Origin of the sequence: Pseudarthrobacter sulfonivorans, from assembly GCF_014712225.1 — a bacterium.
Classification (GTDB): Bacteria; Actinomycetota; Actinomycetes; order Actinomycetales; family Micrococcaceae; genus Arthrobacter; species Arthrobacter sulfonivorans.
Genome location: NZ_JACXBW010000012.1, coordinates 1 through 164,206, shown reverse-complemented (window position 1 = coordinate 164,206; position 164,206 = coordinate 1). Strand labels below are relative to the sequence as shown.

The 164,206-nt window shown below is 66.5% G+C and carries 140 protein-coding genes, 5 tRNA genes, 1 pseudogene and 1 riboswitch; of the genes and pseudogenes, 62 read left to right on the top strand and 84 right to left on the bottom strand.

Annotated features, from left to right (window positions below; all coding sequences use genetic code 11):
• Positions 1-189: 189 nt before the first annotated feature.
• Both aceB and aceA read right to left on the bottom strand, forming a co-directional pair.
• Entirely contained in the window at positions 190-1,842 is a 1,653-nt protein-coding gene (gene aceB / locus IAQ70_RS16145) for a malate synthase A (protein WP_190990332.1), read from the bottom strand.
• Between the two features lie 95 nt (positions 1,843-1,937).
• A complete protein-coding gene (gene aceA, locus IAQ70_RS16140) occupies positions 1,938-3,254 on the bottom strand; it encodes an isocitrate lyase (protein ID WP_190990331.1) in 1,317 nt (438 codons plus the stop codon).
• A gap of 152 nt (positions 3,255-3,406) precedes the next feature.
• On the opposite strand from aceA, the gene IAQ70_RS16135 reads away from it, so the two are divergent.
• A complete protein-coding gene (locus IAQ70_RS16135; RefSeq protein WP_190990330.1) occupies positions 3,407-4,921 on the top strand; it encodes an XRE family transcriptional regulator in 1,515 nt (504 codons plus the stop codon).
• Between the two features lie 210 nt (positions 4,922-5,131).
• Here IAQ70_RS16135 and IAQ70_RS16130 read toward each other — a convergent pair whose 3' ends face one another.
• The 7 genes from IAQ70_RS16130 to IAQ70_RS16100 form a co-directional block, all read right to left on the bottom strand.
• Positions 5,132-6,511: an LLM class flavin-dependent oxidoreductase gene (locus IAQ70_RS16130; RefSeq protein WP_190990329.1), complete on the bottom strand. Its 1,380-nt coding sequence runs from the start codon at positions 6,509-6,511 to the stop codon at positions 5,132-5,134.
• A 26-nt stretch (positions 6,512-6,537) separates the two neighbouring features.
• Positions 6,538-7,332, bottom strand: coding sequence for an ABC transporter ATP-binding protein (locus tag IAQ70_RS16125; protein WP_190990328.1), 795 nt, complete (start codon positions 7,330-7,332; stop codon positions 6,538-6,540).
• Entirely contained in the window at positions 7,308-8,171 is an 864-nt protein-coding gene (locus IAQ70_RS16120) for an ABC transporter permease (protein ID WP_190990327.1), read from the bottom strand. Before IAQ70_RS16120 ends, IAQ70_RS16125 begins: the two co-directional genes overlap by 25 nt.
• Positions 8,168-9,286, bottom strand: a complete 1,119-nt coding sequence (locus tag IAQ70_RS16115; protein WP_190990326.1) for an ABC transporter substrate-binding protein — start codon at positions 9,284-9,286, stop codon at positions 8,168-8,170. Before IAQ70_RS16115 ends, IAQ70_RS16120 begins: the two co-directional genes overlap by 4 nt.
• Positions 9,287-9,953: 667 nt before the next feature.
• Complete coding sequence (locus IAQ70_RS16110) at positions 9,954-10,970, bottom strand: TAXI family TRAP transporter solute-binding subunit (protein ID WP_190990325.1); 1,017 nt, start codon at positions 10,968-10,970, stop codon at positions 9,954-9,956.
• Complete coding sequence (locus IAQ70_RS16105; RefSeq protein WP_190990324.1) at positions 10,963-12,459, bottom strand: sensor histidine kinase; 1,497 nt, start codon at positions 12,457-12,459, stop codon at positions 10,963-10,965. The genes IAQ70_RS16110 and IAQ70_RS16105 overlap by 8 nt, the downstream gene beginning before the upstream one ends.
• A complete protein-coding gene (locus tag IAQ70_RS16100; protein ID WP_190990323.1) occupies positions 12,456-13,124 on the bottom strand; it encodes a response regulator transcription factor in 669 nt (222 codons plus the stop codon). Before IAQ70_RS16100 ends, IAQ70_RS16105 begins: the two co-directional genes overlap by 4 nt.
• Before the next feature lie 258 nt (positions 13,125-13,382).
• Between IAQ70_RS16100 and IAQ70_RS16095 the strand changes: the two genes are divergently transcribed.
• A complete protein-coding gene (locus IAQ70_RS16095) occupies positions 13,383-14,768 on the top strand; it encodes an MFS transporter (protein WP_190990322.1) in 1,386 nt (461 codons plus the stop codon).
• A gap of 314 nt (positions 14,769-15,082) precedes the next feature.
• Positions 15,083-16,831: a pyruvate dehydrogenase gene (locus IAQ70_RS16090; protein WP_190990321.1), complete on the top strand. Its 1,749-nt coding sequence runs from the start codon at positions 15,083-15,085 to the stop codon at positions 16,829-16,831.
• A gap of 222 nt (positions 16,832-17,053) precedes the next feature.
• On the opposite strand, the gene IAQ70_RS16085 is transcribed toward IAQ70_RS16090, so the two are convergent.
• The 8 genes from IAQ70_RS16085 to IAQ70_RS16050 form a co-directional block, all read right to left on the bottom strand.
• A complete protein-coding gene (locus IAQ70_RS16085) occupies positions 17,054-17,926 on the bottom strand; it encodes a hydroxymethylpyrimidine/phosphomethylpyrimidine kinase (RefSeq protein WP_190990320.1) in 873 nt (290 codons plus the stop codon).
• A gap of 31 nt (positions 17,927-17,957) precedes the next feature.
• Positions 17,958-19,118, bottom strand: a complete 1,161-nt coding sequence (rsgA, locus tag IAQ70_RS16080) for a ribosome small subunit-dependent GTPase A (protein ID WP_317983682.1) — start codon at positions 19,116-19,118, stop codon at positions 17,958-17,960.
• A 286-nt stretch (positions 19,119-19,404) separates the two neighbouring features.
• A complete protein-coding gene (gene eda / locus IAQ70_RS16075) occupies positions 19,405-20,034 on the bottom strand; it encodes a bifunctional 4-hydroxy-2-oxoglutarate aldolase/2-dehydro-3-deoxy-phosphogluconate aldolase (protein WP_190990319.1) in 630 nt (209 codons plus the stop codon).
• Entirely contained in the window at positions 20,027-21,412 is a 1,386-nt protein-coding gene (locus IAQ70_RS16070) for a mannitol dehydrogenase family protein (RefSeq protein ID WP_190990318.1), read from the bottom strand. Before IAQ70_RS16070 ends, eda begins: the two co-directional genes overlap by 8 nt.
• 71 nt (positions 21,413-21,483) lie before the next feature.
• Positions 21,484-22,431 (bottom strand): PfkB family carbohydrate kinase, encoded by a 948-nt coding sequence (locus tag IAQ70_RS16065; protein WP_190990343.1) that lies wholly within the window; start codon positions 22,429-22,431, stop codon positions 21,484-21,486.
• A gap of 44 nt (positions 22,432-22,475) precedes the next feature.
• Complete coding sequence (gene manD, locus IAQ70_RS16060) at positions 22,476-23,687, bottom strand: D-mannonate dehydratase ManD (RefSeq protein WP_190990317.1); 1,212 nt, start codon at positions 23,685-23,687, stop codon at positions 22,476-22,478.
• Between the two features lie 106 nt (positions 23,688-23,793).
• Entirely contained in the window at positions 23,794-24,819 is a 1,026-nt protein-coding gene (locus IAQ70_RS16055) for an L-idonate 5-dehydrogenase (protein WP_190990316.1), read from the bottom strand.
• Entirely contained in the window at positions 24,816-26,198 is a 1,383-nt protein-coding gene (locus tag IAQ70_RS16050; protein ID WP_190990315.1) for an MFS transporter, read from the bottom strand. The genes IAQ70_RS16055 and IAQ70_RS16050 overlap by 4 nt, the downstream gene beginning before the upstream one ends.
• 150 nt (positions 26,199-26,348) lie before the next feature.
• Here IAQ70_RS16050 and IAQ70_RS16045 point away from each other — a divergent pair, with 150 nt between their 5' ends.
• Entirely contained in the window at positions 26,349-27,080 is a 732-nt protein-coding gene (locus IAQ70_RS16045) for a GntR family transcriptional regulator (RefSeq protein WP_190990314.1), read from the top strand.
• On the opposite strand, the gene IAQ70_RS16040 is transcribed toward IAQ70_RS16045, so the two are convergent.
• The 3 genes from IAQ70_RS16040 to IAQ70_RS16030 are packed head-to-tail and all read right to left on the bottom strand — an operon-like array spanning position 27,049 to position 29,035.
• The gene (locus IAQ70_RS16040) at positions 27,049-27,447 is read right to left on the bottom strand and encodes a hypothetical protein (protein WP_190990313.1); all 399 of its coding nucleotides are present in this window, start codon (positions 27,445-27,447) and stop codon (positions 27,049-27,051) included. The genes IAQ70_RS16045 and IAQ70_RS16040 overlap by 32 nt on opposite strands.
• Positions 27,444-28,361, bottom strand: a complete 918-nt coding sequence (locus tag IAQ70_RS16035) for a TIGR01777 family oxidoreductase (RefSeq protein WP_190990312.1) — start codon at positions 28,359-28,361, stop codon at positions 27,444-27,446. Before IAQ70_RS16035 ends, IAQ70_RS16040 begins: the two co-directional genes overlap by 4 nt.
• Positions 28,362-28,378: 17 nt before the next feature.
• Positions 28,379-29,035: a TetR/AcrR family transcriptional regulator gene (locus tag IAQ70_RS16030; protein WP_190990311.1), complete on the bottom strand. Its 657-nt coding sequence runs from the start codon at positions 29,033-29,035 to the stop codon at positions 28,379-28,381.
• 174 nt (positions 29,036-29,209) lie between these two features.
• Between IAQ70_RS16030 and IAQ70_RS16025 the strand changes: the two genes are divergently transcribed.
• Complete coding sequence (locus tag IAQ70_RS16025; protein ID WP_190990310.1) at positions 29,210-29,953, top strand: queuosine precursor transporter; 744 nt, start codon at positions 29,210-29,212, stop codon at positions 29,951-29,953.
• A 168-nt stretch (positions 29,954-30,121) separates the two neighbouring features.
• On the opposite strand, the gene IAQ70_RS16020 is transcribed toward IAQ70_RS16025, so the two are convergent.
• The 6 genes from IAQ70_RS16020 to IAQ70_RS15995 all read right to left on the bottom strand — a co-directional run bounded on the left by IAQ70_RS16020 (position 30,122) and on the right by IAQ70_RS15995 (position 35,695).
• Positions 30,122-30,871 (bottom strand): dienelactone hydrolase family protein, encoded by a 750-nt coding sequence (locus IAQ70_RS16020; RefSeq protein ID WP_190990309.1) that lies wholly within the window; start codon positions 30,869-30,871, stop codon positions 30,122-30,124.
• An 84-nt stretch (positions 30,872-30,955) separates the two neighbouring features.
• Positions 30,956-32,305: a tRNA guanosine(34) transglycosylase Tgt gene (gene tgt, locus IAQ70_RS16015; protein ID WP_407682599.1), complete on the bottom strand. Its 1,350-nt coding sequence runs from the start codon at positions 32,303-32,305 to the stop codon at positions 30,956-30,958.
• Positions 32,306-32,338: 33 nt separating this feature from the next.
• Positions 32,339-33,064, bottom strand: coding sequence for an SRPBCC family protein (locus IAQ70_RS16010; protein ID WP_190990308.1), 726 nt, complete (start codon positions 33,062-33,064; stop codon positions 32,339-32,341).
• A 48-nt stretch (positions 33,065-33,112) separates the two neighbouring features.
• The gene (locus tag IAQ70_RS16005; protein WP_190990307.1) at positions 33,113-34,216 is read right to left on the bottom strand and encodes a DUF6707 family protein; all 1,104 of its coding nucleotides are present in this window, start codon (positions 34,214-34,216) and stop codon (positions 33,113-33,115) included.
• 86 nt (positions 34,217-34,302) lie between these two features.
• Positions 34,303-34,842: an NUDIX hydrolase family protein gene (locus IAQ70_RS16000; RefSeq protein ID WP_164202427.1), complete on the bottom strand. Its 540-nt coding sequence runs from the start codon at positions 34,840-34,842 to the stop codon at positions 34,303-34,305.
• An 82-nt stretch (positions 34,843-34,924) separates the two neighbouring features.
• On the bottom strand, positions 34,925-35,695 hold the full coding sequence (locus IAQ70_RS15995) for a VOC family protein (RefSeq protein ID WP_190990306.1): 771 nt from the start codon (positions 35,693-35,695) through the stop codon (positions 34,925-34,927).
• A gap of 83 nt (positions 35,696-35,778) precedes the next feature.
• Between IAQ70_RS15995 and IAQ70_RS15990 the strand changes: the two genes are divergently transcribed.
• Positions 35,779-36,390, top strand: coding sequence for a YdeI/OmpD-associated family protein (locus IAQ70_RS15990; protein WP_190990305.1), 612 nt, complete (start codon positions 35,779-35,781; stop codon positions 36,388-36,390).
• 57 nt (positions 36,391-36,447) lie between these two features.
• On the opposite strand, the gene IAQ70_RS15985 is transcribed toward IAQ70_RS15990, so the two are convergent.
• From IAQ70_RS15985 to efeU, 7 genes are all read right to left on the bottom strand, one after another.
• Positions 36,448-37,605 carry an ABC transporter ATP-binding protein gene (locus IAQ70_RS15985; RefSeq protein ID WP_190990304.1) on the bottom strand — a complete coding sequence of 386 codons (1,158 nt, stop codon included), beginning with the start codon at positions 37,603-37,605 and terminating at the stop codon, positions 36,448-36,450.
• Positions 37,602-39,194: an ABC transporter permease gene (locus IAQ70_RS15980; protein ID WP_190990303.1), complete on the bottom strand. Its 1,593-nt coding sequence runs from the start codon at positions 39,192-39,194 to the stop codon at positions 37,602-37,604. Before IAQ70_RS15980 ends, IAQ70_RS15985 begins: the two co-directional genes overlap by 4 nt.
• 4 nt (positions 39,195-39,198) lie before the next feature.
• A complete protein-coding gene (locus tag IAQ70_RS15975; RefSeq protein WP_190990302.1) occupies positions 39,199-40,257 on the bottom strand; it encodes an iron ABC transporter substrate-binding protein in 1,059 nt (352 codons plus the stop codon).
• Positions 40,258-40,439: 182 nt separating this feature from the next.
• Positions 40,440-41,003, bottom strand: coding sequence for a hypothetical protein (locus tag IAQ70_RS15970; RefSeq protein ID WP_190990301.1), 564 nt, complete (start codon positions 41,001-41,003; stop codon positions 40,440-40,442).
• 13 nt (positions 41,004-41,016) lie between these two features.
• A complete protein-coding gene (gene efeB / locus IAQ70_RS15965; protein WP_190990300.1) occupies positions 41,017-42,417 on the bottom strand; it encodes an iron uptake transporter deferrochelatase/peroxidase subunit in 1,401 nt (466 codons plus the stop codon).
• A complete protein-coding gene (gene efeO, locus IAQ70_RS15960; protein ID WP_317983681.1) occupies positions 42,414-43,595 on the bottom strand; it encodes an iron uptake system protein EfeO in 1,182 nt (393 codons plus the stop codon). Before efeO ends, efeB begins: the two co-directional genes overlap by 4 nt.
• A 39-nt stretch (positions 43,596-43,634) precedes the next feature.
• A complete protein-coding gene (gene efeU / locus IAQ70_RS15955; RefSeq protein ID WP_190990299.1) occupies positions 43,635-44,483 on the bottom strand; it encodes an iron uptake transporter permease EfeU in 849 nt (282 codons plus the stop codon).
• Positions 44,484-44,625: 142 nt separating this feature from the next.
• Between efeU and IAQ70_RS15950 the strand changes: the two genes are divergently transcribed.
• Positions 44,626-45,375 (top strand): ABC transporter permease, encoded by a 750-nt coding sequence (locus IAQ70_RS15950; RefSeq protein ID WP_190990298.1) that lies wholly within the window; start codon positions 44,626-44,628, stop codon positions 45,373-45,375.
• Here the strand turns inward: IAQ70_RS15950 and IAQ70_RS15945 are convergent.
• Positions 45,347-46,609, bottom strand: coding sequence for a glycoside hydrolase family 76 protein (locus IAQ70_RS15945; RefSeq protein ID WP_190990297.1), 1,263 nt, complete (start codon positions 46,607-46,609; stop codon positions 45,347-45,349). The two genes, IAQ70_RS15950 and IAQ70_RS15945, sit on opposite strands and share 29 nt — an antisense overlap.
• Before the next feature lie 149 nt (positions 46,610-46,758).
• Between IAQ70_RS15945 and IAQ70_RS15940 the strand changes: the two genes are divergently transcribed.
• Together IAQ70_RS15940 and IAQ70_RS15935 are read left to right on the top strand one after the other, a co-directional pair.
• Entirely contained in the window at positions 46,759-47,577 is an 819-nt protein-coding gene (locus IAQ70_RS15940) for an SDR family NAD(P)-dependent oxidoreductase (protein ID WP_190990296.1), read from the top strand.
• On the top strand, positions 47,574-48,782 hold the full coding sequence (locus IAQ70_RS15935) for an acyl-CoA dehydrogenase family protein (protein WP_190990295.1): 1,209 nt from the start codon (positions 47,574-47,576) through the stop codon (positions 48,780-48,782). Before IAQ70_RS15940 ends, IAQ70_RS15935 begins: the two co-directional genes overlap by 4 nt.
• Before the next feature lie 33 nt (positions 48,783-48,815).
• On the opposite strand, the gene IAQ70_RS15930 is transcribed toward IAQ70_RS15935, so the two are convergent.
• Positions 48,816-49,652 (bottom strand): DUF1684 domain-containing protein, encoded by an 837-nt coding sequence (locus IAQ70_RS15930; RefSeq protein ID WP_190990294.1) that lies wholly within the window; start codon positions 49,650-49,652, stop codon positions 48,816-48,818.
• A gap of 142 nt (positions 49,653-49,794) precedes the next feature.
• Between IAQ70_RS15930 and IAQ70_RS15925 the strand changes: the two genes are divergently transcribed.
• The 3 genes from IAQ70_RS15925 to IAQ70_RS15915 all read left to right on the top strand — a co-directional run bounded on the left by IAQ70_RS15925 (position 49,795) and on the right by IAQ70_RS15915 (position 54,006).
• Positions 49,795-50,475, top strand: a complete 681-nt coding sequence (locus IAQ70_RS15925; protein WP_190990293.1) for an NADPH-dependent F420 reductase — start codon at positions 49,795-49,797, stop codon at positions 50,473-50,475.
• Positions 50,476-50,645: 170 nt separating this feature from the next.
• Complete coding sequence (ppc, locus tag IAQ70_RS15920) at positions 50,646-53,468, top strand: phosphoenolpyruvate carboxylase (protein WP_190990292.1); 2,823 nt, start codon at positions 50,646-50,648, stop codon at positions 53,466-53,468.
• Positions 53,469-53,700: 232 nt separating this feature from the next.
• Positions 53,701-54,006 carry a hypothetical protein gene (locus tag IAQ70_RS15915; protein WP_190990291.1) on the top strand — a complete coding sequence of 102 codons (306 nt, stop codon included), beginning with the start codon at positions 53,701-53,703 and terminating at the stop codon, positions 54,004-54,006.
• Between the two features lies 1 nt (position 54,007).
• Here the strand turns inward: IAQ70_RS15915 and IAQ70_RS15910 are convergent, their stop codons facing one another.
• The 3 genes from IAQ70_RS15910 to IAQ70_RS15900 all read right to left on the bottom strand — a co-directional run bounded on the left by IAQ70_RS15910 (position 54,008) and on the right by IAQ70_RS15900 (position 55,805).
• Complete coding sequence (locus IAQ70_RS15910; RefSeq protein WP_190990340.1) at positions 54,008-54,625, bottom strand: DedA family protein; 618 nt, start codon at positions 54,623-54,625, stop codon at positions 54,008-54,010.
• Between the two features lie 38 nt (positions 54,626-54,663).
• Positions 54,664-55,308 (bottom strand): AfsR/SARP family transcriptional regulator, encoded by a 645-nt coding sequence (locus tag IAQ70_RS15905; RefSeq protein WP_190990290.1) that lies wholly within the window; start codon positions 55,306-55,308, stop codon positions 54,664-54,666.
• A gap of 275 nt (positions 55,309-55,583) precedes the next feature.
• Positions 55,584-55,805: a hypothetical protein gene (locus tag IAQ70_RS15900; RefSeq protein WP_190990289.1), complete on the bottom strand. Its 222-nt coding sequence runs from the start codon at positions 55,803-55,805 to the stop codon at positions 55,584-55,586.
• 225 nt (positions 55,806-56,030) lie between these two features.
• Here IAQ70_RS15900 and IAQ70_RS15895 point away from each other — a divergent pair, with 225 nt between their 5' ends.
• The 4 genes from IAQ70_RS15895 (at position 56,031) to IAQ70_RS15880 (ending at position 59,709) form a co-directional block, all read left to right on the top strand.
• Complete coding sequence (locus tag IAQ70_RS15895) at positions 56,031-56,222, top strand: hypothetical protein (protein ID WP_190990288.1); 192 nt, start codon at positions 56,031-56,033, stop codon at positions 56,220-56,222.
• A 70-nt stretch (positions 56,223-56,292) separates the two neighbouring features.
• Complete coding sequence (locus IAQ70_RS15890; RefSeq protein WP_190990287.1) at positions 56,293-56,493, top strand: hypothetical protein; 201 nt, start codon at positions 56,293-56,295, stop codon at positions 56,491-56,493.
• Between the two features lie 107 nt (positions 56,494-56,600).
• Positions 56,601-59,117 carry a MinD/ParA family ATP-binding protein gene (locus IAQ70_RS15885; protein ID WP_190990286.1) on the top strand — a complete coding sequence of 839 codons (2,517 nt, stop codon included), beginning with the start codon at positions 56,601-56,603 and terminating at the stop codon, positions 59,115-59,117.
• Positions 59,118-59,178: 61 nt separating this feature from the next.
• The gene (locus IAQ70_RS15880) at positions 59,179-59,709 is read left to right on the top strand and encodes an O-acetyl-ADP-ribose deacetylase (protein ID WP_190990285.1); all 531 of its coding nucleotides are present in this window, start codon (positions 59,179-59,181) and stop codon (positions 59,707-59,709) included.
• Here IAQ70_RS15880 and IAQ70_RS15875 read toward each other — a convergent pair.
• Positions 59,681-60,664, bottom strand: coding sequence for an RluA family pseudouridine synthase (locus IAQ70_RS15875; protein WP_190990339.1), 984 nt, complete (start codon positions 60,662-60,664; stop codon positions 59,681-59,683). The genes IAQ70_RS15880 and IAQ70_RS15875 overlap by 29 nt on opposite strands.
• Before the next feature lie 145 nt (positions 60,665-60,809).
• On the opposite strand from IAQ70_RS15875, the gene IAQ70_RS15870 reads away from it, so the two are divergent.
• Positions 60,810-61,445, top strand: coding sequence for a winged helix-turn-helix domain-containing protein (locus IAQ70_RS15870; RefSeq protein ID WP_190990284.1), 636 nt, complete (start codon positions 60,810-60,812; stop codon positions 61,443-61,445).
• Complete coding sequence (locus tag IAQ70_RS15865; protein WP_190990283.1) at positions 61,438-62,130, top strand: SRPBCC family protein; 693 nt, start codon at positions 61,438-61,440, stop codon at positions 62,128-62,130. Before IAQ70_RS15870 ends, IAQ70_RS15865 begins: the two co-directional genes overlap by 8 nt.
• 122 nt (positions 62,131-62,252) lie before the next feature.
• On the opposite strand, the gene yczR is transcribed toward IAQ70_RS15865, so the two are convergent.
• Complete coding sequence (gene yczR / locus IAQ70_RS15860; RefSeq protein ID WP_190990282.1) at positions 62,253-63,854, bottom strand: MocR-like transcription factor YczR; 1,602 nt, start codon at positions 63,852-63,854, stop codon at positions 62,253-62,255.
• A 61-nt stretch (positions 63,855-63,915) separates the two neighbouring features.
• Here yczR and yczE point away from each other — a divergent pair, with 61 nt between their 5' ends.
• Complete coding sequence (gene yczE / locus IAQ70_RS15855) at positions 63,916-64,578, top strand: membrane protein YczE (protein WP_223860147.1); 663 nt, start codon at positions 63,916-63,918, stop codon at positions 64,576-64,578.
• Here the strand turns inward: yczE and IAQ70_RS15850 are convergent.
• From IAQ70_RS15850 to IAQ70_RS15815, 8 genes are all read right to left on the bottom strand, one after another.
• Complete coding sequence (locus tag IAQ70_RS15850) at positions 64,575-65,513, bottom strand: Fpg/Nei family DNA glycosylase (protein WP_190990281.1); 939 nt, start codon at positions 65,511-65,513, stop codon at positions 64,575-64,577. The genes yczE and IAQ70_RS15850 overlap by 4 nt on opposite strands.
• Before the next feature lie 35 nt (positions 65,514-65,548).
• Entirely contained in the window at positions 65,549-70,615 is a 5,067-nt protein-coding gene (locus IAQ70_RS15845; protein ID WP_190990280.1) for a DNA glycosylase AlkZ-like family protein, read from the bottom strand.
• A 56-nt stretch (positions 70,616-70,671) separates the two neighbouring features.
• Complete coding sequence (locus IAQ70_RS15840) at positions 70,672-72,156, bottom strand: FAD-dependent oxidoreductase (RefSeq protein ID WP_190990279.1); 1,485 nt, start codon at positions 72,154-72,156, stop codon at positions 70,672-70,674.
• A gap of 48 nt (positions 72,157-72,204) precedes the next feature.
• Complete coding sequence (locus IAQ70_RS15835) at positions 72,205-72,831, bottom strand: DUF4232 domain-containing protein (protein WP_190990278.1); 627 nt, start codon at positions 72,829-72,831, stop codon at positions 72,205-72,207.
• Positions 72,832-72,935: 104 nt separating this feature from the next.
• Complete coding sequence (locus IAQ70_RS15830) at positions 72,936-73,676, bottom strand: YcnI family copper-binding membrane protein (RefSeq protein WP_190990277.1); 741 nt, start codon at positions 73,674-73,676, stop codon at positions 72,936-72,938.
• Between the two features lie 88 nt (positions 73,677-73,764).
• Positions 73,765-74,382 (bottom strand): hypothetical protein, encoded by a 618-nt coding sequence (locus IAQ70_RS15825; RefSeq protein WP_190990276.1) that lies wholly within the window; start codon positions 74,380-74,382, stop codon positions 73,765-73,767.
• 81 nt (positions 74,383-74,463) lie between these two features.
• Positions 74,464-75,807, bottom strand: a complete 1,344-nt coding sequence (locus tag IAQ70_RS15820; protein ID WP_190990275.1) for a hypothetical protein — start codon at positions 75,805-75,807, stop codon at positions 74,464-74,466.
• 69 nt (positions 75,808-75,876) lie between these two features.
• Positions 75,877-76,956 (bottom strand): NAD(P)H-dependent flavin oxidoreductase, encoded by a 1,080-nt coding sequence (locus IAQ70_RS15815; protein ID WP_190990274.1) that lies wholly within the window; start codon positions 76,954-76,956, stop codon positions 75,877-75,879.
• Positions 76,957-77,129: 173 nt separating this feature from the next.
• On the opposite strand from IAQ70_RS15815, the gene IAQ70_RS15810 reads away from it, so the two are divergent.
• A complete protein-coding gene (locus IAQ70_RS15810) occupies positions 77,130-77,474 on the top strand; it encodes a hypothetical protein (RefSeq protein ID WP_190990273.1) in 345 nt (114 codons plus the stop codon).
• 1 nt (position 77,475) lies between these two features.
• Here the strand turns inward: IAQ70_RS15810 and IAQ70_RS15805 are convergent, their stop codons facing one another.
• Both IAQ70_RS15805 and IAQ70_RS15800 read right to left on the bottom strand, forming a co-directional pair.
• Positions 77,476-78,660 carry a cation:proton antiporter gene (locus IAQ70_RS15805; RefSeq protein ID WP_190990272.1) on the bottom strand — a complete coding sequence of 395 codons (1,185 nt, stop codon included), beginning with the start codon at positions 78,658-78,660 and terminating at the stop codon, positions 77,476-77,478.
• A gap of 32 nt (positions 78,661-78,692) precedes the next feature.
• Positions 78,693-78,830: a hypothetical protein gene (locus IAQ70_RS15800; protein ID WP_190990271.1), complete on the bottom strand. Its 138-nt coding sequence runs from the start codon at positions 78,828-78,830 to the stop codon at positions 78,693-78,695.
• A 488-nt stretch (positions 78,831-79,318) separates the two neighbouring features.
• Here IAQ70_RS15800 and IAQ70_RS15795 point away from each other — a divergent pair, with 488 nt between their 5' ends.
• Positions 79,319-80,098, top strand: coding sequence for a type 1 glutamine amidotransferase domain-containing protein (locus IAQ70_RS15795; RefSeq protein WP_190990270.1), 780 nt, complete (start codon positions 79,319-79,321; stop codon positions 80,096-80,098).
• A gap of 114 nt (positions 80,099-80,212) precedes the next feature.
• Here the strand turns inward: IAQ70_RS15795 and IAQ70_RS15790 are convergent.
• Positions 80,213-80,302: transfer RNA gene (locus IAQ70_RS15790), tRNA-Ser, on the bottom strand.
• Positions 80,303-80,439: 137 nt separating this feature from the next.
• Between IAQ70_RS15790 and IAQ70_RS15785 the strand changes: the two genes are divergently transcribed.
• From IAQ70_RS15785 to IAQ70_RS15765, 5 genes are all read left to right on the top strand, one after another.
• Positions 80,440-81,957, top strand: a complete 1,518-nt coding sequence (locus IAQ70_RS15785; RefSeq protein ID WP_190990269.1) for an HNH endonuclease signature motif containing protein — start codon at positions 80,440-80,442, stop codon at positions 81,955-81,957.
• Positions 81,958-82,107: 150 nt separating this feature from the next.
• Positions 82,108-83,151 carry a zinc-dependent alcohol dehydrogenase gene (locus IAQ70_RS15780; protein ID WP_190990268.1) on the top strand — a complete coding sequence of 348 codons (1,044 nt, stop codon included), beginning with the start codon at positions 82,108-82,110 and terminating at the stop codon, positions 83,149-83,151.
• 3 nt (positions 83,152-83,154) lie between these two features.
• Complete coding sequence (locus IAQ70_RS15775) at positions 83,155-83,550, top strand: 6-pyruvoyl trahydropterin synthase family protein (protein ID WP_190990267.1); 396 nt, start codon at positions 83,155-83,157, stop codon at positions 83,548-83,550.
• Between the two features lie 2 nt (positions 83,551-83,552).
• Positions 83,553-84,647 (top strand): glycosyltransferase family 4 protein, encoded by a 1,095-nt coding sequence (locus IAQ70_RS15770; protein WP_190990266.1) that lies wholly within the window; start codon positions 83,553-83,555, stop codon positions 84,645-84,647.
• Entirely contained in the window at positions 84,644-85,918 is a 1,275-nt protein-coding gene (locus IAQ70_RS15765) for a DNA glycosylase AlkZ-like family protein (protein ID WP_190990265.1), read from the top strand. Before IAQ70_RS15770 ends, IAQ70_RS15765 begins: the two co-directional genes overlap by 4 nt.
• On the opposite strand, the gene IAQ70_RS15760 is transcribed toward IAQ70_RS15765, so the two are convergent.
• A complete protein-coding gene (locus IAQ70_RS15760) occupies positions 85,915-86,418 on the bottom strand; it encodes a nucleoside deaminase (RefSeq protein WP_190990264.1) in 504 nt (167 codons plus the stop codon). The genes IAQ70_RS15765 and IAQ70_RS15760 overlap by 4 nt on opposite strands.
• Before the next feature lie 129 nt (positions 86,419-86,547).
• On the opposite strand from IAQ70_RS15760, the gene IAQ70_RS15755 reads away from it, so the two are divergent.
• The 3 genes from IAQ70_RS15755 (at position 86,548) to IAQ70_RS15745 (ending at position 88,359) form a co-directional block, all read left to right on the top strand.
• Positions 86,548-87,240, top strand: coding sequence for a phosphatase PAP2 family protein (locus IAQ70_RS15755; RefSeq protein WP_223860163.1), 693 nt, complete (start codon positions 86,548-86,550; stop codon positions 87,238-87,240).
• A 41-nt stretch (positions 87,241-87,281) separates the two neighbouring features.
• A complete protein-coding gene (gene upp / locus IAQ70_RS15750) occupies positions 87,282-87,917 on the top strand; it encodes a uracil phosphoribosyltransferase (protein ID WP_190990262.1) in 636 nt (211 codons plus the stop codon).
• A gap of 61 nt (positions 87,918-87,978) precedes the next feature.
• Positions 87,979-88,359 (top strand): VOC family protein, encoded by a 381-nt coding sequence (locus IAQ70_RS15745; protein WP_190990261.1) that lies wholly within the window; start codon positions 87,979-87,981, stop codon positions 88,357-88,359.
• 75 nt (positions 88,360-88,434) lie between these two features.
• On the opposite strand, the gene IAQ70_RS15740 is transcribed toward IAQ70_RS15745, so the two are convergent.
• The 4 genes from IAQ70_RS15740 to IAQ70_RS15725 form a co-directional block, all read right to left on the bottom strand.
• A complete protein-coding gene (locus IAQ70_RS15740; RefSeq protein ID WP_190990260.1) occupies positions 88,435-89,127 on the bottom strand; it encodes an aggregation-promoting factor C-terminal-like domain-containing protein in 693 nt (230 codons plus the stop codon).
• A 5-nt stretch (positions 89,128-89,132) separates the two neighbouring features.
• Positions 89,133-89,291, bottom strand: a riboswitch (cyclic di-AMP (ydaO/yuaA leader).
• Positions 89,292-89,384: 93 nt separating this feature from the next.
• Positions 89,385-90,917, bottom strand: coding sequence for a sensor histidine kinase (locus IAQ70_RS15735; protein ID WP_190990259.1), 1,533 nt, complete (start codon positions 90,915-90,917; stop codon positions 89,385-89,387).
• Between the two features lie 11 nt (positions 90,918-90,928).
• Positions 90,929-91,669: a response regulator transcription factor gene (locus IAQ70_RS15730; protein WP_190990258.1), complete on the bottom strand. Its 741-nt coding sequence runs from the start codon at positions 91,667-91,669 to the stop codon at positions 90,929-90,931.
• A gap of 263 nt (positions 91,670-91,932) precedes the next feature.
• Positions 91,933-92,238: a hypothetical protein gene (locus tag IAQ70_RS15725; RefSeq protein WP_190990257.1), complete on the bottom strand. Its 306-nt coding sequence runs from the start codon at positions 92,236-92,238 to the stop codon at positions 91,933-91,935.
• Positions 92,239-92,342: 104 nt separating this feature from the next.
• Here IAQ70_RS15725 and IAQ70_RS15720 point away from each other — a divergent pair, with 104 nt between their 5' ends.
• From IAQ70_RS15720 to IAQ70_RS15710, 3 genes are all read left to right on the top strand, one after another.
• Entirely contained in the window at positions 92,343-93,206 is an 864-nt protein-coding gene (locus IAQ70_RS15720) for a winged helix-turn-helix domain-containing protein (RefSeq protein WP_190990256.1), read from the top strand.
• A gap of 184 nt (positions 93,207-93,390) precedes the next feature.
• Positions 93,391-93,918, top strand: a complete 528-nt coding sequence (locus IAQ70_RS15715) for a SixA phosphatase family protein (protein WP_190990255.1) — start codon at positions 93,391-93,393, stop codon at positions 93,916-93,918.
• A gap of 27 nt (positions 93,919-93,945) precedes the next feature.
• On the top strand, positions 93,946-94,974 hold the full coding sequence (locus IAQ70_RS15710; protein ID WP_190990254.1) for an EamA family transporter: 1,029 nt from the start codon (positions 93,946-93,948) through the stop codon (positions 94,972-94,974).
• A 526-nt stretch (positions 94,975-95,500) separates the two neighbouring features.
• Here IAQ70_RS15710 and IAQ70_RS15705 read toward each other — a convergent pair.
• From IAQ70_RS15705 to IAQ70_RS15685, 5 genes are all read right to left on the bottom strand, one after another.
• Positions 95,501-96,160 (bottom strand): TetR/AcrR family transcriptional regulator, encoded by a 660-nt coding sequence (locus IAQ70_RS15705; protein ID WP_223860145.1) that lies wholly within the window; start codon positions 96,158-96,160, stop codon positions 95,501-95,503.
• Positions 96,157-98,193 (bottom strand): YhgE/Pip family protein, encoded by a 2,037-nt coding sequence (locus tag IAQ70_RS15700; RefSeq protein ID WP_190990253.1) that lies wholly within the window; start codon positions 98,191-98,193, stop codon positions 96,157-96,159. The genes IAQ70_RS15705 and IAQ70_RS15700 overlap by 4 nt, the downstream gene beginning before the upstream one ends.
• The gene (locus tag IAQ70_RS15695; protein WP_190990252.1) at positions 98,190-98,951 is read right to left on the bottom strand and encodes an ABC transporter ATP-binding protein; all 762 of its coding nucleotides are present in this window, start codon (positions 98,949-98,951) and stop codon (positions 98,190-98,192) included. The genes IAQ70_RS15700 and IAQ70_RS15695 overlap by 4 nt, the downstream gene beginning before the upstream one ends.
• A 66-nt stretch (positions 98,952-99,017) precedes the next feature.
• Positions 99,018-100,487 (bottom strand): dihydrolipoyl dehydrogenase family protein, encoded by a 1,470-nt coding sequence (locus tag IAQ70_RS15690; RefSeq protein ID WP_190990251.1) that lies wholly within the window; start codon positions 100,485-100,487, stop codon positions 99,018-99,020.
• Positions 100,488-100,704: 217 nt separating this feature from the next.
• A tRNA-Arg gene (locus IAQ70_RS15685) sits at positions 100,705-100,778 on the bottom strand.
• Between the two features lie 275 nt (positions 100,779-101,053).
• Between IAQ70_RS15685 and IAQ70_RS15680 the strand changes: the two genes are divergently transcribed.
• Positions 101,054-102,880 (top strand): phosphoenolpyruvate carboxykinase (GTP), encoded by a 1,827-nt coding sequence (locus IAQ70_RS15680; RefSeq protein ID WP_190990250.1) that lies wholly within the window; start codon positions 101,054-101,056, stop codon positions 102,878-102,880.
• A gap of 189 nt (positions 102,881-103,069) precedes the next feature.
• On the opposite strand, the gene IAQ70_RS15675 is transcribed toward IAQ70_RS15680, so the two are convergent.
• The 4 genes from IAQ70_RS15675 to IAQ70_RS15660 form a co-directional block, all read right to left on the bottom strand.
• Positions 103,070-104,230 carry a globin domain-containing protein gene (locus IAQ70_RS15675; RefSeq protein WP_190990249.1) on the bottom strand — a complete coding sequence of 387 codons (1,161 nt, stop codon included), beginning with the start codon at positions 104,228-104,230 and terminating at the stop codon, positions 103,070-103,072.
• A gap of 173 nt (positions 104,231-104,403) precedes the next feature.
• Complete coding sequence (locus IAQ70_RS15670) at positions 104,404-104,877, bottom strand: RrF2 family transcriptional regulator (protein WP_190990248.1); 474 nt, start codon at positions 104,875-104,877, stop codon at positions 104,404-104,406.
• 16 nt (positions 104,878-104,893) lie between these two features.
• Positions 104,894-105,400, bottom strand: coding sequence for a hypothetical protein (locus tag IAQ70_RS15665; RefSeq protein ID WP_190990247.1), 507 nt, complete (start codon positions 105,398-105,400; stop codon positions 104,894-104,896).
• Positions 105,387-106,805, bottom strand: a complete 1,419-nt coding sequence (locus tag IAQ70_RS15660; protein ID WP_190990246.1) for a phosphomannomutase/phosphoglucomutase — start codon at positions 106,803-106,805, stop codon at positions 105,387-105,389. Before IAQ70_RS15660 ends, IAQ70_RS15665 begins: the two co-directional genes overlap by 14 nt.
• A 161-nt stretch (positions 106,806-106,966) precedes the next feature.
• Between IAQ70_RS15660 and IAQ70_RS15655 the strand changes: the two genes are divergently transcribed.
• Positions 106,967-109,147, top strand: a complete 2,181-nt coding sequence (locus IAQ70_RS15655) for a RecQ family ATP-dependent DNA helicase (protein ID WP_190990245.1) — start codon at positions 106,967-106,969, stop codon at positions 109,145-109,147.
• Here IAQ70_RS15655 and IAQ70_RS15650 read toward each other — a convergent pair.
• The 3 genes from IAQ70_RS15650 to IAQ70_RS15640 form a co-directional block, all read right to left on the bottom strand.
• A complete protein-coding gene (locus tag IAQ70_RS15650) occupies positions 109,071-110,660 on the bottom strand; it encodes an MFS transporter (RefSeq protein ID WP_190990244.1) in 1,590 nt (529 codons plus the stop codon). The two genes, IAQ70_RS15655 and IAQ70_RS15650, sit on opposite strands and share 77 nt — an antisense overlap.
• Before the next feature lie 78 nt (positions 110,661-110,738).
• A tRNA-Ser gene (locus IAQ70_RS15645) sits at positions 110,739-110,826 on the bottom strand.
• A gap of 275 nt (positions 110,827-111,101) precedes the next feature.
• A complete protein-coding gene (locus IAQ70_RS15640; protein ID WP_190990243.1) occupies positions 111,102-113,384 on the bottom strand; it encodes a prolyl oligopeptidase family serine peptidase in 2,283 nt (760 codons plus the stop codon).
• A gap of 74 nt (positions 113,385-113,458) precedes the next feature.
• On the opposite strand from IAQ70_RS15640, the gene IAQ70_RS15635 reads away from it, so the two are divergent.
• Complete coding sequence (locus tag IAQ70_RS15635) at positions 113,459-115,459, top strand: FAD/NAD(P)-binding protein (protein ID WP_190990242.1); 2,001 nt, start codon at positions 113,459-113,461, stop codon at positions 115,457-115,459.
• Positions 115,460-115,599: 140 nt separating this feature from the next.
• Here the strand turns inward: IAQ70_RS15635 and IAQ70_RS15630 are convergent, their stop codons facing one another.
• From IAQ70_RS15630 to IAQ70_RS15620, 3 genes are all read right to left on the bottom strand, one after another.
• Entirely contained in the window at positions 115,600-120,174 is a 4,575-nt protein-coding gene (locus tag IAQ70_RS15630; RefSeq protein ID WP_190990241.1) for an ExeM/NucH family extracellular endonuclease, read from the bottom strand.
• A 291-nt stretch (positions 120,175-120,465) separates the two neighbouring features.
• On the bottom strand, positions 120,466-121,233 hold the full coding sequence (locus IAQ70_RS15625) for a VOC family protein (RefSeq protein ID WP_190990240.1): 768 nt from the start codon (positions 121,231-121,233) through the stop codon (positions 120,466-120,468).
• Between the two features lie 147 nt (positions 121,234-121,380).
• A tRNA-Ser gene (locus IAQ70_RS15620) sits at positions 121,381-121,468 on the bottom strand.
• 108 nt (positions 121,469-121,576) lie between these two features.
• Here IAQ70_RS15620 and IAQ70_RS15615 point away from each other — a divergent pair.
• The 8 genes and pseudogenes from IAQ70_RS15615 (at position 121,577) to IAQ70_RS15580 (ending at position 128,271) form a co-directional block, all read left to right on the top strand.
• Positions 121,577-122,560: an NAD(P)H-quinone oxidoreductase gene (locus IAQ70_RS15615; protein ID WP_190990337.1), complete on the top strand. Its 984-nt coding sequence runs from the start codon at positions 121,577-121,579 to the stop codon at positions 122,558-122,560.
• Positions 122,561-122,695: 135 nt separating this feature from the next.
• Positions 122,696-123,328 (top strand): PadR family transcriptional regulator, encoded by a 633-nt coding sequence (locus IAQ70_RS15610; RefSeq protein ID WP_190990239.1) that lies wholly within the window; start codon positions 122,696-122,698, stop codon positions 123,326-123,328.
• Positions 123,325-123,813 (top strand): annotated as a pseudogene (locus tag IAQ70_RS15605) (ABC transporter ATP-binding protein); the annotation flags it as partial. The gene IAQ70_RS15610 and the pseudogene IAQ70_RS15605, both read left to right, overlap by 4 nt.
• A gap of 168 nt (positions 123,814-123,981) precedes the next feature.
• Positions 123,982-124,194, top strand: coding sequence for a hypothetical protein (locus tag IAQ70_RS15600; protein WP_190990238.1), 213 nt, complete (start codon positions 123,982-123,984; stop codon positions 124,192-124,194).
• A gap of 227 nt (positions 124,195-124,421) precedes the next feature.
• Positions 124,422-126,722, top strand: a complete 2,301-nt coding sequence (locus IAQ70_RS15595; protein ID WP_190990237.1) for a carbon starvation CstA family protein — start codon at positions 124,422-124,424, stop codon at positions 126,720-126,722.
• Entirely contained in the window at positions 126,722-126,922 is a 201-nt protein-coding gene (locus tag IAQ70_RS15590; protein ID WP_190990236.1) for a YbdD/YjiX family protein, read from the top strand. Before IAQ70_RS15595 ends, IAQ70_RS15590 begins: the two co-directional genes overlap by 1 nt.
• Before the next feature lie 211 nt (positions 126,923-127,133).
• Positions 127,134-127,787, top strand: coding sequence for a bacterial proteasome activator family protein (locus tag IAQ70_RS15585; RefSeq protein ID WP_190990235.1), 654 nt, complete (start codon positions 127,134-127,136; stop codon positions 127,785-127,787).
• A 7-nt stretch (positions 127,788-127,794) separates the two neighbouring features.
• Positions 127,795-128,271, top strand: coding sequence for a hypothetical protein (locus IAQ70_RS15580; protein ID WP_190990234.1), 477 nt, complete (start codon positions 127,795-127,797; stop codon positions 128,269-128,271).
• A gap of 16 nt (positions 128,272-128,287) precedes the next feature.
• On the opposite strand, the gene IAQ70_RS15575 is transcribed toward IAQ70_RS15580, so the two are convergent.
• Both IAQ70_RS15575 and IAQ70_RS15570 read right to left on the bottom strand, forming a co-directional pair.
• Positions 128,288-128,473 carry a hypothetical protein gene (locus IAQ70_RS15575; protein WP_190990233.1) on the bottom strand — a complete coding sequence of 62 codons (186 nt, stop codon included), beginning with the start codon at positions 128,471-128,473 and terminating at the stop codon, positions 128,288-128,290.
• A 39-nt stretch (positions 128,474-128,512) separates the two neighbouring features.
• Positions 128,513-129,502 (bottom strand): dihydrolipoyllysine-residue succinyltransferase component of 2-oxoglutarate dehydrogenase complex, encoded by a 990-nt coding sequence (locus tag IAQ70_RS15570; RefSeq protein WP_190990232.1) that lies wholly within the window; start codon positions 129,500-129,502, stop codon positions 128,513-128,515.
• Between the two features lie 340 nt (positions 129,503-129,842).
• Between IAQ70_RS15570 and IAQ70_RS15565 the strand changes: the two genes are divergently transcribed.
• Positions 129,843-130,061 (top strand): hypothetical protein, encoded by a 219-nt coding sequence (locus IAQ70_RS15565; RefSeq protein ID WP_190990231.1) that lies wholly within the window; start codon positions 129,843-129,845, stop codon positions 130,059-130,061.
• A 382-nt stretch (positions 130,062-130,443) separates the two neighbouring features.
• Here IAQ70_RS15565 and IAQ70_RS15560 read toward each other — a convergent pair whose 3' ends face one another.
• Positions 130,444-130,827, bottom strand: a complete 384-nt coding sequence (locus tag IAQ70_RS15560; RefSeq protein ID WP_190990230.1) for an Hpt domain-containing protein — start codon at positions 130,825-130,827, stop codon at positions 130,444-130,446.
• Between the two features lie 731 nt (positions 130,828-131,558).
• Here IAQ70_RS15560 and IAQ70_RS15555 point away from each other — a divergent pair.
• Entirely contained in the window at positions 131,559-132,293 is a 735-nt protein-coding gene (locus tag IAQ70_RS15555; protein WP_190990229.1) for a polysaccharide deacetylase family protein, read from the top strand.
• An 84-nt stretch (positions 132,294-132,377) separates the two neighbouring features.
• On the opposite strand, the gene IAQ70_RS15550 is transcribed toward IAQ70_RS15555, so the two are convergent.
• The gene (locus tag IAQ70_RS15550; RefSeq protein ID WP_190990228.1) at positions 132,378-133,544 is read right to left on the bottom strand and encodes a cytochrome P450; all 1,167 of its coding nucleotides are present in this window, start codon (positions 133,542-133,544) and stop codon (positions 132,378-132,380) included.
• A 188-nt stretch (positions 133,545-133,732) separates the two neighbouring features.
• Between IAQ70_RS15550 and IAQ70_RS15545 the strand changes: the two genes are divergently transcribed.
• Positions 133,733-134,035, top strand: coding sequence for a hypothetical protein (locus IAQ70_RS15545; RefSeq protein ID WP_190990227.1), 303 nt, complete (start codon positions 133,733-133,735; stop codon positions 134,033-134,035).
• Between the two features lie 339 nt (positions 134,036-134,374).
• Here the strand turns inward: IAQ70_RS15545 and IAQ70_RS15540 are convergent.
• From IAQ70_RS15540 to tmk, 4 genes are all read right to left on the bottom strand, one after another.
• A tRNA-Thr gene (locus tag IAQ70_RS15540) sits at positions 134,375-134,447 on the bottom strand.
• Positions 134,448-134,543: 96 nt separating this feature from the next.
• The gene (locus IAQ70_RS15535; protein WP_190990226.1) at positions 134,544-136,109 is read right to left on the bottom strand and encodes an alpha/beta hydrolase; all 1,566 of its coding nucleotides are present in this window, start codon (positions 136,107-136,109) and stop codon (positions 134,544-134,546) included.
• A 22-nt stretch (positions 136,110-136,131) separates the two neighbouring features.
• Entirely contained in the window at positions 136,132-137,274 is a 1,143-nt protein-coding gene (locus tag IAQ70_RS15530) for a DNA polymerase III subunit delta' (protein WP_190990225.1), read from the bottom strand.
• Entirely contained in the window at positions 137,271-137,921 is a 651-nt protein-coding gene (tmk, locus tag IAQ70_RS15525; RefSeq protein ID WP_190990336.1) for a dTMP kinase, read from the bottom strand. The genes IAQ70_RS15530 and tmk overlap by 4 nt, the downstream gene beginning before the upstream one ends.
• 60 nt (positions 137,922-137,981) lie before the next feature.
• Here tmk and IAQ70_RS15520 point away from each other — a divergent pair, with 60 nt between their 5' ends.
• Together IAQ70_RS15520 and IAQ70_RS15515 are read left to right on the top strand one after the other, a co-directional pair.
• Positions 137,982-139,172, top strand: coding sequence for a trans-sulfuration enzyme family protein (locus IAQ70_RS15520; RefSeq protein ID WP_190990224.1), 1,191 nt, complete (start codon positions 137,982-137,984; stop codon positions 139,170-139,172).
• Between the two features lie 24 nt (positions 139,173-139,196).
• Positions 139,197-139,520, top strand: coding sequence for a DUF2516 family protein (locus IAQ70_RS15515; RefSeq protein WP_223860158.1), 324 nt, complete (start codon positions 139,197-139,199; stop codon positions 139,518-139,520).
• Positions 139,521-139,674: 154 nt separating this feature from the next.
• Here the strand turns inward: IAQ70_RS15515 and IAQ70_RS15510 are convergent, their stop codons facing one another.
• Entirely contained in the window at positions 139,675-140,496 is an 822-nt protein-coding gene (locus IAQ70_RS15510) for a class I SAM-dependent methyltransferase (RefSeq protein ID WP_190990222.1), read from the bottom strand.
• Positions 140,497-140,558: 62 nt separating this feature from the next.
• On the opposite strand from IAQ70_RS15510, the gene IAQ70_RS15505 reads away from it, so the two are divergent.
• Positions 140,559-141,305 carry a phosphoglyceromutase gene (locus IAQ70_RS15505; protein WP_190990221.1) on the top strand — a complete coding sequence of 249 codons (747 nt, stop codon included), beginning with the start codon at positions 140,559-140,561 and terminating at the stop codon, positions 141,303-141,305.
• A gap of 75 nt (positions 141,306-141,380) precedes the next feature.
• Here the strand turns inward: IAQ70_RS15505 and phoU are convergent, their stop codons facing one another.
• Positions 141,381-142,034 (bottom strand): phosphate signaling complex protein PhoU, encoded by a 654-nt coding sequence (gene phoU / locus IAQ70_RS15500; RefSeq protein WP_190990220.1) that lies wholly within the window; start codon positions 142,032-142,034, stop codon positions 141,381-141,383.
• 200 nt (positions 142,035-142,234) lie between these two features.
• Here phoU and IAQ70_RS15495 point away from each other — a divergent pair, with 200 nt between their 5' ends.
• A complete protein-coding gene (locus IAQ70_RS15495; protein ID WP_190990335.1) occupies positions 142,235-143,443 on the top strand; it encodes a sensor histidine kinase in 1,209 nt (402 codons plus the stop codon).
• On the top strand, positions 143,440-144,120 hold the full coding sequence (locus IAQ70_RS15490) for a response regulator transcription factor (protein WP_190990219.1): 681 nt from the start codon (positions 143,440-143,442) through the stop codon (positions 144,118-144,120). The genes IAQ70_RS15495 and IAQ70_RS15490 overlap by 4 nt, the downstream gene beginning before the upstream one ends.
• 124 nt (positions 144,121-144,244) lie before the next feature.
• On the opposite strand, the gene IAQ70_RS15485 is transcribed toward IAQ70_RS15490, so the two are convergent.
• Positions 144,245-144,793: a hypothetical protein gene (locus IAQ70_RS15485; protein WP_190990334.1), complete on the bottom strand. Its 549-nt coding sequence runs from the start codon at positions 144,791-144,793 to the stop codon at positions 144,245-144,247.
• A gap of 270 nt (positions 144,794-145,063) precedes the next feature.
• Here IAQ70_RS15485 and IAQ70_RS15480 point away from each other — a divergent pair, with 270 nt between their 5' ends.
• From IAQ70_RS15480 to rlmB, 5 genes are all read left to right on the top strand, one after another.
• Positions 145,064-145,546 carry a CarD family transcriptional regulator gene (locus tag IAQ70_RS15480; RefSeq protein WP_026266570.1) on the top strand — a complete coding sequence of 161 codons (483 nt, stop codon included), beginning with the start codon at positions 145,064-145,066 and terminating at the stop codon, positions 145,544-145,546.
• Positions 145,547-145,677: 131 nt separating this feature from the next.
• The gene (ispD, locus tag IAQ70_RS15475) at positions 145,678-146,460 is read left to right on the top strand and encodes a 2-C-methyl-D-erythritol 4-phosphate cytidylyltransferase (RefSeq protein WP_190990218.1); all 783 of its coding nucleotides are present in this window, start codon (positions 145,678-145,680) and stop codon (positions 146,458-146,460) included.
• A 2-nt stretch (positions 146,461-146,462) separates the two neighbouring features.
• On the top strand, positions 146,463-146,978 hold the full coding sequence (ispF, locus tag IAQ70_RS15470) for a 2-C-methyl-D-erythritol 2,4-cyclodiphosphate synthase (RefSeq protein WP_223860141.1): 516 nt from the start codon (positions 146,463-146,465) through the stop codon (positions 146,976-146,978).
• Between the two features lie 9 nt (positions 146,979-146,987).
• The gene (gene cysS, locus IAQ70_RS15465; protein ID WP_190990217.1) at positions 146,988-148,445 is read left to right on the top strand and encodes a cysteine--tRNA ligase; all 1,458 of its coding nucleotides are present in this window, start codon (positions 146,988-146,990) and stop codon (positions 148,443-148,445) included.
• A gap of 69 nt (positions 148,446-148,514) precedes the next feature.
• Entirely contained in the window at positions 148,515-149,504 is a 990-nt protein-coding gene (rlmB, locus tag IAQ70_RS15460; protein ID WP_190990216.1) for a 23S rRNA (guanosine(2251)-2'-O)-methyltransferase RlmB, read from the top strand.
• 131 nt (positions 149,505-149,635) lie between these two features.
• Here rlmB and IAQ70_RS15455 read toward each other — a convergent pair whose 3' ends face one another.
• Entirely contained in the window at positions 149,636-150,430 is a 795-nt protein-coding gene (locus IAQ70_RS15455) for a carbon-nitrogen hydrolase family protein (protein ID WP_190990215.1), read from the bottom strand.
• 137 nt (positions 150,431-150,567) lie between these two features.
• On the opposite strand from IAQ70_RS15455, the gene glgX reads away from it, so the two are divergent.
• The 3 genes from glgX to IAQ70_RS15440 are packed head-to-tail and all read left to right on the top strand — an operon-like array spanning position 150,568 to position 153,549.
• A complete protein-coding gene (glgX, locus tag IAQ70_RS15450; RefSeq protein ID WP_190990214.1) occupies positions 150,568-152,679 on the top strand; it encodes a glycogen debranching protein GlgX in 2,112 nt (703 codons plus the stop codon).
• Positions 152,680-152,695: 16 nt separating this feature from the next.
• Positions 152,696-153,184, top strand: coding sequence for a ribonuclease domain-containing protein (locus IAQ70_RS15445; RefSeq protein WP_190990213.1), 489 nt, complete (start codon positions 152,696-152,698; stop codon positions 153,182-153,184).
• An 8-nt stretch (positions 153,185-153,192) separates the two neighbouring features.
• Positions 153,193-153,549: a barstar family protein gene (locus IAQ70_RS15440; RefSeq protein ID WP_190990212.1), complete on the top strand. Its 357-nt coding sequence runs from the start codon at positions 153,193-153,195 to the stop codon at positions 153,547-153,549.
• On the opposite strand, the gene glgP is transcribed toward IAQ70_RS15440, so the two are convergent.
• Entirely contained in the window at positions 153,550-156,168 is a 2,619-nt protein-coding gene (glgP, locus tag IAQ70_RS15435; RefSeq protein ID WP_190990211.1) for an alpha-glucan family phosphorylase, read from the bottom strand.
• Between the two features lie 173 nt (positions 156,169-156,341).
• Between glgP and IAQ70_RS15430 the strand changes: the two genes are divergently transcribed.
• From IAQ70_RS15430 to IAQ70_RS15420, 3 genes are read left to right on the top strand one after another with little or no spacing between them, the layout of a single operon-like run.
• Positions 156,342-158,402: an alpha-1,4-glucan--maltose-1-phosphate maltosyltransferase gene (locus IAQ70_RS15430; RefSeq protein ID WP_190990210.1), complete on the top strand. Its 2,061-nt coding sequence runs from the start codon at positions 156,342-156,344 to the stop codon at positions 158,400-158,402.
• Positions 158,399-160,195 (top strand): maltose alpha-D-glucosyltransferase, encoded by a 1,797-nt coding sequence (gene treS / locus IAQ70_RS15425; RefSeq protein WP_190990209.1) that lies wholly within the window; start codon positions 158,399-158,401, stop codon positions 160,193-160,195. Before IAQ70_RS15430 ends, treS begins: the two co-directional genes overlap by 4 nt.
• A gap of 1 nt (position 160,196) precedes the next feature.
• The gene (locus tag IAQ70_RS15420; protein ID WP_190990208.1) at positions 160,197-163,946 is read left to right on the top strand and encodes a 1,4-alpha-glucan branching enzyme; all 3,750 of its coding nucleotides are present in this window, start codon (positions 160,197-160,199) and stop codon (positions 163,944-163,946) included.
• Positions 163,947-164,206: the final 260 nt, after the last annotated feature.

The window sequence follows — 164,206 nt, the reverse complement described above, 5'->3', positions numbered from 1 at the left end:
CGGGAAAGTGAGAGAGCGTCGGCCTTTTTCTTGCGTTAAGTGAGAGAGCGTCCGAGGGGCACACCCGGGTGGGTGGGCCGAGGGGGGGACCTGCTCAAGGGGTGTTCCGTCGCCGGGCCGGCCCCCCGGATCTCGGGGGTGCCTGTTGCGAAGGGCGTGCCTGCCCGGCGGACGGAAATCTGTGCGGCTTTATGCGGCGGCGAGCTCTTCCTGGGTTGCCTTCTCGCGGGCTTCGGTGAGGTAGCGGGCGTAGGCGGGGAGGGTCAGGAAGGACGGGAAGTCCTGGCTGAGCGTGACTTCCTCGAAGATGTCGCGGGCGTCTTCGAAGCGGTCGCCGTCGAAGCGTTCCAGGCGTGCGAACTCTTCGTCGAGCAGTTCCTCGATCCAGTGGTGGGTGATGATTTCGCCGTGGTCGGTGATGGCGCTGGCGAACATCCACTGCCACAGCTGCGAGCGGGAGATCTCCGCGGTGGCGGCGTCTTCCATGAGGTTGTGGATGGCGACGGCGCCGTTTCCACGCAGCCAGGATTCGATGTACCGGATGCCCACTTCGATGTTGTTCCGGATGCCCTGCTCGGTGATGGTGCCTGTCGTGGCGGCCACGTTGATGAGGGCGCGGTCATCGGGGGTGACGTCCTCGCGGGTGCGGTCCAGCTGGTTGGGCTTCTCTCCCAGGATCGAGTCGAACACCTCGCGGCAGACGGGCACGAGGTCCGGGTGGGCCACCCAGGAGCCGTCGAAGCCGTCGTTGGCCTCGCGGGTCTTGTCGGCACGGACCTTCTCGAAGGCGTTGGCGTTGGCTGCTTCGTCCTTGCGGTTGGGGACGGCAGCGGCCATGCCGCCGATGGCCATGGCGCCGCGCTTGTGGCAGGCGCGGACCAGCTGTTCGGTATAGGCACGCATGAACGGCTGGGTCATGGTCACCTGGGCGCGGTCCGGCAGGACGAACCGGGGGCCGCGGGTGCGGAAGTTCTTGATCAGGGAGAAGATGTAGTCCCAGCGGCCGGCGTTCAGGCCGGATGCGTGGTCGCGAAGTTCGTAGAGGATCTCCTCCATTTCGAACGCGGCGGTAATGGTCTCGATCAGCACGGTGGCACGGATGGTGCCCTGCGGGATGCCGAGCAGGTCCTGCGCGAGGATGAAGATGTCGTTCCACAGGCGTGCTTCGAGGTGGTTCTCAATCTTCGGCAGGTAGAAGTACGGCCCCTTGCCCTGGGCCAGGAGGCGGCGGGCGTTGTGGAAGAAGAACAGGCCGAAGTCCACGATGCCGCCGGCCACGGGGGCGCCGTCGATGAGCATGTGCTTCTCGGGCAGGTGCCAGCCCCGGGGGCGCACCACGATGGTGGGGAGTTCGCCGGCGGGCCGGAGCTTGTATTCCTTGCCCTCGGGACTCGTGAAGTCGATCCGGCGTTCCAGGGCGTCGGTGAGGTTCAGCTGGCCCTTGATGACGTTCCGCCAGGTGGGGGTGGAGGAGTCTTCCATGTCCGCGAGCCAGACCTTCGCGCCGGAGTTCAGCGCGTTGATGGTCATCTTCTGGTCCACCGGGCCGGTGATTTCCACCCGGCGGTCCTCCAGCCCGGGGGCCGGGGGAGCGACCCGCCACGACGGATCATTGCGGATGTCCTCGGTCTCGCGGAGGAAGCGAGGGTCCTGGCCGGCGGCGATCTCGGCCCGGCGGGTCCGGCGTGCCTGCAGCAGCTCCTGCCGGCGCTCCGCGGTGGCCCGGTGCAGCCTTGCGACAAACTCCAAAGCATCCGGAGTAAGAACCTCGTCCTGCCGGCAAATGGGCTGCGCGGTGAGTGTAATTCCGTTGATAGTGAAGCTGTCAGTGAAGGTGTTCATTTCAAGTCTCCTGTTGCGTGGCCCAACTGGGTAGCAGTAAGTGTCGTTTTGAGCCTCCAAAACGACACTTACTGCTACTTACTTGGGGAAAGTTTCTAGTGGAACTGGCCTTCTTCGGTGGATCCCACCAGAGCCAGGGTGGACGCGTTCGGGTTGAGCGCGGTGGCAATGTCGTCGAAGTAGCCGGTGCCGACTTCGCGCTGGTGCTTGGTCGCGGTGTAGCCGCGGGACTCGGAGGCGAATTCCTTTTCCTGGAGTTCGACGTAGGCGCTCATGCCTTCACGGGCGTAGCCGTGGGCGAGGTCGAACATCGAGTAGTTCAGGGCGTGGAAGCCGGCCAGGGTGATGAACTGGAACGTGAAGCCCATGGCGCCAAGTTCACGCTGGAACTTCGCGATGGTGGCGTCGTCCAGGTGCTTGCGCCAGTTGAACGACGGCGAGCAGTTGTAGGAAAGCATCTGGTCCGGGAACTCGGCCTTGACCGCCTCGGCGAACTTCTTGGCCAGCTCGAGGTCAGGGGTGCCCGTCTCCATCCAGATGAGGTCGGAGTAGGGGGCATAGGCCTTGGCGCGGGCGATGCAGGGTTCGATGCCGTTGCGGACCTTGTAGAAGCCTTCCGGGGTGCGTTCGCCGGTGACGAATTCCTGGTCGCGGGGATCGACGTCGGAGGTGATCAGGGTGGCTGCCTCGGCGTCGGTGCGGGCGATGACCACGGACGGGGTGCCCGCGACGTCGGCTGCCAGGCGGGCGGCGTTCAGGGTGCGGACATGCTGCTGGGTGGGAATCAGGACCTTGCCGCCGAGGTGGCCGCACTTCTTTTCCGAGGCGAGCTGGTCTTCCCAGTGCACGCCCGAGGCGCCGGCCTGGATCATGGATTTCATGAGTTCGTAGGCGTTCAGCGGGCCGCCGAAGCCGGCCTCGGCGTCGGCGACGATCGGGACCATCCAGTCCTCAACAGTCTGGACGCCTTCGGAGAACTCGATCTGGTCCGCGCGGAGCAGGGCGTTGTTGATGCGGCGGACCACGGTCGGGACAGAGTTGGCGGGGTACAGCGACTGGTCCGGGTAGGTGTGGCCGGAGTTGTTGGCATCCGCGGCGACCTGCCAGCCGGAGAGGTAGATGGCGCGGAGGCCGGCCTTGACCTGCTGAACGGCCTGGTTGCCGGTCAGGGCGCCCAAGGCGTTGGTGTATTTGCCGGTCTTGTGTTCTTCGGTGAGCTGCTTCCAGAGCTTCTCGGAACCGCGGCGGGCCAGCGTGTGCTCTTCGGAGACCCGGCCGCGGAGCTTGACGACGTCCGTTGCCTTGTAGTCACGGGTCACACCTTCCCAGCGGGGATTGGCGGCCCACTCGAGCTCCAGGGCGGCGGCCTGCTCTTCGGGCGTCTGCTGGGTAGGCTCAAATGCTGCAGTCATCGGTGTCTCCTTGATTGAGCTCCGGGAGTTATATGCCGGCCGGAGCTGCGTCGCTGCAGTTCCGGCCGGCTGCCCCGGTGCGGTGTTTCTTTCCGTGTTCACTACTTTTCAGCACTTTCAAGCTATGCAATAGGGGAAAAGGGTGGAAAGAAATGCACTTCTTCGCGTATCCTCAAGAAATGTCACCTGGAAGCTGGAATCGCGAAGTTGCGCCGCCGTCGTCGTCCGCCGCTGCCCCGGCACTGGACGTCATCAGCCTGGGCCGCCGCGTGCGGCATCTGCGCAAGCAGGCCGGGTTCACGCTCGATGACCTGAGCGCAGCCGTCGGGACTGCGCCGAGCCAGCTGAGCCTGATCGAAAACGGGAAGCGGGAGCCGAAACTGAGCCTGCTGCAGGGGCTGGCTGCTGCTCTGAACGTGAGCATCGATCAGCTGCTCGGGGCCGAACCGCCGAGCCGCCGCGCGGCCCTCGAAATCGAGCTGGAACGCTACCAGCGCGGGCCTCTCTATGAGTCGCTGAACCTGCCCAAAATCCGCATCAGCTCGCGGCTTCCGCTCGATGTGCTGGAAGCCCAGGTGGGCCTGCTGCACGAACTGGAACGCAAGCTCAACGAGCAAGTGGCGACGCCGGAAGAAGCCCGCCGCGCGAACGGTGAACTGCGTGCCATGATGCGCGAGCGCGGCAACTATTTTCCGGAGTACGAGGCCGAGGCGCAGAAAGTGCTCGGTTTGGTCGGCTACACCACCGGTCCGCTTAGCCAGCACGTGATTGCAGACATCGCCGAAAAGCTCGGATTCACCCTCCATCACGTGGGCGATCTGCCGCATTCCACCCGTTCCGTGACCGATTTGAAGAACCGCAGAATTTACCTGACGCAGAGCCAGCGGCAGGACCACGACCCCCGCTCGGTCCTGCTGCAGGCGTTGGGGCACTACGTCCTGGGGCACGAGACGCCCAAGAGCTACGGCGACTTTTTGGCCCAGCGGGTTGCCACGAACTACTTCGCGGCCGCGTTGTTGTTGCCGGAGCAGGCCACGGTGGACTTCCTGCAGAAAGCCAAGACGGCCAAGGAAATCGCCGTGGAGGACATCCGCGACGCTTTTGCCGTGTCCTACGAAACCGCCGCGCACCGCTTCACCAACCTGGCAACGAAGCACTTGGGGATCACCACCCACTTCCAGAAGACCCACCAGAGCGGCATCATCTACAAGGCCTACGAGAACGACGGCGTGACGTTCCCGATGGACCACACCGGCGCCATTGAAGGCCAACCGTCGTGCAAGTCGTGGACCTCACGGGCGGTGTTCGACGTGCCGGACAAGTTCAGTGCCTACAGCCAGTACACGGACACTCCGTCCGGCACGTTCTGGTGCACGGCCCGCACGGAGCGGTCGGCCAGCGGCGAGTTTTCGCTGTCGATCGGGGTGCCGTACCAGCACGTGAAGTGGTTCCGCGGCCGGGAGACCACGGCCCGGGAAAAGTCCACCTGCCCGGATCCGAACTGCTGCAAGCGGCCGCCGGCGTCGTTGGCCTCCGAGTGGGCCGGCAACGCCTGGCCGTCGGCCCGCGCCCACTCGCACCTGCTGGCCGCGATGCCGCCCGGCGCGTTCCCCGGAGTGGACGAGACCGAGGTCTACAGCTTCCTGCAGGCGCACTCGGGGAACTGACCCCAAGACGCTCTCTCACTTAATGCGGGTTTTTCGCCGACGCTCTCTCACTCCCTTAGGGAAAGTGAGAGAGCGTCGGGCGTTTTCGTGCGTTAAGTGAGAGAGCGTTCCATCACGGGAGCCGCTCGGGCTGGGACTTCGGGTGCCGCCAGGCGGTTTCGTGGTGCCCGCCCGGGTAGATGAACAGGTTGAGTTTCAGCTGCCTTCCCATCAGAACGCCGATCCGATCGAGGCCAGCTGGGATGCGGAGCCGCCGGTGTAGCGGTTGCCGGGGCGCTCCAGTCCGTAGTGCTCACGCAGCGTGCGGCCGGTGTATTCGGTGCGGAACAGTCCGCGGTCCTGCAGGATGGGCACCACCTGGTCCACAAACGTTTCCAGCCCCGAGGGCAGCACCGGCGGCATGATGTTGAAGCCGTCGGCGGCGCCGCCGTCGAACCATTCCTGGATGGCGTCGGCCACCTGGACGGGTGTGCCCGTGAAGGTCCGGTGCCCGCGGCCGCCGCCGAGCCGCCCGATCAGCTGCCGGACCGTCAGCTTTTCGCGCCGGGCAAGCTGGACGATCAGCGTGTACCGGCTCTTGGCACCCTCGATCTCGTCCTCGCCGGGCAGGTTGTCCGGCAGCTGGCGGTCCAGGGGCAGATCTTCCGGCGCCACACGCAGGGTTTTCGCCAGCTGGATCCGCGCGTACTCGGGCTTGATCAGGCGGTCCAGTTCGCGTTCCAGAGCGCGGGCTTCCTCCTCCGTGGCCCCGATGACCGGGACGATGCCCGGCAGGATCTTGATGGACTCCGGATCACGTCCGACGGCGGCGGTCCGGTTTTTGAGGTCCCGGTAGAAGTCCTGGGCGTCCGTGAGGGTCTGGTGGGCTGTGAAGACGGCGTCAGCGTACCGGGCGGCCAGGTCCTTGCCGTCCTCGGACGAGCCGGCCTGCACGATCAGCGGGTGTCCCTGCGGTGAGCGGGGCACGTTGAGCGGGCCGCGGACCTTGAAGTGCTTCCCCTCGTGGTCGATGGTGCGGATCCGGCCGGAATCCGCCCAGACGCCGTCGGCCTTGTCCGCCAGCACGGCCCCGTCTTCCCAGCTGTCCCACAGCTTCTTGGCCACTTCGATGAACTCGGCGGCACGCTCGTACCGGGTTGCGTGGGCGGGCTGGTCGTCCACGCCGAAGTTGCGGGCAGCGTCCGGCCCTGCGGTGGTGACCACGTTCCAGCCCGCGCGGCCGCCGCTGACCCAGTCCACGGACGCGAAGCGGCGGGCCAGGTTGAACGGCTCGTTGTACGTCGTGGAGGCGGTGGCGATCAGGCCGATGTGCTCCGTGGCGCCGGCGATGGCCGTCAGCAGCACCGTGGGCTCAAGCTTCCCGGCGGGTCGGCGGCCGACCTCGCCGAAGAGCACCGGCGAATCGGCGAAGAAAATGGAGTCCAGCTTGCCGCGTTCGGCGGTGCGGGCAAGCTGCTTGTAGTGCTCCACATTGGTGCTGGAATGCGGATCGCTCTCGGGCAGCCGCCATGATGACTCGTGGTGGCCGGTGCTCATCAGGAAGGCGTTGAGGTGGAGTTTGCGGTTTGTGGACGGGTTTTCGGAAGTCATGGGAGTGGTCCTTCGGGGAGGGAGGTTCAGTGGCTGGAAGCGGCGACGTCGACGCCGAGGGCTGTGAGCAGGTTGCGGCGCAGGGCTTCATGGCCGGCGGCGTCTACAGCAGTGCCGATTTCCGGCGCCACCTTGCGAACCGTGGCCACGCGGCCGCTGTCCAGGACCACGATCCGGTCAGCCAGGGCGATGGCCTCGTCCACGTCGTGGGTGACCAGCAGGACGGCGGGCCGGTGTGCTGCCACCAGGTCGCGGAGCAGGCCGTGCATCTTGATTCGGGTCAGTGCGTCGAGGGCGCCGAACGGTTCGTCGGCCAGCAGCAGCTGCGGTTCGCGGACCAGGGAGCGGGCCAGGGCCACGCGTTGCTGCTCACCGCCGGACAGCTCATGCGGCCAGGCTTTTTCCCTACCTGCAAGCCCCACTTCGGCGAGGGCCTTGCGTGCCTTGGCATCGGCGTCGTGATCCCGCAGCCCCAGCGTGACGTTGCCGAGGACACTGTCCCAGGGCAGGAGCCGGGAGTCTTGGAAGACCACCGAGACGCGGTCCGGGACGCTGATGACGCCGCTGCCTTTCACGTCGTGGTCCAGCCCGGCGAGCGCCCGCAGCAGGGTGCTCTTGCCGCAGCCGCTGGGGCCCAGCAGTGCCACGAACTCGCCGGGCGCGATGTCCAGGTCCACGCCGTTCAGGACGCCCTTGGGCCCGAACCCGCGGATCAGGCCGCGAACAGAAACAGCGGAAACCGTGGGGGCCTCCCGTAAAGTGCGCGGGGTGGTGCCGGGGGAGGATCCGACGGCGGTCAGCCCGCCAAAGTGCGCTGCCATGAGAGGGCCTTTCGTTCGATGAAGCGGACAATGCCGTCGGAGAGCAGGCCAAGGATGCCGTACACGGCCAGCCCGAGGACGATGATGTTGGTTTGGCCATAGGTGCGGGCGAGCTCCATCATGTAGCCGATGCCGCTGGTGGAGTTGATCTGCTCCACCACCACCAGGGACACCCAGGCTCCGGTGACCGCGAAGCGGAGACCCAGGAAGAAGCCGGGCAGGGCTCCGGGCAGGACCACGCGGCGGATGAAGCCGGCCCGTGACAGGCCCACGGTCTGCGCGAGCTCGACGTAGCGCAGGTCAATTCCGCGCAGCGCGGCGTGCGTCTGCAGGTAGATGGGGACGAAGACGCCGAGGGTGATGGTGAGGACCTTCATGGTCTCGTCGATCCCGAACCAGAGGATCAGGAGGGGGATCAGGGCGAGGCCGGGGATGGCGCGTTTGATCTGGACCGGCCCGTCAATGAGCGCCTCGCCGGCCCGGCTGAGCCCGGACAGAAGGGCCAGCACTGCTCCGACGACGATGCCGAAGAACAGCCCGAGTCCGGCGCGCTGGGCGGAGATGGCAAGGTTTTCCTGGAGCCGGCCATCGGCGATCAGCTCACCGGCGGTGGCCACCACTGTCCAAGGTTCAGACAGGATGCGGGGGTCCAGCAGCCCTGTTGCTGAAGCGACTGTCCAGAGCAGCAGCAGCGCGGAGGGGCCCAGCAGCCAGGCGAGCCGCCGTCGTCGTCCGGGTCCCAGCCTGCGCCCGGTGGGCCGCACATCCTTGGGGTGCGCGGGCGCCGGATCCTGGTGGGGTGCGACGGCGGTGCGCCGCACCGCGGTTGCGGCGCTCACGCCCCGGCCTTGCCGGCCGCAGCGAAGGATGTGCCCGCAATGGCTTCGTAGCGGGTGTCGTAGAGGTCCGCCGCCACCAGTTCGGGTTTCTTCTGTTCACGGGCCAGCAGGTCGATGGTCTGCTGGTGCCGTTCGATGGCTTCGGCCCAGGACAGTGGAACGTCCGCCTTGCCGGCGGCATCGATCAGGTACCGGCCGTCCTCACGTGAAAGTCCCTGGTCCTTGACGTAGTACCCTTCCAGCCACTCCGCCGGGTGGTCCTCCACCCAGCGCTTGGCCTTGCCCCACACCTCAACGTATGCGGCGAGCGCCGCGGCCTTGGCCGGATCGTCCAGGACCTTGGCGGGGGAGTACAGGTGGCTGGGGTCATCGCGCAGGCCGTGCCGCAGGGTGGACCCGCCGTCGGCCTGGTACTTGGACAGGTAGCGCTTGATCTGAACGCCCCCGAGGGGTGCGGCGTCCACCTGCTTGCTGGCGAGGGCCGTGGCATAGACGTCGCCGGTGCTGGGCAGTTCCACCAGCTTCACGTCCTTCTGGCCGAGCCCGGCCTTTTCCAGGATCCGCAGCACCAGCGCGCCCTGGGCCTGGCCCGGGCTGTAGGCGATCTTCTTGCCACGCAGTTCCTGCAGGGAGGAAATCCCTGCTCCGGGAGCGATACCGAGTTCGTACAGCGGATGGTTCACGGCGTCCTGCCGGAAGGCGCTGGCGATGATGCGCACATCCAGGCCCGTCCAGGTCGCGTGGATCGGCGGGATGTCCGCCACTGAGCCCACGTCCAGGGCGTTGGCCCGGAAGGCCTCAGTGGTCTGCGGGCCACCGGAAATGTTGGCGAACTCAACGTTGAAGTCCAGTTCCTTGATCAGGCCGGACAGCTCCAGCGCCACCTTTACACTGGGATCGCCCACGGTGATGGTGGTCCCGGCCGGCACAGTTGGGGCGAGCGGTGCCACCGCCGCCCGGCTGGCGGATGGGCTGCCGGCCGTGGCGGTTCCGCCGCACGCAGTCAGCAGCCCGAGCGCCGGCAGAGCCAGGAGACCGGCCAGGGCGCGGCGCCGGGTCAGGGTGGCCTGCCCGCTTTGGGCGGACAGGGGAGACGAGGATGAAGCGAAGGACATAGCTGGCCTTTCGATGCGGGGCGTGGGGGCATGGGGGCGTGTGCGTGGGAAGGCGGATTGTGGGCGCAGCGGAGCTGGCCCGCGGAGCGGGGCCGGAGGGAAAGCGTAGGGACCAGCCGCGCGCCGGTCAGCTGCCAGCGGCTAGTTGGCGGCGCCGGACATGAAGCCGGGGCCGGCGCCGCGCATGCGGCACGTTCGTTCGGAGCGGCAACAGGCCGCACCGGAGGTAGGGTCGCGTTTCATGCGGATAGTTGCTTCCGGCATGGGGTCCTCCTGTTCGTTCCGGTGCGTTCTGAGGGCTGTTCTGTGTTGCCCTGCGTGGGCTGTGGAACCCACTCAAGCACGGTCTCCGGGCCTTGGCCAGCACTGCGCAACGGAAGCGAAACGGGACGAAACCACGCTACTTATGGCGCCACTTAAGGGACCAACGGGGCAACAGCGCGCCTTGATCCGCAACCGTGGTTAATGTGACTGGAAACCGCGCATTCACGCTTGCTGCCTCGAGGCTGCGGAACATACGACGGCGGCTGGCGGGCCGCCGTCGTCCCCTCACCACCCCCGGACGCTCTTTCACTTAATGCGGGTTTCTCCCGGACGCTCTCTCACTTTCTTGGGGAAAGTGAGAGAGCGATCGGGGTTTTTCTGCATTAAGTGATAGAGCGTTCCATCACCCGTGGAGGTCGCGGTAGGCGGCGGCCGCGGCGGGGTGGAGCGGCAGGCCCGGTGTGTTGATCAGCGACTCGGGGCTCAGGAACTGGACGCCCAGGCTGGAACGCGGGATCAGTTCCTCCGCGTGACCCACCAGGATCTCGACCGTCTTTTTCACCGTGCGGGCATCCGCGTCGCTCCGGCACAGGAGGAGGTTCGCCACCCCCACCGTCCAGACCGCCGGAATGCCGGGGTAGGCACCCTCCGGGATCAGGACGCGGTCATAGAAGACGCCATGTTTGGCGCGCAGCGCCGGGAGGAGCGGGGAGAGGTCCAGCAGCCGCAGGCCCGCATTGTTATGGGCAGCCGCAATGGCCGCGGTGGGCACGCCGCCGGACCAGAACAGCGCATTAACCGACCCGTTCTGCAGTGCCGCAAGGCCCTCGTTGAGCCCGAGATTCAGCACGGTGACCGTACCGGCGGCGACTGGCGTGCCAGTTCCACCAGCGGAGGAGCTCAACCCGGCAGCCTCGATCAGGCGCGGAGTGGTCAGCGACGTCCCGGACCCGGGTTCCCCGACAGCCACGGTCCGGCCGGCCAGCCCGGCAATGTCCAGGATGCCGCTGTCCCTCCGGACAACGCAGTGTACGTAGTTCTCATAGACCTTCCCGACGGCGGAAATTCCGACGGCGGTGGCGTCGCCTGCCGCTGCCCGCTGGGCCGCCGAGTCAGAGAGTGCGACCGCGAACGTTGCCTTGCCGGAGAGCAGGAATTCAAGGTTATCCAGGCTGCCGCCGGTGGTCAGTGCGGTGGCCTGGCCTGCGACGCCGTGGCGTTGCAGGGACTCCGCCAGCAGCCCGGCGAACTCCAGGTAGAACCCACCCGGTTCGCCGCCGGCCACGGTCACAGTGTCCGGACGGTCGTCCGGGGTGCACGCACTGAGCCCGGGAAGCAGCAGCCCGGTCAGGCCGGCTGCGAGGCCTGCCTTGAGGGCGTCCCGCCGGGGAAGGCCGCGGGTCCGGTTGGGGTCAGTCATCCTGCCCCTTCCCAGTGGCCGCATCCTGCTCTGCTGCCGCCTCGTGCCCCGCTGCGACGTCCTCCACGGACCCGGCGGCTGTCTGTGGAAACTCGAGACGCGCAACCAGCCCGTGCGGGGAGGCGGCGGCGAGCACCAGGCGGCCGCCGTTGGCCGCCGCCAGCTTGTCCACGATGGTCATGCCCAGGCCGGAACCGCGGGTCCCGCGGTTCCGCGGCGAGCGCCAGAACCGGCCGGTGGCTGCTGCCCGTCCGTCGGCGGAAAGCCCGGGCCCGTCGTCGGCCACCTCGATCCACACCGCGCCCGGACGCGGACGGACAGCGACTGAGATGTGGGCACCCGGCGCGTACTTGATGGCGTTGTTGATCAGTTCCGCCACCATCTGGGCGAGCTCGGCGGGGTGGCAGACAGTGTGCGCGGCCGGTTCCGGCGGACTGTGCAACAGGATGGTCGCTCCGCTGCGCCGTGCCGCAGGTCCGGCGCGCTCCGCCTCTTCCTGGAGGATCGGGTAGGGATCAAGGGGACCCTGCGCGCCGCCCAAAGGACGCCGGGAGGCGCCCGCCGGACTCCGGGCAGAGTCTTCACCCGCCCGGTGCTCGGCCGCCGCCAGCTTGAGCACCCCCTCGAGGATCCCTTCCACGTGTTCCAGCTCTGCCAGGACTCCCGCTGCAGCATCTTTCTGGCGCACGGTCTGCAGTTCCAGCTGCAGCAGATCGATCCTGAGCCGCAGGGCGCCCACCGGGTTGCGCAGTTCGTGCGAGGTGTCAGCGATCAGCTGCCGCTGGGATTCCAGGCTGTTGCTGACGGTCCGGGCCATCGTGGAGAAGGAACGGCTCAGTTCCCGCAGCTCCGGCGGCCCGTCCTCCGGAAGCTGACCTGTCCGGCCGGTGGCCTCAAGTTCCGTCACCGCGGAGTTCAACCGGTGGACCGGGCGCAGCACCCATCCGGTCACCCGCGCCGCAGCAAGGAGGAGCACCGCAGCGAGCGCGGCCGCTGCCAGGCCGACCAGCAGCCACCGCTCCCGCAGTTTCTGCCGGGCCGCTTCCAGGTCCACTTCCAGGATCACCTCGCCCAACACCTGGCTGGCGCTGCCGAAGGACCGGGAGAGCACCTCCGAGGCCGGTCCGAACGGCTGGAGCGGAGCAAGGGTGGTGTCGCTGAGGTTCAGGTTGGCCCGCGCCAGCGCACCACCGACGTCGGCCCTGTCCTCGCTCAGGCCGCCGGACCGCAGCGTCCCGCCCTGGAGGCGGATCAGGACTCCCTCGCCGTAGAGTTCGGAGTACCTGTCCATCTCCGTCTGAAGCCCCTCGGACTCATCGGCAGCTGCAGCGTCGAAGGCCACCTGCGCGAACCGGTTAAGCGCGGTCACCCGTTTGATCTGGAGTTCCTGGGTCAGTTCCCGGCTGACGGACGCGAGGATGGCGGTGGAGCCCAGGATAACCAACAGGACGGACAGCACGCTGAGGATGCCCAGGACGCGCAGCTTCACGCGGGGTCCGCCTCAATCCGGTAGCCCACGCCGCGGACGTTGATGATGAATCCCGGCAGTTGGAGCTTCGCCCGTAGCCCGGTCAGGTGCACGTCGAGCGCGCGGGAGGAGGCCACGAAGGCGTCTCCCCACAGCGCATCCAGGATCTGTTCCCGGGTCACCACCGAACCCGCATGGCTGGCCAACAGGGCGAGCAGGTCGAACTCTGTGGCCGTCAGCGGCAACTCGTCGGAACCACGGGTTGCCACCCGCCGTTCGAGGTCAATCTCCAGATCCCGCAGCACGATGCTCCGCTGCGGTGCGTCGAAGTGGCGGCCCGCGCGGCGGGTGACCGCTTCGATGCGGGCGAGCAACTCAACCAGCTTCACCGGCTTGACGAGGTAGTCATCCGCTCCTGACCGCAGCCCGAGCACCACGCTGCGTTCGTCGTCGCGCGCTGTCAGGATCAGGATGGGAACCGGGGTGACCTGGCGCAACTTCCGCAGTACGTCGAGCCCATCCATGTCCGGGAGCCCCAGATCCAGCAGGATCACGCCGAACTTCCGGTGGACCAGCAGGGCATCGGCCCCGCGGGCTACGCGGGTGGGATTGTGGCCTGCGGTCAGCACCGCTGCGGCCAGCGCGGATGCCATGGCGTCGTCGTCCTCGACGATCAGCAATTCCATGGTCCGGTCCCTTTTCGTTGACTGGGCACCAAAATCTGCCCGCTTTGGAGATTACCCCCCGGCCCCGGTGAAACCTAAGGAAGTGTTAGGAAAAGCCCTCCCACGTTGGCTGTGCTGTGCATCACGCATAGCTTGGAGGAGTCCCTCGGCGTGTGCGGAGGACCGTCAATGTCGAGGAGGAACCATGGGCAATGTTGCCATGGACAGCAGGAATTTAAGCCAGGAAACCGCGGCGCCGCAGCTTAGGAAGGTTCAGCGATGAGCACCCAGCAAACCGAAGTCCCGAGTGAGGCAGCCCAGACGCGCAAGGCCGTGGGCAACATCCTCAAGGGCTCCGCGGGCAACCTCGTGGAGTGGTTCGACGTCTACATCTACACCGCATTTTCGGCGTACTTCGCGTCCCACTTCTTCAGCTCCGCAGACCCCCTGCAGAGCAACCTGGAGGCCATGGCCGTTTTCGCCGTGACCTTCCTGATGCGCCCGATTGGCAGCTGGTTCTTCGGCCGTTATGCGGACAGGAACGGCCGCAAGGCGGCACTGACCCTCAGCGTGACCATGATGTCCGCAGGCTCGTTTGCCATTGCCGTGCTCCCCACTAAAGACGTGATTGGGACCTGGGCGCTGATCCTGCTCGTGTTGATCCGTCTGCTCCAGGGATTCTCGGTGGGCGGCGAATACGGCACCAGTGCCACGTACATGTCCGAAGCGGCCACGGCCAAGCGCCGCGGCTTCTTCTCGAGCTTCCAGTACGTCACGCTGATCGGCGGACAGATGCTGGCACTGCTTACCCTGGTGGTCCTGGAAAGCACGCTGGGCAAGGAGGCCCTCGGTGAATGGGGGTGGCGTATCCCGTTCGCCATCGGCGGCGTGGCAGCCCTTGTGGTCCTGTGGCTCCGGCGCTCCATGGAGGAGACCATCTCCGCAGAGCAGGCAGCTGCTGCCCACGTCCGGGTCGAGGGCGAGGCCCAGCCGGGCACCCTGAAGCTCCTCTTCACGAAGCACTGGAAGGCACTGCTGATCTGCATCGGCGTCACCCTCGGCGGCACCATGGCCTTCTACACGTACACCAACTTCACGCTGTCCTTCATGCAGAACACCAGCGGAATCCCCAAGGAGCAGACGTCGGTCATCAGCTTCTGGGCATTGTTCATTTTTATGCTGCTGCAGCCTGTCTACGGCATCATTTCGGACAAAGTGGGCCGCAAGCCCCTGCTCCTGTGGTTCGGCATCACGGGTGTCCTGTTCACGTGGCCGCTGCTCTCCACCCTGGCCGGCACCAAGGACCCGTTCATGGCGTTCCTGCTCATGATGGGCGGCCTGCTGATTGTGGGTGGCTACACGTCCATCAACGCCCTGGTGAAGGCCGAACTGTTCCCGGCCTCCATCCGCGCCCTCGGCGTTGGGCTGGGCTACGCGATCGCCAACTCCCTCTTCGGCGGCACCACGCCGCTGGTGGGTGCCGCGCTGCAGAAAGCCGGGCAGGTGGAGGTGCTGTTCACCTACATCACGGTGGGCATCGCCATCTCCCTGGTGGTCTACATCTTCGCGCTGAAGAACAAAAAAGCCACCCACCTGGACCGCGAGCAGGGCGACGCCTGGAACGGCCCGGCCAAGGACAGCGACAAGGACTTCGTCAGCGCCTAGCGTTTCGGGTTCCGGGGGAGACCCCGGTTGGAAGAGTTTTGGGTGACGTACGACGGCGGGTGCCCACCCGCCGTCGTCCGCTCACCGCATCAGGACGCTCTCTCACTTAATGCGGATTTTTCCCGGACGCTCTATCACTTTCTTGAGAATAGTGAGAGAGCGTTCCGGGTTTTCCTGCGTTAAGTGATAGAGCGTCCGCCGGGCGGGGGTCCTGACGCGCGTTCAGGCTGCGGGACTATATTGGCTCTGTCGGGTCATCGACCAGTCAGCCATTAACCAGTCAGCCCATCAACCTGATCGCGGGAGTGTGCACCATGGCCAAGGAACTCGCCAGCCAGCTCATCGAACAACTCATGGCTGCCGGCGTGCAGAGAATCTACGGGATTGTGGGCGACAGCCTGAACCCGATCGTCGATGCCGTGCGGAAAACGGGAGGCTCCAGGGAGGGCGGCATCGACTGGGTCCATGTCCGGCATGAGGAAGCCGCCGCCTTCGCCGCCGCGGCCGAAGCCCAGCTGACGGGGAAACTGGCAGTCTGCGCGGGTTCCTGCGGGCCCGGCAACCTGCACCTGATCAACGGACTCTACGACGCGAACCGCTCCGGCGCTCCCGTGCTCGCCATCGCGTCCCACATTCCCAGCAAGCAGATCGGCAGCAGCTTCTTCCAGGAAACCCATCCGGACCGGCTCTTCAACGAGTGCTCCGTCTATTCGGAAATGGTCAGCACTGCCGAGCAGGCGCCGCGCGTGATGCACAGCGCCATCCAGCACGCCTTCGGCCTCGGGGGAGTGGCCGTCGTCACGCTGCCCGGTGATATCGCCGGGCTGGAAGCGACGGCCGGGACGCCGCTGCCGGCGACGTTCCGGCGCGCCACGCTCACCCCGGATCCGGCCAGCGTCCGGGAACTTGCCGACGCGATCAACGAGGCCGGGAAGGTGGCAATCTTCGCCGGGGCCGGCGTGGCGGGCGCCCATGACGAACTGATTTCCCTCGCGGAGCTCATCAACGCGCCCATCGGCCACTCGCTGCGCGGCAAGGACTTCGTCCAGTACAACAACCCCTTCGACATTGGCATGACCGGCCTGCTGGGGTACGGTGCGGCGGCCGAGGGGATTGAGGACGCTGACCTGCTCATCCTGTTGGGCACGGACTTCCCCTACGACCAGTTCCTGCCGGAGACCCGCACCGCCCAGGTGGACCGTGCTGCCCACAGGCTGGGCCGGCGGACCGATGTCGACATCGCTGTCCATGGCGACGTGCTGCCCACCCTTGCCGCGCTGATGCCGCTGGTGAAGGCCAAAAAGAGCCGCCGGTTCCTTGACCAGATGCTGAAGAAGCACGACCGGCTGATGAACAAATCCGTCCGTGCCTACACCCGCAAGGTGGAGAAGAAGCAGCCCATCCATCCTGAATACGCGGCTTCCCTGCTGGACCAGGTGGCCGCCGAGGACGCCATCTTCACCGCTGACACCGGCATGTGCAACGTCTGGACCGCCCGCTACATCAACCCGCTCGGCACGCGGCGGCTGATCGGTTCCTACCTGCACGGCTCCATGGCCAACGCCCTGCCGCACGCCATCGGCGCCCAGCTGGCCTTTCCCGAACGCCAGGTCATCTCGGTATCGGGCGACGGCGGCCTGTCGATGCTGCTGGGCGAGCTCATCACGGTGGCCGCCCACAAGCTGCCGGTCAACGTGGTGGTCTTCAACAATTCCACGCTGGGCATGGTCAAGCTCGAAATGCTGGTGGACGGGCTCCCCGATTTCGGGGTGGACGTGCCCGACGCCGATTACGCCGGCGTCGCGCGTGCGCTGGGTTTCCACGCCGTGCGGGTCGCCGATCCGGCGCAGATCGAAGGAGCCTACCGCGCAGCGTTCGCCCATCCCGGCCCGTCGCTGGTGGAACTGATGACGGATCCGCAGGCGCTCTCGCTGCCGCCGAAGGTCTCCGGCACTCAGATGCTGGGTTTCGCCACCGCCATGTCCAAGGTGGTGCTGAACCGCGGTGCCGGTGAAGCGGTCAGCATGGCCCGGAGCAATTTGCGGAACCTTCCGCGGCGCTAGGCTTCCGCGCGTTCAGCGTCCGGGTCCGGTCCGCCGCACCGTCCGGCGCGTCGCACCGTCCGGCGCGTCGCACCGTCCGGCGCGTCGCGGGAAAAACCGAAACGCTCTCTCACTTAATGCAGGAAAAACGACGACGCTCTCTCACTTTCCCGAAAAAAGTGAGAGAGCGTCGTCGAAAAACCCGCATTAAGTGAGAGAGCGTCTGATGGGGCAGGGAGTGGGTTAGCGCCCGCCGCCCTGCCAGAGCGCGTCGAAGGGGGCGCCTGAGGCTACCCGGTTGCGGATGCCCGCTGTGACGAATTCCTTGGCGGTCCGGGCAGCCTCCAGCGGAGTGGCGCCCTTGGCCAGCTCGGCAGTCACTGCTGCGGCCAGCGAGCAGCCGGCACCGGAAACGGCCGCCTCGCCCACCTTGGGCGCGCTGAGGACCTCGAGGGTCTCGCCGTCGTAGTAAACGTCGACGGCGTCCGGACCCGCCAGCCGCACCCCGCCCTTGGCGAGCACCGCGGCGCCGCTGAGCTCATGGATGCGGATGGCCGCGGCCTTCAGGGATTCGACGTCGGTGATCGCCAGGCCGGACAACGATTCCGCCTCGAAGTGGTTGGGCGTGACGAACGTGGCCAGCGGCAGGATCTTCGCCTTCAGGGCCTGATCGGTGTCCAGCGCATGGCCCGGTTCCTGGCCCTTGCAGATCAGCACCGGGTCCAGGACCACGTTCCGGAACGCGCCCGCCTCCAATGCGGTTGCCACGGTGCCGATGGTGGCAGGGCTGCCCAACATGCCGATCTTGACGGTGTCCAGGACCGGCCGGCCGGGCACAGAGGGCGCCCCGGCAACGGCACTGTACGCCGCCGTCGTGGCCTCCAGCTGGTCCGCGATCACCTGCTGGTCCACCGGCACAAACCGGTGGTTCCAGCTGTCCTTCGGATCGAAGGACACGATGCAGGTGAGGTTGGCGATGCCGAACACACCCAGTTCCTGGAATGTCTTCAGGTCCGCCTGGGCGCCGGCCCCGCCGGTGGCTTCGGAGCCCGCGATCGTCAGGACGACGGCGGGAGCAGCGGCGGGGGACTGGGCGGCGGTGGAAGCGAGAGTCATGGTTCCATCCTGCCATCCGGCGCCGGGCCGCTCAGCGCCGCCGTCGCCTTGACCGCTGTTCCTCCTCCCGCTCTGACCTGGCCCGCTCTACAGAACGCTGGGATTTCCCTCCACCGACCACCTTTTGGTGCCACTCACGCTGGTAGGCGCGGCTGGCTGCGGCATCCTTACGGCGGGCCAGCGCAGCCAGTTCGCGTTGCAGCTTCCGGTAGTTATTCCAGCGGCGGTCCTCGAGCGTGCCGTCAGACAGGGCGGCCTGCACGGCGCAGCCGGGTTCCTGCTGATGGGCGCAGTCGGAAAACCGGCAGAGGCCGGCGAGCTCCTCCACATCACCGAACATCTGCTCCATGCCGTCGTCGGCGTCGAAAAGCCCGAACCCGCGGACGCCGGGAGTGTCCATGAGGACGGTGCCGTCCGCCAGCGCTACAAGCTCCCGGGAGGTCGTGGTGTGCCTGCCCCTGAAGTCACCGGAGCGGACGTCGCCTGTGTGCTGTACGTTGTGGCCAACAAGGGCGTTGATCAGGGTGGATTTACCTGCGCCGGAGGGCCCCAGCAGGACAAGCGTGCTGCGCGGCGGCAGACGTGCCAAAAGATCACCGATCCCGTCCCCGCTCTCCGCGGATGTGGTGACCACGTCAACACCTGCTGCCTGCAGGATGCCCTCCCCGACGACGTCGTCCGCCACGTTCGCCAGGTCCGCCTTGGTGATAATCACCAGGGGAACGGCGCCTGAATCCCAGGCGGCGACGAGTGTCCGTTCGAGACGGTTGTGCGTGAGCGGACGGTCAACCGGAACTACGACGCCGATCACGTCCATGTTGGCCGCCAGGACCTGCGCGGCGGAGGAGTCCTCGAAGGCGCGCTTCCGGCTGAGCTCCGAACGCCGGGGCAGTATGCCGAGAATCTGTCGGTCACCCGCGCGGTTCGGTCCTATCCAAACCCAGTCGCCCGTGACCGGCACGCCGGCATCAAGCGGGTAGGGAAGGTGCAGGAGTTCCGCGCCCACGGCCACCAGGACCAGGCTGCGGTCAACCCGCACCACCCGGCCGGGCTCGCAGGGATTATCCGCGCCACAGACAGGCAAGGGGTTTTCGGTGAAGTGCCGTGCGATCGCGGCGTTGTAGCCGTAAAGGGTTGGGCCGGTGGTGGACGTGACAGGACTGACCAGGCCGGGGCCTGAAGAATTTTTCACTTTGATACCTCGGGAAAAAGTCCCCTGGCACCGGCCACTCCCGGGCAAGGCCCAACGGTGCGGCACTCCGCGGGCAGTGCCCTATGCGGTACGGAAGCTGGAGACGGGGATGGTTATTTTGATGGTTTCGAGGCGCCGAGGGCCCACGGCAATAACAATCATCAAAAAACACCTCCCCTCCCGCTCCGGTCCGTCGAAGTGAATACCGAACCGGCTCCCACTCTAGCTACCGCCCGGGGCTTTCGCCATGGCTTTCGCGGTGCGGGATCTTGCCGGCACCCGGGGGCTAGTCGCGGCTGAGTCCGGCAGCTTCGCGTGCGAGCCTGGTGATCTGCGCCCAATCGTTGCTTTCCACTGCGGCCTTGGGGGTCAGCCAGCTGCCTCCCACGCAGGAGACATTCGGGAGCGAAAGATAGCCCGGTGCGGAGTCCAGGCTTACCCCGCCGGTCGGGCAGAACTGCACCTGCGGGATGGGTGCTCCGATGGCGGCGAGATAGTCGGGACCGCCGGCAGGGCCTGCGGGGAAGAACTTCATGGCCGTGATGCCCCGTTCCAGGAGCGCCATCACCTCGCCCACGGTGGCCACGCCGGGCAGGATCGGGACGCCCAGGGTCAGCATGTGGTCCAGCAGAGACGGCGTCACGCCGGGGCTCACCAGGAACTGGGCACCGGCTCCCACCGCGGCGTCGGCCTGGGTCGGAGTGAGGATAGTGCCGGCGCCCACCAGGATGTCCGGAACTTCGGCGGCGATGCGCTTCAGCGATTCGAGGGCGCTGTCGGTCCGGAGCGTGAGCTCGATGATCCGCACGCCGCCATCGGCCAGTGCCCTGGCCACGGGAACGGCATGCTGTGGGTCGGCGATGGTGACTACGGGAATTACGGGGGAAACGTGCAGGACGCTGGTTGCGTCAGCCATGGGTGATCTCTTTTCTCAGGCCGTCCAGCCCGTCGGTGTCGATGACGCGGTACCAGTGCGTGAGCAGGTCCGTGAAGGTGGTGTTGGCCGCGAGTTCGGCGTCGAAAATGCTTCGCACGCCCAGCAGCGCCGGAACCACGCTTGCGGCGGAACGCTCCGCCGGCAAGGCCGCCTGGAGTTCAGCGGCGAGGGGATCGTTCAGCGCATCCGCGGCGGTGGTGGCCACGTGGTGCATCCACGCGGCAACGGCGAGGGCTGCCCACCGCGGTGCGCGGCCGGCGTCGAGGTTTGCCCGGACCGTGGTCAGCAGCCGCAGGCCGATCTTCTGCGAGCCATCGCTGCCCACCTTGGCTGTGGTGTGCCCCAGCGCCGGGTTGGCGAAGCGTTCCAGGACCTGGGCGCAGTAGGTGCCGCCGTCCAGGCCGGCGGGGAGGCTGATGGTGGGCAGGGCGTCCTCAGCCATCATCCGGCCGCAGGCTGCACGGAAGGCGTCCTCGCCCACGGCCTCGCTGATGGTCACCTTGCCGGTGGCCAGGCCAAGGTAGGCGAGCATGGAGTGGCTGGCGTTGAGCAGGCGGAGCTTGGCCGCCTCCCATGCAGCGACGTCGGTGCTGAACAGCGCGCCGGCTTCCTCCCAGGCGGGCCGGTCACCGGCGAAGTTATCCTCGATGACCCACTGCATAAAGGGCTCGGCCATCACGGCGGCCTCATCGCGGAGGCCGAGTTCATGTTCGACGGCGTCAAGGTCACCGGCCGTGGTGGCCGGCACCATCCGGTCCACCATGGTGCTCGGGAACGTGACGTTGGCGTCCAGCCAGGTCAGCAGGGGGCCTGATTCTGCATCCGGCAGGGCGGCGGCAAATGCGCGGACCAGGGTGCCGGTCAGCTCCCCGTTGCCCGGCAGGTTGTCGCAGGAGACCACCGTGAGCGGTCCTCCGCCGGTACTGGCCCGCTGCTGGATGCCCCGGGTGATCTGTCCGATGGCTGTCTGCGGCGGGTTGCCGGCGAGGTCGGCCTGCACCTGTGCATCAGTGGTGTTGAGGGACCCGGTGTGCGGATCAATCCGGTAGCCCTTCTCGGTGACGGTCAGGGTTACCACCTGCGTGGTGGCGGCGGCGATCCGGTCCACGACTTTTGCGGGATGGTCCCGGCCGGAGATGGCCTCCACAATGCTGGAGACCACATGCAGCGGAGCCGCCCCGTTGCCGCGCTCCGCGACCGTGAACAGTCCGTCCTGCGGTTCGAGTTGGCGGGCGACGGTTTCCGAACGCTGGGTCACGCCAACGATTCCCCAGTCCGACGAACCGGTGGCGAGCATGGCTTTTTCGGTGAACACCGCGGTGTGGGCGCGGGCGAAGGCACCCAGGCCAAGGTGCACAATGCCGGGCCGGAGCGTGCCGGGGGCCAGCAGCGGCCGCTGGACACCCGTGGCGGCGAGGGAGGCTGCGCTTAGGCGTGTGATGGCTGCACTCCTTCGCCTGCCGGGGCGGCACCGGAGCCGGCGGTTGCGTGGGCCCGCGTCTGCTCGAAGGTGGGGATGAACCCTGTGCCGCCCTTGCCGCCTACCACCAGCGACGCCGCCGCCGCACCGTACCGGGCAGCCACGGGAAGGCTGTCGCCCAGGACCATCCGGGCGGTCAGGGTGCCCACGAACGCGTCGCCGGCCCCGGTCTGGTCCACTACTGCGGGCGCCGGGATGGAGTCGATCCACGTGCTCTCCCGGCCTTCGCCGTCGAGCTGGATTCCGTCTGCCCCGCAGGTCACGGCGACGTTGGCAGCGCCGAGGCCGCGGAGTTTCGCAGCGGCCTCGGCGGCTGTGGAGCAGCCGAGGAGCGCGGACGTTTCGCCCGGGAACGACGGCGTCACCAGGAAGGTGCGCGGCGCGAGCAGCAGGAGTGCCGCCGTCGCGTCCTCCACGGACGTGAGCCGGGGGCGGAAGTTCGGATCGAAGACGAAGCGCTGGCACAGCCCGGCGGCCTTCACCACCGCCGCTCGGGAGGATGCCGAAATGGCGCAGGCGATGCCGCCCGCCACCACGGCCCCGGCGGCTGAAAACACACCAGGGTCAACGTCGTCAGGGCCCAGGCTGGAGCCGACGCTGCCGCTGCGGGCGTAGGAGAACTCGCGCTGCCCGTCGGGGTCGCAGTGCACCAGGTACACGCCCTGCTGGCCGGTCCGGAATCTCAGCAGGTCGGGGTCAATGCCGAGCTCCACGATCCGGGCGGCGATGGCCTTGCCCAGGTCGTCGTCGGTCAGCACCGACAGCAGGCCAACGCGGGCGCCGGCTGCGGCCGCCGCGGCGGCAACGTTGAGGGCGTCCCCGGAAATGCCGAGTTGGGCCGGCACGCCGTGGGCGAACGCGACGTCGGTGGCTACTTCAACGAGGATCTCGCCCATCACCACGACGTCGAACGGCGCGGCGGGTCTTTGGGTTGGGTTGTTCACCAGTCATGCACCGATCCGTCGAGCCGCCGGTTGATCGGCAGGTATTTGGGGTCAAAGGGGAAGCGGGCGGCGGCTTCCTCGTTGAACTCTACGCCGATGCCGGGTGCGTCGCCCGGGTGCATGTAGCCGTCGTTGAAGGTGTAGGAAGACGTGAATACTTCGTTGGCGGGCTCCCGGTGGCCCATGTATTCCTGGATGCCGAAGTTGGGGATGCTCATGTCCACGTGCAGGGCGGCCGCGAACGAGGCCGGCGAAAGATCGCCCGCGCCGTGCGAGCCGGAGCGCACCCCGTACAGGTCCGCGAGGGAGAAGATCCGGCGCAGGTGCGTGATGCCGCCGGCGTGCGAGACGGAGGTTCGAATGTAGTCGATGAGCCGTTCGGTGATGAGCTGCTGGCAGTCCCAGATGGAGTTGAAGACCTCGCCCACCGCGATGGGTGTGGTGGTGTGCTGGCGGATCAGGCGGAACGCCGACTGGTCCTCGGCCGGCGTCGGATCCTCGATCCAGAACGGCCGGTACTCTTCCAGCGATGTGCCCAGCCGCCCTGCCTCGATCGGTGAGAGGCGGTGATGGACGTCGTGGAGGACGTGGACGCCGTAGCCGAATTCCTCGCGGACGTGGGCCATCATCCTGGGTGCGAAGTCCAGGTACGCCGACGTCTCCCAGGTGTCCTCCTGCGGGACGTTGCCGCTGGCGGGCTCGTACATCTTCCCGTCCACCGGTGCAATGCCGTAGGTCTTCTCCAGTCCGGGCACGGCCGCCTGAACGCGGATGGCTTTGTAGCCGAGGTCCAGATGGTGCTGGAAGTCGGCGCTCAGGTCCTGCAGTGTGGCTCCGCTGGCGTGGCCGTAGACCATCACACCCTCGCGGGCTGCCCCGCCGAGGAGTTCGTAGACCGGCATGCCGGCGGCCTTGCCTTTGATGTCCCAGAGGGCGACGTCGATGGCGGCGATCGCCGTCATGGTCACCGGGCCGCGGCGCCAGTAGGCGCCCTTGTAGAAGTACTGCCAGGCGTCCTCGATCCGGCGCGCGTCCCGGCCGATCAGCAGCGGGCAGAGGTGCTCGGACAGGTATGACGCCACGGCCAGCTCGCGGCCGTTGAGGGTGGCGTCGCCGATGCCGGTGATGCCGTCCTCGGTTTCAATAACGAGCGTGACGTAATTCCGTCCGGGCGACGAAACCACTACCCGTGCGTCGGTGATCTTCACTGGTTGGTCCTTCAGGTGTGTGGGATGGGTGCAAGTAGGTAGCAGCAGATGCCGTTATGAGCCGTCAAAACGACATCTGCTGCTACTCAGTTGGGAGAGTGGGGGGTCAGCTGAGCTTCAGCATGACTTTGCTGCTGCCGGAGGCAGGATCGCCGAACACGCGCATTGCTTCGGCTGCCTGGTCGATCCCATACGTGTGCGTGATGACCGGGGAAACATCAAGGCCTGCGGCCATGGCTTTGAGGGCGTCGCTGATCTCGTCCACAAAACGGTAGGAGCCGATCCAGGTGATTTCGCGCGTGACCAGGTCACCCAGGGCGGCCGGGGCGGGGGCTCCGGGCAGGTTTCCGACCTGGATGAGGGTGCCGCCGCGTGCCGTGGCGCGGAGGACGCCGCCGAGCACCGCGGGAATCCCGGAAGCCTCGAAGACGAGCTCCATGTCCTCCGGCAGGCTGCCGCCGCCGGAGACGTTCCGGAGCTCATCTGCGCCCATGGCCTTGGCGATCTGCAGCGCGGAGTCGTTGATGTCGGCGGCGATGACGGTCCGGGCGCCGGCGAATTTGGCCGCTGCCACCACCAGGGAGCCGATGGGTCCGGCCCCGTTGACCAGGACGTCCCGTCCGGTGAGGTCGCCGGCGCGGCTGACCGCGTGCATGGCGACGGCGAGCGGTTCGGCCAGTGCGCCGTGCAGTGTGCTGACGCCGTCGGGCAGCGGCCGGATCTGGGAAACCCGGGCGAGCTTGCGCTCGCTGAAGCCGCCGTCAGTGTGCGGATCGAAGGCCGCGGAGCCGAAGTACCGGATCTGCGGGTAGAGGTTGGTCCTGCCGGCCAAGCGGGCCGGCATGGTGCCGTTTCCCACCAGTTCGGCAGGGTGGACGGTGACGGGCTGGCCGATCTGCAGGTCTTCGACGCCGGCACCGAGCTGGGCGATCCGGCCGGCCACCTCGTGGCCGAGAACGAGAGGCGACTTCAGCGCGGCAGTCCCGGAGGCCCCGTGACGCCAGTACGAAAGGTCAGATCCGCAGATGCCGCCCCATTCGACGTCGAGCACTACCTCTCCGGGGCCGGCCACCGGCTCCGGCCGCTCGTCGATCCGGAGATCGTTGGCGCCATGGACGACAACGGCTTTCATACGGCGTCTTCCAGGCGGACCATGTCGCGGCCACGGACCTCAGGACCAACGAAGGCCGAGATGAGGGTGATCAGCGAGTAGGCGATGAGCATCGCAGCCAGCGGCCACCAGTGACCGGTGATCGCCGTGAGGGTGGCGGCCAGTAGCGGCCCGATGGCCGTGGCCAGGATCCCGCCGATTTCCTTGGCCAGCGCGAGCTGGGTGAAGCGGGTACGGGCGCCGAAGAACTCGGCCATGGTGACGCTTTCCATGGCGAAGAGGCTCAGCACGCCCAGGTTCAGTCCGATCACCATGGCGACGGTGATGAGGGCGGTGTTTCCGCTGGTGACCATCAGCATCATGGGGATGGCGAACAGTGCGGTCAGCGAACTCAGGACCAGGTAGAGGGGCCGGCGGCCGAAGCGGTCACCGAGCAGGCCCATGATCGGGATGGTCACGAAGCCGAGCAGGGAGCCGTACATGATGGCGGTTGTGCCGACGCCCTTGTCCACCAGGAGGACGGTGGCGAGGTAGCCGACCAGGAAGGTCTGGACGAGTCCGGAGTTGCCGGCCTGCCCGAACCGCAGGCCGAGGGCGATCAGGAAGGCCTTGCCCTTGCGCTGGTGCAGTGCAGCTTCGATGGTGCTGGTCTTGGCAAGTTCCTCAGCCGCGGCGATCTCGCGCTTGGACAGTGCAACACCGTCGACGACGTCGGCGCGCTCTTCGAAGACGGGGCTTTCCTTGAGGGAACGGCGGACCCAGACCGCGAAGATCATCAGCACGAAGCTGAACAGGAAGGGAATGCGCCAGCCCCAGCTGAGCAGGTCCGCTTCAGAGAGGGTGGAGACGAGGATTGCCCAGATGGCGGAGGCAGCGAGGGTGCCGGAGTTCGTACCCAGGCACACGAGGGAGGAGATGAGGCCGCGGCGGCGGGCGGGAGCGAACTCAGCCAGCATCACGGTGGCTCCGGCGATCTCGGCACCGGCGCCGAAGCCCTGCGCCAGGCGCAACGCGACCAGCAGGATGGGGGCCCAGATGCCGATCATCGCGTGGGTGGGAAGAACGCCGATCAGCGTCGTGGAGGCGCCCATGAGTGCGATGGTGATGAACAGGACCTTCTTGCGGCCGATCCTGTCACCCATGCGGCCGAAGTAGACGGCGCCTGCCAGACGGGCTACGTAGCCCACGCCGTAGGTTGCCATGGCGGCGATCAGGCCAATGATCGGGCTGACGTCGGGGAAAAAGAGCTTGTTGAAAACGATGGCTGCTGCCAGCGAGTACAACTGGAAGTCCATGAATTCCATGGCGGTTCCCAGCCAGCCGGAGACGGCGACTTTGGCCAGTTCACGGGTGGGTTTTTCTTCTGGCTTGGTGGTGGGCGGCGCGATGCTTTCAGTCATCTAATGCTCCTTTGCAGGCGATGAAAAACGAAGGGGAGGAAGGGGGAGAAGCTGGGCTGACGTTCCGCACGTGTGACCGCCAGCACCCCGTTTTGCTACTACCATACAAGCACTACCATTCTAGTGTGTCAAGGGTAATAGACTGGAGCCATGGCAACCGAGAAACGCGGCACGGGACAGCAGCCGCGGCTGTCCGTCCGGGACCAGACCCTGGAAACGCTCAGGCGTCGCATCATCTCCCTGCAGCTCCCCCCGGGCGAGCCGCTCTCGGAGAACGAACTGGCGCAGGAGCTGGGCGTGAGCCGGACCCCGGTGCGGGAGAGCCTGATCCTGCTGCGGGAGGAAGGGCTGGTCCACGTCTTCCCCCAGATCGGTTCGTTCGTCTCCCTCGTGGACCTGGCGCGGGTATCGGAGGCGCAGTTCGTCCGGGAGGCCATCGAATGCGCGTCCCTGAAGGACGTTGCGGTGGACGCGGCCGGCCTTGCGGGCCTGCGGGAGATTCTGCAGGGCCAGTCAGTTGCCGAGGCCAACAGCGACGTGGAGGAATTTTTCCGCCTGGACGAGGATTTTCACCGCGAACTCCTGCGGCTGGCGGGCCATGAGTCGGCGTGGGCCGCCGTCAACTCGGCCAAAGCGCACCTGGACCGCGCCCGGCGCCTGAGCCTGCTGGATGCCAGGCCCATCGCAACGCTGATCCAGCAACACACCGCCGTGGTGGACGCCCTGGAAGCGAACAACCTGGCCGACGCCGACAGCTCTCTCCGCCTGCATCTGCGAGGCGTATTTGAGGATGTTCAGCGCATTCAACAAGCCACGCCCCAGCTATTTTCCGACGGTGCTTCTGCGCGGCCTAGCCGCCGAAGCGTGGCTCGCCTGGCCTGACGAACTCAACTTCGTCATGCGTGGTCACGAGACGGACCACCGCCAACCGTCCGATTGCGGCGCAAACGCCGGTCCACAGGACCAGACCCCACATGGTGTACCAGCGGCCGCCCAGCATAAAGATGAGCGTGAGCGCACCGGTCACCAGTCCAACGCCTGCGATGGCCGCGATGTGCAGCAGCTGGTCCCGGACAGGCCGCATCAGGATGCCGGTGGCGAGGGCGAGCGGCATGCCGAGCAGGAGCGCCGCGGCGATACCGAAAACGTAACCCGTCGCCCCATGCAGAACGCCGAACAGAAGCACCGTGATCCCGGCGCCGAGGAGGAAGGCGCCGGGGCCGAACGTCACGCGGATCGGCCGGTTCACGGTCTTCCTTTGGCGATGCTGAGAAGCGCGCGCCCCAGCTCCGGCTGCCGGAAGATGAACCCGGCATCGATCAGTTTTTGCGGCTGCACCCACCGGCTCTTCAGCACCAGTTCGGTTTCGGTGCGGATCAGGACCGCGCCCAGACGGAGCAGCCACGCAGGTGTGGGAAGGCCAAGCCTGGCGCCATAGGCCCTCCGGACCATGCGCATCAGTTCACGGTTGTCCACGACGTCCGGGGAGGCCACATTCACCGGGCCGGAGATGTCGGTCCGTGCGTGCAGGAAGCGGACGGTGCGGTACAGGTCCTCCACGTGGATCCAGCTGAATTTCTGGTTGCCGTGGCCCATGTGCCCGCCCAGGCCGAGCCGCGCCAAAATGGCGAAGGGCCGCAGGGCGCCGCCGCCCGGGCCCAGGACGATGGCGATCCGCAGCGGGATTTTTCTTGTGCGTGGTGTGTCCGCCGCGGCCAGGGCGGCTTCCCAGGCGCGCGCCACGTCCACGGAAAAACCGCTGCCGAGTTCGCCGCCGGACTCTGTTTGGGGCCGGTCGTCCGCGTGCCGGTAGATGGTGCCCGTGCTGGCATTGAGCCAGGACGACGGCGGCGCCTGGCAGTGTGCCAGGGCGCGGCCAAGCGCCGAGGTGGCGGCCACACGGGAATCGAGGATAGCCGCTTTGTTCCGCGCGTTGTAGCGGCAGTGGACCGACCGTCCGGCGAGGTTCACCAGGAGGTCGGTGCCGTCCAGCACCCGGGCGATGGCGCCGTCGTCGTTCCAGCCTGCCGCCGTCGCCGTGTCCGCCGTGACCCGGCGGCCGATGGTGCGGACCGCCCAGCCGTCCCGCTCGAAGCGCGCGCGGAGGTACTTGCCGATAAAGCCCGACGCTCCGGCGAGGACCACGGTGTGTGTTTTGGTCATTTGTTCCCCCATGGTGTTCAGTTGCGGATGCTGCGGCTAAGGCTGAGGACATCGTCCAGCACCTTGTTGACGCCCGGAATTTTTGCGAGCAAGAGCCCCCGGGCGATCAGCGGGACGGCTCCGTCCACGAGTTTCCGGGTGCGGCGCTGGCCTTCGGAGGTGTCGTACACCCAGAAGAGCGCGATCCCCATGTAGCCCAGCCACAACAGCTCCGGCAGATCCGCGCGCAGCTTCTTCGGTGCCGGCGGACTGGAGCCTTCAACCGCCGCGCGGAAGATGCCCAGCGAGGCTTCACGGGCCGCCGTCGACTCTCCCGCGAAGGGGTTGACGGGTGACGTCGGCCGGATGGCCGTGGCCACGAAGTCGGCCCCGAAGCGGTGGTAGGGCGCCATGACGTCGAGGCCTGCGTGCAGCGTGGCCCTCAGCCTGCTGCCCAGGTCCTTCAGGCCTTCGAGTGCCTCGTCCGCCTTGGCTGCATGCTCGGCCTGCACCTGGACGTAGAGCTCCTGGACCAGGTCGTCCTTGGAGGCGAAGTAGTAGTACGCGTTGCCCACCGAGACGCCGGCCTCCGCTGCGATGGCCCGCATGGTGGTCTTCTCAAAGCCAATCTCGCGGAACATGCGCAGTGCCACGTCCGCCAGATGTTGCCTGGTCTGTTCGCTCTTGGCTGCCACTATGTTCCCCTTTTTGAACGCGTTCAGAAGTGAGTGTACAGGGAACTGAACGTGTTCAAAAGCCCGCGATCGGCTTTGGGTGGGAGAATGACGTGACAGTGCTAATACAGCCGGTTCCGCACAATCTCCAAATGTCGCGGAAACCCGAGCGAACCACTATGAACGGACACCCCCATGCCTTCCCCCTCAGGCCCGCACGCCCTGCCCGCCACCAGCCCCGCACGCACGGCCGCGAAATTCGCATCCATCGGATCGCCCTACTTCGGCATCATGCTGGCCTTTATGGCCGTGGTGCTGATCCTGTCCAACATCGGCGCGTCCAAGGGTGTGGCGATCGGCCCGATCATCACCGACGGCGGCTTCTTCCTTTTCCCGCTGGCCTACATCCTGGGCGATGTCATCAGCGAGGTTTACGGCTTCAAGGTGGCACGCAAGGCCATTTTCACCACGTTCGCACTCTCCGTGTTCGCCTCAATCTGCTACTGGGTGATCATCGCCCTGCCCGGCTTCGACGACGAGTTCGGCGCGGGCAAGCAGGCGGCGCTGGAGGGTGCCCTGGGCCCGGTTCCGCAGATTGTCCTGGCCTCGCTGCTGGCGTTCCTGGCCGGGCAGACCATCAACTCCTGGATCCTGGTGAAGATGAAAGCCCGTTCCGGGGAGAGGTCCCTGTGGGCACGGCTGATGGGCTCGTCCGGCGCTGGCGAGTTCGTGGACACCCTGATCTTCTGCAGCATCGCCGCCTCCGTCATCGGCATCGCCGACTTCGGCATGTTCGTGAACTACGTGGTGGTGGGCTTTGTCTACAAGACCCTCGTGGAGTTCCTGTTCGTTCCGGTGACGTCGCTGGTGATCGGCTGGATCAAGAAGCGCGAACCCAGCTACGGCGTCCTGACAGCAGCGGTGACCAACGCCGCGTAGCTGCCGCATCCATTGTTCCGTAACGGCCGTTTTGAGCCTTCAAAAGGGCTGAGGGCCCACGCCGGCAGGGTTCCCTGGCCGAGCTTGCGAGGTTAGGGTGCCGGTGGGGATCAACCGATGGGGTGCTGCCCCGGCGTGACGACGGCGGACCGCACCTAAAGCGCTGGCTCAGCCCTTCAGCGTCCCGTCGAGGAGGGCGCGGAGTTCGGTGAAGTGGCGCTCCGTGGCCTCGGCGTGGAACATGGCGGTGTCCGCCATCGTGTAGCCGTGCGGCGCTCCGGCATAGATCTCGTTGGAAGCCTTGAGCCCGGCGGCGTCGAGGGCCGCTCCCAGGCGGGCGACGGCGGCCGGATCCATGCTCTGGTCATGGTCGGCGTGGCCAAACACGAACCGTGCCCGCGCCTTGCCGAGTCCCAGGTGCGGGCTGTCCGCGGCGTCGCTCGCGAGCCCGCCGCCGTGGAAGCCGCCGCACGCGGCGATTACCTCGGGGTGGGCGGTGGCGGTACGCACCGCGAGCCGGGCGCCCATGCAGTAGCCGAACGTACCGATCGGAGCCGGTGCGACGCCGTCGAGCGCTGTCAGCGCCTTGACCCACGCGTCAATGTCCGGCAGCGCCTTGTCAGGGGTGAGGTGGCCGACCCGCGGGAACGCTGCCTTGCCGGCGGCGGCGCGGCCCTCCGGAGTGGTCATGTCCAGGTCCGGCGCGAGTTCCGCGGCGGTCCCGTCCCGGTAGAAAACGTTGGGCGCCAGGACCACGTAGCCCCAGTCGGCGATGCGCTGAGCCATGTCCTCGATGCGCGGACGCAGGCCGAAGGCGTCCATGTACAGGATGACGCCCGGGAACGGGCCGGCGCCGGTGGACGGGCGGGCGACGAGGGCTTCGGCGGGGCCTGCTGCGGCCGGGATCTCGATGAGCATCTGGTCAGGATAGCGGAGGACGACGGCGGAACTCGCCTTCGGGCGCGCCGCGCCACCCGGGATCCGGGCCCCCGGGATCAGCGCTCAGGAGTAATACTGCGCGAGCGTCCCGGCCTTGAACTCGAAGAAGGTGCCGGCCTCGATGGCCAGCCGGGCGTCGTCCACCATCTTCACCACGAAACGCTCGTTGTGGATGGAGATCAGCGTGGCGGAGAGCATCTCCTTGGCCTTGAACAAATGGTGGATGTAGGCGCGCGAGTAGTTGGCGCAGGCGTAGCAGTCGCAGCCTTCCTGCAGGGGCCCGAAGTCGCGCTTGTACTTGGCGCCGGAGAGGTTGTACCGGCCGGTGGGGGTGTAGAACGCGGAGTTCCGGGCCACGCGGGTGGGGGAGACGCAGTCGAAGGTGTCGGCGCCGTTCTCGATCGCCGTGAAGATGTCGTCCGGCTCGGAGATTCCCAGCAGGTGCCGCGGCTTGTCCTCAGGCAGTTCCTCGTTGCACCAGCGCACGATGGTGCCCAGGTTCTCCTTCTCCAGGGCTCCACCGATGCCGTAGCCGTCGAAGTTCATGGCGCCCAAGTCCTGGCAGGCCTTCCGGCGCAGGTCCTCGTACTGGGCGCCCTGGATCACGCCGAACAGGGCCTGGTAGGGCTTCCCCTCGCGGGAAGCGGTCAGCCGGAAATGCTCGTCCAGGCAGCGCAGCGCCCAGAGCCGGGTTCGCTCCAGCGATTCCTCCTGGTAGCCGCGGGAGTTCTGCAGGGTGGTCAGCTCGTCGAAAGCGAACATGATGTCCGCCCCGATCTGGTGCTGGACCTGCATGGAGATCTCGGGCGAGAACCGGTGCCGGTCGCCGTTCAGGTGGGACTTGAACCAGACGCCGTCGTCATCAATGTGGGCCAGGCGTTCCTTGCCGGGGGCGACGGCGTCGTCCGGGCCCGAGCTGTCCACGGACTTCATGTCGATGACCTTCTTGAACCCCGAACCCAGGCTCATCACCTGGAACCCGCCCGAGTCCGTGAAGGTGGGGCCCGACCAGTTCATAAACGCGCCCAGTCCGCCGGCCTCGTCCAGGATGTCCGCCCCGGGCTGGAGGTACAGGTGGTAGGCGTTGGCCAGCAGCGCCTGCGCCCCGAGCTCCGCCATCGATTCAGGCAGCACCGACTTCACCGTGGCCTTGGTCCCGACGGCGATGAAGGCCGGGGTACGGATCTCGCCGTGCGGGGTGGTGATGGTGCCGGTGCGGCCCAGGAACTCGCCGCCGTTGGCCGCCACCTTGGCGGCCGACGGCGCACAGCTTTCGGCCAGCCGGGTGCCAACGGTGAAGGAGAACTGGGACTGTGCAGCGGCAGACTGCCCGGCGACTGCCACTCCGGCGGCGCCTCCTGATGCGGCGGCAGGGGGGTCAGCGGGCAGGGCGGAGGCGGGGTTGGCTGGCACGGTTCCAGTGTGCCAGCAAACCGCGCCGATCCCTCAGTTGGCCGCCTTCTCTGTGGGGTAGTTCTCAGCCCGCCAGCCGTCCCAGGACGCCTGGATGGACTCCAGCTTGTGGGCACCCAGGTCATAAGTCGAGGCAATTACCATGGCGCCGCCGTCGGGCCTGATCTCCTCGATGACCGGCTGGTCCGCGACGATCAGCAGGCCGTCCCCGTGCCCGGCGTAACTGTGGACCGTGAGCCCCACCTGGTGGTTGGTGCGGTACCAGACCTTGCCGGAGATTTCCTCGCCGGTGGCGAGCGTCAGCTGGTACGGCTCGCCGGGCTTGGGCACATCGTTGAGCCCCAGCTTGTCGATGACGGAGCCCTGTCCGCCGGGGAACTCGAAGAACAGGGTGTGCCGGTTGCCGTGCGGGTGGTGTTCCAGCGCGAAACGGAGCTGCTGGAGGAATGTCAGCCAGCCTTGGGTGATGTCCTCGTCCCACGCGGCCCACTCGGAATTGTGGTCCAGGGCCGCCCGCGTGACACTGACCAACGTCCCGCCGGACACCGGCTTGAGGTCGAAGACGTCACCGCCGTTGGTGGTCAGGCTGGTGTGGTCCGGAGCTTCAACGACGCCTTTGCCAAAGTAGATCTGGTCGATTTCGGCCGCCAGTTCATCGGCCTCCCAGCCGTGCCACTGCGCCACCTTGGCCGGTTCGCGCAGCATAATCCAGACCTGCGGCGCATCAGCATTGATCAGTACGCTCAGATTGTTCGTCATAGCCACGAATCTACAACTCCGGCGAAGCCCCGGGTAGGGGCACTTTGTTCAGGCCCGGACGGCCTCGAGCTCGTTGCTGATCCGGCGCTGCAGTTCGCCGAGGCCGATCGTCTCAGAACCTCCATGGGCCCGCAGGAAGAGCAGGGACTCGAGCCGCAGGAGCCGCCATTCCCGCTCGGCCTCGTGGTTGGAGTTGTCGATGGAGCGGAAGATCTCTTTGTCGTACAGGTTGGGCTCGTTCAGGGAACGCTGGCGCACTTTGGCGTTCATGCGCGCCTTGAAGGGGTCCGTTTCCTGGTTCTCCGGCGTGCGCAGCAGCTTTTCGTAGACCTCGGCGCGGTCTTCCTGCCGGTCCTGACGGCAGATGTAGCTGGACAACGCGAGGGACGCCTCCACTGAGGCCCACCGGCCCGGGTTGCCGTCGAACGGCAGGACGTTGAGCAGGTCCGCTACCGCCAGCGCGCCCTCAGGGTCCTTGAGCGTGACGAACAGTTCATGAGCGAGGTCGCTGAGGTCCTTCAGGCAGCTGCCGGACTTGAAGTTGATGCCCTTAGCCAGCTTGTCCGCCAGCAGCAGCACACCCACGGCGTCCGGGTGGGCTTCGGCGGCAGCCTCCACCACAGCTTCCGGGGTACCCTGCGGCTCCGGAATCCGCGCGAGCTCTTCCGCGGAGGGGCCACTCACCGCGGGCGGGATGGCAGGCTGGGGAGGTACGACGACGGCGGGTGCTGCAGGTGCGGCCTCCCCGGCTGCCGGGAACTGCTTTCGGGGCTGCTCGTCCCCGTGCGTTCCGGTATTTGGTGTGTCCTCGTCAGCCGCCGCGCCTCCGGGCGCTTCCCCTGCGGTTTCTGCCCCTCCGGGACCTTGCGCTGACACCGGAAGCAGGGTGACGCCGTCGGGCGCTGCCTCAACGGCGGCGTTGCTGGCAGAGGTGTCCAGGATTCTGACAGTGGAGCCGGCCGCGACGCGGATGGTGCCGCCGCCGGTGAGGTATGCCAGGACCACCGCGGGGGTCCCGAAATCGTCGGACTCAACCTCGACGCGCTGGATTTCGGCGGTGCGCCCACCATCGGGCAGGAGGAGCTCATCGCCGGAAGTCAGAGATCCAGCCTGCTGTTCGCTGTAGTGTCGTGCGGCTGGGGTTTCGGTCATGGGGGTCCTTAAATTCTCTTGCGGTCCGCCCTACAGTCTACAAAGCAGGGCGCACCAAGTCCGGGACGCCGGGGATCCCGCGGGCGTCAGAAGCCCACTCCGGCAAAGGCCAGCGCCTGCCGGACCAGTGCGCCGCGGCCGCCGCTGAATTCGAGCTGCACACCGGGGCTGAGCACTTCCTCGGGGGTCATCCAGGTCAGTTCCAGGGCGTCCTGGCGGGGCTCGCATTCGCCCGTCACGGGGATGACGTAGGCCAAGGACACGGCGTGTTGGCGGTCGTCGGTGAAGCCGGTGTGGGACGGAGCCGGGAAGTATTCGGCGACCGTGAAGGGCACGGGGCTGATGGGGAGCTGCGGAAACGCGAGCGGGCCCAGGTCCTTCTCCATGTGGCGCAGAAGCGCGCCGCGGATGGTCTCCCGGTAGATCACCCGGCCGGACACCAGCGACCGGATCATGTTGCCGTCTTCATCGGCCTGCAGCAGCGTGCCAACCTCGTTCACGAACCCCAGGGGATCCAGCCTGACCGGAACGGCCTCCACATAGATCATGGGAAGCCTCCCGCGGGCCTCGAAGAGGTCTTCCTCGGAGAGCCAGCCGGGATTGGGGTCAGGAGTGCGAACGTTCATGGTTAAGTTCTACCCCATGGACACGTGCCGGCCGGCGAGGGGTGAGCTCTCAGCGTAAACCGGCGCCTTTAGCGCCGAGATGTCACCGGTCAGTTGGCCGATGGGATATCCAGAGCGTAGAGGGGACATGCTGGGCGGAATCGGGGCCCGGGGCGGTAGTGGCCGCCCCGTCCGGGCTGGGGGCATCCGGGTTGGCGACGTGCAGGGTCCGGCCGAAGGCCTCCTCCGTTTCGGTGACCTCAATGCCGGCCGCGGTGAGCCGGGCGCGCAAGGCGCCCAGATCGCCGTCGTACTCAAATCCCAGGCCTGAGCGCGGCCCGCCCGACGCCGGGCGCACCATCAGCACGCCGCCGTTCTTGGCGGTAAAGTCCGCGGTTTCATCGGCGTCCGGAACCGGACGGAACCTGGCCCCGATGTCCTGCAGCGTCATGGCGGCCGCACCGGGATCTGCGGTGAACCAGACGCCGACGACGGTCACCGCGGAATCGGAGCCCGCGCTGTTCACCTCTCGGGAGCCCGGATCCGCCAGGAACGTGAAGCCGTCCCGGCCGGTGATGCGGCACGACTCGCCGTGGTCCGCAGTGATGAGGTCCGCCGTGGTGTTGCCCGCTTCCTCCGCGGAAAGGCCGGTGCGCCGGGCAAACTCGGCGAGGTCGCCCACTTCGACGCCGAACGACGTGGTCCCGTCCTCGGGGGAGCCGGGCTCGGTGGCGTGGAGGGCCAGCCGGCCGGAGCCGGCGTCGAACTCCCGCCACGGTCCCTGATCAACCGTCTTGACCAGGCCCAAGGCTGACAAGAGTTCTTCCCACTTTTCCGGGCGGGAGGTGAAGTGGACGGGCCTGACACGCAGCATGGGTTTCTCCTCGAATCCGGGACAGCGCAACTACCGCCATCATGCCACCTCTTGAAACCGCCGGCACCGTGCAGAATAGGGCCATGGCGATTGAACTTGAGGAATTGCTGGTGCCGGATGCGGCCGCGTGGCGGACGTGGCTGGAAGCCAACCACCGCGACAGCCCGGGCGTCTGGCTGGTCCTCCACAAGAAGGGCGGCGGTGTCACCGAGCTCGACTACGACGCCGCGCTCGATGAGGCGCTCTGCTTCGGGTGGATTGATGGCCAGGTCATCAAGCGCGACGCCGGGAGCTACAGCCAGCGCATGACCCGCCGCACAGCCAAGAGTCCTTGGTCAGCCCGGAATGTTGGCCATGTTGTCCGGCTGGAAGCCGAGGGCAGGATGACCGACGCGGGACGGGCCGCCGTCGAAAGTGCCAAGGCTGATGGCCGCTGGGAGATAGCCTATGGCGGGCAGGCAACCGCAGAGGTTCCGCCGGATCTGGCCGCGGCGATCGCCGCCGTCCCCGAGGCCCAGGCCATGTTCGATGTCCTGACGTCCGTGAACCGGTATGCCCTGATCTACCGGACGAACTCGGTGAAGCAGGCAGCCACGCGGGAACGGAAGATTGCCGGTTATGTGGAAATGCTGGCCCGCGGCGAGACGCTGTATCCGCAGAAAAGAAAACCCGCCGAACACACCCCGCCCAACTAAGTAGCAGCAGATGCCGTTTTGAGCGTTCATAACGGCATCTGCTGCTACTTAGTTGGGTCAGTCATCCATGGGGAACGCCACGGCTTCGCCCACCACGCGCAGGCAGAGCTCCATGCCCGGCCGGGCGATGGAGGCGTTCCAGTGCCGGATGGTGATGACCTCGCCGCCGCCCGGGTAGCGGTGGTCGATGCCATCAGCCAGCTCGGGGGGCACGGCCAGTTTGAGCCGGACGGTGGTTTCGGGGCCGAAGTAGTCGGTATCCACCACCACGCCGCGGATGGGACCATCCTCGGCGATGCGGATCTGCTCGGGCCGCAGCATGAGCTGCACGCGTCCCTGGGACGGCGGCCTGCGGACCGGAATTCCGCCCAGTGAGCAGGTGGCCAGGGACCCTTCCATCCACGCATCGAGGATGACGGCGTCGCCCAGGAATTCGGCCGTGGCGCGGTCGGCGGGGCGGGTGTACACCACAAACGGGTTGCCGATCTGGGCCAGTTTGCCGCCGCGCATCACGGCCACCTGGTCCGCGAAGGACAGCGCTTCCGCCTGGTCGTGGGTGACCAGGATGGTGGTGACGCCGGCTTCGTTCAGCACTTTGGCCACCGCCCGGCGGGTCGCCACCCGGAGGCCTGCGTCCAGGGCGGAGAACGGCTCGTCCAGCAGCATCAGTTCGGGTTCACGGGCCAGTGCCCGGGCCAGCGCAACACGCTGCTGCTGGCCGCCGGACAGCTGATGCGGGCGCCGTTTGGCCATGGCGGGATCCAGCGACACCATCTCGAGCAGTTCACTGATCCGGCCGGCCACTGCCCGGCGGCCGCCGGCCAGCTTGGCCGGGTCCAGGCCGAAGGCCACGTTCTGGCCCACCGTGAGGTGCGGGAAGAGGGCGCCGTCCTGGGCAACGTACCCCACGTGGCGCTTATGGGCGGGGAGCCAGACGCCGTCGCCCGCCACCTTGATGCCGTTCAGCGAGATGCTGCCTGTGGCGGGGTGTTCAAAGCCCGCGATCAGGCGCAGCAGCGTTGTTTTGCCTGAGCCGGAAGGACCCACGATGGCGGTGGTGCCGCCCTTGGCCACGGACAGGTTGACGCCCTTCAGCACAGCCTGGGAACCAAAATTCTTGGTGACATCCGTAATCTGCAGGTGGCTGTTGGTGGAAGGCTCCACGGACGGTGCGATCCGCGGTTCCGGTAGGCGGGAGGGGGCTTGTTCGGTCACTGTCCGGCCACTTTCTTGGACTGCTGGAAGAGAAGGTAGGTCATGGGGGCGGAGAGCAGGATCATCAGCAGGGCGTACGGCGCCGCGCCGGCGTAGTCGATTTCGCTGCTCTTGCTCCAGAACTCGGTGGCCAGCGTCCTGGTTCCGTTGGGCGAGAGCAGCAGCGTTGCCGTCAGTTCGTTGGCGATGGCCAGGAACACCAGGGCAGCACCGCCGGCCGCGGCAGGGGCAGTGAGCCGCAGCGTCACCCGGATGAAGGACTGAAGCGGCGGTTTACCCAAGGCCTGCGCGGCCTCATCGAGTTCCTTCGGGGCCTGGGCCAAGCCGGCGCGCAGATTCACGAGGGCACGCGGCAGGAACAACAGGACGTAGGCGGCCACCAGCACCCCGGTGCTCTGGTAGATGCCGGGGACCACCCGGATGCTGACGGTGACAAACGCCAGGCCCACCACAATTCCCGGCAGGGAACTGGTGACGTAGTTGGAAAGTTCCAAGGACTTGCTGAACCAGCTGGGGTGCCGCACCGCCAGGAAAGCCATCGGAAAGGCCACCACGGTGGTCACCACGGCTCCTGCCAGGCCGTAGCCCAGTGTGGCCAGCAGCGCGGGGAGGAACTCGTGCGCCGCCCAAATCGCCGGACCGCCCGCGGCCACCCACCGCAGGACCAGGAACAGCGGCAGCCCGAAAGCCAGCGCCGTCAGGGCAAGCAGGGCGAGCTGGGCCGGCACCTGATACACGTGCAGGGGCAGGCGCAGGGCCTTTGCCTGTGCGCCCGATCCAATCCGCGCATAGCGCGCGCTGCCGCGGCCGCGGACCTCCACCACCAGCAGGATCAGGCAGAAGAACACCAGTACGCTGGCCAGCATGTTGCCCGCCGTACCGTTGAAGGTGGACTGGAACTGGATCATGATCGCCGTGGTGAAGGTGTCGAAGCGGATCATCGCGAATGCGCCGTATTCGGCCAGCAGATGCAGGGCCACCAGCAGTGCGCCGCCGGTCATGGCGATGCGCAGCTGGGGAAGCACCACCCGGAAGAAGACCCGCCAGTTGCCCAGGCCCAGTGCCGCCGCGGACTGTTCGATGGCAGGATCCAGGCGGCTGAGCGTGGCAGCCGCGGGGATGTACACCAGCGGGAAATAGGAGAGCGTGGCAATCAGGACGCCCGAGCCCAGACCCTCCAGGGACGGAACGGCTGACACCCAGGCATAGCTGTTCACAAAGGCAGGGATGGCCAGCGGCGCTGCCAGCAGAACCGCCCAGATCCTGTGGCCACTCAGCCGCGTCCGTTCCACCAACCAGGCACCGCCAACGCCGAGGAAGATGCAGAGCGGGACAGTGATCAGCATCAGCAGGACCGTGTTGAGCAGCAGCTCGCCTACCCGCGGCCGGAAGATGAGTTCGACGGCGGTGTCCCACCCGGTTGCGGCCGTCATGTAGACGACGTACCCGAGCGGGATCAGGGAGAACAGAGCGATTATGACCGCCAGGATGGACACCGTGGAAACGCCGAAAGGCGGGCGGGGGCGTTTGCCCCGGCCCGCCGTCGTCGTGCTCCCCGCGTAAGGGGGAGCCGATAGATCAGAGGTCACAGAATTACAGGAGTCCTGCCTTGGTCATCAGCTCGGTGACCTTCGCGGAGTTGAGCTTGGCCGGGTCCACGGTGGGGGCCTGCAGGTCCTTGATCGGAACCAGCTTGTCGTTGGCTGCAACACCGGAGGCGATGGCGTATTCGAACGAGGTGCCGTTCTTGAGGACTTCCTGGCCCTTCTTGCCGGTGATGAACTTCAGGAAGGCCTGCGCCGCGGCAGCGTTCTTCGAGGTCTTCAGGACACCGCCACCGGAGACGGACACAAATGCGCCCGGGTCCTGGTTCTTGAAGTAGTACGGCGTGACCTTGTTGGAGTTCTCGCCGGTCTTGGCCTGGTCGCCGTAGTAGTAGTAGTGGTAGATCAGCGCGGCATCAACTTCGCCGGCGTTGACTGCCTTCATGGCGGTGCTGTTGCCCTTGTACGCCTTGAAGTTTTCCTTCATGCCCTTGAGCCATTCCTCGGTGGCGGCTTCGCCCTTGAGTTCGAGGAGCGAGGCGACGATGGCCTGGAAGTCGGCGCCGGACGGCGAGGCAGCCCACTTGCCCTTCCATTCAGGGTTGGCCAGGTCCACCATGGACTTGGGCAGCTGGTCTTCGGTCAGCTTGGCCTTGTCATAGACCAGGACGGTGGAGCGGGCAGCGATGCCGGTCCACTTGCCCGTGGTGGGGCGGAACTCGGCCGGCACCTGGTCGATGGTGGCTTTGTCCACGTCGGCAAACAGGCCGGCGTTTTCAACCTGCGCCATTGCAGGGGAGTTTTCGGTGAGGAACACGTCGGCCGGCGAGGCGGCGGCTTCCTGGACGATCTGGTTGGACAGTTCGGTGTCCGACCCCTGGCGCATGGTCACCTTCACGCCGGTCTCAGCCGTGAAAGCTTCGATCCATTCCTTGGTGAGGCTTTCGTGCTGGGCGTTGTAAACCGTGATCTCGCCGGAGACGGCTTCGGAAGAAGCGGACGCGGAACCGGTGGCTGCCGGGGTGGTGCTGCCGCCGCAGGCGGTCAGTCCCAGGGCTGCGGTGGCGGCGAGTGCGATGCCGGCAAGAGCGCTGTTGCGGATCTTCATTGAGGGCTACTTTCTGGGGAAAAAGTCTGTGGACCCGGGGGTCTTGGCGAGCCGGGGGATCGGTGGCTCACTCGAGAAACTGTAGGTTAGCCAAACCTAAGACTCCAAGCGAAGCAGGCCTTAAGTGATCAGGATCACATGCATTACGGCACTGTTGCGTGACGTAATTCGTCCATAGCGAACTAGCGGCGGCTCATGCTGTTGGCAAAGCCGACGATGATTGCCGTCCACCAGAAGCCCTGCGACAGGACCAGTGCCACCAGGAGCCGCGCCCTGAGGTTCACGGCGACCTCCTTGAACATGGTTCCGTCGGGCAGGGCATGGAGCGTGCGCATGGCAGGGATCAGCGAAATTCCGTTGAGCATCAGTCCCAGGACGCAGCACATCTTGAGCTGAGTTGCCGGGTTGGTGACGTCCGGATGGATGAACGCCCCGGTCAGCAGCAGCCCCGCAAGGCCGATCCAGATGAGCGGGGCCGCGGCGGATTCCAGCCTGCTGGTGTCATGCAGGCCGCGCTTGCCGATGAGCCACAGGAAGCCGACCCAGTCCACCACGATGACCGAACCGAAAGCCAGCACCATGGCCAGGACGTGCGCGGACAATGCCAGCCGGTGGATCCCCTGGTCAAAGGTGAAGGTACTGCCGGCGGCGACAGAAATGCCCCACGCGCCCATTGCTGCCAGGCACAGGACCGGAACCAGCAGCCCCGGCCGGGACAACGCAGAACCCAGAGCCGGGGCGCTCATGCCGGGCCGTCCATCAGGTGAAGAGGCCTTCGCCAACGAACCCGCCCGGCCGGATGCCCGGCGGAACCGCTGCCAAAGCGGAGCCTGTGTGCTTGAGGTACTCCAACGCCAGCGTGTCCTGCCTGGCCATGGCAAGCTGCATGGGTACGTAGTGCGTCCGGGGATCTTTGACGAACGCGATGAAGAAAAGCCCCGCGTCGAGGTGCCCCAGCCCGTCAGAGCCGTCGGTGTAGTTGTAGCCGCGGCGGAGCATCCGCACGCCGTCGTTCTGGTCCGGGTGGGCGAGCCGGACATGGGAATCCATGCCCATCAGGGGTTCGCCGTCCCTTCCCTGGATGGCGAAATCCGGCGCGCTGAATTCCTTGCCGCCGGAGAGTGGCGCCCCCTCGGACTTGGTCCGCCCGATCAGCTGTTCCTGCTCCCGCAGTGACGTGCGGTCCCAGATCTCGATGTGCATCCGGATCCGGCGCGCCACCAGGTAGCTGCCGCCCTGCATCCAGGCCTCCTCCGGGCGGGAGCCTGCCCCGGCCCAGACATGGTCCTGAAGCAGCGAGGTGTCCTCGGCCTTGAGATTGTTGGTTCCGTCCTTGAAGCCGAAAAGGTTTCGTGGGGTCTGCTGCTCCCGGGACGTGGACGAAGTGCGGCCGAATCCGAGCTGGGACCAGCGGACGCGTACGCTGCCGAATCCGATCCGGGCCAGGTTGCGGATGGCGTGGACAGCCACCTGCGGATCGTCGGCGCAGGCCTGGACGATGATGTCGCCGCCGCTGCGGTTGGGCTGCAGGTCATCGCCCGGGAAGTGGGGCAGGTCGATCAGGGCCTCGGGGCGGCGGCCGTCCAGGCCAAACCGGGCCATGCCGTCCTTCTCGAAGAGCCCTGCACCGAAGCCAAACGTCACGGTGAGTTTGCCGGCGCTCAGGCCCAGGGCCTCGCCGGTATCCTCCGGCGGTGCGTCGTACGGGCCGTTCACGGCCCCGGTGGTGCCTGTTTCCCGGCCCTGGGTCATCGCCTCGGCCGCGGCAGTCCAGTCCTTGAGGAGCTGGACGAGGGCGGCACGATCCTCGGTGATGACATCGAAGGCGGCCATGTGCAGGCGGTCCTGCGCGGCTGTGGTGATCCCTGCCTGGGTTCCCCCGTGAAACGGCACAACATCGCCGGTTCCTGCCGGTGCCGGGGCGGCAACGGCGGTCAGGGCGTCATGGCTGAGCAGCCCGGCGGCGAGGCCGGCGAGGGCGCTGGCGCCTCCGACGCCCGCCAGGGAAAGCAATCCCCGCCGTGACAGGCGCGACGCCGGAGCGTCCTGACCTGGGGGCGCGGCGGCTGGGGCTGTGGCGGGCGCAGCAGAAGGTGCCTGGGCAGCGGAACCCGATGCACCGGCGTCGTGCGTACCGCCGCCGAACGGGCAGCCGGTCACAGCACAACAGCCGCGGTGAGGTGCGACAGCGGTTCACCGAGGGCGTCAACCAGGGCTGCCAGCTGCTGGACCTGGTCCTGGCTCAGCTCGTTGTAGTAGGCAAATCCTTCACCGCGGGCGTGTAGCTTCAGTTCGGCCTGGAGGGCGGCGAACTTCGTGTCCAGGGACTTTGCGAGTTCCGGGTTCTTCTGGTCCAGGACGGGACGGAGGTTCTCGAACGCGATCCGGGCGCCGTCAACGTTCGCCTGGAAGTCCCAAAGGTCGGTGTGGGACCAGATCTCTTCCTCGCCGGTGACCTTGCCGGTGGCCACCTCGTCGAGGAGTTCCTTGGCCCCGTTGCCCAGCTTGTCCGCCGTCAGTTCAACGGTCCGCGTGCGGGTGGCCAGGTCCTCGGTGTCGGCTACCAGCTGCGCTGCGAGTGCCTCGCGCTCGGGTGCGGTCAGCGCAGGGAAACCTGCCGGCGGGAACAGGTCCTTCTCGGCCCGGTGCCAGCCGGTCCATTCCTCGCCCGGCGCGAGGTCGGCTTCGCGGGCGTCCAGCTTGGGGTCGAGGTCGCCAAAGGATTCGGCCACAGGTTCGATCCGCTCCCAGTGCATGCGGGTTGCGGCGTAGAGGTCACGGGCCTTGGCGGCGTCCCCGGCGGCGTAGGCCGTGGCGAATTCCTTGGTGCCGGTGACGAGTTGCTCGGTCTGGTCCTTGACGTAGGACGCGTACTGGGCGGTGCCCTGGTCCGTGAGCGCCTTGAGGTTGGTGTCGACCGCGGGCTTGTCGCCGGACTCGGTGACCTCGAAGCCGGCGCGGATTCCGTCGCCCTGCATGCCCGGCTTGCACGCCGTTGTGTAGGTGCCGGCGGGTGCCGTCACCACGAGATTGCGGGTCAGCCCGGGGCCGATGTTTTCGACCTCGGCGACGATGCGCAGGCCGTCCTCCGCCAGCAGGTAGAACTCGGTGACCTGGGTGCCGTCGTTCTGGATGGCGAAGGTGATGTTGCCGCTCTTGGTCGTCTGGGTGGACAGCGTGCAGGCGTCGGCCGTACTGGAGACCTTGATGGGACCCGCGGCCGCTGCGGCGTTGTTGTCGGTGCAGGCGGCCAAGGTCAGCGGCAGGACGGCGGCGGCAAGGAGGGCAACGTAGCTGGATGTCCGCTTGGGGAAATTGGGCAGGGGGAGGTTAGGCACGGGTGGATCCTTTGGGGAGTGATGCGTTGGCTGGGGGAGTTAGGAGACTGCTGTGGCGGCCGTGGCACGGTACGGGGTGACGATGTGGGCGCGCCGGTTGGAGCGGAAATAGAAGTACATAACGGGCGGAACGTAGAGCAGCCAGGCGGCCGCTTCGAACCAGGTGGTGGCGGGGGAGAAGTTCAGTGTCCCCTTGAGCAGGGTGCCGTACCAGGACGACGGCGGGACGGCGGCCGAGACATCGAAGGCCAGGGTGTGGAGGCCGGGGAGGATGCCTGCCTCCTGGAAATCGTGGACCGCGTAGGCCAGGACACCGCCGGCAATGACGATCAGGGCCGCCCCGCTCCAGGTAAAGAACTTCCCGAGATTGACCTTCAGGGCTCCCCGGTGGAGCAGGTAGCCCAGGGCGGCCGCCGTCGCCAGTCCCAGCAGGGCCCCCAGCAGCGGGGAGGTCGAGGAGCCGGAGGACTGCGCCGCGGCCCACAGGAAAAGCGCAGTCTCGAGGCCTTCACGGCCGACAGCGACAGCCGCCACCACCGCGAGCCCCCAGGCCGTTCCCCCGGACTGCACGTCCACCCGCGAGCGGAGGTCGCTGCCCAGTGTCCGGGCGGTCCTGGCCATCCAGAACACCATCCACGTGACAAGCCCTACGGCCAGCACCGACAGGCTGCCGCCGATGGCCTCCTGGGCTTCGAACGTCAGGCCGCGCGGGCCGTAGGTCAGCAGGGCACCGAACGCACAGGAAACGGCGACGGCGAAACCGACGCCCGTCCACATCCGCGGGAGGAGATGCCTGCGGCCACTCTTGACCAGGTATGCCATCAGCAGGACCACGATCAGGGTCGCCTCGAGGCCTTCGCGGAGGCCAATCAGGTAGTTTGCGGTCATTGCGGGCGGCACCTCGGTTCGTGGCAGCCAAGGTTAGGCTTGCCTAAAAATGAAGGTTACCGAGCCGCCCGTGAATTATGCAACCTTTGTGTGAGCTAATAGGGAAATGTTACGGGACGGTCACGCTGGCTATGCTGACCTCATGCCTGAGCTCGCGGAGTTCCTGCCCACACTTGTGGGCGTTGGCCTGCTGATCGCGCTGGCCACTGCGGTGCTGCTGGCCTTCCGGGTGTCGTCCGCGTTTTCGCCCGCGCTCGCGATCCTCAGGGGAGCGGTACAGCTGGCCGCCGTCAGTTTTGTCCTCAGCGGCGTCATCACGAGTCCGTTGTGGGTTGCCGTTGGACTGCTGGTGATGTTCACGGTTGCGACGGTCAGTGCCACCCGGCGGGTGGGCTGGAGCTGGCCGCGACTCGGACTCGTGGGCGGCTCGATGGCTGCCGGCATCACGGCCACGCTGCTGATCATTTTTGGCACCGGCGCCATCGACTTCAGTCCCCGCTACGCCCTGGCCATTGGCGGAATTGTGATCGGGAACGCGATGACGGTGGCGGTCCTAACCGGCCGGCGGTTCGCGGAGATGGTCCACGATCGTTGGGATGAGGTGGAGGGCTGGCTGGCGCTGGGCGCCACGCCGCGGCGGTCAACCCTGGATCTTGCCCGGCGTTCAGTGCATGCGGCCTTGATTCCGGCCACTGACCAGACCAGGACCACAGGCCTGGTCACCCTCCCGGGGGCCTTCGTGGGTGCCATCTTCGGTGGGATTTCGCCCTTGGAAGCCGGGCGCTTCCAGATCGTGGTGCTCGCGGCGATTATGGCTGCCGGAGCCGTCACTGCCGTCCTGGTGGTCGCCCAGCTCGCGCCGGTCAGGGTGCAGCCGGCGCTGCCCCGGTAACCGGAGCCCGGCCAAGGCTTGCGGCGGCCTCCAACACCATCCAGGCCTGCAGCTGGGTGGAAAGTTCGACGGCGGCGCCCGCCGGGTAGGTAGCGTCCGCCGGCTGCGCCGCGTGGATGGAGAAAACCGGGTCCCCTGGAGTGCGCCGGCCCGCCCAGAACGCCGCGGCGGTCGCGTTAACAAGTTCGGCAGCAGTGGTCCGGGCGCCCGCCGGGAGCCTGGCATCGAGGGCGGCGAGCGCCAGGTAACGGCAGAGGATCCCGGTGAAGAGTCCGCCGTCGCCCGTTCCATCGCAACGGAGGATGCTGGTGCGGGTGTCCGGCGAGCTTCCGGGCACCACCGCAGGGGCCGGGACCGTCAGGTGCTTGTCCACCGCCCTGATGACGGTGGCGGCCCGGCTGAGGTTCTCCTCGCCGCCGAGCTCCAGTAGGGCTCCCAGGACCGGCCCCTGGTTGTACGTGTAGATGGCGTTCTCCAGCGTGATTTCGCCGGCCGCGTTGAGGCGTGCCCCGTCGACGTAGAGGCCCTGCGCCTGGTCAAACAGGACGGTGTTGAGCCAGTCCACCAACCGCTGTGCCTTGGCCTGCTGGCCGGTCCGGGCATAGTAGAGCGCTACCGGTGCCGTGGCCGGCGTGTTTTTGAAGTCCCGCTTTTTACTCCAGAAGGTCCCGCCGCCCAGGTCGTCGGTGGAGGCGGAATCGAACTGCAGGGTCAGGGTTTTGTGGACCCGGGCATTGCGGCGGCGGCCCGGTTTCCGGGTCTCCTCCGCCAGGTTCTGCAGGCGGAGGGTGGCCAGTGCCAGCCAGGCCATGTCGTCGTAGTAGGTGTTGACGAATGTGAAGGCGTTGCGCAGCCGGATGCCCGTGACCAGCCTGGACGCGAGTTTGCCGGCGCTGGGGTTGGCGGGGCCGTTGAACCTGGCCGCCGGCGTGGCTCCGTTGCCCAGTTCGCGGCGCCCGGCGTCCACGAGGCAGTCCACATAGTGCGCCTGCCACCAGTAGTGCCAGGGACGGAACAGGTTCTGCAGTCGGTGCGACGGCCAGCGGACCGACCCAAGGTGGGTTCCGGGCAGGAACAGCAGCCGCCGGCCAAAGTGCGACGTCACCGAGCGGGCGGCCTCGTTCGCGCGGGCCTGCCAGTCGGTAGGTGTCCAGTCGGTAGGCGTCCGGTCGCTGGGTGTCCGGTCTGTGGGTGTCCGGTCGGCGGGTGCTGGGCTGGTGTCCGGCGGAGTCATGCGTCCACCCTAGCGGGCGTTCGCGGCCGGTTCCTGGGCGCGAGGTGCCTGAGCCCGCGCGAGGGTGCGGCGCACACGTATTTCAGTTAACATTCACTAACTAATACTCGCCGCCGGTACGCCTGCGGGGGCCGCATCAAGGAGGATGTATGGACGTCAAGGGTACGGTCGCGCTGATTACGGGCGGGGCGTCGGGTTTGGGCGCTGCCACCGCGAAGCGCCTGTTCGACGCCGGCGCCTCGGTGGTGCTGGTGGACCTGCCGTCGTCTGCCGGGTCGGCTTACGCGGCGGAGTTGAACGCCGGCGGCGGTACAGGCGCGGGTGGCCCAAAGGACGCCGGGCCGCGGGCGGTCTTTGTTCCCGCGGACGTTACCAACGAGGCGGAGGTGCAGGCCGCCGTCGATGCCGCCGTGAACGCCGGGCCGCTCCGGATCGTGGTCAACTGCGCGGGCATTGCCACGCCGGGCAAAGTGCTGGGCCGTAACGGGGTCCTCCCGCTGGACGTCTTCAACCGCGTCATCCAGGTGAACCTTATCGGGACGTTCAATGTAGTGCGCCTGGCGGCCGCGGCCATGGTGGAGACGGAGCCGGTCAGCACCGGCCTGGGCGGCCCGGAGCGTGGCGTCATCGTGAACACCGCATCCGTGGCGGCCTTCGACGGACAGATCGGCCAGCCGGCCTACGCCGCCTCGAAGGGGGCCGTCGCCGCGATGACCCTGCCGTTGGCCCGTGAGCTGGCGCGCTCGCTGGTGCGCGTGGTGACCATCGCCCCGGGGATCTTCGAGACACCCATGATGGCGACGCTGCCGCAGGATGCCCAGGACTCGCTGGGCCGGCAGGTCCCGCATCCCTCGCGGCTGGGCAAGCCTGCCGAGTACGCCAACCTGGTGGCGCACATCGTGGACAACGCCATGATCAACGGCGAAACCATCCGGCTTGACGGCGCCATCCGGATGGGCCCGAAATGAACGGGCTGCCCACCGCCGACTTTTTCGCTTTTGAGTCCCTGCTTGACCCGAAGGAACAGGCCAAGCTGGCCGAGCTGCGGGCGTTCCTGGCCACGGAGATCGCCCCCTACGCCTCGGAGTGGTGGAACAAGGCGGAGTTTCCGGCGCACATCCTGCCCAAGCTCGCCGCGCTGGAGCTGAGCACACCCGCGCAACGTGGCTACAGCAATCTCTTCGCGGGCCTGGTCATTGCCGAGATGACGCGCGTGGACACGTCGATCGCCACGTTTTTCCTGGTCCACCATGACCTGTTCGTGGAGTCGCTCTACGGGTTCGGCTCGGCCGGCCAAAAGGAGCGGCTGCTTGAGGACGCCGCAAGCCTGCGCATCACCGGCGCCTTCGCCCTCACCGAACCCGGCCATGGCTCCGATGTTGCCGGCGGGATGGAGACCCGGGCGCGGCGCATCTCCAGCGCCACAGGAAAATCCGACGCCGGCGGCGACGCCTGGGTGCTCAACGGCGCCAAGCGCTGGATCGGGAACGGGACGTTCTGCGACTACATGCTCGTGTGGGCCAGGGACGAATCCGCCGGCGCCGACGGGTTGCCCGGCGCGGTGCGCGGATTCATTGTGGACGCGTCCCTGCCGGGGGTGAGCCGGAGCCGGATTGAAAACAAAATTGCGCTGCGGACGGTGCAGAACGCCGACATCGTGTTTGAGGACGTCCAGGTGGCCGAGGCCGACCGTTTTGCCGGCATCAACAGTTTCGAGGACACCAACCGGCTCCTGCGCGGCTCCCGGATCATGGTGGCGTGGCAGGCGGTGGGACAGCAGCTTGCGGCGTTCGACGTCGCCCGGCAGTACGCCGTCGAACGCCGGCAGTTCGGCCGGCCGCTGGCGAAGTTCCAGCTCATCCAGCAGCAGCTGGTCACCATGCTGGGCAACGCCGTGGCGAGCATGGGCATGATGGCCCGGCTGGCCCAGCTGCAGGACGACGGCGCCGCGGACATGCCCCAGGTGGCCCTCGCCAAGTCCTATACCAGCGCCCGGATGCGCGAGACGGTGGCGCTGGGCCGGTCCATCCTGGGCGGCAACGGCATTGTGACCGACTACCGGATGGCCAAGATTTTCGCCGACGCCGAGGCCATCTTCACGTACGAGGGCTCCTACGAGATCAATACGCTCATCGTGGGCCGGGCCGTCACGGGGGTGTCCGCGATCGTCTGAGGCCCGGTTGGGACCGTCGAAATCCGGACAGGCTCAGTCCGCGAGGGTGGGCTGCTTTTCGCCGGCTTCGATCTTGGCGTCCAGGCTGTTGTTCTTCACCGGCATCGGGCAGGTCCCGAACGGTGTGAACGCGCTGGGGTAGTTGATGGCCCGGTTGAAATCCAGCACCACGGTTGCCTTCCCTTCGGCGTCAACGCGCGGCCGGGGCGTAGAGACCTTCCGCCACTCGTCAGTGGATTCGCCGTTGGTTCCGTCGTGGAAGGTGATGGTCAGTGCCCCGAGCTTGTCCTCCTCGGCGTGCAGGCGGTATTCATGGCTGATTCCGGGGAGCCGGAAAACTACCTCGCCCACCGAATAATGCACACCGTCCACTAAAGGATTGGCCGTTCCGATCGGGATGGCCACCGGCTCGGGATACGGCTCATAGGCGGCCTCAATCACCAGGTCCGGGTTGTAGCCGAAGGTGGGCACGCCGTCGAACTCCGTCAGGACGGGTGAGGCTGAATCCCGGGTGCGGATGGCGTACCGGTCAGCGCGCACGGCCAGTTCAACCACCACTTGCTGGCCGTCGGCGCCGCCGAACTGCACCCACATCAGGGATTCCTCGTTGGTGAGGGAGGCGGTGACGGTTCCGTCCACCCGTTCACCGGTGGCCACCAGCGTCAGGCCGTCCTCGGCCGCGGCGGTGAGCGCCGCCGTCGTGCCGTCCGTTGACCACAAACCGGGGGCGAGGTCGACGCCGGCGGGCCGGGACTCCAGCCACTGGAAGGAGGTGAGGGTCAGCCAGCCGTGGCGGGCGGCCAGGGCTTTGTTCCGGTTGGTGCGGAAACGCTGCCAGCGTTCCAGCTGCGCGGCTGCGGCGGTGTGCATGGTTCCTCCATCAGGGTCCTGGTTGCCCGCTTCAACCCCGGCGCGGCGCCGTTCATTCCGCGGCTGTCCCGGGCGCGCATACTCCGGGAGGCGAGAGTAACGTCTGACCTGAAGGACCACAGCAGACCGGACTGGAGTGACTATGAAGATTGCAGTACTCGGAACCGGAAGCGTGGGGCCCGCCCTCGCCGCGGCCCTGTCCGGACTCGGCCACGATGTGGTGATTGGAACCCGTGACCCGCAGGCCACGCTGGCCCGCACCGAACCTGGCCGGACGGGCGGACCGCCCTTTTCCCAGTGGCACGCATCCCACCGGGAGATAGCCGTCGCCGCGTTCGCCGACGCCGCTGCGGCCAGCGAACTGGTGGTCAACGCGACGAACGGCACGGCCTCAGTTGAGGCACTGACCGAGGCCGGCGCAGCGAACCTGGCCGGGAAGATCGTGATGGACGTCGCCAATCCACTGGATTTCTCCCGGGGTTTCCCGCCGTCCCTGAACCCGGTGAATACGGACAGCCTGGGTGAACAGATCCAACGAGCCTTCCCGGAAGCGAAGGTGGTCAAGACGCTGAACACCATGACCAACAGTGTGATGGTTGAACCCGGCCGCGTTGCCGGCGGAGACCACACCGTGTTTGTTTCCGGCAATGATGCCGGGGCCAAGGCAGAGGTCACTGAAATCCTGGCGGCCCTTGGCCATACAGACGTGCTCGACCTCGGCGACATCACCACCGCCCGCGGCGCGGAAATGATCCTGCCCCTGTGGTTACGGGTGTGGGGTGCGCTGGGGACTGGCGAGTTCAACTTCAAAGTGGCCCGCTGAGCCCGTCACAGGAAAGCCGGTCCTGCGCCGGAAGTCAAGCGCCGGGACGTCAGCTGAGACGGATTCCCGCTTCGCCATCGGGTGCGGGTAGCATCGAATGGTAGTAACGCGGCTCACAGTATCCAGCGCAGTGTACGAGCCAAGTCCCGAACCCTCGAAAGACAGTTTCCATGGCTAACACTGCAGTGAATCCCACAACCGATCTCGCCTCAGAACTGAGGGCCGACGTCCGGCGCGTCTCCACCCTGCTGGGCGAATCCCTGGTGCGCCAGCACGGCCCCGAACTCCTGGACCTCGTGGAGCAGGTCCGCCTCCTCACCAAGGAATCCAAGGAAGCCGCCCGCGGCGGCGCCGATGCCACGGGCCCGTGGAGCGCGCACGACGTCGTCGAGCAGGTCCGCGAACTGCTGGGCTCCCTGCCAATTGAGCAGGCAACCGACCTGGTGCGGGCCTTCGCCTTCTATTTCCACCTCGCCAACGCCGCCGAGCAGGTCCACCGCGTCCGCACTCTGCGGACCAGGCAGGAAAAGGACGGCTGGCTGGCCAAGGCTGTAACCGAAATCGCAGCCCAGGCAGGCCCCGAAAGGCTCCAGGAGGTGGTCGACGGACTGGATGTCCGCCCCATCTTCACAGCCCACCCCACCGAAGCCTCGCGCCGTTCGGTGCTGGACAAAATCCGCAAGCTCTCCGACGTGCTGGCCCAGCCCACCAAGGAAGGCACGTCCGCGCGCCGCCGGCAGGACCGCCAACTGTCCGAGGTCATCGACCAGATGTGGCAGACCGACGAGCTGCGGCAGGTGCGTCCCACACCGGTGGACGAGGCCCGCAACGCGATCTATTACCTCGGCGGCATCCTCACCGACGCCATGCCGGAGATACTGTCAGACTTCTCGGAATTGCTTGGAGAGCACGGCGTCAGCCTCGCGTCCCAAGACGCCCCCATCCGGTTCGGTTCCTGGATCGGCGGCGACCGCGACGGTAACCCCAACGTCACGGCAGCCGTCACCCGGGAAATCCTGCAGATCCAGAACCAGCACGCCGTGCGCATCAGTATCGCCATGATGGACGAGCTGATTTCCATCCTGTCCAACTCCACAGCCTTGTCGGGCGCGGACCAGGGCCTGCTGGATTCGATCGAGGCTGACCTGAAGAAGCTCCCGGGCCTTGACCGCCGCGTCCTGGAGCTGAACGCCCAGGAGCCGTACCGCCTCAAGCTCACCTGCATCAAGGCCAAACTCATCAACACCGGCAAGCGGGTTGCCGTGGACTCCACCCACGAACACGGCCGCGACTACAGCTCCACGGGCGAACTCCTGGCCGATCTGGAACTGCTGGAACTGTCCCTCCGCAACCACTCGGCGTCGCTCGTTGCTGACGGCGCGCTGGCGCGCGTCCGCCGCGCCGTCGCCTCGTTCGGGCTGCACCTGGCCACCCTGGACATCCGCGAGCACGCGGACCACCACCACGACGCCGTGGGCCAGCTTATGGACCGGCTCGGCGGCCCGGGCCTCCGCTACGCCGAACTGAGCCGCCCTGAGCGCTTCGAGGTGCTGGGCTCCGAGCTCGCCTCCCGCCGTCCGCTGTCCGGCCACCCCATCAAGCTCGACGGCGTCGCGGACGGAACGTACGACGTGTTCCGTGAAATCCGGCGCGCCCTGCGCACCTACGGTCCGGACGTCATCGAGACCTACATCATCTCGATGACCCGCGGCGCGGACGACGTCCTGGCCGCGGCGGTCCTGGCCCGGGAAGCCGGCCTGATCAACCTGTTCGGCGAATCGCCGTACGCCAAGATCGGCTTCGCGCCGCTGCTGGAAACCGTGGAGGAACTGCGCGCCTCGGCGGAGATCGTGGACCAGCTGTTGTCCGTGCCGTCCTACCGGGACCTGGTCAGGCTCCGCGGCGACGTCCAGGAAATCATGCTGGGCTACTCGGACTCCAACAAGGAGTCCGGCGTGATGACCAGCCAGTGGGAGATCCACAAAACCCAGCGCAACCTGCGCGACGTCGCGGCCAAGCACGGCGTCCGGGTCCGGCTGTTCCATGGCCGCGGAGGTTCCGTGGGCCGCGGCGGCGGGCCCACCTACGACGCCATCATGGCCCAGCCGAACGGTGTGCTGGAAGGCGAGATCAAGTTCACCGAACAGGGTGAGGTCATTTCGGACAAGTACTCGCTGCCGGAGCTGGCCCGGGAAAACCTCGAGCTCTCTCTTGCGGCTGTCCTCCAGGGCTCGGCGCTGCACCGCGACCCCCGGACCTCCGACGACCAGCGCGAACGCTACGGGCATGTCATGGAAACCATTTCCGACGGTGCGTTCGACCGGTACCGGAAGCTCATCGACGATCCTGACCTGCCCGCCTACTTCCTGGCCTCCACCCCGGTGGAGCAGCTGGGCTCGCTGAACATCGGCTCCCGCCCGTCCAAGCGCCCTGATTCCGGTGCCGGGCTCGGCGGCCTCCGCGCCATCCCGTGGGTGTTCGGCTGGACCCAGTCCCGGCAGATCGTGCCGGGCTGGTTCGGCGTGGGCTCGGGCCTGAAGGCTGCCCGCGAGGCCGGCCACTCCGGTGAGCTTGTGGAGATGATGGAGCAGTGGCACTTCTTCCGGTCCGTGCTCTCCAACGTGGAGATGACCCTGGCCAAAACGGACCTGGACATCGCCGGTTACTACGTGGCCACGCTGGTACCCGAGGAACTGCACCGCATCTTCCGCACCATCCGCGAGGAGTACGACCTCACGGTCACGGAAATCCAGAACCTTACCGGTGAGAACGTGCTCCTGGATGCTCAGCCCACGCTTAAGCGTTCGCTCGAAGTCCGCGACCAGTACCTGGACCCCATCAGCTACCTGCAGGTGGAGCTCCTCCGGCGCATCCGGGCCGCCCAGGGCACAGAAGGCGAAACCATGAGCAACGCCGAGATCGACGAAAGGCTTCAGCGGGCCATGCTGATCACGGTCAACGGGGTCGCAGCAGGCCTGCGCAACACCGGCTAAGGCTGCGCAACACCCGGCTAAGGCTGCGCAACACCCGGCTAAGGCTGCGCAACACCGGCCAACCCCCACCCCCTCGGACGCTCTCTCACTTAATGCGGGTTTTTCCCAAACGCTCTCTCACTTTCCTAAGGAAAGTGAGAGAGCGATCGGGGTTTTCCTGCATTAAGTGAGAGAGCGTCTGGCGGGGAGGGGGAGGGGCAGGGGCAGGCGCGGGGTGGGTAAGGTTGACGGCATGCCTTCGTTCCAGACCCGCCTGAAGATCACCGGCCTGAAGCCCGGCAATGCGCCCGAAGCCGTGATGGCCGCCGCCGTGGAGGCCCTGGAGACCCGTCACCATGTGGAGGCCAACCAGCTGGAGCTCGCTGGCGGCGTCCCGCAACTGAACCTCCGCTTCCTCGTGGAGCCCACCGAATACAACGGTGAGAACCAGCAGGCGCGCGCATCGGCAGCCATGATGCGCGACGCCGTCGAACGCGTTGCGCTGACCGGCTCACTGATGGTGCTGCGCCGCAACCGCGGCCGCTGGGCACCCGTGTAAATCAGTCGCCCGGAGCTGGCTCATCCACGGGGGAGCGGGTGCCGCGGCGGCGGGTGACAATGACTCCGACGGCGGCGCCGATCACCAGCCCCACTCCCACGCCGATCAGCGAGCTGGCCCAGAACGGCAGCCCGGTTGCCGAACCCGTGAAGTAGCCAAGACCCACCAGCCAGCCGGCCCAGAGGACCGCGCCGAGCCCGGCGCATAGGCTGAAACCGCGGACCGAGACATCGGCGATTCCCGCGGCTGCCGACGTCGCCAGCCGTCCGGCCGGGATGAAGCGGGCACCGATAATGGTCCCGTAGGTGGATGAGCGGCCGGCCCTGGCGATCGCTTGATGGATGCCGTGGTGGACCTTCCGGCCCCAGCGCCACCGGTCAAGCACATGGCTGAGCCGGCGCTTGAAAAGCTGGAACACCACCATGTCGCCGAGCCAGGACGCCAGCGCAGCCAGGGCGGCCACGAGTAGAACGTTGGCCCGGCCGTCCGCCGAGAGGGCGCCGCCGGTGATCACCACCATCTCGGACGGGATGGGCGGGAAGATGGCGTCGCCGAGCACCACGGGGATGATCCAGAAGTAGATCGCCGCACCCCAGCTGTCGGCGTTGCCAAAGTCCATGGCCACAAAGTACCGCACTTCGGGCTGGGGGACGGGAGTCAGTGCAAGGCCGGACGGAACGCCGCTACGAGATCACTCAACTGGCCTGATGGCATAACGCCGAGTTCGCTATCAAGTCTGCTCGCGAACATCGTGTACGCACGGACTGCAGCCGCCCTATTCCCGGCCGCAAGATGGGCCTGGACAAGCAGGAGATGCGCCGATTCCCTGAGGGGTTCGATGCTCACTGCTGAAATGGCCGCGATCACGGCCCGGGCGGGTTCGTCGGCCGCCAGATGCTGCCGGGCCATGAGCTCCAGCGCGCTGAGGCGCAATTGCCGCAGGCGCTCCTGTTCGAAGATCACCCAGTCGTCATACCAGCCGGGCAGCAGCTCGGCCCTGCTCAGGTGGTCCAGGTAGCCGTCGGGAACCTGGACCCCGGGCTGGGCGTGCATCCTGGCAACGTGCCGCTGCAGTGCTGAGACGTCCACACGGACCGATTCCTCCAACTCCAGTGTGTCTGCCCCGGTATGGAGAAGGTCCGGAAAAGAGTGGGAAATGCACCAGACGGTGGTGCGGAGGTTGCCAGCGGCCTGCGTTTCGCTGCTCTTCGGCCACAGCAGGCCGGCCAGGAAACTGCGGTGGCGGCACCCGAGAAGTCCCACACAGGCGAGCAGCCGTTGCTCACGGGTAGCTACCGTCACTGCGTCGCCGCCGCAACGCAACCGCCAAGCCCCCAGTAGGCTCAAGTGCCAATCCTGTGCGAGAGCCACCGTCATGCTTTTCCCTCTCAAGCGGCCGGATTCCACTCGTCCCCCAGCTACCATCGTGGCACTTGGCTTAATCATGTCAAGCGATTTTAGTAACGGGGGTAGGGCGGACGGCCAAGTGGGGTAGGGCGGGCTTGGCTGCCCGGGATCGCGTCGGCCTGCTGGCCAACATGGGTGCGCGGGCCAAGACCCCGCTGCTGTGACGGTGCCTAGCGGCTGACGGGGTCCGGCGCGCCGGCGGAGTGGTCTTCCGGACGCAGCGAATCGAGCCAGCGCCGGACTGCCAGGAGGATTTGTTCGGCGTCGGCCGCGGATTCCACAACCTCCCGCTCATGCCCAGGGCGGCTGGAGATCAAACGGGCCCGAAGCTGGTTGTTTTGGGCAGGCTCCGCCCACGCGCGGATAACCATGGTGCCTTCAATGTCCGCCATGAGCGGGCGCCCTGCTTTCGTCGTCTGCAATTCGCAATTGTCCAGGGACATTACTGCCCGGTATGACCATCCTAGGCATAGATTATGTGGCGCCCAAGTCAAATGCTGGCACGCCCTATTTTCACCAAATAACGCAGAAATAACACAAAAATGACGCGGCTGTAACGGGGTTACTACGGCCGGGCGCGTTGACTGGTCGGGAGACTTCGAAAGGGGGTGATTGATATGAAGAAGGAACTCACCATTCAGGAGCTGGAAAGCGAGCAGGTGGAGCTGTTGCCGTCGCGGGAAACCTTGTTGCTGGATACCAACTGGGCAAGCGTGTACGCGACGAACACCTCGCTCGCACTGAACGCCGGCTCACTGCTCGCATCGGCTAACAGCGCTGCGGTTCAGACGATCCTTGTAGCCCAGTAGCCAGGGTTAGTCCGCCTGATATCCCGATATCTGAACCCCGGGGCTGCCTGGGGGAGAGAGGTGTGGTGCTATGACGGCATCAAACGAGCTGTCACCGGTGGAACTCGACGCCGAGGTTTTGGAACTTCTTCCCGTTCGGGAAACGCTGTTCTTCGACATCAACGTCGCTCCCATAGTCGCTGTGAATCTTTCGATGGCCGTCAATGCGGCTTCAATCGGTTCCGTGGCGAACTCGGAGGCCTGGCAGACCCTGTTCGTAGCTCAACAGTAGTTCTGCAGGATCTTTGCAACCTGGCGGGCATGCTCCACTGTCGGGGCATGCCCGCTGTTCCTAGTGGCTAAGCCCTTTGTGGGGAACATGACAAGTTGGCGGGGAAAGTGACAGCAACACCTGATGCTGCGTTTCTAAGTCGCTGGGTCCCGGCGCCCGGGATTATTTTTCTCGGGCCGGTTGAAGGCTCGGGACTTAAGGACCACAGCTTCCTGCTGCAGCGTGGTGACGGGCAGATTGTCCAACTCTCGGAGCTGCTCCACCTGGTGATGCTTTCCATCTCGGCGGAGAAATCCCTTGACGACGCGGCACGCGACATCAGCGATGCCTACGGCCGCGAGCTGGGTGTGAGCGGGCTGCTCCACCTGATCGACACCAGACTCGCGCCGATGGGGCTGGTGAGGGACAACGCCGCCGATCCGGCCGAGGCTGCGGCCGCGCCACGGGCCGACCCGCTGCTGGCACTGCGGCTGAAAGGCACGCTTCTTCCGGAGAAGGCGGTCAATGCCTTGGCCTCGGTCCTGGCGCCGCTCTATTGGGGTCCCGTTGTGGTGACCGTCCTGGCGGCGCTGGTGGTTGTCGATGTCCTGGTGATTGCCAGGAGCGATTTTATGGCGTCACTGGAGCAGATACTGCTCACCCCGGCGCTGCTGCTGGGCATCTTTGCGCTCCTGACGCTGGCGGCCGTGGTTCACGAACTGGGGCATGCCACAGCGTGCCGGTACGGTGGTGCGCGGCCCGGGGTGATCGGCGTCGGCGTATATCTTGTCTTTCCCGCGTTCTTCACCAACGTCACTGACTCATACCGCCTGGGCCGGGCAGGCCGGATCCGCACCGACCTTGGCGGGCTGTACTTCAACTGCCTCTGCCTGATCGGTTTGGGCGGAGCGTACCTCCTGACCGAACAGGGATTCTTCCTGCTCGCGGCCGGTCTGATGCATTTCCAGATGATCCAGCAACTGGTGCCGACGCTGCGTTTCGACGGCTACTTCGTGCTGGCCGATATTGCCGGCGTCCCCGACCTGTTCAACCGGATCCGCCCGGTCCTGCTCAGCCTCATCCCGGGCCGCCCCGTGGATCCGCTCGTCACCCAGCTCCGCCCGTTCGCCCGCCGCATCGTCACGGTGTGGGTTGTCACCGTAGTGCCGGTCCTGGTTTTTTCGCTCGGCTGGATGCTGGTCAACCTGCCCGCGATCATCGAGCAAACGGCCACCGCCATCCGGCGTCACGCGGGGCTTGCTGCCGCCGCCGTTGAGACGGGCGATCCGCCCGCTGCGGCGCTCTCCATGTTGTCCATCCTCATGTTGTCCTTGCCGATAGTCGGCCTGGCCATCCTGCTGTACCGGCTGCTGTCCGGCCTGCTCGCCCTCTTCCGGCGCCTCGGCAGGCGCCTGTTGCGTTCGACGGCGGAGCCTGAGGCCGTGGTGCCACGGCACCTCCGGGCGGTGCAGCCCGGGGCAGGGAAGCCACCACAGATGGGGAAGCCACTACAGAAAGGAAGGTCCGCCATGGCTATTGCAGTCAACCCCGCGGCCATGCCCGTCAACCCCGCGGCCATGCCCGACAACAGCGTCCCCCCGGCTCCGCTGCGCTCGCCGTCGCATTTCGAGGCTTCGGCCGCCGCTGCAGCTTCCGGGTCTGTGCCCGGGGGCCTGCCGGGATCCGTGCCCTGGCCCCAAACGGGCGACGACGTCCCCACCCTGCAGGATTTCCTCGCCGACCGGCCGACGCCACCGTCAGCCCTGGCCGTGACCGGCTGGCAGGGTGCCATCCGGCGGCTCACCGGCAATTCAATCAGCCCCGCACCCGGGCGCCGGGAACGCGCCCACTTGCAGGCTGTCGAAGATGTCCAGCGCCGGCTTGATGGCCCCCGGACCGTGGTTGTGGTCAACCCCAAGGGCGGTGCGCATAAGACCACCGCAACGCTGCTCCTGGCGGCAACGCTGGGCATCCAGCGCGGCGGCTACACCCTCGCCTGGGACAACAACGAGACGCGCGGCACGCTGGGGTGGCGGGCACCGATGGCCGGGCACACCGCCACGGCCGTTGACCTCCTGCAGGAGGTGGACCGCTTCGAGGACCCGGTCCTGGGCCGGATCGGGGACCTGGACCGGTTCGTCCGCTACCAGGGCTCCGCGCAGTTCGATGTGCTGGCCTCGGACGAGGACGCCGCCGGTGCTGCCACCATCGGAAGCCGTGAGTTCGACCGGCTGCACTCGGCGCTCCGCCGTTTCTACCGGATCATCATGGTGGACACCGGCAACAACATGCGGTCCTCCAACTGGGAAGCGGCTGTGGCTGCGGCGGACGAGCTGGTGATCGTCTCCACGCTGCGCGAAGACACCGTGGCCAGTGCCGTCTGGCTGGTGGACGGATTGCGCGAACGCGGCTACCAGGACAAGGTCAGCAACGCCGTGACCCTGCTCGCCGCACCGTCGCTGCAGACGGATGTGCAGTTGCATCGGCGGACCCGGGCTCACTTCGAGAGCCTCACCAGGGAAGTCCTCGACGTTCCCTATGACAGCTCCCTTGTGGCCGGCGGACCGCTCAGTTACCAGGCGCTGCAGCCGGAAACGCGGGAGGCCTGGCTCCGTGCCTCGGCTGCGGTGATGCAGGGCCTCTGAGCTGACGCCTGCGGACCATCCACCCATTTATCCGCGAGCCGGCACGTGGGAAACTGGCCGCATGCGGATCAGCATCCTCCAGGCCGATATCACCACCCGCGCCGTGGACGCGATCGTCAACGCGGCCAACTCCTCGCTCCTGGGCGGCGGAGGGGTGGACGGAGCTATCCACCGCGCTGCAGGGCCCGAACTCCTGGCCGCCTGCCGCGAACTCCGCGCCGCCGACCTGCCGCACGGTCTCGCGGTGGGTGCCGCCGTCGCCACCCCCGGGTTCCGGCTCCCGGCCCGCTGGGTCATCCACACCGTGGGACCGAACCGGCGCGCGGGGCAGACCAACCGGGCGTTGCTGGTTTCCTGCTTCAGCGAGAGCCTGCGGCTGGCGGATTCGCTGAGCGCCGGTTCCATCGCGTTTCCGGCAGTGGGTGGCGGCGTTTACGGCTGGGCCGGGCGGCAGGTGGCGGAGGCAGCGCACGACGCCGTTACCGGGTTTGGTGCTTCACATCCGGAGAGCACCCTTGAGCGGGTGGAGTTCGTGCTGTTCAGCTCCGAGATGGAGGATTCGTTCAGCGCGGTGTTTGAACAGCCTCGCTGAGTTCCAGTGCGCTGCGGTATTCGACGGGCTGCTTGCTGATGGGGTCCACAAACCGGATGCCGCGGGCCAGCAGCTGCAGCGGTTTGGCGTAGTCGTCCGGAGCCTTGTCCAGCAGGTCGGGGTAGAACGTGTCGTTGACGATGCCGAGGCCGAGCGAGGCCATGTGCACCCTGAGCTGGTGAGTCTTCCCGGAGTGCGGTTCAAGCCGGTAGCGGGCACGGCGGTGCGTGCCCTGGTTGCCGGCGCTGGCGGTGACGGCCGTCCGCGGGGAGGCGACGCCGTCGAGCGTTTCCAGGCGTTCGATCCGGGTCTCCGCGTTCGGTTCGCCGTCGATCACTTCGGCCAGCAGGTAGCTGCGGGACTTGGTCATCCGGTTGCGGACCACCACGGGGAAATCGACGGCGGGATACCCGGCCGCGGGCTCCGCGGCGGAAACACACTCGTATTCCTTCTGCACCTGGCGCTTCTCGAACAGCACCTGGTACTTGCCGCGCGTCTCCGGATTCGTGGACAGCAGCAGCACCCCGGCAGTCATGCGGTCCAGGCGGTGCATGGGGATCAGGTCCGGCAGGTTCAGCTGGTTCCGCAGCCGGACCAGCGCCGATTCCTGAATGTAGGTTCCGCCGGGGGTGGTGGGCAGGAAATGCGGCTTGTCCACCACCAGCAGGTGATCGTCCTGGTGCAGAATGCTGATGTCCACCGGGATGCGGGTCTCCGGCGGCAGGGTGCGGTAGTACCAGATGAAGGTGTGGTCATCGAGCTTCGTGGCCCGGTCCAGCGGGACGCCGCCCTCGCCCACGATCTCGCCGGCGTCGAACCGGTCCTCGATGCCCTGCGGATCGATGTGGCCCCAGCGGTGCATCATGTAGTCCATCGCGGTGGTCCACGGCCCCTCGTCCGGGAGGCGCAGGCGGGTGGCGTTGACGCCGTCGCGCACGGGGAGGGGGGATTGCATCACCGGTCCATTCTACTTTGCGTTGCGGGCCCGCTGTGCGTGCTTCGGGCCGGTGCGGGCGTCGATGGCAGGCCCGCAAACGAGCGCATATCCGACGGAAAAAAAGTTCTTGACAATAAAAGTTGTCGGTAACCATACTTGAAGCATGTTGGACATCGAAGTGATCGAGGATCCGGCCGCGGCGGAAGCGTCGCTGGACCCGATCCGCACGCGCATCCTCCGGGAGCTGGCGGAGCCGGGGTCGGCCACCCAGCTCGCAGCCAAGGTGGGGCTGCCACGGCAGAAGGTCAACTACCACCTCAAGGCCCTCGAACGGCACGGGCTGGTGGAGCTCGTGGAGGAGCGGCGGAAAGGGAACGTCACCGAACGTGTCCTCCAGGCGACGGCGGCCTCCTACCTGATTTCCCCCGTTGCGCTCGCATCGGTGGCGCCGGATCCGCACCGCTTTTCGGACCGCTTTTCCGCCTTCTGGCTCTTGGCGCTCGCAGGCCGGATGGTCCAGGAAGTGGGCAAGCTGATCGCCGGCGCCGCCGCGGCCCGGCAGAAGCTCGCCACGTTCGCGATCGACGGCGAGATCACCTTCCGGACCGCCTCGGACCGGGCCGCGTTTGCCGAGGAACTCGGTGTTGCGGTGACCCGGCTGGTGGACAAATACCACGACGGCGGCGCGGGCGGTAGCGGCGCGGGCGGCGGGCGGAAGCATCGGCTCGTCGTCGCGCTTCACCCCGTACTTAAGGCCCCCACCAAAACCACCTCAGCGAAGGAGCAGGACAATGACTGATAACCGCGAATTTGAGATCGTCTACGACGCCGAACTGCCGGGCACTCCCGAGCGCGTCTGGGAGGCCGTGACCAAAGGTACCCCGGCCTGGATGTTTCCCACTGACCAGTGGCCGGACGTCAAAACGGTCCAGGAGTACCCCACGCATCTGGTCTCCCGAATGGACGGCCCTGACGGCTGGTTCAACCAGCTGGAGCACGTCCTTGAACCGCTCGACGGCGGCCGCGCCAAGCTCCACTACGTCCACAGTGGGATCTTCGCCGACAACTGGGATGAGCAGTACGACGGTGCGCGCCGACACACCGAGTTCTACCTCCACACGCTCGGCCAGTACCTGGCGCACTTCGACGGGCAGCCGGTGGTGTTTACGGACATCCAGGGACCCGCGGCCTCGCAGGCGCCGGACGGATTCGACCGGCTGAAGAAAGCCCTCGGCGTGGACTCTGCCGCGCAGGGTTCAGCGGTGGAGATGGAGGTCGACGGCGTCGGGCGGCTGTCCGGGGAAGTGGACTTCGTCAACGAGCACTTCCTGGGACTGCGGACCGCGGACGCGATGTACCGGTTCTTTGGCCGCAACGCCTTCGGCGCTCCGGTGGGCATGACGGTCCACGACTTCAGCGGCAGCGGCGATCCGGAAGCCACGGCCAAGGCCTGGGACGGGTTCCTGGAAAAGGTCTACGTCTAGGAGATCTGTCGACGCGGGAACTGCATTTCGACGCGCAAAATACCTGACGCGGCCATATATCGGGCGCGCCAGGTATTTTGCGCGTCGGCGGGGAATCTGCGCGTCGATTGCGAATTCGCGTGTCATGCGATGGCCACGGCCGGGGCCGGTTTCAGGGTGCGGCGGAGCTGCGGGGCGGCATGGAGTCTGTCCTGGGCTGAGCGCAACGCCAGGACTGCTGTCTCCAGCTGTTCCGGCGGCAGGGTGAACGGCACCCGGAGGTAGCGTTCGAAGGCGCCGCCGACGCCGAAGCGTGGCCCGGCGGCGAGCCTGATGCCAAAATCCGGGGCGATGACCGTCAGTGCGGTACTGACAGGCGCCGGCAGCCTGCACCAGACGGACAGGCCGCCGGCCGGGCGTTCCGTTTGCCACTCCGGGAGGTGTCCGGCCAGCAGTTCCAGCAGGGCGGCGCGGCTGTCCCGGAGGGCGCCGAGCCGGGCGGGAAGGGGTTCATCCAGGGCGCGGACCAGGTGCGCTGCAGCCAGTTGTTCCATGACCGGTCCGCCCAAATCCAGGGACGACCGTGCCGCGGCAAACCGCTGGATCATCGGTTCCGACGCGCGGATCCAGCCCGTCCGGAGACCGGCCCAGTGGGATTTGCTGAGCGAGCCGATGGTTACCACCGCAGGACTGAAGGCAGCCACGGGAGTGGTCACGGCGCCGTCGAGGTTCAACGCCCGAAGCGTCTCATCAACCACCAGGACAGATCCGGCGTCCGCTGCGATTCGGACCAGTTGGCGGCGCTGGCGGTCGGGCATCAGCTGACCGGTGGGATTGTGGAAGTCCGGCACAACGTAGGCCATCTTGGGGCGTTGCTGCATCATGGCGGCGCGCAGGGCCTGCATGTCCCACGCCGGAGCGGGCAAGCCGCCCGCGGATCCCTCAGCGCCGGGACCGCGGCCAGCGCCGGCGTCGTGCATTGAAGTGAACGCCACAGGGATGGTCCGGCAGCCTGCGGCCCGGATGGCGTCCAGGGCGTTCGGGTAGCTGGGGTGCTCCACCAAAACCCTGTCCTGCCGCCCGGCCAGCGCACGGATGATGATGTTCAAGGCGTGTTGCGCTCCCGACGTCACCAGGATTTGTTCGGCAGTGGTGGGCGCGCCCGCGGCGGTGTAGCGCGCGGCCACAGCCTCGCGCAGGGGGAGCAGGCCGATGGCATCGTAGCCGAAGCCCGGCAGGAGCGCGGGCAGTTCGGTGAGGGCTGCTGCGAACGCGCGATGCACCACTTCGCCACTGGCCGGCAGCGATGCGTACGCGAGGTCGATGAGTCCATCGGGGGCGGCAAGCCCGGGTGCCGCGAGCCCGGGTGGGACAAATCCAAGTTCGGTGGCTTCGTGCCCCGGCGTCGCCGCCGGGCGCCCCGGAGTGCCCGACGCCGGGCTGGCGGGGAAAGCGGATCCCATGGGCGATAGGCGCGGAATCCGGGTCCGGCCCCGCGAGCCTTGCCCGCTGCTGAGGAAGCCCTCCTCGCGGAGGAGGGCGTACGCGGCCGTCACCGTTGTTCGGCTGACGCCCAGCACCTCGGACAGGGCCCGCTCGCTCGGCAGCGCGGTGTCAAGGGCCACCCGGCCGTCCAGGACCAGGAGGCGGACGACGTCGGCCAGCTCGCGGTAGGCGGGTGCGGCGCCGGGGTGCCACTGGCCCAGGAGGCGTGCCAGTGCGGACGGGTTCAGGGATGCGGACATAAAGCCAGTATCTCAAACTGGCTATGTAATTCAATGCCAGTTCTCTGGCAGGGTTGTCGTTATGTTGACCCGCAGACTCCTCCAGCTTTTTGTCGGCCTGGCCATGTACGGCGTATCACTGGCTCTGTTCATCCGCGCCGGACTGGGGCTGGACCCTTGGGATGTGTTCCACCAAGGCGTTGCGGGCAGGACCGGGTTGAGCATCGGCGTGGTGGTCATCATCGCGAGCTTCCTGGTGCTGCTGCTGTGGATCCCGCTGCGGCAGAAGCCCGGCTTTGGAACGCTGGCCAATGCGGTCCTGGTAGGGGTCTTCGCCGACGTGGGTCTGGCGCTGATTCCCGCGTTCTCCCACCTCGGCGGCCAGATCGCGATGCTCGTCGGGGCCGTGGTGCTGAACGGCATTGCAACCGCCTGCTACATCGGCGCACGGTTCGGCCCCGGCCCCAGGGACGGCCTGATGACGGGACTGGCCCGCCGGACCGGCTGGTCGGTGCGGATCGCCCGCACCCTGATTGAGGTAGTGGTTCTCGGCGTCGGGTGGCTGCTGGGCGGTTCCGTGGGGGTGGGCACCGTGGTTTACGCCTTGGCTATCGGCCCCCTGGTCCAACTGCTGCTGCCACGGTTTATGGTGCCGGTTCCCGTCAAGGAAGCCGTGGCGCCCGAGTCCCGGGAGAGTGACGCACTTCGGTCCCCTGCCACCAGCGGCCAGGCCACCAGGGGCTAGTCCACCAGCGGCTGGTCCATCAGAGGCTGGCACTTCGGGCAGAAGTAGATGTCCCGTTCTTCCTCGCCGTTGAGCTTTCCCAGTACACCGCGCCGGATGGGGGTACGGCATTTCAGGCATGGCTGGTGTTCGCGACGGTAAACCCAGTAGCCCGGCCTGCCAGCCATTCGTCCCACCGGCATCCCGCGGGGATTGAGGATGGTGACCCGGCGACCGGGGCCGAGGTTTGCTTCCAGCAGTTGCTTGGCGTCCGTCATGAGGGTCCGGAGGTCCTGGACACCTGAGACGGGCGTCGCCGGGTGCACCCCGGACAGAAAGCAGGCCTCGCACCGATAGATGTTGCCGATGCCCGCCAGATTGCGCTGGTCCAGGAGGGCAACACCGATGGGGACATTCGGCGCCGCGCGGATCCGCTGTTCGGCCTCGGCCAGGTCCCAGTCCGGGCCCAGCAGATCCGGCCCCAGGTGACCCACGACCCTGTCCTCATCAGCGGTCCTGACCACCTCCACAATTCCCAGGGAGAAGCCGACGGCGTCCGCCACCGCCGTGCGCAGCACGCACCGGGCAGTGAATCCAGGCTTGCGCCACCGTCCCCCGGGCGGATAGACCTGCCAGGTGCCTTCCATTTTCAGGTGTGAATGGATGGTTAGCCTTCGCCGCTCCGGGGCCTGATCGCCCGGGATCGGTTCGCCCTGTACCTGTTCGCTCCGTACCTGTTCGCTCCGTACCTGTTCCCCCGCGTCACGTTCGTCCGGTGGTCCCTGCACACGCATCAGGAGGTGTTTGCCGCGCGGCACAACCTCGGTCACGGTCCAGCCGGCGAGATTGAGGGTGGCAAAGCGGGGCACCCGGAAATCGGATGCCGTGAGCGTCTGCCCGGCCAGGGCCTGGTGCAGCTGGGCGGCGGCCCGCCAGACCGAATCACCCTCAGGCACGGATCCTCACTTCCCCGAACTGCATTTTCCCAGTCTCAGGCACGGATCCTCAGTCCTTTGGGAGTGGAGTAGGCGCCGGCGGCCGCGAGCGCCTTGGCGACGGCGGTGTCCAGGATGTCGTGGCCGTTGACTTTTTCCATGATCAGCTTGTCCACGGCGCCGCGGGTGACCACTCCCACCAGCGCGGTGCCGGCCGCTGCGAGGATGGCTTCGTCATCGCTGAAGGCCAGCAAGGTCTTGCCGCCACGCTCCACGTACAGGATGAGGGCGCCGTCCACGAGCACTACCAGGGCCCCGGCTTTCCGTCCCGGCCGGTGGCCGGTGCCGGCTTCCTCGTTGAGAGCCGGCCAAGCCAGGGCTGCACCGTACGGGTTGGCGGGGTCGGTGGCCGCCAGTGCCAGGGCAACCGGTTCCGGTTTCGCCAGCTGGCTGTCCTCGGAATAGGAGCGCAGCCGGTCCACGGTCGCCGGCACGGCGAACTGGGCGGCACCGAGATGCTCGATGAAGTACCCGCGCCGGCAGCGGCCGGCCTCCTCCAGCCTGGCCAGCACTTTGTACATCAGGCCAAACCCGCCCAGGATCTGCTCCGCCATCACCGATCCCCGTGTCACCACGCCGTAACGGTCCAGCAGCAATTCCGCCGTCGCACGGGCATGGATGGTGGCGTCCAGTTCAGGCGAAGGCAGTGCCGACCATCGTCCGGCAGCCAGCGGCGGAGTGGCCGCCACTCCGCCCGAGGAGCCGTACCGCCCGCCGCTGAGTCCGGGCGAACCCACCCCCGAGGACCCCAAGAGGCCGGTGCCGTGGGAACGGCCAAGCCTGCTCATCCGCGGTGCACGTGCCCGGGGTGCGCGCGCCACCTGCCGGTGGGCGGTATGGCCACCGGCAATGAGGGCGCGGACCGGCGCAAAAGTGTCGCCGGTGATGCGGCCGGCCCAGGCCAGATCCCATAATGCCGAAACCACGTCCTGGTCGCTCAGGACGGCGTCCATGCCGCCTGCGACGTCCGTCAGCTGGCGGAAGAAATAGCCGCCGCCGTTGTTTCGAAGGTGGTCGAGCAAACGCTGCTGCGCGTCCCCTGGCTCGTATTCGACGGCCGGGTTCAGCGTCAGGTCTGCGGAATCGGCCAGATGCATGCTCACCCAGCCGTCATTGCCGGGAAGTGCGCCGGCCCCGGACCACAGGACCTCTCCGGCGGCCATGAGCTCGTCCAGCATGGCGGGCTGGTAGTTCGAAACCCGGCTCGCCAGCACCAGCGGCTCCCACGCCGAAGCGGGAACTGGAACCCCGGACAGCTGGTCGATCGCCGTGACAATTCCGTCCAGCCCGCGCAGGGACGGCTGCCCGCCGCCGGCGCCCGGGGTTCGGACATTCTGCCAGGCGGGGAGGAAACGGCCATAGGCGGCGGCATCCACCGGTTCCACTTCGGCGCGCAGTGCTGCCAGCGAACGACGCCGGAGCTTCCGGAGGACTTCGGCGTCGCACCACTCGCTGGTGGTGGCCGACTGCTGCGGTTCCTGATGTTGTTCCTGGGGGAGCGGCTGCGGTTTTTCCTCCGGCCCCGAGGCCGGGCTTTCCGGCGGCGCAGCGTGCGGCCGGAACTCGCCTTCCACCACACGGCCGTCGGCGGCGAGCCGCTTCAGCGCCGTGCCAACTACGGCCACCCCGAGGCCTAGCCGTGCGGCAGCTTCCATCGCCGTGAACGGTCCGTGCGTGCGGGCATACCGGGAGACGAGATCGCCGAGGGGGTCGGCTACGGGTTCGATGAAGGCGAGCGGGACGCCCATGGGCAGTGGCACGCCGATGGCATCGCGCAGGCGGGCTGCGTCCTCGACGGCGGCAAACCGCTCAGCCCCGCCGATGTTGACCTTGATGGCGCGTGCGGCCCGTTGCAGTGCCGCCAGGTGGGTGGCGGCAAGGGCGGTATCAGCATGCGGGGTTTCGACAGGCTCAACCTCCGGGGCTGGTTCAACCACCGCGGGTGCGGTCGGTTCAACTGCCGGGTCCAGCCGGGCAGCGACTTCCTCGGGTGTCAGCGGGCCGAGCAGCCGGAGCAGGTCCGCTACGCCTTCCAGGCCGCGGGCACGGCGGTCCGGCGCAAGCCGCTGGAGTTCGAGCTCGGTGGCGTCGATGACCTTCGCGTCGAGCAGTTCGCGGAGTTCCACGCGCCCCAGCAGTTCGTTCAGGAGCGTCGAGTCCAGTGCCAGGGCCGCCGCGCGGCGTTCGGCCAGCGGCGAGTCGCCCTCGTACAGGAACTGCGCCACGTACCCGAACAGCAGGGACTTGGCGAACGGCGACGGCTGCTGGGTGGTGGTCTCGACGATCCTCAGCTCGCGGCGTTCCACCGAGGCGGCGATGTCCTTCAGCGCCGGGAGGTCGTAAACGTCCTGAAGGCACTCGCGAACAGTCTCCAGCACGATGGGGAACGTGGGATATTTCCGCGCCACATCGAGCAGCTGCGCCGACCGCTGGCGCTGCTGCCACAGCGGCTGCCGTTTTCCCGGCGTCTGGCGGGGCAGCAGCAGTGCACGCGCGGCGCATTCCCGGAACCTGGAGGCAAACAGGGCGCTGCCGCCCACCTCTGCGGTGACAATCTGCTCCAATTCCTCGGGATCGAAGAGGAACAGCTCAGCCCCGGGCGGTTCGTCCTCCATCATGGGAACACGCAGCACGATGCCGTCGTCAGCGGCCATCGCGGAGCCGTCCAGGCCGTACCGCTGCTGGAGCCGCTGCCCGACGGCGAGTGCCCACGGCGCGTGCACGGGCATGCCGAACGGGCTGTGGAGGATGACCCGCCAGTCGCCCAGTTCATCGTGGAACCGTTCCACCACCAGGGTGGTGTCGCTCGGGACAACGTCGGTGGCAAGCTTCTGCTCGCTCAGATACTGGATCAGGTTGTTCGCGGCAAAGGCGTCGAGTCCAGCGGCCGTACAGCGCTCGGTGGCAGGGCCGACGTCGGACGCTGATAGTTCGCGGACGAACGCCCCCAGGGCGCGGCCCAGGTCCACCGGCCTGCCCAGCGAGTCACCTTTCCAGAACGGCAGCTTGCCGGGCTGGCCGAAGGCAGGGGAGACCAGGACGCGGTCGTGGGTGATGTCCTCGATCTTCCAGCTCGTGGCGCCGAGGGCAAAAATGTCGCCCACCCGGGACTCGTAGACCATCTCTTCGTCCAGTTCGCCCACGCGGCGTCCGCCCTTGGCCGGCGAGGGGGTGGACGTCTTGCCGTCACCGGAAGGCGACGCTGAGCCCTCAACCTCGGTGCCGATGATGTAGACGCCGAAGAGCCCCCGGTCCGGAATGGTCCCGCCGGAGGTGACGGCCAGCCGTTGGGCGCCCGGGCGGCCCTCGATGGTGCCCGCGTTGCGGTCCCAGATGATCCGTGGCCGCAGTTCGGCGAACTCGTCCGAGGCATAGCGCCCCGCCAGCAGGTCAAGGGTTGCCTCGAACGCAGAACGGGGGAGGGAAGCGAAGGGCGCTGACCGCCGGACCGTGGCGAACCATTCCTCCACGTCGATGCTGCCCAGGGCGGTGGCGGCAACGGTCTGCTGCGCCAGGATGTCCAAGGGATTGGCGGGGACAAACAGTCGCTCGATCTTCCCCTCGAGCATCCGCTCCACCGTGATGGCGGTGTGGACCAGGTCCGCACGGTGCTTGGGAAAGAGCACACCTTGGGAGATTTCGCCGACCTGGTGGCCTGCCCGGCCCACGCGCTGCAGGCCGCTGGCCACCGACGGCGGGGACTCCACCTGCACCACCAGGTCCACAGCGCCCATGTCGATGCCCAGTTCCAGGGACGAGGTGGCCACAACGCAGCGCAGCCGGCCGGACTTCAGGTCGTCCTCGATGAGTGCCCGCTGGTCCTTGGAAACTGACCCGTGGTGGGCGCGGGCCAGCAAGGGATCGGCTCCCGCGGTGCTGCCGGCCTGCGCCATCATGTGGGCGGGCGTGGCTGTGGAGACCGGAAGTCCGCTGGAAACCGGGATGCCACCAGGCGCCGATACACCACCGGGCACCCGCCCGGCACCACCGAAAGACTCCGGCGAATCAAACTCTCCCCAGCCACCACCGGCTGCCACGAGCTGACGTTCGGCGTAAATCTCGTTGAGCCGGGCAGTGAGCCGCTCAGCAAGGCGGCGCGAGTTGGCGAACACGATGGTGGACTGGTTGGGCAGCACCAAGTCAACGATTTTTTCCTCCACATGCGGCCAGATCGACGCCTGCGGCTGCAGCCCCGAAGCCGGCCCGGAGTCGAAGGCCCCCGCGGCACCCTGAAGGTCGGACATGTCCTCCACAGGCACGGAAACGGTCAGGTCCCAGGTCTTCCGCGAAGGAGGCGCCACCACTTCCACCCGAGCGGAGCCCGCCAGGAACTGGGCCACGAGCTCCCGCGGCTCCACCGTTGCAGACAGGCCAATCCGCTGGGCGGGCTTGGGCAGGAGGGCGTCGAGCCGTTCCAGCGAAACCGCCAAGTGGGCTCCCCGCTTGGTGCCCGCGACGGCGTGGACCTCGTCAACGATGATGGTGTCCACCTCGGTGAGGGTTTCCCTTGCCTTCGACGTGAGCATGAGGAACAGCGATTCCGGCGTGGTGATCAGGATGTCCGGCGGGTTGCTGAGCAGCGATCGGCGGTCCGCCGCGGTGGTGTCACCGGACCTGACCCCCACCGTGATGAGCGGGGCAGGCAGTCCCAGCCGCTTGGCCGTCTGGGTGATGCCGATCAGCGGTGCGCGCAGGTTCCGCTCCACGTCCACCCCGAGGGCCTTCAGCGGTGAGATGTACAGGACACGCGTCTTGCGTTTGGGCGGCCGCGGCCGGCGGCCCTTGGCCGGCGCCACGTCCAGGCCGGGCAGTTCAAGGGCAGGAGCCGAAACCAGCAGCCGGTCCAGGGCCCACAGAAACGCGGCGAGGGTCTTTCCGGAGCCGGTGGGCGCCACCACCAGGGCATGCGAGCCTGACGAGATGGCGTTCCAGGCGCCGTCCTGGGCAGGCGTTGGCTCCGAAAAGGCGCCGAGGAACCAGTCCCGGGTGGGCCGGCTGAACCGGCCCATGGGAGTGCCGGTAAGGGCATCCGGGCCCGCTACCGGCGGTTGCTGCTCCTGCATTCCTCCATCATGCCCTACCCCACCGACAGGATTGCCGGGCCCTCCCTTTGGACGAATCAACCCTTCCCTGCCGGCGGAAGATTCTTGGTGGCAGGGCCTTCGAGGAGCTGCCCGTCGTTGCTGAAGCGGGAGCCGTGGAGCGGGCAGTCCCACGTCTGTTCGCTGTCGTTCCAGTGCACAATTCCACCTAGGTGGGTGCAGACGGCGGAGAGCCTGCACGTGGTTCCCCCGACGGTGGAGACCGCCACCGGACGGGCACCGTCCCGGTACACCTTTCCCGCGCCGTCGGGCGGTGGCGCAGCGTCAGAGGCGAGCTTCACCCAGCCGGTGGCGAGGTTGGCAGCCACCTTGGCATTAAGGGTTACGGCGTGGGCAGCGCCGGCGGGCGATGTGATGCGGTGATGGATGGTATCCGCCCATGGGAGCTTTCCGCCCAGGATGTCGGCGGAGATGCCAAGGGCAACGGCCACGGCGTTGGTCATGCCCCACTTGTTGTAGCCGGTGCCGAAAAGGATCCTTCCCCGCCCCCGCGGCAGCTTGCCAAAGAACGGCATCAGATTGGTGGCCTGGTAGTCCTGGGCCGACCACGTGTGGGTGGCCGAGGCGCCGGGGAACTGCGTGCCGGCCCAGTCGAGCAGGTCCGAAAGGTGGGACTTTTCCGACGGCGTCCGCCCCACGTGATGCCCGTGCCCGCCCACCAGCAGGAGCCTGCGGCCGTCCGCTTCATAGTCGCGCAGGGAATGCGTGGGCTCTTCGGCGGAGAGGTACATTCCCGGCGGCGGTGTCAGCCCCTGCGGCAGCTCAAGCGCTGCGGCGTAGGAGCGGAGCGGCTTCAGTTTCGCGAAGTAGAGGCCCCGGTCCAGTACCGGGGTTCCGGTGGCCAGAACTACGTGGTCAGCCGTGACGTTGCCCTGATCCGTTTGAACCGTCACAGGGCCCCGCCCGGTGACATCCTGCAGCCGCACCCCGCCCGCCACGGTGACGCCGCGGGCGCGGACGTCCAACAGCAGGGCGTCCAAAACGTCCATGGGATTGATCTGGGCCTGGTCTGCCAGCATCAGGGCGCCCTGGATGGGGAAGGGAAGGCCGGCGTCGAGCACGTACTCCACGTTGAGTCCCGCCGTGGTGGCCGCGATCAGTTCCTCGCGGAGGCGCTCGGCCCCGTCGCCGGTGGTGGCATAGGTGTAGGCGTCCCGGCGCTGGTATGGCAAGGCGTTCTCGTCGAGGTAGCGCAGCAGCCACGCCTGCCCCTCACGGTTCGCCTCGACGTACGCCTGGACCTGCTTGTCCGAATACTGCCGGGACAACGAGCCCAAAACTGTGCCCTGCAGCAGGCTGACCTTGGCCGTGGTGTTCCCCGTTGTCACGGCACCTGGGTACCGGGCTTCCAAGACCAGGACCCGCTGCCCGGACCGGGCAAGCAACAACGCCGTGACCAGGCCGGTCAGCCCGGCGCCGGCGACTACGGTGTCGTACTTTGTGCCGGCCTGGAAATGGTCGGAACTGAAGGTCTTTTCGCGGTCCAGCCAGAGGGACGTCATGGAAGCTAAGTGTACTTATCACCGGCGGTTACGCCCATAGGCCCGTGCCTAGGCCGGCTGGAACGCTCCGATGGTCAGCAGTTCGATGGCTGCGTTGCTGCAGGCCTGGGTGGGCTGGGCCAGGAAGAGGGATGCTGTGTCCTCCGGGGGATAGATCCGGTAACCGGCCGCGGGCGTCAGGGTGCAGTCCGTGTAGTTTTCTGCGTGGGTGTAGCGGAGCACGGCCTTGCCGCCCTGGCCGGGCGCCAGCAGGACATCCGCAACAGGCGTTGACTCGTCGCGTTTCGCCGGGGCACCGATGGGGTCGCCGTTGGCGTCCGCAGCGAGGGAGACGCCGGGGAATCCCTTCAGGACGCATGGCGCAGTGCCGGTGTTGGTCAGCGTGAGTGTCATGTAAACGCTGCCGGCAGCCCCGCCTCCGGTGGCGTCGGTGGCGGCGGACAGGGTGGCCGCCTTGCAGAGCAAGGGGCCCGCCGACGTGCTGGGCGCGGACGACGACGGCGACTGGGAAGCGCTCGGAGCCGCGGAGGTAGGGGCGGGGCTGGCTGAGTCGGTGCCGGGTGCCGAGGATCCCTGCGGCTGCGCTTGGCCTGAACCGCACGCGGTGAGCATCAGTGCTGCCGCGGCGACCGCCGTCGTAATCAAAAACCCTTGTGAAATGCGCTGAGACGTCATGGCATAACCTTTGTTGTTGCCGTGACCGGAGTCAACGAAGCCACGGGGCGGCGTGGGGATTTGATGCCCGGATCGTGATGATCCGGGCATCAAACTCCGCAACGTTACGGAGCGGACTCAGCCTTGCGCCTCGAGGTGCTGCGCGCGAAGGCCACACCGCCCAGCACCAGTCCGCCGAGCCCGGCGGCGAGGCCTGCCCAGCTGCGGGCGTCCGCACCGCTGTCCGTCACGGCGGCGGCCTGCTCGGTGCCGGCGGCAGTAGTCGAGGCCGCATGGGAAGCCGAAGCGTGGGCGTCCGCCGCCTCGCTGACGGTGATGGACGGCGCGGGCGCTTTCAGGGAGTGCGGGTCCTGGCCGTCCTTGGCGATCTCAGACCAGTCAGTCTGTCCCGTCTCGCAGCTCTGCAGGGTAGGGAAATACAGCGTGGTGCCGGCCGCGTCGGGCAGCTTCACGGACAGCACCAGGGCGTCCCGCAGTTCGTGGGCCAGCGGTGCTTTGGCCGTGTAGACGATCTGGCTGGTGCGTTTGGTGATGGAACTGCCGTCGGCCAGCTTCTTGGGCTCCGCCAGCTGTTCGGTCACCTTTTCCACGGTCCAGTTGGGGTTGACCGTGGGCTGGGCGTCGTTGAGTTCGGCCGGCAGCGTGATGGCCACCTTGGTGGTGCCGGACTCTTCGCAGCCGTGCGGGATGCCGAAGGTCAGCAGGGCGTAGGAGTTGGCTGCGGTTTTGTCCGGGCTGACGCCTACGTGGGCGGACGCGCCGGTGGCGGCGGTCAGCAGGAGGGCTGCGGCGCCGGCAGCGGCGGCTGCCGGGGTGAGGGTACGGCGAAGTGCGGTGGTGTTCATGGGTATGCCTTTCGGACGCATGCCTGTTGCAGGCATGCGGAAGTACGGGGTCAGGCCCGCCAGCCGGTGAAGTCCGGTTCGGGCTGGGTTAGGGAAGTACGACGGCGGAAGGCGGGCCGCGTCGGCTGTCCTGCCTGAGGTTCCGCCAGGGGCGGCGCGGGAGAACCGCAGGGGTGCGGGGCACCGCCCGGGGGGCGCCGGCGTCGGGCGTTACTGCTTCCGGGAGCCGGACGAGGGGTCTAAGCCAGGCGGCGAGGGCCCAGAGGGCGGCCTCACCTTTGGCGAGCAGGAGCGCACACGCGGCGGTGGCCAGGGCGTGGGTCGCCAGCATCAGGATGCTCGTGGTGCTGGCCAGGGCGTGGACGTGTGCGGCGGCGTCGAGGGCGGGTATCGCCGCGGCGGAAAGGTGGTGGGCGTCTGCCGCCGGGTGGGAAATAGGCACGGGCGTACTGAACACCGTAAAGACTTCATGCAGGGCAAACTGTCCGGCTCCCAGCACGGCGATCATCGCGGCGAAATTCAGCTTCAGCCGGGTAGCCGTGGTGGCCGCCAGGACTGAGAGCGCCAGAACGGCGAGGAGGATTTCCGGGGCCGGTAGCTCCCCGCCGCCCAGCACGTGGGCCCCGGCGGCAAGGGTGAGGATCCCGGTGGAGAGCGAGGCAGCGCGCAGGAAATGGAAGGGTGCCCGGGCGTGGTGAGCGCGCACTGTTCCTCCCTTGTTTCGGTGCTGCCGGTGGGGGCGTGCAGCGCTGCGGGTCGTGCAACGCTGCACGACGACGTTCAGATTCTATCGATTTTTGGGCAGACGGCCAGTGTGTGACGGGCCGTGCAGGGGGACAACGTTGGACTCGGACTCCAAACCGTCGGCCGGTTCGGGAGCGGGATCCAGGAAACCCAAGGCCAAATCAACGCACTGGACGGCCACCGGGGGAACACGATAGTCAGTTTTGGCTTGCACCAGCCCCAATTCAGCAAGCAGGGAAAGCCGATGCTGAGCCTCCAAGGCTGCGACCGATGCATAAATGTCCTCGAGGCGGCTCTCGGCGAGCTCCGGATCCGCAAGCCCGGTGTCATCGGCGAAGCGTCCGTCCGGGTCCATCGCCGCCAGACTTTCGAGGTGCGCCACGGGCACCGGATCATCTGTCGTGCCGTAGGCCAAGACGGTGCACAGCGTCTCGGACACCGTTTCCCGGTCCCACGCGTCGTCCGATTCGCTGAGGACCCGGACGAGAAGGACCACGGAAAGCATGCGGCGCATGTCCAGCCGTTCTGCAAGCTTGGTACTGTTCCAGGCGGCCGCTGCGGGGCCGGGGACGGCGCGGGTGGAACTGAGCGTGATGAGGCCGGCGCCGACCAGTGCCGTCCAGACCTCCCGGAGCACCGGCACATCGAACATGGTGCTCACCTCCAGGGGCGCATCCGGCTGGCCGGAAACCCCGGGCTCTTCGCGGGACCGGACGGTCCGCGCGCCGCGTTTCCCACGGGCCTGCACCTCCACCGCAGCAGCGGCTGCCTCGATGTCCTTGAGCCGCAGGGCACCGGTGGCCGTGACTTCCTTGCCCGAGCCCAGCCACGCCAGGAGGGAAGACGCCCGCTGGATCAGGGGCATGGTTTTGAATGCGGCGTCCTGCTCCTTATCGCTGAGCTGGGGCACCAGGATATCCGGGAGGCTCGGGGCTGCCGACTCGATGCCGCTGCCCAGCACCGAGTGAAGTTCCTCGTAGGCCTCTTCGGTGCCCGTCCAGCGGCCGGTCTCCTTGAGGAAGTGGCCGAAAGAATGCAGGGCGAAGTAGAAGTCGTCCAGGGCCTCCTCAGTTTGTTCCGGGTCCAACGCCGCAATAATCGACCCAACGGCGGGCTCAACGCTTTCACCGGGAATTTCTGTGACAGAGCTTGAACCGTCGATGGCGTGCTGGGCTGTGAGGAAGAGTTTGACCAGCTCGAGGCACTCGAAGGCGTCGGCAGGATCAGGGGATTCAGTCCCGTGCCAGCGAATGAACTCGACAGCCATGGAATCAACGGCCCGGTGGTTCAGGACCAACTGCAGGGGCATCTTGGGGGCCTGTGGCACTGCCTTGAGGTGCCGCTGGTTCTTGCTTTTGGTCTTGGACCTGCCGGTCTTTTTCGCCAAGAATTTTCCTCCGGTCCAAGGGCGGGGTTCCCCGCGTTTGCCCGCGGAACCTCCGCGAACATATCGAGCTTACAAAACAGGGCTGCCGGCGAGAAGTTCAGCGAGGACGTCAGCGGCGGAGTCATGGCGGATCAGCGGCGCGCCCTGGCCTGCCCAGAGCGACATCAGCTCCGTGTTCCCCTGTGCTGCCGCTTGGGGCCGGAAACGGCCGGTCAGCCAGTTCTGGGCGGGGAACGGGGCGGTTGCCGGGGCCTTGGAGAGTTCGCGGATGATGCGGTTGGGGATGCCGCGGGCCAGCCGTCCGCTGAGGACGCGCGTCAGCACCGTTTCGCTCGCGGCAGGGCTGTGAAGGATGGCGCGGTAGGCCGGGACGGCAGCGGATTCCCGGGTGGCCAGGAAGGCTGTGCCCACCTGCACCGCGTCGGCGCCGAGCGCGCGTGCGGCCGCGTAGCCGCGGCGGTCCACGATGCCGCCCGCCGCGATCACCGGAATCCTGATGGCGTCCGCCACCTGCGGGACCAGGGCGAAGGTGCCGGTAAGCGACTCTTCCGCAGGCTTGAGGAATGAGACCCGGTGGCCGCCGGATTCCACGCCGCTGGCAACCACGGCATCCACGCCGCCCGCTTCCAGGGCTACGGCTTCGGCCACGGTGGTGGCGGTGCCCACGAGCACGATGCCCCGCCGGTGGGCCTCCTCCACAAGTTCGGGGGCCGGCACCCCAAACACAAAACTGACGACGGCGGGTTCCGCCTCCAGCGTGGCGGCCACCTGCTCGTTGTAGTCGGGCATGTAGCGCTCGGGCATGTCCGGAACGGGCAGGCCCACTTCGTCGAAATAGGGCTTCAGGGTTGCTGCGTAGTTGTCGAAGTCCGTTGAGGGGATCGACGTTGTTTCGTCACCGGTGGGAACCCAGAGGTTGAGGGCGAAGGGTTTCGCAGTGGCCTTCCTGAGCTGGGCGGCGGTGTCACGGATGGCGTCGGCAGTGTAGCCGTACAGGCCGTAGGAACCCAGCCCGCCGCCGTCGCTCACTGCTGCCGTCAGTTCCACGGAGGACACCCCGCCGAAGGGTCCGAGGACCACCGGAACCTCCGTGCCGAACAGCTCGGTAAGGCGGTTCCGGTGAGTGGGGGTGCGGTGCTCCGGCGTCATGTGTGCTCCTGGAAGGTCGCTGGTGGCTTCGGCTCCAGTCTTGCAGGGCCCGCGCCCGGCCCCAAGCCCGTCCCGCGTGTCGGATCCGAGGGCGGGCGGTGGGGCTATGTACCCCGTCAGGGGGCAGGGCTAAACTGCTCGCGTAAGTCGCCGACAATCTCAGGAGACACACCATGAACTACTCAGGGACTGGCAACGAGAAAGCCGTTCTGGCCAGCGAACTCAACCGAACCCATGTCGGGCAGACCGTCAGCTTCGAACCGGACGAATTCACGTTGGTATTCGGCAAGATCGCAGCCATCGCACGGAAGGAAGGCGGGGTCACCATCGCCTTGCGCGGCGTGCAAGGAAGCGGCGGCCTGCAGTCCAACTACAGCCTCCCGGGCAGCCAGCACGTGTATTTGCAGCCGGACATGCTCACGAACACCGAATCCACCATCAAGGATCTTTTCGGCAAGGTCCAGGAAAACCTCCGCGGCGGCGGGCACCGGGGCGAGGACAAGACCGACAAGCTCTGAGCTACAGCGCGTTCTTTGGTGGGTGCGGGCTTGCACCATAGGGAGTTGGCGGCATGCCCTTCCCGAACGCCCGTGCCGCCTGCGAGCCGGCGGCGGCGCTGGCTCCGATGCTGATGAGCGCACCCAGAATCATGGCCGAAGCTTCGCCCGGCTCCAGCACGTGCAATTGTGATCCGATGGTGGCCGCGGCCACCGGAACACCGAGTTGCGATGCCGTCATGATCGCCAGTGGCAGCGGTTGGCCCAGGAGCCGCAGGCTTCCATGCACCAGCAGGGTCCCGAGGCCCAGGCACACCCCCAGCAGGATCATCCGGGGGCTGCCAGTCAAGGCACGCAGATCCAGTGAGGCGCCCAGCCAGACGAAGAACACCGGCCCAAGAAATCCGTCGCTGACAGCAAATAGTTGGTGCGCCAGGCGTCGCGGCTCGCCGACGGCGGCGACCACCAGGCCGAAGGAAAACCCGGCCAGCATGATGGAGACGTGTCCTGCAACAGCCAGCCCCGCCAGCGCGAACAGCAAAGCCAGCTGGATGCGCAGTTCGAGGGCAAACTTCCGGTCCTCGGAAACGTCGTGCAGCCGGGCCCGCGTGCCGCTGTTCTCCAGGGCACGGAGGACAAAGTAAAGGACCACCGCGCAGCCGGCCACCGCCGCGGCTCCCAGGGCCGCCCTCCCGGCGTTTGGCGGGTCGACGGCGAGCGGAAGCGCCACAATGCAGGCGATGTCGGCGATTGCCACCTGCGCCGTGGTGGTCAGGACCTTGGGCCCGGACAGCCGCAGGGAGTCGATGATGGGCAGCACGAGAGCCGCTGACGAGGACGCCGGCAGAACCACGTACAAGGGTGCATGGCCGGTGCCGAAAAGCAAGGCAATGAGGATTCCGACGACGGCGGCGAGCCCCGCGGCGATGGCTGCCCGCAGGGCGCCCGCACCGAGGGCAGGACGGATTGCCTTATCCCGGACGGGAACATGGGAGCCCGCAACAAACATGATCAACGCGAATCCGACGTCGGCCACGAAGGTGAACGTGGGGTCCGTGGAATCCACCAGCCCCAGCCCTGTCCGCCCGATGGCTATCCCCGCCAGCAGTTGCCCCAGCACCACGGGAAGGTGCCACTTTTGGGGTAGTGCGAGCAGCGGGCCGAGCAGGGCGACGGCGGCGATCAGGGAAAGCTGAAGAAATGACACGGGCCTCCTCTGCTGGTGCCCTGGTTCTCTGTCTAACGTTCTGTCTGGTGTCCGGCAAATGCGGTGTGGCTGCGGGCCGCCGTTACCGGGGGGTAGCTGGCAGCGTTCGGATAGTCCTGCTCCTCGGGTATGGGCAGCCAGAGGACTTCGCTTTTGTCTTCACCATGCATGGTGTTCTCCTGGGTGGCTCCGCGGTGCGGATGATGGTGCTCAACAGTACGTACGCACCGAGAAGACGGTCAACGCACTGGGCGAAGTCGCTACGTTCCGGTCCGGGCCGCGTCATTCGCCGACCTCGGGATCCACGACGGGCAGATCGGCGGGATTCTCGCCTGGTACTCCCTTATCCATCTCCAGCCAGCCGAATCAGTCACCTGGACATGCACGTGCGGCTCGGTGGCTGTTGCCGGAGTTACGCATTGGCCGACGGGATCGGCCGCCTTCACCGGCTGCCCCGCGCGTACCTGGACGGTACGTGGCCCCAGCCGGCGAGCAGCACAAAGGGGCCGTCAGTTCCTGCTGCGATCACGACGTGATTCCCGGCCACGGCCGCAACGCCTCCCCTCGTGCGTTCTCACTGGGTCGAGGCAACGGGCAAGGACTAGGTCTCCTGAATTGGCCTGGGCGTAGGGTGGAAGTCGGACGATAGGAGCACTTCATGAAGAAAATTCTCATGGTACTGACCAGCGTTTCCGAGATCGGCGACACCGGAGAGAAGACCGGCTACAACGTGGCCGAGGCAGCACACCCCTGGAAGGTCTTCAAGGATTCCGGGCATTTCGTCGACTTCGCATCCATCAAGGGCGGCCAGCCCCCGCGTGATGAGGTGGACTCGGAAGATCCCATCCAGGTCGCCTTCACGAAGGACGAGACCACGCGCGCGGGGCTTTACAACACTGCCCGCGTCGACGTCGTTGATCCCGGACAGTACGACGCCGTCTACCTCGTCGGCGGCCACGGCACCATGTGGGACTTCCCGGACAGCAAAGGCCTGCAGAACCTCGTAGCCAGCGTCTACAACGCCGGCGGGTTGGTGGGCGCCGTCTGCCACGGGCCGGCCGGACTGCTGAACGTGGAATTGGAGAACGGGCTTCGCCTCGTCGAGGGCCGGAAGGTGGCCGCCTTCACCAACGACGAGGAGGTTGCCGCAGGGAAGGACAAGGTCATCCCGTTCTTTTTGGCAGACCGACTGGAGGAACAGGGCGCCACTCACGTCTCCGCTGGTGTCTTTGAGGAGATAGTCGTCGTTGACGAACGGCTGGTGACCGGCCAGAACCCGGCCTCAGCTGCCGGCGTGGCCAAGGAGATGGAGAAGCTCTTCGCAGAAGTCATCCACCGGGAAAAAGCCGAGGAACAGCACGAGACGGAGGCCCTGCGCGCCGGGAAGGACGCCGAGAAGAGCGCCAAGAAGGCTGCGGCGGCAGGTTCCGAACACTAACTGCCGCACCGCACTGAGACTGGCGGCTCACCGCCATTGCCAACGAGTACATCCCGGACAAAGCAAAAGCCCCGGTTCCCTTCTATAGAAAGGGAACCGGGGCTGTTTGCTACTTGGCGGTGACGGTGGGATTTGAACCCACGTTGGCTTTGACACCAAACAACATTTCGAGTGTTGCACCTTCGGCCGCTCGGACACGTCACCAACCTGACTAGGGTACCGGAGCAAGGCTCACATCCCCAAAACGACTGTTGCTTGGGCGGCGCCTTCGCTTGCGCAAAGTTATGCACATAGGCGGTCTTCTTGGCCTAGAGTGCGGGCGCCTCGCGGGATGATTGAGCATGGATCGGAGAGCAGCAGTGGAGGCGGCAGAGGCACTGGCAGCCTCTGCCGCAGCGCTGGTTGCTTCATTGCGGGCCGAAGGATCGATCGGGTCCGGTGAAGCGGATCCGCTGCGGCAGTTAGCGGATGATTTTCTGGACGGACTAGCCCAGACCGGCCGGATTGATGCCCAGGTGGCCGCCGTGCGAGTCCATCTGGCCGCCGAGTACGCCGGCGCAGCGGAGGCTCTGCTGGAACCTGCTGTGTCGCCGGAGGACCACAAGGGCCAGGAGATGGCCGTTATTGCGGAGGTCGCCTGTGCAATGACAGTGAGCGAACCGGCGGCTGCCAACCTGCTGGTTGAAGCCCGCGAGCTCACCAAGGCCTTGCCATTGACGATGTCCGCGCTGCAGGCCGGGACGATTTCGTGGCAGCACGCCCGGATCATGGTCGACGAGACCAGCGGCTTGGGCCCTGAGGGGGCGCAGGCGTTGGAGGCGCGTTTCCTGGACCCGGAGGTGGCGAACCGGGCGCGGGGGTGCCTTGCGGGTGAGATGGTGGCCGGCCGGTTCCGGGCCAGGGCCCGGACCTGGCGGGAACGGCACCACCCGGTCAGCATTGAAAAACGCCATGCAAAGTGCGTGGGGGACCGGCGGGTGCTGTTTTCCCCTGACCGGGACGGCATGGCCTGGTTCTCGGCGTATTTGCCCGGCGATACTGCGTCGGGGATCTGGGAGCGGTCCACCGCGGCGGCCCGGGCCATGCAGGGCCCGGACGAGCCCCGCACGCTCACCCAGTTGCGGGCCGATAACGTCGCCCGGTGGTTGCTCGGCGGCAGCCGTCCCCTCCCGGGCAACGGAGGCGGGGAGCACGTCTCTGCCGGGGCTGGCATTGTCGCTGGCGGGCCTGGCATTGTCCCGGCCGCCCTGCCTGCCGTGGACGGTGCCGGTCCCGGTGGCCCCGGCGTCGATGTTCCGTCGCCGCGGGCGCAGGTCCTGATCACGGTCCCGGTGATGGCCCTGCTGGGTGCCACCGAGGAGCCGGCGATGCTCGACGGGTACGGTCCGATCCCGCCGTCGATGGCCAGGCAACTGATCGCCGACGGCGCCGCCTCCTTCCACCGCGTCCTCATCGACCCCCGCGACGGGGCCCCGCTGGAAATCGGGCGGACCAGCTACCCGGTCACCAAAGCCCAACGCCAATGGCTCAGACTCAGGGACGGCAAGTGCCCGTTCCCCGGCTGCAACAACCAGTCCCTGGACAACGAAGCCGACCATATCCTCGCCTGGGCCAAGGGCGGGACCACCGGGATTTCGAACCTCGGGCAGCCATGCCGCCGCCACCACCGTCTCCGTCACACCACAGCCTGGAAACCCACCGGCGCCACCAAAGACAAGCCACCGGGCTGGATGTCACCGGCCGGCCGCAGCTACCAAAGCGAACACCCCGACTGGGAACCACCCCACTGGCCCGGGATGGCTATTCCGGATGCCAACGGCCAGGGATCGTCTGCCAGCGCGGTGGAACCTCCTGATTGAGTGGTGCCACGACCATCAGCATTGTGCGACGGTCAAGGAGTTCCGGATCAGCGGATACGGTCCGGTCCGGTCCGATCAACCGTTGCCCATCAAGCCGTTTCCTCGACAACTTCCGCCGGCAGCCTCCACCGGGATAGGTTCATAAGCAAGATGACTACTTCAGACGAACCAACTCCTCAAGCAGCGCAGGCAACGGCATATTGGACCACCGGTCCGGAACAAGGTGAACTCCGGGATGAGCTACTGCACGCCCCGGGACCCGGCGAGGCGCTGGTCCGTACGCTCTACTCCGGCATCAGCAAAGGCACGGAAATTGTGGTCCACACCTGCTCCGTCCCGCCGCGGGTGGCCGAGGCCATGCGCGCGCCGCACCAGGAGGGCTCGTTCCCTTCTCCGGTGAAGTTCGGCTATCTGTCTGTCGGCATCGTTGAACAGGGCCCCGATGACTGGAAGGGCCAAAAGGTCTTCTGCCTGAATCCCCATCAGGACCGTTACGTCATCGGCACCGCCGCACTGACCAGAATCCCCGACGACGTCCCCGCCCGCCGGGCCGTGCTGACCGGGACCGTGGAAACAGCCATCAACGCACTCTGGGAAGCCGGACCGAGGCTGGGGGACAGGGTCGCCGTCGTCGGTGCCGGGCTGGTGGGCGGGATGGTGGCCACGCTCCTGCGCACGTTCCCGTTGGACCGCCTGCAGCTCGTGGATCTGGACCCGAAACGGAAGCAACTGGCGGACAAGCTGGGCGTGGAATTCGCCCACCCGGATCATGCCGAAGCGGACTGCGACATCGTGTTCCACTGCTCCGCGTCCCAGGAGGGCCTGGAACGCAGCCTGCAACTGGCCGGCGACGAGGCCGATGTCATTGAAATGTCCTGGTACGCCAACCGCGACGTCACCTTGCCGCTCGGGGAGGACTTCCATGCCCGCCGGCTCTCCATCCGGGCCAGCCAGGTGGGCGTTGTGGCCCGGGCCCGAAGGCACCGGCGGACCACCGCCGACCGCCTGAGTCTGGCAGTATCGCTCCTGGCGGACCCTGTTTTTGACGCCTTCCTCACCGGGGCGTCGCCCTTCGCAGACCTGCCGGACGTGGTGCAGAACCTGGCCAACGGAAAACTCGAAGCCCTGTGCCACGTGATCGAATACCCCAACGCTGAAAAATCCAGCAACCCAGACCCCGAAGACAGGACGTAGCCCGTGTTCAGCCTGACCATCCGCCGCCACTTCATGATCGCCCACAGCCTCCCGCGCGAGGTCTTCGGCCCCGCCCAGGCCCTGCACGGGGCCACCTTCGTGGCGGAGGTGACGTTCCGGCGTCGTGCTTTGAACAACGATGCGATTGTGCTGGACATCGGAGCCGCCGGCGGCATCATCGAAGGTGTCCTGGCGGGGCTCAATTACACCAACCTCGATGAGCACCCGGACTTTGCCGGCAGACTCAGCACCACCGAGGCGCTGGCCGAATACATCGCCCAGGCCGTGGCGGGCAAGATTAAGGACGACGCTGACGGCCGCGAGCTTGCCGGCATCGACGTCACCCTGCGCGAAAACCCTGACGCCTGGGCTACGTACGCCCTGGACCTGTCCGCCTGACCGTGCACGTCAGGTTCCTGGTCCCCGGCAACATCAGCCACAACTCAGGCGGCAACGTCTACAACGCACGCCTCACCGAGGGATTGAGGACGTTGGGCGTCGACGTTGAGGTGCTCGCAGCGGAGGGGGACTGGCCGGACGCCGGCATTAGTGAACGACGGCGGCTGGGCCGCCTGCTGGGGGCAGGCGAACCAGCGGCGGAGACCACGTCAGCGACGGTCACCGTGGTGGACGGGCTCATCGCCTGCGGCGCCCCTGACGAGCTGGAGGCTGCGGCCGCTGCGGGGCGCAGGGCCTGGATCCTGCTCCATATGCCGTTCCCCGGTCATGCCGACGGCGAAGGGCGGGCGCTGCAGGCAGCCGCCGGCGTGATCTGCAGCAGTACGTCGGCCGCGGACCACGTCAGGGAACGGCATGGCATTGCGACCGGCCGGGTGGCCCTGCCCGGTACGGATTCCGCGCCGGTGGCTGCCGGCTCGGACCCCGCGCACATCGTCTCGGTAGCCGCGCTGCTGCCCAACAAGTGCCAGCTGCTGGTAGTGGAAGCGCTCGCCAAGCTCCAGGACCTGGCGTGGACGGCCTCCCTGGTGGGTACGGAGGACGCCGACCCCGCCTACGCCGCGGAGGTCCGGGCGGCCATCAGCTCGCACGGATTGGACCGCCGGATTCGGCTGACCGGCCAGCTCGCCGGAAACGCCCTGGCGGACGAATGGAACCGGGCGGACCTGAGCGTGCTCGTGTCACGGGCCGAATCGTTTGGTTTGGTGGTCACGGAATCGCTGGCCCGCGGAATCCCGGTCATCGTGCGGGCAGGCACCGGCGCCGTGGAGGCGCTGGCCCTGACAGCGCGGGACGGCACGCTCAGGGGCGGGCCGGACGCCCTGCCGGGCGCCGCCGTCGTATTTGCCGGCCATGAGAGCGGCCATCCGGAGGTGCTCGCCGGGCTGATGCGGAAGTGGCTGTCGGGCCACGCGCTCCGCTCAGATTGGCGGACCGCCGCCCTTGCTGCCCGGGACCATATACCCGGCTGGGACACGACGGCCCAAAACGTGGCGGCCATACTCGCCACGCCAGCACCGGTGCACAATGAGGCATGACCACGCACGCCGCTCCCGCCGTGAGCCCCCGTCCGCACTTGGCTGCCCCGGAAGCTCAAGCCCGGGACCTGCCCGCCCAGGTGAACCTCACTCCTGAGCTGCTCAGGGCGTGGGCCTGGCACAAGCAGGGTCTCGACGGTTCGATGCAGGGCTCCGATGCTGCTGACGTGTTCACCAGGGCAGGTTGGGCACGCTCCGTCGGCGGGGCCAACCCCTATCTCACGGTCTTTGCGCGTGCAGGCATCAGCCGCGCTCAGGCGGACGCCGATGTCCTGGCCCTCAAGATCCATGAACTGCCCACCGCCCGCGGCTGCACCTACGTCCTGGGCGCGGATGACTTCGCGTGGGGGCTTCAGCTCGGTCGCGACGCCGCCGTGGCTCCGTTCCGCGTACTCGCCAGGATGGGCGTCGAACGCGGCGAGATCACGCTCCTGGAGGAACAGATCCTCCACGCCTTGGCCGAAGCCAGCGGCCCGCTGGACCCCAAGCAGCTCAGGGAACTCCTCGGAGATTCGGTGCGGAACCTGGGCGAGGAAGGCAAAAAGAAGGGTGCCGCCACCACGCTGCCCACGGCCCTTGGGCTCCTCCAGGCCGATGGCCGGATCCGGCGCGTGCCGGTCAACGGCCGGCTGGACCAGCAGCGTTACGCCTACACACTGTGGGGGCTGCCGCGCACCGCCATCGACGACGATGCCGCCCGCGCCCTGCTCCTCGAGCGCTACCTCGGCTGGACCGGCGGCGCCACGCTCAAGCAGTCGCAGTGGTTCACGGGCTTCACCTTGACGCACACCAAGGCAGCATGCGCCGCGATTGGTGCTGTGGAGGTCCCTGCCGCCAACGGTGAGGTGCTGTGGATGATGCCCGACGACGCCGGCCGCCTCGCCGCGTTTGACCCACCTGCGGAGGAACAGATCCAGTTGCTCGCCGGCACTGACTCGCTGGTCCTGCTCAGGCGGAACTCAGCGGATCTGTTCGCCGAACCCGACCTGGACAGGAAAGTCCAGAACTCCACCCTGGCACTGCAGGCTGACCTTCCGGACCATCCCATCCTGGACCGCGGCCGGATCATCGGGCTTTGGCAGTACGATCCCGCAGAATCGCGCATTGCCCACTGGCTCTTCGCCGGGGCCACACCTGCCGTTACCCGGCGCATCGCCGAAGTGGAGGCCTGGATCCGGGATGAGCTGGGCGACTTCCGCTCCTTCAGCCTGGACTCGCCGGCCTCCCGCCGGGACCGGATCGACGCCCTGAACGCCGCCGGTACTGCCTAGGCTCTGCGGTGGGCGGCGAAGAAATCCTTCAGCAGGGCCCCGCACTCGTCTTCCCTGACGCCACCGTAAACCTCCACCCAATGATTGAGCCGGCGCTCGCGGAGGACATCGAACACCGAACCGGCCGCCCCGGCTTTCTCATCCCAGGCACCGAAAACTACCCGCGGAATTCTGGCCAGTACTACGGCACCCGCGCACATGGCACACGGCTCCAGGGTGACCACGAGCGTGCAGTCTGCCAGCCTCCAGCCGTCCCCTGCGCCGCCATCAAGCTTCGACAAAGCACGCAGCTTCTCGGCCGCCTGGCGGATGGCCACGACTTCGGCGTGCGCTGTGGGGTCACCCAGCTCCTCCCGCTGGTTCCGTCCCGAACCCAGCACGCCGCCGTCGGGCCCTATGACAACTGCGCCGATGGGCACGTCCTCCGTGGCCAGAGCCAGGCGGGCTTCATCGAGGGCAAGGCCCATCCACTCGCTGTGTTTCTTTTCGCCGGGCGCCATGGCTCAATGATAGTTTCGAGGGATATCCGTCCTTGCCGCCCACTGACGCAGGAGGAATTCGTGGATGTCGATACATTCAGGGGCCGTGTAGGCCAATGGTTCAAGCCGTACGCGGCCCTGTGGATCACCATGCTGGTGGGTGGTGTGCTGGTGGTCATCATGGCGCTGCTGGGGGCTGAGGTCTACGACAACGTGGTGGACGACGCAGGCCTGACGTCCTTGGACCAGCCGGCTCTCGGCCTGGCCGAGAGCCTGCGGAACCCCGGGCTGGACGCGGGCGTAACGGCATTCACCAATATCGGCGGCGGCATCGGCATGCCCATCCTGGCCAGCATCCTGACGGCATGGCTCACGTTCCTGAGCCGGACCTGGCGCCCCATCATCCTGGTGGGCGGTGCCGCGGCCGTCTCCACAACGGCGACGACGGTGGGCAAGCGCCTTGTTGGCCGCACCCGGCCGGACCACGCTGATGCGGTTCCGCCGTACGAGACGTCGCCGTCATTCCCGAGCGGCCACACGCTGAACACGACAGTGGTGATTGGCGTTCTGGTCTACATTATGTGCCTGCAGTTTGAGATGACCTGGGCGCGCATCACCGCCATCGTCGCCGGGGTGGTCTTCATCATTGCCATGGGCCTGAGCAGGGTTTTCCTGGGCCACCACTGGATGACCGACGTCATGGCCGGCTGGTTCCTCGGGCTCGCCTGGGTGGGAATAGTGATCCTGGCCCATCGGCTTTTCCATGTGCTGCGGAAACGCGAGCATGCCGGTCCGGCACCTACGTTCGAACATCACGCCATCCGGGACGACCAGCCCGGCTGATTCCGGGCAGGGCCGCCCTGCCCGGATGATAGTTTTGACCCATGCGCACTCTCGTTGTGGACCACCCGCTGGTCGCCCATAAGCTCACCGTCCTGCGGGACAAAAACACCCCGTCTCCGGTCTTCCGGATGCTGACGGAAGAGCTGGTGACACTGCTCGCGTACGAGGCCACCCGCGATGTGCGAACCCAGCCTGTGACCATCGAGACGCCGGTAAGCACCACTGTGGGCACCGCCTTCACCAAGCCCACGCCGCTGGTGGTTCCCATCCTCCGCGCCGGCCTTGGCATGCTCGAGGGCATGACCAAACTTGTCCCCACGGCCGAGGTGGGATTCCTGGGCATGGCCCGCGACGAGGAAACGCTCGACATCATCACCTACGCCGAACGGCTGCCGGAGGACCTGACCGACAGGCAGATCTTTGTGCTCGACCCCATGCTGGCCACCGGCGGCACTTTGCGCGAAGCCATCAAATTCCTCTTCAAGCGCGGCGCCTCGGACGTCACCTGCATCTGCCTCCTGGCCGCGCCGGAAGGCCTGGCGAAGCTGGAAGAAGAACTTGCTGACGCCAACGTCACCATCGTCCTGGCCTCCATCGACGAAAAGCTCAACGAGAAGTCCTACATTGTGCCGGGGCTCGGCGACGCAGGAGACCGCCTCTACGGCATCGCCGGCTGATTCCGGGGCGCAACGGCAACAGGGCCTTCCGGATTGCGCAGCCCGCCGCTAGCCTGTGCGGATGGACTGGAAACTCGAACTTGTCTTTGTACCTGTGTCCGACGTGGACCGCGCCAAGGATTTCTACGTAAACAAGGTGGGGTTCAACGCTGATTACGACGAGCGGCCCAGCGACGGCATCCGCTTTGTCCAGCTGACGCCGCCCGGCTCCGGCTGCTCGATCTGCATTGGCGAGGGCCTCAACGACGCCCCGCCGGGCACGGCGCCGAGCCTGCAGCTGGTAGTCAGCGACATCCAGGCCGCCCACGACCACCTCAAGAACAACGGGGTGGACGTGAGTGACGTGGACGTGCAGGACTGGGGCCATTTTGTGTACTTTGCGGACCCCGACGGAAACAAATGGGCCGTGCAGTACATTCCGGGCCGCGAGGCCCAGGGCTGATTACCCGGACAGAACAGCAGGCCCTGAACCGGGGGATTCAGGGCCTGCTGCGGTACGGACCCGGGAGAACCGGGCTTAGTACCAATTGTTCGACAGGTGGAAGTTCAGCGCGCCGCACGGCGACTGGTAGCGCTCCTGGATGTAGTTCAGGCCCCAGTTGATCTGCGTGCGGTAGTTGGTGAGGTAGTCCGCGCCGGCGCTCGCCATCTTCTCGGCGGGCAGCGACTGCACGATGCCGTACGCACCGCTGCTGGCGTTGGTTGCCGTGGTGGTCCAGTCGGATTCCTTGGTCCACAATGTCTGCAGGCACTGCATCTGGTCAGGTGCCCAACCGTAGCTGGCCAGCTGGCCGGCGGCGTAGGCCTGGGCACCGGCGGGGTCGTTGACGGCGACAACAGGTGCGGGCTCCGGCACCGGGGCAGGTGCGGGCTCGGGAGCGGGGGCCGGTGCCGGTGCCGGTGCGGGTGCTGGTTCGGCGGCCTGCGGGGCAACGCTGATCTCAGGAGCCGCGGGTTCCGGCGTGGACTTGGCCTGCATCTCGGCCTTTTCCATCGTCAGCTGCGACTCGATCTCGGCAGTGGAGAGCTTCTGGGTGTCGCTGACCGCTGTGAGGCTGCCGGATTCGGACGCCTGCCCCGCTGCGCCCAGCCCGATCAGGAGGGCGCACGCTGTGCCGAGCACGGCTGCGCGCTGTCCCAGGGACGGAATGCGGTTGCGAAGTTTGTTTGACCCGTTATGCGGGCGTGTTTGTACCTTGGATTCAGACATGATGGATCGCCTCTCACACCTGCGGAGTTAGCTGTCGGGTTCGGATGAGGGCATCCGGCCACACGGAACATCACGTGCTGGCTTCACCCCAAGGACACTTGGGTCCGGGACTCTGGGTCCCCCGCCTCTGCCTCGATCGATCGGGAATCCGGGAAGCGGCAGAGCTTGGCGTCATCCGGATGTGCGGCCCGAACGGGATCCGCACTCTATCGACGGTACAGGAGCTTGGCGCTTAAGTCACATTTTGGTAACAAGCATCACGGTGTCGGCGTGTTGCCTTGCGGTGCCCCGAAGCCAATGGGGAGGTGGAGCGCGAACTGGGTGGAGCCGGGTTCCGACGTCACCTCCACTGTGCCGCCGTGCGCCTCGACAATGGACTGCACGATGGACAGGCCCAGGCCGCTGGTGCCTTCTGCGGCCCCGGCGCCGGAACCCGGCGCCGTGCCTTTGCGGGCCGCGTCTGCGCGGGCGAAGCGGGCGAAAGCGTGGTCCACGAATTCGGGCGGGATGCCCGCGCCGTCGTCCGTCACGGTCACCACTGCCCGGCCGTCCTCTGACGTCCGCACGCTGGTGACCACGGTGGTCCCCGGCGCCGTGTGCTTGCGCGCGTTGGAAAGCAAGTTGACCAGCACTTGGCGCAGCTTCGACGCATCGCCGTTGACTGACAGCGGCTCGTCGGGGAGCTCCAGATGCCAGGTATGGTCCGGGGCAATGACCTTTTCATCGCTGACCGCCTCGATCACGAGCTGCGTCAGGTCAACCTCGCCGAGTTTCAGGGCCTGCCCCTCGTCCAGCCGGGCCAGCAGGAGGAGATCCTCCACGAGTGTGGTCATGCGCTCGGACTGGCTCTGCACCCTCGCGAGCGACTTCCGGCCGTCCGGGGTGAAGTTCTCTGTCATCCGCATCAGCTCCGTGTAGCCGCGGATGGCCGTCAGGGGGGTGCGCAGTTCATGGGAGGCGTCCGCTACGAACTGCCGCACCTTGGTTTCGCTTCGCTGCCGCGCCTCAAGTGCGCTGGAGACGTTGTCCAGCATCAGATTGAGGGCATGGCCGACGCTTCCCACTTCGGTTCCGGGGTTGGCGTTCGACGGCGGGACGCGCACGGCGAGTGCCACCTCGCCGGCGTCCAGCGGAAGCCGTGCCACCCGCGTTGCAACCTCGGAAAGCTGTTCCAGCGGCTGCATGGTGCGCCGGATGAGTACCGTCCCGGCCAGACCGATCAGCAACAGCCCGCCAAGGGAAACGAACACGAAGGTCCATACAAGTGAAGCGAGGGTGCTTTCCTTGGCGGCCAACGGAAGCCCCGTGACCAAAACGTCACCGAAGCCGGTTGCCACGGCCACAATCCGGTAATCCCCGTTGGACAACTGGCGGTCAACGGGATTGCCGTTTTGGGCCAGCGCGAGCAGGGTCTGCTTATCTTCCGTGCTGAGCGCAGAGCGCGTGGCGTCCGAGTCAAGGTAGCCGCCGCTGTTGATCTGCCCGTTCAAGATGCGCGCATTAAGGGTTCCCACACTCTGCCCGCGGGCATCCAGCGGGTCCCGGCCGTTGAAGCCACCTCCACCCTGGGGCCGGCCGGGATCGTTCGAGCGGTTGGCTGCCTGGCTCAGCTGTTGATCCAGCTGCCTGGTGAGAAAGGAATCCATCGAGGCATAACTGAACAGTCCCACCGCACCGCAGATTGCCACCAGCAGTGCCATGGCCAGCAGGATCAGGCGGGTTCTCAGGTGCCAGGTGGCCGGTTTCAGCCAGCTGCGGCCCGGATGCGGGGTAACTTGTGGCGCGGACATGGGCTGCCGGGCTATTCGGCGGGCTTGATGACGTAGCCGGCACCCCGCACCGTATGGATCATGGGCGGGTGCAACGCATCCACCTTCTTGCGCAGGTAGGAAATGTAGAGTTCCACGATGTTCGCCTGGCCGCCGAAGTCGTAGTTCCAGACTCGGTCCAGGATCTGGGCTTTGCTGATCACGCGCTTGGGGTTCTCCATCAGGTACCGCAGCAGCTCGAACTGGGTTGCCGTGAGCTGCAGATCGTCCCCGGCCCTTGTGACTTCGCGCGTATCAATGTTGAGGACAAGATCACCCACCACCAGTTCGGCCGTGTCCATGGCGGCCACCCCGGACCGCTGGACCAGCCGGTGCAGCCGCAGCAGCACCTCCTCCATGCTGAAGGGCTTGGTGACGTAATCATCCCCGCCGGCCGCCAGGCCGACGATCCGGTCCTGGACAGCGTCCTTGGCAGTGAGGAAAAGGGCTGGCACCTCAGGTGCAAAGGCGCGGATCCTGCCCAGCAGCTCAACGCCGTCGAACCCTGGCAGCATCACGTCCAAGACCAGGACGTCCGGGCGGAATTCCTTGGCAAGCTTGACGGCCTCCGGGCCGTCCGCAGCCACGGCGACAGACCAGCCGGCCATGCGCAGCCCCATGCTCATGAGCTCCGAAAGGCTCGGCTCGTCATCCACCACCAGGGCGCGGATAGGGGAACCGTCCGGGTGGGTCAGCTGCGGAAGGTTGTTGGTCATGGAATGCGAAGTGGCCATGGGACAACTCTCTGATCTTTCGGTTAGCTCACGCTTTGCGGTTCCTGTGTGCGAGCTGTGACTCTCAGCGTAGCGAGCTGGACGGTCGTCCCAATGACTATGGACTGTGCCGCGGGAAACCCCGGGCCGGGGGAGAGGGGGCCGGCGCTCGATATATCGGCGCCGCGTGCGAAAAATTCTCCGGCTGATTGGACAAGGCAACCCTGTCGGTGCGGTGATTCTACGTCAAGCGCATGAAGTATCAGGCGATTTCAATAGGGTGCCTATTTTCGAATAAAATTCTTCAACAAGACGACCCGGGGCCGCGGGGCGCGAATTTTGGTAACGCAGATGCCGACCCGCCGAATTGTGATACGGGGCACATTCTGGTCCATTCGTCTCATAATGCGGACGAACGGCGCCTTTGTTACTTGCAAGTTCTCATTGTTACGTTGCACACTTTCAATTGTGAACAAGAACTCAACAGCACCTGCAGCCGCAGAATATTGGCCCAGCACATCAGTTGCTGCCGACATGCGCTGTTGTCGAATGCACGCCTGACCTTCAGACCCCACGAAGTTCTTAGGCATTCGCCTCCCCTAGTCCAGAGTCGGCGCCCCTCCCAGATTTTTCATTGCGGGGAACCCCAGCACTCGAGCCGCAATGACGGCCATTCACATTGAGGTAAGCATTCATGTCAGTTGCATCCGGATACGTCCACATCTCCGTCCGTAACGCAGGTAAGCCCAGCCAGGCTTCCGGGCTCCGTCAAGGTTTTGGTACCCGCCAGGCGTTCGCGCCGGCCGCCGGCGGAACCAGTTTTCCCGCTCCCGGATACGTACCCCAGGGCTACAATCCCAACTCCTACGGCCAGCTCCGCGCCGTGCAGCCCACTGAAGCTGCGCCGCTCACCGCGCCGACACCGCTGGTAGCAGGGAACACCGCCCGGCCTGTCGCGAACGACAACCTTGCCCGTGGATTCGTGCTCTACATGGGCATCGACGAGGAGACCGCGGCGGCTGCCGGGACCTCCATCGCCAAGCTTGCCCAGGAAATCCGCGCCTACGCACAGTCCCTCGTGACCGGCGCTGAAAGCTACGCGGCCGTGGCCATGGCCCCGGCCGGCACCCCCGGTTCCGCGCTCGACGTCGTCCGTTCCACCTTCGGTGACCCGACCGTCAATGCCCAGAAGCGCACCGAAACTGCACGGCTGCAGCAGGCTGCGGAGCCGCGCCCCTCCGGCGTCCTCATCGACCTGGCCCGCCGCGAAGTCCACCTCGACGGGGAATCCCTGAACCTGACCTTCAAGGAATTCGAACTCCTCAACTACCTCGTCGAAAACGGCACCCGCACCGTTGGCCGCGATGAACTGCTCGAAGGCCTGTGGCGCAACGCCGAGGAAGTCCCCAACGAGCGAACCATCGACGTCCACATCCGCCGCCTCCGCTCCAAGCTCGGCCGCCTCGCCAACACCGTGCGCACCGTCCGGGGCCAGGGCTACCGCTTCTACGAGCACCCCGAAGTAGTCGTCTGGGCCGCTCCGGAATACTCGATCTAGCCTTAACTTCACCACCGCCAGAAGGCGGCACGATCCCTCTGCTCCTGCGCTCGTAACTCACGCAACAACGGCGCTTTCGGGATGTGCCGCCTTTTGGCGTTCAGCCTCGGGCTTTCTGAGCATTGGTCTCCCCGGCTATGTTCGACGGCGGTGCCGTGGGTCCTGCGGGCGTTAGGCTTGGGGGATGAATGATCACCACATCAAACGCTTGGTGATCATGCGCCATGCCAAGGCGGACTGGCCCGGCGGGGTTGCGGATCATGAGCGGCCGCTGGAGGAGCGCGGGCACCGGGAGGCGCCGCTGGCCGGGAGATGGCTGGTCAAGCACGGCATCCTCCCCGACTTCATCCTGTGCTCCAGCGCCCTGCGCACCCGGCAGACGTGCACGTGGGTATGCGCCGAGCTGGGGGATAAGGCCCCGACGCCGAAACTTGAGGACGGCCTGTATGCCGCCTCCGCGCTGCGCATGCTTACCGTGGTCAACCACGTGCCGGACACGGTCACCACGCTGATGCTCATCTCGCACATGCCCGGCGTCCAGGATCTCGCCATGCATCTGGCTTCACGGGACTCGAACCATGACGCCTACATGGACGCGGCCACGCGCTACCCCACCAGCGCACTGACGGTTCTGGAAACGGAAAAGTCCTGGGCCGAACTCGACGGCCAGGACGCCCGGATCACCAAATTCAAGGTTCCCCGCGCGCACTGACGCGCGGCAGTCTGGCAGGGTTGAACGGTGAACCTCCGACACTCCCTCCTCGCCCTGCTGGTCGCTGTCCTTTGGGGCGTGAACTTCGTGGCCATCGACATGGGCTTGCATCCGGACGACGGGGAAGTGCCGCCGCTCCTGTTCGTCGCCATGCGGTTCGTCCTGGTGGTCGTCCCCTTGATTTTCTTCATCCGGAAGCCGGATGTGAGCTGGAAGGCGATCATCGGCGTCGGTCTCTTTATGAGTGCCGGCCAGTTTGGCCTCCTGTATCTGGCCATGGCGCTTGGCATGCCGGCCGGCCTTGCCTCGCTGGTGCTCCAGGCGCAGGTGCTGCTGACGGTTCTCCTGTCGGCCGGGTTCCTGGGGGAGCGTCCCAGCCGTAGCCAGCTGTTCGGCGTGGTTCTTGGCGTTGCCGGACTGGCCGTGGTGGCCGTGGGCCGCAGCGCCGTGGCGCCCCTGCTGCCGCTGATCATTGTGCTGGGCGCGGCGCTGTCCTGGGCCGCGGGGAACGTCATCGCCCGCAAGGCCAAGGCGGCGTCAGGGCTGGGACTGGTGGTCTGGTCCGGGGCCGTGGTTCCGCTGCCCCTCGCCGGAGTTTCGCTCCTGGTGGACGGACCCGGCGCCGTGCTCGGCACGCTGGCGCACCTGCAGCCGGTCACCATCGCCAGCGCGCTGTACACGGCTATATTCGGGTCGTTGGTGGGGTACGGAATCTGGAACCGGCTGCTGGCCCGCTACCCGTCGTCGGCCGTTGTTCCCTTCACGCTCCTGGTCCCGGTGGTAGGGATGAGCGCTGCGTGGCTGGTACTGGCGGAGGTGCCGACGCCGGCCGAACTGGCTGGCGGGGCGCTGCTCCTGGGCGGGGTGGCGACGGCGGTACTCACCGGAGGGGGCAGGCCGCGTCAGCGCCGGGACGTGGTTTTCGCGCCGGACGTGGGTGCCGGCAGCGGCGCCGGTTTCGGTGCCGGCTTACGCGCCGGGGATGCGGACGACGACGGCCGCTTGGCTGCCCCCGCCGGCAGCCGGGCCGGCGCGCGGGACCCGGAAGAACCCTGAGCGGTGGCACCGGCGCTGCGGGTGGCCGAACTCCGGGCTGCAGGCCGGTCCTGCGACGGCGACCGCTTCCGGCCACCTCCAGCCGCCAGCCCATTCCCGTTGCCGGGCCGGCTTCCTGAGGGCCAGGCCGCGCCCAGGAACAGGACCAGCACCGTAGCGACGGCTGAGGCGGCGGCCCAGAAGAAATAATTGTCAGGATCGTCGGTGGGAAGTGGCGTACCTATGATGGTCGGCTGATCCACAAATGCGAGCTCCCAGGTGCTGAGGAAAGCCAGCGAGAAAGCGATGGTCAGGCTGCTGCCCACGCCGGTGGCCACCAGCGCCACATGGCGGCGCCGCCGCAGGACTTCGGCCACCGCGGCAACGTATGTGACGGCCGCGAGCCCCAGGAACGTGACCATCACGGCTTCCTCGAGCGTGATGGCAGTCAGCACCAGCATGCCCAGGGCGGCGACGGCCGTGATGAGGGCGAACTTTCCGCTGATACCCATGTGGCGCATGGGATCAATCATCCCCGAGGGTTGAGTTACTTCAGCACGTAGCCGCGCATGATTGCCATGATTGCTGCAACGCTTTGGTCACGGCTCCGTTCCGGGTTGTAGGTCACCCGGTCCAGGCCCACGACAAAGCAGGCACCGAAGATTGCCGTCTCCAGGCTGCCGCGCGAGATGGTTCCGTCCACGGGATGGACTGCCGCCACGGACTCGATGGCGTCGCCGATGACGGCCAGGAGTTCGGTCCTGAGTACGGCAAAGGTATCCCGCCACACGCTGGGAGTGCGCCAGTTTTCGCTGACCCACAGCCTCGCGAAGGACGGGTAGTCGGCCATGAAGTCCATGGCCTGTCCGATCATCGCCTCCATGGCCACCAGGGGATCAGCCGCCGGGCGGTCCGCAGCGCCGGGGGCTCCGCCGGCACCGGACGCGCTGAGCAGGCGAGCCTTCAGGATGTCCACGCCATGCCGCAGCAGCTGCGCGATCAGGTCGGACTTGCTGCCGAAGTTGTAATAGACGGTGCCTTTGGAAACGCCCGCAGCGGCGGCGATCTCGTCCACGGTCACACCGGCAGCTCCCCGCTCACCGATCAGCTCCATGGAGGCGTCGAACAGCTTTTGCCGGGTGGCGTTGGTCCGGGCCGGGCGGAGTTTCTTCTCAGCCGCACCCTGGTCCGACATCACGGCGCTCATACGGCAATCTCGGGCTTAAGGGTTTTGAGCGTCCAGTATTTGTGCTTCCGGACGGCGAACGTGGACATCGCGGCGCCCAGGAGCGTGTAGCCGACCAGCCCCAGGACGGTGGGCACAATCATGGACAAGTCCGCGCCATAGATGAGGTGCCGCATGCCGGTGACCACGTAGCCCATGGGGAGGACCTCGTGCACCACGTGCAGCGGCTGCGGGGTGGTCTGCCAGGGAAACGTTCCGCCCGAGGATACGAGCTGCAGCACCAGCAGGATCAGCACAACCAGCTTGCCGGGCGACCCCAGCAAAGCCACCACGCCCTGGATGATGGCGCTGAAGGCCATCGCCGCGGCCAGCATGAACAGCCACATCAGGACCGGATGCGCAGGGTTCAGTCCCAGTGCCAGGTTCACCACCAGGGTCAGGAGGGTGGCCTGGACTGCTGAGACGGCCAAGAACGGAAGCCAGCCGCCGACGGCGATTTTCCAGGCGGGGGCGTTCGACGCCAGGGCCCGCTGGGTGATGGGCCGCATGGCCTGGATCAGCATAAAGATGCCGATCCACAGTGCGAGGGTCAGGAAGAAGGGCGCCAGCCCCGCGCCGTAGGAGCCCGCTTTGGCCTGGGAGACGTTGCTGACTGCAACAGGATCTGCGATCACCTGCGACAGGCTGTTCTTCTGCGCATCGTCGGGGTTGGGCACCTGGCCCGCACCGCGGGCAATCTCGGTGGCGAGCGTCCGCGACCCGTCAGCGGCCTTAGCGGCACCCGCCTCAAGCTGCCCCGCGCCGGCGTCGACCGTCTGGGCCCCCTCCGCCAGGCGGCCGGCTCCGTCGAGCGCGGTCTGCTGGCCGGTGGCCAGTGTGGCTGCCCCAGTGTGGAGCTGGTCGGCGCCGCCTGAGGCCTGTGTCACGGCGTCCTTCAAGGCAGGGGTGGCCGAGGCGAGCTGGGCGGCACCCACACTCACGGCCGTGGCACCGTCCGCCAGTTGCTGGATCTGGGCGGCATCGGCCTGGATGGTGGTCTTCGCCGCGGCCACCGGGCTGGAGGCTGCCGCGGAGTCGAAATCGGCCAGAATGCTGTTCGCCTGCTCCTGCGTGATCACTGCGGCGGCGACGAGGCGGGTGTTCGATTCGATCACCCGTGCCCGGAGCCCCTGGTCCGCGGCATCCAGTTGGGTGACAACGTTCTGGACCTTGGTGTTCAGCTGGGCGTTCCCGGCAGCCACGCTCGCGGCCCCGTTGGCCAGGGTCTGGGTGTCCGTGGGGAGTGTGGCGGTCTTGTCCTTCAGCAGGGTGAGGCCGCTGCTGAGCTGTCCGGCGCCGTCGGTCAGCCGGTTGGCGCCGTCCCGCAGCTGCAGTTGTCCGGCGGAGAGCTCCGCGGCCCCGGTGCGGAGTTCAGTGGTGCCTGCGTGCAGTGTGGTGGCCCCGTCGCGGAGGGTGGCCACGCCGTCGGCCAGCTGTCCGGCCCCGTCTCCCGCCTTGAGCATCTGGGCATGGATGGTGCCGAAGCCCGTGAGGAGCTGGTTTGCGGTCTCTTCGCCCACCTCCTTGGCAACGGTGCTGTGGACCGAGGTGGTCAGCTTGTCCACGATGGTGCTCAGCAGGTAGTTGTTGGCATCGTTGGTGGTCACGTTCAGCATCGCCTGGCTGGCTGAATCGAAGCTGCCCGGTGAGACCAGGTTGGTGGAGAAGTCCTTGGGGATCTTCAGCGCAAACGCGTACTTGCCGCTGCTGACACCCGCGTCGGCCTCTGCGGCGGTGGTGACCGGCTTCCAGTTGAAGACATGGCCATCGATCAGCCCGTCCGCCACCTCAGTGCCGGCGTGGAGTTCGGTGCCGTCCCCCGATGTGGCTCCGGAGTCCTCCACCACCAGGGCTGCGTCGATCTGGTTCAGGTTCCCGTAGGGGTTCCAGTTGGCGTACAGGTACACGGCGCCGTACAGGAGCGGCACCATGATCAGGGCAAGGATGGTCAGCTTCGGCAGTAACCCGCCGGTCATCCGCTTGAGTTCGGAACGGGCCAGCCGCAGCACGGTCACTTGGCGTCCTCGGTTTCGCGTAGGAGGGCTTCTGTTTCGTCGTCAGCCCGGTCAGGTTCGTTGATCGGCGCTGGTGGGGTCAGGGCTGGTGGGGTCGGGTCAGGTTCCGGCGCGGCGGGGGTTCCGTCCGGCCGCTGGGCCGCGTTGCCGATCACGGCGGCCGGTCCCGTCCACGAGTCCGGGAGGGCAGTGACGGTAGCGACGACGGCGAGTGGCCGGCCGCCGTCGTACGCCAGCGCTTCAAGCCGCGGCAGCCAGTCCGCGGCGCTGGCACTGTGCCTGTCCGGGGAGTCGACCACCAGGAGATCGGTGTGCGGGTTGGCCAGCGCCAAGGCCGTCAGCAGGTCCATCCGTTTGCCGGCGGGAAGCTGTTCGGTCCAAAGATCCGCGATGTCCTCAAACCTGTTGACCTTCAGCCAGGGTTTGCTGAGGAGCGCGCCGCGGTAGCGCCGGGGGACCAGGGCGAGGTCCTCGGTCACCAGGTCCCGCACGCTGAGGTGCTGCTCCGGTTCGTTCACGCCGGGGGAATCGACCAGGGCGCTGGCGAGCCGAAGGGTTTTGGTGCGGGAACTGCCGGCCCACGAGACCTGGCCGCCGCCGGGCTTCATGCGGCCGCTGATGGTCAGGGCGAGGGCGGTCCTCTGGTCCTGCCGGTCCGCCGCCACCAGGAGCAGCTCGCCCCGGCTTGCGCGCAGGGAGGTGGGCGGAAGCAGATCGTCGCGCCGCCCCTTCACATAGAGCTGCTGGACAAATAGCAAGGGTGACCTTTCGACGACTGATGTCTGCACCCAGTCTAACTGAACTGACCGGTCAGTTCAAATAAGCTACAGGCCGTACTTCTCCAGCAGCCGTAGCCATACTTCGCTGATCGTCGGAAACGACGGCACCGCATGCCACAGCCGGTCAAGCGGGACCTCGCCCACCACGGCAATCGTGGCCGCATGGAGCAGTTCGCCCACATCCGGTCCGGCGAAGGTGGCGCCCAGGAGGACCCTGCGGTCTTCGTCCACAACCAGCTGCGCCCAGCCCGCGTAGTGCTCGGAGTGCAGCGACGACCCCGAGACCTCGATGGGCAGCTCCACGGACGAGGCGTTGTAGCCGTCCTTCCGTGCTTGCTCCAGGGTGCGTCCCACGGCAGCCAGTTCCGGATCGGTGAACACCACGCTGGGCACGGCGTGCTGGTTGGCCGTCTGGGCGTAGCGGCTCCAGGCTGCCGGAGTGCCTTCCAGTTCGCCCTTGGCCCGGGCGGCAATGGCGTCACCGGTGGCCCGGGCCTCGTACTTGCCCTGGTGCGTGAAGTAGTTCTTGCCTGCGGCGTCTCCCACCGCGTAGAGCCAGGGTTGCGTTCCTTCCACGCCCTGGACTAGGCCAGTGGAGTCGGTGGGGAGCCGGAGTGGCTGCCCGTCCTGGGCCCTGAAGCCCACGCTTTCCAAGCCCAGGCCTTCGAGGGCCGGATGCCTGCCGGTGGAGACCAGGACCTTGTCCGCTGTCACGGTGCCTTGTTCGCCCGCAGTCCGGTCACGCAGCGTCAGGGTAAAGGTGCCGTCGTCGTTTTCGTGGATGCTTTCCGCGGAGGTGCCGAGGCGTATCTCCACTCCGTCCGCCCGAAGTCCGGCGGCCACGAGGCTGCTGGCTTCGGCCGGGAAGCTGGCCAGGAGCCCGCTCCTGGCCACCAGGGTCACGTCCGCACCCAGGCGGGCGAACGCCTGAGCCAGTTCGGTGCCGGCCACGCCGCCGCCAAGGACGGCAAGCCGTTCCGGGATTTCCTTTGCCGACGTTGCTTCCCGGGTGCCCCAGACCTGGAGCTCGGCAAGTCCTTTGATGGGCGGTCGGTTCGGGGTGGAGCCGGTGGCCAGCACGACGGCGTGACGGGCCTTGAGCCGGTAGGTGTTGCCATCCAGCCCGGCTACATCCACGGCTAAGGGCCCGGTGAGCCGGCCGCGGCCGCGGATGAGTTCGATGCCGGCGCCTTCCAGCCACTTCACCGCGCCGTCATCCTGCCAGTTGGCAGTCATATAGTCGCGGCGCTTAAGGACTGCCGCCGCATCCAGGGTGCGGGTGACTGCTTCCTCGGCGCCCGGGACAGTCTGTGCGCCGTGCAGGGCCGTGCCTGAACGGAGCAGCGCCTTCGATGGCATGCAGGCCCAGTAGGAACATTCGCCGCCCACGAGTTCGGCCTCGATGACCACAACGGTGAGTCCACCCTGGACTGCCCTGTCCGCAACGTTTTCGCCCACGGCACCCGCGCCGATGATTACGACATCAAATTCCCGTTCCAAGGTTTGGGGCGTCATTTCTCCAGCCTACGCCCGGCTCCGGACGGCGGGGGAGGACGGGTTGACTGCCGAATTGCGTAACTTTCGACCAGGCCAGGGGGCGGGGGCCCCGGTGATCCAAGGGTCCGGAGTGATGTTGTGACCAAAAGTGACGCAGTCCGGACAGGCACATAAAGCAGGCCGGCGCTTAAAACAGAAGGTCCGCACCGGCGAACCGGTGCGGACCTTCATTCTGTGCGCCCAGAGGGATTCGAACCCCCGGCCTTCTGTTCCGTAGACAGACGCTCTATCCAGCTGAGCTATGGGCGCATATTCTGTTTCGCGGAGTATCTCGCTCCCCGAACCTCGAATTACTTTACGCGAGGCTGGGCCCTCGTGCCAAATCGGGAGCCCTGTAATATGGGCAACTAGACCGGTCTACGTGACCTTGATCACTTATTTTCACCGATTTGTGCAGGTTTTCCTTGAATTTGCGCGGGTTCCGTCCCAAAGGAGCAGAAACGTGCACGGCTGACATCGCCGGTGACCCCGGGGCGGCCAATAGCATTTAGGACACACCGATGAACCCGAGGAAGGGAACCGCAATGGGCGATCTGGCACAACAGCCGCTGCTTGAGAAAGCACCCACCACACATGCAGCACTGCTGGCATGGGTCGAAGAGGTTGCTGCGCTTACGCAGCCGGACCGGATCCACTGGGTTGACGGTACCGAAGAGGAAAACACGCGCCTCACGGACGAGCTCGTCGCAGCAGGAACGCTGACGCGCCTGAACCAGGAGCTCTTCCCCAATTCTTTTGCTGCATTCTCTGACCCCGCGGACGTAGCCCGCGTGGAGGAGCAGACCTACATCTGCTCCGAGAAGGAGCACGACGCCGGCTTCACCAACAACTGGATGGCTCCGGCCGACATGAAGCAGAAGCTGCGCGGACTGTTCGCCGGCGCCATGCGCGGACGCACCATGTACGTCATCCCGTTCGTGATGGGACACCTCGACGCTGAGGATCCCAAGTTCGGCGTCGAGATCACCGACAGTGCCTACGTGGTTGCCTCGATGCGCATCATGGCCACCATCGGCACCAAGGTCCTGGACAAGATCACCGCCACCGACGCGTTCTTCGTGCCGGCGCTGCACTCCCTGGGCGCCCCGCTGGCGCCCGGCCAGACCGACGTCCCGTGGCCGTGCAACCCGGACAAGTGGATTGTCCACTTCCCCGAAGAGCGCTCCATCTGGTCTTATGGCTCCGGCTACGGCGGAAACGCGCTGCTGGGCAAGAAGTGCTTTGCCTTGCGAATCGCATCGGTGATGGCCCGCGACGAAGGCTGGCTGGCCGAGCACATGCTCATCCTGAAGCTGACGTCCCCGGAGCAGAAGACCTACTACATCTCAGCCGCCTTCCCGTCCGCCTGTGGCAAGACCAACCTCGCGCTGCTCGATCCCACCATTGAGGGCTGGAAGGTGGAGACCCTGGGTGATGACATCACCTGGATGCGCTTCGGCAAGGAAGGCGAACTCCGCGCAGTCAACCCCGAGGCTGGCCTCTTCGGCGTGGCTCCGGGCACCGGCTGGGGCACCAACCCCAACGCGATGCGCGCCATCGCCAAGGGCAACAGCATCTTCACCAACGTCGCACTGACCGACGACGGCGGCGTGTGGTGGGAGGGCATGACCGAGGAAGTGCCTGCCCACCTCACCGACTGGCAGGGCAATTCCTGGACCCCGGACTCGGACAAGCCCGCAGCCCACCCGAACTCCCGCTTCTGCACGCCGATTGACCAGATCGACATGCTGGCCGAGGAGTACAACAACCCCGACGGTGTGGAGCTTTCCGCCATCCTGTTCGGCGGCCGCCGCAAAACCACCATCCCCCTGGTGACCGAGGCCCGCAGCTGGTCCAACGGCATCTTCATGGGCTCCACGCTGTCCTCCGAAACCACGGCCGCAGCAGCGGGCGCGGTCGGTGTGGTCCGCCGCGACCCCATGGCCATGCTGCCTTTCATGGGCTACGACGCCGGCGATTACCTGAACCACTGGGTCAACCTGTCCGCCAAGGCCAACCCGGAGCGCCTGCCCAAGATCTTCCTGGTCAACTGGTTCCGCCGCACGGCCGACGGCGGCTTCGCCTGGCCTGGCTTCGGCGACAACGCCCGGGTCCTCAAGTGGGCCATCGAGCGCCTCGAAGGCAAGGCTGACGCCGTCGAGACGCCCATCGGATTTGTTCCCACGGGCGAGTCCATCGACCTCAAGGGCCTGGACATGACCCCCGCTCAGGTCGAGGACGCTGTCCGTGTTGATCCGGCCGAGTGGGCCACCGAGCTGGCATCCATCGAGGAATGGTACGCCAACTTCGGCGGGTCCCTCCCCGAAGCACTGCAGTCCGAGCTTGCCGGCCTGAAGGCCCGCCTGGGCTGACACACCCACAAGTACGACGGCGGCCCCGCACCTTTTTCAACAAAGGTGCGGGGCCGCCGTCGTTCCCCACCGGCCCCTAACCTCGCAAGCTCGGCCAGGGAACCCTGCCGGCGTGGGCCCGTCATCGAGTGCTCCGCAACGGCCCTTATGGGGCGTCAAAAGGGCCGTTATGGAGCAGACGATGGATTTTTAGCTGGCGAGCCAGATGTCCGGGCCGAAGACCTCGTAGTGGATGGACGTGGCCGGGATGCCCGCGTTGATGGCTTCGTTGCGGATGTGCTTCATGAACGGCAGCGGCCCGCACAGGTACAGCGAGGCATCGGCCGGGAGATCCACCTCGCGAAGGGACATGAAGCCTTCCTTGGTGCCCTCGACCGGCTGCTCCAGCCACAGCTGCAGCTCGGCGCCGTCCAGGCGGTCGACGTCGTCCGTCATCTGGCCGCGCAGGGCCCAGCTTTCCAAGGTGCTTTCCGCGTGGAGTACCAGGACCTGCCGCTCCGATCCCGCTTCGGCGAGGGAGCGCAGGATGGACGCAGTGGGGGTGCAGCCGATGCCGGCCGAGGCCAGGACCACCGGACCGTCGCCCTCTTTGAGAGTGATCTCGCCGTAGGGGTTGGAGATATCCAGGACGTCGCCCACCTCCACGCTGTTGTGCAGCACGGGGGAGACCTCGCCGCCGTCGTCAAGCTTGGTGGTGAAGGTGCGGCTGGTGCCCGCCGCGCCGGACAGTGAATACTGCCGCACCTGCCGAAGGCCGTCCGGCAGGGCCACTTTGACGCTGACATACTGGCCCGGCAGTGCTGGGGTGATGGGAGTGTCGTCCGCAGGCTCGAGCGTGAAGGTCATGGAGCCGGCGCCGGCCACAGCCTTGGCTGCTACCCGCCACGGAGCCCACATTTTGCCGTTAGCCTGCGCGGCGTAGAGTCCCTTTTCCAGCTTGATCAGGGCGTCTGCCATCAGCCAGTACACCTCGGTCCAGGCCTCGGCGATTTCCGGCGTGATGACCTCCGCGAGGTCCTCTCCAATGGCGGCGAAGAGGTGCTCGTAGACCACCTGGTACTGGGGCTCTGTGATGCCGAGGGAGGCGTGGCGGTGCGCGATGCGGGAGAGTACGGTCTCCGGCAGGGTGCCGGGGTTGTTGACCAGGTGCGTGGCGAAAGCGGCGATGCTTCCGGCTAGGGCCTGCTGCTGGTCGCCCGAGCGCTGGTTGGAGCGGCTGAACAGGCCGTCGAGCAGTTCGGGGTGGGCGGCGAACAGGCGGGCATAAAACTTGGGGGTGATGGCGCCGATCCGCGAACCGACCAGCGGCAGGGTGGCCTCAATGACGGGGCGGGCTTTGTCCGAGAGCATATGTACTCCTGAGGTAGGTGACCGGGGGCTTCGTCCGGTCGGATAATACGTGCATTTGAAATGCCTGTATTGATACCTCAAGTTCTACACCCTGTAGAAATGTGAATCAAATCGGGGCGTCATGAGCCGGTTTGCGTCGGGAGAGGTCCCTGGACTTGCGAGGGTGGACCGGGCTACAGCGCCGGTACGACCTCGGTTTTGAGACCGGGGCGCAGGCCGATCATCTGGAAGACGGGAGCCATCTGCGTGGATCCGGGCAGCTCAGAAATGACCACTGAGTCCAGCTCCCGGTAAAACGCCTCCCGGGCGCGGGCCAGGGCGGCGCGGAGCCTGCATCCATTAATCAGCGGGCAGTCGCCGCTGGGGGCCACGCAGTCGGCGGCGTCGGTGCGGGTGTTCAGCGCCCGCAGGACCCCGCCCACGGTGGCAAGGCGGCCGGCCGGGCTGAGCCGGGAACCGCCGCTCCTGCCCCGTTCCACGTCGATCAGGCCAAGGGCCCGCAGCTTGGCCATGGCCTTGCTAACGTGGTTGTACGGCGTGGCCACAGCGTCGGCAATGTTCTGCGTGGTGAGGAGGGTGGCCTCCGGGGCGGCTGCCAGGACCATCAGGGCACGGAGGCTGACGTCGGCAAAGGCATTGATTTTCATGACCATCGACCGCGGTCTAGTCCACCCAGATTGCGGGCTCGTTGGTGTCGGCGGCGAGCTGGCCAAAGTCCCACTCGCGGCTGGCCGTGTTGGCGGCGTACGGGAGGACAGCGGCGAAGACCGACCCGTCCCGGTGCTCCGCGGCCACATGGATGGCATCCGAATGATCCTCGACCAGCGTGATGTCGCAGACCACGGCTGCGGCCCGAAAATCGGCCCGGTTTTGGCGCAGCAGTTCAGTGAGGTCGCTGATCATCGCGTCGGCGTCGAAGTCGCCGTCGGAGCCTTCCGCGGCATCCGCCGGCGTAACGGCCATGAGCCGGACCTCGCCGTCGTTCGCCACCACCAGCGCGAACGGCAGGAACCCGCCGTTGCGCTGGAGCTGTTCCTGGGCGGCGCCAAGTCCAGTGCCCATCAGGTTCTCAAGATCCGCGGCGCTGGCCTCCGGAACGGAATCCCGCCAAGACGGCGCCACCTGGCCGCCCGCGGCTTCGTGGGGCGCCTGGGGTTTAGCGCCGGACATTGGCCAGCACCCGGTCCCGCACGCGTTCCATCAGCTGCCGGTCCGTGGCCTCCACGTTGAGCCGGAGGAACGGCTCAGTGTTGGACGGGCGCAGGTTGAACCAGTAGCTTCCGTCATTGGCCGTGAACGTGCTTCCGTCCATGGTGTCCACGATGATGTCCTCAGCAGCAAAGTCTGCCTTGACCCGGTCCACGGCTCCCGCCTTGTCCTCGATTTCGGAGTTGATCTCACCGGAGGAGACGTAGGGCTCGTACTCACGGCCAAGCTCTGACAGCGGGCCGTCCTGCTCGCCGAGGGCTGCAAGGACGTGCATCGCCGCGAGCATTCCGGTGTCTGCGTTCCAGAAGTCGCGGAAGTAGAAGTGCGCGGAGTGCTCACCGCCGAAGACGGCACCTTCCTCGGCCATGACTGCCTTGATGAAGGAGTGGCCTACGCGGGTGCGGACGGCGCGTCCGCCGTCGTGCTCCACCAGTTCGGGGACCGCACGGGAGGTGAGCAGGTTGTGGATGATGGTGGGTGTTGCCTCGCCCTGTGCCTGGGCGCGGGCGATTTCGCGGCGGGCCACCATGCCCGTGATGGCCGACGGCGAGACGGGCTCGCCCTTTTCGTCGATGACGAAGCAGCGGTCGGCGTCGCCGTCGAAGGCCAGGCCGATATCGGCGCCGTGTTTGACGACGGCGGCCTGCAGGTCGCGAAGGTTCTCCGGCTCCAGGGGGTTCGCCGGGTGGTTGGGGAACGAACCGTCCAGCTCAAAGTAGAGGGGAATGATGTCGAACGGCAGCTTCGGCAGGAGGGCATCGCCCAGGACGGCGGGGGTGGTGAGGCCGGCCATGCCGTTGCCTGCATCCACTACAACCTTGAGCGGACGGGAGCCGGACAGGTCCACCAGGCCGCGGAGATACTCCGAGTAGCCCTTCAGGACGTCGTGCACGCCGATCTGGCCGCGCGTGGCGGCGGCCGGGATGTGGCGGGTGTTCAGGTACTCCTCGGCGAGTGCCTGGATCTCCTTGAGTCCCGATTCGGAGGAGATGGGCTGGGCTCCGGCCTTGGACATCTTAATGCCGTTGTACTCGGCCGGGTTGTGGCTGGCCGTGAACGTGGCACCGGCGGCGTTCAGCGAGCCGCAGGCGTAGTAGAGCTCGTCGGTGGAGATGAGGTCAAGGAGCTGAACGTTGGCGCCGCGGGTGGCGGCGCCGTCGGCGAAAGCTTTGGCGAACTCGGGGGAGGAGGGGCGCATGTCGCCGCCCACCAGGACGGTCTGTCCCTCAAGTTCCAGGACATCGACGAACGCGGCACCTACGGCTTCGACGATTTCGGCGGTGATGGAATCGCCCACGATTCCCCGGACGTCGTAGGCCTTGAAGGATGCCGAGAGGTCAAAAGTCTTTGTCTGTTCGCTAGTCACGGGTCTTATCTTACGTGGAAGTGCGGGGGTGCCTGTTGAGGGGGAGTGGGCGCCGGGCCATGTGACCGGGGGCTCCCAACCGTTGTGTCCGGACATGTGGGGTTGTCCACATGGGGAGCTCGGGGGATCCGGGTGTCGGTGGGGGCTGGGATACTGAATCAATGGTCGATACCCAGAACGCCGCCCTTCTTTCCGCTTCCCCCGATTCGCCGTCCGCCACAAAGATCCAGGCACTGGAAGTTCTCCGGGAACTCGTGGGGCATCCGGAAGCGGCATTCCACGACGGCCAGTTTGAAGCGATTGAGGCACTGGTCGACGGCGGCCGGCGGGCCTTGGTGGTCCAGCGCACCGGTTGGGGAAAATCGGCTGTGTACTTCGTGGCGTCACTGCTGCTCCGGCGCCGCGGCGCCGGGCCAACGTTGATCGTTTCGCCGTTGCTTGCCCTGATGCGGGACCAGGTGGCCGCCGCCGCCCGCGCCGGTGTGCGCGCCGTGGCCATCAACTCGGCGAACCAGCTGGAATGGGACACCGTGCGGGAACAGCTTGCCGCGGACGAAGTGGACGTCCTGCTGGTATCGCCGGAAAGGCTCACGAACCCGTCCTTCCGTGAGAACCAACTGCCGGAGCTCATCCGGCGCACTGGCCTGCTGGTCATTGACGAGGCCCACTGTATTTCGGACTGGGGCCACGATTTCCGCCCGGATTACCGGCGTATCGCGGACCTGATCACGAAGCTGCCGGACTCGGTTCCCGTCCTGGCCACCACTGCCACGGCAAACTCGCGCGTGGTTCACGATATCGAGGAACAGCTCGGGGCCGGCGTCCTGACCATCCGGGGCACCCTGGGCCGCGATTCCCTGCGGTTGGGGGTCCTCGCCCTCCCGGACTCGCGTCAACGCCTGGGCTGGCTTTTGACGCACCTCGGCGATCTTCCGGGCAGCGGGATCATCTACACGCTGACCGTTTCAGCCGCGGAGGACACCGCGCGGCTGCTCGCTGAGGCAGGGCACGAAGTTCAGGCTTACACCGGCAGGACCGATCCTGCGGACCGGGAACGTGCCGAGCAGCTGCTTAAGGACAACCAGGTCAAAGCGCTTGTGGCCACGTCGGCGCTCGGCATGGGCTTCGACAAGCCGGACCTTGGCTTCGTGGTGCACCTTGGCGCGCCGTCATCTCCGGTGGCCTATTACCAGCAGGTGGGCCGTGCAGGCCGTGGCGCGGCGAACGCCGACGTGCTCTTGCTGCCCGGCTCCGAAGACCGCGATATCTGGCAGTACTTTGCCACCGCGTCCATGCCGTCAGAGGAGAAGGCCACGGCCGTGCTGAGCGCCCTGGCCGAGGCCGGCTCTGCCGTGTCCACGGTTGCCTTGGAGGCCCGCGTTGACCTCCGCCGCACACCGCTGGAGCTGCTGCTGAAGGTGTTGGCCGTGGACGGTGCGGTGGAACGCGTCGGGGGCGGATGGCGTTCCACGGGCATGCCTTGGGTCTATGACGCTGAGCGCTACAGCCGGATCGCGGAGGCCCGGGTGGATGAGCAGGACTCCATGGTGATTTACCAGGACACTGCAGGGTGCCGGATGGAGTACATCACGTCGGTCCTTGACGACGAGACGGCGCACGCCTGCGGGCGGTGCGACAACTGCGCGGGCCGCTGGTTCCCGGCGGATATTGCCGCCGATGCTACGGCAGCCGCGGGCCAGACCCTGAGCCGGGCCGGCGGCGTCCTGGAGGCGCGGCTGCAGTGGCCCAGCGGCATGGACCGCCTGGGCGTACCCGTCAAGGGCAAGATCAAGGCGGACGAAGGAATGGCCAACGGCCGCATCCTGGCGAGGCTGACTGACCTGGGTTGGGGCGGTGCGCTGCGGGAACTTTTCGCCGCCGGGGCCGCGGACCGTCCGGTGGAACCAGCCATGCTCCAGGCCTGTGTCCAGGTCCTGCGCGAATGGGCAACCGGCGATAGCCGCAACCCGGGCTGGAGCGGTGCGGGAAGGCCGGCCGCTATTGTCAGCATGCCCTCCCGTGGCAAGCCCGAACTGGTCCGGTCCCTGGCGCAGGGGATCTCGGAAATCGGCCGGATGCCCTACCTTGGCGAACTGTCCCTTGGCCACGGCGGACCGACGGGAAGCCGGGGCGGCAATAGTGCCTACCGGTTGGCGGGGGTCTGGGACCGGCTGGTGGTGGGGCCCGAGCTGGAGGCTGCCATGGCTTCATTGCGTGGACAGGGCGTGATGCTGATCGACGATCTGGTGGACAGCCGGTGGAGCCTTACCGTGGCCGGACGTGCCCTGCGCCAGGCCGGGGCAGGGGCTGTCCTTCCGCTGGTGCTGGGCCAGGCGGGCTGACCGCCGGACTGCTGATTTCCGGGCTGGTGACTTCCTGGCCGCCCGGTCGGCTGACTTCCGTGCCGGCGGGACCGCTGGCCTCTGCGCCCGCGGGACGGCTTACTTCTGCACCGGCGTGCCGGTGCAAGGACAGGCTGTCCGCGGTGCTGAAAAGCATGAGGACCGCCATGGTCAGGAACGCACCACGGAACGGGCCGGCCGCGTCCGCGTCCGCGTCAAAGAGCGTTCCACCGTCAAAGACGCGGATTAGCAGCGCGCCAACAGCGATGCCGGAGCCGGCGGCCAGCTGAACCAGCGTCGCGGACACCGAGTTGGCGGACGTGAGCTGGGCGGGCACGATGTCCGCATACTGCACCGAGGCGTACGCAGAGAAGCCGATGGAGCGGAAAGCCCCGCTGCAGACCAGCAGGGCGAAGATCAGGGCCTGTGGGGTGTCCGGGGTGAGCAGGGCGCACAGCGCGAAGGTCACGGCGGACGCCAGGGAGCCCAGGACCAGCATGGCCCGGAAACCAAAACGCCGGATCAGCGGCGTGGTGGCCGGTTTGATGCCGATATTGCCGATGAACACGGCGGCCACCATGATCCCTGCATGCAGCGGTGACCAGCCGAAGCCGGTCTGGAACATCAGCGGCAGCAGGAAAGGCACGGAGCTGATGGTGAGGCGGTAAACAAACCCGCCGGTGGCCATCGCCCGAAAAGTCCGGGTGCGGAATACCGACAGATCAAAGAGCGGGTGTTTGGCTCTTCGCATCCACAGCACCGCGCACGCGAGGGCAGCCAGCCCGGCCACAGCGGAGATTGTGGCCCACGGCCCGTCGGGATGGGCCGTTGCCAGCTCCAAGCCAACGACCAGGGCTCCCACTCCCGCGGTGGTCAGGACCAGCCCCAGCCAGTCCAGCCTGCGGTGTGGATCGCCGGAAACGGACGGAACAATCTTCAGCGCCGTGATGAAGGCGGCTGCCCCCAGCGGCAGGTTGATGAGGAAGATCCAGTGCCAGGAGAGATACGTGGTCAGGGCGCCGCCCACGAGCGGAGCGAGCACCGGCGCCAGCAGTGCCGGCCACACCAGGAAGGCCGTCGCCCGCAGCAGTTCCGATTTGGGGGTGCCTCGAAGCACCAGGAGCGTGCCCACCGGAACCATCATGGCCCCGCCGGCGCCCTGCACGACCCGGCTGATCGTCAACACGGTCAGGTCAGGACTGATCGCGCAGGCCAGGGACGCGAGGGTGAAGAGGGTGATCGCCAGGCAGAAGACCTTCCGGGCACCCACCCGTTCGGCCAGCCAACCGCTCAAGGGGATCCCCATCGCCACGGTCATAAGGTAAGCGGTCATGGTGATGTTCACGTCGGCGGCGGGCACGCCGAAGTCGCTGGCGATGTTGGGGATGGCCGTGGTGAGGATGGTGCCATCGAGGAATTCCATAAAGAACGTGGCGGCAACCAACAGCGCCAGCCGGGGATTCCACGCTGGGCTTGTGCCGGTGTCGGCGGTCGGGGTGCTGCTTAATGCCATCCCACCATCCTGCCATTGCGCGGCCGGGGCGGGGGTCCAGGTACGCAAAAGGCCCCGGTCCAGGACCGGGGCCAAACGCGGAGACGGGGGGATTTGAACCCCCGGTGGAGTTGTGCCCCACACTTCATTAGCAGTGAAGCCCATTCGGCCGCTCTGGCACGTCTCCAATTGCTATTCCTAGCCCACCAAGGATACGCAGAACCGGCCACCGAGCGCAAAACGACCAACTGTGGCCGGGGCGGGGCAGGGGGCTACAGCCCGGCTGGGATGGTGCGCTGTCCGGCCGGTGCCGCCACAGCGCCAGCCGCCCTGCCGGATCCACTGCGGCCAGGAAAGCCTCGGACAGCATGCCGCGGTACGCCTCCTGCCAGCAGCGGACGTGGACGTCGGCCAGCCGTTCCAGGTCCGCAGGTACCGCCCGGCGCACCGACAACCCGGACATCAGCCGCCGGCCAGGGCACGCCACAGGAAGTGCTGGCTCCGGGCCTGGAGCGCGGCGGCCTGCCGGTTGTCTGAAGCGCCGGCGTGGCCGCCCTCCAGCGCCTCGTGGAACCAGACGTTGCGGATGCCCATGGCCTCCATGCGGGCGGCCATCTTCCGGGCCTGGACCGGGCCGACCCTGTCATCGGACGTGGCAGTCCAGATGAACGTTTCGGGGTACTCCACGCCGTCCTTGAGCAGGTGGTAGGGCGAGAACGTCCTGATGTACTCCCATTCCTCCGGCACGTCCGGGTCACCGTATTCTGCGATCCAGGAGTGCCCGGCGGAGAGCCTGGTGTAGCGCCGCATATCCAACAGCGGGACGCCACAGGAGACGGCCCCGAAGAGTTCCGGGTAACTGGTGAGCATGTTGCCCACCAGCAGCCCGCCGTTGGACCCGCCCACGCAGCCAAGCCGCTCGCGCGAGGTCACGCCGCGGGAAACGAGGTGCCGGGCCACGGCCGCGAAGTCCTCGAAGGCCCGGTGCCGGTTCTCCTTCAGGGCGGCCCGGTGCCAGCCTGGTCCGTATTCGCCGCCGCCGCGGATGTTGGCCACTACGTAGACACCGCCGCGGGAATGCTGCGTCCCGCCTGCGGCGCCGCTTGTGGTGGTCCGCCGCTCCAGCCACGCCCGGCCCACGGTCCCGCTGTAGGCCGGGGTGCGGGAGACTTCAAAACCGCCGTAACCGGAGAGCTGGGTGGGGTTCTGGCCATCCAGGACCAGGCCGCGGGCGGCCACCTGGAAGTAGGGAACGCGCGTGCCGTCCTCGGACACGGCGAAGTGCTGCTGCACTTCGTAGCTGGCGTCATCAAAGAACGACGGCGACGCCTTCAACTGGGCGTGCCGGCTCACCACACCCGCACCTCCGGAAGCAGCGCCCTCCTCGGCACCGCTCCCGGATGCAGCCCGCTCCAGCGTTCCGCGCATCAGCGTACTGGGGGTAGTGAAGCCCGTGGCGACCAGCCAGAAATCGTCGCCCGCACCGCCGTCGGCCGGGCCTTCATCTTCATCGTCCACCGCGTAGGCGTTGACGTCGTGCAGCGGCGGGCAGGCGTCCAGCAGGGAGGAAGCCCAGGCTCCGGAAGCAGAACCACCGGCCACGGTAGGCTCCGGCACGGCAGGATCCAGCACCCGGATTTCGGACGAGACGTCCCGCAGGAGGTTCAGCAGCAGGAAGTTCCGCGTCCAGCTCCAGGACTGCAGCGAGGTGTGCGAATCGGGGGTAAACAGCACCAACAGGTCCCGCGACCCGGCGACGTAGGCCTCGAACCGGGCAGCGAGCAGGGAGCCCGCGGGGTGGGTCTTACCACCAAGGGCCCAGTCCTGCTGCGGCCTGAACAGAAGCCACTCGCGGTGGGCGCTCAGGTTCACGTCGGTCGGTGCATCGATCCGGATCCACTCGTCCCCGGACCGGACGAACGTGCTCCGGTTGTGGAAATCGATATAGTCCACGGCGAACGTGCGCTCGAAGCCGGGAGTGGAATCGTGCGCCACCACGGCCAGCATGTGGTCTTCGGGGACCTCAAACAAAAGCGGGGCGGCGGCCAGGGACGCACCGCGCCGCAGGGTGACGGCGGTCCGGGCATAGGAGGAAGCGGTGCGGGGCAGCCCCTCGGCGGTGGAGGCGACCAGCAGGGTGTCCGCGTCCAGCCACGAGACGTTGCCCTTCGCCGTCGGGAGGTCAAAACCGCCGGCGGCCGGGTCCACGAAGGTGCGGGTGTCGACGTCGAACTCGCGGTAGCGGTTGGCGTCGCCGCCGTCGGGGGACAGCGCCACCAGCGCCAGACGGTAGCGTTCTCCGTCAGCCGGGCGCAGGAACGTGGCCCCGTGGAACACCCACTCAACGTCTTCGGCGGCGGACAGCGCATCCACATCCAGCAGGACATCCCACTCGGGGGAGTCGGTCAGATAGCTCTCCCACGTGGTGCGGCGCCACAGCCCCTTCGGGTTCGCCCGGTCCTTCCAGAAGTTGTAGTACCACTCGCCGCGCTTGCCCACCATGGCGATCCGGTCCGTGGAGTCCAGCACTTCGAGGATGCTTCCCTCCAAAGCCGCGTAGTCAGCGTCCTCGAGGAGGTCCTCCGTGCGGGCATTCTGCTCCCGGACCCAGGCCAGCGGCTCCTCCCCGTAGGTTTCCTCCAGCCAGACGTTCTCATCAGGGGGCTCCGGGGCAACCGCCGGGGAGGCAGTTCCAAGGTGTGAGGGGGTGGAACCGGGCGCTTGATCAGCTGCAGTGGTGGTCATGCGCCCCATCCAAACAACCCTTCGCCCAGCAAGCAAGTCAAGGGCCCGGGGTTCAGGCGGATACTCTGGATGCCGTGGGCAAATCGACGAGCATCCGGGTAGCCATCATCGGCGCAGGTCCCCGGGGTACCAGCGTTCTGGAGCGCCTGCTCGCCCATGCTGCCGCCCTGGCCGGGCCCGTGTCGGTCCACATCGACGTCATCGACCCTTACCCGGCAGGCCCGGGGCACGTCTGGCAGCCCGGGCAGTCCCGGCTGTACCTCATGAACACCCAGTCCTTCTACCCCACGGTCATTCCCGAGGACCCCCGGCTCCCCGCGCCCCTGGCCGGCACCACGTTCGACCGCTGGCGCGCCCACCAGCAGCGCGCCCACCAGCAGAATGACCCATCGCCCGCCCTGACGCCGGACGAGCTGGCCGAGCTGGCCGTCCTCGAGTCCCGTGACTTTCCGAGCCGCGCACTGTACGGCCGCTACCTTCGCTGCACCCTGGAGGACCTCCTCGAAAGGCTGCCCGACGGCGTCAGCGTCAGATTCCACGAAACGAATGCCGTGTCGGTGCGCCCCGCGGAAAACGGGAAGGGGCCGGCGGGCGGGGGAACGGCAGACGCCGGACCGGCAGGGAGTGGCCCGTTCGAGGTCGGACTCGGCAGCGGCGGTTCGCTCACGGCCGACTCCGTGGTCCTTGCCCTCGGGCACATCCCTTCCAGGCTCAACCTCGAGCAGCGCGAACTCCAATCGTCAGCCGGGCAGCTGGGCCTGCGCTACTTCCCGCCGGCCGTGCCCGCCGATGTGGACTGGTCCGCGATTCCTGCCGGTGAACCTGTCCTGGTCCGCGGCATGGGCCTGAACTTCTTCGACGTGATGGGCCAGCTCACCGAAGGGCGGGGCGGTAAATTCATCGACGCCGGCGCACGGCTGGAGTACCAGCCCTCGGGCCAGGAACCCCTCATCGTTGCCGCCTCCCGCAGGGGTACCCCCTACCGTGCCAAGGCCGCGTTGGACGGCTACTACCCGTCGTCGGTCACGTTGCGGTACCTCACGGACGCCGCCCTGGAGCGGTTCGCGGCCGCCGGAATCCTCCCGGGGTTCGACCACGATCTCTGGCCGCTTCTGCACCGCGACACCCTCTGGGCCTATTACTCCACCCTGGTGCGCTCGCAGCCCGGCGCCGCCGCGGATGCGCCCGCGTTCCTGGCCGCCCTGGATGAGGCCATGCGGCCGCACGCCCACAGCTCAACCAACTGGGAAGACGCCGTGGAGAGCGTGCTGGCCGTCCATGTCGGGCCGCGTCACCGGCTGGACCTGCTGGGCCTTGCCTCCCCGCTGGCAGGCCGTTCGTTCGCATCCCGCGCGGAACTGGATGCCGCCGTCGTCGATTATCTGCAGGATGACGCCCGCCGCTCCGCGCTCGGTGAGGCGGACCCGGTCAAGATGGCCATCGGGGCGCTGCACCGCGGGCGTGCGGTGCTGAAGACGGCAGTGGCCGACGGCGGCATCACCGATGAGTCCTGGGTCGCCGGCCTTCGTGGCTGGTTTGAGTCCTTCGTGGAGGGCCTGGCGAGCGGGCCGCCTGCCCTGCGTGCCGAGCAGCTGGCCGCGCTGGCGCGCGCGGGAGTGGTCAGCTTTGTGGGCCCCGACCCCCGGTTCAGCGTGGACCGCCGGGCCGGCCGGTTCACCGCCGTCTCGCCGTGGGTGGGCAGTCCGCCGGTAGCGGCCGCAACGATGGTCGAGGCCCTGGCGCCCGCAAACCGGGTTGCCGCCAATGATTCCCCGCTCCTGCAGCAGCTCCTCGACGACGGGCTGGTGCGTCCCCGGCTGATGATGACGGCGGAAGGTGCGCCGGTGGAGGCGACCGGCCTGGACGTCAGGCCACATCCCTACCGTCCCGTTGCGGCCAACGGCTCCGTAACTGACGGGCTGTACGTCCTGGGCCTGCAGCTTTCCGCCGCCCAGTGGGGCACGGCCATTGCCGCGGAAGCGGCGCAGCCCGGCGGACCCGCCTATGCCAGCGGGCAGCGGACCCTCCGTGACGCCGACGAGATCGCCCGGGCCGTCCTGGCAGGTAGTTCTTAAAACAACGTGGGCCCCCACCCGCAGGGTTCCCTGACCGAGCTTGCGAGGTTAGGGTGCGGGTGGGGAAAGTCACTTTACGCCCGAATTCCTCTCCGGAATCGGCGCGAAGTGACCCCGCGTTGGTTCTCCGTGTGGAGCGGCTAGCCCTTCAAGTCCTTCAGGCAGTGGCGGTAGGCGGACATCGCCTGTCCATAGTTCATCTGCCCTGCGAGGTCGGCGGGCCGCCGGGGCTTGACCGGTGCCGTGCAGGCCGGCTGGGCCGGGACACTGGCAGCAACCTTGACATCAGTCCTGACCACGGTGCCGGACTCGACGGCGGTGAGCACCAGGGTGCCCGCGCCGGCTGCGGCGCCGTCGGGCACCGCGAAGCTCACCGAGGCCGTGCCGGCGGCCACCGGCACGGTGCCGAGTGCTGTCACCGTTCCGGCGGCGTCGGTGAACTCGGCGCGCAGCGAGGTGTTGACCGGGCTGCCCAGCGACGTCAGGTCCAGTTTGGAGACCGTCAGGGTGATGGCGTCCCCGGGCTTGACCTCGGCGGCGGTGGTGTTGACCACGGCTACGGAGCGGCGGGCGAAGTCCGGGGAGACCGGGCTCTGCGCCTGCAGGTACTTGATCCACGCGTCCCGGTCGATCAGTCCGGAGTCCTTGGTGGTGACGCCTTCCTTGAAAATCCGGAAGTTGTCACCACCCTGGGCCAGGAAGCTGAAGGTGCCCACGCGGTAGGACTTCGCGGGATCGATCAGGGCGCCGCCCACCCGGACCGAGGTGATCCGGTCACCCGCGGCCCGGGATGCGTCGTAGGTGTAATTGACGTTCTTGGACAGGCCCAACTGCAGGTAGGCGCGGCTGGGGACCGTGCCGTCAGCGTTGGTCTGCCACTGCTGCTCCAGCAGGTTCTTGAACTGTGCACCGGTCAGCGACGTGGTCCACAGGTTGTTCACGAACGGCAGGACTGCGTTCGCCTCGGCATAGGTGATGGTGCCGTCCGGGGCGTAGTAGAGCTCATTGCGGAGGCCGCCGGCATTGACGACGCCGATTTCGGCGCCCCCGAGGTTCGTGTCCTTCAGCGCGTCCACGAGCGAGTCCGCCACGAGGTTGCCCAGCGTGGATTCGCTGCCGCGGTCATCGCGTTTGGCCGGTCCGCCCGCGGGGTCCGGGGTGAACGCCGTGGTGATGTCCTTGGTGACCGAACCGACCGGCTGGTTGCCCACTACGGCAGCATCAGCCAGCGCCTTCTTGACGATGGCATCGACAGCAGCGACCCGCGGGTAGGCGGCAACAAGGCTGGCAGCCGCGTCAGTGGTGCGCTTGACGTTGCCGGCCTTGTAGGCGGTGACGTTCTTGGTGGCAGTGTCCACTGTCAGCTGGATCTGGCCCACGTTCTCGCCGTAGCTTCCGGTCTGGACGATCGGGCGGGTCTTGCCTGCCTGGCCTGGAACCGGGGCATCCCAGGCGTACTCCTTGTGGGTGTGGCCGGTGAAGATCGCATCCACGTCTGCGGAGGTCTCGTTGACCAGCTTGGCAAACGGGCCGCCGGCTGCGAGTTCCTGCTCCAGGGTGGCACCGTCCGGCGTACCCGAACCGGCGCCGTCGTGGTTTTCAACAATGATCACATCGGCGAGGTTCTCCGCCGTGATCTTGGCCGCTGCACGGTTGATGGCCTCGACCGGGTCACCAAAGTCCAGGTCAGCGATTCCCCCGGGGCTCACCAGGGTGGGGACCTCCTGGGTGACGGTGCCGATGACGGCAACCTTGAGGCCGTTCATGTCCAGGACCGTGTACTCGGGCAGGACCGGCTCGGTGGTGCCCTTTTTGTAGACGTTCGCGCCCAGGTACGGGAACCTGGCGTTGGTGCCGCCCGCGATGACGCGGTCGCGCAGGTCTGCCCAGCCGCCGTCGAACTCGTGGTTGCCCACGGCAGAGGCCTTCAGCTCCAGGGCGTTGAGGACGTCGATGGTGGGCTGGTCCTTGGCAACTGCCGAGGCGAACAGCGAGGCGCCGATGTTGTCCCCGGCAGAGAGGAGGGCCGTTGCACCAGGCGCGGCAGCGCGCAGCTGCTCGATGGTTCCCGCGAACTGCACGGTGTTCGAGTCGATGCGGCCGTGGAAATCGTTGATGCCCAGGAAGTTCAGGTCAACGGTTGCCGGCGTGGTGGGAAGGTTCAGGCCCACCACCACCGGGTCGTGGTCGCTGGCACGGAACTGGTCCGGCCTGTAGTAGTTGGTGACGTTGTTGTTGAAGCGGCTGTACTCGAGCGCCACGGACTCCACCGAGTTGATGTTCCAGATGTCCGCGCCGGTGACGACCGCATTCGCGGCCGGGGAAGCGAGGATGTGGTCCAGTGAGCCCACCAGGCCGCCGAAGAGGTACGAGTGCTTCGCAGAGCCGTCGGCGTTTTTGGCTTTCTCGTCCTGGTTGACGTATCCGGCGGCCGTGAGGACGTTCATGGGGTCCTCCTTGGCGTAGGAGTTGAAGTCGCCGAGCAGGAACACCTTGTCGGTGCCCTTGGACTTCTGCAGTTCCTCGGAGAATGCCAGCAGGGACTGCGCCTGGGCGGTGCGGGCGAGGTTAGAGGCGCCCTGTCCCTTATCGGTGTCGCCCGGGTTGGCCGGCGGGGGCGAACCTTTGGACTTGAAGTGGTTGGCGACGGCGATGAACGTCTTGTCATCCGCTGCGCCGACGGGCTTGAAGGCCTGGGCGAGCGGCTTGCGTGCGCTGGCGAAGGCGGTGGTGTCGTTGAGGATGATTGACTCGCCCACCGGCTCTGCGGTGGCTTTCTTGAAGATGAAGGCGGTACGGATCATGTCTTCATCGGCCAGCGGGGGAGCGTTCGCGGGCGTGCGCACGTAGTCCCAGATGCCGGGGGTTTCAACGTTCAGGGCGTCAACCAGTTTGGCGAGGGCGTCATCACGGTTCTTGCCGAACTGCGCAGAGTTTTCGACCTCCATCAGGGAGACGACGTCGGCGCCGGACTTGGAGATGGCGGCAACGATCTTGTCCTGCTGGCGCTTGAGGTTCTCGGCGTTCGCCGCACCCCGGGCGTCGCAGCCGCTCTGGACGGTGATCGGATTGCCCTCGCGGTCGGTGTAGAACTTGCAGCCCGCGAGCGTATCCCCGGTGGTGGGGAAGTAGTTCAGCACGTTGAAGGAGGCGATCTTCAGGTTGCCGCCCACGTTGGCCGGAGCGTCGGTGCGGGTGGCGCCGAAGCTGGCTGGCTGGAGTGTGTCCTTGTTGGCCTCGGTGAGGTGGTTTAGCGGCTGGAGCTTCCAGGAGTTGTTGCCATAGCCGAGCACCACGTTCGTCTTGAACGTGACCGGAGAACCGACGCGGACCGGGTCCGTCGCGGTCAGGTACGGGAGCACCTGGGCTTTGGTGGTGGCGTCCTTGAGGAAGTTGGTGCTGGATCCGTCGTCGAGCTTGATGCCGCGGGCGGCGTTGTCCGCCACGGCTGCGTTGTACTCGGCCGAACCGTAAGGCGCGACGGCGGTGGGCTGGACCAGGGTGGTGGTCCCGCCGGCCAGGCCGACCTCACCATACTGGTTCAGGGAGTAGTTGTCCGTGACAGTGACCGGTCCCTGCGGTGCAAGCAGCATTCCTTCGAGGGACTCCCGGAAGGCCTCGCTGGCCGGCAGCACGAAGGCGGTGGGCTTGACCTCGGGTGCGGCCTCGGTGAGCTTGGTGAGTCCTGCGGCGGAGGTGACGTTGAGCTGTGTCATGCCGAAGTACTCGCTGACGGTGCCCGTGACCTGGACGTAGTCCCCGGTCTGGACGGCGGCCGCGGTGGCGGGCGAGTAGACAAAGATGCCGTCTGAGGCAGCATGGTTCGTGGCCGTCAGGTCACCGCCGGTGCCTGCGGTCTGGACGTAGTAGCCGTTCAGGCCGCCTGTGGGGAAGACTGCCGTGACCTTGCCCTGGGTGGTGACGTTGGCTCCGGTCAGCGGGCTTTCGACGCCGGTGCCCTGGATCTCTGCGATGGTCTTCAGGCCGGGGGTGCCAGGGTCTGCAGGCGGATCCACGGGGGGATCCACCGGGGGATCGACAGGCGGAGCTGCCGGCCCGGAGCCCTGCGGAGTGATGGTGGCGCTGAGCGTAAAGTCCGCGGAGTTGTTGTTGCTGTCCGCGAAGCCGCCGCGGTTCAGGCTCTTGACGTCCGTGCTGCCCGACGGTGCCGTGGCGGGTTTGGTTTCGAAGGTGTTCGAGGTTCCGTACCCCAGCAGGTCTGCAACGCCGGCCGTCCCGATGACGGAGCCGGTCGCCAGGCCGGTCAGGGCCGTGGGCTGCTTGGCCAGCACAATCGTGCCGGCTGAGCCGCTGAAGTTGAGGCTGGCGGCTACCAGGTCCGGATCCGGCAGGTCTGCGCCGGCCGCCCCGCCGTTGTTGCTGCCGCCCTGCACCAGGTAGTGGCCCTTGGCGGGGATGGAACCTCGCAGCGAAGCCACGCTCGTGGGCGCCGCAGCTCCGCCGGCGGAACGGTACTGGACTGACCAGCCGTCCAGGGGGACCGGGGCGTCAGAGGTGTTGTAGAGCTCCACGAACTTGCTCTTGTAGGCCGCGCCGGTGGTGCCGCCGCTGAGGTAGGCCTCGTTGATCACAACGGGCGATGTGCCTGCAGCAGCTGAGACTTCCGCGGCCGCGGGCAGGGTTGCCAGCGGGGCTGCGATGAGCCCCGCTGACAGCGCCGTGCCCAGCGCCAATTTCCAGGGTGTGTTTTGCATCCGCTCTTACTTTCATAGGGGTGTCCCCGGATGGGGGGACCCGATGGAATGTGCCCGGGTTGTTCCTACGGACAGGGAAACCGGACTCCGCTCCTGGTCAGGTGGTGTCCGGCACATCAAAACAGCACTGGATGAACGCAAGGTTGCTTCCCCGTGTAGCGCTGTTTGCGGTGTTGGGTTGCAGGGTCGAAAGGTGACCGATCACCCCCAGGTGTCGGCCATCACAAAAAGAATACCGGCCGGTAGCTTTGTGGGAAGCTGCCCGGCCGGTATTTTTTCGAGGAATTTTACTTATGCGATGATTTTGAAGATCGCACCCGTGGGGTCGGCCAGCGTTGCCAGGCGTCCGAAGGGAGAGTCCTCGGGGCCGTCAAGCACCGCGGCGCCCAGTGAAACAGCCCTCTCGATCGAGGCGTCGGCGTCTTCCACGTTGAAGTAAACCTGCCAGTTGGACGGAACCTCTGCCGGCAGGTAGCCGGAGGCGTCCATAATGCCCGCCTTGGCAGAATCCCCTGCGCCCAGGGTGGTGTACCGGAAGTCCGGAGTGTCGCTCATGACATCCGTTTCCCACTTGAAGACGTTTTGATAGAACTTCACCGCGGCGTCGTAGTCCTTGGTGTGAAGCTCATGCCACGCAGCAGCGCCAGGCTCGGCAACCAGTTCGTACCCCCTCATTTCGCGCGGCTGCCACACGCCGACCGCTGCGCCCGAGGCGTCGCCGAAGATAGCCATGTGACCCTGTTCCGGAACATCCATGGGCGGCATGTAAACCTGGCCGCCGTTGGCCGTGACTGCGGCTGCAGTGGCTTCCGCGTCATCTGAGCGGAGGTAGGTGGACCACACGTCGGGCATGCCGGCCTGTTCCGCGTCTTTTTGCATCAGCCCGGCCACGGTCTTGCCGTTCTTCCGGGCGGTGGTGTAGCCGCCGTACTTCTCCTCGTCTCCGGCCTGGTACTCCCAGCCGAAGAGTTCGCCGTAAAACTGGCGGGCCTTGGCGATGTCTGACGTCATCAGGTCAATCCAGCAGGGTGCGCCGGGGGTGATCTCGGGTGCAGGCATAGTGGACTCTTTCGTTGAAGGGGTGGCAACAGAAATGACCCTATGCCGGGGCCCTGACAGTTTCAATGGGTCGCCTCAGCCAGGGCGCACGGCCCGGAAACGACGGAACCCCGGTCCGCCATTGCTGGCAAACCGGGGTTCCTGTCGCGGAAGGTAAGAGATTCGAACTCTTGGTACGGGGTTACCGCACACTAGTTTTCAAGACTAGCTCCTTCGGCCGCTCGGACAACCTTCCCTAACGAGTAGTGTTTCATAGGCAGTTGGCTGCAACAAAACAGAGTCTGCCGTGCGTCCGGTGCAGACTGGTTCCGGGGCACGAATCAGCTAGAAAACGGGAGTGGCCATGAAAGCCGTCTACATTGCAGAACCTGGTGGTCCGGAGGTGCTGGAAGTCCGCGAAGTGGACGATCCGGTCCCCGGCGAGGGCGAAGTGCTGATCGACGTCGTCGCCGCAGGCCTGAACCGGGCGGACGTGCAGCAGCGAAGGGGCTTTTATCCGCCGCCGCCCGGTGCGTCCGAGATCCCCGGGCTGGAAGTTTCCGGCAGGATCGCCGGGTTCGGCCCCGGCGTCACCAAGGCGTTCTCGGTGGGTGACAAAGTGGTGGCCCTGCTGGCCGGCGGAGGCTACGCGGAGAAGGTTGCCGTGCCGGCGGAGCAGGTCCTGAGGATCCCTGACGGCGTGGACCTGGTCACTGCCGCGTCCCTGCCAGAGGTGGCAACCACGGTGTACTCGAACCTGATCATGACTGCACAGCTGCAGGCCGGCGAGACCGTCCTGATCCACGGAGCCACCGGCGGGATCGGCACCATGGCCATCCAGCTGGCCAAGGCCTTTGGCGCCAGGGTGGCCACCACCGCGGGGTCGGACGAGAAGGTTGGCACAGCCAAGGCGTTCCTGGGGGCGGACATCGCCATCAACTACAAAGAAGAAGAATTTCCAGACAGCCTGCGCCGGCAGAACGGCGGCAAGGGGGCCGACGTCATCCTCGACGTCGTGGGGGCCAAGTACCTGGCGCAAAACGTTGATGCGCTCGCTGACTACGGCCGGCTGGTGGTCATCGGACTGCAGGGCGGGGTCAAGGGGGAGCTCGATCTCGGCCAGCTCCTGCGGAAGCGTGCTGCCGTGGTGGCCACGGCGCTGCGGCCGCGTCCGGTCGAGGAGAAGGGCGCCATCATGAATGCGGTGCGCGAGTCCGTGTGGCCGCTGATCGCCGACGGCAGGATCCGGCCGCTGGTGGCCAAGACCTTTCCGCTGGACCAGGTCAGCGAAGCGCACCGGTACTTCGACAGCGGCGATCACGTCGGCAAGATCCTGCTGGTGATGTAGCGGGCCGGGCTTTTCGGGCGGTAAATACTGAGTATTGCCTTCGGGGGAACGCGGGGCTAGGCTCTAGCCATACGCGGTATGCACAGGGCTTGGGGGTCTGTGCCTGCCGGTGCTGACGTCCCCGCTAGGAGCCACATGTCCATCCGCCACAGCCTCCTCGCCCTGCTGCAGGACCAGCCGCGTTATGGCTACCAGCTCCGGGTTGAGTTCGAGAACCGCACCGGCGCCACCTGGCCGCTGAACATCGGGCAGGTGTACACCACCCTGGACCGTCTGGAACGTGACGGCCTGGTCAGCAACGACGGCGGCGACGGCGAAGGCCACGTGGTGTACAGCATCACCCCTGCCGGCAAGGCAGAGGTGCAGGGCTGGTTCGCGGCCCCCGTGGAGCGCGCCAACCCGCCGCGCAACGAGCTCGCCATCAAACTCGCGCTCGCGGTGACGCTGCCCGGCGTGGACGTGCAGGCCGTCATCCAGGCCCAGCGGGTGGCCTCCATCCGGGCGCTGCAGGACTACACCAAGTCCCGGCGGGACACGGCCGCCACCCAGCGGGCGGCGGACACAGCCTGGCTACTGGTGCTCGATTCGCTCATCTTCCAGACGGAAGCGGAGGTCCGCTGGCTGGATCTGTGCGAAGCGCGGATGGTGCAGCAGGCGCAGGCGCAGGCGGCAGGCCAGGGCGCCAACGGCCAGGGAAACACACGTAAATCGTCCAACGGGGTCACCACGGAAGAGGCTGCCCCGCTCACTGCGGAGACGCGGCGATGAGGGTCCGGGGGCCGCAGCAGGTCCTGGAGCTCGCCAAGGTCAGCAGGACATTCGGGGAAGGAGCGACGGCGGTCGCCGCGTTGCGCGAGGTGGACCTCGCCATCAGCGCGGGTGAGTTCGTCGCGGTCATGGGACCGTCCGGTTCCGGGAAATCCTCCCTCCTGGCGCTGGCCGGGGGACTGGACCGGCCGACGTCGGGCGGCGTCTTAGTCGAGTCGACGCCCTTGGGCGGGCTGGGACTGAACGGGCTCGCACGGCTGCGCCGCCGCGCCGTCCGCTACGTCTTCCAGGACTTCAACCTGGTGCCCACCCTGACTGCTTGCGAAGATGTGGCACTGCCCCTGGAGCTGGACGGGACCGCCGCCAGGAAGGCGCCACGCCAGGCCCTGGACGCGCTGCGGCAGGTAGGTATTCCGGACCTGGCGGACCGGTTTATGGATCAGATGTCCGGCGGCCAGCAGCAGCGGGTGGCCATCGCCCGGGCGAGAGGCGGGACGGGCGGAGGTGGCGGCGGTGGTCCTGGAACCTGAGGTCAAATGTGCCCTACTACGGGATACTGTCTCCGGAAGCTGCTGCTGCGGCCGGCATGCGGGTGGACGACGGCGCCCTGCTGGTCCAGGCTGCGCAAGGCGCTCGCAGGATCCCAAGCGCTGATGACCGGAGGCATCGGAACCCTGCTCGGAAGCGTTGCCGGGACCATCCCGGCCCTCCTGCTGGTGACCGCCACGGGGATGGCGCGTACCGCCGTCGTGCCTTGGCTTCAACTGGCGGCGCTGCTGGTGGCGGTGCCACTGACCGGCGCGGTCCTGGCCTGGCTCTTTACGAGGGCGAAGCTGCCGGTGTCGCGCCGCGAGGTGGGAACCTGACCAGTCCCGAAACGGGTGAGCAGCCGTATTCCGTTACAGAGTTGGGTCTTTTCCAATGGCAGGGGCAGGCCTACGGTAAGAGGCAACAGGTCTGTCACTGAGCGCCTCCAGCCTGCCGTTCACCGCATGGACACGCGACGCCGGCATGGGGCCGCCTTGGCGGCAATGCCGCGTTGGTAGGGTGCCTTGGAGCAACCGATTGAAGCAGGAATTCTCGAGGAGGAGACATGGCCAACAGGCCTGAGGAACCGGCAGGTTCAGCAAAACGGGGCGGCCCGCTGACCGCCAGTCCGGACCTACCACCCACTGCCGTGGATGACGCAGTCCGCGAGGCTGAAGACAAAAAATGGACGCCGGCCAGGATCGCACTCTGGGCAGCCATCGCACTGCTCGGTGGTGTGGCCTGGTTCATGGTGGCCATCATCCGTGGCGAGACCGTCAACGCCATCTGGTTCGTGTTCGCCTCGGTCTGCACCTATCTGATCGGTTACCGCTTCTACTCCAAGGTCATCGAGCGGTACATCACCAAACCCGATGACCGCCGCGCCACACCGGCTGAGTACAAGGCCGACGGAAAAGACTACGTCCGGACAGACCGCAACGTCCTGTTCGGCCACCACTTTGCCGCCATCGCCGGCGCCGGCCCGCTGGTGGGTCCCATCCTCGCCGCCCAGATGGGCTACCTCCCGGGGACAATCTGGATCATTATCGGCGTCGTCCTCGCCGGTGCGGTCCAGGACTACGTGGTCATGTTCTTCTCCATGCGCCGCGGCGGCCGTTCCCTGGGCCAGATGGCGCGCGAAGAGCTCGGTGTCATCGGCGGCACGGCTGCGCTGATAGCCACACTGCTGATCATGGTCATCATCGTCGCCATCCTGGCGCTCGTGGTGGTCAATGCCCTCGCGGAAAGCCCCTGGGGTGTGTTCTCGGTGGGCATGACCATCCCGATCGCCCTCTTTATGGGCGTTTACCTCCGGTTCCTCCGCCCCGGCAAGATCATGGAAGTCTCCCTGATCGGTTTTGTGCTGCTGATGGCTGCCATCATTGGCGGTGGCCTGGTGGCCGATACCGACTGGGGTGCCGCGTTCTTCACCCTGGACAAGGTCACCATTGCCTGGGGACTCATTGTTTACGGTTTCATCGCCGCCATCCTGCCGGTCTGGCTGCTGCTGGCACCGCGTGACTACCTGTCCACGTTCATGAAGATCGGCGTGATCGTGATGCTTGCGCTGGCCATCATTGTGGTCCGCCCGGAGATCACTGTCCCGGCCTTCAGTGAGTTCGCAAGCCGGGACAACGGGCCTGTCTTCCCTGGCGCGTTGTTCCCCTTCCTGTTTGTCACCATCGCCTGCGGTGCCCTGTCCGGTTTCCATGCGCTGATCTCGTCAGGCACTACGCCCAAGCTGATCGAGAAGGAACGGCAGAGCCGTTACATCGGCTACGGCGGCATGCTCATGGAATCCTTTGTCGCCATCATGGCGCTGGTTGCGGCCATCTCCATTGACCGCGGACTCTATTTCGCCATGAACTCGCCCGCCGCGCTCACCGGCGGAACGGTGGAAACCGCGGCCGCGTGGGTCAACAGCCTGGGACTGTCCGGCGTGAACATCGGCCCGGAGTTGCTTGCCGAGACGGCAAGGAACGTCGGCGAGGAAAGCATCGTCTCCCGTACCGGTGGCGCACCCACCCTTGCGGTGGGGCTCGCCCACATCATGCAGCAGTTCATTGGCGGTACGGCAATGATGGCGTTCTGGTACCACTTCGCCATCATGTTCGAGGCGCTGTTCATCCTGACCGCAGTCGACGCCGGAACGCGTGTGGCGCGCTTTATGCTGCAGGATTCCATCGGTAACTTTGCCCCGAAGTTCAAGGAGCACTCATGGCGTCCCGGCGCTTGGCTGTGCACCGCCGTCATGGTGGCAGCCTGGGGGCTGGTGCTCCTGATGGGCGTGACGGACCCCCTCGGTGGAATCAATACACTGTTCCCGCTGTTCGGTATCGCCAACCAGCTGCTGGCGGCGATTGCGCTGTCGGTGTGCCTCGCCATTGTGGCCAAGCGCGGATCGTTCAAGTACCTGTGGATCGTTGCGGTGCCGCTGGCGTTTGCGGCCGTGGTGACCATCACGGCGAGCTACCAGAAGATCTTCTCGTCCACGCCTGCCGTCGGCTATTTCGCCAACAACGCGGCGTTCAGCAAGGCACTCGCTGACGGCAAGACCGAGTTCGGCACGGCCAAGAGCGTTGCCGCCATAGAAGCAGTGGTGCGCAACACCGCCATTCAGGGCTGGCTGTCGGTGATCTTTGTGGTGCTGAGCATCATCGTGATCGCCATGGCCGTCGTGGCAACCATCCGGGCCTTCCGGAACCAGCAGGCCGGCATGCCCAACGAGGACAACGAAGACCCGGCACGTCCGTCCCGCGTCTTCGCTCCCGCCGGGCTGATTCCCACACCGGCTGAAAAGGAACTGCTGGCCGAGTGGAACAAGCTGCCGGCCGAGCTGCGGTTTGAAAGGGCGGGGCACAACTGATGAACGCCGGCCTTGCAGTCGCCACCGGCTTCCGGGGCTTTGCCCGGTACCTGGGCGGCGTGATGGGGGCGGATGCGTACGCCAAGTACCTGGAGCACCACCATGCGGCCGGGCACCACGAGCCGCCCCTGACGGAGCGCGAGTTTTGGCGGGACCACACAGACCGTCAGGACGCCAACCCGCAGGGCCGGTGCTGCTGAACCTGGCCAGCCCGGTGAACCCCGCCCGCCAGTTGAAGCCGGCCAGCCATCTCCGGCTGGCCGGCTTCTGCGGCTGCGTCACCGGCCGTGTTGAGTCATGCACTGCACGGCACGGCGCCAGCACCCGGGCTGCGCCATCAATTTTTGCGGCGCCTGCCCTGCGGCGTCATCGACTGGACCCGGCATCACCGGCGCGTGAGAGTATGAACGCATGAGCGATCCGAACGACACTCAGCCTGACGACATCCCGGTTGAGGGCACCACCCTCGACAATGGCGGCCCGGCTGGGCCAGCCAGTGCCGGGCCTGTCCCAACCGGTCCGGCGGCTGCCGGCACGAAAGCTGGTACCGCCAAGGGCAGCAACCTGCAGGACCTGGTGGACGAACCTGCCAAAGTCATGCGGATCGGCACCATGATCCGGCTACTCCTGGAAGAAGTTAAGTCAGCCCCGCTGGACGACGCCGCCCGCGGACGCCTGGCGGAGATCCACGAGCGTTCCATCAAGGAGCTGGAGGACGGGCTGGCCCCGGAGTTGGTGGCGGAACTGGAACGGATTAGCCTTCCCTTCCCGGATGATGCCACGCCGTCGGACGCCGAGCTCCGGATCGCCCAGGCCCAGCTGGTGGGGTGGCTGGAGGGCCTCTTCCACGGCATCCAGACAGCCATCGCTGCCCAGCACGCCGCGCGGGAGCATGCCGTTGCGCAGATGCAGCTGAAGCAGTTGCCGCCGGGCACCATGATTGCCCCGGGTGTAGTCATCGGGGAGAACGGGGAGCCGCAGCGGGCCACGGCAGGGCAGCGTCCCGGCGCAGCCACGCCGGGCCAGCCGGAAGACCCGGACCACGGCCCCGGACAGTACCTCTAGGTTCTTCGTGGGATTCTTTACTGCCGCCCGCCAAGGGCGCAAGGATGACGCCGAGCTCGGCCAGGGCCTGTGGCGCCGCGCTCACGACCGCTTCCACCGGGGACTGGACCGCTATCACCAGGTGCTTGAGGGTGTGGAAGACGATCGGCTTTACGCCGAACTGGTGGAGATCGCCAATGAGCTGACCGGGCTCCTGGAACGTGTGCGTACGGTCTGCGTGGAGGCCCAGCGGCGGTCGCCCAGCGACGGGCTCGACATTCCGGGGGCGTTGGCCGGTGTCCACCGGTCGCTGTCCAAAGCAGGCAACTCACTGGCCACCACTGCCGAGGCTGCCGCCATGCTGCGGCTCGCCGTCGGACCTGTCCCGGTGGGGGCAGCTTCGGTGCGCCGCCGCGCGGAATCGGTGTTTGAGCAGGTGGCCGACGCCGAGCGCCGGCTCGCGGAGGACGCCGCCGGTGGTCGGTCGGAGACTCTTTCCGGCTGAAGCGAGCCGGAAAGCCTCAGGCGGCGATGCGCGTCTGTTCCACGGCAATTTCGTCGATGACTGCCCAGGATTCCTCGCCGGCGCACTGCCGGCTGGCGAAACGCTCGGCCTCCATCCGGGAGTCGAAGCTTTCATTGCGGATCCGGCCACAGTCGGCGTCGAAGTACGTGACGTGGAATTCGTGAGCGAGTTTGTTTTCCATAAATCCAGTCTGCAACCGGGGTCTGACAATCACCGGTTATCAGTCCCGCGTGTTGCCCAGCCGGAGTACCCGCTCCTGCGCGAGCACGGCTGAACGCTGTGCTTTTTCTGCCGCCCTTGCTGCCTGCTTTGCTTCGGCTACGGCCGTGGACAGCCACTTCCGGGCACTGTCCAGCCGTTCCTCGGCGGCCTTCAGCCGTTCCCGGAGCTCCCGGGTTTCGCGGGTCAGCCCGGCGACTTCTTCCTCTGTCTCCGCCAGCTGGTCCCGCCGTTCCGTTGCCAGCCTGGCAGCCTCCTCCTCCGCTGCCTTGGCGCCGGCCAAAACGGTCTTGGCCTTCTCCAAAGCGGAAGGGGACGCCGGCCGCGGGGTCTCCCGGACAGCCCTCAGACGTGGCTGGTCAGCAGGCTGGCGGGCGGTGCGTTCCGCCGTCGTCCGTTCCTTCTGTTCTTCTTGGGTTGGTGCGGCTGCAGCGGGTGGGGAGCTGGTGTGCGGCGGGGCGACGCGTGGCGCCGGCGCCGTGCCGGGAACCGCCACGGCGCCGTCGAGGTCCACCGTTTCCACGCCGTCGGCGGACAGTGTTTGGACCAGCAGCCCGCTTTGGACGGCGGCCGCGGCCCCTTCGTCCGTGATCAACGCACCAAGGGTCCGCTCGACGTCGGATGCGATGGTGGCGCTGATGGCGCGTCCATGGCGTTCGGCGACTGAACGGGCGGTGTCGACTGCGTCACTGAGCAGGGCGCGGCGCTCCCGCGCCAGTTCACGGAGGGCACGGGCATCAAGGGATGACTGTGCGGCGCGCATCCGCTGGCCGAGGTCGGCGAGCTGCGCGAGCACAGCGGACTCGTGCACAGCCATCATGTTGACGGCCCAAGCCGCCACTGAGGGTTTGGGCAGGGCTTTGACGGCGGCGGGGAGTTCCTTCCCGGAACCGGTGGCCGCCTTGGCCGCGGCTGTCCTGGCTGCCATGAACTCGTCAAATGGCAGGGCGTACAGATCCAGCGCGATGGCTGTGAGCGCCTTGTCGTCCATGCACGCCATCATAGGTGGAGCGCGCGCCGGTCCCGGGTATGCGCACGCCTAGACTGACCGCATGAGAAGCGTGTGGGGGCTCGTTGTCCGGCCGGCGGTCCTGCTGTTGGGGGTTTGTCTCCCGGTGGCCGGTTGCGTAAACGCCTGTCCCGCGGTCGGGTGGGTCAACTCCGTCACAGTGGAATTGGCTGGCGACGCCCCGCGTGTGGGCGCAGTGCAGTTGTGTGCCGATGGGTCGTGTTCAGAATTGTTCCCGGAGCCCGGGAACGCACCGCCACGCGTTGTCTCCACTATGCCCCTGGGTCCCACAGCTCCTGTTACGCCTGAGGCTCCGCCGTCCATGGCCCCGTTCTACGCCGAACAGGTCGACGCCGACACCTGGCGGTTCACGGTGAACCTCAGTTCCCCGGGCCACGTGACGGCCAAGGCCCTGACGGCCACAGGAGTGGTGCTCATCGAGAAGGAGGCCAACCTTGAATGGAAGCGCGTGGGAGGCTCGGCGCAATGCGGTGGCCCGTCGGAGGTCCCGCCCATAGAGCTCGTGGTCCCGGGCGGCTAAGACTGCTTTGGAAGCGTGGTCCGCTCCACCGGGTCCGGACAGCCGGCCCCGATTTATGCCGCCCAGCGCCCCGTTCAGGGGCGCGCCGGCACCCGCCGAGGCCTTCGGTGGCGTACCTTCAGTCTTCCCGGGCCTCTGTGCCCGCTTCTCCTCCCGGTGCCATGAGCACTCCTGTGCGGAGCCCTCAGCCCTGACCGGCGTTCAGCACGGCCGAGCAGGCCAAGCATGCTCGAAATAATGACCACCCAGAGTACTGCCGCAGCAAGGACGATACAGATCAAGGTCAGGGAATGCATGTGGCGCCCTTAGGAAGTGGCTCGAAACCAATGAACGGTTCGATCTCCGCTGTGACGGCTCCGGCACCGCACGGCGGTTCGTCGGTTTACGCAACGTATTTCTGCAGCAGGTCTGTGGTCTGTCGGCCGCATTTGGTGATCCGTGCGATGTTGGCGGCCGCCAGCTGTGGCAGCAGCCTGGCCGGCTCAGCGTAGTGGGTGTCAACGCGGAGGGAGTGCTCCAGATCGGTCGCAAACTCTGCGAGGCGTTCCGCGCCCACCATCTGGCTGGACGACTTAAGGCTGAGGACCGCGTCCAGTGCGCCCCTCAGATCCCCTGTCGTGAGCGTGAGGCGCACTTTTTCAGCCCTGTCGGGCAGCAGCGCGATGAAGTTGAGGACGAAGTGCTTGCAGATATCTTCGTCGTCGAGCCCGTCCCGCAGCTTTTGCAGAACTGCCCGATCCAGTAGCGGTAAAGCATTGGCGTTCATAATCTTCCCCCGAGCGTCGACAAACCTCTCAACGTCCCCCAGGACATGTAATGGACGCTACGGGCTGGCAAGGGCGAAAACACGAGTAGGCGGTACTCGATTTTGGCCATATGGACACCCGAATGCCCCTGCATTCGGCAACGGTGTCGCCGTGCCGGCGGCCTACTTTCCCATTTGCATCCACGAAGCCGACGCCGCCGCTCGAGTCTGGTTTCGGCTATCGGCCCACGCGTCCGTCGATGCGCTTCAGCAGCAACTACTTGATGGACGGTTGACCGCAGCACCAGGGCGCCCCGCCAGAGTTGTGCCGGGTGGCGAAAGGTAGTGGGGCCGGCGGTGGCTGGGGGTAGTGCGTACGGTCTCGGTCCGCACCACTCACCGCCGGCCCGGGCTTCCACACTAGGAGCAACCCCGGACCTGGTTCACCAGTAGCGGGTACCTAATTCTGAAGTTAGGGGGTACCCGCCGAGGCCGCCGTGGACGGAAGCGTGCGATTGTGGGATGGCGACGGGCGTCCACCTGTTAGCCAAATGAACATATAGGAGCGGCGACTTTGCAAGCGCTGCAGCCCTCCTGGGAACCCCGACTTCGGGGTTGACATCCAGGTGCCCTGCGCCGCCCATGCCCCGCGGGCATGCCGACAGAGTTGCTGTCTACGCCGCCTCAGCGGCGCCCCAAGGTGCTCATCTAGCAAAGTTGAGGACCATCTTGAAGAAGGGAAGATGAGCATCATGAGCAAGAGCAAATTTGCCGTAACGGCCCTGGCCGCCGCGAGCTTGGCCTTCGCCTTGCTGGCCGGCGGCCCCGCCGTGGCGGCCCAGGCAGCCGACAAACCGCTGATTGGCCTGACCTTCGACGACGGGCCCTCGCCCCAGCGCACCGCGTTCGTCCTGGACGTCCTCAAGCAGAAAGGCGTCAAGGCGACGTTCTTCCTCGAGGGCTCCCACGCCCAGCAGTACCCCGACCTCGTCCGCCGGATCAAGGCCGAGGGCCATGTCATCGGGAACCACTCCTGGGACCACGCCAACTTCCCCGACATCAGCCAAGCGGCGCAGAAGCAGCAGATCGACCGCACCAACAGCGCCATCAAGGCCGCCACCGGCGAGGCGCCCAAGCTCATGCGCTTCCCGTTCGGCAACAGCACCTCCTACTCCCTGAACTACATCAAGACCATCGGCATGACCGGCGGAATCCTCTGGCGCTGGCATGTCGGCCAACCCGGTGACTTTGAGTGCCCCGGCGCGGCCGGCGTTCAGAAGTATGTGATGGACGAGGCGGCACCCGGCGCGATCATCCTGCTCCATGATGCCGAGGACGTCCTGTCCTGCCCCTCGTCGCAGTGGACCTACCTGGCCAAAACCATCGACGCACTGCGGGCGAAGGGCTACGAGTTCGGGGTGGTCGCCCCCTCCACCAGGGCCAACCCGCTCAACGAGGGCTCGCCGGCCGTGGTGGTAGCACCCTAGGCCGCCGTCCAGCGAGAAACCCCCTGGAAGCCTTGTTTCTAGGGGGTTTTCCCGCGCTTCCTGAAGCCTGACGGCCGTTGCCGGTCAGGCCGGCTGCCAACTGACCGGGAGTGCCTTCAGCCCATAGATGATGGTGCTTTCCATTCGTTCCAGGTGCGCTCCCTGGGCCAGCGAAAGCCCTGGCAAACGGGACAGCAGGGCATCCAGTGCAATCCTGGCTTCGAGCCGGGCCAGTGGCGCGCCGAGGCAAAAGTGAATGCCATGGCCGAACGCCAGATGCCGGTTCTGGCCGCGGTCGACGTCGAACTCAGCAGGCCGCTGGAACTGCCGCTCGTCGCGGTTGGCGGAGCCGATCCAAGCCACGATCGGTGCGCCGGCGGGAATCAGTTCGTTTCCCAGGGTTGTCTCCGCGACCGTCACCCGGTACATGGACTGGACCGGCGACCGAAAGCGCAGCACTTCTTCAATGGTCTGGGGAAGCAGGGCGGGTTCCCTCAGGAGGCGGTCGATGGTGCCGGGCGACTCAGCCAGGCACATGACGGCGTTGCCGATCAGATTGGTGGTGGTCTCGTTGCCGGCGACGAGCAGTAAAGCGCAAAACCCGAGCAGTTCGGGCACCGTCAGTTTTTGGCCGTCAATCTCGGCGGACAGCAGGGTGCTGACCAGGTCCTCGCCGGGCCGGCTCCTTCGTTGGTCGATCAGGGCCAGGAAGTACTCCGTCATCTCTGTGTGTGCGGCGGAGTGATCCTCACTGGCCGAACCGGTCCGCGTTTGGCTGACAATCACATCGGACCAGTGTTTGAAGCGCTCACGGTCCTGGGCAGGGATGCCCATGAGTTCGGAGATCACTATGACCGGCAACGGGTACGCCAATTCCTTAATCAGGTCTGCGCTGCCGCGGGCCGCGATCCCCTCCAGAAGCTCGTCCGTGAGCCCGGCGATGCGGGGAGCCAGCGCGTCCACGGCTTTGGGCGTGAACGCCTGGGTGACCAGGGATCGTAGCTGCCGGTGCCTCGGGGGATCGGTGGCGATCAGGCTCGAGGCGAACAGTTGGCCGGACCCTGATCCATCGTCACCGCCCATGTGTGACGAGAAAGTTGCATATTCGGACAGTGCCCGCTGAACGTCTTCGTACCGGAAGACTTGCCAACTTCCCGATTGTTCGTCGAAAAAGACAGGGGCAGTTTCCCTCATTCGTTTGTAACGGGGAAAGGGGTCGAGTTCATGTTCAGCGGACGGGGTGAAGTCCATGGCTGGCCTCTCTGCTCTCCTGGGGCTCTATCGGCCTGACGGGCGCCGGGTCCTCGGTCGACTAAGCGTTGAAGCTTGATTTTATCCAAGGCCTTGAGCGAAAAGATGGTCCGTGGGGAACCTGGCCGGACTACACCCCGCCATCGACCTTCGAGAGAAAGGGCATCTTAAGGCTTTTGCCCGCCCGGGTGCAGGATCAGCCGGACCAGCCACTTCCGCTGCGAACCGCGTACGGCCGGAACCACCGGGCGTCATCAGGGCCCGTCCCGTCATGCAAAGCGACCGGCGCCCAGAAGTTCACCCTGAACACCACAACCCCACTGTTCATCGGCAGCTACCGGTTCCAGCCCCTGGACCCCATTCAGCCCGGGGACCCAATCCGGCCTGATGCGTGCCGGACCCTGGGCGGGCTGTCCGTGGACTTCCGGCTGAACGCCAACGACCAGGGCATCGTCACGGGGGCCACCGCCGTCGCCCTCGACCCCGAGTAACGGCGCAGGGACACAGAGGCGCGGGCCAGCCTGGGCAGCTAAGACGTCGAAGGGCGTCAGCCACCAACCGAGCGACAGGGCGGCGTCCTGGAAGCCGATCACTCCAGGACGTCCGCCATGCCGTCCAGGACCAGGTAGCAGCCGTTCGTGGCTGGAAGCCGAACCCTTCCCGGTAGCGGCGGAGGGCGGCCTTGGCCGCGGCGGGCTCCGGGGTCATCTAGGGGCCGACTGTGTTCAGAAGGCGTTCAAAGTGTGCCATAGCCCTCACCTCGAAGGGCCTTCACAGCTTAACCAGCGAAAAACCCCCCAGAAACCGTGGTTTCTAGGGGGTTTGTCCCGAGCTTCCTATCAGAATCGAACTGATGACCTTTTCATTACGAGTGAAACGCTCTACCGACTGAGCTAAGGAAGCACCGCATGGAATCTCCCGGCGTAACCGGGCGGTTCATGCAAGAGTCAACTGTAATAGAGTCCCGCCGTCCGGGTCAAAATGGGACCGGACGTCAGTTCAGCAGACGGTGTTGTCGGCAGGGACCTTGCCGTCCACGAAGTAGCTGTCCACCGCGTCCTCCAGGCAGCTGTTCGCCCGCCCGTACGCAGTATGGCCTTCGCCCTGCCAGGTCAGCAGCGAGGCGTTGCCCAGCTGTTTGCGCAGGGATGCTGCCCATTCCACCGGGGTTGCCGGGTCTCCGGTGGTCCCGATGACCACGATGGGGGACTCACCGGTGTATTCGACCGGGGCGGGGGTCCGCACATTCTTGTACGGCCAGTCCACGCAGTTGGTGCCGCCGTAGGCGAAGAAGTAGCCGAGGGTGGGTGAAGCCTGCCGCAGCTGCCGCTCTTCGGCACGCATGGACGCCGGGTCGGAGACCATGGGGTAGTCCAGGCAGTTGATGGCGCTGAAGGCGAAGGCGGAATTGGAGGTGTATTTGCCGTTGGAGCCGCGGTCTGCGCCGAGGTCTGCCAGCCGGAGCATCAGGCTCACGTCACCTGTCGCGGCGGCTGCGAGGGCCTGGGTCAGGGCGGGCCAGCTCTGGTCGTTGTAGAGGGGAGTGATCAGGCCACTGACGAACATTGTGGCGTTGACCGTTCGGCCGTCCTTCGCCACGCGCGGATTCTCCTGGACAGAGTTGATGAGGCCGCGGATCTGCTGGACTCCGCTGTCCACGCTGCCGGTGAGCGGGCAGGCGTCTCCCTGCTGGCAGCTGGCCACGTAAGACCTGATGGCCTTCTCGAAGGCAACGGCCTGGCCCATTGTCAGTTCCTCATTGCTGATGGACGGGTCAAGGGCGCCGTCCAGGACCATCCGGCCCACGTTGTTCGGGAACAGCGAGGCGTAGGTGGAACCGAGGAAGGTGCCGTAGGAGTAGCCCAGGTAATTGAGCTTCGTGTCGTTCACCACGGCACGGAGGATGTCCAGGTCCTTGGCCGCGCTGATGGTGTCGATGTGGCCGAGGGAGGGTCCAGTCTGGGCCGCGCACTTTTCGGCGATGGCTTTGTTGTCCGCCAGCACAGTGGCCAGCCCGGCATCTGTTTCCAGGTCATAAATCTTGGCCCGCGCCGCGTCCCGCTCTTCATCCGTCATGCACTTCACGGGGGCTGAGCGTTTGACGCCCCGGGGGTCAAAGCCGACCAGGTCATACTTCGCCCGGACGGACTGCGAGAAGTGAGTCTCGGCGGCGTCCTTGACGAAGTCGTAGCCGGAGCCGCCCGGGCCGCCCGGATTGACCAGCAGGCTGCCGGTCTTCTTGCCTGTGCTGGGAGCCCGCAGGGCAGCGAGCTGGATCTTGTCCCCGCCAGGATTCGCGTAGTCCATCGGCACGGTCACCTTGGCGCACTGGAAGCCGTTTTCGCACGGCTCCCACACCACTTCCTGCGAATAGAAGGAGTCGAGCCCGGCGGGGGCGGAAGCCACAATGGAGGGATCCGCCTTGCCCGTGGCGGGCACTTCGTCCGCCTTGCGATCGCCAAGGAGGCTGCACGATGCCAGCGTCAGGGCCAGAACCAGGGCGCCGGCAGCCCGCAGTCCGCTCCCCAGGGATCGGGAGCGTGCGGGCAAGGGGCGAGCAGTCATTCGAGAGGTCTCCTTGGAAGGGCTAGATCAGGCTGGCTGCCATGGACTCAATGGTCAACAGCGGAGCAACGTTGGTGGTGGTGATGCGTTGGCGGGCTTTGTTGATGGCGTCCATGCGGGCAAGCGTGGTCTCCGGGGCGGACCGGCCGGCAAATTCCTCCAGTTCACTCCTGAGTTCAACGTTCACCAGCTCCACACTGTTCCCCAGCTGGATAATCAGCACGTCCCGGTAAAAGGAAAGCAGGTCCGTGAGGGTCCGGTCCAGCGAGTCGGTGATGGACCGCTTGGCCCGCCGCTTCTGGTCCTCTTCCAGCTGCCTGATCTGGCTTCGCATGGCCGGCGGCAGCGTCCCGGACTCAGGGGCACCCAGGGTGGCTAGCAGCGCAGCCTTTTCGGCGGCGTCGCGCTCTTCATTGGAACTATTGGCTTCGGCGGTGGCGATCTTCACGAGCTTGTCCGCCATCATCACCGCCGCGGTGACCCCCCGCAGCCCCAGCGGGAACTTCACGGTTTCCAGCCTGCGTTCACGCGCCTCGGGATCCCGCGCCAGGCGGCGCGCAATCCCCACATGGCTTTGTGCGGCGCGGGCCGCGCGTTCGGCGAGGGCCGGTTCCACGCCGTCGCGCTTCACCAGCAAAGCCGCGACGTCGGCGGCCGGGGGCAGGCGCAGGGCCACAGCACGGCAGCGGGACCGGATGGTCACCAGCACGTCAGCGGGCGATGGCGCGCACAGCATCCAGATGGTCCGCGGGGTAGGTTCCTCGATCGCCTTCAGCAGGACGTTGGTGGTGCGTTCGGCCATGCGGTCCGCGTCCTCCACCACGATGATCCGCCAACGCCCGGATGACGGACGGTTTCCTGCCGTGGAGACCAGGTCGCGCGCCTCGTCGATGGTGATGGTGACCTTCTCGGTCCGGACGAACGTCACGTCCGAATGCGTCTCGCCGAGGATGGTCTGGCAGGCGTGGCACTCGCCACAGCCGCGCCTGGTCACGTCCTCCTGGTCGCAGTTGAGGGCCGCCGCGAACGCCTTCGCGGCGTTGGAACGCCCGGAACCTGGCGGCCCGGTGAACAGCCAGGCATGGGTCAGGCCCTCACCGAGGGTCGCCTGCCGTAACTGTTCGACGACGGCGGGCTGGCCCTGGAGGTCATCCCATACCGTCACGCGGCACCCCGGGAAGTCGCGAGCAGGGAGTCGATGCTGGCCAGGATCCGCGCCGCGAGATCGTGGACAGCCAGGTGGGCAGGCAGGACGAGGTACGTGTCCGGTCGGTTGGCGGCCAACTCGAGGAAGGCGTCACGGATGGTGGTGTGGAACTCGTCAGCTTCGGATTCCAACCGGTCTTCCGCGGCGGCCCCGGCAGTCCGCCTGCGCCGGCCGACAGCCGGGTCCACGTCCAACAGCACAGTGAGATCAGGCTGCAGCCCCGAGGTGGCCCATTCATTGAGCGAACGGACGGCATCAGCGCCGAGATCGCGCCCGGCCCCCTGGTACGCCACGGAGGAGTCGATGTAGCGGTCAGTCAGGACAACCTCACCGCGCTCCAGCGCCGGCCGGATCACCTGACTGGCGTGGGCAGCACGCGAGGCTGCAAAGATCAGGGCCTCGGTATGGGCATCAATGTGACCATGGCCGTGGTCCAGGACCAGGGAACGCAGCTTTTCGCCGATGGGTGTCCCGCCCGGTTCCCGGGTCCGCAGGACTGTCAGGCCGCGGGATTCGAGGGCTTCGGCCAGCAGAGCCGCCTGCGTGGATTTCCCGGCGCCGTCACCGCCCTCAAAGGCGATGAAAAGTCCAGGGCTGTTGGTGATGGTCACTGCTCCAGCCTACCGACTTCAGGGGCCCGGGCGCGTCGAAGTAAGGTTTTGACCATGAGTCTCACGGAACAGCACGCAGCCTCCCTGTCCGCCGAAACAGTGGTGGTTGCCGCCGGCCGGCCCCCGCGTAAGCACGACGAACCAGTCAACGCACCCATCGTGCTGTCCTCGACGTACTTCGGCACCGGAGCGCTCGGCGACGGCGACCGCGGCTACGGGCGCTACGCCAACCCCACCTGGGATCCCTTCGAAGAGGCCCTGGGCCAGCTGGAGGGGTCCGAACTGCCCGGCCTGCTCTACGCCTCGGGGCTAGCGGCGGTGAGTTCCGCGTTGTCCTTGCTGCCCGCCGGCGGGGTCCTGGTGATGCCCACGCACAGCTACGCAGGCTCTTTGGTAATGGCCAGCGAGCTGGCGCAGAAAGGGTTCCTGGAGCTCCGGACCGTGGACATCGCGGACACGGACGCCGTGAAGGAACAGCTGGCCCCGCAGGGTCCGGATGCCAAAGCTGCCAGGATGCTGTGGCTGGAAAGCCCCACCAACCCCATGCTGGGCATCGCCGACCTCCGCGAGCTGACAGCCGCAGCCCATGCGGTGGGCGCCATCGTGGTCACAGACAACACGTTCTCCACCCCGTTGGTCCAGCAGCCGTTGTCCCTCGGCTCGGACGTGGTGTTGCATTCAGTGACCAAGTACCTGGCCGGACATTCCGACGTGGTCCTCGGCGCCCTGGTGACCTCAAACCCCGACATCCGGGCCGCGCTGCTGCATAACCGCACCATCCACGGCGGCATCGCCGGCCCGTTCGAGGCCTGGCTGGCGCTGCGCGGACTCCGGACCCTGGCACTGCGGGTGGAACGGTCGCAGGCGTCAGCGGCAGTCCTGGCCGAACGACTCAGCAAGCATCCGCTGGTCGGAAGTATCCGGTTCCCCGGGCTTTCCACCGACTCTGGGCACGAACGTGCGAAATCCCAGATGAAGGGCTTCGGATCGATCGTGTGCGTGCAGATCGCGCCGGTTGGCGGCCTGGACGGAGCGGACGCTGCGGACAAGCTGGTGCGCGCCCTGCAACTCTGGCTGCCTGCCACCTCCTTGGGCGGCGTCGAGTCACTGATCGAGCGGCGCCGCCGGCATACTGCCGAGCCGCTCAGCGTTCCGGAGAATCTGGTGCGCCTGAGCGTGGGCATCGAGAATGTTGAGGACCTCTGGGCCGATTTGAAGCAGGCGCTCGACTCGCTGGGCCGCTAGGCTTGGACGGTGGACGGTCGAGTGATGATTTCATACGTTGAGACGGCAGTATTTTTTATTCTTGCCTTGGTGGCGCTGTGTCTGGAGGCGTGGGCGCTGCTGGACTGCGTCCGCCACAAGTCCGCAGCCTTTGAAGCCACCGGCAAACGGACCAAGACGTTCTGGCTGGCGCTGACCGCCGGCGCCACCCTCATCGGCGTCATCTCCCTCTTCAGCAGCGGCGGCATCTTCGGCACCCTCGGCCTGTTCGGGCTGGCTGCCGTGGTGGCAGCTTCCGTCTACCTCGCCGACGTCCGCCCCGCCGTCAAGGACGCCGGCCGCGGCGGCAGCCGCCCCTACGGCTGGTGACCGCCCCAACGGCCCCCTTAGCTCGCAAGCTCGCTCAGGGAACCCGCCCCACCGGCACCCTTAGCTCGCAAGCTCGCTCAGGGAACCCGCCCCACCGGCACCCTTAGCTCGCAAGCTCGCTCAGGGAAGCCTGCCGGCGTGGGCCCACGGCGCATCAGTTAGGCGCCACGGCTTCCCAGTCCACCGTCAGCTCACCCAGGCGCCACCGCGACGGCCCGTCCTGAACGGGCCACCCGCCGTCGCGCAGTGCCTTGCACATCGCCTGCCAGCGCTGCCTGCTGCCGAACGAGGCCAGGGGAGCCGATTCCAGCCAGGCCCGGTCCATGGCCTGCATCAGCCGGTGCACCGGTTCGCCGGGGACGTTGCGTTGGATGAGGGCCTTCGGCAGGCGCTCGGCAATGTCCGAGGGCAGGCCAAAGCTGCCGAACCGCACGGACATGCTCAGGGACAGCGGCCGTTCAGCGTCGAGGGCAATCCAGGTCACCCGGCGGCCGATCTCGTCGCACGTCCCGTCAACAAAAAGCCCGCCGGGGGAGAGCCGGTCCTGGACCAGCCGCCAGATACCCGCAACGTCAGCCTCTTCATACTGCCGCAGGACGTTGAAGGCACGGACCAGGACAGGGCGCCCCGGTACAGGCAACTCGAAGCCGCCCGCCTGGAAGGTCAGTCCCGGCCGTTCCAGCGCCTTGGCCGCACGGACCCGTTCCGGTTCGATCTCAATCCCCACGACGCGCACGTCCGGCCGGGCGGCGCGGAGGCGGTCAAAGAGTTCGACGGCGGTGGCCGGCGTTGCGCCGTAGCCCAGGTCAACCACCAGCGGGTCTGCGGCGGCACGCAATCGCCAGGCCTGTGGTCCCGTGAGCCAGCGGTCCACGCGGCGCATCCGGTTCGGGTTGGTGGTGCCGCGGGTGACGTTTCCCACCGGCTTTCGGCCCCGGTTCTGGGAAGCACTCACCCGTTCAGCTTTTTGCACCACGGCCCAACCCTATCTTCGTAACGCAAAACGGGCTGCAGCGTGGCTCGGCTAGGATAAAAATCATGACTTACAAGCTGATTCTGCTGCGCCACGGCCACAGCGAATGGAACGCCAAGAACCTGTTCACCGGCTGGGTGGACGTTGACCTTAACGACCAGGGGCGCGAGGAAGCGGCCCGCGGCGGTGAGCTTCTGGTGGAGAACAGCATCCTCCCCGACGTCCTGTACACGTCACTGCTCAAGCGCGCCATCAACACGGCGAACATCACCCTGGACAAGGCGGACCGCGGGTGGATCCCCGTCAAGCGTGACTGGCGCCTGAACGAACGCCACTACGGCGCCCTGCAGGGCAAGGACAAGGCCCAGACCCTGGCCGAGTTCGGCGAAGAGCAGTTCATGGAATGGCGCCGGTCCTACGACACCCCGCCGCCGCCCCTGTCGGACGACAGCGAGTTTTCCCAGGCCCACGATCCGCGCTACGCGGACCTTGGCGACGCCCTGCCGCGCACCGAGTGCCTCAAGGACGTGCTGGTCCGCCTGCTCCCGTACTGGGAATCGGACATCAAGGAAGACCTGAAGGCCGGCAAGACCGTCCTGGTCACCGCCCACGGCAACTCCCTGCGGGCCCTGGTCAAGCACCTGGACGGCATCAGCGACGACGCCATCGCCAGCCTGAACATCCCCACTGGCATCCCGCTGGTCTACGACCTGGACGAGAACTTCCAGCCGATCAAGCCGGGCGGCACGTACCTGGACCCCGACGCCGCCGCCGAGGCCATCCTGGCAGTGGCGAACCAGGGCAAAAAGTAGGACTTCGCGGGTTAATTGACGACGGCGGGCCGGTCACCTCGAGGTGACCGGCCCGCCGTCGTCCGGGGGTTTGGGCTAGAGGCCCTGCGGCTGCCATTCGCCGGTCACCAGGTAGGTGACCTTGCGTGCCACGGAGACGCCGTGGTCAGCGAACCGTTCGAAGTAGCGGCTCGCGAGGGCAACGTCCACGGTGGTGGCGGGAGTCTCGGCCCAGTCCGGGGAAGCGATCGCCTTGAAGACGCTCAGGTGAAGGTCGTCGATGGTGCTGTTGGCTTTCAGGATGTCACGGGCCACTTCGAGGTCCCGGGTTTCCAAGAGGACGGTGAGCTTGTCGGCGATCAGCTGGTCCTGTTCGGCCATCTTCTTGAACGTTTCCGTCATGGATGCCGGGATCACGTTGGACGGGAAGCGCAGCCGGGCGAGCTGGGCCACGTGCCGGGCAAGGTCGCCCATCCGCTCCAGCGAGGCGCTCATCCGCAGCGAGCCGACGATCATGCGGAGGTCGCTGGCCACCGGACCCTGCAGGGCGAGAATGTCGATGGCGCGTTCGTCCAGGCTGTTCTGCAGGAAATCGATGCGGGCGTCAGCCGCAATGACGTCTTCCGCCAAGTCAACGTCCGCAACCTGGAAAGACGTGGTGGCCTTCTCCATTGCCTCACTGACCAACTTGGAAATCTCAACCAGCTGCTCACCGACCTGAGTCAGCTCTTCCTGAAAAACCTTACGCACGGGGGCGTCCTTTCTCTGGAATCCCGCCCCCAATGGCAGACGGAATTCATGTCGCCGTTCGGCACTCCAACCCGTAACTCTGCCAGCGTGCGGTGAACGGACAGTCTCTTGTAAATGAACGTTAGCTGAACCGTCTGTGCAACGGCCCCGGACGCACCGGCAAGCCACTTATCTCAGCATAAGCTGGAGCTGTGGATCCTATGCTTATCGGTGTCATCGCAGGCCTCGTCGGCCTGGCGCTCGGCACCCTTGGCGTGCTCGCATTCAGGGTCAGTGAAAAGCAGCGCCAATTTGTCGACGTCGACATGGAGGAGCCGTCCCTGCCGAAGGGCGCCGCGGAGGTACTGGCCGTCGTTGGCCGCGCATTTGTGGTGGTGGACGCCGTTGACGGAGTGGTCCGGGCCAGCCCCGCCGCGTACGCCTATGGCCTGGTGCGCGGCCACACGGTGGTCCACAAGGAGCTGCTGGACATGACAGCCGGTGTTCGCCGCGACGGTGTGATTCTGGAGAAAAAGCTCGAGCTCCCGCGCGGCCCGCTGGGACAGGGCACCATCATCGTGCAGGTACGTGCGGCCATGCTTGGGGAGGAATATATCCTCCTGCTCGCCGACGACCGCACCGAGATCACCCGTACGGAAGAGATCCGCAACGACTTCGTTGCCAACGTATCCCATGAGCTGAAGACTCCGGTGGGTGCGATTTCCCTGCTGGCTGAGGCACTGGAATCATCAGCAGATGACGAACAGGCTGTCCGCCGCTTCGCCAAACGGATGCACAAGGAATCAGGCCGGCTGGCCGCCCTGGTCCAGGACATCATCGAGCTCTCCCGGCTGCAGGGCGCCAGCGTGTCCCAGGGGGGCAGCGCCGTGGACATTAACGCAGTCATCGCTGAAGCCGTGGACCGTTCACAGCTGCCCGCTGAAAGCAAGAAAATCCAGATCGTTGTCGGTGAACCCGTAGACGCCACAGTGTTTGGCGACCGGGACCTGCTGGTTACCGCGCTGCGGAACCTGATCGATAACGCCATTCGCTATTCGCCGGAAAACACCAAGGTAGGCGTGGGCGTCCGGGCCAAGGACGGACTCATTGCCGTATCCGTCACGGACCAGGGCGAAGGGATGACCCCGGAGGACCAGGAGCGGGTCTTTGAGCGCTTCTACCGCGTGGACGCTGCACGGTCCCGCCACACCGGCGGCACGGGCCTGGGCCTGAGCATCGTCAAGCACGTTGCGTCGAACCACGGCGGTGAGGTGACGTTGTGGTCCCGGCCCGGCCAGGGTTCCACCTTCACCCTGAGGCTCCCCGAGATGGAGAGCCAGGACGAACCCGATACTCCAGTTGTCAAAGATCGAGCCGTACCCGAGCGTGTTAAAGAGCGCGGCGTACATGAGCAAGGAGCCAGCGCTTGAGCAGGATTTTGATTGTCGAGGACGAAGAGTCGTTCAGCGACCCGTTGTCCTATTTGCTGGGCAAGGAAGGATTCGAGGTCGAGGTAGTGGATAACGGCCTCGACGCGATCACCGAGTTCGACCGGAACGGGGCGGACCTGGTCCTCCTGGACCTGCAGCTGCCCGGCCTGTCCGGAACGGAGGTCTGCCGCCAGCTGCGCCAGCGTTCCGGTGTGCCGGTCATCATGCTGACGGCCAAGGACTCGGAGATTGACAAGGTGGTGGGCCTCGAACTGGGGGCCGACGACTATGTCACCAAGCCATATTCTTCCCGCGAGCTGGTGGCCCGGGTGCGGGCCGTGCTCCGCCGTCAGGGTGAGCCGGAAGAGCTGATCTCCGCCACAGTCCAGGCGGGCCCCGTCCGCATGGACATAGAACGGCACGTGGTCAGCGTGGACGGCGAGCAGGTCCTCCTGCCGTTGAAGGAATTCGAGCTGCTGGAAATGCTGCTCCGGAATTCGGGCCGGGTGCTGACCCGCGGCCAGTTGATCGACAGGGTCTGGGGATCCGACTATGTGGGGGACACCAAGACGCTGGATGTGCACGTCAAGCGGCTCCGGGGCAAGATCGAGCCGGATCCGTCAGCACCGCGCTACCTGGTGACGGTCCGGGGCCTCGGCTACAAGTTCGAGCCGTAGGCCGGGCGCGGCTGGCAGCCGCGCGGCGTTGGCAAACGCACGGCGCTGGCAAACGCAAAAGGAGGGGCTCCCCGGGGAGCCCCTCCTTTTTGCCTTGCTGCTGTTGTCTGGTTGCTGGGGTTGCCTAGTGCGCTGCGGCGGCGCTTGCCGAGGCCGACGGCGACGGCGTGGCTGAAGCGGATCCGGTCGGTTCGCTGCCGGCCGGGAGGTATTCCTTGTACTCGGGCAGCGTGGCGTCCAGGACGGGCATCTTCACAGTCTTATTGACGTTGGTGCCGTCCTCCGTGACCTTGATGTCCACGAGGGAACCGGGAATGCCGCCGCTCGTGCTGAGGATGGCCTCGTCCGTGGAGCCGTTCAGCAGGGTGTAGGAGTTGGCCTTCACCGGGACCTGGGTCTGTGAACCCTTGGCGCCGTTGACGGTGAGCTTCACATCCTGCGAGGAAGAGTTGTAGACGGCACCGATCAGGCGGCCTGGCTTGTCCTCGCCGGCGGAGACGATCAGCATGTTCCGCAACTGCAGCGGCCCCAGGTCCGCGCGGATGCCGTCCGAGGAGGAGTACTGGTGAGTGGTCTGCTGGGGAGTGATGTAGCCGCAGCCTGTCATCGTCGCCAAGCCCAGGGCCAGAACTCCTGCCGCCAGTGCCAGTTTGCCGCTCTGGGCCCGGTTCATCGCAGTGAAACGCACGTCACGTACTCCTCGAGAGTGTGGAAACATTAATCAGCCTTAGCCTAGCGGCAATCAGGCTCAAACGAGGATTCCGCGCGGTCACATTGTCCTTGGCAGCAGGCCCTGCATGCACTATTATCCGCATCCGTCAAGGGGTCGGAGGGGGCCGATTCCGCCCATTTTCCGCGTATTTACGGGGTTCCGGGCCTCGTTCCGGGCCAGTCATATGCCTGAATCGTGATAAACTGGTCTGCGGGAAAGGGGAATGTTTACATGGTATTTGAGGTCGGCGAGACAGTAGTTTACCCTCACCACGGTGCTGCAAAAATTGAAGAAATCAAGATGCGCACTGTCAAGGGCGAAGAGAAGATGTATCTCAAGCTCAAGGTGGCTCAGGGTGATCTGACCATTGAAGTTCCAGCAGAGAACGTTGACCTTGTTGGGGTCCGTGACGTAGTGGGCAAGGAAGGCCTGGAGCACGTATTCGACGTGCTCCGTGCCGAGTTCACTGAAGAACCCACCAACTGGTCGCGCAGATACAAGGCAAATCTGGAGAAGCTTGCTTCCGGTGACGTCATCAAGGTAGCAGAGGTCGTCCGTGACCTTTGGCGCCGGGATCACGACCGGGGCCTTTCCGCAGGTGAAAAGCGTATGCTGGCCAAGGCCCGGCAGATTCTGATTTCAGAACTTGCACTGGCTGAAAAGACCGATGAAGAGAAGGCGGCAAGCGTTCTCGACGAGGTCCTGGCTTCCTAAGAATTGAACCCCGGGGGTGTGTAAGCACCTCCGGGGTTTCTTTTTGCCCAATTCCGGCCCGTCGCGCTCCGCTAACCGATCCCGCCGCGGGGCTCCTCCGGACGGGCCGGGTGGGACGTAGGCTAGAGGCCATGAACAACGGACTGCCCCGCCCTGTCACCGCCGTTATCCTTGTGGCCGCCGGTTCCGGCGAAAGGCTTGGCTACGGAATGCCAAAAGCGGCGGTGCCGCTTGGCGGCGAGCCCATCCTGATGCATGCGCTCCGCGGCGTCGTGGCCTCGGGCGTGTGCAGCCAGGTATGCGTGGTGTTGCCGGCAGACACTGACGGCCTCCAGGGGCCCTTGGAGGAATTCAGGCAGGAACTGGCCGACGGCGGCCCCGTCCTCACCCTGGTGGGTGGTGGTGCCACCCGCGCGGAGTCAGTCCGGGCCGGCATCGAAGGTCTGATCGAGGGGATTGAAGCGGTGCTGGTACATGACGCCGCCCGCGCGCTGACACCTGAGTATGTCTTCCACCGGGTGGTGGACTCGCTGGCCGCCGGCGCCGTTGCAGTCATTCCGGCAGTCCCGGTCGTGGACACGGTCAAGACCGTAACGCGAACGAGCGGCGATGACAGCGCCATCGCGCCGGAACTCGTCACCGGTACCGCCCCGCGGGAGGAACTTCGGTCTGTCCAGACGCCCCAGGGATTCCGCCTGTCCACGTTGCTCCAAGCCCATCAGTCGGCTTCCCGGCTTGATGAGGCGCAGGCCGCCGCGGTCACTGACGACGCCATGCTGGTGGAACTTTTGGGCGTCCCTGTCCATGCCGTCCATGGGTCCACCCAGTCACTGAAAATCACCACGCCCCTTGACCTGATCATTGCCGAGGGTCTGCTGGAAGGCCCTCTCGGCATCCGTTGGGTGGAAGGTTGAGCATGGAGGAAGCACCGATGATCCTGCCGCGCACGGGCATCGGTCTGGACGTCCACGCCTACGCCCCTGCGGAGAACCCCCGTCCGCTGTGGCTGGGCGGGCTGTTGTGGGAAGGCGAACGAGGGCTTGCCGGGCACTCAGACGGGGACCCCGTGGCCCATGCGGCCGCCGATGCACTGTTCTCGGCCGCCGGCATCGGGGACCTGGGTACCCATTTCGGCACGGACCGCCCGGAGTTCGCCGGCGCGTCAGGCGTGACGCTCCTGGCGGAGGCAGCCAGGATTGTCCGGGCGGCGGGGTTTGAGATCGGCAACGTGGCGGTGCAGTTCGTGGCCAACCGGCCAAAGTTCGGGCCACGGAGGCAGGAGTCGCAGGACGTCCTGAGCGCGGCGGCCGAAGCCCCCGTCAGCGTCACCGCCACCACCAGCGACGGGCTGGGTTTCACCGGCCGCGCCGAAGGCATTTCCGCCATTGCCACCGCTCTGGTGTATCCCAGGCAACCGGGCCGGATCGGCTAATCTGGAGCGGTGACCCTCCGTTTTTACGACACCGCATCCGCCGAAGTCCGCGACTTCGTTCCCCTCATCCCGGGAAAGGTGAGCCTGTACTACTGCGGCGCCACGGTGCAGGGCATGCCGCATGTGGGCCACATCCGCTCCGCCATCGCCTTCGACCAGCTCACCCGCTGGCTTGAATACCGGGGCCTGCGCGTCACAGCCGTCCGCAATGTCACGGACATCGACGACAAAATCCTCACCAAATCCGCTGAGTCCTTCGAACCCGGCTTCGAGCCCGGGCCGGACACGGTCCGCGAGGAGGAATGGTGGGCACTGGCCTACCGCTATGAGCAGGAATTCCTGAAGGCCTACGACACGCTGGGCGTCTCCCGGCCCACCTACGAACCCCGCGCCACCGGCCACATCCCGGAGATGCATGCGCTGGTCCAGCAGCTGATTGACCGCGGCCACGCATATCCGGCGCTGGACGACTCCGGCGATGTTTACTTCGACGTGCGGTCCTGGGAGAAATACGGCTCGCTGACCCGGCAGAACATTGACGACATGCAGGGCGCGCCCGACGCTGATCCGCGGGGCAAAAAAGATCCCCGGGACTTCGCCTTGTGGAAGGGCTACAAAGAGGGCGAGCCGACGACGGCGAGCTGGGTTTCGCCGTGGGGTGCCGGCCGGCCGGGCTGGCATCTGGAATGCTCCGCCATGGTCACCAAATACCTCGGCACCGAGTTTGATATCCACGGCGGCGGGCTGGATCTGCGCTTCCCACACCACGAAAACGAAATGGCCCAGTCGCAAGCGGCGGGGCACGGCTTCGCCAACTTCTGGATGCACAACGGCATGGTCACCTACCAGGGTGAAAAAATGTCCAAGTCCATCGGCAACACCATCAGCCCCGCTGAAATGCTGGAGCTCGCCTCCCCGCGGGTGGTCCGGTACTACCTCGGCCAGGCGCATTACCGCTCGGTGCTGGACTACCGCCCCACGTCGCTGGAGGAAGCTGCCGCCGCCGTCGAACGCATTGACGGCTTCATCAGCCGTGCCGTTCGGGCCCTCTCCGACGGCCGCAACTACGCGTTCTTCACGTACGGCAAGGCGCCGGAGGCGTTCGAGCGGGCCATGGATGACGACCTCAACGTGCCGCAGGCACTCGCGGTGCTGCACGAAACCGTCCGCTCAGGCAACACTGCACTGACAGAAGGGCGGCTGGAGGACGCGCGCCAGGCGTTGCACTCCGTCCATGACATGCTCCGCGTTCTCGGCTTGAACGCGGTGGCAACCGGCGCGGTATCGGATGCCCGGGAAACGGCTGCCCTCGAGGTGCTGATCGAAGCCCAGCTCACGGCCCGTGCCCAGGCCCGGGCAACCAAGGACTGGGCTGCGTCGGACGCCATCCGGGACACTCTGAAGGCGGCAGGAGTCGCCGTCGAGGACGGTCCTGACGGCGCCACCTGGAGCCTCCAGCGGGACTGAACCGGCGATTTTACTTGATTCAGTAGACTGGTAAGCAGACTCAGTCAAACAATCAAGGGTGGAACTCTCATGGCCAACAACGGTCGCCGGTCGGTCAAAGCAAAGAAGGGGCCAACCATCGGAACCGGTGGCCACGGCCGCAAGGCCCTGGAAGGCAAGGGCCCCACGCCCAAGGCGGAGGACCGCCCCTACCACAAGGCGCACAAGAGCAAGCAGCTCGCGGAACGTTCCGCTGCCAAGCGCGGAACCGGTGCCCGCAGCGCCGGTGCAGCCCGCTCGGGCCCCAAGGGACGCGCCACCGAGGAAGTGGTCACCGGCCGTAACTCGGTGGTCGAAGCACTCCGTGCCGGCATCCCCGCGAAGGCCCTGCACATCGCCATCCGGATCGAAATGGATGACCGTGTTAAGGAGTCGCTGAAGATCGCTGCTGAGCGCGGCATCCCGCTGCTCGAGACCGGCAAGCCCGAACTGGACCGCATGACCGACGACGCCGTCCACCAGGGCCTCGTCCTGCAGATCCCGCCGTACGAGTACCAGGACGCCTATGACCTGGCCGAGGAAACCGTGGACCGGTGGAAGAAGGGCCACGTTTCGAACGCGCCGCTCTTCGTGGCGCTGGACGGCATCACGGACCCCCGCAACCTGGGCGCGATCATCCGCTCCGTCTCCGCGTTCAGCGGCCACGGCGTCATCGTCCCGGAACGCCGTTCCGTGGGCGTCACCGCCTCGGCCTGGAAGACTTCCGCCGGTGCGGCCGTGCGTGTTCCGGTAGCCCGCGCGGGCAACCTCAACAGCGCGCTGAAGCAGTTCAAGAACATGGGCATCTTCGTCCTGGGGCTCGACGGCGACGGCGACGTCTCGCTGCCCGCCCTCACCCTCGGCACGGAACCGGTGTGCATCGTTGTTGGCTCCGAAGGCAAGGGCCTGAGCCGCCTGGTCCGCGAAAACTGCGACCAGATCGTCTCCATCCCCATCGACTCCGCCATGGAATCGCTCAACGCCTCCATGGCCGTCGGCATCTCGCTGTACGAAATCTCCAGGCAGCGCTCCGCCAAGTAACAACGGCTGTGTGCCGCCCCACCAGACGCTCTCTCACTTAATGTGGGTTCCGACGGGACGCTCTCTCACTTCCTTCGAGAAAGTGCGAGAGCGTTGCCGTTTAAGCCGCGTTAAGTGAGAGAGCGTCTGGGTTAAAACTGGCGGCGGTTGGCCAGCACCGGGAGCTTTTGGCGGGCTTCCTTGACCACGGCGGCGTCCAGGTCTGCGAACAGGAGACCGGGGGCGCCGTCGAGCTCTTCCAGTACCTCGCCAAATGGGGAGACAACCGCCGAATAGCCCACGCCCGTGGGTGCTCCGTTCTTGGCCGGGACGCCCTGGGTGACGGGGTCGCCCTGCCCGCAGGCGAGGACGTACGTGGTGGAATCCAGCGCCCGCGCCCGCGCCAGCAGTTGCCATTGGTCCACCTTGCCCGGCCCGGAGGCCCACGAAGCGCAGATGATGTTGGCGTCCGCACCCCGTTCGGCGTTGGCCATAAACAGTGCCGGAAAACGGATGTCGTAGCAGGTGGCGAGTCCGAAGGTCAGGCCGCCCGTAGCGAATGTCACGGGTTCGGTGCCGGGGTCCACGGTGTCCGACTCCAGGAAGCCGAACGCGTCGAAAAGATGGACCTTGTCATAACTGCTTTCCACCCCGGGCCCGGTTGCGAGCAGAGTGTTGCGCACCTTTCCCGCGGACCCGGGCGTGAACATGCCTGCCACCACCACGATCTCCAACGAGGCCGCAACGCTGCGCACACGGGAGGCCCACGGCCCGTCCAGGGGTTCGGCAATATCCAACAGTGAGTTTCCAAATGCCCGCATGGATGCCTCCGGAAACACCACCATGTCCGCGCCCCCGGCCTTGGCCCTGTGCGCCTCCTGTTCCAGGATGGACAGGTTAGCGGCCAGGTCCCGGCCGCTGATGATCTGAGCCAGCGCAACCCGCACTACGTACCTCCATGTCGACGTTTCCCTCCAGTATGCAACCCTGAGTCGACTCCGGACCCACCCGACGTGGGTTGACGCCCTGCGTCACAAATGCCGGAGTGCGGATGAACAGGCGCTGACAGCTACCATTGACCGTGATGGTTATGCCGCTATTTGACACCGCCTCCACCATGGATGCCTCTTCGGCGCATCCACTTGGGGTCAGCGTTCCGCGCGCCGGGTCCGGGCCGGAGAGCGCCCTGCCGTCCACCGCCAACGTCGCTGTTTACGCGCCGGGCGTCGAAAACCTCGAGATTGCCTACAAACCACCCGGCGGTGAGTGGCGCCGGCGGGCCCTTCCGAATGTCACCAACGGCGTGCATCACGGGATTGTGGAGGATTTCCCCAACGGGTCGCGGTACGGATTCCGTGCTGCCTCCAAGTCCAAACCACTGCCGCTGTCGTTTCCCATGCTTAACCTGGACGACGACGCCGGGCAGCCGCTGCTGCTCGACCCATACGGCCGCGCGGTGGACGAGCGTGAGGGATTCCTGACCAGTGTGCGGATGGCCGGCGATTTTGACTGGGGAGCCGATCAGCGGCCGAGGCTGCACTGGCGCAATACCATCATTTATGAAGCCCATGTCCGTGGCCAGAGCATGCTGCACCCTGATGTTCCGGAGGAATTGCGCGGAACCTACGCAGGCATGGCGCACCCGGCCATCATCGAGCATTTCAAAAGCCTGGGCATCACCTCGGTTCAGCTGCTCCCGGTGCACTTCCACCTCGATGAGCTGCACCTGCAGGACCTTGGCCTGACCAACTACTGGGGCTACAACACGGCAGCATTCTTCGCGCCGCATCCGGACTACGCCACCAAGGCTGCCCAGGAAGCCGGCCCGCATGCTGTGCAGGACGAATTCAAGGGAATGGTCAAGCTGCTCCATGCGGCCGGGCTGGAAGTGATCCTTGACGTGGTGTACAACCATACGGCCGAGGGCGGCCCCGATGGCCCCACCACCAGCTTCCGCGGCCTCGGTGAGGAGACGTATTACCGCACCGATGGCCACGGGAAGTATGTGGACACCACCGGCTGCGGGAACAGCCTGAACTTTGGCCACCCCCGGGTGGTCCAGCTGGTCCTGGATTCCCTCCGGTACTGGGTGGACGAGTTCCACATCGACGGTTTCCGCTTTGATCTGGCTGTGACACTCTGCCGGAACGCGGACAACCACTTTGATCCCCATCACCCGTTCCTGGTGGCCGTGGCAGCCGATCCTGTGCTGTCGGACGTGAAGCTTATTTCCGAACCGTGGGACGTCGGCTACGGCGGCTGGCAGACCGGCCGGTTCCCTGGCGGCTGGGTCGACTGGAACGACCACTTCCGTGACGGCGTCCGTTCCTTCTGGCTCGCCGACCGAGCGGCCATTGAGTCCGGCGGGCAGGGCGGCTCCGTGGCCCGGCTGGCCGATGCCCTGTCCGGTTCGGCCGGGCTGTTTGAGGCATCGGGCCGTTCCAGGCTGGCGTCGCTTAATTTCGTTACTTCGCACGACGGCTTCACCCTCCACGACCTCGTTTCCTTCGACCGCAAGCACAATGAGGACAACGGCGAGCAGAACAGGGACGGCCACGGGGACAACCGCAGCTACAACCACGGTTTCGAAGGCCCCACCGAGGACGAGGACATCCTGGCCCGGCGGGCCCAGTCCCGGCGAAACCTCATGGCGTCGATGATGATTTCGTTCGGTGTGCCCATGATCACCGCCGGTGACGAGCTGGCCCGCACCCAGCAGGGAAACAATAACGCCTACTGCCAGGACAACCCCCTGACCTGGATTGACTGGACGCGCACCCCGGAATCCCACGAGATGCTCCGCAGCACCAAGCGCTTCGTCCGGCTGCGCAAGGAGTTCCTGGCGGGCCAGCCGCACGATTTTCCGGCCCGCGATGAGCAGTCGTATCTTCACTGGTTCGACCACGCCGGACAGCCGATGTCCATGGACCGGTGGAATGATCCGCGGCACCGGGTCATGCAGCTTTTGCTCGGCTCGGACGACGGCACACTGGCAGGCCTCGTGGTGGTCAACGGCAGCGCTTCCGACGTGAAGATCACGCTCCCCGAACTCACCAACGACGACGGTACGCCGCGCCGGATGTTCGAACTGCGGCTGACCACCTCGCCGCTCCACGAGATCCGTCAGGGCGGACGCGTGGCTTCCGGCGAGACCGACCTGGTTGAGGCAAACTCGATCAACATCTACCGCACGTAGCTGCCAGGTAACAGGAATGCGCAACCGCTCTGTCGTTGCCCTGCTGCTGACCGGACTGCTGGCCCTTGCGCTGTTTGTTTTCGGCGGCCCGGGGCTCCTTGAGTCCTTGACGGGAAGTCCGACGCCGGCAGCAAGTCCCAGCGCGGGCCCGGTTCCGGAGGCTCCCGTCCCCGGTCCGGCGGAAGTTTCAGGACCGGCGGCGGTTCCCGCCAACCCTTCCGGCCTGCCGGCGATCAGCGAGTCTGCGCTCCCGGCCGAGGCACGCAGGACACTCGCGCTGATCCGTCAGGGCGGGCCCTACTCGTACAGCCAGGATGACCAGGCCTTCGGCAACTTTGAGCGTATCCTCCCGCGAAAGGCTTCAGGTTATTACCGCGAGTACACCGTGCCCACCCCGGGAGAATCGGACCGTGGGGCCCGCCGGATCGTTGCCGGCGCCGGGGGAGAAAAGTACTACACCCAAGACCATTACGACTCGTTCAAATTCATTGCAGAAGGCAGCTGAACCCCGGTATGAAAATCTACTCCACCGATACGTGGACCATGGAAGAACTGCAGGAGCAGGTGGCCGATGCCGGCCGCCGCAGCCTGAAGGTGCCTGCCGCAGACAGCAAACGAGGGGTCCTCGAAACGTTCGGTGAGGTCCTGGGCTTCCCTGAGCACTACGGGGTGAACCTGGACGCCTTGAACGATTCACTCCACGATTTCGCGGACAGCATCGGCGAAAACGGCAACGCCCCCGTCACCATCCTCTGGCAGGTCGCCGCGGCATTCCGCGGCGACCGTTCCTTCGGGATCATCTGCGAGATCCTCCAGGACGCCGAGAGCTACGCCGGCAGCGACCTGACGGTCGCTGCCATCCTCCTCTAGTCAGGCGTTGACGATCAGCCCCAGTTCGGCCTTTGACGCCAATGCCTCGTGCCGGGGCAGGACGCGGACGGTGTAACCAAACGGGCCGGAGCGGTCGATCACCAGGGAGCCGCTGAACAGGTAACGGCCACCGCCCAGGTCCTCCTTGGGCTGCAGCTCCATCACGGTCACGTCCGCCAGGGTGTCGCTCTCCTCGGCGCGCCCGTAGGCGACCTCCACGGAGACGTCGTCCGGCGTCAGGGTGGTCAACGCCACGTAGGCGTTCACCTGCAGCGTGTCCCCGATCTGCGGATCCTCGGATACGCCCACGGAGTCAACGTGCTCCACGTGGAGCAGCGGCCAGGCTGCACGCACCCGGGCAGTCCACGCAGCAAGGGACCGCGCCTGCGAGTAGGAGTCGGCCCCCGCCTTGCGACCGGCCTCCGCCGCGGGCCGGTAGAGAACATTGACGTAGTCATGCAACATACGGTCCGCGGAAACGGCTGGGCCGAGGTGCGACAACGTGTGCTTGATCATGGACACCCAGTGCGTCGGTACTTTCTCGGCCCCGGTGCTGGACGGGCCTGCAGCGCCGGCGCTGTCGGACACCGTGCTGCCGTAGAAGCGCGGCGCCACCTGGGTTTCCAGGAGTTCGTACAGCGCTGCCGCCTCAATGTCGTCGCGTTCTTCGGGGGACGCATCATTGTTCGCCGTGGGGATCGCCCAGCCGTTTTCGCCGTCGTACATCTCATCCCACCAGCCATCCATCACCGAGAGGTTCAGCGAACCGTTGATGGCGGCCTTCATGCCGGAGGTGCCGCACGCTTCCAGGGGACGCAGCGGGTTGTTGAGCCAGACGTCGCAGCCCGGGAACAGCGTCCTAGCCATGGCGATGTCGTAGTTCGGGAGGAACGCAATCCGGTGACGGACTTCGGGGTCGTCAGTGAACCGGACCAGGTCCTGGATCATCTTCTTGCCGGCGTCGTCCGCAGGGTGGGACTTTCCGGCGATCACCAGCTGGATGGGGTGTTCCGGGTGCAGCAGCAGTGCCTTGAGGCGGTCCGGCTCGCGCAGCATCAGGGTAAGCCGCTTGTAGGTCGGGACGCGGCGGGCGAAGCCGATGGTCAGCACGTCAGGGTCGAGCACGCTGTCTGTCCAGCGGAGTTCAGCGTCGGCCGCGCCGCGCTTCTTCCACGCGGCCCGGAGCCGGCGGCGGACGTCGTCCACCAGGGCCGAGCGCATTTCGCGGCGCAACGCCCAGACGTCGGCGTCGCTGACGTTGTAGGCCAAGTCCCAGCGGCCTTGGGTTTCGGCCTCGGGGCCGAACTGTTTCCGGGCGAGTTGGGAGATCCGGCTGTCAACCCAGGTGGGCACGTGGACGCCGTTGGTGACGGACGTGATGGGCACCTCGGAGTGGTCAAAGCCTGGCCATAGTGCCGAGAACATCCCGCGGGACACTTCACCGTGCAGTTTGGCCACGCCGTTGGCCCGCTGGGCCAGCCGGAGTCCCATGACGGCCATGTTGAAGACTGACGGGTTGCCGTCGGCGTAGTTTTCGCGGCCCAGCTCCAGGATCCTGTCCACAGGCACGGCGGGCGCCAGCCCGGCCTGGAAGAAGTGCTGGATCTGGGCAATCTCAAAGCGGTCGATCCCGGCGGGCACCGGCGTGTGGGTGGTGAACACCGTGGACGCCCGTCCAGCGGCAAGCGCTTCGTCGAAAGTCAGGGCAGCTTCCCCGGACATCAGCTCCTGGATCCGCTCGATGCCGAGGAAACCGGCATGGCCTTCGTTGGTGTGGAAGACCTCCGGGGCCGGTGTTCCCGTGAGGCGCTGGTAAGCGCGCAGTGCCTTCACACCGCCCATGCCCAGCAGGAGCTCCTGCTGCAGCCGGTGGTCCCCGCCCCCGCCATAGAGCCGGTCGGTAACGCCCCGCGCGGCGTCGTCGTTGCCCGGAACGTTGGAATCCAGGAGCAGCAACGGAACACGCCCGACGTCGGCACGCCAGATGTGTGCCAGGAGGCGCCTGCCGTTGGGAAGCGGCAGGGTGATCTGCAGCGGCCGGCCGTTGTTGTCAGGGGACGGTTCGCGGAGCAGGGTCAGGGGCAGGCCATCCGGATCGAGGACCGGATATGTTTCCTGCTGCCAGGCGTCACGGGACAGTGACTGCTTGAAGTAGCCGGCCTGGTACAGGAGTCCAACACCGATGAGGGGCACGCCAAGGTCGGACGCCGCCTTGAGGTGGTCGCCGGCCAGGATGCCCAGGCCGCCGGAGTACTGCGGCAGTACCTCGGTGATACCGAATTCGGGTGAGAAATAGGCGATGGCGGCGGGAGCATCGGCGCCGAGGCCCTGGTACCAGCGCGGCTGGTCAAGGTAGCGGTCGAGGTCCTCAGCGGCGGCCCGGACGCGCTCCACCACGGATTGGTTCGCGGCCAGGGCCTGGAACTCCTCGCGGCTGACCCGGCCCAGGAAGCTGACGGGATCCTGCTCGCTTTCCTCCCATTTCCGCGGGTTCAGGCTGGCGAAAAGTTCCCGGGTGGGCCGGTGCCAGGACCAGCGCAGGTTGGTCGCTAACCGGACCAGGGGCCTGATCGGCTCGGGGAGGACGGTTCTGACGGTAAATCTGCGGATTGCCTTCACCTGCGCCACACTAACCGACAACCTCAACAGCGGGAACTGCTTTTGCTTTCTTTTAGGTAAATGACAGTTGACGCCGCAGATAAGACGAATCGCCGTGACAAAAAACCATGCAGGCTTAGCAATCTGGACCATTTCTCGCTAACGTCTAGCATGTGACGACTAACTCAGGAACCATGGCCGCCTCCAAGAAAAAGCCGAAAGGCAAGATCACCGACGGGCTCAGGTTTGGCCGTTTTCCAATCACCGCCGTACAGCCTGTGGTCGAGGGTGGGAAATACCCTGCCAAGGCATTGCCGGGTGAAGGAATCGTGGTTGGTGCCACTGCCTTCCGGGAAGGCCACGACCAGCTCGGCGTCACCGCCGTCCTCCTGGATCCCCGCGGGAAGGAACGCCAGCGCGTCCGGCTGGCGCCGCCCAGGGGGGAACGCGGCCTCGGCACCGATCGCTGGGAGGGCATCCTCACGCCGTCGGCCGTTGGAAACTGGACTTTCTGCATTGAGGCCTGGCACGACCGCTACGGAACCTGGCACCACAACGCCGAGGTCAAGGTTGCTGCGGGCATCGATGTGGAGCTGATGCTCGCCGAAGGCGAGGCACTTCTCGCTGACGCGGCCGACGACGTCTCCCGCAACGCGTCGGACCGGCGCACCCTGCGCATGGCTGCTTCGATCCTGGGCAACACCTCCCTCACCGAGGAGGAGCGCCTCGCCGGCGGCTTCAGTGCGGATGTGGCTGCTGTGGTGGAACGCCAGCCGATCCGTGAACTGGTCACGGTGTCCGAACAGTTCCCGCTGATGGTCGAGCGCGATCTCGCGGGCCGCGGAGCCTGGTACGAATTCTTCCCCCGGTCCGAAGGTGCCGTAAAGGACCACACCACCGGGGTCTGGACTTCAGGTAACTTCCGGACGGCGGCAAAGCGGCTTGACGCTGTGTCCGCCATGGGCTTCGACGTCATCTACATGCCGCCGATCCACCCGATCGGCGTACAGCACCGCAAGGGCCCGAACAACACGCTCATCGCGGGTCCGCACGATCCCGGCTCGCCGTGGGCCATCGGCGCCAAAGAAGGCGGCCACGACGCCATCCACCCGGACCTCGGCACGTTCGAGGACTTCGACGCTTTTGTGGCCCGCGCCAATGAACTCGGCCTGGAAGTCGCCCTCGACCTGGCGCTGCAGGCCGCACCGGACCACCCGTGGGTGGAATCCAACCCGGAATGGTTCACCACCCGGGTGGACGGCAGCATCGCCTACGCAGAGAATCCGCCCAAGAAGTATCAGGACATTTTCCCGCTCAACTTCGACAATGATCCTGAAGGGCTGTCCAAGGAGATCCTGCGGGTAGTGCAGTTGTGGGTCAGCCACGGCGTCAGGATCTTCCGAGTGGATAACCCGCACACCAAGCCCGTGTGGTTCTGGGAGTGGCTCATCGCCCAAGTCAACAAAAAAACACCCGGCGTGGTGTTCCTTGCAGAAGCATTTACCCGACCCGCCATGATGCACGCCCTGGGCCGGGCCGGCTTCCAGCAGTCCTACACCTACTTCACGTGGCGGAACACGAAGGAAGAACTGGAAACCTATTTCGCCGAGGTCAGCCACGAGTCCCCTGCATACTTCCGCCCGAACTTCTTCGTCAACACCCCGGATATCCTCACCGAATACCTCCAGTTCGGCGGTCCGGCGGCATTCAAGATCCGTGCGGCGCTGGCCTCCACCGCCAGCCCGCTCTGGGGCGTGTACGCCGGCTACGAACTCTACGAGCACGTTGCCCGCCCGGGCGCGGAAGAGTACATCGACAACGAAAAGTTCGAGTACAAGGCCCGCGACTGGGACGCCGCTGCGGAGTCGGGCCGCACGCTTGCCCCGTACCTGACAAGGCTCAACAGCATCAGGCACGCCCACCCGGCGCTCCAGGACCTGCAGAACCTGACGGTCCACCACAGCACGGATGACGCCACGGTGGTGTACTCCAAACACAAGACCCTGCCGGATGGCACCAAGGACACCCTCATTGTGGTGGTCAACGTGGATCCGCACGCCACCAGGGAGAGCACGGTTTCGCTGGATCTCGCCGCTTTGGAACTCGACCCCGAGGACCTCTCGCCCAACGGCGGGTTCCGGGTGGAGGACCTCATCACCGGCGAAACCTGGGAATGGGGCGAATACAATTACGTCCGCCTGGACGCGCATGTCGAACCCGCACACATTCTGAGCATCAGGAGATCGCATCAGTGAGTTTTAATCCGCAGAGTTCCAGCCAGCATTTCACCCCCAAAAGCACGTTTGAACTGAACGCCCCGGGCTTGGCCCACGATCCTCTGTGGTATCGGAAGGCCGTGTTTTACGAGGTGCTTGTCAGGGCGTTCGCGGATGCCAACGGGGACGGCTCGGGCGATTTTTCGGGCCTGATTGACCGGCTGGACTACCTGCAGTGGCTCGGTGTGGACTGCCTGTGGCTTCCGCCGTTCTTCCAGTCGCCGCTGCGGGACGGTGGCTATGACATCTCGGACTACAACTCCGTGCTGGACGAGTTCGGCACCATCAGCGATTTCAAGCGGCTGGTTGCCGAGGCCCATGCCCGCGGCGTCCGGGTGATCATCGACCTGCCGCTGAACCACACCTCGGACCAGCACCCCTGGTTCCAGGAATCGCGCAAGGACCCTGAGGGCCCGTTCGGCGACTTCTATGTGTGGAGCGATACCGACGAGAAGTACCAGGACGCCCGCATTATTTTCGTGGACACGGAGGAGTCCAACTGGACCTTCGATCCCATCCGCCGCCAGTTCTTCTGGCACCGATTCTTTAGCCACCAGCCTGACCTGAACTTCGAGAACCCCCGGGTCATCGAAGCGCTCTTTGATGTGGTGCGGTTCTGGCTGGACCAGGGCATCGACGGGTTCCGGGCCGACGCGATCCCCTATCTCTTCGAGGAGGAGGGGACCAACTGCGAAAACCTGCCGGCCACGCATGATTTCCTGCGCAAGCTGCGGGCCATGGTGGATGAAAGCTACCCCGGGCGCGTCATCATCGCGGAGGCCAACCAGCCGCCCAATGAAGTGGTGGAGTACTTCGGGACAGCCGAGGAACCCGAATGCCACATGGCCTTCCACTTCCCCATCATGCCGCGGCTCTACTACGCCCTGCGCGACCAGAAGGCCGCCCCCATCATCGAGACGATGCATGACACCCCCGAGATTCCCGAGGGGGCCCAATGGGGGACGTTCCTGCGGAACCATGATGAGCTGACCCTGGAGATGGTCACCGCCGACGAGCGCGCGGCCATGCTGGGCTGGTACGCCCCGGACCCGCGGATGCGGGCCAACATCGGTATCCGCCGCCGCCTGGCTCCGCTGCTGGACAACTCCCGGGCCGAGATCGAGCTGATCAATGCCCTGCTACTGTCGCTGCCGGGCAGCCCGTTCCTGTACTACGGTGACGAGATCGGCATGGGGGACAACATCTGGCTGGAGGACCGCGATGCGGTTCGCACGCCGATGCAGTGGAATCCTGACCGTAACGCCGGATTCTCCAACGCCGATCCGGGGAAGCTGTACCTGCCCGTCATCCAGTCGCTGGTGTACAACTACAACATGGCGAATGTGGAAGCCGAAGCCGCGCACTCCGGGTCATTGCTGCGCTGGACCCGCCAGATCCTCAGCGTCCGTAAAAACCATCCGGCTTTCGGGCTGGGCACCTTCAAGCACGTCGAGGCCGACCATGACGCCGTTGTGTCCTACCTTCGGGAACTTTCGGACGACAACGCGGCAGGGGTGCCCGGGGAAGTGATCCTGTGCGCGTTCAACCTTTCCCAGCACCCGGTCGCTGCGAAACTGCGGATTCCGCAGTACGCCGGCCGCGGACTCCGCGACGTTTTCGGCGGCCAGCCCTTCCCCGGGATTGACGAGGACGGATCCTTGACCCTGACGCTGGGAAGCCACGACTTCTTCTGGCTGCGGGTGCGCTCGGCAGCGTCGAACCCCTCGTCGCCCCAGACGCAAGCGCTTCCCATCCTGCCGATCAGGAACTGATATGACCCAGCCGATTCTTACAGCCGAACTCACTGACGTCCTGCGGGAATGGCTCCCGCGCCAGCGCTGGTTCCCGGTAAAATCAGGCGAAATTTCGCTGGAGCAGGCAGGCGGCCTGAGCCTGGAGGATCCGGCCGGGCAGGCTCGCCTGGAGGTCTTCCTGCTGGCCGTTTCTTCCCGGACAGCCGACGGCGGACAGCGGACGGATGTGGTCCAGGTTCCCTTGAGCTTTCGCGATGCCCCGCTCACAGGCGGTGACAACGCGTTGGTGGGCCGGGCTCCGGACGCCGGGATGGCCTGGATTTACGACGCCGTGCATGATCCGTCCTTTGTGTCCGCCTGGCTGGAACTGGTCCGTTCGGAGTCGGCCTCGCGGGCAGGTGCGGCGACCGGCCACCGGACGTCCTCGAACCACCGCCTGCCCACTGCCCACGGCATGGTCAAAGTCCTTGCCGGTGAGCAGTCCAACAGTTCCGTGATCGTTGACGACGGCGACTCCGCGGCAATCGTAAAGTTCTTCCGTGTGCTCTCCGAGGGCACAAACCCGGAGGTCGAGGTGGGTGCGGCCCTGACCGCAGAGGGTACCTCGGAGGTCCCTGCCACCCTGGGCTGGGTGCGGGGGGAGTGGCAGACGGCCGCGTCGCAACCGGCCGCGTCGCAACCGGCGGGGGAGACCCTGCCGGGTCCCCGCCAGGCGCAGGGCGAACTGGCTGTTGCGCATGAATTCCTTGCCGGTGGCCGCGACGCCTGGCGCCTCGCAGTGGACGCCGCCCGTACCGGAGCAGACTTCACGGCGGAGGCACGCGCCCTCGGCGCGGCTACTGCCACCGTCCACCGCAGGCTGGCTGCTGCGTTTGGAACCTCCGTTGAGGCGGTCCCCGGCCAGGTGATTGCGCCCGGGGTAGCCCAGCGCGTGCGGCAGGCATGGGCGGAAGCCGCTGCCGCCGTCGGGCCCTATGACGAGCCGCTGCAGGCACTGTTGGGCAAGCTCGACGGCGTCAAAGCAGGTCCTCTGCAGCGGATCCACGGTGACCTCCACCTCGGGCAGATCCTGCAGGTCCCCGGCCAGGGCAGCGAAGCCGGCCGCTGGGCCATCCTCGATTTTGAAGGCGAGCCCCTCCGGCCCATTTCGGAACGCAATTTCCCCGACGTCCCGCTTCGGGATGTGGTGGGGATGCTGCGCTCCTTCGACTACGCGGCGGGCGCGGCTGAACGGGAATACCAAGGGGCCAGGGTTCCGGCATCCTGGGTCGATGACTGCGCGGACGCGTTCCTCGCCGGCTATGCCTCCGTCACGCCGGGCACCATCGACCGTGCTTCGCCGCTCTTTGTGGCATTGTGGCTGGACAAGGCGCTCTACGAAGTTGTTTATGAATTGCGGAACAGACCTGACTGGCTGGCCATTCCAGCGAATGCGTCCAGGCGGCTCCTCAGCGTTAAAGGCTCCGGCGATCATGCCAGGGCAGCATCGGAAGGTATCAACATGACAGGTTCAGCACCCACAGACAGGCCGAGTGTGCCGCTTCACGTGGACCCGGATACTTTAGGCCAGGTGGCAAACGGCGAGCACCATGCGCCGCACTCCGTGCTCGGCGCCCACTTGGACAGCCATGGTCACGTCACGGTCAGGACGCTCAAGCACCTGGCGGAGTCCGTCAGTGTTGTGACCGCAGCCGGTCCGGTTCCCATGACCCACGAAGACCACGGCGTCTGGGTGGCTGTAGTGGAACCGCTGGAGGCTGGCCACGTGCCGGATTACCGGCTGGAAGTTACCTACCCCGGTGCAGAACCTGTGACAGTGGACGAGCCGTACCGCTACCTGCCCACGGTGGGCGAAGTGGACCTGCACCTAATTGGCGAGGGGCGGCACGAGAAGCTTTGGGAAGTCCTTGGCGCCCACGTCCAGCACTACAAGTCCTCGTTGGGTGACGTGGACGGCGTTTCCTTCGCCGTCTGGGCACCGAACGCCCAGGCCGTCCGCGTCAAAGGGGACTTCAACGCGTGGGACGGCCGCGAAAACTCGCTCCGCTCGCTGGGGTCATCAGGCGTTTGGGAAGTCTTCATCCCCGGCGTTTTAGCAGGGGCGTGCTACAAGTTCGAGATTAGGACCAAGTACGGCAACTGGGTCGAAAAGGCGGATCCTCTGGCGTTCGGCACCGAGGTCCCGCCGCTGACAGCCTCCAGGGTGGTTGAGTCTTCCTATGCGTTCAAGGACGCCGAATGGATGGAAGCACGCGCCCAGCGTGACCCGCACAATTCGCCGATGAGCGCCTACGAAGTCCACCTCGGATCCTGGCGCCTTGGCCTGGGCTACCGCGAGTTGGCCAAGGAGCTGGTGGACTACGTCAAATGGCTGGGCTTCACGCACGTTGAGTTCATGCCGGTGGCCGAACACCCCTTCGGCGGTTCCTGGGGCTACCAGGTGACGTCCTACTTCGCTCCGACGTCCCGCTTTGGCCATCCGGACGAATTCCGGTTCCTGGTGGACTCGCTGCACCAGGCCGGCATCGGTGTGCTGCTGGACTGGGTCCCGGCGCACTTCCCCAAGGACGCCTGGGCGCTGGCACAGTTTGACGGCGAACCCCTGTACGAGCACGCCGACCCGAACCTGGGCGAACACCCGGACTGGGGAACGCTGATCTTCGACTTCGGCCGGACCGAGGTGCGGAACTTCCTGGTGTCCAACGCGTTGTACTGGCTCGACGAGTTCCACATCGATGGACTCCGGGTTGATGCCGTGGCCTCGATGCTGTACCTGGACTACTCACGCGAAGAGGGTCAGTGGTCGCCCAACCGTTTCGGCGGACGGGAGAACCTGGAAGCCATTTCCTTCCTCCAGGAAGTCAACGCCACCGTTTACAAGACCCACCCGGGCGCGGTGATGATCGCCGAAGAGTCCACGGCTTTTCCCGGCGTCACCGCCCCTACCAGCCACGGCGGCCTTGGCTTCGGGCTCAAGTGGAACATGGGGTGGATGCACGACTCCCTCAAGTACGCCTCCGAGGAGCCGATCAACCGAAAGTGGCACCACGGTACGGTCACGTTCTCCATGGTCTACGCGTTCACCGAGAACTTCCTGCTTCCCATCAGCCACGACGAAGTTGTGCACGGCAAGGGCTCTATGCTCCGGAAGATGCCGGGGGACCGCTGGCAGCAGCTTGCCAACCTGCGCGCCTTCTTTGCGTACCAGTGGGCGCACCCGGGCAAGCAGCTCATATTCATGGGCACCGAATTCGGCCAGGAGGCTGAATGGTCCGAGCAGCATGGACTCGACTGGTACCTGGCCGACATTCCGGCGCACCGCGGAATGCAGCTGCTCACCAAGGACCTGAACGAGATCTACAGCTCGACGCCGGCCCTCTACGAGCGGGACAACGAGCCGGGTGGGTTCCAATGGATCAATGGCGGGGACGCCGACCGCAACGTTCTGACCTTTATTCGCTGGGACAAGGACGGTAACCCGGTGGTCTGTGCCATCAACTTCTCCGGCGGCCCTCACGTGGGGTACGCGCTCGGCGTTCCGGCAACCGGGGCCTGGGGTGAAGTGCTCAACACCGACGCAGAGGCCTATGGCGGATCGGGAGTTCTCAATGCCGGTCCGCTGACTGCCACAGACAAGGGGCTCGATGGTCAGCCGGCAACGCTGACCGTGACGTTGCCGCCACTTGGCGCAGCGTACTTCAAGCCCAGCACCGTGCCAGCCGTTGGGCAGCCCGCCGCTGCGCAGGTAGCTGTGAAGCCGGTCTCTTAAAACCCGAAGGAAAAGCCCGGAATCCCTTGAGATTCCGGGCTTTTTCGTTGGATGATGGAGGTGTAGTACCGGGCTGTCCTGGGGCCGGGTGGCCAACCCTGAAAAGTGGTGGTAGAGTTTATTTCCGCGCTGCTCCACGGAGTCAGACCGAAAAAACCGACACGAAAGCCCAAGGGCGTTGAGAGTCGCGGACGCCGGTTTGACAAGAGTGAGAACAGCCGGTAAGTTTGAAAAGTTGCTCCGGAGCGATCCACGGCTGT

Coding starts and splice junctions, on each gene's coding strand:
- IAQ70_RS15630 (WP_190990241.1), bottom strand. CDS start 120,174: ATGCAAAACACACCCTGGAAATTGGCGCTGGGCACGGCGCTGTCAGCG.
- IAQ70_RS15680 (WP_190990250.1), top strand. CDS start 101,054: ATGGGCGATCTGGCACAACAGCCGCTGCTTGAGAAAGCACCCACCACA.
- IAQ70_RS15610 (WP_190990239.1), top strand. CDS start 122,696: ATGTCCATCCGCCACAGCCTCCTCGCCCTGCTGCAGGACCAGCCGCGT.
- IAQ70_RS15735 (WP_190990259.1), bottom strand. CDS start 90,917: ATGTCCGCGCCACAAGTTACCCCGCATCCGGGCCGCAGCTGGCTGAAA.
- IAQ70_RS15725 (WP_190990257.1), bottom strand. CDS start 92,238: ATGCCTAAGAACTTCGTGGGGTCTGAAGGTCAGGCGTGCATTCGACAA.
- IAQ70_RS15830 (WP_190990277.1), bottom strand. CDS start 73,676: ATGAACACCACCGCACTTCGCCGTACCCTCACCCCGGCAGCCGCCGCT.
- IAQ70_RS15950 (WP_190990298.1), top strand. CDS start 44,626: ATGCCTGAGCTCGCGGAGTTCCTGCCCACACTTGTGGGCGTTGGCCTG.
- IAQ70_RS15705 (WP_223860145.1), bottom strand. CDS start 96,160: ATGAGCGCCGTGATGTCGGACCAGGGTGCGGCTGAGAAGAAACTCCGC.
- IAQ70_RS15740 (WP_190990260.1), bottom strand. CDS start 89,127: ATGTCTGAATCCAAGGTACAAACACGCCCGCATAACGGGTCAAACAAA.
- ispD (WP_190990218.1), top strand. CDS start 145,678: ATGAACAACGGACTGCCCCGCCCTGTCACCGCCGTTATCCTTGTGGCC.
- IAQ70_RS15880 (WP_190990285.1), top strand. CDS start 59,179: ATGCGGATCAGCATCCTCCAGGCCGATATCACCACCCGCGCCGTGGAC.
- IAQ70_RS15925 (WP_190990293.1), top strand. CDS start 49,795: ATGAAGATTGCAGTACTCGGAACCGGAAGCGTGGGGCCCGCCCTCGCC.
- IAQ70_RS15915 (WP_190990291.1), top strand. CDS start 53,701: ATGCCTTCGTTCCAGACCCGCCTGAAGATCACCGGCCTGAAGCCCGGC.
- IAQ70_RS15720 (WP_190990256.1), top strand. CDS start 92,343: ATGTCAGTTGCATCCGGATACGTCCACATCTCCGTCCGTAACGCAGGT.
- IAQ70_RS16055 (WP_190990316.1), bottom strand. CDS start 24,819: ATGAAAGCCGTTGTCGTCCATGGCGCCAACGATCTCCGGATCGACGAG.
- IAQ70_RS16020 (WP_190990309.1), bottom strand. CDS start 30,871: ATGCTCATCGAGATCCCGGCCGCAGCAGGCCCCGCCGAAGCCCTCGTC.
- IAQ70_RS15975 (WP_190990302.1), bottom strand. CDS start 40,257: ATGAAGATCCGCAACAGCGCTCTTGCCGGCATCGCACTCGCCGCCACC.
- IAQ70_RS15765 (WP_190990265.1), top strand. CDS start 84,644: ATGACCACGCACGCCGCTCCCGCCGTGAGCCCCCGTCCGCACTTGGCT.
- IAQ70_RS15430 (WP_190990210.1), top strand. CDS start 156,342: ATGGCCGCCTCCAAGAAAAAGCCGAAAGGCAAGATCACCGACGGGCTC.
- IAQ70_RS15585 (WP_190990235.1), top strand. CDS start 127,134: ATGAGCGATCCGAACGACACTCAGCCTGACGACATCCCGGTTGAGGGC.
- IAQ70_RS16130 (WP_190990329.1), bottom strand. CDS start 6,511: ATGACTTCCGAAAACCCGTCCACAAACCGCAAACTCCACCTCAACGCC.
- glgX (WP_190990214.1), top strand. CDS start 150,568: ATGGTTATGCCGCTATTTGACACCGCCTCCACCATGGATGCCTCTTCG.
- IAQ70_RS15575 (WP_190990233.1), bottom strand. CDS start 128,473: ATGGAAAACAAACTCGCTCACGAATTCCACGTCACGTACTTCGACGCC.
- IAQ70_RS15840 (WP_190990279.1), bottom strand. CDS start 72,156: ATGACGTCCCTCTGGCTGGACCGCGAAAAGACCTTCAGTTCCGACCAT.
- IAQ70_RS15675 (WP_190990249.1), bottom strand. CDS start 104,230: ATGCTCTCGGACAAAGCCCGCCCCGTCATTGAGGCCACCCTGCCGCTG.
- IAQ70_RS15785 (WP_190990269.1), top strand. CDS start 80,440: ATGGATCGGAGAGCAGCAGTGGAGGCGGCAGAGGCACTGGCAGCCTCT.
- IAQ70_RS15515 (WP_223860158.1), top strand. CDS start 139,197: ATGATTTCATACGTTGAGACGGCAGTATTTTTTATTCTTGCCTTGGTG.
- IAQ70_RS15440 (WP_190990212.1), top strand. CDS start 153,193: ATGAAAATCTACTCCACCGATACGTGGACCATGGAAGAACTGCAGGAG.
- IAQ70_RS15560 (WP_190990230.1), bottom strand. CDS start 130,827: ATGAACGCCAATGCTTTACCGCTACTGGATCGGGCAGTTCTGCAAAAG.
- IAQ70_RS15900 (WP_190990289.1), bottom strand. CDS start 55,805: ATGGCGGACATTGAAGGCACCATGGTTATCCGCGCGTGGGCGGAGCCT.
- ispF (WP_223860141.1), top strand. CDS start 146,463: ATGGAGGAAGCACCGATGATCCTGCCGCGCACGGGCATCGGTCTGGAC.
- IAQ70_RS15600 (WP_190990238.1), top strand. CDS start 123,982: ATGACCGGAGGCATCGGAACCCTGCTCGGAAGCGTTGCCGGGACCATC.
- IAQ70_RS15940 (WP_190990296.1), top strand. CDS start 46,759: ATGGACGTCAAGGGTACGGTCGCGCTGATTACGGGCGGGGCGTCGGGT.
- IAQ70_RS15570 (WP_190990232.1), bottom strand. CDS start 129,502: ATGGACGACAAGGCGCTCACAGCCATCGCGCTGGATCTGTACGCCCTG.
- IAQ70_RS15640 (WP_190990243.1), bottom strand. CDS start 113,384: ATGACCACCACTGCAGCTGATCAAGCGCCCGGTTCCACCCCCTCACAC.
- IAQ70_RS15650 (WP_190990244.1), bottom strand. CDS start 110,660: ATGGCATTAAGCAGCACCCCGACCGCCGACACCGGCACAAGCCCAGCG.
- IAQ70_RS15945 (WP_190990297.1), bottom strand. CDS start 46,609: ATGACTCCGCCGGACACCAGCCCAGCACCCGCCGACCGGACACCCACA.
- IAQ70_RS15995 (WP_190990306.1), bottom strand. CDS start 35,695: ATGCTGCGTGTCAGGCCCGTCCACTTCACCTCCCGCCCGGAAAAGTGG.
- IAQ70_RS15480 (WP_026266570.1), top strand. CDS start 145,064: ATGGTATTTGAGGTCGGCGAGACAGTAGTTTACCCTCACCACGGTGCT.
- IAQ70_RS15495 (WP_190990335.1), top strand. CDS start 142,235: ATGCTTATCGGTGTCATCGCAGGCCTCGTCGGCCTGGCGCTCGGCACC.
- IAQ70_RS15800 (WP_190990271.1), bottom strand. CDS start 78,830: ATGCATGGTGAAGACAAAAGCGAAGTCCTCTGGCTGCCCATACCCGAG.
- yczE (WP_223860147.1), top strand. CDS start 63,916: ATGTTGACCCGCAGACTCCTCCAGCTTTTTGTCGGCCTGGCCATGTAC.
- IAQ70_RS15755 (WP_223860163.1), top strand. CDS start 86,548: ATGCTGGTGGGTGGTGTGCTGGTGGTCATCATGGCGCTGCTGGGGGCT.
- IAQ70_RS15780 (WP_190990268.1), top strand. CDS start 82,108: ATGACTACTTCAGACGAACCAACTCCTCAAGCAGCGCAGGCAACGGCA.
- efeU (WP_190990299.1), bottom strand. CDS start 44,483: ATGACCGCAAACTACCTGATTGGCCTCCGCGAAGGCCTCGAGGCGACC.
- upp (WP_190990262.1), top strand. CDS start 87,282: ATGCGCACTCTCGTTGTGGACCACCCGCTGGTCGCCCATAAGCTCACC.
- IAQ70_RS15655 (WP_190990245.1), top strand. CDS start 106,967: ATGGTCGATACCCAGAACGCCGCCCTTCTTTCCGCTTCCCCCGATTCG.
- IAQ70_RS16010 (WP_190990308.1), bottom strand. CDS start 33,064: ATGACGAACAATCTGAGCGTACTGATCAATGCTGATGCGCCGCAGGTC.
- IAQ70_RS15865 (WP_190990283.1), top strand. CDS start 61,438: ATGACTGATAACCGCGAATTTGAGATCGTCTACGACGCCGAACTGCCG.
- IAQ70_RS15535 (WP_190990226.1), bottom strand. CDS start 136,109: ATGACTGCTCGCCCCTTGCCCGCACGCTCCCGATCCCTGGGGAGCGGA.
- IAQ70_RS16050 (WP_190990315.1), bottom strand. CDS start 26,198: ATGACTGAAAGCATCGCGCCGCCCACCACCAAGCCAGAAGAAAAACCC.
- ppc (WP_190990292.1), top strand. CDS start 50,646: ATGGCTAACACTGCAGTGAATCCCACAACCGATCTCGCCTCAGAACTG.
- IAQ70_RS15835 (WP_190990278.1), bottom strand. CDS start 72,831: ATGACGTCTCAGCGCATTTCACAAGGGTTTTTGATTACGACGGCGGTC.
- IAQ70_RS16135 (WP_190990330.1), top strand. CDS start 3,407: ATGCACTTCTTCGCGTATCCTCAAGAAATGTCACCTGGAAGCTGGAAT.
- IAQ70_RS16085 (WP_190990320.1), bottom strand. CDS start 17,926: ATGACTCTCGCTTCCACCGCCGCCCAGTCCCCCGCCGCTGCTCCCGCC.
- IAQ70_RS16095 (WP_190990322.1), top strand. CDS start 13,383: ATGAGCACCCAGCAAACCGAAGTCCCGAGTGAGGCAGCCCAGACGCGC.
- IAQ70_RS15990 (WP_190990305.1), top strand. CDS start 35,779: ATGGCGATTGAACTTGAGGAATTGCTGGTGCCGGATGCGGCCGCGTGG.
- IAQ70_RS15595 (WP_190990237.1), top strand. CDS start 124,422: ATGGCCAACAGGCCTGAGGAACCGGCAGGTTCAGCAAAACGGGGCGGC.
- IAQ70_RS15870 (WP_190990284.1), top strand. CDS start 60,810: ATGTTGGACATCGAAGTGATCGAGGATCCGGCCGCGGCGGAAGCGTCG.
- IAQ70_RS16000 (WP_164202427.1), bottom strand. CDS start 34,842: ATGAACGTTCGCACTCCTGACCCCAATCCCGGCTGGCTCTCCGAGGAA.
- IAQ70_RS16090 (WP_190990321.1), top strand. CDS start 15,083: ATGGCCAAGGAACTCGCCAGCCAGCTCATCGAACAACTCATGGCTGCC.
- IAQ70_RS15760 (WP_190990264.1), bottom strand. CDS start 86,418: ATGGCGCCCGGCGAAAAGAAACACAGCGAGTGGATGGGCCTTGCCCTC.
- IAQ70_RS15730 (WP_190990258.1), bottom strand. CDS start 91,669: ATGGCCACTTCGCATTCCATGACCAACAACCTTCCGCAGCTGACCCAC.
- yczR (WP_190990282.1), bottom strand. CDS start 63,854: ATGTCCGCATCCCTGAACCCGTCCGCACTGGCACGCCTCCTGGGCCAG.
- IAQ70_RS15715 (WP_190990255.1), top strand. CDS start 93,391: ATGAATGATCACCACATCAAACGCTTGGTGATCATGCGCCATGCCAAG.
- IAQ70_RS15930 (WP_190990294.1), bottom strand. CDS start 49,652: ATGCACACCGCCGCAGCCGCGCAGCTGGAACGCTGGCAGCGTTTCCGC.
- aceA (WP_190990331.1), bottom strand. CDS start 3,254: ATGACTGCAGCATTTGAGCCTACCCAGCAGACGCCCGAAGAGCAGGCC.
- IAQ70_RS15890 (WP_190990287.1), top strand. CDS start 56,293: ATGACGGCATCAAACGAGCTGTCACCGGTGGAACTCGACGCCGAGGTT.
- IAQ70_RS15845 (WP_190990280.1), bottom strand. CDS start 70,615: ATGCAGGAGCAGCAACCGCCGGTAGCGGGCCCGGATGCCCTTACCGGC.
- IAQ70_RS15625 (WP_190990240.1), bottom strand. CDS start 121,233: ATGCCTGCACCCGAGATCACCCCCGGCGCACCCTGCTGGATTGACCTG.
- eda (WP_190990319.1), bottom strand. CDS start 20,034: ATGGCTGACGCAACCAGCGTCCTGCACGTTTCCCCCGTAATTCCCGTA.
- IAQ70_RS15520 (WP_190990224.1), top strand. CDS start 137,982: ATGAGTCTCACGGAACAGCACGCAGCCTCCCTGTCCGCCGAAACAGTG.
- IAQ70_RS16100 (WP_190990323.1), bottom strand. CDS start 13,124: ATGGAATTGCTGATCGTCGAGGACGACGACGCCATGGCATCCGCGCTG.
- aceB (WP_190990332.1), bottom strand. CDS start 1,842: ATGAACACCTTCACTGACAGCTTCACTATCAACGGAATTACACTCACC.
- IAQ70_RS15485 (WP_190990334.1), bottom strand. CDS start 144,793: ATGAACCGGGCCCAGAGCGGCAAACTGGCACTGGCGGCAGGAGTTCTG.
- IAQ70_RS16045 (WP_190990314.1), top strand. CDS start 26,349: ATGGCAACCGAGAAACGCGGCACGGGACAGCAGCCGCGGCTGTCCGTC.
- IAQ70_RS15875 (WP_190990339.1), bottom strand. CDS start 60,664: ATGCAATCCCCCCTCCCCGTGCGCGACGGCGTCAACGCCACCCGCCTG.
- IAQ70_RS15445 (WP_190990213.1), top strand. CDS start 152,696: ATGCGCAACCGCTCTGTCGTTGCCCTGCTGCTGACCGGACTGCTGGCC.
- IAQ70_RS15665 (WP_190990247.1), bottom strand. CDS start 105,400: ATGTCCGGCGCTAAACCCCAGGCGCCCCACGAAGCCGCGGGCGGCCAG.
- IAQ70_RS15815 (WP_190990274.1), bottom strand. CDS start 76,956: ATGACGCCGGAGCACCGCACCCCCACTCACCGGAACCGCCTTACCGAG.
- IAQ70_RS15970 (WP_190990301.1), bottom strand. CDS start 41,003: ATGAGCGCCCCGGCTCTGGGTTCTGCGTTGTCCCGGCCGGGGCTGCTG.
- IAQ70_RS15795 (WP_190990270.1), top strand. CDS start 79,319: ATGAAGAAAATTCTCATGGTACTGACCAGCGTTTCCGAGATCGGCGAC.
- IAQ70_RS16065 (WP_190990343.1), bottom strand. CDS start 22,431: ATGGGCGAGATCCTCGTTGAAGTAGCCACCGACGTCGCGTTCGCCCAC.
- IAQ70_RS15745 (WP_190990261.1), top strand. CDS start 87,979: ATGGACTGGAAACTCGAACTTGTCTTTGTACCTGTGTCCGACGTGGAC.
- IAQ70_RS15615 (WP_190990337.1), top strand. CDS start 121,577: ATGAAAGCCGTCTACATTGCAGAACCTGGTGGTCCGGAGGTGCTGGAA.
- IAQ70_RS15910 (WP_190990340.1), bottom strand. CDS start 54,625: ATGGACTTTGGCAACGCCGACAGCTGGGGTGCGGCGATCTACTTCTGG.
- IAQ70_RS15420 (WP_190990208.1), top strand. CDS start 160,197: ATGACCCAGCCGATTCTTACAGCCGAACTCACTGACGTCCTGCGGGAA.
- IAQ70_RS15810 (WP_190990273.1), top strand. CDS start 77,130: ATGAACTACTCAGGGACTGGCAACGAGAAAGCCGTTCTGGCCAGCGAA.
- IAQ70_RS16110 (WP_190990325.1), bottom strand. CDS start 10,970: ATGACTGACCCCAACCGGACCCGCGGCCTTCCCCGGCGGGACGCCCTC.
- IAQ70_RS16115 (WP_190990326.1), bottom strand. CDS start 9,286: ATGTCCTTCGCTTCATCCTCGTCTCCCCTGTCCGCCCAAAGCGGGCAG.
- IAQ70_RS15550 (WP_190990228.1), bottom strand. CDS start 133,544: ATGGACTTCACCCCGTCCGCTGAACATGAACTCGACCCCTTTCCCCGT.
- IAQ70_RS16035 (WP_190990312.1), bottom strand. CDS start 28,361: ATGACCAAAACACACACCGTGGTCCTCGCCGGAGCGTCGGGCTTTATC.
- IAQ70_RS16125 (WP_190990328.1), bottom strand. CDS start 7,332: ATGGCAGCGCACTTTGGCGGGCTGACCGCCGTCGGATCCTCCCCCGGC.
- IAQ70_RS16025 (WP_190990310.1), top strand. CDS start 29,210: ATGCCTTCCCCCTCAGGCCCGCACGCCCTGCCCGCCACCAGCCCCGCA.
- rlmB (WP_190990216.1), top strand. CDS start 148,515: ATGGCCAACAACGGTCGCCGGTCGGTCAAAGCAAAGAAGGGGCCAACC.
- IAQ70_RS16005 (WP_190990307.1), bottom strand. CDS start 34,216: ATGACCGAAACCCCAGCCGCACGACACTACAGCGAACAGCAGGCTGGA.
- IAQ70_RS15670 (WP_190990248.1), bottom strand. CDS start 104,877: ATGAAAATCAATGCCTTTGCCGACGTCAGCCTCCGTGCCCTGATGGTC.
- IAQ70_RS15895 (WP_190990288.1), top strand. CDS start 56,031: ATGAAGAAGGAACTCACCATTCAGGAGCTGGAAAGCGAGCAGGTGGAG.
- IAQ70_RS15935 (WP_190990295.1), top strand. CDS start 47,574: ATGAACGGGCTGCCCACCGCCGACTTTTTCGCTTTTGAGTCCCTGCTT.
- IAQ70_RS15690 (WP_190990251.1), bottom strand. CDS start 100,487: ATGACGCCCCAAACCTTGGAACGGGAATTTGATGTCGTAATCATCGGC.
- IAQ70_RS15565 (WP_190990231.1), top strand. CDS start 129,843: ATGGCCCCGTTCTACGCCGAACAGGTCGACGCCGACACCTGGCGGTTC.
- IAQ70_RS15590 (WP_190990236.1), top strand. CDS start 126,722: ATGAACGCCGGCCTTGCAGTCGCCACCGGCTTCCGGGGCTTTGCCCGG.
- IAQ70_RS15505 (WP_190990221.1), top strand. CDS start 140,559: ATGACTTACAAGCTGATTCTGCTGCGCCACGGCCACAGCGAATGGAAC.
- IAQ70_RS15555 (WP_190990229.1), top strand. CDS start 131,559: ATGAGCAAGAGCAAATTTGCCGTAACGGCCCTGGCCGCCGCGAGCTTG.